The sequence below is a fragment of the Flavobacterium okayamense genome, from assembly GCF_019702945.1.
Lineage (GTDB): Bacteria > Bacteroidota > Bacteroidia > Flavobacteriales > Flavobacteriaceae > Flavobacterium > Flavobacterium okayamense.
Map to the genome: position 1 here is coordinate 2,133,132 of NZ_AP024749.1, position 230,686 is coordinate 2,363,817.

The following is a 230,686-nucleotide window of genomic DNA, read 5'->3' on the forward strand; positions in this document are numbered from 1 at the left end:
TTATATCCTTATAAAGAATTAGTAAAAAAAGGGTTGTCAAGTGTTATGGTGGCACATTTAAACGTCCCTAGCATTGAGCCTCGTGAAGGTTATCCTACATCAATTTCATATAATGTAGTTACCAATATTTTAAAAAAAGAGCTTGGTTTTAATGGTTTGATTTTTACTGATGCATTAAACATGAAAGGTGCTAGTAATTTTAAAGAGCCTGGAGCAATTGATTTAGAAGCTTTTTTAGCAGGTAATGATGTTTTATTATTTGCTGAAAATGTTCCCGTTGCTATTCAAAAATTCCAGGAAGCTTTTCAAGATGGTAGTTTAACCGAAGAACGCCTGTCTGAATCAGTTAAGAAAATTTTAACTTACAAGTATAAAGTAGGATTAAATAGTTATAAACCTATAGAATTAAAAAACTTAACGAATGATTTAAATAAATCTGAATATGATGCTTTAAATTATTTGTTGTATGAAAATGCTTTAACGTTATTAAAAAATAAAGAGTCAATTGTACCAATTAAAAAGTTTGAAAATGAAAGAATAGCTTATGTAAAAATTGGCAATGACGACGAAACTTTTTTTGTTTCAAAATTAAAAGAGTATACTAATGTCGATTATATAAAAACAACAAATTTAGACTCTGTTTTAGTTGAGCTTAAAGATTATTCTAAAGTAATAATTGGTTATCATAAAGCTGATGGGGCTTGGAAAAATCATAATTTAAATTTTAAAGAGTTATTTTGGATAGAACAAATAGCGAAACAAAATAAAGTTATCGTTACATTCTTTACAAAGCCATATTCTCTATTAAAAATTAAGAATTTCAATAATATTGAAGCATTGATATTAGCGTATCAAAACAATAATTTTTCAAATACAGTGGCTGCTGAGGCTATTTTTGGTGCTATTGGATGTAAAGGTAAACTCCCTGTGTCCATTAATGAAAATTTTTATATAAATGATGGTTTAAAAACTACAAAGATGAATCGTTTGGCATTTGGTGCGCCAGAAAATGTTGGTATGAACTCATTAGTATTAACAAAAATAGATTCTGTTGCAAATCATGCTATAAACGAAAAGATGACTCCCGGAATTCAAGTTTTAGTGGCTAGAAAAGGTAAGGTTGTCTATCAAAAGTCTTTTGGTTATCATTCATATGATAAAGAAAAAGCAGTTCAAAACACAGATTTATATGATGTAGCTTCTTTGACAAAAATATTAGCTACACTTCCTAATGTAATGGTTCAGTTTGATAAAGGAAAATTAAAAATGAACACAAAATTAGGAACGATGCTTCCAGTATTTAAAAATTCTAACAAGAAAGATGCAACGGTGGTTGATATGTTAACGCATCAAGCTCGTTTTTATCCGTGGATCGGTTTTTATAAAGCTACTTTAGATTCTTTAGGGAAACCAGACTCAAAATACTATAGAAATGAATTTTCAGAACAGTTTTCAATAAAAGTAACTGATAATTTATATTTAAGAAAAGATTATAACGATTCAATTATAAAAGCAATTGCGGACAGTGAATTATTACCAAAAGTTCAATATAAATACAGTGATTTTGCTTTTATAATTTTGAAAGAATACTTAGAGAAAAGTACGGGTAAACATTTAGATGTTTTAGCTGAAAATAATTTTTACAAGATTTTAGGGGCAAATAGAATGCTTTATAATCCGTTAAGAAAATTTTCTAAAAATGAAATTATACCTACTGAAATAGACAATTATTTTAGGTATGAAACTATTCAAGGATATGTTCATGATATGGCAGCTGCAATGCAAGGTGGTGTTGGTGGACATGCAGGTGTTTTTGCTAATAGTTTAGATGTTGCAAAAATGATGCAAATGTATTTACAACAAGGTAATTATGGTAATCATCAATTTATAAGTAAAGAAACTTTTAATAAGTTTAATACTTGCTATTATTGTAAAGATGATAATAGAAGAGGTGTTGGGTTTGATAAACCACAACTAGGAAAAAGCGGACCAACGTGTGGTTGTGTTTCTATGACAAGTTTTGGACATACCGGGTTTACAGGAACAATGGCATGGGCTGATCCTGAAAAAGAAATTGTTTATATCTTTTTATCAAATAGAACTTTTCCTGAAGCAAAAACAAATGTTTTATCGCGAGAAAATATTCGTGAAAATATTCAAAAAATTATTTATGAATCAATTGTAGAATAAATATGACATCAAGCGCAATTTCACCAGAACAATATATTAACGAAGTTCCTGAAGATAGAAGAGAGGCTTTACAAAAACTTAGAGAAGTAATTTTATCAAATTTACCTAAAGGTTTTAAAGAAGGTATGCAATATGGAATGATTGGATATTCTGTCCCTCATGAAATTTATCCTGCTGGATATCATTGTGATCCTAAGATTCCTTTACCGTTTATGAGTTTTGCTTCTCAAAAGAATAGCATTAATTTTTATCACATGGGAATTTATGCAAAAAAAGAATTATACGATTGGTTTGTTTCTGAATTTCCTAAGCATTCTAAAAAGAAATTGGATATGGGAAAAAGTTGCATGCGCTTTAAAAAAGTTGAAGATATTCCATATGAATTACTTGGAGAATTAAGTCAAAAACTTACACCTGAGGAATGGATTGAGATATATGAAGCTGCTTTTAAAAAATAATTTAACGAATTATTAAATCTTAAATGTATTTATAGAAGTAACTTTATCCAGGATTTGAAAAAATTATTATGAAGATTGCAATTGTTTGTTATCCTACCTTTGGTGGTAGTGGAGTTGTAGCTACTGAGTTAGGCCTTGAACTGGCAAGAAGAGGTCACGAAATTCATTTTATAACCTACCGCCAACCCGTTCGTTTAGAATTATTAAATCAAAATATTTTTTACCACGAAGTTCACGTTCCCGAATATCCCTTATTTCATTATCAACCGTATGAGCTTGCTTTATCTAGTAAGTTAGTAGATATGATAAAGTTACATAAAATTGAACTTCTTCATGTACATTATGCAATTCCACATGCATATGCAGGTTATATGGCTAAAAAAATGTTAGAAGAAGAAGGAATAAAAGTTCCAATGGTAACAACTTTACACGGTACTGATATTACATTAGTTGGGAAGCATCCATTTTATCGTCCAGCAGTTAATTTCAGTATTAATCAATCTGATATTGTGACAAGTGTTTCTAAAAGTTTGCGAGACGATACTTATAAACTTTTTGAGATCAAAAAAGAAATAGAAGTTATTCCAAACTTTATTGAGATAGATAAAACAGAAATTTCAAAACAAGCTCCTTGTTCAAGAAGTTTAATGGCTAAAGAAAATGAACGAATCATTACTCACATTTCAAACTTCAGAAAAGTAAAGCGAATTGAAGATGTAATTCGAATTTTCTATAAAGTTCAAGAAAAACTGCCAGCAAAATTAATGATGGTTGGTGATGGTCCTGAAAAAGAAAAAGCTGAACAATTATGCGAAGATTTAAACATTTCTAATAAAGTTATTTTTTTTGGAAATAGTAATGAAATTGATAAAATTTTATGCTATTCTGATTTATTTTTATTACCATCAGAAACAGAAAGTTTTGGTTTAGCTGCTCTTGAAGCTATGGCATGTGGTGTACCAGTTATTTCTACTAATTCAGGTGGATTGCCAGAAGTTAATATTCATGGGAAAACTGGATTTTTAAGTGATGTTGGAAATGTAGTTGAAATGAGTGAAAATGCTATTAAGGTATTAGAGAATGAAGATTTATTAAATCAATTTAAAAGCAATGCTCTTAATAATGCTACATTATTTGATATTAAAAATATTCTACCTCTTTATGAAAATATTTATAACAAAGCTTTGCAATCAATATGAGAAAATTAGCCATTTTATTTAGTTTCTTTTTGTTTTCATGTAATTCTTCAAAAAAAATATATTCAGATAATTCTTTTGAAAATTTATATAAAGCTGAAATAGGTGGTAAATCAGAACTCAGTTTTGAACATATTCATACAAATAATAAATATTTAGAGCTTATTAATCGCTTAAATTTAAATGATATTGAAGACCAAAAATTACTCGATATTAATTTTAAAGAAAACGATGTATTAGTTACTTATTTGGGAGAAAGAACTACAGGTGGATACTCTATTGAAATTGAGGAAGTTTATTGGAAAGAATCTATTTTATATGTTAAGACTAAAGAAATTAAACCTGGAAAAGGAGATATGGTTACAATGGTAATAACGCATCCTTTTTGCATTTCATTGATACCTAAAGCTGATAAAGTTATATTAAAATAAAAAAATCCCGATTGATTCGGGATTTTTTTATTTTAATTGGTATCTATTACCATCTATATCTAATACCTAATGCGATATCTGGACCAAATCCATCTCTAAAATCAGCATAGTCTCCACCAAAATATAACTCAGGTCTGAAGTCTAATGATAATTGTAATGGGAAATCAAAATTATATTCGATACCTAAATCACCAGCAGCTAATACAAATGAACCATCATCTTTAAATCCATCTTTATTATAACTCCAAGATCCTACACCAGCACCTGCACCTGCATACCAATTAAAACCCCCATCAATATTCCATACCCATTGGTATAAACCTACTAACTTAAAGGCATCAACATTTTTACTGTTTCTCCATCCTAAATCAAATTCTAATCTGTTGTTTGACGATAATCCTCTTTGGTATGAAATTTCTCCACCAAAACCATCATTATCACCTAAACGTAATCCTAATGCATTTTTTGAAATGTCCTGTGCTTGAGCGCTAAATACCATTCCGAATAGTATAAAAGCTGATAAAAGTAATTTTTTCATAATTTTCGTATTTAATTTATTACAAATTTAGATATAATAACGTGACGAAGGTTTATATTATTTTCTTTTTTATTTATAAAATTATGATTAATTAATAAGATAAGTGTCTAATAACTCTTCTTGATCTTGAGAAGCACTTGCAGGAATTCCAAATTGTGAGATTTGAGAAGCAAATAAAGGATCTATAGTATAACTGAAAGTTGAGTTTGATTTGAATACTCCAATGTTTTCTGCAATTAATTGTTCAGAAACTAATACATCTTGGCTACTTAATACAGGCAATGCAAATCCATTAAAATCAGTAGTAATATTCATGTTCAAAGTGATAATAGTAGATTTTACATTTGTATAAGTTTCTCCATTTGAAGTAAACGTTGTATAACTATTGCCAGCTGTTGACTTAAGTGTATAGTTAATTGTTAAAGGAAAAGTTCCAACGGTTTGTTGAAAAGAGTCTGAATACGTATCTAGCGTAGTACCTTGACTTGCATTTGGATTAAAAATTACAAAATCGTCTAATGAAATTGAAATATTTGTTGGTAAACCCTGATTAGCTCCAAAATCTAAGCTTCCTGATAAAAGAAGGTTGTAATTTTCCATCCTTACACCATTGTTGTTTAAACTTGAAGAATAAAAACCAGTTGGTAAACTTTCAGTTTTAAATTTTTTATAGGTTTTTCCGCTTATTACGGTGTCATTTGCAATGTATAACGAATCGCGCGAAGTTCCTGCTGCACCTGTAACATCATAAGTCCAATAATCTCCATCTGTCAATGTTAGATTATAAGGTAGGTTGGAACCATTATTGGAATCATCAGAATCAGAAGAACAAGAGAATAAGGTTAAAATAAATAAAAAAGGTAATACTTTTAAGGCTTTCATAAATGTTAAAGATTTAGAAAGCTAATATATATTATTTATGGGTATTTATCAAATTCACAAACATTTGTTCACTTAAAGTCGATTCCATCATAAAATATTCTTCTTCCTCGTTAACTTCTAAAATTGGTTTGTGTTCATATAATTTCCAACGCTTTCTATTATATTCTAATGCAGTAAGATTTTCAATCCAATCACCTGAATTTAAATATAAAGTTGACCCTTTTGAAGTTGATTTTCTAATAATTTTCGGTTCATGAATGTGACCACAAACAACAAAATCATATTGATTGTCAATGGCAATATCAGAAGCAGTTTTTTCGAAATCTGAAATAAATTTAACGGCTTTTTTTACACTTCCTTTTATCTTTTTTGAAAGTGAATAAGGCTCTTTACCAATTTTACTTAAACACCAATTAATAAATCGATTTAATAAAATTAAATAATCGTACCCAACTCCACCTAGTTTTGCAATCCATTTGGCAGAATGAACTGAGCTATCAAAAACATCGCCATGAAAAAACCATGCTTTTTTACCATTAAGTTCTAATACAATTTTGTCGAGCAATGAAAAGTTACCCATATGAGTATCGCTGAATTTGCGTAGCATTTCATCATGATTACCTGTTAAATAGTAGACTTTTGTTCCTTTAGTAGAAAAACTTAGCAGTTTTTTTATGACTTTTAAATGTGATTTTGGAAAATAAGATTTTCTGAAATTCCAAATGTCAATAATATCACCATTTAAAATTAAAGTTTTAGGTTTAATAGAATTCAAATATTCCAATAATTCTTTAGCATGACAACCATAGGTTCCTAAGTGTACATCGGAAATTACAACAAGTTCAACTGATCTTTTTTTCAAAATGAAAGTTTCTTCAAAAAAAGTATACTTAAATTAATTCAGCATAAATGTAATATTATCAATTTGTTATGGATAAAAGTCTTATGTTAAATAAAAGTATAGGTATTGCGTTTAAAAAATAGCTATTTTTGTGGAAAACCAATTCAATATGGCAGGGAATACCTTTGGAAAATTATTTAAACTTACAACTTTTGGAGAATCTCATGGAGAAGCATTAGGTGGAATTATTGATGGTTGTCCTGCTGGGATTGAACTAGATTTTGAGTCTATACAAAAAGAAATGCAACGAAGAAAACCTGGGCAATCTTCTATTGTTACACAAAGAAAAGAAGAAGATGAAGTTCAGTTTTTGTCTGGAATTTTTGAAAGAAAAACAACGGGGACACCAATAGGTTTTATTATTCCAAATACCAATCAAAAGTCTAATGATTATTCACATATTGAAAACTCATATCGTCCAAGTCATGCCGATTATGTTTACGAACAAAAATATGGTATAAGAGATTATCGTGGTGGTGGAAGAAGTTCTGCAAGAGAAACAGCAAGTAGAGTAGTAGGTGGAGCAATAGCTAAGCAAATTATTCCTCAAATTAAAATAAATGCATTTGTTTCATCAGTTGGTGAAATTTTTATAGATAAACCGTATCAAGAGTTAGATTTTTCAAAAATTGAAAGTAATGCTGTTCGCTGCCCAGATGAAGCTAGTGCTTTAAAAATGGAAGAACACATTAAAGAAATCAAAAAACAAGGAGATACTATTGGCGGTACAATTACTTGTGTAATTCAAAATGTTCCCATTGGATTGGGCGAACCTGTTTTTGATAAACTACATGCAGAATTAGGAAAAGCAATGCTTTCGATTAATGCTGTTAAAGGCTTTGAATTTGGTAGCGGATTTTGTGGTGCTAAAATGAAAGGAAGCGATCATAACGACTCTTACAATGAAGATGGAACTACAAAAACGAATCTATCGGGTGGAATTCAAGGTGGAATCAGCAACGGTATGGATATTTATTTTAGAGTAGCATTTAAACCTGTTGCAACATTAATACAAAAACAAGAAGTGCTTACTAATAGAGGTGAATTAATTGAACAACAAGGAAAAGGTAGACACGATCCTTGTGTTGTGCCGAGAGCCGTTCCTATAGTTGAAGCTATGGCGGCTTTGGTAATTGCTGATTATTTTTTACAAAATAAAGTATATAAAAACGACTAAGTAATCTTAGTCGTTTTCTTTTTTCTTTTTATCGGAATTCATCATCATCATTACTGCACCAACAAGTCCTAAAATTACTAAGGTAAATATTCCAACCATTATAAAAGCACCATTAGTAAAATCAAATAAAGGAAGAACTAGACTTTTCATGTTTTTAGTTTTAGAATTTAAACAAAATTACATCGTTACGTAAAATTAAAAACTGATTTTTGTCATACTACTCTAAAAACTTTGCTTTTAATTCTGGAGTTGGAATCATACACGCTTCTTTTTTACCATACCATTTGTAACGATTTTTGGCTATAAAATCATAAACTCCATTTTTAATGAAATTTGGAACGTGAATAAATATGTAAAGTACAGCATGCCAACTTTTTAATTCTTTAGCAATACGCAATGCTGCTTCAGCTTTGAAATAGTATGCAATTCCAGGTTCGTATAAAATAATAGAATCGGTTTTTGAAGTATCAATTCCTAAGTATTTGATGATTTGTTGACCTAATTCAGATTGTATCGCAACAAATCTAAAAACATCGTTCTTGTCATTTTTTATAATAAACTGAACTGAAACATCACACAAATTGCAAACGCCATCAAACAGAATAATCTTTTTATTTTCAGGTAAATTAATCATAATTAACAATTACGAATTTTAAATTACGAATTCCATCTTCATATTTTCAAACCAATAAATTTTCAAATTAGATAGGTTGAATATATTCCAATTGATCTAAACTCACTTTTGAAGTAAAGATACCATAATTTACAACAGCTTTGGTTTTCTCAATTTTATCAATAGTTCCAATAGCTTTTCCATCAATCATACGAACTCTATCACCAACTTTCAGTACAACTTTTGGTTTATTTTCTTCCGCTTTTTTAGCTTCAATTTTCTTTTCTTTCTTCTCTTTTCGAATTTCTTCTACTTTAACTTGTACTTCTGCAATTACTTCTTTTTCAACCTTTTCTTTAGCAATTTTTTCCTTCTTGGTGATTTTCTTCCTTTTTGAGTTTTCAATCTCAACCATTTTCAAAAATTCTCCAATTAATACTTTTTTGTCTTTGTTGTTGAAATACTTTTCAGACATATCGTCTAAACGTTGACCCAAGTAAATCAGGCGTTGGTTCGCATCATATAATTCTTGATAACGCTCTAATTTGTCTTGAATTTTAGCATTAATCTGTTCCATTTTCTGACTTTCTTCTCGCGCTTTGCTTTCTTCTTCTTTTAAAGTTTGAGACGTTTTTTCTAATTTCGAACGCTCTTTTTGTAGCGTTGCTATGGTTTTATCGAAACGAACTTTTCCTTTTTCGATTTTCTTTTTCGCACGATTAATCAAACCATACGGAATGCCATTTTTTTGTGCTACTTCAAAAGTAAACGAACTTCCAGCTTGGCCTAAATGTAATTTATACATCGGCTCTAATGATTTCTCATCAAATAGCATGTTGGCATTTGTTGCAAATGGTAATTCATTCGCCAATATCTTCAAATTGGTATAATGCGTAGTAATAATTCCGAAAGCTTCACGAGCGTAAAATTCTTCTAAAAATGTTTCCGCTAAAGCACCACCTAATTCAGGATCGGAACCGGTACCAAATTCGTCAATTAAGAACAAAGTTTTATCGTTACATTTCTTCAAGAAATAGTTCATGTTCTTTAAACGATAACTATAGGTACTCAAATGATTTTCAATAGATTGATTATCGCCAATATCCGTTAAAATTCTATCGAATAAAAAAGTTTCGCTTCGTTCGTGAACCGGAATCAAAATGCCACTTTGCAGCATCAACTGTAATAAACCTATAGTTTTCAGTGTAATACTTTTTCCTCCAGCATTGGGTCCAGAAATTACAATAATTCGGTTATCGTTTTGTAATTCGATAGTTTGGGGATAAATGACTTCGTTTTTAGCTTTGTTGTTTATCCACAAAATAGGGTGGAAGGCATCTCGAAAATACAAACGCTTTTCGTTAGTAATATTCGGTAAAAGTCCGTTAATTTTATTTGCATATTTCGCCTTTGCAGCAATAACATCAATATCGCTAAGAAACTCTTGATATTCAGCTAAGTTTTCTTTAAACGGACGAATTTCATTTGTTAATCGTTTTAAAATGCGTACAATTTCCTCGCGTTCATCTTGCAGTAAATCGGCTAATTCACGAGAATAGCGTAAAGTTGCTTCTGGTTCTATATACACTATACTTCCGGTTTTAGAACTTCCCATCACCGAACCTTTCACTTTCTTGCGATACATTGCTAAAACCGCTAAAACTCTGCGATTTTCTACTATTGTTTCTTTAATATCATCTAAATATCCTGCCGAATTGTATTGCGTTAGCGCTAAACCAAAACTCTGGTTGATTTTTCCGCGAACGATTTGAATACTTTTACGAATGTGAACCAAATCTGGCGAAGCATTGTTTTTAATTTCGCCATATTTATCAAACACATTATCAATGGAAGCATTGATTTGTTTTTCAACTGCAATTTCAATCGCTTTTTTGTTTAGTTCGGGATAATAGTCTTCAAACTTTTTGAAGTATTTAATTAAGGTAATCGCAGTTTCGGCAACATGAGCGAGTTTTTTAAAACTTTGTGCTTCCAGAAAACTATCTTCAATTCCTAAAAATTTAAGTTCGTTTGAAATGGTTTCAAATCCGTGATTAGGAATTGCATTATTATTGGTAAAAGAAGCTTGATATTCAGAAGTTTGCTTCAAATTAGCCAACAATTGCGCTTTGTATTGAAAAGGCTCAATAGCCAATGCTTTTTGATTCCCTAATTCGGTATTACAATAGGCCGCAATGGTTTCTAAAATGGTATTGAATTCTAAATCTTGTAAGGTCTTTTTAGTGACTGAAATCATCTTCTTTTTCTCGCTTTAACTGCAAATTTACAAGCATTTGTATGATTTATTTCTATTTTTGAGAAAATTTTAAAGTATGTTCGCAAAAATCGATTCGTCTTGGCAACAACACTTACAACAAGAGTTTGAAAAACCGTATTTTAAAGACTTGCAACAAAAAGTGGAAGAAGAATATATATTGCATACTTGTTTTCCGCCAAAGGAGTTGATTTTTAATGCGTTTAATGCGTGTGCTTTTGATGCTGTAAATGTGGTAATTTTAGGACAAGATCCGTATCATGGTGAAGGCGAAGCAAATGGGTTAGCATTTTCGGTGAATGATGGCATAAAAATTCCACCTTCATTGCGAAATATTTACCGTGAAATTAATGCTGAATACGAATCTATTTTTGAACCCATTGAACAAACTTCTGGAAATTTAGAGCGTTGGGCAAAACAAGGTGTTTTATTGTTAAACGCTACGTTAACGGTGAGAAAAGATACGCCAAATAGTCACAAACATTTGCATTGGCAACAATTTACCGATGCTGTAATACAAACGATTTCTAACGAAAAGGAAAATGTAGTGTTTTTGTTATGGGGAAGTTTTGCGCAAAAGAAAGCGAGCTTAATTGATACTACAAAACATCATGTGTTAACTTCTGGACATCCATCACCGATGAGCGCCAACCAAGGAAAATGGTTTGGTAACCAACATTTTATGAAAACGAATGAGATTTTGAAATGTGTTGGGAAAGAGAAAATTGAATGGTAGGTTAAAAAAGAAGCACGGACTGAAAATCCGCGCTATCGGGATTGAGTGGTAAAGTAAATTAAAGCTATATTAAAAAATACTTTACTAAGAGCTTAATTAAGAAAATAGCTTACGGATTACATCTCCAATCAGTACTAAACCATTCACAGTTATTTCCATTACCTAAGTTACAAACCCATAAATAGCCATTTGGACTACACCATTGATCACCACAAGAACAAGATAATTTTTGCCCATCATTTTCTAATTCACTTCTAACTTTTTCAAGTTCATTTTTTGGGACAGGAGTAGCATTAACTTCTATACCATCAATTTCTAAAATTAATTTTTTAATAGAATATTTCATAATTAAAGATTTTAAATTTTTGTAACTATGTAAAGATTTTGGATATCATTTATTAATGAAGTAAATAAAAATTGTTAATGCGTTATGATTTCGTTAATTATATGCCTAATGTATGTATTACCATTAAATAAGTTACTTCTTGTACAACCTAAATCAATTTTACCCAATTTATTGATAATTAAATCATACTCTCTAACTGGGTTACTAATTGTACCCCTTGAAGAATATTCTCTTATAGTTACCTTATAACCATTATTCTTATCAGTATTTATTAAAGTTTGATATCCTCCACTTCCAGCAAAGCCACAAGTGCCAATAGTCTGGATGTAATTTCTAAATCCATTTTTTCTTTCTTCATCTGTTAATTTTGCAATTTCTTTTTCAACTAAATTAACAAAATTTAGATCTTCTACAGTTAATTCAAGTTCTTTTCCAAAATTTAAGTTTTGTCCATCCATATTCTAAATTTAAATTTTATTAGTATAAAAACATTATTAATTAATAATTTAACTAAAATAGTAAATAAATAAATTATAAACAAGTTGTAGCTTATCTTTTTAATTAAGTTTAAATTAATTAAAGCGTCAATTCCCCAAGAATTTCTTCTTTCATAAAAGGTCCGCCAGGATAAGTTGCAGTATAATCAAGGTTTAACCAAATATTTCCGCGTTCGTCTATATGGTAATGTATGTCTTTGTTTTTACTTTCTTTTACGAACAAAACTTGTTTAATCAAATAGACCGCAGTTTCCAAATCGGCTTGCGTACCAATTAACATTTCCGGATAAATATGTCCGCCCGTATGAATTAATCGAGGCGAACCGCCAACAGCTTTTATACAAGCTGCCATTAATATCGCATGGTCGTCACAATCACCAGAGAAATGCTGTAAACTCTCGGATGCATAGGCAATGTATTCACGACCTTTTGGGTCGTTAACGTAATTCCAACGTTTTTTAATTTCGGCAAAAACCGCAAAACATTGTACCATTAAGCGTTCGCTTTCAGGATATTTAATGTCTTTAAAATGTTTGGTCGTTGCCGATAAAGCAAAGTTTCGCACTTTAGGATTGGAATAATCCACTGCATCGATAATCTTCGATTTATTAGGAAAGGGTAGAAGCTTTGAAATGATAATGTCTTGCGGTTTCGGGTTCTCGCTCATGGCGTAAATCATGTAACGATAATCTTCAAAAACACGTTGGAAACCGTATTCTCCAAAAACAGTTCCGTATAATAAAACCAGTAAATAGATAAAAATACAAAGTACAATGATGGTTTTTAGCAAACGCAATAACAATTGAATTACAACAACAATTCCTATAAATAAAAATACACGGTCGAAGTTGTAAGCCCAAGGTAATTCAATAAGATTTTGATGTGCTATAAGAAATAGCGGAATGGCTATTAAAACATTTAAAATGAATATAATAACATTATCCCAAGGCTTTGGCAAAGAAAGCTTCTCTTTTAATTGTTTTAAAGAAATTTGGGACAATGAAACCATCTGATTTTAAAACGATAAAATTAAGCAATTATTTAGCGATTGCTTCAAATGGCAATTTATTTTCAATAATATTTAACGAAAGCAATTGGTTTTGAACTTTTTCTAAAGTGTTTTTATCGATTTGTTTTTGCGACCATTGTGTTAACGACAACCATTCTTGAATATCTTCTAGTTTTTGATTGTATTTGTTAGCCAAAGTTCTATCGATACTTGGAATGTATTTGAACTCTTCGGTTGTTGCATTGATAATATCTAGAATTTGCTCAATAATATTTGAGTTGTTTTCTAAAACTTCATTACGAACTGCTATAACAAAACATGGCCAAGGCGTAGGGCAATCGGCAACACGTCGAAACGTTCCATTATCGACTAAAGGTTTTGTCATAAAGCGTTCCCACATAAAATAATCAGCTTCACCTTTGGTTAACGATTCAACAGCGCCATCGATTGTATTAACAATTTCAAATTGTAAATCGTTAGTGTTCCAACCTTGATTTTGCGCATTAACAATACTCATTAAATGCGAACCAGAACCCAAACGTGAAATCGCAGCTTTTGTGCCTTTTAAATCGGCTAAAGTTTTATAATTTGAGTTGGCAGCAACGTGAATTCCCCAAATTAAAGGTGATTTTACATAAACCTGAACAATTGATGATGGATTTCCCGCGACAATATCTTTCACAATTCCTTCAGTAAGAATTACAGCCATATCGGTTTCTCCATCACGAAGCATTTGGCACATTTTTCCAGTTCCTTCAGGAATGTCTGTCCATTCTAAGTTTATGCCAGCATCTTCAAACTCGCCATTTTCAATACACATTTGCCAAGGCAAATTAAAATGTTCTGGAACGCCAACTATTTTTATTGTTTTCATTGTTTTTGCTTTTTAAAAATTATTTTGATGCGTACCAAACACAAGGAATGCGATTATCCCAAATGTATTCGTTTTTAAATTGCAACCCTATTTTTTCTAAAATTCTTCGAGAACCTTTGTTGTCAATATGTGCAGAAGCATATAAAGTATCTACTTTTAGTTTATTAAAAGCGTATTCATACCAAGCTTTTGCTGCTTCATAAGCATAACCTTTTCCCCAAAATTCTTCTTTTAAGCGATAACCAATTTCATAAAAATGAGAATGATTGTTTTCTTCTTCGGTTATGAATTTTAAACCGCACCAACCAATAAACTCATTGCTTTCTTTTTTAATCATGGCAAAGCGACCGATTCCGTTTTCTTTGTATTGATTTTGTATGTTTTTTAAATAGCCTAAACTTTCTTCTTTAGTTTTTAATGGATTGTTCCCTAAATAAATATGAACATTTGGATTTGAATCCATTGCAAACATATCATCAACATCAGACAATTCTAATGGACGAAGTATTAAACGCTCTGTTTCGAGTTTAAGATTCATGGTTTATTTGCTTTAAATGGTAAAATAAATGATCTAAATAATCTTCGATTAAAAACTTGAAATTAGACATTTCTCCATTGGGAAGAATAATTTGATAGGATAAGGTTTCTTTCGTTTGATTATTAATAAGATATAAAATATGACTATTTAATTGTAACCATAAATTAATTAAATCATCACTATTTTTATTTTGATAATTATTAAATTGTACCAACTCATCTTGTTGATATTTTCTTATTACATAAGGTTTTTCAAAATATTGAATTTCTGTAAAACGTTGAATATTATTAATTGCAGAATCTATTAAATGTCCTAAAATTTCTTTTTTAGACCATTTGGTTGTACTAATCTTCAACTCAAAATCGTCAACTAAAATTAATGAGTTGTTTTGTGCTATATTTTGTAATGCTGATTCAAAATTTTTAATAAAAACCATTATTTTAATTTCATAATTTAAAATTTAGAATATTCAACTTTGATCTATGAATATTGAATTCACTAGTTATTCTGCTAACTTATTCAGTGTATATTCAATTAAATCATCCACGACTTTGTAAGGATCAGCACTAAAATTACCAGTTGCACGATTCGCAATAATGGCATTCATAGATAAACATTCGTGACCTAAAAGTTTTCCTAATCCGTAAATTGCGCCCGTTTCCATTTCTAAGTTGGTCATACGAGTTCCATTATAATTGAAGCTATCCATTTTGTTGTTTAATTCTGGATCTTGAATTCCTAAACGAACAACACGACCTTGAGGTCCATAAAAACCACCGGCTGTTCCTGTAAATCCTTTAAAAACTTTATCACTTTCGATACGTTTTTCTAAAGATTTACTACATGAAATTACATATGGACGACCTTTGCGTAAATCCCAATTGGTTTGCGAAATAAATGCGTCTTCCATGTCTTTTTCAGAAACTTCATCAATTAAATAGGAGCGAAGCATATTATCTAAACCTAAGCCGTATTGACTCATTACAAAACTATCTACAGGAATATCGGCTTGTAACGAACCCGAAGTTCCTATTCGAACAATATTTAACGAAGTTAATTCTGGTTTAATTGTACGCGTTTTTAAATCTACATTTACTAAAGCATCTAACTCGTTCATGACAATATCGATGTTGTCAGGACCAATTCCTGTAGACAATACTGTCATGCGTTTTCCTTTGTAAATACCAGTTTGTGTTTTAAATTCACGCTTTTGTGTTGTGAATTCAATACTTTCGAAATGTTGCGTTATTTTTTCAACTCTATGTTGGTCACCTACAAAGATGATATCATTTGCTATATTTTCGGGCTTCAGATTGATGTGATACACACTGCCATCTGGGTTTAATATTAATTCAGAATCTTTTATCATTTTAAATATGCATTATGCTTTAGGCAGAAAGCTTTAAGCAATTCGTAATTTATAATTCGTAATTTTAAAATTGAAATTATCCTCCAACACGTTTGGTTTTAAACCCTTTGTCTTGAAGTATTTTCATTATTTTATCGCGATAATCACCTTGAATGATGATTTCTCCATCTTTAAAACTTCCACCAACAGCTAATTTGCTTTTGATTTCCTTAGCTAAGATTTTAAAATCTTCATCTTCGCCTTCATAACCTGAAATTATGGTTGTAGGTTTTCCTTTTCGCTTTTCATATTTACAAATCATAGGTTCTTTTTGCACGAATAATTCGTGATGTTGCTCTTCAATTGCTTCAGGTTCATTTGAAGGCTCATGATCTGGAAATAATTTTTTTAATTGATCTTGTAAGTCCATAAGGTAAAAGTACAAAAAGTAAAAATTCCAAATCCCAAAATGAATTGGAATTTGGAATTCAGTCTATTTATAAAAAGGTTATTTTTTAATTAAACCTAATTCTACTAAACGCTCGTGTAAGAATTCACCAGCAGTAATGTCTTCGTATAATTTAGGATTGTTTTCATCAATACATTCTGGTAAGCAATTTAAACTCATATCGCTTACAGGATGCATAAAGAAAGGAATAGAGTAGCGTGAAGAACCCCATAACTCTCTTGGTGGATTTACCACTTGATGAATAGTTGATTTTAATTTGTTATTAGTATGTCTCGATAACATATCACCAACATTAATCATTAATTCATCAGGTTGTGCAATAGCATCAATCCATTCCCCATTGTGATTTTGAACTTGTAAGCCTTTTCCTTGAGCACCCATTAAAAGCGTAATCAAATTGATATCGCCGTGAGCTGCCGCTCTTACAGCACCATCTTTAGGTTCGTCAGTAATAGGTGGATAATGAATTGGTCTTAAAATTGAATTTCCATCTTTAATGTATTTATCAAAGTAAAATTCGTCTAAACCAATGTGTAGTGCCAAGGCTCTTAAAACATAAATACCAGTTTTTTCAAGCATTTGATAGGCTTCTTTTCCAACTTTATTGAATTTAGGTAATTCTTCTACTTCAACATTGTCAGGATATTCACCTTCCCATTTCGATCCTTCAGAAACGTATTGACCAAAGTGCCAAAACTCTTTTAAATCGCCAGCAGAACGCCCTTTTGCATGTTCTTTACCAAAAGACACATAACCTCTTTGCCCACCAATACCTGGGATTTCATATTTTGATTTGGTTTCAAGTGGTAAATTAAAGAAGTTTTTTACTTCATCATATAAATCTTCCACCAACTGATCATCTAAAAAGTGACCTTTTAATGCTACGAAACCAATCTCTTCGTAGGCTTTTCCGATTTCATTTACAAATTTTTGTTTGCGTACCGGGTCATCCGATAGGAAATCACGCAAGTCAACACTAGGAATTTTTTGCATTGCTTTACATTTTGTTAATAACTTAAATCGGGCTAAATGCCTTATTAATACAAATGTATATATTTATTTTAATTTAGAAAATTTAAAGTTATTAACAATTGTTCTCGAATCAAATTTCTGCAAAAATAAATCTCATAACATTATCCTTTAAAAATGTTATTTTTTATACATTTGGAGTCGAATTTAAACAATCCAATTCAAAATGAATTTTGATAGAAAAAGCTTGTCTAACGAGCAATTATTAGATTTATATAAAAAGTTATTAAAGCCTAGAATGATAGAAGAGAAGATGTTAATTCTTCTACGTCAAGGAAAGGTTTCTAAATGGTTTTCTGGTATTGGTCAAGAAGCTATTTCTGTAGGAATCACTTCGGTTTTAGATAAAGACGAATACATTTTGCCAATGCACCGAAATTTAGGTGTATTTACTACACGTGAAATTCCTTTACACAGATTATTTTCGCAATGGCAAGGTAAAAAAGAAGGCTTTACTAAAGGTCGTGATAGAAGTTTTCACTTCGGTACGCAAGAATTTAAGATAATCGGAATGATATCGCATTTGGGTCCACAAATGGGAATTGCAGACGGAATTGCTTTAGCGAATAAATTAAAGAAAAACAATAAAGTAACAGCAGTATTTACGGGTGAAGGCGCTACTTCAGAAGGAGATTTTCATGAAGCGTTAAATATTGCAGCGGTTTGGGATTTACCAGTTTTCTTTGTAATTGAAAATAATGGTTACGGATTATCGACTCCAACAAACGAACAATATCGTTGTGAAAATTTAGCTGATAAAGGTATTGGTTACGGTATGGAAAGCCATATTATTGATGGAAATAACATTTTAGAAGTCTTTACTAAAATGGAAGAATTGAAAGCATCGATGATTGAAAATCCACGTCCGATTTTATTAGAATTTAAAACCTTCAGAATGCGTGGGCATGAAGAGGCGAGTGGTACCAAATATGTTCCGCAAGAATTAATGGACGAATGGGCAAAGAAAGATCCTATTGAAAATTATAAAGAATTCTTATTAAGAACTTCAGTTTTAACTGAAGAAGTTGATGCTCAAATTAGAGAAGAATTCAAGAATGAAATCAATGAAAATTGGGCTATTACTCAAGCGCAATCTGATATTATTGCAGATTTAAGCGAAGAGTTAAATGACATGTATGAAGATTTTAAATATCAGGAAGTTACTCCTTCAAGTGAAGTTGAAAATATTCGTGTAATTGATGCTATTTCTCAAGGTTTAAAACAATCAATGGAGCGCCATGAAAACTTAGTGATCATGGGCCAAGATATTGCAGAATATGGTGGTGCTTTCAAAATTACAGAAGGTTTTGTTGATGCGTTTGGAAAAGAAAGAGTTAGAAATACACCAATTTGTGAAAGTGCTGTAGTTTCTGCTGCAAACGGGTTGTCAATTAACGGACATAAAGCAGTGATGGAAATGCAATTTGCCGATTTCGTTTCTACAGGTTTTAATCCAATCGTGAATTTATTAGCAAAACAAAAATACCGTTGGGGGGAAAAATCAGATGTTGTTGTAAGAATGCCTTGTGGTGGTGGAACACAAGCTGGACCTTTCCATTCTCAAACAAATGAAGCTTGGTTTACTAAAACTCCAGGTTTAAAAGTAGTATATCCTGCATTTCCATACGATGCAAAAGGTTTATTAAATACTTCAATTAATGATCCTAATCCAGTTTTATTCTTCGAACACAAGCAATTGTATAGAAGTATTTATCAGGATGTTCCTAAAGATTATTACACTTTACCACTAGGAAAAGGATCATTGATTAAAGAAGGAAACCAAGTTACGGTTATTTCTTTTGGAGCTGGCGTTCATTGGGCTTTAGATACTTTGAATAAAAATTCAGAGATTTCTGCAGATTTAATTGATTTAAGAACCTTACAACCAATGGATTGGGAAACCATTTTTAATTCGGTTAAGAAAACGAATAAAGTAATTATTTTAACTGAAGATACATTATTTGGAAGTGTTGCAAGTGATATTTCTTCGATGATTATGGAAAATTGCTTTGAATATTTAGATGCTCCAGTTAAGCGTGTTGGAAGTATTGAAACAGCAATACCATTTGTAAAAGCTTTAGAAGATCAATATTTACCAAAACAACGTTTTGAGAAAGAATTGAAAGATTTATTAGCATATTAAAATAAAAAAGGCATTCGAAGGAATGCCTTTTTTATTTTGAATATTTTATAAATAATACATAGAGTAAAATCAAAATTGGAATAAATATTACAAAATACAAATTGAAAAAATGTAATAAAATAAATCCACTAAATATAAATGTAGTAAATGCTATTTTATATTGAATTCTCTTTTTCATTTAATACTTTCCACTCAATAATTCTCCACCAATAGATGATTTAGCTTCAATACTCAATTTTTTCATCATTTCGTAAGTCGTACAAACGGCTGCCGAAGTCACAGGAATTCCGCATTCTTTTTGGATTAAGTCAATCGCTTCCAAAGAAGGCATTTGTACACAAGCCGAAGCGACTAAAACATCGACATCGGTTAAATCCAATTGTTTGTAGATTTCTAATAAATTCATTGGATCTTGAGCTGCAACTTCTAAATTATCTGGAATTTCAAGTGCAATGCTTTCTTTTACTTTAATGCCTTGATGTTCAATATAATCGACTACTTTATCCGTTAACGGACGCATATAAGGCGTAATAATCGAAATTTGTTTCGCACCTAAAACGTTTAATCCGTTAATTAAAGCTCCTGCAGAAGTAACAATTGGAGTAGGGAATTCATTTGCAACCGTTTCTTGGTGTAAATTCACTTCGGAAACACAATGATAACCACGTCCCATGCTCATAATAGCCACCAAACAAGCATAACCCATAACATCAACATGAGCATCGGATAATTCTTGAGCACATTTTAAGCTCATTTTATCCATTGCTTCAAGCTCTTCTTTAGTAACTTTTTTCATGCGCATTCTACTGCTATGAAAGGTAAAACGCTCCGGTAAAATAGTTTCTCTTGAACGGAAAATAGCAGGTATTTCCGTTTCCATTGTAATATTTGAAGAAGGAACAATTTGTCCTATTCTGTATTTTTTCATTTTATTTCTGTGCTATTAATATTAAATCTGTTGTGTATGTTCCATCTTTTTCAGGAAAACTTTTGCGTTGTTCTGAAATAATTTTAAATCCAAATTCTTTTAGCGCATTTACTAAATAACTCGCCTGATGATAATAAATATAGATTTCATCCCCAGTACTTCCTTTTTTATAACCCGATTTTCTGTCTTCATTTTCTTCCATAGTGCTGATGTATAAAACACCTTTCTTATTTAGACAAACAGCGGCGTCTTTAATCAATTGAATGGAATCATTTTCTGATAAATAAGGTAAACCAAAACCACATAGAATGGCATCAAAATTTTTATTTAATTGCAAAAAATCTCTACAATCCAATAATTGAAAATTAGCTAATGGATTGTTCTTTAGAGCCAATTCAATCATTTTTGGCGCTAAATCGGTTCCTAAAATCTTTAAATCTGAACGTTTTGCTAAAAGATACTTTGTAATATTTCCAGGGCCACAAGCTAATTCAAGAACGTCTGGATTTTCTTTTGCTATAGTTTCGCAAAATAAGTCGAAGGTATCATTATACAAATCAAAATTCATGAAGCGCTCTTCATAAAGATTTGCATAGTTATTAAAAACTTCAACCGCTTTTTGCGTTTTATCCATTGATAAATTATTGTTTTATTTCTTTTACTGTATTTGTAATCGTTCCAATGCTTTCAACAGTAGCTTCAATTACATCGCCATCGTGTAGCCATTCTTGTGGATTTCTACCAGCGCCAACACCAGCAGGTGTTCCAGTTGCAATAATATCGCCTGCTTCTAAAGTAAATACTGTACTTAAATCCTCAATTAAATCATTGATATTAAACAACATAAATTGCGTATTTGAATTTTGCTTTTCGACACCGTTAACTTTTAAAGATAAATTCAAATTGTGTGGATTATCAATTTCGTCTTTTGTAACTAAAATTGGTCCCATTGGAGCAAAAGTATCTTGTCCTTTAGAAACAATCCATTGTCCTTCACGACGACAATCTCTTGCTGAAATATCATTAATAACGGTATAACCAAAAACATAATCTAATGCTTCAGATTTTGGCACGTATTTTCCTTTTTTAGAGATTACTACAGCTAGTTCAACTTCCCAATCCAATTGATTGGTTAAATTTCTGTTTAATAAAACATTCGTGTTCGTTGCTGTAACTGTTGTTGGTGGTTTTGAAAAAATAATTGGTTTCGTTGGAAGTTTGCCAGTTGTATCTAATGTTCTTGCACTTTCTGCAACGTGTTCGGTATAATTTAAACCGATTCCGATGATATTTTTTCGAGGTTTTTCAATAGGGGCCAAGAAAGTAACTTCGTCTATTTCATAGGCAATTTCTTCAAAGAAATTTTCAGGAGTTTCTGAAATTAATTCTGTGATTTCTTCAATAATTTCATATCCCATATCAATCAAATCCAACATATCATTTGGTAAAGGAAAATTGGAAATATCTCCAAAATCCTGCATGTCGATTATCTGGTTGTTATGAATAAAGCCTAATCGTGATTCTTTATTGTCTTTAGTAGTATAAGTAAGTAATTTCATTTATATTTTATTATTGAATTGATTGATGTCCGTTATTTTCAGTATATTCTCGTCCTTGGTATAATCCTAAACCTTCAATTACTGGTAAATCGTTAAAGTTGAATAAGCAAGCATCTTCCGTATCGGATAGATTATGATGTTCGTGCCAAGCCCAACTTGGAACACAAAAAATATCACGCTCTTTCCAATCAAAACGCTTACCATTTATGATCGTATAACCTTTTCCTTTTGCGCATTGATAAACAAAAGAACCTGTATGCTTGTGTGCTTTTCCTTTAAATCCAGCAGGTAATAATTGCATAGCTGCTCCCATGGTTTGCATAACATGTCCACCAGTTAACGGATTTGAATATTGCATAAAAATACCATCAAAGGGATTGATTTCAGTTACTTTTTGTGTTTCTAATAAAGCTGGATATACTTTTTTCCAAGAAAATTTAAAAAGAGGTGAGTAGGGTTTATCCCAAACTTTATCAGCAGGAATTAAACCCGCACATCCGTAAGTAATTGGAGAATAATTTAAAGGAGCAGTTAGTTCTTGTTTATCTTCTAAAACTGCATAATCATTAGCTTCCAAAGCATTTACCAATGGAATATCAAGACCATCTTGCCAAATACATGTTTTTCCGCCTGCATCTACTCCGTGTTCATGCCAAGTTGAATTTGGAGTGATAACGAAATCGTTTACTTCCAATTCAATTTTATTTCCATCTACAACTGTATAACCACCTTCGCCTTCCATAATAAAGCGTAGGGCAGAAGCACGATGACGATGTGCTGAAGTAAATTCTCCTGGACGTGTTACTTGAATTCCAGAATATAACCAACCTACAGCAGCGGCAACATCTTTACGTTTTTCATTTACAAGATACACAACACGTCTTCCGGCTTCTTCAGGTGTTACTAATTCAGAAGAACGCAAAACCAAATGACGTAAATCTTCATATTTCCATAACATAGGAACTGAAGTTGAACGCGGTTCCCAAGGTTCAATATCATTGGCAACGGTCCATAATGCACCAGCACCAAGACTTTCTAATTCTTTATAATACGCTTTTAATTCGTCTGATTCTTGAACTCTTGCGCGTCCGTAAATATCATCAGAATATTGATTTTCTTCCATCATTATCTTTTGTTAAATTCGTCGTGATCGTTTATAAAAGTAATTTTTCGAGTTGGTGCAGTGTTTACTCGCAAATCGAAAATATCAAATCGGTTGTAATGACCTAAAATGTCATGCATTTGCTTCGGTTGAATACATTTTGCTAAATCAATTTCGGCATAAATCATTCCTTCATCATCAATTAAAGGTTCGCCAATAGTAGCGCCGTTAGGTCCAATAAATCCAGAAAAAGCAGAATTTTTTCGTTCTAACAACTCTTCAACATTTGAAACATCAGGTTTTAAAAATTCCATAATTTCTTTTGAAATAGTTGAACATGAAACTATTGTAAACAGTTTTCCTTCAAAAGAATGCGCAGCAGCACGAATTTTAATCGCCTCTGCCATATTGTAATCGGGTGGAGCCACAGGAAGTGAAATGTAATTCGCAATATGAATTAATTCGCCTTGAGAAAGCAAAGTAAAACGAGCTAAAGTATTAGTATTTTCACCACAAGCTAGAGTTCCAATTGGACCAATTTCGGTATTGTACACTTTTAAAGAAGAACCATCTCCAGAAGTCCAAGTTAGTTTTTCAGCCCAAGTTGGGACTAATTTTCTATGTTTTCCAATAATAATACCTTTGTTGTCTATGATGAGATTGGTATTGTAAATTTCGCCATAACTTTTGCCACGTTCATTTATTCCGATAACAATTTGAATATCATTGTCTTTGGCAGCTAAACATAAACGTTTAATATCTGGTCCAGTAACTTCAACCGAATTTTTATACAATTCCTCATACCATTTGCTGCCTTGAACTGGTGTCATAATCCAATTCCAATACGGATAACCCGCTACAAAAACTTCAGGAAAAGCAATAAGTTTAGCCCCATTATTTGCTGCTTCTTTTACAAATGAAATGGCTTTGTCTATAGTTTTTTCTACGTTTAAAAAAACAGGAGCCGTTTGAACTGTTGCAGCTTTGAATTTATGAAAAGTCATGTTATGTTGTTTGAATTACGAATTTACTGATTTTTTGCTTCATTTCCTCGTTAAAAGGCTCGGCTTTTATAGTGTTTCTATCTTCTGCAATGGTTACATTTACTAAAGTAACATCACCTTCTAAAACAACTTTTTCAGATTCGTTTGTATATTTAAAACCACAATTTACCGAAGACGATTTTAATTCCTTTACCCAAAGCGATTTATTTAAAACTTCTCCTAATCGAGCGGCATTTTTAAATTGTACTTTTAAATCAACCGTTGGAATTCCATTTGTTTCGTGCATTTTAGAGAAAGGTCTTTCTAAAGCTTCTTCAAACCAATCTTCAACTAAATCGTTTAACATTTCTAGAAATCGTGGATAAAACACAATCCCTGCGTAATCGATATGTTTAAAGCGTATTTTTTCTTGTTTTATAAAGGGTTTATTCATTTTGATTATTTTTTTTTAAATACATACCAGGACTTTCATTATCAGTTTCTTCAAAATAAGTAATACCAAATTCTTTTAATAAAGATTTCATATGAAATATACTATTTGCAAAACTTGCAGTGTTTTCTGAATAATCTAAATTAGAACATTCAAAACAAACTTCTATATAACCTTTTATATCATTTTTGTTATCATAAAAAACAATTAAATGTCTTGGGTTATAGCAAGCTAGGGTAGCTCCATCTCTATAACCTTCTTTAAAACTATCTTTTAATTTATTTATTTGTTCAATAGATAGTGTAATTTTATTTCTAATATAAACTTCTTCAATAAAAACTTTACCATTTTTAAAATTCTTAAACGTTCTAAAGTCTTCACTGTCTTCATGTTTCCAATGAGTTCTATTGAAATAAGCATATATTTCTACATTTGAAACATCTTTAAAAAAATGCTCAATTTCATTTAGCATTTCATCAGTTACAATCCTTTCAGGAATATCTTCATTAATTTGAATATGATAATTATTTTGATTTTTGACACTATTCTCTTTACATGAAATAATAAAGAAAAATATAAAAATTGAAATGCTTTTAAAACTCATATTTACTTCAATTTAAATCGTTGAATTTTACCTGTTTCTGTTTTGGGTAAATGCGTAATAAAATTTATAACTCGAGGATATTTATAGGGAGCAGCCGTTTCTTTAAACCATTGCTGAATTTCTTTTGCAAAATCATCAGAAGCTTTTTGTTGTTCTTTTAAAACGATATTAGCACAAACTAACATTCCTCTTTCTTCATCGGGAAGTCCAACAACTGCACATTCTAAAATGTCTTCGTGTGTCAACAAAACACTTTCCACTTCAATGGCTGCAATGTTATAACCAGATGAAATAATCATATCATCGCCACGAGCTACAAACCAAAAATAACCATCATCATCTTGACGGAAAACATCTCCTGTGATATTCCATCCATTTTGAACGTATTCTTTTTGTTTTTCTATTCGGTTTAAATATTTACAACCTGTAATTCCTCGAACAGCTAAACGTCCAGGTTCTCCAATGGGAGTGTCATTTCCATTTTCGTCAATTAATTTTGCTTCGTAACCCAAAATAGCTTTTCCGGTTGCACCAGGTTTCATATTTTCTTCATTTGATGAAATAAAAATATGTAAGATTTCTGTTGAGCCAATTCCATCAATAATCTTTAAACCAGTTGCGTTGTACCAATCTTCCCAAACTTTTAATGGTAATGTTTCACCAGCTGAAACACATTTACGTAAACTCGAAATATCGTATTCATTCAATTTTGTTGTCAATACACGCCAGGCTGTTGGTGCTGTGAAGCAAATCGTTATTTTATAATCTTGAATCGCTTTTAGTAATAAATCTGGACTTGGTTTTTCAATTAAAAATGTTGAAGCGCCAAAATACATAGGAAATAAAACTAAACCGCCTAAACCAAAAGTAAATCCTAAAGGAGGACTTCCTGTAAAAACATCATCTTTTGTTGGTTGTAAGGAATGAACTGGAAATGCTTCGCAAATGTTTAAAATGTCTTTGTGATAATGCGCTGTCATTTTAGGAATTCCTGTTGTTCCAGAAGTAAATCCAATAATAGCAATATCTTCGGCATTTGAATTATAATTTTCAAATGTCGTTGGTTTTGAATTTACTTTTGAATTCCATTCTTCCGTATCGAAATACGCAACTTTTTTAAGAAAATCAGAGTGAGTTAATTCCATTTCTTCAGCTAAATCGATATCGCAAATGGCATGAGAAATTTCGGCACAATCAATAACGGTTTTTAATTCTTTTGCTCGAAGTAAAGGCATTGTAGCCACAACAACACCGCCAGCTTTAATAATTGCATACCAACAAGCAACCATCATAAGATTGTTTGCCGAACGTAATAAAACTCGATTACCTGATTGCAATCCTAAATCATCAATTAAATAATGTGCGATTTGATTGGCTTTATCATGCAATTGCTTATACGTCCACTTTTCATCAAAAGTTTGAATACAAACTGTATCACCATTTTCATTTTCAATTTGAAAATCTAATAAACGATGCGCACAATTTAATTGTTCCGAGTGTTGAAATTGAGGTAAATCTAAAAACTGATAATCTGATTGTAAATCAGCTGCAGGTAAGTGGTTGTATGTGAATTTATCGTTATACATATTACTTATGACTTTCTGGTTTTAATGCTTTTTTCATTCCTTCAATCATTTTTCTTTCACTTCCAACAAATGGATACAAATGCGATTTTCCAGCCAAATATTGTTTTGGAATATCATTTGCATCAAAATTCTCGTAAGCTTGCGCATTTCTCACAAAATAAGGATCCAATAATAGTGGTCGACCAAGAGCTACTAAATCTGCTTTTCCATTGATTAAAATAGTGTTAATTTGGTCAATATCTTGAATGTAACCTGTTGTAATAGTAGGAATATGAACTTCATTTCGAATAGAATCTGAAAAAGGAACTTGCCACATCCTACCAACTTGTGGTTGTTGATATGAAACTGTATTTCCAGTTGAAACATTAATAATATCAGCGCCTGCTTGTTTGAAAGCTTCAGCAATAATTAAAACTTCTTCTTCAGTTATTCCATTTTCAGCCCAATCTGAAGCTGATATTCTTACTGACATAGGTTTGTTCTGAGGAAATACTTTACGCATTTCTGTAAAAACACGTAATGGAAATTTCAATCGGTTTTCAATTGAACCTCCAAATTCATCTTTACGAATATTTGTTAAGGGTGATAAGAAAGATGCTAATAAGAAGCCGTGATGCACTTGTAATTCAATTAAATCAAATCCAGCTTCTTCTGCATTTTTAGTTGCTTGAACAAATTCGGCAGTGATTTTGTTCATATCCTCAAGAGACATTTCTCTTGGAGCAGCCATTTTATCATTGAATGAAATAGGTGAAGCAGATAGTAATTCCCAAGGATTTTCAATGGGTTCGTTTGTTGCTTCCCAAGGTTTTTTGATTGCACCTTTTCTTCCAGAATGCCCTAATTGAATTCCTGTTTTAGAAGATGTGTTAGTATGAATAAAATCAATTATCTTTTTCCATTTATCTATTTGATTTTTAGTATAAATACCTGTACAACCTAAAGTAATTCTTCCAGTTTCTGAAATAGCGGTCATTTCAGTTAAAATCAATCCAACACCGCCAATTGCTCTAGACGTATAATGTGTAAAATGCCAATCGGTAATTTCACCATTTTCGGCAGAATATTGTCCCATCGGCGCCATTACTATACGATTATTCAAATCTAAATCACGTAACTTAAATTTGGTAAAGGCTGGTGGTGTTTTTAAATCAGAATTTCCAATAGAATTATTAAAATTATTTAAAACTTTGTCAGTAAACGATTTATCACGAATACCTAAATTTTCAAATGTTACTTTTTTAGAACGCGTCATGCAACCAAAGGCAAATTGAAGAAAATTATGTTGGTTATGTCTATCCATATTTTCAAACCAATCTAGCGATACATTTGCCGCATATTGAATCATTTCAACGCGATTGCGTCTGGTTTTTTCATATTGTTCAAAAGCTGCTTGAATATTATTTTGATTAGCCACAACTGCATCAGACAAACCAATGGCACATTCCATGGCTAATTTAGTTCCAGATCCAATAGAGTAGTGCGCGGTAGCTTTTGCGTCACCAAGTAATACAATGTTGTCTTTATGCCATTTTTCGTTTACAACATGAGGAAATTGTCGCCAATGTGATTTATTTGTAATTAAATGATGTCCGTCTAATTCTTGTTTGAATATTTTTTCCAATTTTTGAACAGTATCGTCTTCATTAGCAACTTCAAAACCTAATTTTTCAAAGGTTTCATTGCTACATTCAAAAATCCAAGTACTTCTACCAGGTTCGTATTGATAGGTATGAGCAACAATCAAACCTTCAGGAGTGTTTCTGAAGAAATAAGTAAAAGCATCAAGTGGACGAGTAGAACCCATCCAAACGAAGCGATTCTTTTTTAAGGTAATATTCGTTCCAAAATCTTCTTCAAATTGAGAACGAATTTGACTACCAATTCCGTCGGCAGCGACAATAATGTCAGAATCGTTGAATTTTGATAAATCATTAACTTCAGCTTCAAAATGAAGATTTACACCTTCTTCACGACATCGCTGATGTAATAATTGAAGTAATTTCATTCGCGAACAACCACAAAAACCATTTCCTGTAATTCGAACTATTTCGCCATCACGAGCTACATCTAAATCATCCCAATACGCAAAATTAGTTCGGATTAGTTCATATGATTTTGGATCACGAGTTAAAAACTCACTTAAGGTTTCATCTGAAAAAACTACTCCAAACCCAAAACTATCATCGGGTTTGTTTCTTTCGTAAACGTTTATTTCGCAATTTGGAATTGCTTTCTTAGTTAATATCGAAAAGTAGAGTCCGCCTGGCCCACCACCAATAACTGTTATTTTCATTTAGTTGCGTTTAATTGAGAATATTTCTCCTAAAGTTGAATAGTTAGAACCTGCTAAGCGAGCAACAGGTTTATATTTGTCTAAATTAATTCTATAATTTTCTGATACTATAGAATCATCTATGTGAATTATTTTTACTTCACCAATGATAATGCAAGCCGTTTCATTTCCTTCCTTGTCCTTAATAAAGTAATTGTGAATCATTTTGCATTCAAGATTAACCAAACTTTCTTTTACTCGCCTAGGTTTAACAGATACTGAATCAATTGGTGTTAAGTTTGTGATTTCAAATTCGTCAACATTAGGTGGGAAATTACCTGAAGTAGTGTTCATTTGTTCAACGTTATCCATTGTAACAAGGTTAACAACAAATTCATTATTAGACAAGACATTATTTAAAGTGTCCTTATTCTTGTTATCATCTCTTCGTGTTGAAAACATTACACAAGGAGGATTGCTAGAAACCATATTAAAATATGAAAAAGGAGCTAAATTATTTACTTCATTTTTATCGATTGTTGAAACCCAGCCTATAGGTCGTGGAATAATGGTGCCGGTTAAAAGTTTGTATAGAATCGATTCTTCAGCTTTGTTTACGTCTAACTGCATTTTTTTAATACTTTCTCACAAAATAAGTAAAAAAATATCATTAGTAAAATTTTAAAATTAATTCTTTGAGAATATAACAAAAATGGTGAAAGTTGTCATAAATATATATGCATAGAAGATATCATTCTTTAAAAATTATTAAAAAAATATTTAGTCTATAATTTTTATCCTTTTTTTTTATGAATAATGTTTTTATATGGTATAAAATTTAGAAATATTGTTATATATAATTGCAAAATTAGTATATTTATGCAAAATTTTTATATATGGAAAATCCTAGCTGTCCTAAATGTCAAAACTCTAACATTGTTAAGAGCGGAATTATTAAAGATAGACAACGTTTTTTATGTAAATTATGTAATTACTACTTTACGGTTAATAAACTTGGAAAAAAAATAGATAGCTATTATGTAACAAAAGCTTTACAGTTGTATTTAGAGGGGTTAAGCTATAGAGAAATTGAAAGAATTATTGGCGTTTCTCATGTGTCAATTAGTAATTGGGTTAAGGAGTTTAAACTTAAAAGACCTACCTATTCAAATTATCATCCAAGTTATAAAATTTTTAAGCATCAAGAGCTAGTAGAGTATTTAAAAAATAAAAATGAAATGACGGGTGCAGGTATGATTATAACTGAGCTAGGAGATAAATTTATGTTGATTAAATGGGAAAGATTTAAAGATTAACTATAATAAGTTAACATTAAAATATATAAAATTTTTATTAGGAGCTATAATTTATGAATTTGGTCAAACAAAAATAAGTTTAAACCAATCTCATAAATTATGAAAAAACTAACATTATTTGCTGGATTAATATTTTCGGCTTTAACATTTGGGCAAGGTTCACCTGATTATGGTGGAGGGCTTAAAGTTAATATAAATGAAGATGGTTCTAAATACTTTAGAATCATTTCATGGGCTCAATTTTGGGCACAGCATAATTCTGACAGGCCTTTAGATGCCAATGGAAACGAACAAGCTGACTTAAATTTTAATTTAAGAAGAGCTCGTGTATTAATGTATGCTCAGGTAAGTAAAGATTTCTTAATACTAACACACTTTGGATTAAATAGTTTAAACAGTGGAAATATGACTCCAACTGGAACTGGAGATGCATCACAATTATTTTTCCATGATGTTTGGGCACAATACAGTTTAGGAAAAAATCATGCAATTGGAGGAGGATTACACTATTGGAATGGAATCTCTCGTTTAAATAATCAAAGTACACTTAATATAATGACATTAGATAATCAACGTCAAGCTTGGGCTACACTAGGATTATCAGATCAATTCGCACGTCATTTAGGCATATATTTAAAGGGATCATTAGGGAAACTACAATATAGAGTTTCTATTAATGAGGCTGAATCAAATAATTTACAAGCTGCCGTGGTTCCTGTAAATGGAGGAGCTGCTACTTACACAGGTAGAAGATTATTAGGTTCAAAAGAAGCTGGAAAAACTTATGCAGGTTATTTTGAGTATAATTTTTTAGATACTGAAAGTAATTTCTTGCCTTACAAAGTTGGTTCATATATAGGAACTAAGAAAGTTTTTAATGTAGGTGCAGGATTCTTTTTACATCCTAACGGTTCTGTTTTAGCAGATGGTTTAGGAAATTTAAGTGGAGAAGATGTTTCAATATTTGCTGTTGATGCATTTTATGATGCTCCTATTGGTAAAAATGGCGGAGCTATAACAGCTTATGCTTTGTATCAAAATAATGATTACGGAAAAGATTTTACTTTAGGAACAACTTATGAAACTGGTTCTATGATTCATGGTCATTTAGGTTACGTTCTACCAGTAAAAACTAAAACTAAATTTCAACCTTATTTATCATTTGACAGCAGAAAAATTGATGCAATAGATGATAATGCTTCACAATTTGGAATTGGTACTAATTTATATTTAAGCGGACATAATTCTAAACTAACACTAGAATATCAATCTTTAAAATATGCTAATAGTGATGCTGTAAATACCATTACTTTACAAGCAATGATTTATTTATAAAAACAAACTAAATTATATATTATGAGTAATCAAGAAAAAGCAACAGCTTATTGGAAGGAAAATCTTAGATACCTTCTTATTTTATTGAGCATATGGTTTGCAGTGTCTTATGGTGCTGGGATTCTATTTAAAGACGCGCTTAATACAGTTAAAATTGGTGGGTTTCCATTAGGATTTTGGTTCGCTCAACAAGGTTCAATTTATGTATTTGTTATCCTGATTTTTGTATATGTTCGATTGATGAACAAATTGGATAAAAAATATGGTTACGACGAATAATTATCAATCAAAAATTAAATTTTAAAATCATGGATGTACAAACTTGGACATATATAATCGTAGGAATTACATTTGCTCTATATATTGGTATTGCAATATGGTCTAGAGCAGGCTCTACAAAAGAATTTTATGTTGCTGGTGGAGGTGTTTCTCCTTTAGCAAATGGTATGGCAACAGCGGCCGATTGGATGAGTGCTGCTTCGTTTATTTCAATGGCAGGTATTATTTCATTTGCAGGTTATGATGGTGCCGTTTATTTAATGGGATGGACTGGTGGATATGTATTATTAGCATTATTATTAGCTCCATATTTAAGAAAATTTGGAAAATTTACTGTTCCAGACTTTATTGGAGAAAGATATTACTCAAAAACAGCAAGAACTGTTGCAGTTATATGTGCATTAGTGGTTTCTTTTACATATGTAGCTGGGCAAATGCGTGGAGTTGGGGTTGTGTTTTCTAGATTCTTAGAAGTAGATATTAACACTGGTGTTATTATTGGTATGGTAATCGTTTTATTTTACGCTGTTTTAGGAGGAATGAAAGGAATTACTTATACACAAGTAGCACAGTATTGTGTCTTAATTTTTGCTTTTATGGTTCCAGCAATTTTTATCTCAATTCAAATGACTGGAAATCCAATTCCACAATTAGGCATGGGTGGAGCAGTAACTGGAGGGGATATTTATTTGTTAGATAAATTAAATGGTTTACAAACTGAATTAGGTTTTGCTGAATATACTGATGGATCAAAAAAACTAATTGATGTATTTGCGATCACTTTAGCTTTAATGGTTGGTACAGCTGGATTGCCTCATGTAATTGTACGTTTCTTCACTGTTAAAAAAGTAAGGGATGCACGCAAATCAGCAGGTTGGGCATTATTATTAATTGCTATTCTTTATACAACTGCTCCAGCAGTTGCAGTATTTGCAAAAGCTAATTTAATTGAAACAGTAAGCGGTAAAAATTATGCCGATATGCCTGCTTGGTTTACAAACTGGGAAAAAACAGGTTTGTTAACTTATGAAGATAAAAATGGAGATGGAAAAATCCAATATTATAACGATAAATCTAAAGATGAAGTTTTCTTAGCAAATGCAGAAGCTCAAGGTTTAAAGGGAAGTGAGTTAAAAATAGATAATGATATTATGGTACTAGCTAACCCTGAAATTGCTAAATTACCTAACTGGGTTATTGCTTTAGTTGCTGCAGGTGCTTTAGCTGCTGCTTTATCTACTGCTGCTGGTTTATTATTAGTTATTTCTGCATCAGTTTCTCATGATTTAATCAAAAAAATGATTAATCCTAATATTTCTGAAAAAGGTGAATTATGGACGGCTCGTGGAGCTGCAGCTGTAGCCGTAGTAATAGCAGGTTACTTCGGAATTAATCCTCCAGGATTTGTAGCAGCGGTTGTTGCATTAGCGTTCGGATTAGCAGCAGCATCTTTCTTCCCTGCAATTATTTTAGGAATCTTCTCAAAACGTATGAATAAAGAAGGGGCTATATCGGGAATGGTAGTAGGTTTATTATTAATGTTATTCTATATGTTAAAATTCAAATTTGGATTATTTGATGGAGGGAAAGACGCTGTAGATGGATTAAAAGCTAGTTGGTGGTTTGGAATTTCTCCAGAAGGTTTTGGTACTATAGCTATGATTGTAAATTTTGTAGTCGCTTTAACGGTAAGTAAGTTTACACCAGCGCCTCCTGCAGATGTTCAAGATATTGTAGAACATATCAGAATTCCATCTGGTGCTGGTGAGGCACACACACATTAAGATAATTTAGTTTAATTAATTAGTAAGAATAATCTCTATATTTTTATGTAGAGGTTATTCTAAATTTAAAATATAATAGTAATTTTAGTTACTTTAAATTAAAAGTATTATAATGAAAAAAAGGCACCAACAAAAATTGATAGTTTTAACTTTGGTATTATTTATTGCCTTTAATTTGCCAATTTTACTTCTTTTTGATTCTTCTCAAAAAGTTTTTGGTTTACCTTTTATTTACATTTATTTATTTGGTATTTGGAGTATTTCTATTTTAATAACTTTTATAATAGTTAAGCGTTATTATGAATAGTATTGGGGTCATTTTTATTTTACTTGTCTATTTAAGTATCCTTTTTTTTATTGCACATTGGGCTGAAAAAAAAGATAATTTAAAATGGACAAATAATTCTTATATCTATTCATTATCATTAGCTGTTTATTGTACAGCATGGACGTATTATGGAAGTATAGGTGTTGCTGCTACTTCGGGACTTAATTATTTATCAATATATATTGGACCAATTATTATTATTCCAGCTTGGATAATAATTTTAAGAAAAATAATTAGGATTTCAAGAGTAAATAATGTTTCTAGTATAGCTGATTTCATTTCATTGCGCTATGGAAATAGCCGTTTTTTAGGAGCAATTGTAACGGTTATTTGTATCCTTTCTGTTATTCCATACATATCATTACAACTTAAAGCAATTTCAGAAACATTTCATATTGTTACAAAAACAAATGAAAATTCATTAATAATTTTAGATACTACGACATATGTTGCTGTTGCACTAGCATTATTTGCTTCTTATTATGGAACTCGCTATGTTGATGCATCAGAAAAAAGAAAAGGAGTTATTACTGCTGTTGCGCTTGAAAGTTTATTAAAACTTATCTTTTTTGTAATAATTGGAGTTTTTGTTACATTTTTTGTGTTTGATGGCTTAGGAGATATTTATGACAAAGCCGTTGTTTTAGAAAATTTTGAAAAGAAAAATACTTTTGGTGGCTTTGAACAAGCTATTAATTGGATTTTCTTATGTATGGTTTCCTTATTTGCAATTTTTCTATTACCTAGACAATTTCATACATCTGTAGTTGAAAATAATAGAGAACGACACATTAAAACTGCTATTTGGCTTTTTCCTTTGTATTTGTTGATTTTCAATTTTTTTGTTTTTCCAATTGCTTGGGGAGGGAATATTTTATTCGACGGGCAAAAAGTTAATGCAGATATGTATTCATTATTAATTCCTCAACATTTAAACAATAAATGGTTAACATTAATGGTGTTTCTGGGTGGGTTTTCTGCTGCTATATCGATGATTGTAGTTTCAAGTATTAGTTTATCCACTATGCTAAGTAATAACTTATTAATACCCTATACTTTTTTAGGAAAACTTAAAGAAGAAGAACAAATTGTTAATAACAAAAGAATTGTAATTATTAGAAAAATTGGAATTTTCGTTTTAATTATCCTTGCTTACTTTATTTATCGCTTTTTTGTCTTAGATTTTAATTTAGTTTCAATTGGATTAGTTTCATTTGTTATAATCGCACAATTAGCTCCTGCATTTTTCGGCGCTCTGTTTTGGAGAAGGGGTTCTCGTTTGGGAGCAATTTTCGGAATTATAATGGGCTTTTTAGTTTGTATATATACACTTTTGATACCCTATGCTTTTGGTAACTTAGATGTAAAAAGCGATTTTATAACAAATGGTTTGTTCAATATTGAAATATTAAAACCTTTTGCTTTTCTAGGATTAGATTATTTAAATCCAGTACCACATGCTTTTTTTTGGAGTATGTTATTTAATACATTAACCTATTTTGCTGTTTCTGTGAGTTTTAAAGGTAATTATAGAGAACGTAATTATGCTGAAATGTATGTTGATATTGATAAATACATAAACAATCATGAAAACGCATTTGTTTGGAAGGGTACTGCCTATAAAAGTGATATTGAAAAAATTCTTGTAAAATTTCTTGGAGTAGATCGAACAATTAGAGCTTTAAATATCTTTAATGTTAAATATAATGTAGATTCAAATCTAGAATTAGCAGATGCTCGTCTAGTTAAATTCGCAGAAAATTTACTAACAGGACATATTGGAACTGCTTCAGCTAAAATATTGATTTCAAGTGTTGTAAAAGAAGAAAAGATTACATTACCAGAAGTTTTAAAGATTTTAGAAGAATCAAATGAGAATATTATTCTTAATAAAAAACTAACAGAAACTTCGAATGAATTAAAAAAGATAACTTCAGAATTACAAAATGCTAATTCTAATTTAGTTAAAAAAGATCAACAGAAAGACGAGTTTTTAGATACGGTAACTCATGAGTTAAGAACACCAATTACAGCTATTAGAGCTGCAAGCGAAATCTTAATTGATGATGATGAAGTTCCTGAAGAACTAAGAAAGCAGTTTTTACAAAATATTATTTCTGAATCGGATAGACTTAATAGATTGATTAATAAGATTTTAGATTTGGAAAAATTTGAAACGGGAAAACAAAAGATTCAACCTGAAAAACATGATTTAATTACAACAATTAATCATACCATTGAACCTTTACAGCAATTAATTAAGAATAAAGATATTACATTATTTTTTGAGCCAAACAAATCATTTTATGCTTTTTATGATGAAGATAGAATTGTTCAAGTATTAACAAATATTATAGCTAATGCAATTAAATTTTGTCCTGAAAATGAAGGATTAATTGCCATATCTTTGAAAGATAAAGATAATGAAGTTGAGATCACAATTATGGATAACGGAAAAGGAATCAACCCAAAAGATTTTGAAAATATTTTCGACAAATTTTATCAATCAACAAATCAAAATATAAAAAAACCAATAGGAAGTGGTCTAGGATTAGCCATTTGCAAACAAATAGTAGAATTGCATAAAGGTAAAATTTGGGCCCAAAATAACGAAGTTAAAGGTGCAAGTTTTATGTTTACACTGCCAAAAAACCAAAACTAAAAATGAAGAAGATTTTAATTGTAGATGACGAACCAAATATAATAATGTCTTTAGAATATACTTTTAAAAAGAACAATTTTGAAGTATTTATTGCTAGAGATGGACAGGAAGCCTTAGATATCTTACAGACGGAAATTCCTGATATCATAATCCTAGATGTTATGATGCCAAATGTTGATGGGTATGCAACACTTGAAGAAATTAAAAAAGATTCAAAATTGAAAGATTGTAAAGTAATTTTTCTTTCTGCAAAAAATAAAGAATCTGACATACAAAAAGGTCTAGATTTAGGAGCTAGTGCATACCTAACTAAACCTTTTTCAATTAAAAAATTAACCGAAAAGGTTAATGAATTACTTTAATTATTCAAAAGACACAATGAACTATATAGATTTTTACTCAGAAAGTATTAAAAACCCAGAAGAATTTTGGGAAAAACAAATGAACAAAATAGAGTGGTATACCAAGCCAACTACTATTTTATCAAAAAATGATTCAGATTATCCTGTTTGGTTTAAAGATGGAGAATTGAATTTATGTTATTTAGCAGTAGATAAAAACGTGCAAGATGGATATGGAGAACAAACAGCAATTATTTATGATTCACCAGTAACACAAACAATCAAAAAGTATACATTCAACGAAGTAAAGGAACAAGTTGCAAAATTAGCAGGAGGATTACTTTCTTTAGGACTAAAAGAAGGAGACACTTGTGTAATCTATATGCCAATGATTCCAGAAGCAGTTTTTGCAATGTTAGCATGTACAAGAATTGGAGTAACTCATTCTGTAGTTTTTGGAGGTTTTGCTCCACATGAATTAGCAATAAGAATTGACGATTGTAAACCAAAAGTTATTATTACTGCTTCATCAGGTATTGAAGTGGATAGATTAATAGCTTATAAGCCATTAGTAGATGAAGCATTAACTCAAACTGAACATAAACCAAAAAGAGTAGTTGTTTTAAATAGAAAATTAGGAGCTAAAGTGCCTTTTAAAAAGTACGATGTTGATTACGAAGCTTTAATTTTTGGTTCAGAAGAAGCAGGTTGCGTTCCAGTAAAATCAATACATCCATCATATTTATTATATACTTCTGGTACAACGGGGAAACCTAAAGGAATTGTTCGTGATACTGGTGGTTATGCTACTGCTTTACGTTTTTCAATGGAATATGTTTACAATGCAAAACCAGGAGAGGTTTTTTGGGCAGCTTCAGATGTTGGTTGGGTTGTTGGGCATAGTTTCATTGTTTATGGACCTTTAATTAATAGAAATACAACTATAGTTTTCGAAGGAAAACCAATTAGAACTCCAGATGCTTCTACTTTTTGGAGAGTTATTTCAGAACACAAGGTGGCAACCATGTTTACTGCTCCAACTGCAATTCGAGCAATAAAGAAAGAAGATCCTGACGGTACATTCATAAAAGAATACGATTTATCATGTTTAAAAGCCCAATTTTTAGCTGGAGAACGATGTGATGCTGCAACATTAGATTGGTATAACAAACATATTCCTGTGCCAGCAATTGATCATTGGTGGCAAACTGAATCGGGTTGGCCAATGATTTCAAATTTAATGGGTGTTGAATATTTACCAGTTAAGCCTGGATCGGCAACCAAAGCTGTTCCTGGATATGATATAAAAATTGTTAATGAAAATGGAGAAGAACTAGGACCAAACGAAGAAGGATATGTAGTGATAAAATTACCATTACCTCCAGGAACCTTATTAGATATTTGGAAAGACAATGCAAGATTTAAAACAGGATATCTAGTAAAATTTCCTGGATATTATTTCTCTGGTGATGGTGGTTATAAAGATGAAGATGGATACATTTTTATTACGGGTAGAGTAGATGATGTAATAAATGTTTCAGGGCATAGGTTATCTACTGCTGAAATGGAAGAGATTGTGGCTTCGCATGATGTAGTGGCTGAATGTGCTGTTATAGGTATTAATGATGAATTAAAAGGGCAAGTTCCTTTGGCAATAGCAGTTACAAAAGCAGGAAAGGATATTGAAAAATTTCAATTAGAACAAGAAATTGTACAACTAGTTAGAGAACAAATTGGAGCTGTTGCTAGTTTAAAAAATGTAATTATTGTACAAAGACTTCCTAAAACAAGATCAGGTAAAATTTTAAGAAAATTATTACGTCAAATAATAGACGGAGAAGAATATGTAATTCCTTCTACAATTGATGATGAAAACATAATTTCTGAGATAATAGAAGTTTTAGAAAACTATAAAATTGGAGTGTTTAAATAGCTATATTTATTTAGCAAAAAAATCTTATTAAAGAGTTTAAGTTTCCGTATCTTTATCAAAACTAATAACAAAATATCATGAGTTACTATAAAATAAAAGATTTAGAAAACTATTTCAAAATGTATAAAAAGTCTGTACGTGAACCAAGAAAATTTTGGGATCGTATTGCAGACGAAAACTTCACATGGTATCAAAAATGGGATAAAGTTTTCGACTTTGACATGGAGAAAGCAGAGTTTAAATGGTTTCTAAATGCTAAAGTTAATATTACAAAAAACTGTATTGATCGTCATTTAAATAAAAGAGGTTATAAAACAGCAATTATTTTTGAACCTAACAATCCCAATGAAGAAGCACAACATATTACTTATGAAGAGCTATATAAAAATGTTGCAAAATGGTCTAATGTTTTAGAAGAACAAGGTGTAAAAAAAGGAGACAGAGTTTGTATTTATTTACCTATGATTCCTGAATTAGCTTATGCTACATTAGCATGTGCTAGAATTGGAGCAATACATTCTGTAGTTTTTGCTGGATTCTCTGCTAGTGCTTTATCAGCTAGAATAAATGATTGTGAAGCTAAAATGGTAATTACATCTGATGGTGGTTACAGAGGAAATAAAACTATTGATTTAAAAAGTATTGTTGATGAATCTTTAGAAAAATGTAATACTATTGAAACTGTGCTAACAGTTAATAGAACAAATAGTTCTGTTACTATGAAAGAAGGTAGAGACCTTTGGGTTCAACCTTTATTAGATAAGGCGCAAGACAATCACGTTGCAGCTATAATGGATGCAGAAGATCCGTTGTTTATTTTATATACTTCAGGTTCTACAGGTAAACCAAAAGGAATGCTTCATACTACCGCTGGTTATATGGTCTATACAGCCTATACCTTTAAAAATGTATTTAATTATGAAGAAAACGATGTGTATTGGTGTACGGCAGATATCGGTTGGATTACCGGACATTCTTATATATTGTATGGGCCACTTTTAAATGGTGCTACAACGGTAATTTTTGAAGGTGTTCCTTCTTATCCTGATTTTAGTCGTTTTTGGGAAGTAATTGAAAAACATAAAGTTAATCAATTTTACACAGCACCTACAGCAATTCGCGCATTAGCAAAAGAAAGTTTAGATTATGTTCAAAAATTCCCATTAAGTTCATTAAAAGTTATTGGATCTGTTGGTGAGCCAATTAATGAAGAAGCTTGGCATTGGTATAACGATCATGTAGGAGGAAAACGTTGTCCTCTTGTTGATACATGGTGGCAAACTGAAACTGGTGGAATTATGATTTCTCCAATTCCTTTTGTAACACCAACTAAACCCACATATGCTTCTTTACCATTACCTGGGATTCAACCTGTTTTAATGGATGAATTACGTAATGAAATTGAAGGAAATCAAGTTACAGGTGCTTTGTGCGTTAAATTTCCTTGGCCATCTATGGCGAGAACAATTTGGGGTGATCATCAAAGATATATTGACACTTATTTCAAAGCTTTTCCAGGTAAATATTTTACTGGTGACGGAGCTTTGCGCGATGAAGTAGGTTATTACAGAATTACAGGTAGAGTAGATGATGTGATTATCGTTTCTGGACATAATTTAGGCACCGCGCCAATTGAGGATGCAATTAACGAACATCCTGCTGTTGCAGAAAGCGCAATTGTTGGGTTTCCACACGATATTAAAGGAAATGCCTTGTATGGTTATGTTATTTTGAAAGAAACTGGTGAATCACGAAATCAAGATAATCTGAGAAAAGAAATTAATCAATTAATTTCTGATCAAATTGGACCAATAGCTAAATTAGATAAAATTCAGTTTGTAAGTGGGTTACCAAAAACACGTTCTGGTAAAATTATGAGACGTATTTTACGTAAAATTGCAGAAGGTGATTTTAGCAACTTTGGAGATATATCTACATTATTAAACCCTGAAATTGTAGAAGAAATTAAAGACGGAAAATTGTAATTTTTTATATATTTTCATTAAAAAAAAGCTCTAGTTTTTCTAGAGTTTTTTTTTGTTAATACCAAGTTAAAAGGCATCTTTTATTCTATTTTATTTTCAATTTCAATTATTTTTGAATAGTAACTAACCAAATATTATGAAAAAAATATTTATTCTATTTTTAGGTTTAACAATTTTGTTTTCTGTACCTATTGAAGCACAATCTAAAAAGAAGAAAAAACAACTTGAAGCAGCTGCTAAATCTAAAGCTCTAAAAGAAAAGGCTGAAAAAGAAAAAACGGCTAAAATTAAACCTTATGATAAAGTTATAACTAAGGAAGCACTGTCAGATAAAGGATTATTTACAACTCATAGAGTAAAAGATAATTACTTTTTTGAAATTCCTAATGAATTACTAAACAAGGAAATGCTGTTAGTAAGTAGGATTGCAAAACTTCCAACAGGTTTAGGTGGAGGTTACATTAATGCAGGTACATCAACAAATGAACAACTAATTATTTGGGAGCGTTTTCAGGATAAAATTTTGATTAAAGTTAAGTCTTATAGTTCAATTGCTAATGATAGTTTACCCATTAGCATTTCTGTTAAAGCTAATAATTATGAACCAACACTTTATGCTTTTGATATTAAAGCATTTTCAAAAGATTCATCCGCAATAGTAATTGATGTAACAAAATTTTACAGTTCAGATATTAAAGCAATGAGCGGATTGGACAGTAGAATTCGAACCACTAATAAGGTGAAAAGTTTAGATAGTTCTAGGAGTTTTATTAACTCAGTAAAATCATTTCCTCAAAACATTGAAGTTATTCAAGATTTTACTTATACAGCTTCTAATCCAAGTGTTTTACCCGATACCGAAACTATAAGTATTCAAATGAATCAATCAATGATTTTATTGCCCGAAGTACCCATGAAATCTCGTTTATTTGATAGAAGGGTGGGGTGGTTCAATCTTAGTCATTATGATTACGGAAGTGAGGCTTTAAAATCTGACAAAAAAACCTTTATAAGAAGATGGCGTTTAGAACCAAATGATGTTGAAGCATACAAAAGAGGGGAATTAGTAGAGCCAATAAAACCTATTGTTTATTATTTAGATCCAGCGACTCCTGAAAAATTAAAGAAATACATTAAGGCAGGTGTAGAAGAGTGGCAAAAACCATTTGAAGCTGCTGGTTTTAAAAATGCAATTATTTGTAAAGATGCTCCAACTAAAGAAGAAGATCCTGATTTTAGTCCAGAGGATATTCGTTATTCAGTAATACGTTATGTAGCTAGTACGACTAGAAATGCAATGGGACCTAGTGTTGTTGATCCAAGAACCGGAGAGATTATTGAAAGTGATATTATTTGGTATCACAATCATTTACGTTCATATAGAAATAGATATTTATTAGAAACAGGCGCTGCTAATACCGATGCAAGAACATTAGATACAAGTGATGACGCAATGGGAGAGATGATGCAAATGGTAATTGCACATGAAGTAGGCCACGCATTGGGTTTACCACATAATATGGGGGCAAGTTGTGCTTATGATGTAGAGAATTACCGTAAAGCTCCTTTTACAAAAGAATTTGGAATTTCAGCAAGTATTATGGATTATGCCCGATTTAATTACATAGCTCAACCTGGTGATGAAGGTGTTCGTTTCATACGTCAAATGGGTCCGTATGATTATTATGCAATTAATTGGGGATATCGTTATTTAGCAGATTGCAACTCTAAGGAGTGCGAAGAAAAAATTCTAGATGAATGGATTAGAGCTAAAGAAAATGATGAAATGTATCGTTTTGGTAACCAAGGAAGTAGCTTTGATCCTCGTTCGCAAACTGAAGATATTGGGAATAACAGTATTAAAGCAAGTACATACGGATTAAAGAATTTAAAATATGTATCAGAACATTTACCAGAATGGACAAGTGATAAGACCAATAGCTATGAAGATTTAGAAGAGTTATATGGTGAAATGTTAGGTGTATGGAGTAGATATATAGGACATGTTGTTACTCATGTTGGGGGAGTTTACGAAGATTACAAAAATCCTGATCAAGGAGGTGTGGTATATAGTTCAGTGCCAAAAAGTAATCAAAAAGAGGCTATAAATTGGTTACATAATAATGCTTTTCAAACACCAACTTGGCTTGTAGATAAAAGGATTTTACAAAATATTAATTATCAAGGATATATTGATAAAGTAAGTAGAATTCAAGCACGTCATTTGAATAGTTTATTAAGCGCAGATCGTTTAGGGAGACTGTTTGACTCTTATTTAATAGATTCAAAAGCGTATTCATCAATTGAATTTTTAAGTGATTTAAGAAAAGGAATTTGGAAGGAGGTTTATACTCTTGAGAACAGTAGTACTTTTAGAAGAGGTTTACAACGCGCGTATCTTGATAGAATGAATTATCTTTTAAATGATGATTTTAAAAACTTTAAAGATTATATGGTTTCTCTTTCTGATTTAAGAGCAATGATTAGAGGAGAATTAATTACTTTGAAAACTAGACTAATTATAGCTAAAAATAATGCACCTAATACAACATTAAAATATCATTATTTAGATTGTATTGATAGAATTGAAAAAGCTTTAGAGCCAAATAAATAAAAGAAGGAAGTATAAACTTCCTTCTTTTTTTTTATAAAATAGAAGTTAATCAAAATTAAAAAGGGTAGAGTAGAGATTATAACTTTATAACGCAAAGAAATTATTCCAATAAATAAAAAGAATAGTACTAAAAACGTTAAAAGAATAAAGAAAGCTTTTTCAATTCTAACATTAATTTTTTTAAATAAACTAAAAATAATTATTATCACTGAAATTAATGATAGAAGTATAATGGGGTGAAAAAAAATACCAAAAGAAAAATTTTCAAAAAATAAAGTATAAACAACATCAAAAATAAATGCTGACTTATTGTTTCCCCATTCTAAATAACAAAAAAAGAATGAAATCAATAGTGCAATTTTTATTGTTTTTAAGCTCATACTTAAATTTCTAATTTTCGTTTTAATTTCAAAAAAACCAAAGCCGTTATAAAAGCATCACCACTTGCAGTATGCCTATCTGATTTTTTAATTTTAAAAACATCACATAGTTCATCCAAAGATGTGTGTTCCTCACTTGAATAATGTTTTAATTTTTGATACATAATATCTGTATCCATATATTGATTTTTAAGCTTTCCAACTTCTAAACGTTTTAATGCTTGATTAACCATTTCAATATCAAAACTCGCATGGTGGCCTACAAGCGTAGCGTTTTTAATAAATTCTAAAAAGCGAATTATAGCTTCTGCTTCAACATATTTCTCTTCAATACCTTCTTTTAGAATACCATGAATAGGAACAGATTCTCGCTTAAAAATATCTTGCTTTAAAAACATCGAAAATGAATCCTCGACTTTAATTTGGTTATCTACTATTGAAACAGCTCCAATCGATAAAATTCTATCATTTTTTGTATTTAAGCCAGTCGTTTCACAATCAAATACTACATAACGATTTTTAATGGTTTCAGAATTTGAAAATGAAGCCAAGTAATTTTCCCAAAATTGAGGAGCGTCTTTTTGTATTTTTTTAAACCAATTCCAATTCATCTATTAAGTGAAATAAGTTAATTGAAAACGATTTTTTAATACTTCCTGAATATCAGAAATTGGCATAAATGAATTTTTAAGCTTTACTTTATCTAATTTAGATAACTCATTTAAATTCAAATATCTACCATTTGAATTGTTTTTCAAACCTTCATCGGTTCTAAACTTTAATAGTTCTAAAAAAGCATCGTTACATGCCTCATAAATTGAAGCATTTTGAGGTTCTTTTTCTGCTAGTTTATTAAACCTATAAGCAGTATTTGAATTCCCATAAACACCTTGTTGTAGCGATAAAATTCTAGCAGCATCAATTAATGAAACTAAGGCACGCGCTTTAATATCAAATGTGTCTTTATGTTCTCCATCGCTTTCAACTAGGAATTGTCTAAAAAAACCAAGAGGAGGAGGGTTTTTTAAAGCATCAGCACCTAAATATGCAAAAAACAAGTCATTGTTTTCAGTTTCCTTTTGAATGGTATCTGATATCTGATTGATTAAACTTTCTTCTCCATAAACAAAATCATAATCAAAGAAAATAGTGCACATTAAAATTCCTTTTTCGCCAGGTGTATTTATCCATCCTTTAAATTGATTGCACCAATCTGTAATAGATTTACACCAAAGCGGGTTTCGTGCCATCATATCTGCAGGGCAAAACTCATAACCAACTTTATTTAGTCTAACATTTACTTTGTCTGATAGCTTTAAAAAATAGGCTTTTACTTCGTCATAACGCTCATCTTCAACATCTTCAAATACTAACGCATTGTCTTGATCTGTTAATAATAACTGTTCTTTTCTACCTTGACTACCAATATTAACCCATGCAAATTTAGCAGGAGGAGCAGAGCCTATTTTCTCAATAGAAAGCTCTATACAGCGTTTAATTATTGCATTATTAATCTCTCCAACAATTGAACAAATATGATTTAATGGAATATTTTTATCTAAAGAATTTTGAATTAAATCTGTAAGTTTTTCACGTAAAAGCTTTAAATCAGAAGTTTTTTCAGCTTTTCTAATCTGTTTTAGTAAAACTCCAGGATTATTTGCTTGGGCAACAACAATATCATGCTCTGAAATAATTCCAATAATTTTAGATTGATTTGTGCCATCTTCTGTCACACATAGGTGCCCAACATTATTTTTCAGCATTATCATTTGGGCTTCCGCAATTGATAAATTTTCTTGAACAGTTATGACAGGTGAAGACATAATTTTATCTACAGAAACATCAATTGAAAAAATTCCAGTAGCGATTTTAGAACGTAGATCTTTGTCGGTTACAATACCAATTGGCAATTGATTTTCATGAACTATGATGCTTCCAATTCGTCTTGTAGACATTGTTTGCGCAACATATTTTACAATATCAGAAGCAGAGGCAGTAACTGGACTTTTACTATAGTTTATTGGTTGAAAATATTGAATTTCATTTGCATTTTCACTGTAAATTACATTTTCAGAAATTAATTTTCCTTTGTGATTTTTATCTAAAGGATTTCTAGTATTCGAAGCAAAACTTCTCAATAAAAAGTTTAAAACTTCAGTATTTTCCATTGCAATAGGCTTGAAAACAGAAATAGGAATAGCATATAAAATACTTTCTTCACGTGCTTTAGCTGTCATTAAATAATTATCTTGCGCAAAAAATGGACGTAAACCTATAATATCGCCTTCATCACATTTATCTATCAACACATCGTCAGTATCAGAAGTAACAGATAGGCCTACAGCACCAGCAGCAACTACATAAAATGCATCATGAATTACATCATGAATTTTAAATAAAGTTTCATTTTTTTCTAAATACAATACAGAACATTGTTGAGCAACTGTAATAATGTTTTCAAACTTAAGTTCACTAAATGGGTGATAGTTCTTTAAAAATTCGGCAATTCTGTAAGCAATAGGGTTTTTCATAAAAGGAAATATCTAGAGTAAATGTACAAATTATATATTTAGTTTTAAAATATTCTATTTTACATAATGTATATTATAATTCAAATTTGTATTAATAAAATATAGATAATCTTTTTTGGATTTCATATTGCGCTTATTCTAAATTTAAAGTATTTTTGCGTTTTACAATCTTATAAATCATTATGGAAAATAAACAAGCTATTAAACTAATTGAGAAAATTCAAAAAAATTTAATTCAAAATAAATTTGATGTAAACGAAACTGTTGAGGATTTAAAAAAAATTCGTGAGATTTCATTAGAAGAAAAAAATCCTACAGTAACAAAATCTTTACGTCTTGCTTATGAGCACTTAGAAGCTAACAATGCTTTTTTAATAGCTATTCCTGAAGATTTAGATGAAGAAGCTGAAAATGATGAAAAAACAAATCAATATTCAGATTCAAACGATTTAGAAAGCTTTGCTTACTATTTAGAACTTTTAACTGATTTATCTAAAAAGAATAATGTTTTAGATATTAAAGCTTACAATCAAGCTTTTTTAGAATTCTAATTTTTTATTTTACATAATATAATAGTTTTTTATCTATTTTTTAACTAAAGTAGCTGAATATCTTTTATAATTTTGTACTCCAAATCTTTAGTATAATGCAAAAACAAAAGAAATCTAGAGCTAGATTATTACACCAATATTATAAGTATACTGGTTTTTATGCTTTTATATGGGATAATACCAAAAAAGCATTGATTCCGTTGTCGGTTATTGTTGGTATTTTGCTTTACATTAATTATAAAGTAATGAGTATCAATGATATGCTTTTGTATATTACGCAAAATTTCAGCGATACATTTATTTTTACTTTATTTTTTATTTCAGAAAGTATTTTGGGACTATTACCTCCTGATATTTTTATAGCTTGGACAAAAAGTACTCAATCTCCTCTACTCTATTTATCATTTTTAGCAGTTTTATCATTAGGAGGAGGAATATTATCGTATTATAAAGGAAGAACTTTATTGTTAATCCCAAAAATAAATGACTATCTTGAAGGTCGCATGTCTAAGCATATAAGGAATATGCAAAAATGGGGTGGTTTTCTGATTGCTGTCGGAGCTTTACTTCCACTTCCTTTTGCTATGGCTTGTTTAGCAGCGGGTATGATTAAATTTCCGCAACGTCACTTTTTTGTTTTTGCATCGCTTAGAATTTTACGTTTTGTAATTTACGGTTATGCTATTTATTCTGCTTTATCATGATAAAATTTTTTAAGATTACAGCTTTATTAGAAGGTATTTCTTTATTGGCATTATTATTTTTTGCAATGCCAATGAAATATGTAGCTAACGATCCTTTATATGTAAAGCATATTGGTATGGCTCATGGTTTACTTTTTATTGCTTATATTGTACTGGCTTCAGTTTTAAAATATGAGCAAAAATGGGACATGAAAAAATATTTTATTATCTGTATAGCTTCTGTTATCCCTTTCGGGACATTTTATGTAGAGAAAAAATATTTAAGTAGTTTATCATAAGTGAAAATTTTTAATTGGGCATACGATATATTAATCAATCTAGGTTTAAGTGAAACATCTTCATCTTATGGAAACTTATTGGTTAACATTATCGTATTAACAATAGTTGCTTATATATTAGACTACATTTTTAAAAAGTTCCTTATTATTTGTTTAGCTATAGTTGCTGCAAGAACTAAATCTACATTTGATGATTTTTTAGTTGCAAATAAAACAGCTAAATACATTGCACACTTAATACCTTTACTTTTTATATATAAGACAGTTCCTGTTATTTTAGCTGATTTTACTAAATGGGAAAATTTTTTTGAAAAAGGCATAAAAATATACATAATTGTACTTTCACTTTGGATTATTCGAAGTGTATTCAATTCTTTAAAAGATTATCTTAAAGAAAAACCAAGATTTAGCGACAAGCCTATTGATAGCTACATTCAAGTAATTATGATTATGCTTTGGATGTTTGGAATTTTCTCTTTTCTATCCATTTTATTTAGCATAAATAAAACTACTTTTATTGCCACTTTTGGTTCTATTTCCGCAATTATTATTTTGATTTTTAGAGATACTATACTTGGATTTGTAGCTAGTATTTCTGTTTCTGTAAATGATATGGTTCGAATTGGCGATTGGATTACAATGGAAAAGTTTGGAGCCGATGGAGATGTAATTGAAATTAATTTAGCTACTGTAAAAGTTCGAAATTTTGATAATACTACCACAACTATCCCAACTTATAGTTTAATCTCCGATAGTTTTAAAAACTGGAGAGGAATGTTGAAGTCTGATGGAAGAAGAATTAAAAGACATGTTTTAATTCGTTCTAAATCAGTTCGTTTTGTAAATAAAGAAGAACTCGATCGATTTAAAAAAATTCAACATTTAACATCATATATAGATCACAGACAAAGCGATATTGATAAATTTAATGAAAATAACAATATTGATAAATCTATAATTGTAAATGGGAGAAATCTTACTAATTTAGGGTTGTTCAGAAAATATATAACACAATATTTATTATCTCATCCAGGTATTAATAAAGATATGATGTTAATGGTGAGACATCTTCAACCCACTGAAAAAGGTATACCTCTAGAAATTTATTGTTTTTCTAAAGATAAAGTTTGGGAAAACTATGAATACATTATGGCAGATATTTTAGACCATATTATTGCTTCTGTTTCTTATTTCGACTTAGAATTGTTTGAATTAGAGAATGTTCTTAGCGATTAGTCATTATTATCTAATCTATCTCTAACAAATTCTATTTCTGTTTTTCCGTGAGGTTTAGGCTTTCCTGATTCGTCTAAATTAACCATAGTGATAGAATCCACGGTTAAAATAGTTTCTCTTGTCATTTTATTTCTAGCTTCACATCGCAAGGTTAATGAACTTTTTCCAAACCTAGTAACATCTAATCCTAATTCGATTATATCACCTTGCTTAGCACTCGCCATAAAATTAATTTCCGACATATGTTTTGTAACTACTCTAGAATTTTCAAGTTGAATAATGGCATATAAAGCGGCTTCTTCGTCTATCCAAGCTAATAAACGTCCTCCAAACAAAGTTTCATTTGGATTTAAATCTTCAGGTTTTACCCATTTTCTTGTGTGAAATCTCATTATTTACAATTTTGTAATTTTTTATTACTAAATATTTTACACTTAATTGTTTTGAAATATAACAAAAAGTCCTAATTTCGCAAAGATTTTTTTAAAACATCTAAATTAAAATGAAAAAAATTATTGCAATTTTATCATTAACTGTGTTTGCCTCAATTACAACAAACGCACAAGATAAAACAGAAACAACCACTGATTTTAATAAATGGTCAGTTGATTTAAATGCTGGTTTAAGTAAACCTACAGCACCTTTTTCGTCAAACTATTATGCAGCGAATACTAACTTCATTCATGGAGATTTAGGACTTCGTTACATGTTTAACAATAAATTCGGTCTAAAATTAGATTTTGGTTTAGATTCATTCGAAAATAAATCTGAATCTATTGAATTTAAAGGAATGTACTACAGAACAAGTTTACAAGGTGTAATTAACCTTGGTAGAATCATGAACTTTGAAGATTGGACGAATACTATCAACTTACAAGCACATACGGGTGCTGGTTTTTCATTTATGACAAATGATAACTTTGATGGTAATGATGATATGACAAACTTTATTTTAGGTTTAACAGCTCAATTTAGATTGTCTAATCGTGTGGCATTAAATGCAGACTTTACAATGATTAACAATGTTAATCAACAATATACTTTTGATGGTTTTGAAGATCCAGCGGTTAAAGAAGATAGAGGTTTTAACTCAACACTTTACAATGCTACTTTAGGTATCTCTATTTACTTAGGTAAAAATGAAAAACATGCTGACTGGGTAACTAACGATTCTAAATATGATGCCTTAGAGAAAAGAGTGGCTGATTTAGAAATCATGTTAAACGATACAGATAAAGATGGTGTTGCTGATGCATTTGATGTTGAGCCTAATACTATTACAGGTATCGATGTTGATACTAAAGGACGTGGAATTGACATGAACAAAAATGGTGTACCCGATCAAATTGAAGCTTACATTGAAAAAATGAAGAAAGATAATGCTCCTGCAGCACAATCTGGAACTTCTTTAGAAGAAATGATTAACGGTGGTTACATCAATGTATATTTCGATTTCAATTCAAGTAAACCAACTGCTGCTTCTTATGATGCAATCAATTTTATTACAAACTACTTGAAAAACAATCCTTCAAAATCGGCAGACGTTTATGGTTATGCTGATGAAATTGGAGATTCAGAATACAACAAAAACCTTTCTGCTACAAGAGCTAACTACGTTAAAGACGTAATTACTAAAGCTGGTGTAGATGCTAACAGAATGACTGTTAAGCCACAAGGTGAAGATACTTCAGTAGATGCAAAATCTACAGATGCTAGAAAGTTAGTAAGAAGAGTTACTTTCAAATTGAACTAATTAACAATCGTATCTTAATAACTTTTATAACCCCTGATTTTTTCAGGGGTTATTTTTTTTAACTTTAGTTAACTATAAAATGTTCTACGCTATGAAAACTAAAGACGAAGCTCTTTTAGAAATTAGAGGTAATTCTATAGGTCAAATTTTCGAGACCTCTACTCTAGAAGAAAGATTTCAAAATCAAACGATTAGGCCTATTTTAAAGTTTCAAAATGATTTGTTTGTTGAAGTTTTTAAAAACTATGCAACCAAACAAAAAGGTGTTTTCTTTACACTTTCGCCAGAAAAGAAAATGAACTATATCGAAACAGCCATACAGCGTGATATTAAGTTCAGAAACTCTTTAAAAGGAATTGTAATTGGTATGTTTACGATTTCAGAATACAAAGAATACATTCAAAATTCGTCTAATTTGAACAAACGAATGATGAATTTGCTTATCGAAAGATTAAAAAGTCAGGTGCAATTATTTGAAGAAGCCGCTTAGTAAAGCGACTCTCCATTTAAGTTGGTTGTTAAAACTGAACTCATATAATCGAAATACGGACGCATGGCTTGAAATGTAGCAACAACTTCGTCTTTAAAATTTGGTGATAAAACATCTTTGTTTGTAAACTTTCGCATTACTAAAAACTGTTTTTTGCGAATTAAATCAATATCAGGATGGTTTTTATCAAATCCTTTTGGTGCCGTTTTAACTTCATCACCAACTAATTCGCCAAAGTATTTCTTAAATTCTGTACTATTTATGATTTCACGTAATTCACTAGCATCGAGTTCTATTTCTTTACGAATGCGCTCTAAATCTTCTTTATTTGGATCCCAAAAACCACCACCTATAAAACTATTGTTGTTTTCAATATGCAAGTAATAACCACCACGCAACATAGGTTTTGTTCTACTATACGATACACCAAAATTTGTTTTATAAGGTGTTTTATCTTTTGAAAAACGAACGTCTTTATAAATCCTGAAGATTTTAGTTTTCTCAATACTATCTAATTTTGAAAGCGCTTCCCCTACTTCATTAAAAAAAGCTTTGGTTGCCGCTTGTTGTTTTTCAAAAACAGGTTTGTTTACTTCAAACCAATCACGATTATTGTTTTCGCTTAATTCTTTTAAAAAAGAAAAAGTATGTTGTGTAATCATAGTATTTATTTTAGAATTTAAAGTTACAAACAATATTATAATATTTTAATGTATGGAAAATGATATGTTCTAAATATTTATTAGATTTGAATAATTTGATAAATAACCAGTAAATGAAAAAATATGTTTTCTTTTTGTTATTATTTCTAATTTCTTGCACAGAGAAGAAAAAGAGTGATAATACTATGTCTAAAAGGCAAGTTTTAGAAAAACCTTCAAAAAACACTTTTGACTCTTTGTCAATTGATAGTTTATGGCAAATTGTTAAATATAAAAATGGTTGTTTAACAGGTGGACAAAATTTTGTAAATGGACGTTTTGGAAACGAAGGATGTGTAATGACTAACTCCAAAGAATGGAAAGCTTTGTTTAATAAACCTAAAAAAGAATTAACGAAGTTTCTTTTAACAAAATTGGAAAAGACAGATACAACAAAAGTACACACTTGTCCTTTCTTTTTAGCAACAGAAGGTGAAATTGCAGTTTATACTTTACAAGGTATTCATAAAAAAAACTGGTTTGATTTTGAACCATATAAGAAATACACTTTAAAAGTTCAAAATGAAGAAAACTATCGTTTGTTAGGCAATCGAAATTCTTATCAAGCTTATTTAACTGATTCAATATTATCTAATAAAAAAGAATTAAATAATTTATCAGCTTTTTGGATGAATGAATTAAAAGAATAAATTTTATATATGAAAACAGAAAAAGTATTATTTGCAATTTTTATTATCGGTTTAATTTTTAAGTATAATCTTTGGCCAGGCGGTTCAGTGATTACAATTCTTGGTTTATTAGGAATTGCTTTTTGTTATTTCCCTTTAGGATTCTATTTTATTAATGATAAACCTGTTTTTAAAAAGAAAGTCGGACTTTCTATTTTATATGGTTGGTTACTTTCTATAGCTTTAATTGGAATTTTATTTAAAATAATGTTTTGGCCTGGTGCTGGCCCAATGTTGATTATTGGTGGAATTTCATTAATACCATTATTAATAGTTGCAATTGTTTTGAATAATAAAAGTGATGAAGAATCTAAAGTTTTCAATAGAAACTTATTAATTAGAACTTCTATAATTACATTTTTGACTTTTTCATTCTTTTTAATGCCATCAGAAAGTATTTTAAAATTTCAATATAGAAATGATCCTAAATTATATGAATTAAAACTAAACGAATTGAATAGCGATAATTCTGAAGAAGCATATAATAAAACGCAAGAGTATTTGAATGAAAAAGAAAATGAGGAAAATTAATTAGTTTTAAATATTTAATAGATTTGAAAAAATATAAATTTTATGAAAAAAATGCTTTTTATATCATTGATGTTTCTTTTTAATTCATGTAAAAAAGAAAACCCCCAAGATATATTACAGGAAATAGTAGAAGATAAAATACTATATATTTTAAATGATCCAGAAAGCTACGAATTTCAAAGCTTTACTTTAGATAGTACAGAATATTTAATTAATAAAAAATATATTCAAGATCGAAAAAATAAATTAGATTCTTTAAGAAAGAATGGAAATGATTTTGAGGTTAAAATGTTAAATCGAATAATAAATATTGAAGAAAAAGTAAATAAAAAAATGTTTCCTGGAAAATTTAATGGAATTTTCAATTTTAGAGCAAATAATAAGTTTGGGGCAAAAATTTTAACGTCTTACCAAATATATGCTGATAGTACTTACGATTTAATATATATTATTGATAATCTGAATGATACTATTTATAAGAAATAATAAAAAAGCGAATGAATTTCATTCGCTTTTTCTTTTATAATTTTCTTCTTGTTCTCTCCTTTTTAATTAAATTTAGTTACCTACTCGTTTGCCCTTCAACAGAAGCATTTTCTTCTGCCCTACGTATTAAATACGGAATAACACATTAGCAAAACTTCTCTTAAAAGCAAATTATAACTTAAAATAGATGCAAATTAAATTTTCTTATATTTACAATATTAAATTGTTTTTATGAAAAAGTTTTTAATTCTTCTTGTTGTTGTAGTTAGTATACTTTCATGTTCTAAAGATTTCGATGATAATCTTTCTGTTTACGGTACCGTAACGGATGCTGATGGAAATACCTACCAAACAATCAAAATTGGTAATCAAACGTGGATGTTAGAAAATTTAAAAACAACTAAATATAACGACGGTCAACCCATTACGCTATATTCTTTTGCAACTCATGGAATAAATTGGTTAAATTTTAATCAACCTAATGCTTTTTATCAATGGGCTGAAACTAGTGATTTAAATGACGTTTATCCCGATGATTTACCACAAGATTATTATGGTGCAATGTACAATCATTTAGCAATAGAATCGGGAAAATTAGCCCCATTAGGTTGGCGAATTCCTAGCCAATCCGATTTCCAAGAATTAGAGAATTATTTAAGTCAAAATGGCTATGCAAATAATGAAGGTTTGACTTTAAAAACTGATTTTGGATGGTTACCCTCATCAGGTAATGGAACAGATGCAGTTAATTTTAGAGGACTTCCTAATGGTTATGTAAGTGCTTTTGGTACACCTACTTTTGCAGAAGGTGTTTGCACTTGGGCAACTTCAGATGTGACTTATACAAATCCAAATGAAACAAGTGGAACCCGAGTTATGATTCAACTTTTTGATACTCCTACAATACAATATATTGATAATCCAATCCAAATTGGCGCTGGAATAAGATGTATAAAAAATTAAAAAAGCGGATAATTAATCCGCTTTTTCTTTTATAACTTTCTTCTAGTTCTCTCCTTTTTAATTAAATCGAGTTCCCTACTCGTTTGTCCAGCTACAGAAGTGTTTTCTTCGGCTCTACGTATTAAGTAAGGCATAACGTCGCGTACTGGTCCAAATGGTAAATACTTTGCCACATTGTAACCGTTTTCAGCTAAATTGTAACTAATATTGTCGCTCATTCCATACAATTGTCCAAAGAAAATACGGTTATCGTTTTTAGCAATTCCTTTTTCCTCCATTAATTGCATTAATGTATAAGAACTGTTTTCGTTATGTGTTCCTGCAAAAATGGCCATTCTGTCAATATGGTTAATCATATATAAAACAGCAGCATCGTAGTTTTCATCAGTAGCTTGTTTGCTTGCACAAATAGGCGATTTATAACCTTTTTCTTCGGCTCTATTGTTTTCTTTTTCCATGTAAGCACCACGAACTAATTTCATTCCAATGTGGAAACCTTCTGCTTTGGCTCTTTCGTGTAATTTTTTAAGATAATCTAAACGATCCCAACGATACATTTGTAACGTATTAAAAACAATCGCTTTTTCTTGGTTGTATTTCTGCATCATATCGGCAACTAAATCATCAGCTGCATCTTGCATCCAACTTTCTTCACCATCAATTAATAGTGCCACATCTTTTTCATAAGCTGTTTTACACACTTTTTCAAAACGCGCTACTACTCTATTCCATTCTTCTCTTTCAATTTCAGTAAGCTCTTTTCCTTCTCCTATTTTTTGGTACAATGCAAAACGGCCAAAACCTGTTGGTTTAAACACTGCAAAAGGAATTGCTTCTCTTTCTTTAGCAAAATCAATCGTACGTAAAGTCATATCTAAAGCGGCATCAAACTGTGCTTCTTCTTCCTTTCCTTCAACAGAATAATCTAAAACTGAAGAAACACCTTTAGTGTACATTCTGTCTACAACAGAAAGACAATCTATTTCATTGACACCTCCACAAAAATGATCAAAAACCGTAGAACGTATTAATCCTTCTACTGGTAAATGCGCTTTTAGAGCAAAATTGGTTACCGCAGTTCCAATCTTTACAAGGGGCTCTTTTTCAATAAGTTTAAATAAAAAATAGGCTCTTTCTAATTCGGTGTCGCTTTTTAAAGAAAAAGCAACTTCTGTGTTGTTGAAAATCTTTTCCATAATTGGATTTGAAATAAGTAGTGCAAATATACTTTAGAACTACCAAATTTTAAATAAAAAATGCCTTATTTTGCATCAAATTGAATTTCAGCATGCAAACTATACAAGCCATCAATCATAAAATCTTATTTAACGATAATTGTTACGCATTTTTAAACGAATTATTACAAGTAAATACCTTCTCTAAGATTTTTGTTTTAGTCGATGAAAATACGTCACAGTATTGTTTGCCTAATTTTTTAGCACAATTGGCTACAGATGTTGAAATTGAAATCATTGAACTTGAAGCTGGTGAACAATTCAAGAATATTGAAACGTGTGCACAAGTTTGGCAAGCATTAATCGATTTAGGCGGCGATAGAAAAAGTATTGTTTTAAACCTTGGTGGTGGTGTTATTACTGATATTGGCGGATTTATTGCTTGTACTTTTAAACGCGGAATTGAGTTTATAAATATACCTACTACTTTGCTAGGAATGGTTGATGCTGCAATTGGTGGGAAAAATGGTGTTGATTTAGGGGTTTTAAAAAACCAAATTGGTATTATTCGCGAACCGAAAGCGGTATTAGTTGACACTTCGTTTTTAGACTCACTTCCAGCTTCGGAAATGCGTTCGGGTTTAGCTGAAATGCTAAAACATGGTTTAATTTCTGATAAAACTTATTGGGATAAATTTAAATCACTATCTTCTTTAAATACAGAAGATTTAAATGAATTAATTCATCAATCAGTTCAAATAAAAAACACTATAGTTTCTGAAGATTTAACGGAAAACGGCATTCGAAAAGCATTAAATTTCGGACATACTTTAGGTCACGCTATTGAAAGTTATTGTTTAGAAAATCCAGAAAAACCTACTCTACTTCATGGACATGCAGTTGCTATCGGAATGATATTAGAAAGCTACATTTCTAAAGAAAAAGGATTACTTTCAAATGAAGAATATTACGAGATTAAATATATTATAAGTGAATATTTTGATAAAGTAGATTTTACCAAAGAAGACATCAATCAAATTATTGATTTATTGATTTTTGACAAAAAAAATGAGTTCGGTAAAGTTCAATTTGCACTTTTAGAAGGAATTGGAAAAATTAAAATCAATGAATATTGCGATAACGATTTGATTTTCAAAGCATTTGAAGATTATAAATAATTACATTATTTTTTAATATTCTACATTTTATTTATAATTTTGTTTTTGATGAAAGGAAACTACATTTCTATTGATGATTCTATTCCTCCGGATGTTAACCGGAATTTTAATAAAGCTTTTGCTGTTAAAATGCAAGAGCATACTTTCATCGATTTATTTTTGCTTTTAAAAGCTTTTTACGAAAAATTACCAATTATTTTTGCTAATATTAGAGTTTGAAAAACAAACGATTACCTTATTATTAGCTCTTTTTTTTAATTTTAATTTCAATCGTATTAATGAAAACAAGTTATTCGGATTTAATTAACCAAACTTTTTACTTCCCTCAAGAAGAATTTACTTTAAACAAAGATAATTTACACTTCCATGGAATCGACTTAATGAAACTAGTTGAAGAATATGGAACTCCATTAAAATTCACATATTTACCTAAAATTTCTAAAAACATTCGCCAGGCAAAACTTTGGTTTAGAAATTCTATGGAAAAATTAGACTATGATGCAAACTATTACTATTGCTATTGTACAAAAAGTTCTCATTTTAAATTCGTTTTAGACGAGGCTTTAAAAAACAACATTCACATTGAGACTTCTTCGGCTTTCGATATCAACATTGTTGAAAATTTAATTGAAGAAGGAAAAATTAATAAAAACACTTTTGTTGTTTGTAATGGATTTAAACGTGATGCCTACATTGAAAACATAGCTCGTTTAATCAATAACGGACATAAAAATACGATTCCTGTAATTGATAATTACGAAGAATTAGATTTACTTCAAGAGAAAATCAAGAGTAAAATCAAAATAGGTATTCGTATTGCTGCCGAAGAAGAACCAAAATTCGAATTCTATACTTCTCGTTTAGGAATAGGCTATAAAAACATTGTTCCTTTTTACAGAAAACAAATACAAGAAAATAAGAAAGTCGAGCTTAAAATGCTTCACTTCTTCATTAATACAGGTATTCGCGATACTGCTTACTACTGGAATGAATTATTAAAGTGTATGAAAGTTTACATTGCTTTGAAAAAAGAATGTCCTACACTTGATAGTTTAAATATTGGTGGTGGTTTCCCAATCAAAAACTCATTAGCTTTTGATTACGATTATCAATACATGATTGAAGAGATATTAAATCAAATTAAAATTGCTTGTGACGAAGCTGAAGTTGATGTTCCAAATATCTTTACAGAATTTGGTTCGTTTACAGTTGGAGAATCTGGAGGAGCAGTTTATGAAGTTTTATATCAAAAACAACAAAATGATAGAGAGAATTGGAATATGATTGACTCTTCTTTCATTACTACACTTCCTGATACATGGGCAATTAATAAACGCTTTGTAATGTTAGCTGTAAATCGCTGGAATGATACTTACGAAAGAGTTTTACTGGGTGGATTGACTTGTGATTCTGATGATTACTACAATTCTGAACAACACATGAATGCAGTTTATTTACCAAAATACAACAAAGAAAAACCTTTATATATTGGCTTCTTCAACACAGGAGCCTACCAAGAAACGATTGGTGGTTTTGGAGGATTACACCACTGTTTAATTCCGCAACCAAAACACATCTTAATAGATAGAGACAAAAACGGTATTTTAGCAACAGAAGTTTTCTCTGAGCAACAAAGTGCTGATCAAGTTTTAAATATTTTAGGTTACAATAAAAAATAATAATAGAAAAGAAAATGAAAGGACCAATTAGTCAATTTGTAGAAAAACATTATTTACATTTTAACGCTGCTGCTTTAGTTGATGCCGCAAAAGGATACGAAGAGCATTTATTAGACAACGGTAAAATGATGGTAACTTTAGCTGGAGCCATGTCAACAGCTGAATTAGGAAAATCATTAGCAGAAATGATTCGTCAAGATAAAATTCACATTATTTCTTGTACAGGAGCAAACTTAGAAGAAGACATTATGAACTTAGTAGCTCATAATTCATATAAAAGAGTTCCTAATTACAGAGATTTATCACCACAAGAAGAATGGGATTTATTAGAAAACCATTATAATCGTGTAACAGATACTTGTATTCCTGAAGAAGAAGCTTTTAGAAGATTACAATCTCATTTATTTGATATTTGGAATAAAGCTGACAAATCAGGAGAAAGATATTTTCCGCATGAATTTATGTACCAAATGATTAATTCTGGAGTTTTAGAGCAATATTACGAAATTGACCCTAAAGATTCTTGGATGGTTGCTGCAGCTGAGAAAAACTTACCAATTGTAGTCCCAGGATGGGAAGATAGTACAATGGGTAATATTTTTGCTTCTTACTGTATTAAACAAGAATTCAAAGCTACTACAATGAAAAGTGGCGTTGAATACATGATGTGGTTAGCAGATTGGTACAAAGATAATTGTGCAGGAAAAGGTATTGGTTTCTTTCAAATTGGTGGAGGTATCGCTGGAGACTTCCCTATTTGTGTTGTGCCAATGTTATATCAAGATATGGAAATGCATGATGTTCCATTTTGGGCATATTTCTGCCAAATTTCCGATTCTACAACAAGTTATGGTTCGTATTCAGGAGCAGTTCCTAATGAAAAAATCACTTGGGGTAAATTAGATATCACAACACCGAAATTCATTGTAGAATCAGATGCTACTATCGTTGCACCGCTGATTTTTGCTTATATTTTAGGTTGGTAAAATTTTTCAAAAATTTTTCAAAAAATATTTGATTATATCGTTTTGGATATTACATTTGACAAAAATACAAGACTAAAAACAACCCAATGAAAAGAGTAATTGTTGATTACGCAAAATTAACAAATGAAATCTTAACACTACTAGTTGAGAAATTTCCTGATGGCTATGATGAATCTGACATCATTCGTTTTAAAAACGCTAAAAATGAGTCGATTGAAGCAGTTGAAGTTCGCACAGAAGACACAATCTATCTAGTTAAAGTAAGTACTAAACTTGCCGATAGAATTGAAAACTACGATGAAGATGACATCGATGAAACTGGAGATGACGATTCATTAGATGCTTTGAAAGATCTGGAAATTGCTGATGAATCTGAAGAAGATTAATCGTAAAATATAAAAAAGGTATGCACTGCATACCTTTTTTATTATAAATATCTTTCTTTTATTATTTGCATATGATGCAAATAATGTCCTAAAGTCATATAAGCAAGTGCTCTTACAGAAACAGAACAATCAGAAGCAATACCTACCCTTTTCAATTGTACATCATCGAAGGATTTATACATTAAAAATGTAGACTTTCGTACAGATTTAAATTCTTCAATTAAATCGTCAATTTCTCTTAAGTTTGCATTTGCTTCTTCAACATAATCGTTTTCTTCAAATCCCGGAAATTCTGTTTTGTCATTACGAGCAATACACAATCCTCGATAAGCAAAAATTCTTTCGGCATCTATTAGATGTAATAAAATATCTTTAGGAGTCCACTTACCTTCTGCATATCTAAATTCTAATTTTTCAGTTGGAAAATTATTAAAAAAAGAAATAATTTCTTTTTCATTGTCTATTAATCCTTCTAAAATAGAATTGTATTGCTGAGCCTTTTTAATATATAGCTCATAATAAGGCGCAAATTCGTTTTCGTTTAAAATCATAATCTAAAAAGTAAAAAATCCCGAATAAATCGGGATTTTAATATTACATTTCTTTAAAAATTGTATGCATTAAGCGTTTTTTATCATTTATGCTTTCTTCAAGAGATATCATAGTTTCAGTTCTATATACTCCATCAATATCATCAATCATAAAGATTACTTCTTTTGCATGTTTAGTATCGCGGGCTCTAATTTTACAAAAGATATTAAACTTACCTGTTGTTACGTGTGCAACTGTTACATAAGGAATATCAGCAATTCTCTCTAAAACAAATTTAGTTTGAGAAGTATTGTGTAAAAACACCCCAACATAAGCAATGAAAGAATAACCTAATTTTTCATAATCTAATGTTAAAGACGAACCTTGAATAATTCCAGCATCTTCCATCTTTTTCACACGTACGTGAACTGTTCCAGCAGAAATTAAAAGTTTTTTAGCAATATCTGTAAAAGGAACACGTGTATTATCAATTAACATGTCCAAAATTTGATGATCAACTTCATCTAATCTAAACTTACTCATATAAAGTACTTAAAATTTATTTCAATAATTAAAACTCAAAAATATTAAAATAATTGTAAACCGTTACGGAATTTTAACATTTTATTTAAAGAAAAGTCAGCTTTTTTGCCAATTATAGGTTTTTTTCCAAATTCAGAGTCAAAATCAAAACCTTTCCCATCTATTACAGTATGTCCAAAAAAATCTTCTAAACCGTTTACTTCAGAAATTTCCGCAGTAAACTCAATTTTCGAATCATTTAATACTTCTCTGTATTGAGCAGCAAAATTAATTAATTTCTCACTATTATCATCAAATATTTTGATATTTTTATAAATAAAGTCTCTAAAATTGGATTTATTTTGAGGAATTTTCAAATATTCATCTAATTCATTATCAACTACAACGTTTTCGTAAATTGAAGAAATTCCTACAAAAAGTGAAATAAAAACAAATTTTCTAACTTCTTCCCTATTGTAATCATTTTGAAAATGTCCAGCTTCAAATAAAACTGTCGGTATATTCAAAGTTGTTAAGTAATCGCCTATACAATTGTCGTTAAACGAATCATCAAATCTTCCTACTTGATTAGGAATGTATTGCTGTAATTTTGTATTTACACTGTTAATAACAGCAACAGCTTTCATTCTAACATTATTATATGTTCTTTCTTCGTTAAAAGCTGGAGACAAAAAAGACATGGTAGCTGGCAAGCCAGTTGAATCAGTTCCAAAAATTGTTCTTTGATCGTGTAAATTAAAACAATAGTCAGGTTTAAAATCAAGATATGTATCCCTTAATATAAGACTCTCTGGCTGAGTTTGCTGTTTTGCATCTCGATTTAAGTCAATTTCATTAGCATTAAACCTAGTATACATAGCTGCGCCATCTGGATTTAAAATTGGAATACATAACAAAGTATATTTTTCTTTAAAATCATTTGCCTTTTCTTTATTAAGATTTAAATAATTTAAGAAATCTATAAGTCCTTTAGTAGTTGTTGATTCATTTCCATGCATTTGAGACCACATAAATATCTTAATATCACCATTACCAAATCTCACACTCTTTATAGTTTTTCCTTGAACAGATTTTCCTAATTCAGAAATTACAAAATTAGAATTAAGCGTATTTAAAAACTCAAAGACCATTTCATTTGTCACATATCTACCTTGTATAGGTTTGTAAATATATTGTGTAGCTTTATGCAATAAATCCATATATTATTAATTTGATTACAAATGTAAACAACTTAATTTTTACATCTGTAAACACTTTAATTTATTAAATAAATTACAAGTGTAAACATCTTACATCTCTTGAGTATCTGTTAATATTTACATTGCTAAACAAATTTAAATATAAATTTTAAATTTATGTATTTCAGTATTTTAGCAAGTATTAACTAAAGTGTCAATTTATTACATATTCTTTTATTTACAAATGTAAACTTGTTTATTTTTACTTATTTGATTACATTTGTAACATTATTTATTTTAATAAAATTACAATGTTAAACACTGATGATTTTACATTAAAGCTTCAAACTATATTAGATTATTATGGTCTAACAGCTTCTGCTTTTGCTGATAAAATAGGTGTGCAACGTTCTAGTCTTTCTCACCTACTCTCTGGAAGAAATAAACCAAGTTTAGAATTTGTATTAAAAATTTCTGAGGTTTTTAAAGAAGTAGATTTATATTGGTTACTTCAAGGAAAAGGAGAATTTCCTAAAAATGAAGATAATAATATTTATCCTGAAATAATTAATGAGAAAAATAAGAGTTTTGATTTATTTCAAGAGGAAAAACCTAAAGACTCAGAAAGCAGTTTTATAAAAGATACTCAATTACATACAGCAAGTACTGAAGAATCTAAAATATTAGAAAATACAAATGAATCAATAGATAAAATTGTAATCTTTTACAGTAATGGAACTTTTAAATCATATAATCCAAAAAAATAAGGCGCTTATTAGCGCCTTATTCACAAAAAAAATCAACTAATTCAAAAAACAACTTGAGTTATTCTCTAATTAAATAAATACCAGCTACCCCTGGCTCATCTCTAGAAGCTTCTGGAGCTGTATCACCACTTCCTGTTGGAAAATTAAAAGTTAATACTTTTCCTCCTCCATTAGCTCTTTCAGCTACATAAATTTTGTTTGTTTGATAGTCGTAAGCAACGTCTACTGGATTTCCAAGTGTACTATTTGGTCCGTATATTCTTATTTGGTTACTCATAGCAATTGTTCCCATATTTGCAGTTGAACCAAATACACTTGAAAAATTATTTATAACAATAACGCCTCCATCAGTTGCACTTGCTGCATCAGCAACATCTGTAAGGATCATAACATTATCCATTGTAGAATGTGTAATACCATGTGTTCTTGTTAATCCTTCTATAGTAACTCGTTTTGTAGGTGTAATTGTTCCACTTGAATTATTAAAAAAGTTACTGAAATAAACTAAATCACTTGTAAGATCAGCGATTGCATATAAATCATTTCCTTCAACGTGTATTCCCCATAATTTAAAATCAACTGTGTAATCGTTAAGTAAGGTATACCCATTTGACATTTTTTGATATACAAATAACTTATTTGTATTGGAATTTGAAGCTGCTTGATCTTGAGTAACTATGACTTTATCTCCCATTACTGCAATCTCTCTAGCATTAGTAAAGTCTAAATTTGAACTAAAATTAGCCAACATCAAATTATCAGTGTTTGTACTTAATGAGTTTTCTAAATTTGAATACGTTTCCAGTCTATTATTAGTTCTCGAAGCAAGGATAATTTCTTTAGTTGAATTGTTTAAATAAATCCCATCGCTATCTACGCCTGAAACAGTTAATGAAGAAAACATTTGATTTGTTGAAGACAAATCTTGATAGGTAATTTTACCCGAAGTGTTGCTACTAGTAACTAGTTTAGCAATTGTTGTTTGAGATGAACTATTATCATCATCCGAACATGAAACAAGGAAAAGCGATGCTGCTCCTAATAAAATTAAATTTCTCATAAATTATTTTTTTAACATTAGTTAAAATCATTTACGAGATTTATTTTTTTTTGGATTTATTTTTTTAATTTTTTTTTAAAAAAAAGAATTTTCAGCATTTTTCCCTTTAATACCTCTAAACAATCTTTGAAGAAATTCAAAATCTTCTTCCTTGTTTGATGTAGGATAAAAAGGTTCAAATAATTTTACTTCTTTATGTTCGTAATCAAATGCAACTGGATAAATTGGCACGTTAGCTTTTAAGGCTATATAATAAAATCCTGTTTTCCATTCTTTTACTTTTTTACGTGTCCCTTCAGGGGCAATAGCTAAACGAAATTCTTCTTTCTCTTCAAAAATTGCGGCAATTGCATCTACTTTATTTTCGTGTTTACTTCTGTCTAATGGAGCGCCACCAACCCATTTAAAATAATAACCAAATGGAAATGTAAAAAGTTCTTTTTTTCCAACAAAATTCATTTGTAAACCTAATATTCCTCTTGTAAAAAGGCCAACAAAAAAATCATACCAACTTGTGTGTGGTACAACTATAATGACACACTTCTTTATATCTGCAGACATTTCGCCTGTAATTTTCCAACCTAAGAGTTTAAAAAAGATTAGTTTGTATAGAAACTTTTTCATCTACTAAAATTTCCTCAAAAATAGCATTATATTTACGAATACAAAGTTTTGATGAATGTTTAAGAAGTATTTAAGCTATATTTTACCCATAAAAATCTACCAAAAGAAATCTAACGTTAGTAAAAATCTGGAAGTTACCTGGAATAATGGTCAATTGGTTTTAGATTCTGAAAACACCAACTATTCTTTTGGGAGTTTACAGCGAATTTTACGTAAAGGATTGAAATATATAGGGTTTAAAAGAATTCAAAATTTTGATTCGGTTTTAGTTCTAGGTGTAGCTGGTGGAAGTGTAATTAAAACTTTGGTAGAAGAAGTAAAATTTACTGGAAAAATTACTGGTGTTGAAATCGATGAAGAAGTTGTAAAAATTGCCAAATCTTACTTCAAATTAAATGAAATTCCGAATTTGGAATTGGTAATTGATGATGCTTTTGAATTTGTTTTAAAAACCAAAGAAAAGTACGATTTAATTATCATCGATATTTTTCAAGATACGACTATGCCTAACTTTTTATTTGAAGATTTCTTTATAAAAAGAATTAACTTTTTACTTAAAGTGAATGGTTTTATCTTATTTAATACTATGGTTTTAGGTTTTCAAGACAGAAGACGAAACGCCATTTATAAAAGTAAGTTTGATCAAAATTATTCGGTTAGAATGTACCCTAAAATTGAAGTTCATAACGAACTTTTTACCATTAAGAAATTAGCTTAGTCTCTTTAGAGTAATATAAAATTAATAACGCAGCAATTAAATATTTTATAATTCCAATTATATTTTCAAATTGAAATTTTATAAATAAATTATCAACCGTATCATAATATTTTGAAAAACTCAAACCTAAATTTTCAATCATATATTCATAAAAAAAGTATGAATAAAGGAATTGTAATATTTGGATTATGAAATAAGAAATAATTAGAACAAAAAATGTCTTTTTACTCGAAAGTTTATTTAAATTTTTAATAGAGTAATATAAAAGTATTAAAAAAATAATTAAATAAAAAAAATTTGAAATCACAATATTTAAAGCTGCATCAATATTAAATATCATCATTAAATCTTTAACAATCATATACAAAGTATAACAAATACTTGCTGTTGTTAACCATGTAAATATAGCCGTCCCAAAAAATAAAATCCTTGATTTTTGTGTTTCCATTTAGACAAGATTCTTCTTTAAGTCTGAAATTTCTCTGTTTTCTTCATCAATAATTAACTCGTAATCTTTAATGATTTCTTTATTGGTTACAATTACTTTAGAAATCACTTCATCGCTTTCTTTTAACTTTTTTGTCAATTTTGAAATATACCAAAGAAAACCAGCCAAACATAATAAAATGAAAGCTATAATTCTGATACTAAAATGTGCATTTTTTACAGCTATTTCGGTAATTGCATCGTCAATATTTCGTTCTAAAGTTTTAATATTATAGTTTGAATTTCCTTGAGCTTCTTTAAAACTTATTTCTAAAGCTTTACTCGTTTCATTTTGGTATTGCGTTTTAAAATCTTCTACAAAATCACTTTTGTATTTACTTGAATTTAAGAACAATAAATCGGGATAAACTAAACCTATAATTCCTGTTAGTAGTAAAATTACCGTTACAAACAACAAAAAGAATCGCTTAATATTATAGAAAGCAGTTTGCATTGTTCTGGCCAACTTCGATTTTGAAATTTCACTTTCTAAATCAACTAAAGATTGTTTTTTAGTTTGTAAAACTGCTACTCTATCTTCTTTATAGCCAATTAGGTTTTTTAATTCTTCTTGTGTCATAATTTTAGTTTTTGAGTAATTCTCTAGCTTTTTCTAAATCTTCAGGTGTATCAATTCCTATGCTTCCGTGTGAAGTTTCAATCATTCGAATTCGTTTTCCGTATTCTAAATAACGAAGTTGTTCTAATTTTTCAGAAGCTTCTAAAGACAACATTGGTAAACGATAGAAATCCATCAGTGCTTCTTTCCTAAACGCATAAATACCAATGTGTTTCATATAGCGAACACCAACATTTTCTTCTCTTGGAAACGGAATTACAGAACGCGAAAAGTATAAAGCAAACCCTTGTTGGTCGACAATTACCTTAACATTATTAGGGTTTGAAATTTCGTCTTTTTCAGTTATTTGAAACATTAACGAAGCTAAATCGACTTTCTTTTCATTATCATTTTTAAAAACTTGAACCAATTGACTTAGAGCTTCTTTATTAATAAAAGGTTCGTCGCCTTGAACATTAACCACAACATCAACATTCATATTTTCAACTGCTTCCGCTATTCTATCGCTTCCACTTTCATGCTCTTTTATGCTCATGATTGCTTTTCCACCATTCGATTCAATTTCGTTAAAAATCAAATTCGAATCGGTAACCACAAAAACATCATCAAATAGTTTGGTTGCCAAAGCAGCTTCGTAAGTTCTCACAATAACTGACTTTCCACCTAAATCTTGTAATAATTTAGCAGGAAAACGTGTTGATGCATAACGAGCGGGAATTACAGCGATAATGTTCATCGTCCAAAAACTTTTTTAAATAATTTTATTCCTACAAAGAAAATAAACAAAACAATTAAAAATGCGGCAACTGGTAAAAATATTGATGTTACTGAAACAAAAGATGCTGTTGCAGTTTCTGTTGTTGAAACTATTGGATTGGCTAAGCCTCCAGTTGTAGCAGTTGAAGCTAATCGCGTTTTAGCAGTTGCAGTATTTAATGCTGCGGCAGTTCCACCTCCAGCAATTATGGCCAATCCCCAAGTTAACATAGGATCTAAATCGACCAAAGTTGATGCCATTACGATTGTACCTGCAATACTTGCTAACGGAATAGCAATTGAATCGAGTAAATTATCGACAAATGGAATATAATATGCAAATATTTCAACAACTGTTGCAATGCCTAAACAAATCATAGCAGCTTGACTACCTATCCAAGTAAACGATTCTCCAACAGGAACATATCCGTAGTGTGTAGCTAAACTCAGTACAAAAAGCGGAACAAAAACACGAAAACCAGCCGAAGCCGCTAATCCTATTCCAAGACAAATGCTAATAATGGTTTCTATCATTTCGTAAAATTTAAACAGTTTTATTTTTTAGCTTTTGAATACTTAATTTTTGGAAAAAATTATATTTATGTTTTGCATTTAGCCTTATAATAATATCTTCAGCTTTTTTTTGAATAGTTAAGCTTTTATCATTTAGTGCTTTTGACAATACTTCTTTTGTAATTTTTCTTGGAGGCTCATTAAGTAAAACAGTTAATATACGGAATCTATTTTTATAATCTTTATTATTAATAAGTTTATAGAATAATTGCTCAACTTCTTTAAATTTAAAAGAATAATGTGAAACATATTTTCCAGCTTGATAAAAAAAGACCTCTTCCCAAGAGTTTTTTATACCATTTTCTAATATTTTTAAATCCTCTTCAGTTATCCTATTTTCTTTTTCAATTTTTTCAACACAATTTAAAATAATTAAAATTTCTTCTTTATGTTTTAAATAAATGTGCTTTAAGTCACTATTTATATAATGCTTTTCTATTTTTTCAATCTCACTTTTCGCACTAAAAAAAATATAATTCATAACTTTTTTTATAATCCAAATCTTTTAATTTTAAACAATTTCAATTAAATGTAAAATATTATTCATTCAAAAAGAAATCATCCTTAAATCCAATTAAATACAACTTTTCCTTTGCACGCGTTACGGCTGTGTACAACCAACGAATATAATCAATATCTATACCATTTGGTAAATAGGGTTGTTCAATAAAAACGGTATGCCACTGCCCTCCTTGCGATTTGTGACACGTCATCGCATAAGAAAATTTCACCTGTAAAGCGTTAAAATGCGGACTATTCTTAACTTTTAAAAATTTGCGGTATTGGTGTTTTTCGTCTTCAAAATCTTTCATGACTTCGTTATATAACTGATTCGATTCGTCATACGTTAACGAGGGTGATTCGCTTGTAAGTGTATCTAACAATAAAACCGTTTCAAAAGAAGGTTGGTTAGGGTAATCGACCATTTTTACGGTTACTGTAGCAAATTTGAATCCGTATAATTCTAAAATGTTTTTAATGCGCTGTACTTCAATAATATCGCCATTTGCTATAAAACCAGCTTCAGAGTTTTCTTTTAGCCAGAAATAATTATTCTTAACAACCATTAATAAATCTCCAACTGATAATTCACTTTCTCGATCTAAAATTTTAGTACGAATTTGTTGGTTATATTGATTGGCTCTTTTATTCGAACGAACAATAAAAGTAGTTTCTTCAGGACCATATTGTCGGAACGAATCATGAATCGCATCAAGAATATCATAACTATCTTGCAGTCGAACAATATCTTTAAACGGATTTAACTTGAATTGAAATTCCGTTATAAAATTAGACTTTAAAACTTCTCTTAATTCGGTTGCATTAAATAAAATCCCAGACTCTTCAGCTTGTCGCATAACTTCATCTAATTCAATATGCTGAACATCTTTATTGAAGTGTAATCCCATTGAATTAATATCTAAAGCAGGACTTTCATCCATTCCAACTGGTGGTAACTGTGCTGTATCTCCAATAAATATAAGCTTACAATTTTGACCAGAATCTACATAATACATTAAATCATCTAATAAAGACCCATATTGATACATTTTAGCATCTTGACTAGAATCGGAAATCATTGAAGACTCATCAACGATGAAGATTGTATTTTTAAATTTGTTTTGTTGTAAAGTAAAAGACACACCACCCGATTTATTTTTTTTTGGAAAATAAATTCTCTTGTGTACCGTAAATGCAGGTTTACTTGAATAATTACTAATTACTTTCGCAGCTCTTCCCGTTGGTGCTAACAATATATATTTTTTATTTACGTTTTGTAAATAATTGACCAATGTTGAGATTATTGTTGTTTTACCAGTTCCGGCATAACCTTTGAGTATAAAAATTTCTGAAGTATTGTTATTTGTAACAAATTCTGAAATTTTTTGAAAGAATATATCTTGTTTTAAGGTTGGTTCAAATGGAAAATTTTGACGTAAAGTTTTGTAAAACAGCGCTGAACTCATTTATAAAAATATTGGCTTATAGATTTTTTCAAAGATACTGATGATTTTTATAAGAATTTCTTTTAAGAAGAAAAAAAAATTGTAGATTTGCGTACCTAATCATTAAAAATTAAAATAAATGATACTTGTTATTGTAGCAGTTATTCTTATTGCACTTGCAACTTTTGGGATTGTTAAGTTAATTGATAAATTTTTACCAGATTCAGCGAGACCTATTGTCTCTATTGTTTTATGGTTAGTAAGTATTGGAATTGCTTATATGATCTATGCTTCTGTAATGAAGCCAATCGAATTCAAACAAGAAAAAGAAAGACGTTACGAGGTTGCTGTTAGCAAAATGTTAGACATTAAAAAAGCTCAAATGGGCTATAAAACTGTTCACAAAGATTTTGCAGATTCATTTGATAAATTAGTTCAGTTTATAGAAAATGAAAAATTCGCAATTATTTCAAGAAAAGATACTGCTGTTATTGATGCCTCAAAAAACATCGCTTTTGGTATTGCTGCAGATTCTAAAGAAGGTTTCTACAAAGACATCGTAATTATTGATACTTTAGGGTATGTTACTGTTAAAGATTCTCTATTTAGAAATTCTGACAGATACAAAAGATTAAATGTAGTTAAAGTTGGTAATACTGAAATTCCTGTAACTTTAGAGGCGAGTTCAATTGTTCGTAACGATACAAAAGTTCCTGTATTTAAAGCAGAAATTGACAAGAATGCTTTATTAGCTGATTTAGATCAAGAATTAGTAGAACAAGAAAATAAAGTTGAATCAATCGATGAAATTAACGGCGACAAAATTACTTTAGGTTCATTAGAAGAAGCTGTAGTAACTGGTAACTGGCCAAAAAAATATGGTAGTAACGAATAACGATATTACTCAAAAAAATTACAAAAAGTTGTCCATTCAGGTTTCCTTGAGTGGACTTTCTTTTTGTGTTTTCGACTTACTATCAAATCATATTGTTTCATTACAAAAAATAACTTTCCCTCAAAGTCAAGTCATTGAAGAACAGTTGTGGAAAGTCTTTTCAGAATTCCCTCTTTTAAATGAAAAGTATGATGAAGTTCTTGTTATTCATGAGAATTCATTAAATACATTTGTTCCACAATCTTTGTTTGACGAAAATTTCTTAGGGAGTTATTTACAATACAATATCAAAGTTTTTGAATCTGACTTATTTGCATACGATAAATTAACTAAACAAGAAATTAATAATGTATATGTACCTTATGTAAACATTAATAATTTTTTATTAGATCAATTTGCAAGTTTCGATTATGTACACTCTTCTACTCTTTTAGTCGATACAATTTTAAACATTTCAAAATATGTTTTTGAAAAACAAGTATTTATTCATAATCAAGAAAAGCATTTTGAAATTGTAGTTGTTCAAGGCGGAAACTTGATTTTTTATAATTCATTTGAACCTACAACTCCTGAAGATTTTATTTATTATACTTTATTTACTTTTGAACAGCTTCAACTTAATCCAGAGAATTCTAAAGTGAATTTTACTGGTATTATTACAGAAGATCATGACTATTTTAAAATTGCTTATAAATATATTAGAAATTGTATTATTTGTGATGTTCAGGCATTTGCAGATAAATTTCATATTTCAAAAAATCAATCGTTAGAAAATTTTATTCTTATAAATTCATGAGAATTATATCTGGAAAATATAAAGGAAGAAGAATTATAGCGCCCAAAAAGCTACCTGTTCGTCCTACAACTGATTTAGCTAAAGAATCATTATTTAACGTTTTAAATAATCACTTTAACTTTTCTGGATTAAAAATACTTGATTTATTTGCCGGAACTGGAAATATAAGCTATGAGTTTGCTTCTCGAGGTTCAGAACCAATAACAAGTGTTGATGCTGATTTTGGTTGTATCAACTTCATTAAAAAAACAGCTACAGAATTTGATTTCGACATAACCACCATTAAAAGCGATGTTTTTAAGTTTTTAGAGCGTTGTAATACATCTTATGATATTGTTTTTGCAGATCCACCCTATCATTTGTCTCAAGAACAATTTGAAAGTATCGTAACTTTAATTTTAAAAAATGAAATTCTAGATCACGAAGGAATGTTAATTGTTGAGCATTCAAAAGAAACCAAACTTGAACATTTAGAAAATTTTTCTTTTGCTAAACATTATGGTGGAACCACTTTTTCCTTCTTTGAATTTGAATTCGATGAAGAAGAAGACATAGAAGATGATTCTGAAGAAGACTTCGACGATAGCGAAGAAGATTAAAAAAAGCAGACCTGTAAGCCGGATTCTGTCTTCAATAAATTGAAGCCTTATCATTTATCTAGTTCCGCAATTACTCACGGAATCCATCTGCCTACCCCTCAGCATTGAACGAGCAGCTCTTAATTGCTGATATACATGGCATTTCATCGCATAGAGTTTACCTGGTTTCACTACAGCATTACCTGTACATACTTTCTGTTGCACTTGTCCTCGCCTTCCGACGGACGGGCGTTACCCGTTATGCTTGCTCTATGATGTCCGGACTTTCCTCTCCTCTTTCGAGCAGCGATAAGGCGGTCTGCGGTACAAAAGTACTATAGTTTAACTTTTAATAAACTATAAATTGTGTATTTTTTCTTAACTTTAAAGAAAAAGTATCATGAAAATCAAGTATCATTATGCTTCTGTCTCGCAAGCACTGACAGAATTAAAAGAAAAAGGATTTGATTATGATTATAATTTGAATGAAAATGAAATCCTAATGGATCCTGATAATTATATAATTCATCATATTTATAGATACGAAGGCAATACCAATCCTGATGATGAAGCGATTGTTTATGGAATTTCTTCATTTGATGATAAAAAAGGTGTTTTTGTAGCAGGTTATTCCGCTAATTCAAGTTCAGAAGTATATAAAGTATTTCAACGTATAATGTCTAGAGATATTGATTAAGTAAATTGTGAATAACTTTTGCAAATATTCCACTTAATTTGGTTTTATAGACTTGCATTTTGGGTATTCTAAACTTATATTTGTTTTTCAAATATTTTTATGGAGCAATTTATAGTATCGGCTAGAAAATACAGACCTCAAACATTCAAAGATGTTGTAGGTCAGAAAGCTATTACTAACACTTTACTTAATGCTATTGAGAATAATCACCTTGCACAAGCCTTATTGTTTACAGGACCTAGAGGTGTTGGAAAAACAACCTGTGCTCGTATTTTAGCTCGAAAAATTAATCAAGAAGGTTATGACGACCCAAACGAAGATTTTTCATTCAATGTTTTTGAATTAGATGCCGCATCTAACAACGGAGTTGATGATATTCGAAATATTATAGACCAAGTTAGAATACCTCCACAGACAGGAAAATATAAGGTCTATATTATTGACGAGGTTCATATGCTTTCTCAAGCAGCTTTTAATGCCTTTCTTAAAACATTAGAAGAACCGCCAAGACATGCAATCTTTATACTTGCAACTACTGAAAAACATAAGATTTTACCAACGATACTTTCTCGTTGTCAAATATTTGATTTTAAAAGAATTACTGTTAACGACGCTAAAGAACACTTAGCAGATATTGCTAAAGAACAAGGAGTTTCTTTTGAAGATGATGCTTTGCATATTATTGCTCAAAAAGCTGATGGCGCTATGCGTGACGCTCTTTCTATTTTTGATAGGGTTGTATCTTATTGTGGTAATAATTTAACACGTCAGGCTGTAACTGAAAACTTAAATGTTTTAGATTTTGAATATTATATTAGAATGACTGATTTAATTTTGGAAAATAAAATTCCAGAATTATTAATGGCATATAATGATATTTTAGCAAAAGGTTTCGACGGACATCATTTTATTGCTGGTTTAGCTTCTCACTTTAGAGATTTATTAGTTTGTAAAAATCCTACAACATTAGTTTTGTTAGAAGCTGGTGAACATGCTCAAAATTTATATCGTGAACAATCTCAAAAAACTTCACATGATTTTTTATTAAAAGGCATTGAACTAGCTAACGAATGTGATTTAAAATATAAAGTTTCTCAAAATCAACGACTTTTAGTCGAATTATGCTTAATGCAGTTAGCCTCTATCACTTTCGATGGAGAAAAAAAAAAGTTGAGTCATTTATAATTCCTGCCACACATTTTAGAAATTCTAGCTATTCTATTACTGAAGTAAAACCAAAAGTTGAAACTCCAAAAATAGAAGCCTCTTCTCCAATAGAAAATTTAGCAAAAGAAGAAGTTGTTTTAGAACCACAAAAGGAAGTACCTCAAATTAATTTACCGAAAGTTGAACTTAATAAAGGTCAGAGAGTTTCTGCATTTTCTTTGGCAAGTATCAAAGCTAAAAAAGAAATTGAAGCCCAACAGAAAAATCAGTATAAACATCTCGACGAACTTCCAAGAGAAAAATTCTCTGAAACAGACATGCTTTTAGTTTGGAATAAATTCACTCAAAAACTGAATGACCAAGGTAAAAAGTTAATGGCAACGTATATGCAAATGAATGATCCAAAATTAAAAGGAACAGTTATTGAATTAGAGTTGCCAAATGAAAGCACTAAAGAAGAATTTTTAACTGGTGCCAATGAATTACTTGGCTATTTACGTGGTAAACTTCACAATCACGATATTACAATTGAAGTTGAAGTTAATGAAGTTACAGAAAATCGTTATGCATTTACACCAGAAGAAAAATACAATAAATTAAAGGAAATAAATCCTAATCTTGATTTATTGAAAAAGCTTTTTGATTTAGATGTTTAATCAACACTCAAAGCATTTAACAATAATTGTGCAGTAGCCTCATTCGTAGCTAAAGGTACGTTATGAACATCACAAATTCTAATTAACATACTAATATCGGGCTCATGTGCATGACTTGAGTTTGGATCTTTAAAAAATAAAACCATTTTTGTTTTACCTTCAGCTACACGCGCTGCAATTTGAGCATCGCCACCAAGTGGACCTGACAACATTTTTTTTACCTTTACTCCTATTTGTTCAACTTTTCCGCCTGTTGTACCTGTAGCAATAATCTTGATATTTTCAGCAAACAATAATTTTTTATTTTTATTTATAAACTGAACCATCTCAGCTTTTTTTCCATCATGTGCAATTATTGCTAATTCAAATGTTTTCATAAACTAATTAATATAGTACAAAAATAAAGATTCCCGATTAAAAATCGGGAATCTCAAGGTGGTTGTTTATTTGTTTAGTATATGATACTCTATTAAACCATCGATAGGCCTTCTTAAAACTCGACCTAATTTAATATTGTGTTTACCTAAAATTTCTTTTAATTCATCTTTTAAGTAAAAAGCGATTGAACCAACAAAATGCACCGGTATTTCGTAGCAATTTTCAAATTGCTTAATATAATTTTCTACAAAAGCTTCCATTTCAAAGTTTATGTAGGCTTTACAAAAATCAGTGTCTTTATGTTTTATTAAAAACTTAGCAAAAGTTGCTAAATAAGCATTAGGATTAGGTTCTTTGTAAAGTTTATTTTTAATAAAATCAGCATCTACATTAAATTCAACTTCAAATTCTTTAGCTAAATCACTTGGCATTTTATTAAAATAATAACCTCGTATTAAATGGCGACCAAAACGATTGCCACTACAATCATCCATTGCAATATACCCTAAAGACTGTACTTTTTGGTGTAAAACTTTTCCATCAAAATAACTACAATTTGATCCTGTTCCTAAAATAGAAACAATTGCTTCTTCATTCTTAGGAGTTGTTGCATAAACAGCTGCATAAGTATCTTCATTAACAGAAACTACTGCATTAACAAAATATTCTTGAAAAACTTGGGTTAAAAAATTTTTCATTCGATCAGTTCCACAACCTGCACCATAAAAGTATAAGTGTGTAGCTTTTGTTTTATTGTGAGAAATGTCAAACTTTTCGTTTAATCTTTTAATTATTTCCTCTTTTGATAAAACTTCAGGATTTAAGCCTAAAGACTGAGTCGTAAAAAAAACTTTTCCTTCTTCATCTAGAGCAATCCAATCGGCTTTTGTTGAGCCACTATCTACTAATAATCTCATTATTGGGGGAATTAAAAAATCCTCTAACAAAACCACATATGTTAGAGGATTAAATTATTATAATGCAGAAATATGAACTGCCAAATCAATTAATTTACTAGAGTATCCATATTCGTTATCATACCAAGATACTAATTTGAAAAATGTAGAATTTAATCCAATTCCAGCATTTGCATCTACAATTGAAGTTCTTGAGTCTGAAACAAAATCTTGAGAAACAACTAAATCTTCAGTATAACCTAAAATTCCTTTCATTGAAGTTTCAGAAGCTTCCTTTAAAACTTTCATGATTTCTTCGTAAGAAGTTTCTTTAGCAACTTTTACTGTTAAATCCACTACAGAAACATCAGCAGTGGGAACACGCATCGACATACCTGTTAATTTTCCGTTTAATTCTGGAATTACTTTCCCAACAGCCTTTGCAGCTCCTGTAGATGCAGGAATGATGTTTAATAAAGCAGCTCTACCACCACGAAAATCTTTTCTTGAAGGACCATCAACTGTTAATTGAGTTGCTGTAGTTGCGTGAACGGTTGTCATTAATCCTTCTACAATACCAAAGTTATCATTAATAACCTTTGCTAAAGGTGCTAAACAGTTTGTAGTACATGATGCATTAGAAACAATAGTGTCAGCAGCAGTAGCTTTATCATGATTTACCCCCATAACAAACATAGGTGCGTCTGCAGAAGGTGCAGAAATTACAACTTTCTTTGCTCCTCCTTTAATGTGAGCTTCAGCAGTTGCCAAAGTAGTAAATATACCTGTACATTCTGCAACGATATCTACATCTACTTTTTCATCATCCCATTTTATTTGAGTAGGATCTTTTTCTGCAGTTACTCGGATAAATTTATCATTTACATAAAGTTGACCATCTTTAACTTCAACCTTACCTTTAAAATTTCCGTGAACTGAATCGTATTTTAATAAATAAGCTAAATGTTCAACATCTAATAAATCATTTATTGCAACAACTTCTACATTATCTCTATTAAATGATTCTCTAAAAACAATACGACCTATTCTACCAAAGCCGTTAATTCCTAATTTTACTTTTGACATTTTTAATATAAATTTTTAATTTATTTTTAAGTAGACATAATATCTGAAACTCTTAAAAGTTCTTTATCTACTTCTGTACTTCCTTTTATTGCTTGTTCTAATGGTGTTAATGCAACTTTGTCGTTGATTAGTCCTACCATATAATTTGATTTACCTTCCAATATAGATTCCACTGCTTTTACACCTAATCGTGATGCTAAAACTCTATCGAAACATGAAGGTGCGCCACCTCTTTGCATATGGCCTAAAACAGAAACACGCACATCATATTCAGGCATATTTTCTTCAACATATTCTTTAAGTTCAAATACATTCTTACCTATTTTATCTCCTTCAGCTACTACAACTAAACTAGAAGATTTACCTGAATTTTTACTTCTTTCTAAAGATTCTAATAATCGTTCTAGACCTAAATCTTCTTCAGGAATTAATATTTCTTCTGCTCCAGCTCCAATTCCAGCATTTAAAGCAATGTGTCCAGCATCTCTTCCCATTACTTCAACAAAAAATAAACGGTTATGTGAACTAGCGGTATCTCTAATTTTATCGATTGCCTCAACAACTGTATTTAAAGCAGTATCATACCCTAAAGTGTGACTTGTACCATAAATATCATTATCGATTGTACCTGGAATTCCCATAACTGGAATGCCAAATTCTCTATTAAAAATTTCAGCCCCCGTAAAAGAACCATCTCCTCCAATAACAACAAGAGCATTTACTCCTTTATTTTTTAAATTTTGAAAAGCCTTTTCTCGACCTTCTTTTGTGCGAAACTCATTTGATCTTGCTGATTTTAAAATAGTCCCACCTTTATTGATAATATCTTTAACAGATCGAGCACCCATTTCTTTGAAATCATTTTCAATCATCCCTTGGTATCCTCTGTAAACACCAATACATTCAACATTATGAAAAGCACAAGTTCTTACTACTGAACGAATTGCAGCATTCATTCCTGGAGAATCTCCACCTGATGTTAAAACTGCTATTTTTGATATTTTTTCAGTCATTTTTATTATTTATATGTAAATTTAATAAAGGAATTTTAATAAATTATAAGTTTTTGTAGGGATAAATTAAATTTTATTCGATTCAAACGTTTTCGTTGATAACTTTTTTGCAAAAAAAATAATTCTACTCTATTTCTGGTACTTTTTGCACTTCTTCTTCTTTAGCATCAGAAGACTTTTTAACCTTACGTTCGTTAATAAAATTTATATAATCTGGAGAAAATTCAGAATCTGGAGTTTGATCCGATTGATTATCGTTTTCTTCTTTCTTTTTCTTTTGTTTTGCAAATACGTTTTGAATCAATTCTTTAAAAGTATCAAAATCAACTGTATAGGTAATTCCTAAACCTTGTGTATATCCAATACCATTACCTATGTAATTAATATCATTTTCTCTATTAAAGACATGGGCTTTTAAAGTACCTTCATCATTCAACTGCATTTGAATCTCAACATTACCAACCAAAACAGATTCGGTAACACCTCCTACAGGAACTCCTACTTTACCATTGATTGATATTTTATCATTGATTTGTGTTGCCAAAGTGACACCTACTCTATCTGAAATTTGATTTAATCTATCGCCTTGACTGTAATCTACACCTAGTTGAAGTTTACTATCTTCATCTGAGAAAATATCACTAAATAAAGAACTTGCTCTTTCAAATAGAGGTCCATAAGCTGCATTACCCGCATTTTCAGGTGTCATAAAGGAACCAGTTGATAATAAAGCTAAAGCTTGAGTTTGACGTTTGTCTTTATTTTGTAATTGATAATCAATTTCACTTTTCATTACAGAACTTACATTCGGAAAATCAATATTGAAATCGGGTTCAGGATTACTTAAGTTACCATTAATCAAAATTGACACATTAGTATCTACTTTTCGGTTAAAGGAAGCACTCTCAAGTAAAACTCCTGGATTAGCTTGAGTATTGTAAACCGCTTCTAAATTCAAAATAGCATTCATTGGTTCTCCTTCCCAACGAATTGTACCACCTCTTTTAACGATAAACTTTTTATCAATTAATCCTCCATATTTGAATCTGTAATCTCCTTCTTCAACGATAAAGTCACCATACATTAAAAACTTTCCTAAAGTGTTTATTTCCATTTTCATAGAACCATACCCACGACCTTTCATGGCGTGACCAGAGTTTCTATCTAAGATTACTTCAATTTCTGCATCTGTATCTATATCAAAATCAAAATCTAATTCAATTCCTTTGTATTTGTTGTCAAGAGTGACTATACCTCTATCTTTATTATACTTTTCTTGGTAAGAAATAAAATTTATAAAAGAATTATCGCCTATTTCTTCAGCATCACTTACAGGTATTTTTATTGAAGTTCCTTTTTCAGATTCACCAGCTACTTTTACTACCAAGGCATTTGTTGGTCCTTTAATAGAAGCGTTACCATTTAAAAAAGCTGTTCCATAATAGTAAACGTCATCATCATCCTTTGTATCTAAGGCTAAAATGTTATTAGATTTTACCTCTAAATCTATTTCCCAATTATCAAAAGCTTCATGTCGAACATTTCCGTTCAAAATACCAGATGTATTATATTTACTATCTGTTACTTTAATATTTCTAAATAAAAATTGGTGTTCAGTAACATCAACTATAGCATCTTTTTCAAAATCGTAATCTGTGTTTAAATAAGGTATTGTTAAACCCGATTTATCAAGATAAAGTCTACCATCAATTTCAGGGCTCGTAATGCTTCCTTTTATGGTAGCTCTTCCAGTAGCTTCTCCTCTTACATTTGAAACTATATCAGTAAGTAAAGGCCCAAATGGTGCTAATTGAAATTCATCTAAACCAGCAATTAAATCCAAGTTGGTTTGATTATTTATAAAACCAACATCTCCATTCAAATAAAAGGATTCATTTCCATCTTGTTCAATTGATGAATTGACTTTAAATTTACTAAAGGCATCATTTCCTTCAATATTTAAAGCAAAATTACCAATCGGGTATTTGTTTATTTTTAAACTGTCGATAGTAAGATTAGATTGCGGTTTGTATATTTCTTTATTTTGCTTTAAAGAAGCAAATCCATTTAACTTACCATTAAAGTGTAGACTATCAACGGCTGGAATTATTTTTTCTAAATCTACATCGTGAAAACTTAGATTTAAATCTTTATAAGTTGAATCTTTTAAAGCACCAAAGAAACTCATTTTTTGATCTTTATGAGATAAACTTATCTTTTCAAAATTAAATTCTTTTAAATCCTTTGTAAATACTATTTTATTATCCTTAGATTCTTTTTCATTAATAAACCATAAATAATCTCTAAGTTTAACTTCAGATTTTTTAAACCCTACGATAGACTTTTTAGTACTATCTATAGTATGATATAAGTTTAATGAATATTGATCTTGATTTTTACTTCCACCATTAAACTCCGTTCTCACAAATAATGTGTCATTTAGAGTTAAATTAATTAAATTAAAATCTGAAATTTTATATCGATTAAATCGTAAACTATCCATAACAACATAAGTGTTGTATAAAGGGTTTTTATTATCGATATCTATTTTAACATTGTCAAATTTTCCATTAAAAGCAAGAATATTTGGCGATGAAAAATCCAATTCAAACTTACCTAAATCAGCATTAATCTTACCTTTGATTTTAGTGTTTTCGGCAATAGATACATTTGGAACAAAAATTTCTATAATCTTATTATGTATGGTAAAATTAAAATCTAAAAACTGTCCATTCTCTAATTCATTAGGTGTATAATTAGCATATAAACTTCCAACCGCATTTTCAACTATATCTGAAAGCTGATTAATTTTATACTTACCAACCACTGTTCCAGTTACAATATCAGGTGAATTAACGAAAATAGTTCTAACCATATTTTCGTCGAAAGAAGAGTTTATATTGAAATCAGTAAAGAAATACTGTTTTTTATTATTCTGATAGGAAACATTTTTCAAATTTAAAACGCCTTCTAAATCATCAAAAGAATTTCCTTTAGCATTCATGCTTATATTTCCCTTAAAAATAGAAATAGAATCATTTTTATTGAAGTTTAATACCGCTAAATCTGCATAATCAATATACGAATTAAAGTCGTAGGTTTTAATCTTTGAACTTAAATCTAAAAGACCTTTAAAGTCCATGCGAAGATTCGGATCGTTACTATTTAAATAACCTTTAAAATAAGGCATTTTCATAGTTCCGTCGATCTCTATATTGGTATAATTATAATTATTAAAAAATATTTTTTGAACTTTTCCTTTAACTGCAGTGTTTAAAAATTTTTGTGTAAACCCTTGACCATCAACATCTACTTGAGCAGTAACCTTACCAAAGTTATTGTCATTTAATAGAACTCCTACATTGAAATCTTTTAAATCTAATTCTCCTTGATACGTTGCATTGTCAATATTTCCTAAATCTTGAATAGATAAATCAGCATCAACAATTCCTAAATTAGAAACAACAAAAATATCTGAGTTAATATATTCATCTGTTAACTCAACATCACCACTCAAATTAACTGTACCTAATTTTTCAAGTGAAGTAGGAAGGTTTTCGCCTAAAATTCTTGGTAAAATACTTCCCAAATCATTATAGGTTGAAGTTACTCTATCAAAATTTCCAGTTATATAAAAAGATTCGTCTTTTTTAAATAAATTTTTAAAAGTAATGTTTCCAATTATCTCTGATTGGTTTTTATCCAAAAGTTTAAGATTGTGTGTAGTGAAATTATTTAAAGTACCTTTTAAATTAGTATTTAGATAAAATACATTGTCTTTACCAAATTCATCATAGAAGTAATTTAAATCATTAGAAGAAATTGAAATATTTTCTAATTGAGCATCCCAATTAACTTTGTTATTGAAATCTGAAAAATCTTCGCGCTTATATAAAAGCTCTACTCTACCTTTTACATGAGATTCTTTAGAAACAGCATCAAGATTTTCAAGTAAAATATTTTTCTTAGTATACGTAAAATTTGAAGTAAGTTTTTGAACATCTAAACCTCGGTGATCATGAAAACTAAGTCTTTCGATGTAAGTATTTACATCGGGTCCTTTTATAAAAAAATCGTTAAGTTTCCCGTTAAGATTTGTAAAATCTAATAATTTTGGATTGTTTAGATTTTCATCAATATATCTAAACCTACTATCAAATACATCAAAGGTAGTTACCTTCATTCTAAACTTCCCAGATGAAGGACTTCCATCATCAAAAGCAGCTACAAATTTATCTAGATTAGTTTCACCTTCTCCCTTATATTCTTGCAATTTTGCATCTAAACCGTGAATAGTAACATCGCCTAAATAAGGATGACCGTCTTTATACAGTGCTTTAAGATTTAGAATTGAAGTGTTCAATTTCTGAATGTAAAAAAGCGTGTCTTTATGATGATCCCTAATTAAAACATCACCTAATTTTACTGTACCAAATGGAGATATTGCAATCTTATCAATAGTCAGATCCGTACCAAACTCTTCATTTAAATTATCTGTAGCTATTCTACCAAGTTTAGTTTGAACAAATGGTAACGATAATATGATAGCCATAAAAAGTAAAAACAGCAATAGAATAATCACTGTTCTGATAAATATTTTCTTTATTTTTTTGATAGTGCTAATATTTCGTAAATTTGCTCTTGATTATTTGTAATCACAATTAACAAAAATAAGGATTTTTGTAAGATTATTACAACTGTTAGCACGCAATTTTCGTGCCTTTTTTTTATGAAAGAGAATAAAATTTACACTTTAGCAATTGAAAGTTCGTGTGATGATACTTCAGCAGCCATTTTATGCAACGATAAAGTATTATCAAATATTGTAGCAAGACAAGCTATACATGAAGAATATGGTGGTGTTGTACCCGAATTAGCTTCTCGTGCTCATCAACAAAATATTGTTCCTGTTGTAGACGTTGCCATTAAAAAAGCTGGAATTTCAAAAGAAGATCTTAACTGTATTGCTTTTACGCAAGGTCCAGGATTAATGGGGTCGTTATTGGTAGGCGGTTCTTTTGCTAAGTCATTGAGTATGGCCTTAGATATTCCACTTGTAGCTGTAAATCACATGAAAGCTCATATTTTAGCACATTTTATTGATGAAGAAGGTTTTGACAAACCTACTTTTCCTTTCTTGGCTTTAACTATAAGTGGCGGACATACACAAATTGTTAAAGTCAATAGTTTTTTCGATTTAGAAATTATTGGAGAAACTACAGATGATGCTGTTGGTGAAGCGTTTGATAAATCGGCTAAAATATTAGGTCTTCCCTATCCTGGCGGACCATTAATTGATAAATACGCACAAGAAGGAAATCCGAAAGCTTTTCAGTTTACAAAACCCAAAGTAGATGGTTTAAACTTCAGTTTCAGTGGATTAAAAACGCAGATTTTATATTTTATTCAGAAGAATGTAAAAGAAAACTCTAATTTTATTGAGGAAAATAAGGCGGATATTTGTGCTTCTATTCAGCATACCATTATTCAAATTTTAATGGATAAATTAAAGTTAGCCGTAAAGGAAACTGGAATTAATCAAATAGCAATTGGTGGTGGAGTTTCTGCAAACTCAGGAATTCGTAAAACATTAAAAGAAGCTGAATCAAAATATGGTTGGAAAACCTATATTCCAAAATTTGAATATACAACAGACAACGCAGCAATGATAGGAATCGTTGGTTATTATAATTTTTTAGAAAATAATTTCAGCACAAACAATGTTGTTTCAAAAGCACGAATTAAATTCTAAATTCGTAATTATAAATTCGTAATTTTCACATGCAATTATTCTATAATTCTGAAATAAAAAACACCGATTCTTCTTTCGTTTTCGACAAAGAAGAAAGCAAGCATATAGTTAAAGTTTTACGTAAAAAAGAAAGTGATAAAATATTTATAACAAATGGATTAGGTTTTTTATTTATTTCAGAAATAAGTTTAGCTTCTGACAAAAAATGTGAAGTTAAAATCTTAGAAATTCAAAAATTTGAAAAACCAAAATACAACCTTCATATTGCGGTTGCTCCAACAAAAATGAACGACCGATTCGAATGGTTTTTAGAAAAAGCAACTGAAATTGGTATTCAAGAAATCACACCTATTATATGTGAACATTCTGAACGAAAAGTGTATAAAATTGATAGAGCTGAGAAGATAATTCAATCAGCGATGAAACAATCCAATCAGTTTTATTTGCCTAAAATAAATGAACCCGTTTCATTTAAAGAATTTATTGCAAATACAAATTGCGAGAATAAATTTATTGCGCATTGTGTTGAAACTGAACGCAAAGAATTGAAAGAAAGTGTGAAACCAGGTGGAAATTACGTAATTTTGATTGGTCCCGAAGGTGATTTTTCTGAAAATGAAATTGAATTAGCTTTAGCAAATAATTACAAAGCGGTTTTATTAGGAAATACACGTCTTCGTACAGAAACTGCAGCTTTAGTAGCTTGTCATACAGTTGCTTTAATTAATGAATAAATGAGAAGAATATATATTTTATTTCTGATTTCTTCTTTCTTTGGATTTTCCCAAGAAATAGCGCTATTAAAATACTCTGGTGGTGGCGATTGGTATGCAAATCCTACATCTTTGCCTAATTTAATTCAGTTTTGCAATCAAAATATTAATACAAATATTAATTCAAAACCTGCAACAGTTTCTGCAGAGAGCAATGAACTTACTTCCTACCCTTTTGTACACATGACAGGACATGGAAATGTTGTTTTTAGCCCAAATGAAGTAATTAACCTTAGAAATTACTTACTTTCTGGTGGTTTTTTACATATTGACGATAATTATGGTATGGATGAATACATTAGAAAAGAAATAAAAAAACTCTTTCCAAACCAAGATTTAGTTGAAATTCCGCAAAATCATCAAATTTTTCAAAAACCCTATAATTTTCCGGATGGTTTGCCAAAAATTCACGAACATGACAAAAGTAGACCTCAAGCTTTTGGAATCTTTATTGAAAATCGATTGGTTATACTCTATACTTTTGAATGTGATTTAGGCGATGGCTGGGAAGACAAAGAAGTTCATAAGGATCCAGCGGATGTTCGTTTAAAAGCTTTACAAATGGGAGCTAATATTTTAAATTACGTTTTCAACAATTAATTTTGGAACAATTAGATCACTTCACTACAGAATTTCAGGCTCGCAAATTTCCAATAACAGTTATTTGTGATGAAGTCTATTTTCAACAAAACATTGGAAGTATTTTTAGAGTATGTGAAGCTTTTGGTGTAGAAAAAATCATTTTTACAGGTAAAAATTTTATACTTTCAGAAAGAAAAGTCAATAAAACATCTAGAAATACACATAAAATTGTTCCGTACGAAATCTATTTAAACAAAGAAGAACTTCTATCTTATTTGCAAAACTCTAATGCTGAGATAATTGCACTTGAAATAACTTCTAAAAGCAAACCGATTGAGAATGTTCAACTCAATTCAAAACCTATTATTTTAATTATTGGAAGTGAAATTTATGGTGTTTCAAAAGAATTACTTTCAGTTTGCAATCAATCGGTACACATTCAAATGTTTGGAAAAAACAGTAGCATGAATGTAGTACAATCGCTTGGAATTTCTTTATATGAATTAACTAAAATCCTGAATAAATAATATTTTTTTAACAAATTTGTTAAAAAAGTTTGTTTTGTAACAAATTTATTATTAGAATTGTGTACTGCTGTTAACCAAAATTTTATAACCAATTAATTATTTTAATTATGAAAAAAATTTTGTTAGCGGTCTCTATCTTGACCTTGGTGTTTTCATGTTCAAAAGAAGAAAACACAAATCCTGAAAATTCTCAAGCTAATACATTAGCCAAAGAAAGGCATTGCGCTTCTCATGATGTTTTAGAAATGCAATTAAAAGAAGATCCTGGGTTTGCACAAAAAATCGCAGACATTGAAAGTTTTACTGAAAATGCAATTCTTCAAGGTAAAGCTGCAAATATGGGTACAATAACAATTCCTGTTGTTGTAAATGTTTTGTATAGAACTTCTTCTGAAAATATTTCTCAATCTCAAATTCAATCTCAGATAGATGCTTTAAACAAAGATTTTAATGCTGCAAATAATGATTTCAATCAAGTTCCAGCTATATTTTCGGGAGTTAAAGCTAATGTAGGCGTTACATTTGTTTTAGATGCTGTTAAAAGAAAGCAAACAAGCAAATCATCTTGGGGTACTCGTGATGCTATGAAAAAAACAAAGCGTGGAGGTATAAATCCAACTTCACCTAATACAAAATTGAATATTTGGGTTTGTACTATTGGTGGTGGAATCTTGGGTTATGCGCAATTTCCAGGAGGAAGTTCTTCTACTGATGGTGTAGTAATAGATTCTAGATATTTTGGAACAACTGGAACTGCAACAGCTCCTTTTAATAAAGGTAGAACAGCAACTCATGAAGTGGGCCACTGGATGAATTTAAGACATATTTGGGGTGATACAAATTGTGGAAATGATTTTGTTATTGATACCCCTACACATAATACAGCTAATTATGGTTGCCCTTCTTATCCTCATTATTCAACTTGTTCTGGAAATCCAGTTGAAATGACAATGAATTATATGGATTATACTGACGATGCTTGTATGTACATGTTTAGTGAAGGTCAAAAAAATAGAATGCTTGCAGTTTTTGCACCAGGCGGACCAAGAGCTTCCTTTAATTAATAAAGTTTATTCTTAATAAAACTCGCTTATTCAAGCGAGTTTTTTATTTTTGTGTATGACATCTAAAGAACTTTCAAACGGACTTTTAAGAACTATTGCAATTTTATCAGCAATTGCTTTAGTTTTTTTCTTAATCTACAAACTGTCTTCTATTATAGTTTACCTAATAGTTTCAGTTCTTTTTACTCTTTTAGGTAATCCAATTGTTCGATTTTTAGAAACTAAATTAAAGTTTAAAAACACGCTTGCTGTTGTTACAACTTTAATTCTTTCTATATTATTAATTACTGGAATTGTAATGCTTTTTGTTCCGTTAATTCTTTCTCAAGGAGAAAATTTATCGCTTTTAGATGTTGATAAAATGGAACAAAATTATAATGAGTTAGTAGAGTCGTTAGATGGATTTTTGATTGGTCATGGATATAACTTATCCTCTATTCTATCCGATTCAAATTTATTTTCACATTTAAATTTAAATTTCATTCCCAATATTTTCGGCTCTATTGTAAATATAATTGGTAATTTCGGAATGGGTTTAGCTTCGGTTTTATTTATTTCTTTTTTCTTTTTAAAAGACAAAGAGATTTTATTCAACAATTTCCAATCAGTTTTACCTAAGAATCAAAAGGATAGAATTCTAAATTCAATTTCAAAAATCTCAAATCTTTTATCACGATATTTCGGAGCATTATTAGCGCAATTAAGTATTATCATGATTTTGTACTTAATTCTGTTTTTAATTTTCGGAGTTGAAAATGCTTTTATAATAGCACTACTTTGCGCTATTTTAAATGTAATTCCATATTTAGGTCCGCTTTTAGGAATGATTGTCGCCTTAACGCTAATTTTATTAAGCGGAATTGGACTTGAAAATTTTTCCGATATTCTTCCTAAAACAATTTACGTTTTCATAGGAATGGTAGTTGTTCAGTTAATCGACAACAATTTTACCCAACCTATTTTGTTTTCAAAAAGTACAAAATCTTCTCCATTAGAAATTTTCTTGGTTATTTTAGCATCGGGAACGCTTTTTGGTGTTGTTGGAATGATTGTAGCCGTACCAACTTATACAGCAATTAAAGTAATAGCTAAAGAATTTTTACCAAACAATAAAATCGTTAAAACGTTAACAAAAGAAATATAATGGACCATTTACTTTTGTTAAAAAACGAAGTTCAAGATTTTATCAATGCCAATTTAAATTCGAATATATTAGAATTAGCATTGAAAAAAAATCCTTTATCTGATATTCCTTATTCATTATTAATAGAACAAATTGCCGCAAAACAAAAGGCTAAAATTAAATTACCAACATGGTTTACTACTGAAAATATAATTTATCCTTCTAAAGTTTCTGTTGAACAGACTTCCTCAGAAAAAACAGCAGCATACAAAGCTTCATTGGTTAGCGGAAATTCGTTAATTGATTTATCTGGCGGATTTGGTATTGATGATTATTATTTTGCTAAAAACTTTCAAAATGTAATGCATTGTGAAATAAACGAAGATTTATCTCAAATAGTTGCTCATAATTACAAACAACTAAATGTTTCTAATATTGAATGTTTTGCAGGAAATAGTTCGGAAATTCTAAAAGAAATAAATCAAAAGTTCGATTGTATTTACATTGATCCTTCACGAAGAAACGATGCAAAAGGAAAGGTTTTTATGCTCAAAGATTGCGAACCAAATGTTCCTGAACTTTTAGATTTTTATTTTACTTTTTCTAATAAAATAATCATAAAAACTGCTCCAATACTTGATATTCAAGCGGGTTTAAGCGAACTGAAATTTGTCAAAAACATTCATATTGTAGCTTTAGAGAACGAGGTAAAAGAATTGCTTTGGGAAATTGAAAGAGACTTTACCAGTGAAATTTCAATTGTTACTATAAACATTGAAAAAGATACTATTCAACGATCAAAAATTTTAATTAGCGACGACAAGCATTCAAAATATTCATTGCCACAAAATTATTTATACGAACCAAATGCTTCCCTTCTTAAATCAGGTAAATTTGAAAGTATTGGTACTTTATTCAAAATAAACAAGTTACACCAACATTCCCATTTATATACTTCTGAAAATTTAGAAGGTTTTCAAGGTAGAAAATTCAAAATAATCAATTGTCTTCCTTTTGATAAAGAAGTAGGAAAAAAATACCTTTTAAAACAGAAAATGAATGTTGCTACGCGAAATTTTCCGTTAAAACCAGAAGACATTAAAAAGAAATTTAAAATTACCGATGGTGGAACAGTTTTTGCTTTCTTTACTACAAATTTAGATAATCAAAAAATAGTTTTACTTTGCGAAAAAATTTAATCATGAAATTCATCTACATACTTTTACTTTTCCCTTTATTCTCATTAGCTCAAATCAATTGTAAATATGACATTGAAGAAAAAACAGATTCTACGTATTTAAAAGTTTTACCCGAAAAAGTAATGTATGAAAGAGTTTTTGGTGATTCTAAAGAATTTATTCAATTTTCGCTAATTAACAATAATGGAATTCCAACACTTCACGTGCAATTAATAGAAAAAAGCAGTTTATTTCTTTCAGCTAAGTGTTTCGATTTAAATTCGAAAATCGTTTTACAATTAAATAATGGAAAATTTATAACGCTAAAATCTATCTCTGATAATACATGTTCTGTTTTTGGATATGATGAAAAAGAAAAAGCTAATTTTAGAATTTTAGACGGATACTTTGTTTTTACCAAAACCAATTATGAAGAATTGAAGTCCTCTCCTATTTCGGTTATGCGTTTACAATATGTAGGCGATAAAAAAGATTATAATATAAAGTCTGATTTGGCTTCTGAAATAACAAAATTGAATTATGCACCAAGTTATTATTTTATCGATTACTTGAAGTGTGTGGAGTAAATTTATATGGTAAATATGCTTAATAAAAATAGAAATATACTTGTCGATATTAAAGATTCCAAAATACTTTTTTTAACAGGAGGAAAATCAATAGTTTCTTCAATGTCTGAAGTTATTACTCATAAGGATAATATTTTAAAAATTCAATTTTCTTCTGCCCCAGATAATATTTTATTAAAAGAAGTTTCATTACTTATTAAAAAAAATCCTCATATTAATTTGAGATTCTATGGTAATTATTCAGAAGATCAAATAAAATGGGAATTTTTGAGCGAAATTGAAGGGTTAAATATTGACTTATGGGAAACTAAAAATTTAAATGAAATTAAAAATTTAAAGAATTTAAAAAGGTTAGGAATTACAAAAAACGTAAAATCTTCAGTATCATTAAAAATTATTGAAAACCTTAAAGAATTAGAAATACTTTTCACTTCTATATCTAAAGATATCGAAGCGATAGGAGATTTAAAAAAAATAAATCTTCTAAGTCTTAGTGAAATTAAAACTAATGATTTGAGCTTTTTATCTAATAATATAAATTTATCTAAACTTTTTATTTCACTAGGCTCTATAAAAGATATAAGTGGAATTTCAAAGCTTAAAAACTTAAATACTTTATCAATTCACCAATTAAAACAATTTGATGAAAATGCGGCAAATTCATTAATATCTAACAATAGTTCTATTGAAAATTTAGAGTTAATGAATTTAGTGAACTTGTCTAATTTTGAATTTATATCAAATTTTAAAAATTTAATAACATTAAATCTTGAAGGACTTAAAAAAATAAAATCTTATAGCGATTTAGGAAAAAATAATAATTTAAAAGTTTTATCTGGTTTTGATTGTCGTCCAATTGACAAATCTTTAAAAGGATTAGAAAATATAAATTCAATAAAATTAGGAGACTCCTATTCAAAATCTGAAATTGAAACTTTTTTACCAAATTTTAAAGGTGAGAACTTATGGATTAGAGGAAAACAAATTCGTGGAATTAATATTTTTGGTGGAAGATTTTCAATAATATAAAAAACAAAAAAGCCTAGCAAATGCTAGGCTTTTTGTGATCGCGCCAGGATTCGAACCTGGGACCTACTCATTAGAAGTGAGTTGCTCTATCCAGCTGAGCTACGCAACCATTACAGGCTTAAAATCCTGTTTGTCTTTTATAAAGTTACAAAATTTTCAGGATTATATATCCTAAAAAGGTAACTATGCAAATTAAAACGTTGCTTTAATTTTTTACTAGAAAGTAAACTTTCTGATAAAAAATCACAACACTTTATTTGTCGGGGTGGCAGGATTCGAACCTGCGACCTCCTGGTCCCAAACCAGGCGCGATGACCGGGCTACGCTACACCCCGAAAAGAAAGCGGAGAGACAGGGACTCGAACCCTGGCGACAGTTACCCGTCGACAGATTAGCAATCTGCTCCGTTACCACTCCGGCACCTCTCCTTTAATCTTAATGTATAAAAGAACTTATCTTTTTTGCGGTTGCAAATGTAGGATATCCAATTCGTTTTTACAACATTTTTGCTTATTTTTTCAAATAAATTTTAGCACTAATTCCCGAAAATATTAAATTTCAACAACATAGCTTATTATTTTTTTAAAAAAAAACTACAATTACACAATTCAAAACATTTGAAAAGGGATTTCTTACACTAAAATCAAAAAGTTTCCAATTAAAATAGTAAATTCGCAAAACGAAAATAAATATCACAATCATGAGTAAAAAAGTCGTAATAGTTTCTGCAGTTCGTACCCCAATGGGAAGTTTTATGGGAGCTTTATCTAGCGTTCCAGCAACTAAATTAGGAGCAACTGCCATTAAAGGAGCTTTAAATAAAATTAATTTAGACCCAAAAGAAGTTGATGAAGTTTTAATGGGGAATGTTGTTCAAGCAGGTAACGGACAAGCACCAGCGCGTCAAGCAGCTATGTTTGCCGGTCTTCCAGACACTGTACCATGTACAACTGTAAATAAAGTTTGTGCTAGTGGAATGAAAGCGGTTATGCAAGGTGCTCAAGCAATTGCAAATGGTGATGCTGATGTAATTGTTGCTGGTGGTATGGAAAACATGAGTTTAATTCCTCATTATGTTCATTTAAGAAACGGTGTAAAATTTGGTCCTGCAACTATGGTAGACGGTCTTCAAAAAGACGGCTTAACAGATGCTTACGACAATAATGCTATGGGGGTTTGTGCTGACTTATGTGCGACTGAACATAATATTTCAAGAGAAGAACAAGATCGTTACGCTATTCAATCATATACACGTTCTGCTGCGGCTTGGGATGCTGGTAAATTCGATGCTGAAATTGTTCCAGTTGAAGTTCCACAAAGACGTGGTGATACAATCATCGTTAATAAAGATGAAGAATTTACAAACGTAAAATTAGATAAAATACCAGCTTTAAGTCCAGTTTTTACAAAAGATGGAACAGTAACTGCTGCAAATGCTTCAACGATTAACGATGGTGCGGCTGCTTTAGTTCTAATGAGTGAAGAAAAAGCAAATGCTTTAGGTTTAAAGCCTTTAGCTTACATAAAATCTTTTGCAGATGCTGCACAAGAACCTAAATGGTTTACAACTGCACCAGCAAAAGCATTACCAAAAGCTTTAGATAAAGCAGGTATTTCAATTAGCGATGTAGATTATTTCGAATTTAATGAAGCTTTTTCTGTTGTAGGTTTAGCTAATGCTAAGATCTTAGGATTAACAGAAGATAAAGTGAACGTAAACGGAGGAGCAGTTTCTTTAGGTCACCCTCTAGGATGTTCAGGCGCCAGAATTATCGTTACTTTAATTAGTGTTTTAAATCAAAACAATGGTAAAGTTGGAGCTGCTGCAATTTGTAATGGTGGTGGTGGTGCTTCTGCAATTGTTATCGAAAGAGCTTAAAAATAATTATGAGTTGTGAATTATTAATTATGGATAGCGTTTCTGTTTGTAGTTAATAATTCATAATTCTAATTTTTAATTCATAATTCATTTAATGTTTGGTATTTGCAATCTTGCTATAGTTCCGGTTAGACTTGAACCTTCTGATAGAAGTGAACAAGTTACGCAACTTCTTTTTGGCGAACATTTTACAATTTTAGAACAACAACAAAAGTGGTCTAAAATTAAAATTACATTCGATAATTACGAAGGATGGATTGACAACAAGCAATACCAAGAAATTTCTGAAAAACAATTTAATTCATTAAATGAAATCCCTATTGTTTTAAGTGCTGATTTAATTGAGTTTATTTCAAGTCCAAAAAATGAATTATTACCTATTTCTATTGGTAGTTCACTTTCTTTTTTAAATGATGATTCAATTAATATCAATAATTTTTCGTTTGAAGGCATACGAACTTGCGGTATTAAACCAAAATCGGATTTAGTTAAAACAGCTTATATGTATTTAAATGCTCCTTATTTATGGGGCGGAAAAACACCTTTTGGAATAGATTGTTCTGGTTTTACTCAAATGGTTTACAAACTAAATGGATACAACCTTTTAAGAGACGCCTCACAACAAGCTACACAAGGAGAAGTATTAAGTTTTATAGAAGAAAGTGAACCTGGAGATTTAGCCTTTTTCGATAATGAAGATGGAAATATTATACATGTTGGAATAATGTTAGATAATAATTACATTATTCATGCTTCAGGAAAAGTAAGAATTGACAGGCTAGACCATTTAGGTATTTATAATGCTGAAACAAATAGACATACTCATAAACTTAGAGTTATAAAAAAAATAGTTTAAACAAAAAATCCCAACTTAAAAGCTGGTATTTTTTGTTATCTAATAACTTCAAAAAAACTACTTTATAGTTGATGCTTTATCATTCATTCCTAACATCTCATAGGACATTTTTAATAAAGCTTTAGTATTTTCATCAGCTGAATTTATAGAATAAGCTTTTTCAAAATTAGGTAATGCCTTTTTGAAAATTTCTTTTCTCTCCGCCATTAATTCATCAAATTTTGCTTTATTATCTCTGTTTGCATTAATTTCATCTACTAATTTTTGATCATCTTTTAACATATCATAACCTTCATTAAAATAAATTCTAAAAGCCTCCTTTTTTAAATCAGCATCATTAGGATTAAGCGCTAAAGCTTCTTCTATATTCTTTTTAGCCTTATTCATATTTCCATTATGAGAAGAAACTAAAGCTAACATTTTATATACCTCAGGTTTTTTTAATGAAACTTTTTCGTCTCTAGGCTTTTCATGAGTTCCCATAGCAATTGCTTTTACTCTAGCATCTCTATTAGGAAAAGTTTCTTCATTATCATTAGCTTTGTTCTTTGCATAATAAATTATTCCTTTATTCAAATAATCACTATTCTTATATTCATCATACATTTTTTCTGCTAACTTATAATCTTGAGCCTGTACAGCAGAAACCGATGCATTGTCAAGTTGTTGTCCTTCATTTTCTTTATCAAAAAGATACAACATATAAAATAACGATGATGCTTCTTTAAATTTAGAGGCATTATAAGCATTATTTGCAAATGACTGAAGCGATGCTTTAAACATTTGTTCTTCTTGAATTAAGTCATCGTAATATATTTTTTTACCAGATTTAATTTCAAAATCTTTAGTTTCACGAATAACATTTCCATATTCAATAACAAATTCAGGATTGTACATTTGAAGTTGATCTTGAATTGTTGCCTTATCTCCTTTAGATGCTAAAACAACAGTTGGGTACATTGTTTTGTAAAATTTAGCATAAACTACATCAGATTCTTCTTTAGCAATTGAAGACAATGCATCACTTGCCGCTTTATATTCAATTAAATCCTTTTCAGAAATTGTATTCTTAGAATATATTTTTTTTAACGTTTTTAATTCATCTTTTTGTGCAAAAGTTAAAGTTGAAATAGCTAAAGCTAAAACTAAAAGTATTTTTTTCATTAGGTTTACTTTTTTAAAAATTAAAAAAAGCCCAAAAAGTTTGGGCTTAGTATTTATTCTTGAGTTTCGTTATTTTCAGTTGAATCAATCTCTGGAGTGTTTTCCTCTCCTTCTAATATTTCCTCAGATTCATCTTCACGTAAAACTTTGGTAACAGCAGCAATTGAGTCAGTCCCTTTGATGTTAATTAAACGTACTCCTTGCGTAGCTCTACCCATTACACGTAAATCATCAACACGCATTCTAATGGTTAATCCAGATTTGTTGATAATCATTAAATCATCATCATCTGTTACCGCATTAATTGCGATTAATTGACCTGTTTTTTCGGTAATATTTAAAGTTTTAACACCTTTACCTCCACGGTTTGTTATACGGTATACATCTTCGCCATCTTCATCAACTAATAAAGTACGTTTACCATAACCATTTTCAGTAACTACTAAAATTTGAGATTCGTTAACTTTATCTCTATCAATAGAAATCATTCCAATTACTTCATCTTTTTCATCAGCTAAAGTAATTCCACGAACTCCTGAAGCTGTTCTTCCCATCGGACGTGTTTTCTCTTCTTCGAAACGAACTAATTTACCAGATTTAACTGCTAATAAAACTTGACTGTTTCCAGTAGTTAATTTTGCTTCTAATAATTCGTCATCTTCTTTGATAGTAATTGCATTAATACCATTTTGTCGCGGACGTGAATATTGTTCAAGCGGAGTCTTTTTAACTTGACCTTGCTTAGTAGCCATAATCACGAAATGATTATTTACATATTCCTCATCTTTTAAGTCCTGTGTACAAATGAATGCTTTTACTTTATCATCTGGTTCAATATTGATGATATTTTGAATTGCTCTTCCTTTACTTGCTTTTGTTCCTTCTGGAATTTCAAATACACGCATCCAGAAACATTTTCCTTTTTGCGTAAAGAACATTAAATATTGGTGGTTTGTCGCCACAAATAAATGCTCTAAGAAATCCTGATCTCTTGTAGCCGCACTTTTTTGTCCAACTCCTCCTCTATTTTGAGTTTTGTATTCTGATAAAGAAGTACGTTTAATATAACCTGCATGAGAGATAGTGATAACCACAGATTCATCGGCAATTAAATCTTCAATACTTACATCGCCACCTGCATATTCAATTTGAGAACGACGACCGTCTCCATACTTATCTCTAATTTCAGCTAATTCGTCTTTAATTACTTGCATACGCATTTCTTTGTTTGCTAATAATTCTTTTAAATACGTAATTAACTTCATTATCTCATCATATTCAGCTCGTAGTTTATCTTGTTCAAGACCTGTTAACTGGCGTAAACGCATCTCAACAATTGCTCTTGCTTGAATTTCTGACAATTTAAAGCGCTCCATCAATTTACCTCTTGCCTCTTCTCCATCTTTAGATGAACGAATTAAAGCAATAACTTCATCAATATTATCTGAAGCAATAATTAAACCTTCTAAAATATGAGCACGTTCTTCTGCTTTGCGTAAATCAAATTGAGCTCTTCTTGTTACTACATCATGACGATGTTCAACGAAATAATGAATTAACTCTTTTAAATTTAGTAATTGCGGACGTCCGTTTACTAATGCGATGTTATTAACACTGAAAGAAGACTGTAACTGCGTATATTTATAAAGAGTATTTAAAACCACATTTGGAACAGCATCTCGCTTTAATTCATAAACGATACGCATACCATTTCTATCCGATTCATCTCGAATAGTTGAAATCCCTTCAATTTTTTTATCGTTAACTAAATCAGCCGTTTTCTTAATCATATCGGCTTTGTTAACTTGGTAAGGAATTTCAGTTACAATAATAGCCTCACGACCATTTGATTCTTCAAAACCAGCTTTAGCACGCATTACAATACGACCACGACCCGTTTTAAAAGCTTCTCTTACACCTTCGTAACCATAGATAATACCACCAGTTGGAAAATCTGGAGCTTTTACATGATTTATTAACTCATCTATTTCGATATCATTATTGTCAATATATGCTAAAGTTCCATCAATAACTTCTGTTAAGTTATGTGGAGGCATATTTGTTGCCATACCAACAGCAATACCAGAAGCACCATTGATTAATAAGTTAGGAACACGAGTTGGCAAAACTTTAGGCTCTTCTAATGAGTCGTCAAAGTTTAACTGAAAATCAACAGTTTCTTTCTCAATATCAGCAAGCATTTCTTCTGATATTTTCTTCATTCTAGCCTCCGTATAACGCATCGCTGCAGGACTATCTCCATCAATCGAACCAAAGTTACCTTGTCCATCAACCATTAAGTAACGTAAACTCCATTCTTGAGCCATACGAACCATAGTATCATATACTGATGAATCTCCGTGTGGGTGATACTTACCTAACACTTCTCCAACGATTCTCGCTGATTTTTTATAAGCACTATTAGAGCGAATTCCTAATTCGTGCATTCCAAACAATACTCTTCGATGTACGGGTTTTAATCCATCTCTAACATCAGGAAGCGCTCTCGAAACAATAACCGACATCGAATAATCGATGTAAGCTGATTTCATTTCATCTTCAATGTTAATAGGAATTAACTTTTCTCCTTCAGACATAAGTATTTATATTTAATTTATCTTCATTTGTTAAACGTGCCAATATACGGCTTTTTGCACTTTTCACTAAGTGTTTTTAATGGTTTTTTGATTTTTTTATTAACAATTTTATCTTGAAAAAATCTTCAACGTTTTTTCATTTTCATTTTTATATGTGAAATAAATTTTGTCAATTCGTCAGTAGACTAAGTTAAGGCATATTATTTGTGAATTAATATTTAAACTTAGTATCTTTACAAATAGAAACATTGAATTATGGATGATAATTTTTCACCAAGAGTTAAAGACGTTATTTCTTTTAGCAAGGAAGAAGCATTGCGTTTAGGCCATGATTTTATTGGAACTGAACATCTTATGCTTGGTTTATTGCGCGAAGGAAATGGCAAAGCAATGACTATACTCAATAATCTAGCTGTTGATTTTGATTTTCTACGTCGTAAAGTTGAAATCTTAAGTCCAGCAAATACAACTGGAATTCAAAATAACGATAAGAAAAACTTACATTTAACAAGACAAGCAGAAAGAGCTCTAAAAACTACTTTTTTAGAAGCTAAATTGTACAATAACAATATGATTAGTACAGCTCACCTTTTGCTATGTATTTTGAGAAATGACAAAGATCCAACGACTAAGTTGTTGAACAAATTAAAAATTGATTACGAAACAGTTAAAGAACAATATACTGCTATGTTAACAAACGAAAATGATTATTTAGAAAATCTTCCGAAAGCAGAATCTTTTAATGAAGATTCAGATTCTGATGATTTATCAAAAGATAGCGGAGCGTTTAACAATCCGCCACAAAGTGGAAAAACAACTAAGAAGTCTAAAACACCTGTTTTAGATAACTTTGGTCGTGATTTAACCGAACTTGCAGAAGAAGGGAAATTAGATCCTGTAGTAGGTCGTGAGAAAGAAATCGAACGAGTTTCCCAAATTTTAAGTAGAAGAAAGAAAAACAATCCGCTTTTAATTGGTGAACCAGGTGTTGGAAAGTCAGCTATTGCAGAAGGTTTAGCGTTAATGATTGTTAAAAAGAAAGTTTCTCGTATTCTTTTCAATAAGCGTGTTGTAACTTTAGATTTAGCAAGTTTAGTAGCTGGAACAAAATATCGCGGACAGTTTGAAGAGCGCATGAAAGCGGTAATGAATGAACTAGAAAAAAATGACGATATTATTCTTTTCATAGACGAAATTCATACTATCGTTGGTGCTGGTGGAGCAACCGGTTCTCTTGACGCTTCAAACATGTTTAAACCTGCTTTAGCAAGAGGCGAAATTCAATGTGTTGGAGCAACTACTTTAGACGAATACCGTCAATACATTGAGAAAGATGGCGCATTAGAAAGACGTTTTCAAAAAGTAATTATTGAACCAACATCTGTTGATGAAACAATTACAATTTTGAACAACATTAAAGGTAAATACGAAGATCATCACAACGTTATTTATACACCTGAAGCTATTGAAGCTTGTGTGAAATTAACAAGTAGATACATGACCGACAGATTTTTACCAGACAAAGCTATTGATGCATTAGATGAAGCTGGCTCTCGTGTACACATCACTAACATTGATGTTCCAAAACAAATACTTGAATTAGAGCGTCAATTAGAAGATGTTCGTAACAAGAAAAACGAAGTTGTTAAGAAACAGAAATATGAAGATGCTGCAAAGCTTCGTGACGATGAAAAGAAAATCGAAAAAGATTTAGCAATTGCTCAGGAAAAATGGGAAGAAGATTCTAAGAATAATCGTGTAACTGTAACAGAAGATAATGTTGCAGATGTAGTTTCAATGATGACAGGAATTCCTGTAAATCGTATAGCTCAAACTGAAAGCAATAAATTAGCTAAGTTACCTGAACTAATTAAAGGTAAGGTAATTGGACAAGATGAAGCAGTTGAGAAAATTGCAAAATCGATTCAACGAAATAGAGCAGGTTTAAAAGATCCAAATAAGCCAATTGGTTCATTTATTTTCTTGGGTTCAACGGGTGTTGGTAAAACACAATTAGCGAAAGTTCTTGCAAAAGAATTATTCGATTCTGAAGATGCATTGGTAAGAATCGACATGAGTGAGTATATGGAAAAATTTGCTATTTCAAGATTAGTTGGAGCACCTCCAGGATACGTTGGTTATGAAGAAGGCGGACAATTAACTGAAAAAGTTCGTAGAAAACCGTATTGCGTTGTTTTATTAGATGAAATTGAAAAAGCGCACCCAGATGTTTTCAATATGATGCTACAAGTTTTAGATGACGGACATTTAACAGATAGCTTAGGTCGTAAAATTGATTTTAGAAACACTATCATTATTATGACTTCAAATGTTGGAGCACGTCAATTGAAAGATTTCGGACAAGGTGTTGGTTTTGGAACTTCTGCAAAAACTTCTCAAGCCGAAGATCATGCAAAAGGAATTATTGAAAATGCCTTAAAAAAAGCTTTTGCTCCCGAATTTCTTAACAGAATTGACGACGTTATCGTATTCAATCCACTTGAAAAAGAAGATATTGATAAAATTATCGATATCGAAATGGAAAAATTATACATCAGAATCAAAGATTTAGGATATACATTAAGATTATCTGAAAAAGCTAAAGATTATATTGCAGATAAAGGTTTTGATAAGCAATTTGGTGCTCGTCCATTAAAAAGAGCTATTCAAAAATATGTTGAAGATGCTCTAGCAGAGGAAATAATTACATCTAAAATTCATGAAGGAGATGAAATCTTTATGGATTTAGATGAAGAAAAAGGGGAACTTACCATTGAAGTGAAAACCAAAGAAAATCCTGCTAAATAAGCAGGATTTTTTTTCTAAGATATTTCGTAATAAAAAAAAAGTAGTACTTTAGAATAATAATTTACCTATTATAAATGATTGATAAAGTTATTGTGGGTAGCGAGGAATGGTGTTCCTTCCCTACTCTTGGAATTCCTACTATAAAAGCTCGTGTTGACTCAGGAGCAAAAACTTCGGCTTTACACGCCATAAATATTAAAACCTTTCAAAAAGATAACGAAGAATGGGTAAAATTCGACGTTAATCCTATTCAAAATAATGCTAAAGCTGTAATTCATTGCGAAGCTAAATTAATAGACCAGCGTGTTGTGAAAAGTTCGAGTGGTTTCCGCGAAAAACGTTTTGTAATTAGCACAAAACTCTCTATTGGCGGTAAAAATTGGGATATTGAAGTTACTTTAACCAATCGTGATTCGATGGGTTATCGCATGCTTTTAGGTCGTGAAGCGATGTCAGGAAGGGTTTTAGTTGATCCTGAAGCACGTTTTCTATTAGGTCAACCTACAAAGGAAAAATTAAAAGAATATTATTATTCTGATGTTGACACAAAAAAAGGTCTAAAAATTGGTCTTTTAGCAAGTAATCCTGAATTATATAGTAACAAACGTATCATTGAAGCTGGTGAAATGCGTGGTCACGAAATGCATTTCCTGAATTTGAAATATTGTTACATGAAACTTGATGCTGAAACACCAGAAATTCATTATCGTGGTGGAAAAATATTAAATGATTTTGATGCAGTAATTCCACGTATTCGTCCAAGTATGACCTATTATGGATGTGCCTTAACAAGACAATTTGAAGCCTTAAAAGTGTTTGCATTAAATAGCGCTTCTGCTATTACACAATCGAGAGATAAATTATATTCGCTTCAATTATTATTAAACAACGGAGTTGACATTCCTACAACTGGTTTTGCTAACTCTCCTCTTGATACCGACGATTTAATTAAAATGGTTGGTGGTTCACCTTTAATTGTAAAATTACTGGAAGGAACACAAGGAAAAGGAGTTGTGTTGGCGGAAACTAAAAAAGCCGCAGAATCGGTAATTAATGCTTTTAAAAGTCTAAATGCCAACATATTAGTTCAAGAGTTCATTAAAGAGGCTAACGGAAAAGATTTACGTTTGTTTGTTGTTGATGGAAAAGTAGTTGCCGCTATGCAACGTGAAGCCGCTCCTGGAGAATTTAGAGCAAATATCCATATGGGAGGTTCTGCTTCTGTGGTGAAAGTTACTGCCGAAGAAAAGAAAATTGCCATTAGAGCTGCAAAAGCAATGGATTTAAAAGTGGCTGGTGTTGATATTATCCGTTCATCTAAAGGCCCATTGTTATTAGAAGTTAACTCTTCTCCTGGATTAGAAGGAATTGAAGGCGCAACTCAAAAAGATATTGCTGGAGAAATGATTAAAGCTATCGAGAAAAACTTTAAATGGAAATAATATCAGTAAACAGTGTTTAGTTTTCGGTTGACAGTCTAATTATTAAATTATAGAAAATGAATAGTAAGTACAAATTACCTTTAGTCCTTTTTTTAGTAGGTATGATATTCAGTATTTTAGGAGCTTTATTTAAAATGATGCACTGGATGGGTGCTCATTATCTCTTAATCTTTGGAATGCTTACAGAAGCTTTTGCTTTAATTGTTTTAATTTTCGCTATTTTAAGAAAAGACAAACTAAAATAAATGTTCTCCATAATTCACAATTTTACAATTCAATCTAATGCTGAAAAGGTTTTTGAAGCAATTAGTACACCAGAGGGCTTGAACAATTGGTGGACATTGAATTGCACTGGAAAACCTGCTTTGAACGAAGAGTACAATTTGAATTTTACTGATGAATACAATTGGTTTGCCAAAATTTCAAAATTTGAAGAGAATAAACTTATCGAATTTTCTATGCTAAAAGCTATGGACGATTGGATGCCAACAAGATTTGGTTTTGAATTAACAGAAGAAGACAATCAAACTCATGTACATTTTTATCATACGAATTGGCAAGAACAAAGCCAACATTACGGAATTACAAGCTATTGTTGGGCAAATTTATTACGCCAAATGAAAGATTATATCGAAAAAGGAATTATAACCGAATTTTCAAAACGAAATTAATATGATAGTAATAGGCAAAGTTTTAATCGTTATTATAGCACTACTCCATTGCTATTTTTTGATTTTAGAAATGTTTTTATGGACAACTCGCGGACCAAAAGTGTTTCGTAATTTCCCTAAAGATTTATTTGAACCTACTAAAACGTTAGCTGCTAATCAAGGTTTGTATAACGGTTTTCTAGCCGCTGGATTATTGTGGTCGTTGTTTATTTCAGATGAAATTTGGCAAAAAAATGTAGCGCTTTTCTTTTTAGGCTGTGTTGCTGTTGCAGGAATTTATGGTGCTTTAACAGCAAGTAAAAAGATTTTTTATATTCAAGCGTTGCCAGCGATTGTGGCGATTGTTTTGTTTTTGGTTTAATTATCCATGCCAAACATAATAATTGACAACGAAATCATTTTCATCAAATTGAATAATTAAACTACCTGTATCAATTCCATGTTTAGCCATTCCTAAATAATATCTAAAGTTATCTTTTGTTTTATTTTCAATTGGTTCACCAAGTAATTCAATAATTTCTTTTTTAGTTTTACCTTTTAACTCATGCTTATTGCGTAAACTATTCATCATATCCCAACGTAAAGAAGAAGTATTTTCAGTTTCTATCCAGTTTTTCCACTTTTCAGAACTGAATTCTTCATAAGTAATATGGCTTCTCAAATAAATAACAAAAAATGTCAAAGCTATAAGTCCTAAAACTAATAAACTATATTTTATTTCTTTCTTCAAATTTTAATGATGAGATTCCTCATTTCATTCGGAATGACAAAAATAATTACCAACTTTGTTTTTTACCTCCACTACTCCACGGATATGGAAACGGTCTATCATAATGCAACCTTTTATTAAAAGCATTATTTTCTAATTTTCATAATTCAGGATAATTACTAACTCTTAAATCAACAACTTTTATAATTGTATTTAACTGTTCTGATTTTAGGTATTTATTCCAAATTAATTTATCTCCATTCGAAGCAATCCCTTTTATATCATTCAATTCAACAGATTTAAGAAATTTATTCCAATCTTTATCTAAATTCAATTTATCATTTAATCTATCTTTCCAAATCAAATAATAAATTAAAATTCCAATTAACAGAATTACTCCTAATGAATATATTAAAATCATAATTTAATATTTCTACAAAATCTCTTCATCCACTTGAAGTGTTTGCAAATAGCTGATAGATTTTTCAATATCGTAATGTAATAATCGATCCACTTCTACAACAGGTACTTCTTCTCTATACGATTTTAAAAACATTTCGATAAACTCACTCGATTTTAACGGACGTCTAAATTCAATAGCTTGAGAAGCATTTAATAATTCAATCGCTAAAATGCGCTCTAAGTTTTCAACAATACGAAGTGTTTTTGTCGCTGCATTGGCACCCATACTTACATGATCTTCTTGTCCGTTACTCGAAACAATACTATCAATACTTGCTGGAGTTGCTAATTGTTTGTTTTGACTAACAATACTCGCTGCTGTATATTGCGGAATCATAAATCCTGAATTTAATCCTGGATCTTTTACTAAAAAAGCTGGTAATTCGCGTAAACCAGAAATTAACTGGTAGGTTCTTCTTTCTGAAATACTTCCTAATTCAGCTAAAGCAATTCCTAAGAAATCTAAAGCTAAAGCTAAAGGTTGTCCGTGGAAATTTCCACCCGAAATAATTTGGTCTTCATCCACAAAAATATTCGGATTATCTGTAACTGAATTAATTTCCGTACGGAAAACACGTTTCACATAATCAATAGTATCTTTACTCGCACCGTGAACTTGAGGAATACAACGGAAAGAATACGGATCTTGGACATGTTTTTTAGGTTGTTCAATAATTTCACTTCCGTCTAACAAATCACGCATGCGTTCTGCTGTTTGAATTTGCCCTTTGTGTGGACGAACTAAGTGAATTAAATCGGTAAATGGTTCTATTCTTCCATCAAAACCTTCTAAAGAAATGGCTCCAATTACATCTGCTAAATACGAAAGTTTACACGATTTTATTAAACTATATACTCCGTAGGCACTCATAAACTGAGTCCCGTTTAATAAGGCTAAACCTTCTTTTGATTTTAATTGGATGGGATTCCAACCAAATTTTTCTAGCATTTTACTAGAAGGTTGGCGGAAACCATCAACATAGACTTCTCCTTCACCAATTAATGGTAACGATAAATGTGCTAATGGCGCTAAATCTCCTGAAGCTCCTAAAGAACCTAATTCATAAACTACTGGTAAAACATCGTTGTTATAAAAATCAATTAAACGCTCTACCGTTTCTAACTGCACTCCAGAATTTCCATAACTTAATGATTGAATTTTAAGCAACAACATGATTTTTACAATTTCATGAGGTACTTCTGCTCCAGTTCCACAAGCGTGAGACATCACTAAGTTTTCTTGTAATTTCGTTAAATTTTCGTTAGAAATTTTCACATTATATAGCGAACCAAATCCGGTGTTAATTCCGTAAATCGGACGATCATTGGTTTCCATTTTCTTATCTAAATACGAACGACATTTTACAATTAGCGCACTAGCCTCTTCTGATAAAGCTAGTTTTTGGCCTTGAGAAATGATCTCGTTGATACGTTCTATAGATAATAAATCTGAGCTGATATAATGTGTAGTTTCCATTTGTTTATTTTGAGACTCCAAAATTCTGCAAACAATTGTTAAAATGCAAGATTTGTTAATAAGATTAACAATAAAATATTTATTCTGAAATAAAACCAACAAACTAAACCTCAATTTTGAAGAATTTTGAATAAATTAGCGCTTTCAAAATTTGAAACTTAAACACAATGAAAAATACAGCATTAACACATATTCATGAACAATTAGGAGCAAAAATGGTTCCATTTGCTGGTTATAATATGCCAGTTCAATATGAAGGCGTAAACGCAGAACACGAAACCGTAAGAAATGGTGTTGGTGTTTTTGATGTTTCGCACATGGGAGAATTCTTATTAACTGGACCAAAAGCTTTAGATTTAATTCAGAAAGTTACTTCTAACGATGCTTCTACTTTAACAATTGGTCGTGCACAATATTCTTGTTTACCAAATGCTAATGGTGGAATTGTAGATGATTTAATTGTTTATAGAATTAAAGAAGAGCAATATTTATTAGTAGTTAATGCTTCAAATATTGAAAAAGATTGGAATTGGATTTCTTCTCATAATGATATGGGCGTTGAGATGCGCGATTTATCAGAAGATTATTCGTTATTAGCTATTCAAGGTCCAAAAGCAGTTGAAGCTATGCAATCGTTAACTTCGGTAGATTTATCTCAAATTAAATACTATCATTTTGAAGTGGCAGATTTCGCTGGAATTGAACATGTTATTATTTCTGCAACCGGTTATACAGGTTCTGGTGGATTTGAAATTTATTGTAAAAATTCAGAAGTTGAACAAGTTTGGAATAAAGTTTTTGAAGCTGGTGCAGCATTCGGAATTAAACCAATTGGTTTAGCAGCACGTGATACATTACGTTTAGAAATGGGATTCTGTTTATACGGAAATGATATTGACGATACTACTTCTCCACTTGAAGCTGGATTAGGTTGGATTACAAAATTCACAAAAGATTTCGTTAATTCTGAAAATCTTAAAAAACAAAAAGAAGAAGGCATTTCAAGAAAATTAGTTGCCTTCGAATTATTAGAAAGAGGAATTCCACGTCACGATTACGAAATTGTAGATGCAAACGGAAATGTTATTGGTAAAGTAACATCAGGAACACAATCACCATCATTAAACAAAGCAATTGGTTTAGGTTATGTTCCAACAGCTTTAGCTACAGAAGGAAGTGAAATTTTTATTCGCATTCGAAATAAAGACATTAAAGCACAAGTGGTAAAATTACCATTTTATAAGAAATAGAAAAAGCGCTCAAATGAGCGCTTTTTCTATTTTAATTTTAAACTTAAAGTTTTATAACTCCACCAACATTGAAAGAACTGTAAGCATTTTTAATAGAGTATTGATTATCATTTGAAATATTAGTCAAACCTGTCATGCCTTGATAGTCAATTGATATACTTAACATCTCATTTATAAAAATCTTATAACCTATGCCAAAATTTAACCCCAATTGAAAACTATTAACAGAATCTTTAATATCAAATGTTCCATTTGAAAATGTAAAATCTGATGGATCAAAACTTCCTTGTTTTATGTCTGCTTCAGCTGAAATTAAAAATCCAGCGCTTGGTCCAAAATTTAAATACCATTTTCTTGTACTGCCAAAATGCCAATTTGCATTTAAAGGAATAGTTATATAATTAATTTTTTCACTATAATAACTGGTTACATTACTACCCATTCTTTGAAATAATAGCCCTGAGTGAAAACTCCATCTATTATTAAAAAAATAGTCAGTTTCAATTCCTAAATTAACACTTGATAAAGGATCATTTTCTAATCTAACTTCACCATAATAATTTGAAGCTGCTGTTCCTATTTTGGGGTTTAATTCGATATCGCCTCTATTTCTTTGTTGAGAAAATAACTGAATACTCGTTAAAATCAATACTACTAATATCAATTTTTTCATAAATAAGTTATTAAAATTAATTTTTTGTAAATCTAATTCTAAAAATAAAGTATCAAAACTTTTTTTATCATTTTATTAGTACTTTTGTAACTCAATTTAGTATAAAACTAATTTTAGTTTTAACAATAAAGTTTTATTATCCTAAAAAAATTATTTAAAACTTAATGAAATTATTTTTACCCTTTTTTATATTTCTTTTTTTTATAAAAATTAACGCACAACAAGCGTTCTGTGATAAACTAGAAAGAGTAAATTCACTATTGAAAGAAAATCATTACTCTGCTAAACCTTTAAATGATAGTTTATCTTATCATGTATTTAATTCCTTTATTGAAAGCATTTTAGATAGTAGAATATTATTTACAAAAGAAGAGTTTAATGACTTGAAAAAAAATCAGTTTGAATTAGATAATCAAATTAATACTAATTCATGTAATTTTATTTTTGATTTTAAATCTAGTTTTCAAAAAAGTTTAAAAAGAACTCTTGGTTTTTATGAAAAATTAGAGAAAGAGAGTTTTACTTATGATTCCTCAGAAAATTTAAGCTACAGTAAAAACAAGCCTGAATATCTTTCAAGTGAAAAAGAAATTTTAAATCTTTTAAGAAAAAGAACTAAAATGGATATTCTTATTGATATTTCAACCGTAAGCCAAAACAAAGACTCTTTAAAAAAAATTTTTCTTTCAATTGAAAAGGATTTTAAAAAAAGAATTATTGAGCAAAAAAAATGTATAATTGATTACTATTTAAGCACACCGGAAAATTTTTCAAATGAAATTGAATTATCATTTTTAAAATCTTTTGTAAATTATTTTGACCCCCATTCTGATTATTTTTCAGAAAACGAGAAAAATATTTTTATAAATGGTGTAAGTGAAGACAACCTTACATTTGGACTGCATTTTTTATTAAATGATGATAATGAGTTTTATGTTGCAGAGATTATTCCTGGAAGCCAAGCTTTTAAAACCAAAAAAATTGAAACACAAGATAAACTTTTAAAAATAATTAATAATAAAAATGAAATTTGGGCAAACTGCTCTAATATAAATCAAATTTTAACTCTATTAAATTCTAAAAATACAAATCAACTTGAATTTCATTTTAAAAAAAATGATGGAACAATATATAAAGAAATATTATCAAAAACGAATCTAAAATCCATTGAAAACAAATGTTATAGTTTAATTATTGATAATAATGGTATTAATTATGGATATATAAATATTCCAAGTTTTTATACAGATGAAATAGGTTATAATAATTTATCCAATGACTTGTCTATTCAACTCATTAACCTGAGTAAAGAAAATATACAAGGTTTAATAATTGACTTACAAAATAATGGTGGTGGTAGTATTTATGAAGCTGTTAAAGTTTCAGGAATGTTTATCGATATTGGCCCTTTAGCTTTAATGACCACTAAAGAAAATAAAAATGAAATTTTGAGAGATTTCAATAGAGGTACTAATTATAAAGGCCCAATTGTTATTTTACAAAATAATCGTTCTGCATCAGCTAGTGAATTTTTTGCAAATGCTATACAAGATTATAAGAGAGGGATAATCATTGGCCAGCCAAGTTTTGGAAAAGCTTCAATGCAAGAAATTTTTCCTCTTTTTGAAAATTCAAAATCAACTGATTATTTAAAAATAACTAAAGAAAAGTTTTATAGAATTACAGGGAAAAGTCATCAAAATATAGGCAACCAACCAGATATATATATACCATCTATTCTAGACAATTATTCCAAAACCGAAAAAGACCTTCCTTTTGCATTTTTAAATGATGAAATTAATTCTTCAGTAAGATATCAAGTTTGGTATAAAAATTATCAAAAAGGTATAGAAAATAGCTCAAAAAGATTAGAAAATAATACCTATGTAGATAGAATCAATAATTTTAAAAAAATTGTTGACAAAATTTACAATTTTGATGATAAAAAAATAATACTTGATTTTAATAATGTTTTCGACTATATTCATAATAACGATAGCTTTTATAAAGAAGTAGAAGATTTTGAGAAAACTGAATATTTAAGTAAAATTAGAATCACTTTTGAAGATCATGATAAATTTAAGAATGATGAAATGATTTTATCTATTTTTGATGAAAGAATTAATAAACTTAAAACTAACTACCTTTTATTTGAAGCAGCAAATATTTTATACGACTTAAACAATTAATTTATGAAAAAACTAATTACTATTTCTTTATTATTACTTTCAACTACAATTAAAATTAACGCTCAAGAATTCAAAACTGCAGTTGACTATTTATCTTATGTTAATAATATTGAAGAGCCAATTTCTAAAGAAACTTGGAAATATACTAAAACCATTGCCCATTCAAAAAGTGCAAAGAGAATTGAAAACGTTAGAAAATCATTAATTAAAACGATACAAAACGCAAAATCAAATCTTGAAAAAAACAAAAAAGGTTTTAATGGAGATTTAGAGTTTCATCAAAAAGTTATTAGCTATTTAGAATTTTCAGAATTAATGATTTCAGAAGAATATGCTAAAATTGTAGACATGCAAGAAATTGCTGAGCAATCATATGATTACATGGAAGCTTATATTTTAACTAGAGAAAAAGTTAATGAAAGAATTAAACAAGAACATGACAATTTAATAGAAAGTCAAAAAGAATTTGCAAAAAAATATAAAGTAAATTTGGTTGAAAGTGACGATTCTTCAAAATTTAAAAAGAATATGGAAATTTCTGGAGAAGTTTTTAAATATCAAAGCAATTTATACTTAATATTTTTTAAGTGTAATTATACTGATATGTTACTTAGTCAATCAATACAAAATAACGATTTGGCTGCAATTCAACAAAATTCTAATTCATTACAACAGTATGCAGAAGAAGGATTAGAAAAAATAAAACTTTATAAACCATACAAAGGTGATACAGTCCTTGAAATTGCAACTATTAAAAGTTTAAATAGTTATAAAGATCAAACGGAAAAATACATTCCTCAAATAATTGATTTTTTGACTTACTCTTCAAAATTTGAAGAAATTAAATCTTCGCTTGAAAGAAAGTCTGAAAAAGACAGAACTAAAGAAGATGTTGATCTTTACAACAAAATGGTTAAAGAAGTTAACAAAAAAATTAACGACTACAACAAATTAAACAGCGAAAATGTTAGCTCTAAAAACAAGCAAATCGCTGAATGGAATGTTGCCTCAGAAAAATATATTTCAAGACATGTTCCTAATGATTAATTTAGGAAGTTTTTAAAAATATCATATTTTTGCATCCATTAATAAAAACAATAAAACCATAAATAGAAATGGGAAGAGCGTTTGAGTTTAGAAAAGCACGTAAGATGAAACGTTGGTCAGCCATGGCTAAAACGTTTACAAGAATTGGAAAAGATATTGTAATGGCAGTTAAAGAAGGAGGTCCAAATCCTGAAACTAACTCAAGACTAAGAGCTGTTATTCAAAATGCGAAAGCTGCCAACATGCCAAAGGATAATGTTGAGAGAGCTATTAAAAAAGCATCTGATAAAGATACGGCTAATTTTAAAGAAGTTTTATTTGAAGGATATGCACCTCACGGTATTGCAATTTTAATTGAAACTGCTACTGACAATAATAACAGAACTGTTGCAAATATTAGAAGTTATTTTAATAAATGTAATGGCACTATGGGAACTCAAGGTTCTGTAGAATTTATGTTTGACCATACTTGTAATTTCAGAATTCCTGCTGAAGGCTTAGATGTTGAAGAACTTGAATTAGAAATGATTGATTTTGGTGTGGAAGAAATTTTCGCTGACGAAGACGGAATTGTAATGTATGCACCTTTTGAAAGCTTTGGAACGATTCAAAAAGAATTAGAAAATCGAAATATGGAAATTTTATCTTCAGGTTTTGATAGAATACCTCAAGTGACTAAAGAATTAACTGCTGACCAAGTAGCTGATGTTGAAAAATTATTAGAAAAAATTGAAGAAGATGATGATGTAATGAATGTTTTCCATAACATGCAAGAATCATAATCATTTCAAGATATAAAATAAAAAAGCTCCAAATAATGGAGCTTTTTTTATGTCAGTAAATAAACATATTATTTAATAATTTCAATTTTTTGAGCTTCTTCAACATTAATACTGTCAAAGAATCCTTGATCACTCATCCATTCATCACTATAGATTTTACTCATATAACGAGAACCATGATCAGGAAAAATAATTACAACATTACTTTCAGCGGTAAATTCTCCTTCTTCAGCATATTGCTTTGTAGCTTGAAATGCTGCACCTGAAGTATAACCAACGAATAAACCTTCTGTTTTTGCTATATCTCTTGCTGCATGTGCACTATCTTCATCATTTACTTTGATAAACTTATCAATAATATCAAAATCAGTAGCTGTTGGAATTAAATTCTTACCTAGACCTTCAATTCTGTATGGAAAAATTTCATTGCTATCAAACTCTTTAGTTTCGTGATATTTCTTCAATACAGAACCAAAAGCATCAACTCCTAAAATTTTAATATTAGGGTTCATTTCTTTTAAAAACTTAGCAGTACCAGAAATTGTTCCACCAGTTCCACTACAAGCAACCAAATGAGTGATTTTTCCGTTAGTTTGTTCCCAAATTTCTGGACCTGTAGTTTTGTAATGAGCCTCAATATTTAACTCGTTAAAATATTGATTAATATATACAGAACCTTTAGTTTCTTCATGAAGTCTTTTAGCAACATTGTAATATGAACGTTCGTCATCTGCCGAAACGTGAGCGGGACAAACATAAACTTTTGCGCCCATTGCTCTTAACATATCTATTTTATCTTTTGAAGATTTTGAACTAACCGCTAAAATACAATCGTAACCCTTAATAATACTTACCATTGCAAGACTAAAACCAGTATTACCTGAAGTTGTTTCGATAATTGTATCACCTGGTTTTAAAATTCCTCTTCTTTCGGCTTCTTCAATAATATATAAAGCTATTCTATCTTTAGTAGAATGTCCTGGATTAAAAGCTTCAACTTTAGCATAAAAATTACCTTGCATATTTTCGGTAATTTTAGATAGTTTTAAAATTGGAGTATTACCAATTAATTCCAGTACATTGTTATAGGCTTTTATTTCTTCTTTCATAAAATCTATATTAATTTGCGAAGTGTTTAAACAATTTTTTTAAAACACCAAAACCTTGCAAATTTAACAAAAAAAGTTAAACTATTCCTTAATTTTTTCTAAATCTAATAAAAAGGCAAATTCTTTCGCAACTTCTTTTAATGCTTCAAATCTACCTGATGCGCCACCATGTCCTGCATCCATATTAGTATCAAGGAATAACAGATTATTATCAGTTTTTAACTCCCTTAATTTAGCAACCCATTTTGCAGGTTCCCAATATTGAACTTGTGAATCGTGAAGTCCTGTGGAAACATACATATTTGGATAATTTTGTGATTTTACATTGTCATATGGCGAATATGAAAGCATGTAATCATAATATTCTTTTTGATTAGGATTTCCCCATTCATCATATTCACCAGTTGTTAATGGAATAGAATCATCTAACATTGTAGTTACTACATCAACAAAAGGAACTTGAGCAATAACACCATTATAGATTTCAGGATTCATATTAACAATTGCTCCCATTAATAAACCTCCAGCAGAGCCTCCTTCAGCATATAAATGATCTTTTGAAGTGTAGCCTTCTTTTATCAAAAACTTCGAACAGTCAATAAAATCGGTAAAAGTGTTAATCTTTTTCAAAAGTTTTCCATCTTCATACCATTGGCGTCCAAGATCTTCTCCTCCTCTAATATGTGCTATTACAAAAATAAATCCTCTATCTAGTAAACTTAATCGCGTAGTTGAAAACCAAGGATCCATAGACGAACCATAAGAACCATAAGCGTATTGTAATAATGGATTATTTCCATCCAACTTAATTCCTTTTCTATACACCATGGAGATTGGAACTTTAGTTCCATCATTAGCTGTTGCCCAAACACGCTTTTCTTCGTAGTTATCTTTATTGAACTTTCCACCTAAAACTTCTTGTTCCTTTAAAACTGTTTTTCCTTTAGTTTTCATGTTAAAATCAATAACCGAAGAAGGTGTTTTTAACGATTGATAACCAAAACGAAGAATGTCCGTATCAAAATCAGGATTTGTAGTTGTATACGCTGTGTAGGTTTCGCTTTCAAAAGGTAAATAATAAGCCTCTCCTCCATTCCATGGACGAATTTGAATTTTATTCAATCCGTTTGAACGCTCTTCAACTACTAAATAATCTTTAAAAATATCAATTCCCTCTAATAATACATCACCTCTGTGTGGAATTAAATCTATCCAATTTTCTGATGAAGTTTTAGTTTCTGGAGTTTTCATCAATTTAAAATTAGTAGCTTTATCTTTATTGGTCAACACATAAAAACTATCACCATAATGAGAAATAGAATATTCTAAACCTCGTTCTCTTTTCGAGAAAATTCTAAAATTACCTGTTGGATTATTAGCTTCTAAAATTTGGAACTCAGAAGTCATCGTACTCGTAGATCCAATTACTAAATATTTTTTTGATTTTTCTTTGTAAACAAAAGTGTAAAAAGTATCGTCTTTTTCATGAAAAACTAAGGCGTCACTTTTAACATCTGAATTCAATTCATGTCTATAAATTTTATCAGAACGTAATGTTTGCGGATCTTTTTTAGTATAAAAGAAAGTTTTGTTATCACTTGCCCAAGAGGTTCCACCCGTTGCATTCTCTATTTTCTCAGGAAGAATTTCGCCTGTTACTAAATTTTTAACTTGAATTGTATATTGACGACGAGAAACCGTATCGACACCAAAAGTAACCCAATTATTATCCTCACTTACAGAAATTCCGTTTAAGTTGAAATACGAATGACCTTTTGCCATTTCATTACAATCGAACATAATTTCTTCAGCAGCATCTAAGTTTCCTTTCTTTCTCGAATAAATTGGATAATCTTTTCCTTTTTCATATCGAGTTATGTAATAATAACCATTGTAAAAATAAGGAACAGATTCGTCATCTTCTTTAATCCTCGACTTCATTTCTTCAAATAAATCTTTTTGAAGTTGCTCAGTATGAGCCGTCATCTTTTTATAATAATCATTTTCTGCATTTAAGTATGCAATAACTTCTAGATTTTCTCTATCATTTAACCAATAATAATCGTCATTTCTAACATGTCCATGCTTTTCTAATGCATGAGGAATCTTTTTTGCTATTGGTGGTTGAATCGTATCTTTCATATTCTCTTCTTTATCTTTACAAGCGGTCGCAAAAATAAGAGAAAATGCCATTAAAGAGGTCATTTTTTTCATGAAGTTAAATTTTATATAACTGCTAATTTACTAATTTTGTAACTTAAATTTAAAATTTAACATTATGTTTGGAGACTTAATGGGTATGATGGGAAAAATCAAAGAAACCCAAGAAAAAGTTGAGGCTACTAAGAAACGCTTAGATACGGTTTTAATTGACGAAAAAAGTAGTGATGGTTTATTAGAAGTAACTTTAACTGCAAATCGAAAAATAAAAAACATTTCAATATCTGATAACTTATTGCAAGACAAAGAAATGCTCGAAGATTATTTGGTTAACACTTTGAACAAAGCTATTGAAAGAGCTACAAATGTAAACGAAACGGAATTAGCTGCTGTTGCCAAAGAAGGAATGCCAAATATTCCAGGAATGGATTTATTCAAATAAAAAAGAGGTTATTAAACCTCTTTTTTATTACATTTTCTCTAAAACTTCCAAAACATAATCATGCATTACTTGTCGGTAATCCATATGAGTAACCATTCTTAATTTTCCTTGCCCCATTGAACTGATTAAAATTCTTTTTTGCTTTAATTTTTCAATAAAAGACTTTTCGTCAATAGTTGGTTGCAATTTAAAAATTACAATATTTGTTTCAATTGGTTCAACTTCTTTAACCCAATCCTTTTTAACTAAAACTGAACCTAGTTCTTTTGCTTTTTGATGATCTTTTTCTAAACGCTCAATATTATTTTGCATGGCATATAAACCTGCAGCAGCTAAATAACCCGCTTGACGCATATTTCCTCCAAATAATTTACGAATACGCAATGCTTTCTTTATGTCTTCATTACTTCCTACTAAAACAGAACCAACAGGAGCTCCTAGGCCTTTCGATAAACAAACGGAAATAGTATCAAACATTTCTCCAAACTGCTTCGGTTGCTGATTTTTAGCTACCATTGCATTCCACAAGCGCGCTCCATCTAAATGATATTTTAATCCGTGTTTATTACAAACTTCTTTTATGACTTTTAATTCTTCAATTTCGTAGCAAGCTCCTCCACCTTTATTAGTCGTATTTTCTAAGCTTACTAATCGTGTAATTGGTGCATGGTAAAATTCGGGGTCATTTATAAACTGGGTAACTTGATTGGCAGTTATTTTTCCTCTGTTTCCATCTACTAAATGACAAGAAACACCACTATTTGCAGCAACTCCTCCACCTTCATATAAAAAAATATGTGACCATTTATCGCAAATAACTTCATCTCCTGGTTTTGTATGTAAACGAATAGCGGTTTGATTTGCCATTGTTCCACTAGGAAAAAACAAAGCAGCTTCTTTTCCAAATAATTCAGCAGTATAACGCTCTAGCTCATTAACTGTTGGGTCTTGTTTAAAGACATCATCACCAACTTTTGCGTTAAACATAACATCCAACATTTCTTGTGTTGGTTTAGTTACCGTATCACTAATTAAATTTATTTCCATATAATCGAAAGGAATATCTTACTTTTGTGACGTAAAACTACAATTTTTATGGTAAATACTGAACAAGTAAAGGATATTATTGATCGCCTTGGTGCGTTAAGGAGGTATCTTTGACATCGATAAGAAATTAATCGAAATTACAAACGAAGAAGAAAAAACATTAGCTCCTGGCTTTTGGGATAAACCAAAAGAAGCCGAAAAATTAGTCCGTGAAATCCGTTCAAAGAAGAAATGGGTAGACGATTATACTAAAGGAGTAGATATGGTGGAAGAACTCCAAATCATGTTAGATTTCCTAAAAGAAGGAGAAATTTCAGAAGAGGAAGTTGACGAATTATACCATAAAACCATTTCTCATATCGAAGATATTGAGTTTCGCAATATGCTTTCCGATGAAGCCGATAGTATGAGTGCTGTATTGCAAATTACTGCGGGTGCTGGTGGAACCGAAAGTTGTGATTGGGCTTCAATGTTAATGCGTATGTATTTAATGTGGGGCGAAAAACAAGGCTACAAAATTAAAGAATTAAACTTTCAAGAAGGTGATGTTGCCGGTATTAAAACCGTAACTTTAGAGTTTGAAGGCGATTTTGCTTTTGGTTATTTGAAAGGTGAAAATGGTGTACATCGTTTAGTGCGTATTTCTCCATTTGATAGCAATGCCAAACGTCATACATCATTCGTGTCAGTTTATGTTTACCCATTAGTTGATGATACTATCGAAATCGTGGTAAATCCTTCTGATATTGAAATTACAACTGCTCGTTCAAGTGGTGCTGGTGGACAAAATGTTAATAAAGTGGAAACCAAAGTACAATTGGTTCACAAACCAACAGGAATTCAAATTCAATGTTCTGAAACGCGTTCGCAACACGATAACCGTGAAAGAGCGATGCAAATGTTAAAGTCGCAATTATATGAAATTGAGATGAAAAAACGTTTGGAACAACGTGCTGATATCGAAGCCGGAAAAATGAAAATCGAATGGGGTTCGCAAATTCGTAATTATGTCATGCATCCTTATAAATTGGTAAAAGATGTTAGATCAGGTTATGAAAGTAGCGATGTTGATGCCGTAATGAACGGAGAAATTGATGAATTCTTAAAAGCTTATCTGATGATGATGGGACAAAAAGAGGAAGAATAAAAATTAAAAATAGTTAAAAATCCAAACTTCAAGTTTGGATTTTTTTATTTGCTTATATCTACATCGATTTCGTATTTTAGCACACCGATAAAATTAACCAACACAAAATGGATTTAAATTTCAACAAAAACGAAGATCATAATAAATTATTAGTTTCTGACTTACGTAGCCGATTTGCCAAAGTAAAATTAGGTGGCGGACAAAAACGTATCGATAAATTACATGCGGAAGGTAAAATGACAGCGCGTGAACGTATCGATTATTTATTAGATGATAAAAAAAGTAGTATTGAAATTGGAGCCTTTGTTGGAGAAGGAATGTATGAAGAACATGGAGGTTGTCCATCTGGTGGTGTTGTGGTTAAAATGGGCTACATTCAAGGAAAGCAATGTATTGTTGTTGCAAATGATGCTACCGTTAAAGCTGGAGCTTGGTTTCCAATTACTGGAAAGAAAAACCTTAGAGCACAAGAAATTGCTATTGAAAATAGATTACCAATTATATACTTAGTAGATTCTGCTGGTGTTTATTTACCTATGCAAGATGAAATTTTTCCAGATAAAGAACATTTCGGAAGAATTTTTCGTAACAATGCCATAATGAGTAGTATGGGAATTACTCAAATTGCAGCCGTTATGGGAAGCTGTGTAGCTGGAGGTGCTTATTTACCTATTATGAGTGATGAAGCTTTAATTGTTGATAAAACTGGAAGTATTTTCTTAGCAGGAAGTTATTTAGTTAAAGCTGCTATTGGCGAAAGTATCGATAATGAAACTTTAGGTGGAGCAACAACGCACTGTGAGATTTCAGGTGTTACCGATTTTAAAGCAAAAGATGACAAAGATGCTTTAGACAGAATTAAATCGGTTGTGGGGAAAATTGGTGATTATGATAAAGCTGGATATAACAGAATAAAAGCTGAAAAACCTGCTGAAAAAGAAGAAGATATTTACGGAATCTTACCAAAATCTCGTTCTGATCAATACGATATGATGGAAATCATCAAACGCTTAGTAGACAATTCTGAATTTGATGAATATAAAGCTGGTTACGGACAAACGATTATCACTGGTTATGCTCGTATCGATGGTTGGGCTGTAGGAATAATTGCTAACCAACGTAAGATTGTAAAAACAACTGGAGCCAAAACAAAACCAAGCGAAATGCAGTTTGGTGGTGTTATTTATTCAGATTCTGCGGATAAAGCCACGCGTTTTATAGCAAATTGTAATCAAAAGAAAATTCCTTTAGTATTCTTACAAGATGTAACTGGATTCATGGTTGGAAGTAAATCTGAACATGGTGGCATTATTAAAGATGGTGCTAAAATGGTAAATGCAGTTTCGAATTCAGTTGTACCAAAATTCACGGTTGTTGTTGGAAATTCTTATGGTGCAGGCAATTACGCTATGTGTGGAAAAGCATACGACCCAAGGTTAATCTTTGCTTGGCCAAGTGCAGAACTAGCTGTAATGGGTGGTGCTCAAGCTGCAAAAGTATTATTACAAATTGAAGCAGCTTCATTAAAGAAATCAGGTGAAGAATTAACACCAGAAAAAGAAGCCGAATTATTCAATAAAATTAAAGCTCGTTACGATAACCAAGTTTCACCTTATTACGCAGCTGCACGTTTATGGACAGATGCAGTAATTGATCCATTAGAAACACGCACATGGATATCTATGGGAATTGAAGCTGCTAACCACGCTCCTATCGAAAAACCATTTAATTTAGGGGTTATTCAGGTATAATTTACTATTTTGTAATCTTTTAATATAGTTTTATACAATATTTATTGAAAAAATTTAATTTTTTAAAAGGATAAAATATTTCATTTAAATCATTTTATCCTTTTAATTTTAAATTAATTTTCACAACATTTAACAGTTTTTTTGTTAAATTTTATTCATTTACAAAATACTTACTTTATCATTTTAACATTTTTTTTATATTTACCTAACATTCAACGTTTTAAATATGAGAAAAATTTTACTGCTTTCACTATCAATAATACTATTTATTGGGTGTCAAAAAGATGAAACTAACCCAACCGAGAATCTCACTACAGGAAAAGTTACTGGTACTGTTCTCTCTAATAATGGCCAACAAAGTATCGGAGGAGCATTAATTTTTTCATTTGATGATGATCATGAATTAATCTATACTCGTTCTGACGAAAATGGTCAATTTGTTTTACAGTTACCAACTGGAAATAGAGAAATACATATTCAAACTGGAGATGGTTCAAATTTTAGAACAAATTTTTCTGTAGATATTCAAAAAGATATAACATTAACTATCGATGGAGAACAATCTAAGCTCAATCAAGTAGCTAATATTGCTTATGTTTCTGGTTCTTTTGATGTAATTGAAGATTTAATTTCAAACTTAGGTTACAATGCTACTCAAATAAGTTTTAGTGACTTAGCTGATTATAATATTGTCTCTCAATATGATATCATATTTTTGAACTGTGGCTCTAGAAATGCTTCTATGGCTTCTTTAAACAATACGATTGATGTTAATCTTGCACAATTTGTAACTAACGGAGGAAGTCTTTATGCTTCTGATTGGGATCTAGCTTATTTAATGGGTGGTACATCTAATGTTACTGGGTGTAATATGCCAGGTGGATTTATTCCAGATACTATGCTTTGTTCTGCAACTTCAGGAACTTCTGGTTTTTATAATGGAGTACAAATTGTAGATCCTCTTTTAGCAAGTTCGGTTGGTTTTTCAAGTTTTGATTTGGAATACGACTTAGGTGGTTGGCAACAAATTCAAATGTATGATAGTAATTATTGGACTTGTTTAGTTGAATTGAATTCACAAGCCTTGATGCTAAAAACAGATAGTTTCTTTGATTCTTCATTAGTGACAAACCCAGTTGGTAATGACACTAACGATGAATGGGTAACTATTTGCCATATTCCACCAGGAAACCAAAACAATCCAATTACAATTACGATTAATCAAAGTGCTTTAAATGCACATTTAGCACATGGTGATACTTTAGGAAGTTGTGACGCTAATTCAAATGGAGGTACAATTTATTACACAACTTTCCATAATCATGCTAGTGGAAATATTGGAAATTCGGAAGCAATTTTAAATTATGTTATTTTAAATTTATAATTTAACTTTGCATATACATAATTAAACGCTCTTTATGAGCGTTTTTTTATTCTTATGAATAGTAAATTCCAACATTTTAAATCCAATATTTCAGGTATCACTTTACCTGAAAAATTTACGTTTCCATTTTACTATGAACCGCATCCATTAAGTGAAATAGCAGCTAAAGAACTACAAGAATATCTAGAAAATCAAACCGATTTCGAGCACAACTTTGGCTTAGAAGAGAATCAGGAAGGTTTAGTCATTGGAAAAATGTTTGGGGTTTTAGTTTGTCAAGATGAAAATGGTAATTTAGGCTATTTATGGGGCGTTTCTGGAAAATTAGCCGATAGTAATCTTCACGACAAATTTGTTCCGCCTGTTTTTGATATGTTGACGCAAGACAGTTTTTTCAAACAAGAAGAAGCTATTTTAAATCAATACAATCGAAAGATTGAAGAACTAGAAAAAAGTCAGGAATTAGTTGAAACCAAAGAAAGTTTAAAGCAAACTGAATTTGATGCTAAAACAGATATTCAACGTCAAAAGCAACGCATTAAAGATTTAAAAAAGAAACGTGATGAAAAGCGTACTTCTTTTGAAAATTTATCACCAACAGAAATTGAGCAACTAGAATTTGAACTTTCTGAAGAAAGTAAAAAAGAAAGTATTTTGTTGAAGAAAATGACAAAATATTGGAATTTAACTGTTGAAAGTCGAAAGTTAAAAGTCGAAAGTCTTCAAAGAGAAATAGATAAATTAAAATTAGAAAGAGCTTCAAAATCATCTGAATTACAACAAAAACTTTTTGGAAAATACAAATTTTTAAATATTTCGAAGAGAACTAAATCGGTTGGGGAGATTTTCGATAACAATCCACCTGCTGGTGCTGGTGAATGTGCAGCTCCTAAATTATTACACTACGCTTTCAACCATAATTTAACACCAATTGCTTTAGCTGAATTTTGGTGGGGACAATCGCCAAAATCAGAAGTTCGAAAACACAAACAGTTTTATCCGGCATGTCAAAGTAAGTGCAAACCAATTCTAGCGCATATGTTAGATGGAATTGAAATGGACGAAAATCCTCTTTTAGAAAATCCTGCCGAAGGAAAAGATATTGAAATAGTTTTTGAAGACGATTATTTAGCGGTTATCAATAAACCAGCCGAATTTCTATCGGTTCCGGGTAAAAACATTCAGGATTCGGTTTTTGAACGTGTAAAAAATCGTTATCCAGAAGCCTCAGGACCGCTAATTGTGCATCGTTTAGATATGTCTACTTCTGGTTTATTACTAATTGCAAAATCAGATGAAGTTTATAAAAATCTACAATCGCAATTCATTAAACGAACGGTTAAAAAGCGTTACGTTGCTTTATTAGACGGAATTGTAAAACAACCTGAAGGTAGTATCAATTTGCCTTTGCGTGTAGATTTAGACAATCGCCCGAATCAATTGGTTTGTTATGAATATGGAAAACCAGCTGAAACGCATTTTAAAGTCATCGAAATTAAAAATAAAAAAACACGCATTCACTTCTTCCCTATTACAGGCCGAACACATCAATTGCGTGTGCATGCTTCGCATAGTTTAGGGTTGAATTGCTCAATTGTTGGCGATGATTTATATGGAACAAAAGCCGATAGATTACATCTTCATGCGGAAGAAATTACATTTACACATCCTATTTCAAAAGAAATTTTAACTATTTTTAAAGAAGCTGAGTTTTAATTGTAACGTATTTTTACAATTGACAACTTATTATCAAAACGTAACATAATGAAAAAACTACTTTATCTATCAATTCTAGTTATTGGTTTACAACAAATTTCAGCTCAAAATTTTACACGTAGGGATTCTTTACAGGGAGGTTTACGTTTTGAACGTACTAGTTTTGATGTATTGCGTTATGATTTAAATATCAAAATAAATCCAGAAGAGAAAAGTATTGTAGGTCACAATGATATTACTTTTAAAGTAATTGAACCAACACAAAAAATTCAATTGGACTTGTTCGATAATATGAATGTAGATTCAATTGTTTGGAACAATCAAAAGTTGAGTTATAAAAGAGATTATGATGCTGTATTTATAAGTTTTCCGAGTAAATTAACTCAAAAATCAACTGAAAAAGTTCGTTTTTACTATTCTGGAAATCCTAAAGTAGCTAAAAATGCGCCATGGGATGGCGGATTCGTTTTCAAAAAAGATAGTAATGGAAAAGATTTCATTGGCGTTGCTGTACAAGGAACTGGTGCTAGTTTGTGGTATCCTGTAAAAGATTCTCAAACAGATGAGCCTGATAACGGCGCTTTAATTAAAGTTGCGGTTCCAAATGGATTAATGAATGTTTCAAACGGAAGGTTTAAGGGTTCTGAGGATTTAGGAAATGGTTATACGCGTTGGGATTGGGAAGTAAAAAATCCAATTAATAATTATGACATAACTGTAAATATTGCTGATTACGCTCATATTCATGACAATCACAATGGTTTAGATATTGATTATTATGTTCTAAAAGAAAATGAAGAAACCGCTAAAAAACATTTTGAGGAAGATGTAAAAACCATGCTAGATTGCTTCAATTCTAAATTTGGAAACTATCCGTTTTGGGAAGATGGCTACAAGTTAGTTGAAACTCCCTATTTAGGTATGGAGCATCAAAGTGCCGTTGCTTACGGAAACAAATACCGAAAAGGCTATTTAGGTATGGATTTATCAGGAACAAGAATTGGCTTAGGCTTCGATTATATTATTATTCATGAAACAGGTCACGAATGGTTTGGTAATAGTATAACGAGTAAAGATATTGCTGATATGTGGATTCATGAAGGGTTTACAACATATTCTGAAACCGTTTTTGTAGAATGTACGCAAGGATATGAAGCTGCTCAAAAATATGTAAATGGTCAATCAAGAAGTGTTTCAAATGACAGACCAATTATTGGTAAATTTGGGGTCAATAATGAAGGAAGTGGCGATATGTATTTTAAAGGTTCGTTATTATTGAATACACTTCGACACGTAATTAATGATGATGAAAAATGGTGGGCTTTAATTTTGAAATATTCTGAAACTTTTAAAAAACAAATTATCGATACTCAAACAGTTATTGATTTCTTTAACAAAGTATCTGGAATGGATTTAACGCCTATCTTTAAACAATATTTAGAAACTACTACTATTCCAACCTTTTCATATCGTATTGATAAGAACTATCTTTATTACAGATGGGAAGATGTAAATTCGGATTTTAATATGCCTTTTGATTTTGAGTACGATAAGAAAAAAATTCGTTTATATCCTACAACCAAAGAACAAAAAATTAAATTAAGAAGTTTAAAAAAGACTTCTAGTTATCAATTTTTTGATAATCATTTCTTTGTAAAAGTTGCTGAGAGTAATTAGTTTTAATTTTCTTTTAACAAATATTATTTTCCTAATTACTTAATTTTTAGTAATTTAGACAATAATTTTAAACCCATATATTATGGCTACAATTAGAGAGTTAAATAAATGGGCTAATGCACACACTAGCATTCCTCTCGATTTACTTAGAATTGCCTTTGGAGCTTTTCTATTTATTAAAGGGATATCATTTTTTACCGAAGGTAAATATCTTCATGAGATTTTAAGTACATCGGGAGGTTTTGGTAGTGAAATGCTTTTAATACATTATATTGCATTTGCCCACATGGTGGGAGGAGTCATGATAATAATTGGCTTCTTAACAAGATGGTCAATATGGGCTCAATTGCCTATAGTAATTTGTGCTTTCCTAATAAACTTTATTTTTGAATTTAATTTGAGTAATACTTTACAAGCAGGTATAGCATTACTTTTATGTATATTCTTTTTATTTTTTGGAAGTGGAAAGCATTCAGCTGATTATTATCTACAAATGGAAAAATAATTAAATTAAAAGGACTGTATGTGATATTAATAAAGAAGTGTTAATTTTATGTAGATGTTTAAATTTGATTAGTTATAATACTCTTTAACTATAAAAAAATTATTTAGCATACAGTCCTTACTTTTTTTAAAGTTTCCAATCTATTTACTTTACCTGTTTTAGTTTCATCAAATGCATCTACAAAATAAATCTGTTTAGGTAATTCAAATTTTTCAAGATTATTAAAGATTGTCTTATCAAAATCAAAGGGTTTACTTTCAATAACTACTACTACTCTATTACCAAGTTTTTCATCCTTTTCACTTGAAACAAAAAATCTTTGTGATATAAATTTTTCAAGTTTTTTTTCAATTTGCTCCGGAAATAATTTTATTCCCCCACTATTTATAACATTGTCAATTCTTCCAAGCCATTGAAACTCTTCATTTGAATGTATTTCAACAATATCATTTGTAACAATTTTTTCAGAAGTAATTCTTGGCGCATCAATAACTAAACATTCTCTATCATCTGTAGAAATTGAAATCTCTGGTAATACTTTAAAATATTGTGAATTAATTTCTTTTGCAGCAATATGAGTAATCGTTTCTGTCATTCCGTAAGTTTCATAAGCTTTCAAACCTTTAATTTGTGTTAGCTTTTCAAGAAGGTTCAAATTGGGTTGTGCACCGCCAATAATAAGTTTATTAAATTGATTTAATTTCTCAAAATTATTTTCAACCTGAACAGGAACCATAGCCGTAAAATCATAATTTTTAACGTTTTTTTCAAGTCTACTATTTGGAGAAATAATATCCAATTCTAATCCTAAAATAATTGCTCTTACAAGCATCATTTTACCAGCAATAAATCTACTTGGTAAACAATGTAAAACCCTATCTCCAGGTTTCAAATTAAAATAATCTCCAGTAGCAATTGCAGAATTAACCATCGCTTGTTTAGATAGCTTAATTTCTTTCGGTTTTCCTGTTGTTCCAGATGTGTTAACAACAACAAAATCATTTTCGTCTAACCAATCCAAAAGAAAAAGTCCAATTTCCTTTTCAAACTCCTCTCCTTCTTTAATAAAACTATACGCTAATTGAAATAATGAATCTTTGTTTAGGTGAAACTCATTAATTTTAAATCTGTTATGAATATTTTTAAAATGTGGAATCATTAGTTTCTAATTCTATTAATTTACCCGTTAATTTTTCTTTCCAATTTTTCCATTTGTATACTTTCGAAAAAATAAAAAGTAACGTTGGAAAAATAATAAAGACTGGTAATATAATTTCAAAACCTGTTGATGGTTCTGAAATATCTTTAAAAATTGAATGGGTTTGAAAAGCTGTCCAATCAGCTGTAACTAATAAAGCACTTACTAAATTATTAGCTGCATGAAAACCTAAAGCCAATTCCAAACCTTCATCCATTAGAGTAAGAATTCCTAAAAACAAACCTGTGCCTATATAATACAACATAATAATCCAGCCTACTTTATCTACTTCAGGATTAGCAGCATGCATAATTCCAAACAAAAAAGAAGTTACTAATAAAGGGATTAATCTACTATTAGTAGCTAGTCCCAAACCTTGCATTAAATGTGCTCTAAATAAATATTCTTCAAAACTTGTTTGTAATGGAATAAGTAAAATAGCTAAGACTAAAAAAACAGCAAACTTTTGAGGTTTAAAATTCAATATAAAATTCTCTGGAGTTGAATAATATGCAACTAGAATCATTGTTGATGTGATTGCAGCCCATAAAAAAAATGAAAAGAAAATTCGTTTCCAGTCAACTTTATTTCTTGAAGTAGTTAATATTCGTATATCTAAATTTTGAATAAATTTTGTCCAAAAGAAAACAACAAATAAACCAATAGCTAAAGGAGCTATCATAGCTATAAAAGTTCCATTAACGCCAATCATACTAATAGTTTGTTGAATAACTTGATTGGTGTCTAAATCTAAAGAAGCAAAATAATTCCAAAGCATTAACAACATAAATCCAATCGGTATAATAAAATATAGCGCTAGATTTAAATTATATTTTTTTAATTGTTCAATATACATACCACAAAAATTTTCACTAAAATACTATTTTTTATCTTTGTAAAAAACTGAATTATGATAACAATTTACCATAATCCAAGATGCACAAAGTCAAGAGAGGGCTTATGTTTACTTGAAAACACAAATGAAGAAATTATAGTTAGAAAATATTTAGATGATTTTTTTACTAAAGAAGAATTAAAAGAAGTAATTTCTAAATTAAACATTAAACCTATTGAATTGGTTCGAACTAAAGAAAAAATTTGGATTGATAACTTTAAAGGTAAGGAACTATCTGAAAATCAAATAATAGAAATTTTATTAGAACATCCCAAATTAATTGAAAGACCAATTGTCGTTAAAAATAATAAAGCAGTCATAGCTCGCCCTAAAGAAAAAATCAACGAAATCCTTTAAGTAGTTTTAACAAAGATTTATGACAATAGCTTTAAACCATAAGGTAATTTTGCAATCTAATTTGGAAAACAAACTTTATGAGCAAAAGAATAAAATTTTCTATTTTCTATTTATTAATTGTATCAACATTTTCTTATTCGCAATATAAACCAGAAACAAAACAAGTTAGCATAACTGGAAAAATTCTTGAAAAGGGTACAGATTTGCCATTAGAATATGCTACGGTGGTATTTGAGGATATTAAAACTAAACAATTAACAGGTGGAGTTACTGATTTTGATGGTAATTTCAAATTTACAGTTAAAGACGGTAATTACAACATTCGTTTTGAATATATTTCTTTTAAATCAGTCGAATTAAAAAATCAAACGATATCATCAAATAAAAATTTTGGTACTATTTATTTAGAACCAGATATTGCGCAACTATCAGGTGTTGAATTAGTAGGTGAAAAATCTACAGTAGAAATAAAGCTTGACAAAAGAGTTTACAATGTAGGTTCTGACATGACCGTAAGAGGTGGAACTGCAGGTGATGTATTAAACAATGTACCTTCTGTAACAGTTGATCCTGATGGTACAATTGCACTGCGCGGTAATGAAAGTGTTACTATTTTAATAGATGGAAAACCTTCTGGACTTGCAGGTATTAATCCAAGTGATATAATAAAAATGTTGCCCGCTGATGCAATTGATAAAGTAGAGGTTATTACAAATCCTTCTGCTCGTTACAACGCTGAAGGAGGTGGTGGAATTATCAATATCGTCATGAAAAAAGGGAAAACTAATGGATTAAATGGTTCGTTAGTTGCATCTGTTGGTGACCCTGAAACTTATGGGTTTAATTCAAGCATTAATTATAAAACAGATACTTTCAACGTTTTTTCAAACTTTGGTTATAATTATAGAACGAATAAAGGTGAAGCTGAATTTCAATCTACCTACTTTGATAATGATACTCCTGAAATAGATGATATTACAGGTTTTATGAATGAAAGCAGAACTACAAAAGATATTGATAGAGGTTATAATGCAAACTTTGGTGTCGATTTAAATTTAACTGAATCTCTAACTTGGACAAATTCACTAACTTTTAGAGAAAATTCTGAAAAGAACCCTCAAGATGTTTTAATGGATTATTACGATGAGAATGGAGTTTTTACTCAAACTCGTAACCGTTTTAGCGATCAAAATGAGGAAGATTATGTAATTGAGTATGCTACTAACGTTACTAAAAAATTTGAAAAAGAAGATCATATTTTTACTGCTGATTTCTCAGTTTCAAAAAACCAACGCGATGAAACTTCAGATATAACTGATGTAATTTTAAACTCTTCGAATCCTGCTCAATTTGAAAATACATTAAACAACAATACAAGAAATAGAATGTTAGCAAAAACCGATTATGTTTTACCTTTAGGAAAAGATGGTCGTTTTGAAGCAGGTTACCGTGGTGATTTTTCAAATACATTAACAGACTTTCAAGTAAACCCTAATACTGCTTATAGTAATCTATTAGAGTATGTAGAAAACATCAATGCTTTGTATCTACAATATGGTAATAAAATAAATAAGTTTTCTTATTTCTTAGGATTACGATGGGAAGACAGCCATATTGAAGTAAATTCATTTACGAGTTCTGATTTTAATACGAAATTATATAATAACTTCTTCCCTACTGCAACATTTAATTATGAATTTACAGAAGATCAATCAATTACATTAAGTTACAGTAAAAGAATTAATAGACCTAGAGGTAGATTTGTAAATCCATTTTCTACCTACTCAAGTAACGTAAATTTATTTCAAGGTAATCCCGATTTAGATCCAACATTTACAAATGTTATTGAGTTAGGTTATTTATGGAAAGGTAAAAAATTCACATTAAATTCATCAATTTATACCAACCTTACAGATGATTCTTTTCAATTTATTAGAAGAGAAACTGGAGATGAAGTTGATGGAGTACCTGTAATCGTTTCAACACCTATCAACCTTTCAAAAGAAGTTAGAACAGGTTTTGAATTTAATGTTAATTATTCTCCTTATAAATGGTGGCGCTTAAACACTAATTTAAATTTATTTAGTGTAGTAACTCGTGGTGATTATACTTATACTGATTTTCAAAATCAGTTAGTTACACAAAATTTTGATAATGATGCTTTTACTTGGTTTGCAAGATTAAACAATAAAATAACGTTACCATATAAAGTAGATTGGCAAACTAATGTATTTTACCGAGGTCCTCAAAAAAATGCGCAAGGTAAAAGTTTGTCTATGACTAATGTAAGTATGGCATTAAGTAAAGACGTTTTAAAAGATAAAATGACTTTAGCCTTAAATGTAAACAACATGTTTAATACAATGAAAAGAAGAAATGAAACCTACATAGAGGACGTAACTTCTTCTTATTCTGAATTTATGTGGAGAAAAAGAACTATTTTATTTTCTCTAACTTATCGCTTCAACAGAAAAAAAGAAGCTGATAGAGGAAGACGTGAAGGAGGCGATGATGATGGCGGAGATATAATGGGATAACATATAAAAAAAGGACTACAATTGTAGTCCTTTTTTATTTCAAGTTCAAAGAATAATTACTCTTCGTCTTTTCTGTTTTTTGCTCTTTTCTCTTTAATTAATTCTGCAATAGCCCCACCAATCCAATAAGGAACGAAAGAAGCTAAGAAAATCATTAACCAAAAACCGATAGTTAAAATGGTTAAGAAAAGTAAAAAACCTAAATACTGTTGAAATTCAAACATGTTTTCCGGAATTTATATGAATTCAAGGTCAAAGATAAAAGTTAAATTTATTTTTTACAATTCTATAACAGAAATTCTTTTATAAAATAGCTAACTTTAGTAAAATTTGAAATTATGAACTTTAGAATTGAAAAAGATACGCTTGGAGAAGTACAAGTTCCTGCAGATAAACTTTGGGGTGCACAAACCGAAAGATCTCGAAATAATTTTAAAATTGGACCTGATGCTTCTATGCCTTTTGAGATAATTTCAGCATATGCTACTCTTAAAAAAGCAGCTGCTATTACTAATAATAACCTTGGTGTACTTGATTCTGAAAAGGCAAAACTAATTGTTCAAGTTTGCGATGAAATTTTACACGAGAAACATAACGACCAATTTCCTCTTGTAATTTGGCAAACAGGTTCTGGCACACAAACTAACATGAATGTTAACGAAGTTATAGCAAATAGAGCACAACAACTTTCAAACAGAAAAATTGGACAAGATGAACCTATTATAAAAGCGAATGACGATGTTAACAAATCACAATCTTCTAATGATACCTTTCCTACGGCAATGCATATTGCTGCTTACAGAAAATTAGTATATCATACAATTCCAGCATTAGAAAAACTTTTAGCAACGTTTATTACAAAATCAGAAGAATTTGAAGATGTAATTAAAATTGGCCGAACACATTTAATGGACGCTACTCCACTTACACTTGGTCAAGAGTTTTCAGGTTATTCACAACTCATTCAAAATGGAATTGTTTCATTACAAAAAAGTTTATATTCCTTATCTGAATTAGCACTTGGCGGAACTGCTGTTGGTACAGGTTTAAATGCTCCTGAAAATTTTGATATTGAAGTTGCTAAAAATATTGCAGAAATTACCCAACTCCCTTTCATAACAGCTCCAAATAAATTTGAAGCACTTTCTGCACACAATGCAATAGTTGAAAGTCATTCAGCGTTAAAACAATTAGCCATTTCTTTATTTAAAATTGCAAATGATATTCGCTTAATGGGTTCTGGTCCACGAGCTGGTTTTGGTGAACTTTTACTTCCAGAAAATGAACCCGGTTCTTCAATAATGCCTGGAAAAGTAAATCCAACTCAAGTAGAAGCATTAACGATGGTTTGTAGTCAAATTATTGGTAATGATACTACAATAACATTTGCAGCAAGTCAAGGTCAGTTCGAATTAAATGTATACAAACCAGTAATTATTGCAAACTTTTTACAATCTGCAGAATTATTAGGAGATGCTTGTAATTCATTTAATGAAAATTGTTTAAAAGGCATTCAGCCTAATGAAAAAAGGGTAATTGAACTTCTTTCCAACTCATTAATGCTTGTTACAGCCTTAAACACAAAAATTGGCTATTATAAATCTGCTGAAATAGCTCAAAAAGCGCATCATGAAAATACAACGTTAAAGCAAGCTGCTGTTTCTTTAGGTTATGTTACTGAAAATGAATTTGATGAATGGGTAAATCCAAAAAACATGATTTAAAACCAATTCTTTCGTTTAAAATAAATTAACATTACTATTACAATTAGAAACATCAAACCAATTATTGTGTAATAACCATAATGATAATTAAGTTCTGGCATGTATTTAAAATTCATACCATAAATACCTGCAATAAATGTTAAGGGCAAGAAAACCGAAGAAATTACTGTTAATGTTTTCATTACTTCGTTCATCTTATGATTTTGTGTAGTGTAATAAAAATTACTGGCACTATCTAGTGAAGTCATATCGTAATCAATTTGCTCTAACAATTCAATAGTTTTTTGATGAAGTCGACTAAAAAAGACAAAATTTGAAGATTGAATGCTATTAAACTCATCATCATCTTTGATGGTTTTAATGGTATACAATGCTTCTTTAAGTGGAATTAAAGAGCGTTTTAAATAATGAAATATTTCTCTTAAATGTTCAATCTCTTCAACTACTTTAGGATCATCAGAGGTTTTAGACGTAGCTAATAACAGTTCAATCTTTGTTTCTTTATTTTCAATTGTTATGTAGAAATTTTCGATAATAGCATCTAATAATAAATAAAGTAAATAATCTACGTGTTTTTTTCTAACAACTCCTGAATTAGTTCTTAGCCTTTCTCTAATATGGGTAAAAAAATCACCTCTTTTTTCTTGAAATGAAACAATTAAATTCTCTTTAATTAAAAAGCTAATTTGTTCAATTCGAATGGTATCATCAGATTCATTGGGTAAAATAGATTTTATACTAAAAAAAAGAGATTCGTCCATTTCATCTAGACGAGTCCCTCTTGCTATGTTCAAAATATCTGAAATAATTAAAGAATTCAATTCTAAATTTTCTGCAAGAGATTTAATTAAGTCAATATTTGTTAATCCGTGAATATTGAGCCAATTGTTTTTTTCAACTGAACGCTTTGAACTAAATTCCTCTAAAGTCACTTTTTCATATTCGTCAACTTCTTGTTCGTTATAAACAAACAACTGCATTTCAGTTTGTTTATCCGTATAGATACCTGTATACTCATACGTTTGACCTTGAACTTTTCTTCCTTTTTTATATCTTATTTTTCTCAAAATACCTATTTTTTATTATAAAGATAGGAGTTTTTAAAATTCGGACTTATTTTTACAGAAAATTATTTTTATGCGTACAATTTTCATTAATATAAAAGAATTATTACAAGTTAGAGAGCCAAATGTTACAAAAGTTTCAGGAAAGGAAATGTCGGTTTTACCAAAAATTGATAATGCATTTTTAATTATAAAAGAAGATCGTATTGAAGATTTTGGTACAATGAAAGATTGTCCAGATTTAAATGACTTTAATGTTATTGATATAGAGGGAAAAGTAATTTTACCGACTTGGGTTGATAGCCATACACATATTGTTTACGCTGGAAATAGAATTCAGGAATTTGTAGATAGAATTAACGGATTATCGTATGAAGAAATTGCAAATCGTGGTGGTGGAATTTTAAATTCAGCAAAACGACTTAACGAAACTTCAGAAGAAGAATTATATGAACAATCAAAAAAACGATTAGAAGAAGTTATAAAACAAGGAACTGGTGCTATTGAAATTAAATCGGGTTACGGATTAACTGTTGAAGGAGAGTTGAAAATGCTACGCGTTATAAAACGTTTAAAAGAAAACTATGCAATTCCTATAAAAGCTACATTTTTAGGAGCACACGCCTTCCCTACTCAATTTAAAGAAAATCATTCAGCTTATATCGATTTGATTATCAATGAAATGTTACCGAAAATAGCAGAAGAAAACTTAGCCGATTATATTGATGCTTTCTTAGAAACTGGTTATTTTTCCGTTGAGGAAACAGTACGTATAATGGAAGCTGGAAAAAAATATGGATTAATAGCCAAAATTCATGTTAACCAGTTCACAGCAATTGAAGGAATAAAAGCTTGTGTAAATTATGGAGCACGTTCTGTAGACCATTTAGAAATTGTTACAGATGAAGATATTGAAGTGTTAAAGAACTCGGAAACTATGCCGGTTGCTTTACCAAGTTGCTCTTATTTTATTAGTATACCATATACTCCAGCTCGAAAAATGATTGAAGCTGGTTTGCCTTTAGCTTTAGCTACAGATTATAATCCAGGAACTACTCCATCTGGAAACATGAACTTTGTAGTGGCAACGGCTTGTATTAAAATGAAAATGACTCCCGAGGAAGCTGTTAATGCAGCTACTATTAATGCCGCTTTTGCTATGGATGTTTCTAAAGAAGTTGGAAGTATTACAAAAGGTAAAAAAGCTAATTTAATTATTACAAAACCTATACATTCTTATTACCAAATCCCTTATGAATTTGGTTCAAATTTAATTGAGGATGTGATGATAAACGGAGAGTTTGTAAAATAAAAAAAGGCCAGCTTAAAGCTGGCCTTTTTATGATATGTAAGTTTATATTATCTTAAATTAAAACTTGTTTTAGAAACATTTTCTCCTTTTTCATTAAATACATTAACAAAATAAGTTCCTGATTGAAAATCTTTACCTGAAAGTTCTTCGTTAACTTGAACAGTTTTGTTTTCATATTTAACTTGAGTAATAAAACTATATGTTAAAGACATGCCTTCACCACCCATAGAAATAGTTTCTTTATCACCTAAAATGTTATTCTTACTGTCAATTACCTGAACATAATATGTTCTAGAACCTGACTTAGCAATTTGATTTTCGGCTATAATAAAGCTAACTTTTAATTTATCAGCACGGCTTGCTTTATCTGTATCAATTTGTTTTCCAGAACTTCTTTCTTTAACAGCTTGTACATTTAAATTTAAAACCGATAATTTAGAACCTTTTTCAACTGTTTTTGCTAAGTTGTCATTTTGAACTAATAAAGTATCTTTAAACTTTCTTTCTTCATCTAAAACAACATTTGTACTATCAAGACTAGACGTTAAGGCTACATTTTGTTCTTTTAATAATTTAATTTCAGCTACTAAATTATCTTGTTCTCTTTTTAAGCGGAAATATTCATTTTTATAACGAGCCATTGCAGCTGCATCACCTTCAGCCTTTTCAATTTTTGCTAAAAGCTCTTTATTTTCTTCTAATAATTTTTGTCTTTCAGCATCTAATTCAGTATTTTCACTTCTAGAAGCTTCTAATTCAGCAATGTTAGCTTTTAAATCACTAGCAAACTTGTCCTTTTCAGTAGTTAACTCAGTAACTTCTTTTTTGTTATCGGCTGTCATTTTTATAATGTAACCTATACTTCCTAAAAGCAAAAGTGCTAAAATAACTACTGCAGCTTTTAATCCGGAATTGTTTTGTTTTTTCTCGTTTTCCATTTGTTATAAGTAGATTTTTGGTTAAATTCCTAACAAACTTACAATTTAAAAACTATTTTTTCAATTATTATTCATAGTTATTTATAAAATCTTATTTTTGAAAGTGAAATTACTAAACCAATGGAATCAATTAAATTATTCACTTCTAGCGAATTAGCAAAAATGACCAATCATAGAAGTGGTGAAGTAAAATTTGGAGAAAAAGTTCATGTGCCTAATACAGGTCATAATTTATCAGAAATTTTGAAAAATTGTGATGCTAAATTTGTATTACTTGGAATTTCGGAAGACATTGGTGTTAAAGCAAACTTCGGAAGAGTTGGCACTTCTGCCGCATTTAAAAGTTCCTTAAAAAGTTTATTAAATATTCAACATAATAAATTTTGTAAAGGAAGCGATTTATTGATTTTAGGAGAATTAGAAGTTGAAGAATTCATGATAGAAGCCGAGAAATTAAATCCTAATGTAAAAGAAGATCGCAAACAGCTTTTTAAATTGGTTGAAAAAATTGATAAAGAAGTTTCTCATGCTATTCATACTATCGTTTCAGCTGGTAAAATTCCAATTATCATTGGAGGCGGACATAATAATGCTTATGGAAACATTAAAGGTTTAGCTCTTGCTAAAGGTAAACCCGTGAATGCCATAAACTTTGATGCACATAGTGATTTTAGAATGATGGAAGGAAGACATTCGGGTAATGGATTTAGTTATGCTTTTGAAGAAGGTTTTCTTAAAAATTATTTCATTTTTGGCTTACATGAAAGCTACACTTCAAAAATTTTGTTCAATACATTAAAAGAATTGAATGAAAGAGTTAATTTCATTACTTATGAAGAAATTGAAATAAGAAAATCTAAATCATTTGAAGAAGAGATGCTTAAAGCTTTCTCATTTGTAAAAACAGATTCTTTTGGTATTGAATTAGATTTAGATGCAATTCCTGGCGTATATTCTAGTGCTATGACATTAAGCGGTTTTAATGTAAACCAAGCAAGAGAATTTGTTCACTTTTTTGGCAAACATAAAAATGCTTCTTATTTACATATTTGTGAAGGAGCTCCAGATTTAGACACTACAAATAACAATCATTTAACTGGTAAATTAATTGCTTATTTAATTACAGATTTTATGAAAAGTAAAACAATGAATTAGGCGTTTAATTCATTGTTTTCATTATCTGAATTTTCAACATATTTACGAATCATTCTAAAAAGCTTATAGGCTTCAAAAGGCTTTGCAATTACATCATTAATTTGAGCTTCTCTTGCTTTGTCAACTATTTCTTGTTTCTCAAATGCTGTAACAGCAATTACAGGAATTGTATAACCTTTTTTTCTAATGATTTTGGTAGTTTCGAATCCGTTAATTTTTGGCATATTGATATCCATTAAAATAGCATCAAATTCTTTTTCTTCCAAAATATCGATAGCTTGGAAACCATCATCTACAATTTCACATTCAAATTTGTGGTTTTCAAGTAGCCTTTTGGTAACGATTTGATTAATCTTATTGTCTTCAACTACTAAAACTTTATAGGTTTTCGATTCAGATAAATCTACCTCTACGTCTTGAATAAACTGTTTTGCTTCATCTACTCCCGATTTCAATGGTATTACAAAAGTAAAAGTGGTTCCTTTTCCTTCTTCACTCTCTAGAGAAATTTTTCCATTAAATAAGCCAATTAATTTTTTTACAATCGTTAAGCCCAAGCCTGTTCCTTGGTAATCATCTTCTCTTCTTTCAATTTGAACAAACTTATCAAAAACAGATTCTTGATATTTTTTTGGAATTCCAATTCCTGTATCAATTACTTTAAATTTTATATGAAATAATTCATTTTCTTTTTTCTCTAAATCTGCAGTAATTGTTACTTTACCATTATGAGTGAATTTAAGCGAATTACTCATTAAATTAATAATAATCTGGGATAATCTAATTTTATCTCCTATTAAAAACTCAGGAATTGCGGCATCAACTAATACATGAATTTTATTATTATTTTTTCTTGAAATTGTTTCTAACGATTCTTTAATATTCTCAATTACATCAACTAAATTGAAAATGTTATCTTCAAGAATTACTTTATTCTCTTCAATTTTATAAACCTTTAGAATATCATTTACTAAAGACAATAAATAATTGGCTGAAAACTTTAATGCTTTTAGGTGAGAACTATTCGCTAATTCGGGGTGTTCTTCCTCAATGATATCTGTTGTTCCAATAACTCCATATAAAGGTGTTCTTAGCTCATGGCTAATAGTTGAAATAAATTGAGATTTTATGTTTGAAGCTTGTTCTGCTTCCTCTTTAGCTTTAATTAACTCTTCATTGGCTTTTTTCAATTCTATATTTGTCTCCTTCTTCAATCTGTTATTTCTATAGGTAGAAAATAATAACATCATTAAAATTGAAAATATAACAATGAATAATGTTACAGTTAGTTTTGAATCTCTTAACTTTTCTTCTTGAATTAATTTGTCTTGATTAGCCAAAAATAAATTTCTTTCAATCTCACTTTTGTCAACTTCATTACTTTCTTTTGCAACTTTACTTATACGTTCAGAGTTATAAATTGAATTATTTAATGAATCGCTTTTTTGTAAATAGTAAAATGCTTTTTCATAATTTTTATGCTTAGAATAGAAATTTGAAATATCGCTATATAAATCAGCTATATGAGATTTTATATATTCAACATCATTTTGCTTTGAAAGGTTAAATGCATTTTGATAATAAAAATCTGCTTTATTAAAATCATTTTGAGCATTATTGTAGTAATCAGCATACAATGAGTTAAATGAAATTTTAGCTTCTAAATTATCATTGTTTTCTACAAAGTCTTTAGAATCTACCAAATAGACTATTCCTTCATCGTAATTTGAAACTCTAAACAAAGCACTTACCAAATTTAATTTAGTAAATACAACTTCACTTTCATCATTTAACTTTTCAGCATATTTTAAAGCAAGTTTATAATATTTTACTCCTTCATTAAAATCTAATTCATTATAGCAATATGTATTTGCTAAATTATTTGTTAACCAACTTTTAATGGTATCATTATTTGTTGCATTTGCTCTTTCAATACCACTTTTATAAGCTTCTATTGCTTTTGATAAATCGGAAAAATCAGCATAATTTAAACCAATTAAATTATACGCTTTAGCAGCAAACTCATTATCGTTATTATGAGTTGCAAGCGATAAAGCTTCATTAGCAAAACGAATTGATTCATCGTTTTTTAAATCTAAAAACGATTGCCCCGATTTCAATAATAAATCCTTACAGTTCTTTTTATAAGAAATACTTTCTTGAGAGAAAACAAGAAAACTAAAAGTTAAAAAAAATAAAGTAAAAAGTTGCTTCACTTGTAAGGTTAAAAGGAGATACTAAAATAAAAAAAAATCCTGATTTTAAATCAGGATTCATTACAAATATTTATCGAATTAATTTTTTGTACTTGATTCTTGTAGGTGTAACTTCTTTACCAAGTCTTTTTTTCTTATTTTCTTCATAATCTGAGAAACTTCCTTCAAAGAAATAAACTTGTGAATCACCCTCAAATGCTAAGATATGCGTACAAACTCTATCTAAAAACCATCGATCGTGCGAAATAATTACTGCACAACCAGCAAAGTTTTCTAAACCTTCTTCTAATGCTCGTAACGTATTAATATCTAAATCATTCGTTGGCTCATCTAACAATAGAACATTTCCTTCTTCTTTTAATGTCATAGCCAAGTGTAAACGATTACGTTCGCCACCTGAAAGAGTAGAAACCTTTTTATTTTGTTCGCTACCGCCAAAATTAAAACGTGAAAGATACGCTCTAGAGTTAACTTGGCGACCACCCATCATTATCAATTCTTGTCCATCACAGAAATTTTCCCAAATTGATTTTTCAACATTTATGTCTTTATGTGATTGATCTACATAGGCTATTTTTACCGTATCACCTATTGTAAATTCACCTCCATCTGGTTGTTCCTCTCCCATTATCATTCTGAAGATAGTAGATTTACCAGCACCATTTGGACCAATAATTCCAACAATACCCGCCTGAGGTAAAGTAAAGTTTAAATCTTCATATAACAATTTATCGCCAAATGCTTTTGAAACATGTTTTGCTTCAATAACATTTGTACCTAAACGAGGTCCATTTGGAATATAAATTTCTAACTTCTCCTCTAATTGTTTTTGGTCTTCATTTAACAATCGATCATAATTTTGTAAACGTGCTTTTTGCTTCGTTTGACGACCTTTTGCTCCTTGTTTAACCCATTCTAACTCGCGTTCTAATGTTTTTCTGCGTTTTGAAGCCGTTTTTTCTTCTTGTTCTAAACGTTTTGCTTTTTGGTCTAACCAAGAAGAATAATTTCCTTTCCATGGAATACCTTCTCCTCTATCTAATTCTAGAATCCAACCTGCAACATTATCTAAGAAATAACGGTCGTGCGTAACAGCAATTACAGTTCCGGCATATTGTTGTAAATGTTGCTCTAACCATAAAACAGACTCAGCGTCTAAGTGGTTGGTAGGCTCATCTAATAATAATACATCGGGTTGTTGTAATAATAAACGACATAAAGCTACACGACGTTTTTCACCACCAGAAAGTACTTTAATTGGGGTATCTGCTTCAGGAGTACGAAGAGCATCCATTGCTACTTCTAATTTATTATCTATTTCCCAAGCTCCGGCAGCATCAATTTTATCTTGTAATTCTGCCTGACGATCCATAAGTTTTTGCATCTTATCGGCATCTTCATAAACTTCTGGCAAACCAAAATCGTCATTTATTTTATTAAACTCATCTAATAAAGCGTAAATCTCAGCTGCTCCTTCTCGAACAATTTCAATTACCGTTTTATTTTCATCTAATTGAGGTTCTTGTTCTAAGTAACCAACAGTGTAACCAGGAGCAAAAACTAAATCTCCTTGAAAATTTTTATCTAATCCTGCAATAATCTTTAGTAAAGAAGATTTACCAGAACCATTTAGACCTAAAATACCAATTTTAGCTCCATAAAAAAAGCTTAAATAAATATCTTTTAAAACTTGTTTGTTTGTGCTTGAGTAAATTTTATTTACTCTAGACATGGAGAAAATTACTTTCTTATCGTCTGACATATTAAATTTATGAATTTAGAATTTAGAAAAAGCTGAACACTGATTACTGAGACTGTATACTAGCTACACTCTTCCTTTTAAGGCATTAAAAACCCATGCAATAGCAAAGAAACCGATTCCTACTGCACCAAAACCCCATCCTGCAACATCATCATACCTATAAATTGCAAGTCCAATAATTAATAATCCCATTATTATCATTATAAAAGTTGCCCAAGCTAATACAGTATTTTTATTCATTCCCATTGTTATTCTCTTTTAAAATTTGAGGAGTACAAATATCGTTATTTTAAGTGATATTTTCTATTGATTTAATAAGTAATTATTTACTTCCTGATAATTTCCAACCCAAATATGCCATTGGAATGTAGGCAAATAAAACATCGACAGCCATAAACCAAAATGGAGCTGGTAGCATAAAGCAATTAGATATTCCTGCTATTAAAAATAAAACACCAACAATCATAGCTGTTCGTAGTTTATTTCCAACTGCAATTTTAGAAGCAATTAAAGCGCCAACTAATGTTCCTAGAGCATGTGCTAAAAATGGAAAAATATATTGCTCAGGTCCAAATGATAACATACTTGTTTTTAAAGCTTCATAAGTTGATACATCTGCACCTTCAGGTAGAGCAATAACATAATGACCAATTTCAATTAAGCTCATGTTAACAATACTTCCAATTATAGCTCCAACTATGACAGCTAAAGCATTTCTAAAAAAAGGATTCATAAATATTTATTTTAAAGGTTAGTTATATTTAAATTTTTTAAAACCGTTTTATATAATACGTCAATTTTAACGGGTTTATTCAAAACTTCTTTTATTTTAGCTTTTTCAAATTTATCTTTATTTACTTCTTCGTAAACAGCGGTTAATGCTATTATTGGGATATAAGGTTTTATGTTATTGATCTTTTCAGATGCTTCAAAACCATCCATAACCGGCATCATTATATCCATTAAAATTAATGAATAATCATCCTCGATAACTTTATTTAAAGCTTCTAATCCATTATTAGCTACATCACATTTAAATCCTTTTGATTGTAATATTTTTTGAGTAATTGCTTGATTTATTTTGTTGTCTTCTACTAATAAAACTCTTATATCATTAGTGTCTGAAAATTCTTCAGAAGGTTTTAGAGTTTCGATATTATCGCTTTCATTTTGTGTTATGAAATCTAATTCAAAAAAAACTTCAGTTCCTTCATTACTTTTAGATTTTATTTCCAATTGAGAATTTAAAGCATGTAAAATTTTATTTGCTACTGTTAGTCCTAATCCAGAACCTCCAAACTCTTCTTTAACCTTAGTACTAGCATGTTTAAATGGTTCTAAAATTTTTTTAATATTCTTTTCTTTAATTCCAATTCCTGAATCACTAATTTTAAATCCTAACCTAACCTTCTCTCCTGTTTGACTAACTTTATGAACTTTAATTTTAACAAAGCCTTCTTTTGTAAATTTTATTGCATTTTCTAATAAATTAATCAATACTTGACTTAATCTGAAAGAATCTCCAATTACTATTCTTGGAACATTAGGATTAATATCAGTAATAATTTCTACTTCTTTTTTCTTATTTATACTTACAGAATTTGAGCAATTTAATAGTAAACTATTTATATTAAATGTGTTTTTATGAATTGTTATTTCATCAGATTTATCCAAAATATTAATCTCAATAACATTATTTATAAGGTTTAGAAGATAATCCGAAGAAAAGTTTAAGGTTTCCACTAAAAAGTCATTATTTTCATTTTCTTTACTTAATAAAAAAGATGCACCTTTAATTGAATTTAAAGGGGTTCTTAATTCATGAGTAATGGTATCTAAAAATTTATTTTTTGTATTAAGTGCAGCTTTTATTTGAATATTTCGTTCTTGTAATTCATTATTCTTCTTTTGTAATAATAGATTCATTTTTGCTCGATAATGTGAATTTCTATACTGAATAAATGAAAAAATCAGTAAAGAAAGACATAAAACTGCCCCTAATCCTATTAAAATATTTTTGTAACTATTATTAGTTTCAATGAGTTCAATTTCTCTTTTAATTTTTTTATTTTCTAGTTCTTGTAATTGAAAATTTGACTTCTCTTTTAAAGAAGCTTTAATTTGTTTTGTTCTTTCAAATGATAATTTATTGTAAGCCTCATTAGATTTTTGCAGCAAAGACGACGCTTCTTTATACTTTCCTTTCTTTTGATATAAAACTCCTTTTAAACCATAATAAGAAGCAATTAATAACAGTTTATCGTTTGCAAAATTTATATCGCTTTCAATTTTATTCAAATAATAATCTGCTTGGCTTAAATTTTCAAGATTCAAATAAGACTCCGCTAAAAAAGCATATAAATATTTTCTTCTAACTAATGCTTTCTGAGTTTTTGTAATTAAATCAAGTGACTGAAGAGAATATTTAACGGTTTCATCCCAATTTTTAGCATCTTTATTTATTACAGCTAGATTAAAATTTATGTCTATATTTTCTTCATTAGAACCATAATTTCTCAAATAATATTCAGCTTTTAAAAATGCAATATTTCGAGCTTCATCCTTTTCCAGGGAATAATAAATTACACCTAAAAGTTCATAATAAATACCTAGATATTTTGGACTTTTATAGGACTTATTCAAGCGAAATCCTTTCAAAATATATGTAAGTGAATTCTCATAATCAAAATTTTGAAAATAATTTTCGGTTCGAATTTTATAAAAATCAAGTAAAAGTAAAGTGTCTTTTGTAGCTTTAATTTGTCCTTCAATTTTATTAAACAAATCAATGCCCTCTTGATAGGAATTACCTTCTTTAACTGCTATAAGGTCTTCAGCTTTTGAAATTTCACTTTTAAAATTTAAAATGGATAAACTGTCTGAACTATAATTTTGAGAATTGCTACTAAAAAAACAAAACAAAGAAATTATAAATACATAATTTCTAGCAAGTAAGTTGCTGTTTTTAAAATAGTTTAGGTTCATTAGCGCAAGTATGTAAACTTAAATTTACACCTTTTTATGTAAAGAACAAAACTATTAATTAAATATATGAATAAGCATTTCTTTCATCAAATCGTAATTCGTTGTTGAAGAAGAGCCTACTCCTTTGCTTTTCACATCTAATTCTCTCATTTTAGCGACAATGCTACTCACTTTTTTCATAGGATATCGTCTAGCTCCAAGCTCATAATCAGAAACAAAAAAAGGATTTACTCTTAAAACTTTTGCAACATTTCTTTTCGATTTATCTTTTAATCCGTGAAACTGCAAAAGGTTAGAAAAAAAAGCAAAAACTTGTCCGATAGTTAATACCAATGGATTGTCTTTTGGGTTTTGAGAAAAATATTCGATAATTTGGTAAGCTTTTAATTGATTTCCTTCACCAATAGCTTTTCGTAATTCGAAAACATTATAATCTTTGCTGATACCGATGTTTTCTTCAACATCTTTTGCCGAAATTATGTGACCTTTTGGTAAAATAATTTTCAATTTATCGAGTTCGTTACTAATTTTAGACAAATCGGTTCCTAAAAACTCGACTAGCATAGCAGCAGCTTTGGGTTCTATCGAATATCCTTGTCCGCTTAAAACCCTTTTAATCCAATCGCCAACTTGGTTTTCATATAGTTTTTTACTTTCGAAAACAACTCCTGATTTTTCTAAAATCTTGGTTACTTTTTTACGTTTATCGAGTGTTTTGTATTTATAAGCAAAAACCAAAACCGTTGAAGGTTGCGGATTTTCGGCATACGTTTCTAATTTTTCTATATTTCTAGAAAGTTCCTGAGCTTCTTTAACAATTACAACCTGACGTTCAGCCATCATTGGAAATCGCTTCGCATTTGAAACTACTTCTTCAATGGAAGTATCTCTACCATATAAAACCATTTGGTTAAATCCTTTTTCATCTTCGGTAAGAATATTATCTTCAATAAATTCCGTTAATTTATCAATATAGTAAGGTTCTTCACCCATGAAAAAGTAAATCGGTTTTATGTTTCCCGCTTTTATATCTTTCGTTATTTGAATGACTTCGTCCATTTTTAGGTATTCAGTGTTCAGTAAAAAGTTGGCAGTTTATAATATTTAACTAATTTTGAACTATGCAAAAACTCAACTTTCCTAACTATTCGTTTCGCTTCAAAAATAGTGAAAATAAAACCTTTATTTTTGATGTTATCCGAAAAAAGTTTTTGCTTTTAACTCCGGAAGAATGGGTTCGCCAACATGTAGTAAATTATCTTATTGAAGAAATGTATTATCCAAAATCATTGATTAATGTAGAAAAGTTGGTAAAAGTAAACGGAATTAACAAGCGTTATGATATTGTAGTTTTTCGAAATGATGGTTCTTTTTTCTTATTAGTAGAATGTAAAGCACCCGAAGTTAACATTACGCAACAGACCTTTGATCAAATTGCACAATATAATTTAGTTTTAAATGCCGAAAATTTAATGGTTACTAACGGCTTGAATCATTATTTTTGTCAAATGGATTTTGAAAATGAGAAATATATTTTCTTGAAAGAATTACCAAGATTTTAAATGAATAAAATAGCAGTTGTTATATTAAATTGGAATGGTGCAGATTTATTGCGTCAGTTTCTACCTTCGGTAATTCAGTATTCACCTGAAGCGACAATTTACGTTGCTGATAATGCCTCTACTGATAATTCAATTGAAGTTTTACAAGAAGAGTTTCCATCAGTTAAACGTATTCAGAATACTGGAAACTTTGGTTTTGCTAAAGGATACAATGAAGCTTTAAAAGTTGTAGATGAACCTATTTTAGCTTTAGTGAATAGTGACATTGAAGTTACTGAGAATTGGCTTACTCCTATTCTAACTCAATTTGAAAATGAAACAAATACTGCAATCATTCAACCTAAGATTTTAGATTTTAAAAAGAAAACTCATTTTGAATATGCGGGTGCTGCAGGCGGATTTATTGATAAATATGGATTTCCTTTTTGTAGAGGCCGAATTTTTGAAACTTTAGAAGAAGATAAAGGACAATACGATAATACTATTGACATCTTTTGGGCAAGTGGCGCTTGTTTGTTTATTAGAAATGAAGTTTTTAAAAAACTAGAGGGTTTTGATGAAGATTTCTTTGCCCATCAAGAAGAAATAGATTTATGTTGGCGAGCGCATAACTTAGACTATAAAATAAAATACAACGGAGAATCGAAAGTATATCACGTAGGTGGCGCAACTTTAAAAACTGGTAGTCCCCAAAAAACATTTTTAAATTTTAGAAATTCCCTTTGGATGATGGCTAAAAACCTTCCAAAAGGAAAATTATTTTCAAGATTATGTTTTCGTATGGTTTTAGATGGAATTGCCGGTATAAAATTTCTCATCGATGGAAAACCAAAACATCTTTGGGCTGTGTTGAAATCACATTTTTATTTTTATTTATCGTTTTCAAAATTTATTAGAAAAAGATCTTGTAAACAATTCCCAAAATATTATAAAACCAATAGTATAGTTTATTTGTACTTTGCAAAAAATAAACGTAAATATTCTGAAATTTTTTAACAATAGTTTAGCTATTGAAACGTTAATAAAATTGAAGTTTGTTTATAATTTTGTAATTGAAAACTTATTATTAGTATGAAGAAATTATTTGTATCTGCTTTAGCACTATCATTAACATTAACTTCTTGCGTTTCAAAAAAGAAATTCGCAGAACTAGAAGCAAAGCAAAAAGAAACTCAGGACTTATTAAATACAGCAACAATTAAGTTAAACAGCTGTTTAACTGAAAAAGATGCTTTAGCAAGTCAAGTAGATTATTTAAAGAAAAACAACACCGATTTAATTAACAGTTCTAAAGAATTAACTGTTTTAACTACTAAAGGTGCTGAAAATCTTGAGAAATCATTAGAAAGCCTTAAAGAAAAAGATCTTAAAATTTCGCGTTTACAAGATGCTTTAACAAAAAAAGATAGCGTTACTTTAGCTTTAGTTACAAGTTTAAAACGTGAAGTTGGTATCGACGATCCAGATATTAATATAAATGTTGAAAAAGGAGTTGTAATGATTTCGATTGCCGATAATTTATTATTCAAATCAGGAAGTTATATGGTTAGCGATAATGCTAAAAATGTTTTAGGTAAAGTTGCTAAAGTAATTAACAGCAAACCAGATTTTGAATGTATGGTTGAAGGTCATACGGATAACGTGCCTATTAAAAATGCTGTATTATTAGACAACTGGGATTTATCTGTAAAAAGATCAACGTCTATTGTTAGAGTTTTACAACAAGATTTTAAAGTTAATCCTAAGCAATTAATTCCTGCTGGAAGAAGTTTTTACATTCCTTTAGTTGATAATGATACTCCTGCTAATAGAGCAAAAAACAGAAGAACTAGAATCATTATTATGCCAAAAATCGATCAGTTCTATGATATGATTGAAAAAGAAATGAAAAACTTAGACGGTAAATAATAAATTAAAACAATAAATAAAAAAAGCTTCCAAATTGGAAGCTTTTTTTATTTATTATACCAATCTAGAAATGATTTCTTTTTAGATTTACTTACTGTTAAAAAATCATTCTCAGAATTTAGAACCCTTATTAAAATTTGTGAAGTGTTTTTTATTGAAAAAAGGTATTTCTTATTAATTATATATTTTCTGTTAATTCTGAAAAAAGTAATTGGGTCAACTTCGTTTTCGATTTTTTCTAATGATTTTTGAATTAAATAATGTCTTTTTTCATTTGTATAAATAAAAGTTGAATTATTTTCGCTAATAAAATATACTATATCGTCTGTCAATACTTTTTTTAAATTTAGACCTACATTCACCAAATATGAATTTAAATAATCTACTTTATTAAAATTAGACCAATTAATTTCATTAAGAAAACCTGATTTTAATGTTTCTATTTTTTCTAATAACTTTTTTATTTTTTCTTCACTAATCGGCTTTAATAAATAATCTATCGAGTTATAATTAAATGCATCTAACGCATATTCATCAAAAGCTGTTGTAAAAACAATTTTTGAGTTAATTTCTACTTTCTGCAATATTTCAAAACTGTATCCATCACCAAGTTTAATATCCATAAAAACAATATCGGGAGGGGTATTTTCATTTAACCACTTAATAGCATTTTTAACAGACTTTAAAACTATTAAAACCTGAAAATCAAAAGCTTTTAAATGTCTTTCCAAAAACTTAGCTGACGGAATTTCATCTTCTATAATTACAGCTGTCATTTTAAATTTAAAATTGGCAATTTAACATTAAATCTATTTTCTTCTTTTGATACAATAATTGAAGAATTTGTCAAAATTTCATATCGTTTATTAATGTTATCTAAACCTAGATTATTAGAGTTTGTCGTTAATTTAGAAGTTAATGTGTTTGAAATGATTAAAAATGAATTTTCAATAGAAATATTAATTTTTATCGGATTATCTTCATCTAAACAATTATGTTTAAAAATATTATCAATTAATTCTTGTATTGAAGAAGATAAAATGTATTGATTACTATCAAATTCATCAGAGATTGAAAAATTAAATCCATTTTCAAACTTTGCTTTATAAATTTCAAGATATTCTTTAATAAACAATAATTCATCTTTAAGAAAAACAAAATCTTCTTCTTGCTTCTTTAAATAATACCTATAAACATTAGCTAAATTATGACCAAAATCAATTGCCTTTGTTGGATTTACTTCAATAAAAGAAATTAACGTATTTAGATTGTTAAAAAGAAAATGAGGGTTAATTTGATTTTTCAATTCCTGATATTGTGCATCTTTCTGAATGTTTTGGAGTTTTAATTTACCTATACTCTTTTTTTGTTTAAAATAGTACAACAATCCATATATCATACAAGTTGAAAACAAACTTATCATAAAAAAATTCAAAACTAATCCAAAATGAAATCTATACTTTACAATATTAAAAATTTGAAGAATCAAAAAAGTGAATATAGAAACTAAAACAACTTTAATGACTGTATTAATTTTTAATTTATTTGTAAATAGAATTCCAAAAAATGAAAGAATAACAACGCTAATTAAATATGGTATAAAAAATTTAATATGATCGTAATAATCTAGTAATTTCAAATTAATGAAAGTGTCAAATGTTAATAGAAAAATAAATAGAAAGTCTACAAAAAAAACAAAAAGCAGTAATTTAACATAAAAAAACTTACTAAAGCTAAAATCCAAATTACTCTCCTTTTCATTATTAAATAATCTCACCATTAAGTATTCAATTAGAAAAACCCCAATCGCAACTAATCCTTGAAAAAATGGAGGAAAAAGATTAATTTTTTTCTGATAAATTAATTGAAAACCAATTGAAAAAATGAATACAAATACAAAACAACTAAGAGAAGATAATAATATTTTATTCTTTTCCTTAAATCTAAATGATTCTAAATATCTTGTAATTCTTACATTAGTAAATGAAATTATTGCAAAATAAATTAAAGTAAAAAAAGTTATTTTACTATTTAAAACAGACCAAAAACTATAATTGTTATCCAATACAATTACAGGAATAAAAATAATAAATGGTAACAACCAAAACAATAAAAACGATTGATATGATTTCATGTTAAATTGATTTAAAATTCATTTCAAAAGTATTTATTCCAAAAAAATAAAGGAAAAAAAAGATAGTGAATGAGGTCTTTTTGGAAGTGAATGAATTATAAAATATCAATATCACCTTTTCCTTCACGAACAACTTCTGGTTCGTAACCCGATAAATCGATTATCGTTGAAGCTACATTATCGCCATAACCACCATCGATAACTAAATCGACTTTATTTTGCCATTTTTCAAAGATTAATTCAGGATCAGTAGAATATTCTAAAACCTCATCTTCATCATGAATCGATGTTGAAACAATAGGATTTCCTAAAACTCTAACAATTTCACGAGCAATATTATTATCGGGAACACGAATACCAACAGTTTTCTTTTTACGAAATTCTTTTGGCAAATCGTTATTTCCTGGCAAAATAAAAGTATACGGTCCTGGTAAAGCTCTTTTTAAAATTTTAAATGTAGAAGTATCTATTTGCTTAATATAATCTGAAATATTACTCAAATCGTAGCATATAAATGAAAAATTAGCCTTTTCTAGTTTAACACCTTTAATTTTTGCAATTCTCTCTAACGCACGAGAATTGGTAATATCACAACCTAAACCATAAACAGTATCTGTCGGATAAATTACTAATCCGCCATTGCGCAAAACCTCAACTACTTTTTTAATTGCTGCCTCACTAGGTTTGTCTTCGTATATTTTTATAAATTCTGACATCTTTTTTTGTTTGTTCAGTTTCAGGTTTAATTAGTTTAAAGTTAATGAAAAAACAAACTTGAAACTTCAAACTTGAAACATTTCTACCCTATCACATCAAGCTTAGCAAACTTCAACAATAATTTTTTAACACCGCCAACATCAAACTTAATTTCTGCTTTTCTATCGCCACCAATGCCTTCTAAATTAATCACTTCACCTTTTCCAAAACGTTCGTGCATTACAACATTTCCAACAGCTAAATTGGTATCAAATAAATTATTAGCTTGTGTTTTAATTCCAGAAACAGGTTTCAATTTACGAATATTAGGTTTGTTGTTTGCTTCTGTATTTAAATATGCTGGTGGTTTGCTATTAACAGGTTTTGCTAAACGAAGTTTCGATTTATCAATATCTCCAAAAATATCAACATCCATCATGGGCTTGTATCGATACGAACTAGTTGTTTCTGGATTCAAATAATCTAAAAATTTATCGTCTATTTCTTCAATAAAACGTGATGGTTCACTGTCTACTAATTTTCCCCAACGATAACGAGATTGTGCATACGTTAAATAGGCTTGATGTTCAGCACGTGTAAGGGCTACATAAAACAATCTTCGCTCCTCTTCTAACTCGCTACGTGTATTTAAACTCATGGCACTTGGGAACAAGTCTTCTTCCATTCCTACAACAAAAACATGAGGAAACTCCAATCCTTTCGCCAAGTGAATGGTCATAAGTGCAACTCTATCTTCATCTCCAGTATCTTTATCTAAATCAGTTGCAAGCGCCACATCTTCTAAGAATTCAGATAAAGCACCTCTTGCTCCATCTATTTCTTTTTGCCCTTCTGTAAAATCCTTTATACCATTTAGCAATTCCTCAATGTTTTCAATACGAGCAATTCCTTCTGGTGTTCCGTCTTTTTTCAATTCTTGAACTAAACCAGTTTTCTTGGTAACATGATCGGTTAAATAAAAAGCATCCTGATTTTCATTAATCACTTGGAAGCTTTTAATCATTGTTACAAAATCGTTTAATTTAGTTTTTGTTCCAGCATTTAACTTTAAATCGATTTTATCAATATGTTCCATTACTTCAAAAATGGAACGCTTGTAATGATTGGCTGCAACTGTTAATTTTTCAACCGTGCTATTACCAATTCCACGTGCTGGATAATTGATTACACGTACCAACGCTTCTTCATCTTTCGGATTAATTACCAAACGCAAATACGCCAAAACATCTTTAATTTCTTTGCGTTGGTAAAACGAAAGTCCGCCATAAATTCTATAGGGAATATCTCTTTTACGCAAAGCATCTTCAATAGAGCGCGATTGCGCATTTGTACGATACAAAACTGCAAAATGTCCGTTTGGTAACTGATTTTGCATTTTCTGTTCGAAAATAGTTGAAGCAACAAAACGTCCTTCTTCACTATCAGTTAAACTTCTATGAACCTTAATTTTTGGACCTTCATCGTTATCGGTCCAAACTACTTTTTCAAGTTTCGTTTTATTTTTATCAATAATATTATTAGCAGCTTCAACAATGTTTCTGGTAGAGCGATAATTTTGCTCTAAACGAAACATCTTTACTTCATCATAATCTTTTTGAAAGTTTAAAATGTTATTGATGTTTGCGCCACGGAAGGCATAAATACTTTGAGCATCGTCACCAACAACACAAATATTTTGAAATCTATCAGACAAAGCACGCACAATTAAATACTGAGAATGATTCGTATCTTGATACTCATCAACTAAAATATATCTGAACCTGTCTTGGTATTTCGCTAAAACATCTGGAAAACGATTTAGAAGTTCGTTTGTTTTTAACAACAAATCATCAAAATCCATTGCACCTGATTTGAAACAACGCTCTACGTAATTTTGATAAATTTCGCCTAAACGTGGCTTTTTACTCATCGCATCGGCCTCTTGCAATTCAGGATTATTGAAATAAGCCTTTACGGTAATTAATGAGTTTTTATAAGAAGAAATTCTACCCAACACTTGTTTTGGCTTGTAAACATCTTTATCAAGTTGCATTTCTTTGATAATTTGCCCGATTAAACGAACCGAATCTTGTGTATCATAAATCGTAAAATTTGATGGATAACCCAATTTTTCAGATTCAATACGAAGAATCTTAGCAAAAACCGAGTGAAAAGTACCCATCCAAAGATTTTTAGCTTCATTATTACCCACAATACTCGCAATACGATTTTTCATTTCGCGAGCTGCTTTATTGGTAAATGTTAAAGCCAAGATATTAAAGGCATCAACACCTTGACTCATTAAATAAGCAATTCGCATAGTCAATACACGAGTTTTTCCCGAACCTGCTCCTGCAATAACTATCATAGCACCATCTTTTTGAAGAACTGGCGCTCGTTGGGCTTCGTTTAATTGATCTATATATTGTTGCATCATAAGTCTTAAATCTTCTAAACTACAAAAATAAGCTTTGCTTATTGCACTTACAAATGAAGTTATTAACTATTTTTTTGCAATTTCAATTCGTTTCGTTTTAATTTGTGTAACAATTTAGAAAACGATGGATACAAATAAAATTATAGAATTAGCAAGTTATACGTTACCCGCATTAATTACAGGTGGAACGGCATTTGTTTTATTTACAAAATATTTTAATAATGAAGAAAGCAGAAGGCGTTTTGAATTATTAAAAGAAAATCAGAAACAATCTTTACCATTGCGTTTACAAGCGTATGAAAGAATCGTTTTGTTCTTAGAACGAATTAATCCAGTTCAATTATTGTTACGTATTCAGCCTAATGGATTAGATGCACAAAATTACGCTACATTATTGATTCATTCTATACAAACGGAATACGAACATAATATTACCCAACAAGTTTACATTTCAAATGAAGGTTGGGAAACTGTTCTAAAAGCTAAAAATAGTATTATGACTTTGATTAGAACTAAGTCTATCACTGAAGGAATTACAACAGCCGAAGAAATGCGAAAAGCAATTTTTGATGAAGTTGCTACAGATGAAGTCGCTAGTGATATTGCAATTGCCTACTTAAAAGAAGAATTGAAAAGAGTTTTTTAAATAAAAAATCCCAATCAATTAGATTGGGATTTTTTATTAATTTCTGATGTAATGACAAGTATAAATTCTTGGTCCAGTATTAAATGTAATTGTATACTGAATATAAAACTCATTATTGTTTATAATTAAACCATTACTCGAAGTACCATTATAATTTTCACCATAAATATTATTTGAATAATACCCTTGACATAACCCTTGATTTGGAACAATAATACCATTTAAGTTATTAATTGAAAAATTATAGCCTTGATCCTGAGCAATTGTTCCTGCAGCCCAAGAACCTGTAGTTGTCGTTTTATAATTATTCGGGCTTACAAGCTGAATTATCTCATTTGGAAAAGTGTAAATATTTCCATCATCTCTAGTTACTACTAAATTAAAATCACCAGCTAAATTTATTGTATTAGAATTTAAACAAACAACTAAATCATTTATTGAAACCGTATTTGAAACATTTATATCTGCTTGTCCAGTAACTATTGTTGAAAATTCATTATTACCAAAATTAACACCATATACAGAATAATTAAAGGTGTCTTGGTATGTTGCATAAGAACTTGTAAAAGTTCCATTAACCAATGGCGCATAATCAACATAATTATTAATTGCTATTACTGCATAACCATTTGAAAAATCATTATTGTCACAATCTAATACATTTCCTGAAAAATTGAATGTATTAACACTAGCAGATGAAATTACGATAGTAATTGAAGAATTAGAGTTAAAACTACCAATTTGTTCTTGATAGTTAAATGCTCCTGAAATTTCTAAAGTTAAACTATTATTTGTTGGTATTAAACCTGAAACATTTCCGTTTTGATTTGTAGTTAAAGTTGAAGATATAAACCCACTTTGATCTGTAAGTGTTACTCCTAAATTAGGGATAGGGTTGTTTTCACCATCAACAACTGTTACATTAAGCGTTGTCATCGATTGGTATGCATCAACATTCCACCAAGAAAAATGAGATACATTACCTATATAATAATCTCCTTGACGTGTAGCCTCACCTTCTTCTTTCCAATAACCATTCTCTTCATCAAAATGCCACAAAGGAATTGTACTTGAAGCTGTTGCTAATTGTGTATTATCAATTTTCATAGAAATTTCTGCAGTATGTCCTTCAGCGATTTGAAGTTTTTCACCTGATGCTCCCGCTAATTCTACATTAAGCATTCCAAAAGTTTGTAATACTTTAGCCGAACCATCTTGAGCTTCTGCAAATAGCATTCCTGGCATTAGTTCACTAATATTTGAATTTGAAGTTTCAAGATGATAGGCAAAAACACTTACGGAACCTGAATAAGAATTTCCGTTTTCATCTTCAAAAGCACCATCAAAATTTATTTTTGAACCATTTGGAAGATTTACTTCACTCGTTTGCCCAGAATTTACAGTTGTAATTGGAGCTTTTTCAATCAACATTATTTTTATTTTGTTAATACCGTTTGTAGGAACAAGTGACCGTGAACCTAATAAATAGCCCATTTTTTCAACACTTACATAGGCAAATTTTTCAAATACATTTACGTTATATAAGATAAATACTCCGTTTGAATCAGTATTTACATGGTTTGAACCAATTTTTACAATTGCGCTTTCTATGGGATTATTGTTTTCATCAACAACTTGCCCCATAAAATCTCTTTGAACAGATTGTCCAAAGTTTTGAGAAAATTGATTTGGAGAATTTGAATTCTTAATTCCATCATCTAAATTTTCACATGAGAAAAACAGAAGACTTAAAATAGTAATTAAAAGGATTTTTTTCATAAAGTATCATTTGAAATGCAAAAGTTATAAATTGTTACATAAAAAAACAAAAAAAAAATTATTATTTAAATTGTTTTAAAAAAAAAACCCAATCTTTTGATTGGGCTTTTTTATTCTTAATAGTGGATTAGTTTCTAACGTAAGTATTAGTATATTGTCTATTACCAGCTGCAAACGTAATCTCATAAGTAATTTCAAAATCATCACCAGTTGAGAAATCTACAACAGTTCCATCAGTTCCGTCGTCTGTTAAACCATATACTTCGTTTGAATAGTAACCTTGACATAAACCTTGATTAGCAACTGAAATATCACCACATATATCCATAAAGTTATAACCTTGATCAGGTGCAATAGTACCTGCTGCCCATCCTCCTGTCGTTGTAGTTTTATAAGTGTTAATATCAACTAACTCAACAATCTCATTTGTACGCAACCAAGTACCACCATCATCTCTAACAATTGTACATGTAAAACTATCAGAACCAGCCATAGAAGAAACTATGTTAGATAAACATCCAACAAATACAATTCTTAATGTATTGTATTTAACTTGACCTGCAACTGTTGAACCAGCAGTAGAAGAAGTTAATTTAACGATTAACTCCGTCTTTTGTAATGGATCAAAGTTTCCAGTGTGAACTGCTAAAGGAAACATACCAAAAGATGAACCCGCCGGAATTGTCATAGTACCTGAAGTATCAATAAAATCAAATTCAACACCTTCAACAGCAGTACTTTGAACCAAGTCAACTTCATACTCAACTACTATATCAGTTTCTGAAAATTGACCATTACCATTACCAATTAAATTAATTGGAAACTCTCTATCAATAGTTCCTAAATCTTCAAAATAAGAAACTGTTTGAATGTTTGTATTAAATCCAACTACTTTTGGACCAGAATCTAATTGATGTTCTGTTCTAATATCATCATCTGTACAACTAATAATTAATGCACCAAGAACTGTTAGAGTTAAAAGCTTTTTCATATTTATATTTTTTTAGTTTTTAATGAGATGATAAATACTAAAAAAGGTTGCGTGAATTTTAAAAAAAATTAAAAAATTTATTCATCTTTCTGAATCTCTTGACTATCAATCTCTTTTGTTTTTGCATAATTATAACCTACTTGCCACCATTCTTTCATTTTTTCTTTATTAAAAACTAATGAATTTGTGGTTAATAAAGTTGGTGTATAATAAAAATTTATAGTTGCATCTTTAAAACGAGCTTCGTATTTACCAATTTTAATATTTTGATATTCAATACGATCCATCATAAAAGAAAATAAATTTGTTAAAGCTGTGAATGGACTTCGAGCGGGCAAACGATTATATAAAGGAGTTTCTGTATGTAATATGATTGCATCAACATGTGTTGCTCCACGCTTAATAGCTTCCTCAATTGGAACCATTGCAGCAAAACCACCATCAGCATATTCACAACCATTTTTTCTAACCAAAGACATAAACGGAATATAATTACAAGAGATCCAAATCCAATCGCAAAAATCTTCGTATTCAAATTCGTTAATGGATTTGTATTCTACTGTATTAAGAGAAAGATTTGAAACTGTTACTATTATTTCTTTTGGACCGGATTTTAATTTTTCGAATTCTTCTTCGGTAAAAAACTCACCAATTAACTTTCTAAGGTTTTTACTTTCACCGAAAGTTTTAGAACCTTTAAGAAAATTACGAAGTACATTAAAGTGATTTATCAAGATAGTATCTTCACCAAATCGTTTTTTTATTTTAAAAGGACAATTACTAAAAATACTATTTTGGTTAACAGATGTATAAGCTTCTTTTATTTTTTCAACTTCTTTTAAAGCCAAATGCGATACTAATAAACTTCCAGTAGATGTTCCTAAGTAAAAATCATAATCTTTATGCAAATCTTCAATAAGATATTGAGCTACGCCTCCAGCAAAAGCACCTTTACTTCCTCCTCCTGATATGATTAATGCTCTCATTATTCTGTTTCTTTTAGAAATGTTTGAAGCCTTGCTTGTAACTCTTCAGATAATTTAGGTTGAAGTGCTTTAAATCGCTCTCTGTCTTGAGCATTTGATAACATTCTTCTAATTTTATCTTTACCAAATTTTACAAACTGCCATTTGTGATATAATGTTGACTCTAATATACTAATTAAAACTTGCTCTGAAGGAATTTGCAAACTCAATAATGTTTCTATTGCTGCTTGACGAACTCCTGATTCATAAGGTAATTGTGTCATTTTTTCTAACTCAGTAATTGCTTCAATTTTATCGGAAGGAGAAATTCCTTTAGTAACTATTTTCAACGTTAAGTTAGCTATTTTTAAATTATAGTTCAAGCCTTCCCAACCATTACTTAATTGTGTATAGTAATATTGATCTTCTTTAAAGTTTTTCCATAATTTGAACAAAGCAATTTCTTTGGTTATATAGGAGTTATCCTGTAATAAACTTTCAAATTGCTCTCTGAAATCATCTTGAATTGTATTTACAGTTTGCGCAACTGCTTGGCGTACTTCAAAATTGTTTGTAGCCATTGCTAATTCAATTAATTCTCTTTTTTCTTCAAAAGGAATAACTTCGCACTGATATAAAATTTCTTTTTTTACAGGGAAATAAATATCCGATTGCATAATTTCTTCAAAACGATTTTTCTTATCTGCAAAAGAAATTTGGTAACTATTAATTACTTCATAGAAAGTTTGAATAAATGAAGCATTAGTTAAATACTTTTGTACACCTTGAAAATCAAATCCTGGTGTTTCTAACCAATTTTTCTTATACGTTTGAATGTCAAAATTAGGTGCTACCTTTTTTATTTCGGCTAAAAACTCATCCGTATCCACATTTTTATATTGGTATTTTTCCAAATAATTTTTGACAGCTTTTTTGAAATTTTCTTCTCCAACTTCTTCTCGTAAAACATGCAAAGCCCAAGCACCTTTTTTATAAAAGGTTAAGGAACTCGCCTTTTCACTTAAAATAGGTTCAGTATCTTCAGCTGATGCACGTTCTAATTGGGTTGCCATTTCCCATAATTGGTGATAGAAATAATCATCTCCAAAAACAGATTGCTCTGCTAATAAAGCATAATAGGTAGCAAAACCTTCTTGTAACCAATGGTGCTTGCTCTCTTTTGCGGTAACCAAATCGCCAAACCATTGATGTGCCAATTCATGGGCATTGACATTCAAATAGTTTTTATCGTTATAACCAATTGAATCCACCACAAAATCTTGTGAAAAAATCGTTGAAGTCGTATTTTCCATTCCCGCATATAAAAAATCACGAACCGGAACTTGACGATATACTTCCCAAGGATACTCTATTCCAATTTCTTGTTCTAAAAACTCAAATATTTGTTTGGAATGACGATATGTTGGTTCAAATTTTAAACTGTCTTTTCTGTCTAAATAATATTCTAAAAAAGTATTTGATGTGGTTCTATCTGATGTATATGAAAATTTTCCTATAGCTAACATTAGTAAATAAGAAGACATTGGTTTTTTCATGGAAAAAGACCAAATTGTTTCACTACCATCAGAAACTAATGGGGAAGAAATTATACCATTTGACAAAACTTCATAATCACTATTAAAATTAATATTTATATCAAAAATTACTTTTTCATTTACATCATCAAAACTGGGCAACCAATGACTTGTATATTTTCCTTGACCTTGTGTCCAAATTTGTAAATTTTCATCTTTACCTGTAAAATAAAGTGCTTGTTTTGGCTTAGCTGAATATGTAAATGATATAATATTTTTTTTCTTTTTAAATCCTTTGTACAATTTCAAATGCTTTCCATCATTAACAAATGGAACTTTTTTATTATTAATTTTCACATCTCTTATCTCCATTGCAACTGCATCAATACTAATCGTGTCAATTTTTTTATAAATATTAAATTCATATTCAATTGCTCCAGAAATTGATTTTTCTTCAAAAATTGGATTAACATAGGCATAGCATCTAATAAAATCAACACTTTTGTATTGTTGGGAAAAAGCTAAAACACTAAAAAACAGAAAGAAATATCGTAACATGTAATGATTCTTGAATTTTACACGAATATAATCATTTTCAAATTAGCTTATTTTCAAATTTTCAAATTAAAAACTATCTTCGCTACTGTATTAATTATGTGACTTCTCGACTCCGCTCGAAGTGACAAACTGAACACTGAGACTGAATACTGTAAACTAACTAATGAATTTACTCGACACTCCAATTGAATACTTGAAAGGCGTTGGTCCACAACGTGGCGATTTGTTGCGCAAGGAGTTAGACATTCATCGTTATAGCGATTTATTGAATTTATATCCCAATCGTTATATCGATAGAACACGTTATTATAAAATCAATCAACTAATTAACAGTAATTCGGAAGTTCAAATTGTAGGTAAAATTATTCATATTAAAACCGTTGAACAAAAAAGAGGAAAGCGTTTAGTTGCTACTTTTATTGATGATACGGGCGAAATGGAATTGGTTTGGTTTCAAGGTCATAAATGGATAAAAGAAAGTTTAAAAATTAATGTTCCGTATGTGATTTTTGGAAAAGTAACTTCTTTCAATGGAATTTTCAATATGGCGCATCCAGAAATGGAATTGTTAGACGAACACAAAGCAAGTTTACGAAGTGCCATGCAACCGGTTTATCCTAGTACGGAAAAGTTAGCGAATAAAAACATTACGAATAAAGTCATCAATAAAATGATGCAACAATTGTTTGTAGAAACACAAGCATTATTTACAGAAACTTTACCCGAAAGCATTATTCAAGAATTACAATTAATTCCGAAGAATGCAGCTTTATTCAATATTCATTTTCCAAAAAATCAAGATTTATTAGCTAAAGCGCAATTCCGATTAAAGTTTGAAGAATTGTTTTACATTCAATTGCAATTAATCACAAAAAACTTAATTCGGAAACATAAAATAAAAGGACATCCGTTTGAGATTGTAGGCGATAATTTTAACGATTTTTACCAAAATCATTTACCTTTTGAATTAACAAATGCTCAAAAACGTGTAATAAAAGAAATTCGAAACGATTTAGGAAGTAATGCACAAATGAATCGATTGTTGCAAGGCGATGTTGGTTCAGGAAAAACAATTGTAGCTTTACTTTCGATGTTAATTGCAAAAGACAATGGATTTCAAAGTTGCTTAATGGCGCCAACAGAAATTTTGGCAACCCAACATTTTAATGGCCTTTCCGATTTAGCTAAAAATCTAAATATCAATATAAAATTATTAACTGGTTCAACTAAAACTTCAGATAGAAAAATCATTCACGAAGAACTGGAAAATGGTAGTTTAGATATTTTAATTGGTACCCATGCTATTTTAGAAGACAAGGTTCAGTTTCATAATTTAGGTTTAGCTATTATTGATGAACAGCATCGTTTTGGTGTGGAACAACGCTCAAAACTCTGGAAGAAAAATGAAATTCCACCTCACGTTTTAGTGATGACTGCCACTCCTATTCCGCGAACTTTAGCCATGAGCATGTATGGTGATTTAGATATTTCAGTTATTGACGAGTTACCTCCAGGTAGAAAACCTATTCAAACCGTACATCGTTACGATAGTAATCGCTTAAAAGTTTGGAAGTTCTTAAAAGATGAAATTGCAAAAGGAAGACAAATATACATTGTTTATCCGTTAATTCAAGAATCAGAAAAAATGGATTATAAAGATTTGATGGATGGTTACGAAAGTATTTCTCGCGATTTCCCATTGCCGCAATATTCGATTTCTATAGTTCATGGAAAGATGAAACCAGCCGATAAAGATGAAGAAATGCGGCGATTTGCAGAAGGAAAAACCAATATTATGGTAGCCACAACTGTTATTGAAGTTGGTGTAAACGTTCCTAATGCTTCGGTAATGGTGATTGAAAGTGCTGAACGATTTGGTTTGTCGCAATTGCATCAGTTAAGAGGACGTGTTGGTCGTGGAGCCGAGCAGAGTTATTGTATTTTAATGACGAGCCACAAATTAAGTAACGATAGTAAAACACGTTTAGAAACCATGTGTGCTACCAACGATGGTTTTGAAATCGCTGAAGTCGATTTAAAACTACGTGGTCCAGGTGATATTATGGGAACCCAACAGAGCGGTGTACTTAATTTACAAATTGCCGATTTAGTTAAAGACAGAGATATTTTACAATTAGCTCGACATATAGCGATTAAGATTTTAAAAGAAGATCCAAATATGACAAAACCAGAACATCAAAAAATGAAACAAATCTTCTTAGAAATGAGTAAAAAGAAGAATATTTGGAATTATATAAGTTAACTAAAAACAAATTAACGAATAAACAATAAACATCTTCACACAAAATGGTTCAATACAACCCAAAAGACTGGCTTACTTTTATTTTTCGATTTCATAAATCGGATACCTTTCGTCAATTAATACCAATGATGATATTAATAGGAATTTATTCCTATGTAGTTACGTATCTAGAAATGGAATATTGGCAATTGGCAGAAAATAGTCATGTAAAAAATACAACCATAATGCATGGAATGGTTGGGTTTGTTATTTCTCTTCTTTTAGTTTTTAGAACGAATACCGCTTATGACCGTTGGTGGGAAGGAAGAAAACATTGGGGAGCCTTAGTAAACAATAGCCGGAATTTAGCTATTAAACTATCTGCCTATTTAAAAGATGAGCACGACAGAAACTATTTTAGAAAGTTAATTCCAAGTTATGCTTCCTTTCTTCAAAAACACCTAGCAGATGAAGAAACAGCGTTGATGCTTATTGATGGTTTAGATTTAGATATTGATCATCATAAACATAAACCCAATCAAATTGCTAAAATGTTATTTCAAAAAGCTAATGACTTACATGTTTCTGGTAAAATTTCTGGTGACCAATTCATTATAATTAATGCAGAATTGCAATCTTTTACGGATATATGTGGTGCTTGTGAACGAATTAAAAATACGCCTATTCCCTACTCGTACAGTTCGTTTATCAAGAAATTTATTTTTATTTATATCATGACCTTACCATTTGGTTATGCTTTTAGTTTAGGTTATTATACTATTCCTGTCGTGGTATTTGTTTTCTATGTATTAGCTAGTTTAGAATTAATTGCCGAAGAAATTGAAGATCCATTTGGAAATGATGCTAATGATTTACCCACAAAGAAATTAGCTTCAAATATAAAGAAACATGTGGAAGAAATTTTGTAATTTAGACAGACTCACAAAATAATCAACACATGAAAAAAATAACTATTCTACTATTTATTTTATCAATTTTTACAATTAGTTGTAAACAAGAGATTAAAGAAACTCAACCAAATGTAAATGGCTATTTTTCTAAATCTGAAGATAGTATTCAAAATGGTGGAATAAAAGTTATTCCAATAACAACTCCAAAAGGCACTTTTAATGTTTGGACCAAGCGTATAGGAAATAATCCAAAAATTAAAGTTTTACTTTTAAATGGCGGCCCAGGTGCAACACATGAATATTTTGAATGTTTTGAAAATTTTCTACCCGCTGAAAGTATTGAATTCATTTATTATGACCAATTAGGTTGTGGAAATTCAGACAATCCAAACGATACGATAATTTGGGATTTATCTCGATATGTTGAAGAAGTTGAACAAGTTCGAAAAGCTCTAAAACTTGATAATTCTAATTTTTATCTACTTGGACATTCTTGGGGTGGAATTCTAGCAATGGAATACGCACTAAAATATCAAGACAATATGAAAGGTATGATAATTTCAAATATGATGTCTAGTTGTCCTGAATATGATAAATATGCTAATGAAGTATTAGCGAAACAAATGAGCCCTGAAGTACTAACAGAACTTATGGAGATTGAAGCCAATAATGATTTTTCAAACCCAAGATACATGGAATTGTTACTTCCTAATTTCTATGAAAAACACATTCTTCGTTTCTCTGCAAAAGATTGGCCAGAACCTGTTAATCGTTCTTTTGCTAAAATGAATCAATCTCTTTATGTAACAATGCAAGGCCCGAGTGAATTTGGAATTGCAGGCAAATTAGAAAACTGGGATAGAACTGAAGACTTAAAAAAAATTAACATCCCTACATTAGTAATTGGTGCTACACATGACACTATGGATCCTAAATTCATGGAAAAAATGTCAACTATCTTACCTAATGGATCTTTTTTGCTATGTTCTAAAGGAAGTCACATGGCCTTTTATGATGATCAAGAAACGTATTTTAAGGGGTTAATTTCATTCTTGAAAAAGTAATGTTAAGCTTTTAAACTTTTAAACTTTACGTTATATTTGCACTCTTAAATTCGATACAAAATGCGTATTTCATACAATTGGTTAAAACAATTTATAAAAACTGATTTAAAAGCCGAAGAAATTTCTGAGATTTTAACCGATTTAGGTTTAGAAGTTGAAGGAGTTGAAAAATTTGAAAGTTTAAAAGGAGGTTTACAAGGTGTTGTAATTGGACATGTACTAACTTGTGTTCAACATTCTAATGCTGATAAACTAAAAGTTACAACTGTAGATTTAGGTAACGGAGAAACTCCTGTACAAATTGTTTGTGGTGCACCAAACGTTGCCGCTGGACAAAAAGTACCTGTGGCTACAATTGGAACTAAATTATACGACAAAGAAGGAAACGCATTCGAAATTAAAAAAGGTAAAATTCGCGGTGAAGAAAGTCACGGAATGATTTGCGCAGAGGACGAATTAGGTTTAGGTGAAAGTCATGATGGAATTATGATTTTAGCTGATGATTTAAAACCTGGCACTCCAGCTGCTAAAATTTTCAATATAGAAACAGACGAAGTTTTTGAAATTGGTTTAACACCTAATCGTGCAGATGCAATGTCTCACTTTGGAGTTGCTCGTGATTTGCGTGCTGGACTTGTTCAAAAAGAAAATTCAACAAATTTTGAAATTATCACACCATCGGTAAGTAATTTTAAAATTGATAAGAGAACTTTAAAAATTGATGTTTCAGTAGAAGCCGATAAATTAGCACCTCGCTATTGTGGTGTAACCATTTCAGGAATAGAAGTAAAACCTTCTCCATCTTGGTTACAAAACAGATTAAAAGCTATTGGATTAACACCAAAGAACAATGTAGTTGACGTTACTAATTATGTTTTACACGAATTAGGACAACCTTTACATGCTTTTGATGCTGCAAAAATTAAAGGAAATAAAGTTGTTGTTAAAACTGTTCCAGCTGGAACAAAATTTACAACATTAGATGATGTTGAACGCACTTTAGATGCAGAAGATTTAATGATTTGTAATGCTGAAGGACCAATGTGTATTGCTGGTGTTTTCGGAGGTAAAGATTCTGGAGTTACGGAAACTACTTCATCAATTTTCCTTGAAAGCGCATATTTTAATCCAGTTTCGATTCGTAAATCGGCTAAAAGACATGCTTTAAATACAGATGCTTCTTTCCGTTTCGAAAGAGGAATCGATCCAACTATTACAGAATACGCTTTAAAACGTGCAGCTCTATTAATTCAAGAAGTGGCAGGTGGCGAAATTACTTCTGATGTAGTTGACATTTATCCTAAGAAAATTGAAGATTTTCAAGTATTTCTTACGTTCGATAAAATTAAACGCGTTATTGGAGAGGAAATTCCAAAGGAAGTAATAAAGAAAATCTTAGTTTCATTAGACATAAAAATAAATAATGTTACAGAATCTGGACTTGGTTTAGTAATTCCGTCGTATCGTGTTGATGTACAAAGAGAAATAGATGTAATTGAGGAAATTTTACGTGTTTATGGTTACAACAACATTAAATTCTCTCAAAAACTAAATGCGACTATTTCAAATTCATCACGTACAGAAGAATTTAAAGTTCAAAATATTATAGCCAATCAACTATGTTCATTAGGTTTTAATGAAATGATGGCTAATTCATTAACAAAACCAGAATACGTTTCTTTATCAGAAAGTTTAAAAGAAGAGTTTACGGTACATATGCTAAATCCTTTAAGTAGTGATTTATCAGTAATGCGTCAATCAATGTTGTTTTCGGCTTTAGAAGCTGTGTCTTTCAACATTAATCGTAGAAAAACTGATTTAAAACTATTTGAATTCGGAAAAACCTATCATAAGCTACCTTCAGGTTACGATGAAAACAAACATTTAACTTTAACTGTAAGCGGAAATCGTTCAGATGAAAGTTGGACAAATACCCAACAAAAATCAGATTTCTTCTTATTCAAAGGTTATGTAATGTCTATTCTTTCTAGAATTGGTTTAGATGCTAAAGTAACAACTTTACCATTTGAAGATGCTATTTACAACGAAGGTTTAGCGTTAGCTGTTGGTAAAGAAACTATATTAGAAATGGGTACAATAAAGAAACCTATTTTAAAACATTTCGATATTAAACAAGAAGTTTTATTTGCAGATATCTATTGGGATAAAATTCAAAAATACATTTCTAATAAAATTAAATTTACTGACATTACAAAATATCCAGAAGTTCGTCGCGATTTAGCTTTATTAGTTGATAGTTCAGTTGCTTTTGAAAATGTGTTTAAAGTTGCAAAACAAACAGAAAAGAAATTGTTGAAAGACATCAATTTATTTGACGTTTACGAAGGTAAAAACTTACCTGAAGGAAAGAAATCGTATGCGGTAAGTTTTACTATTCAAGACGATAACAAAACCTTAAACGACAAAGAAATTGAAAAAATAATGTCGAAGTTACAAACTAATCTTGAAAAAGAATTAGGAGCTACGCTTCGTTAAAAATGTAATTTGTCACACTGAGCGCAGTCGAAGTGTCTTATAAAAAAAAACTCCAAAAATACATTTTGGAGTTTTTTTTTATTTACAATTCTTTGTCATTTCGAACAAAGTAAGAAACGTGAGTTCATCGTAGCTAAATCTCATTATTTTGATTATGAGACTCCTCCTTTGTCGGAGTGACATTTTTTTTACTCTTTCACAAACTTAGTCGTTGCACTACCTTTTTGTGTATTTACTTTTACGAAATACGTTCCAGCTTCTAAATTGGAAATATCAATAGTTTTAGTCGAATTTGGAATTGCAATAACTATTTGACCAACCATATTATAAACCTCAGCTGATTTAATTTCAGCCTGATTTTTAGTTGAAATATTCAATGTTTTTTTTGTTGGATTTGGATACAATACAAATTCATTTTCAAAAGGAAAATCTTGATTGCTTAATAAATTATTGATTGTTGTAACATATTCATTTGTTGTTATTGGAAAATTGTAATCGAAATAAATATTAGCATCATTACTAAATGTATCGCCAACAGTTAATGTTGGCAAAGTTCTAATTTTAAACGCAACATAACCATCATTGGTAGCATCGTTAAAATCTAAATTGATGTTCTCAAAAATGAATTCTACTTTGTTGTCTTTAATTCGAGTATAAAATTCATGACTTCCATGTAACGGAACTAAAGTTGACAAATCAAATTTAGAAGTATCAATCATATCTTTTACAACAATGTTTTCCGCAGAATACGTTCCTGTATTTTCAAAACGAATTACATAATGAACGTATTCTCCAACCATTGAAATATCTACCGATTCACCTTCAACACACGTTTTATCATTAGGATCGTAAGAACCAACCACAATTTGACGTAAACTCGATGAATTATTCGACAAATCTTCATCAGTATTTGTGGTTGAAATTTCAGAGAAAATTCCTAAAACATCACCATTGTTAACAGCAGGAGTTTCGGTAGGTGAATTTACATTTAATACAACATCTATTATTCTAGTTTCAAAAGGTAATAAATTAGTATAGTTCCAACTTAATGTAGTTGTATTAAATGAAGTAGATTGTGAATTAGAAGGTGATGAACTTGAAATAAAATCTAACACATCTTCTTGATAAGCAAATGTAACTTCGCCATTTTCTACTTGGTTACCTATATTTTTATAAATAATTCTATACTGCGCATCGAAACCAGGTCGTGCAGGAGTTATTGGAACTAAAACAATTTCAATATTTGAATGTACACCATTTGCTGTAACACAAAAATCTTGCGTAAAAGGACTTGCCTGTGTAGGGAAATTTACTGTATAACTTTGCGGAGAAATACTAAAATAAGATGGATTTTCTATAACAGGTGTAATAGTATGGTTACCAGCTTGCATGTAGAATTTATAATTACCAGAAATATTGGAAATAAAACTTCCTATAGTGCTTCCATTTGTAATGTTAAATTTTAAGTTTGGATAAATAATATCTGATAAGCTACAACCGTCATTATTATAATCAAATCTATTATTACCGTTAACTTCATAAAATGTTCCACCAGGCGTAAATGTGCAATATGAATTAGTATGACAATTTGTATAACCCGCTAAATCAATTTTTTGTTGTATATAACTAATGTCCTCATAATCACAACAAATAAAATTTAAATTAGGACAGGTATTAATATTTAATGAACTAAAGGCTCCTGGTCTTCCATTTTTAAGATTTAAATTTTTCAAATATTGGTTACCTGCACAATCAACATTCATAACATTATAATTATTTTCCAAATTAATTTCTTCTAAAAAAGTACTCCTAACATAAAAATGAATCAGATTTGGATTTTGAGATAAATCTAATGATGTAATGCCCGAATATGTTATAGTTAACCCTTCCAATAATGTGTTATTCGTTAAATCTATATTGCTTAAACCTCTAAATCTAAGTGTTTTTAAAAGCGTATTATTTGTCAAATTCAAATTTGAAATATTATTAGCTGAACAATCTAAATAATCTAAATTGATTAAATTAGACACGTTTAAACTAGATAAATTATTATTAAAGCAATCTATTTTCTCTAATAGGTTATTGTTAGTAAAATCTAATGAAGTTATATTATTTATATGGCATACCAGAGTTTTTAATTGCGTTAAATTTGATGTATTTAATTGTGTTAAATTATTTATATTACAATAAATAAATTTCAAATTAACATTGGAAAGTAAGTTTAAATTATTCAATGAGTTATTAGAACAATTTAAATATTCTAAGTTTATAAAAGCTTCTATACCTGTTAAATCAGCAATTGAACTATTTTGAACACTTAAGTACTTGATTAAACTTGCTTCACTATATTGAATTTCTCCATCTCCATTTGTATCAATTACATGATAAGAGGTTACAGAACCTGTAGAACTTGGAGTTTGAGTGGAAGAGATATTTCCTGGGTTACTACTAAGTAATTTTGCTTTAAAATTAGCATCAGGAATATTAACAATTTGCGCATTAGTTAAAAAACTAAATACAAGAAATAGTAGAAAATAAAGTTTCTTCATATAAATAAATTTGAAAGCAAAAATAAGCTAAAAAAGTTTGCACGATAAATTTAAATCAAAAAAAATCCCGTTTCAATTAAGAAACGGGATTTTGTATTTATAGACACTTAGCTTCTCGACTCCGCTCGAAGTGACGGCTCAGTGTGAAAAGGAATAAGAGATTATTTTTCTCCTTTTTCCATTTTAGCTTTTAATTCAGCTAATGCATCGATATCACCTAAAGTTGATTTCTCAGCATTGTTTGAAGAAGTTGAAGTTGTAGCTTCTTTAACAGCTTTTTCTTCTTCTTCACGGAAAATTGCAGTATGAGATGCAACTACTCTTTTGAATTCTTTGTTGAACTCAATTACTTTGAAGTCAGCAGTATCACCTTTTTTCAATTTTTTACCATCTTCCATTTCTAAATGACGTGAAGGAATAAATGCAACAACATCATCACCGAAATCTACAGTAGCACCTTTGTCTACCATTTCTCCGATTGTTCCGTTGTGAATAGTTCCAACAGCGAAAGCATCTTCATGCTTATCCCATGGGTTTGCAGTAGTTTGTTTGTGACCTAAAGATAATTTACGACCTTCTACATCTAACTCTAATACTACAACATCCATTTTATCACCTACGTTTACAAATTCAGATGGGTGTTTGATTTTCTTAGTCCAAGATAAATCAGAAATGTATACTAAACCATCAACACCTTCTTCTAATTCTACGAAGATACCAAAGTTTGTAAAGTTTCTAACTGTACCTGTGTGCTTAGAACCTACTGGGTATTTAGAAGTAATATCAGTCCAAGGATCTTGCGATAATTGTTTGATACCTAAAGACATTTTACGCTCATCTCTATCTAAAGTTAAGATAACCGCTTCTACTTCATCACCAATTTTCATGAAATCTTGAGCTGATCTTAAGTGAGTAGACCAAGACATTTCAGAAACGTGGATTAAACCTTCAACACCTTCAGCAACTTCGATGAAAGCACCGTAATCAGCTAAAACAACAACTTTACCTTTTACTTTATCACCAACTTGTAAGTTAGCATCTAAAGCATCCCATGGATGAGCTTGTAATTGTTTTAAACCTAATTGGATACGTGTTTTCTCATCATCAAAGTCTAAGATAACTACGTTTAATTTTTGATCTAATTCTAATACTTCACTTGGGTGATTGATACGAGACCAAGATAAATCAGTAATGTGGATTAATCCATCTACACCACCTAAGTCAATGAACACACCATAAGAAGTGATGTTTTTCACAACTCCTTCTAATACTTGTCCTTTTTCTAATTGACCAATGATTTCTTTCTTTTGTTCTTCGATATCAGCCTCGATAAGTGCTTTGTGAGAAACAACAACGTTTTTGAATTCGTGGTTAATTTTTACCACTTTGAATTCCATAGTTTTGTTTACGTATTGATCGTAATCACGAATTGGTTTAACATCAATTTGAGAACCTGGTAAGAATGCTTCGATTCCGAATACGTCAACGATCATACCACCTTTAGTTCTACATTTAACGAAACCGTTAACGATTTCACCAGACTCATTAGCAGCGATAACTCTATCCCATGCTTTGATAGTTCTAGCTTTTCTGTGTGACAATACTAATTGTCCTGTTTTGTCTTCACGAACGTCGATTAAAACTTCTACTTTATCTCCAACTTTTAAGTTAGGATTGTAACGAAATTCGTTTAAAGAAATAACACCTTCTGATTTAGCATTGATATCAACGATAGCGTCTCTATCAGTAATTCTAACTACAACTCCTTCTACAACTTCTTGATCATCTGTTGAAACGAAAGTTTTTGCTACTAAATCTTCGAATTCTTGTAAGTTTTTCTCATCTACTGCATCAATTCCTTCTGCGTAATTGTGCCAGTTAAAATTTGCTAAAAACTCTTCTTGTGTTTTGTTAATTTCAGCCATGCTGATTTAAAAAATTTGTATGTTGAATTTTTCCGGATTTCTAAACAGTAAAAAATACCAACAGTGTTTTACTTAAATAATTGATTCCTAATGGAAATCCGTTACTGCCAAAAGGTGCGCAAAATTACAACTAATTATTGAAATACAAAAACTTACGTTGCTTTTTTATGTAGAAAAATCTTAAACAAAAAATAGACTAATAAAACGATAGAAATTAATCCAGAAAAGAAGAACCATACTTGACTCCAATTAATAATGTTATTCAAAGAAAAGTAACTAGTAATTAAAATTCCACTAAAAAAACTACCTGATAATGAACCAAAACCATTTACAAGCATAACCAAAAGTCCTTGAGCTCCTGCTCTAGTTTCTGTTGGTGTATTTTCATCTAAATATAAAGAACCTGGAACAATAAAGAAATCAAATGCCAATCCGTAAGATATTGATGATAAAATGACAAATGATAATTCAAAATAGATACTTGCAAGATATAAAAACAAAAACTTACTTATCCATGCAATAAATCCAAAAACAAATAACCTTTGATTACTGTAGCGTAATAAGAAATAAGGCATGACAATTAAAAACAATAATTCAGAAATTTGTGAGACTGAAACTAATATAGCAGGATATTCAACTAAAATTGAATTATTATTAATTGATGAGCTAATTTGATGAATAAAAGCATCTGTATAACCATTGGCAACAATTAAAGCAACTCCAAAAAAGAATGCCAATAAATAAAACGGTATTAACTTCTTATTGTTTATCAGGCGTAATACATCAAACCCTAAAACTTGAACCCAATTTTTACCTGTTGCTGGTTTGTGTACTTTAATACTAGGCATTAGAAATGAAATTCCGAATAAAAGAAATGATGCAATTGCCGAATAATAAAATTGATTCACCGATGCTTCATTGCCAGTTAAGCTTATAATCCATAAAGCACAAATAAATCCGAAAGTTCCCCAAACTCTAATTTTTGGATAATTAACTTTTACAGAAATTGAGTTTTCATTTAATAATTGATAGCTATAGGAAATCAACATGGGTAAAGTTGCCATATATAAAATCATATAGATAAGTAATATCCAGAAAAATGATAACGGATTATCTAAAAGTGGAACAAGTAGCATAATTATTCCTGCAGTTAGATGTAAAACTCTAAAAACTGTAGTTGTATTTAAATATCGATCACATAAAAAACCAAATAACGAAGGAAATCCAATTGCCGACAATCCAATTGTTGAATAAATATATCCGAATTGTTCAGGTTGCCAACCCAACGAAAAAAAATAGGTAGCTAAAGTTACTAACCAAGTACCCCAAATGAAAAATTGAAAAAAATTGAGTGTTTTTAGCAGTGATTTTACTCCCATTTTTAAACTAATGTGTTTAAAATTAGGAATTTATTTTATCATTTACTAATTGTAATACTAAATTAAATTGCTCTTCTTTTGAAAGTGTAGAATTATCAACCACAATTGCATCTTCAGCCTGAACTAATGGAGAATCGTCTCTGTGTGTATCAATATAATCTCTTTGTTGAACATTTTCTAAAACTTCTTCAAAAGTTACACGTTGTCCTTTTTCGGTTAATTCTTTAAATCTTCTCTCTGCTCGAGTTTCAGCAGAAGCAGTCATGAATATTTTTAATTCTGCATTGGGGAAAACAACTGTACCAATATCTCTTCCATCCATAACAACTCCTTTTTCTTTACCCATTTCTTGTTGTTGTTGGACTAATTTAGCACGTACTTCAGAAATTTCAGCAACCTTACTAACATTTTGAGAAACTTCTAATGTTCGAATGGCTTGTTCTACATTGGTATCATTAAGATACATTTCGGCAAATCCTAAATCAGCATTATATTGAAACTTTAAATTAACATGATTCAAATTAGAAATAATTACTTCTTTGTCTAAATGATTTTCGGAAACCCAATTATTTTGCATGGCATAAAATGTAACTGCTCTATACATTGCTCCTGTATCTACATAGACATATCCTAAAACATTAGCAAGTTGTTTAGCTAAGGTACTTTTACCAGTTGATGAAAACCCATCTATTGCAATTGTAATTTTTTTCATTCTTTAATAACGATTATAATCTCCGTCTAAATTAATAAGTAATCCAAATAGACTTGTATTTGCCGCAGCTGTATATCTAGAATACGAATAATTAAATCGAATTCTTCCAATACGTAAACCTATTCCCGCTGATATTCCGGAGAAATTTCTTTGATCGACAATTCTTAATTCTTCTGCTCTTCTAAAATTATATCCCAAACGAATATTAAATCCTTTTTCTGGAAATAATTCTGCCCCAATTATTACGTGACGAAGTGCATTATTTATAAAAGATACTTTTTCTTCTGTTACTTCACCATCCAAAGACTCTTCTGCTCTATTCGGATTTGAAAAAGCAATATTCCATTCTTGTAAATTCTCTAATGTTAAATGCCAACGAATTGGAACGTGTTCTAATAATTGTGAAATACCCGCATCTATTGACAGTGGTAACTTTTCGTTTGTATCAGCATAAGGTTTTAACTGAAAACCAATATTTCTAAACGTTAAGCCGTAGTTAATATCATTTTTATCATCAATATAAAGAAAACCTACATCAGTTGCTGCGCCCCACGAATTATAACTTTCTAAAGTTGAAGAAATCAATTTTACATTAGCCCCCATGTAGAAGTTGGTCCAAGGAACATTGTAAGCATACCCAAAAGACAAAGCCGCTTCACTTCCTGTAAAATCAGAAGTTGGATTACCTAACTCATCATACCCTTCAAAAGTCCCATAATTTACATATTGAACTCCAGCATGAAACGTTTGCACGTGTTGATCCCAAGTGTAGGCATAAGCTGCTGTTCCATAAGAAACTTCACCATAGTAACTTCCATAATTAACAGAAAGTTGTTTATGCATATCTATGTTTATAGTAGCTGGATTATAAATTGCTTGCATTACATCGTAATCGACAACAGTGACGGTTTTACCACCTAATGCAGCTTGTCTTGGAGATTGTGAAAGATTTAAAAACTGATAAACATACTTCCCTCCAATTTGTGAAAAGCTAGACAGCGATAAAATAAGGAAAAAGTAAACCAGTCTTCTTTGTAGCATTTTTTTTATTTACTATATACTAAACGCAAATGCGAAGATAAAATTATATACACATATAAAAAACAAAATCCGATTATTTCTAATCGGATTAAGCTTTGAATTATAATTTCTTAGCATTTTTAACTTTCTGATTTATAATTGCTATATCAATTACTTCTTTCATTGTATCAACATAATGAAACGTTAATCCTTTTAAATATTCCGATTTTATTTCATCAATATCACGTTTATTTTCAGAGCATAATATAATTTCTTTAATATTTGCTCTTTTTGCAGCCAAAATCTTTTCTTTGATTCCACCAACAGGTAAAACTTTACCTCTAAGCGTAATTTCTCCTGTCATTGCCAACGATTTTTTCACACGCTTTTGTGTAAAACTAGAAACCATTGAAGTTAACATCGCAATACCAGCACTAGGGCCATCTTTCGGTGTAGCACCTTCAGGAACATGAATATGAATATTATGTGTTTCTAAAACTTCTGGCTTAATTCCTAAAATTTCTGTATTCGATTTAATATATTCTAATGCAATAGTTACAGACTCTTTCATTACATTTCCTAGACTTCCCGTCATGGTCATTTTCCCATTACCTTTAGAAATGGTAGATTCGATAAATAAAATATCTCCACCTACCCTTGTCCAAGCTAATCCTGTAACAACACCAGCAGAATCATTATTTTCATATTTATCACGCTCTAATTTAGGTGCTTTTAAAACTTCTACAATATCTTCATCTGTAACTTTTACATTGTAGTCTTCTTCCATGGCAATAGACTTAGCAGCGTGACGTACCATTTGTGCTATTTTCTTTTCTAAACCACGAACACCAGATTCTCTTGTATAACCTGTTACAATTTTTTCAAGTTGTTTCTTTCCAATAGTTAAATCTTTATCAGTTAATCCGTGCTCTTTTAATTGTTTAGGCAACAAATGTTGTTTAGCAATTTCAACCTTTTCTTCAATTGTGTAACCCGACATATTTATAACTTCCATTCTGTCTAATAATGCAGGTTGAATAGTTGAAAGACTATTTGAAGTCGCTATGAACATTACTTTCGATAAATCGTAACCTAATTCAAGAAAATTATCATGAAACTCTGAATTTTGTTCAGGATCTAAAACCTCTAACAATGCAGAAGACGGATCACCATTATGACTAGATGATAATTTATCAATTTCATCTAAAACAAATACTGGGTTAGATGTCTTCGCTTTTTTTATAGATTGTAAAATTCTTCCTGGCATTGCACCAATATAAGTTTTACGATGTCCTCTAATTTCTGCTTCATCACGTAAACCACCTAAAGACATACGAACGTATTCTCTTCCAAGTGCTTCAGCAATTGATTTTCCAATTGATGTTTTACCAACACCTGGAGGCCCGTACAAACATAAAATTGGAGATTTCATATCATTACGTAGTTTAAGAACCGCTAAATGTTCAACAATTCGTTTCTTAACATCTTCTAAACCATAGTGAGCCTTATCTAATATTTTTTGTGCCCGTTTTAAATCGAAATTATCTTTTGTATATTCATCCCAAGGTAATTCTAAAAACAATTCTAAATAATTTCTTTGAATTCCAAAATCGGGAGAATTTGGATTTGTTCGTTGTAATTTTGAAACTTCTTTTTCAAAATGTTGAGCTACTTTTTCATTCCATTTTTTCGTTTTGGCTTTAGCTCTCATTTCTTCAATTTCAGCTTCATGTGAAACACCACCCAATTCTTCTTGAATAGTTTTCATTTGTTGCTGTAAGAAATACTCGCGTTGCTGTTGATCTAAATCAAAACGAACTTTAGATTGAATGTCGTTTTTAAGCTCTAATTTTTGAAGCTCTAAATTCATGAAACGTAAAGTCTCAAGGGCTCTTTCTTTTAAGTTATTTACTGATAAAAGCTCTTGTTTCTCTTTTACCAATAAATTCATATTAGAAGAAACAAAATTTACTAAAAACGGATTACTTTCAATATTTTTAATTGCAAAAGTAGCTTCTGTTGGAATATTTGGACTTTCCTTAATAATTTCAATAGCAAGCTCTTTAATTGAATCAATTATAGTTGAAAATTCTTTATCATCTTTTTCAGGGCGGATTTCAGGAACTTCCTTAATAGTAGCTTTTAAATAAGGTTCTTCTTGTGTAAATTTATCAATTGCAAAACGTTTTTTTCCCTGAAGAATAACAGTTGTATTTCCATCTGGCATTTTTAAAACTCGAATAATTCGAGCAACAGTTCCAATATGATAAACATCGTTAGCTGTTGGTTCTTCAACAGCTTCATCTTTTTGTGCAACAACTCCAATTACTTTTCCTGAAGCATTGGCATCATTTATTAATTTTATAGATTTATCTCTACCTGCTGTAATAGGAATTACAACACCAGGAAATAAAACAGTATTACGTAAAGAAAGAATAGGTAAATCATTTGGCAACGATTCATTATTCATTTCCTCTTCATCTTCGGGAGTTAATAATGGAATTAACTCTGCATCTTGATTCATTTCTTGTAGTGACAAATTGTCAATAGTAATTATTTTTGAATTTGGCATATCGTGTTTATGGGTCATTTTGTCATTAAACATCTAAAAATGTAAACCTCTAATTATATATAAATAAAACATAATCAGTAGTTTACAAATTTACATAATGTATTTCTATATAACTAAGTCAAGATTTATGCCATAAAAAAACCCGAAACTATACTTCGGGCTTTTGTGATATTATATTATATTTTATTGATAAATTATATCAAAACTTCCATTAGTTATTTGATAACTTCCAGAAGTCAAAAAGCTTGTAGCAGTAAACTCAAAAGTTCCAACAATGCGTTTTGAACTTGTGTTATGAGTTGTAATTGTTACTGTACCTGGATCAGCTCCAAAAATATTTCCTGTATTATCTAAATTATACATTCCTATATTATTATTCCCTAAAGGTAAATCATCTAAAGGATATGTGCCTGGTGAAATTGTTTGATTTAAGGTTAAACTAATTGTTTCTACAGCACCTCTTCTTCCAATAAGTGATATTTGACTACCTGTTATATAACCATCAACATTTGTTGGGTTATAATCAGCACCATCAACCTTACAAAAAAAACTATTATTTCCTGGTGAAGTATTATTAGCAGTATAGCTTAAATTAAACACTCCGTTTGTGAAAACTTTTGTTTCTGTATTTGTTAAAGTACTATCAAATCTAACTCCTGTAAATTTAAAAGTTCCAGAAATTGTATTATTTGTAGTGTTTATAGAAGAAATAACTATTTCAGCAGTATCTGTATATCCAACATAACCTGTACCACTGGCTTGTGAATTGCTCAAACTTAAAAAAGATGTTTGTCCACTACCTGGAGAATAAGTAACCGCCATTGGATTATTTGGCGATGAATTAGCCCAAGTGTATGTCCCTACTGTACCATTTGGAATTGTAATTTGAAAAAAACTACCATTTAAATGTATTCCTGTCAATGCAATATAACTCGAATTTACAATAGCTTGCGTAGTGTTTGCATTCCAAGTTTGTCCATCAAAATCTGCTTTAAAAACACTTGATCCAGAACTACCACCAGAACCTCCACCGTTCCCTCCAGAACCAGAACCTCCACCATTATTTCCACCTGAGTTATTTCCCGAATTTGACAGTAATGATGGATCTAAAGGTTCAACATCACTACATGCTGCAAAAAATAAAATTGCAAAAACAGATAAAACTAAATTTATTTTTTTCATTATTTATTAGATAAAGTTTTTAGAATTGTCAAATATAATTATTTCTTTGGTACGCGCAATAATAAAATAATTCCTACAACGAAAAACAATGTTAAAAACACTATTGAATTTCTCATAGAACCAGTAATTTGGTCAATCATTCCATAGATTAACATTCCAATTACAATTCCAATTTTTTCTGCAACATCATAAAAACTAAAATACGAAGTTGTATCATTAGTTTCTGGCAATAATTTTGAATACGTTGAACGAGATAATGATTGGATTCCTCCCATTACCAACCCAACAAATCCAGCTGTTAAATAAAAATGAATAGGTTCATAAATAAAATAGGCTACTATACATATAAAAACCCATATTATATTAATTATTATCAACGATTTAATATTTCCAATTTTTTCAGACAATTTAGAGGTTAACAACGCACCAAAAATCGCTATAATCTGAATTAACAAAATACTAATTATTAGTCCTAGCACCTTTTCACTATCGTTTTTCCAATTAATTTCTTGCTCGCCAAAATAAGTTGCAACTAGCATTACTGTTTGCACTGCCATACTATAAACAAAAAATGCTCCTAAATATCTTTTTAAAGCAATTTTATGGAATAATTCTTTTTGAACTTTAAGTAATTCTTTAAAACCATTCAAAATTACATCTCGAGAAATCTTATCTCCTTTTTTATTACCTTTAGGTAGATAATAAAAGGAATATTGGCTAAATAGTAACCACCAAACTCCAGTCAAAACAAATGAAATTCTCATTGCTTGCAACCTTGATTCTTCTGATGAGGCAGTGAACACAAAATACAAACATATGAGAAGAAGTAAAACACTTCCTGCATATCCTAGCGAATATCCTTTTGCACTTAATTTGTCTTGTTGTTCTGAATAAGCAATATCTGGTAGATAAGAATTATAAAAAACTAAACTTCCCCAAAAACCAATTAATCCTAAATAAAAACATAAAATTCCAAAGTAAATGTTATCAGCTGTAAACCAATACATTCCTATACAAGATAATGCTCCTAAATAACAAAAAAACTGCATAAAGCACTTCTTATTTCCCATATAATCAGCAATCCCTGATAATAATGGGGATAAAATTGCCACCGTTAAAAATGCAAATGCTGTAACAAAACTTATTAAAGCCGTATTCTTTACATCAAATCCCAAAAAATTAATTGTAGGGTTATCCTTTGGAAATAAAAAACCATAATAAAGCGGAAAAATTGATGACGAAATTACAAGAGCATAAACAGAATTTGCCCAATCGTAAAAAGCCCATGCATTGCGAAGCTTTAAACTACCTTTTTCTAATAGAATCATAGTTGAAATAAAAAATCCCGACTAATATCGGGATTTGTATTTATATAGAAAACAATTTTACTTAAAAGTAACACCAAATTTAGCAGCTTCCGCTTTTGCTTGAGGCACTAATTCAGTTAATTTTTGAATTCTAGTTTGATTACTTGGGTGTGTACTTAAAATTTCAGGTGGAGCTTGTCCGTTAGATTGTGCAGACATTCTTTCCCAAAGTGAAACAGCATTTTCGGGATTATATCCTGCAATCGCCATTAATGTTAATCCTATCATATCGGCTTCACTTTCATGTGATCTAGAAAAAGGCAGCATACCTCCAACTTGACTACCTACCCCATAGGCTTGCATTACTAAAGCTTGAGTTTGTGGATCTTTATTACCAACAGCCACTTGCGTTCCAACAGCACCTATTTGCTGAACTAATCCAGCACTCATTCTTTGTTGACCATGATTTGCTAAAGCATGAGCAACTTCATGTCCCATTACAGCTGCAATTCCAGCATCATCTTTACAAATAGGCAAAATCCCTGTGTAGAAAACAATTTTACCACCTGGCATACACCATGCATTTAATTCATCACTTTGTACTAATTTGTATTCCCATTCATAACCGTTTAAATAATCTGCATGACCATTTGCATTTAACCATCTTTCAGCAGCAGTCTTAATTTTCATACCAATAGTTTCAATTTTTTTTGCGTCAGATGTTCCTGTTATTACTTTATTTTCATTCAGAAACTGATCATATTGTTGAAATGCCATTGGAAAAATTTGACTATTAGGCACCAAAGCCATAGTACTTTTACCTGTAAAAGGGTTTTTAGCACATGATAAAACCAATGCTAACATTAGCCCTAGTATAATTCTAACTTTTACATTCATAACTTATGTTTTTAACAAAATTAATCAATTATATTACTAACTTCAAAATTTGTTCCAAAAATTATCTTAATTACAATAAGTGTTTTTTTTGATATACTTAAATTTGAAATAAAAAATATAAAATGTCAAAAAAGAAAAATATATCTTCTGATAATATTCCAAAAACAATAATATATACCGCAAAAGCACTTCAATTTATATCTACTGATTTAGCCGTAAAATTTGCTAAAAAACTTTTTACAACTCCCATAAAACATAAACTCCCGAAAAGAGAATTAGAGATGGAAACCAATTCAATTCAAGAATTTATTAAATTACCATCATTAAGTAAAAAAATAAGAATATACCATTATGGTTGTAGTAATAAAAAGGTTTTATTAGTACATGGATGGTCAGGAAGAGGAACACAATTAGTTAAAATTGCTGAGAAATTACTTGAATTAGGTTATAGTACAATTAGTTTTGATGCACCAGCACATGGAAAATCTCCAGGAAATAGTACTTTAATGACTGAATTTATCGCAAGTATACTTGAACTGGAAAAGAAATTTGGACCATTTGAGTACATTGTTGGTCATTCCTTAGGTGGAATGTCAACATTGAACGCCATTAAACAAGGATTAAAAGTTAAAAAGGCAGTAATAATAGGTAGCGGAGATAGTGTTAACGATATTCTCCAAGATTTTGTCTCAAAATTAGAATTGAATAAGAATATAGCTATTAAAATGAGAGATTCTTTTGAAAAAGAATACCAAATGGATATGGAAAGCTTTTCAGCTTATGTCGCAGCAAAAGAGGTTAAAGTTCCAGTATTAGTTGTCCATGATAAACTAGATAAAGATGTTCCTTATTCTGCTTCTGAAAACATTCACAAACATTTAGAAAATAGCGAATTACTTCTGACTGAAGATTTAGGTCATCGTAAAATATTAGGAGATAAAGAAGTTATTATTAAGATAGTTGATTTTATTTCTAAATAAATTAGAAGAAATTTTGATATAAACTAAAAAAATAGTCCTAATTTTTAAAAACAAAAAATCCCCATCATTACTGATGAGGATTTTCAAAAGAAAGGCGGCGACATACTCTCCCACCGGATGGCAGTACCATCTGCGCAATCGGGCTTAACTTCTCTGTTCGGAATGGGAAGAGGTGAGCCCCGACGCAATAACCACCTTAAGTTTTAAGTCTAAAGTTAAAAGTTACAAGTCAAAAAGTATATCTTACTTTGGACTTTTGTCTTTCGACTTTTGACTGCAACCATGGTTGCCAATATCTTAACATACTGAGAAAAGAATCTATTTGATTCAGAAAGAAAGTGTCCCCGCCCTAAAGCGGGGAGACGCGTACATAAGCTTACGGGTTATTAGTACTACTCGACTATGACATTACTGCCTTTACATCTATAGCCTATCAACCTAGTCATCTTCTAGGACCCTTAAAAGAAATCTCATCTTGTGGTGGGTTTCGCGCTTATATGCTTTCAGCGCTTATCCCTTCCCAACGTAGCTACTCAGCAGTGCCCCTGGCGAGACAACTGATACACCAGCGGTTAGTCCAATTCGGTCCTCTCGTACTAGAATCAGATCCACTCAAATTTCTAACGCCCGCAGTAGATAGAGACCGAACTGTCTCACGACGTTCTGAACCCAGCTCGCGTGCCACTTTAATGGGCGAACAGCCCAACCCTTGGGACCTTCTCCAGCCCCAGGATGTGACGAGCCGACATCGAGGTGCCAAACCCCCCCGTCGATGTGAGCTCTTGGGGGAGATCAGCCTGTTATCCCCGGCGTACCTTTTATCCTTTGAGCGATGGCCCTTCCATGCGGAACCACCGGATCACTATGCTCTACTTTCGTACCTGATCGACCTGTATGTCTCTCAGTCAAGCTCCCTTATACCATTGCACTCTACGCACGGTTACCAAGCGTGCTGAGGGAACCTTTAGAAGCCTCCGTTACTCTTTTGGAGGCGACCACCCCAGTCAAACTACCCACCAAGCAATGTCCCCCGAATCATCGGGGTTAGGCCTCAGACAAGCAAAGGGTGGTATTTCAACAATGACTCCACAACGCCTAGCGACGCCACTTCAAAGTCTCCCACCTATCCTACACATCACGTGTCCAAGGTCAATACTAAGCTATAGTAAAGGTGCACAGGGTCTTTTCGTCCCACTGCGGGTAATCGGCATCTTCACCGATACTACAATTTCACCGAGCTCATGGCTGAGACAGTGTCCAGATCGTTACACCATTCGTGCAGGTCGGAACTTACCCGACAAGGAATTTCGCTACCTTAGGACCGTTATAGTTACGGCCGCCGTTTACTGGGGCTTCAATTCAATGCTTCTCCGAAGATAACATCTCCTCTTAACCTTCCAGCACCGGGCAGGTGTCAGGCCCTATACATCATCTTACGATTTAGCAGAGCCCTGTGTTTTTGATAAACAGTCGCCTGGACCTTTTCACTGCGGCCAGCATTGCTGCTGGCGACCTTTCTCCCGAAGTTACAGGTCTATTTTGCCTAATTCCTTAGCCATGAATCTCTCGAGCACCTTAGGATTCTCTCCTCAACTACCTGTGTCGGTTTACGGTACGGGTACTTATCATCTAAGTTTAGAAACTTTTCTTGGAAGCCCTTAGGCACACTATCCCTTTGTCCGAAGACTCCGAGTACTATCGTATCTCACCAAAATCTACGGATTTGCCTATAGATCTTATAGCTACATACTTCAACGAACTATTCCGTCAGTTCGCGGTGCTTTCATCACTCCGTCATTCCATCACAATGATAAGTAGTACGGGAATATTAACCCGTTGGCCATCGACTACTCCTTTCGGATTCGCCTTAGGACCCGACTAACCCTCAGCTGATTAGCATAGCTGAGGAAACCTTAGTTTTTCGGTGTGCGGGTTTCTCGCCCGCATTATCGTTACTTATGCCTACATTTGCTTTTCTAAACAGTCCAGCCAACCTCACAGTCAACCTTCAACCCAGTTTAGAATGCTCCCCTACCACAGTTTCCTGTCCATAGCTTCGGTAGTATACTTATGCCCGATTATTATCCATGCTCGCCCGCTCGACTAGTGAGCTGTTACGCACTCTTTAAATGAATGGCTGCTTCCAAGCCAACATCCTAGCTGTCTAAGCAGGCAAACCGCGTTTTTTCAACTTAGCATACATTTGGGGACCTTAGCTGATGGTCTGGGTTCTTTCCCTCTCGGACATGGACCTTAGCACCCATGCCCTCACTGCTTACAATCATTTACTAGCATTCGGAGTTTGTCAGGAATTGGTAGGTGGTGAAACCCCCGCATCCAATCAGTAGCTCTACCTCTAGTAAACTAAATAAGCGCTGCCCCTAAAGGCATTTCGGGGAGTACGAGCTATTTCCGAGTTTGATTGGCCTTTCACCCCTACCCACAGGTCATCCGAAGACTTTTCAACGTCAACCGGTTCGGTCCTCCACTATGTGTTACCACAGCTTCAACCTGCCCATGGGTAGATCACACGGTTTCGCGTCTACCACTACTGACTAAAGCGCCCTATTCAGACTCGCTTTCGCTACGGATCCAGTACTTAATACCTTATCCTTGCCAGCAACGGTAACTCGTAGGCTCATTATGCAAAAGGCACGCCGTCACCCCAAAAGGGCTCCGACCGCTTGTAAGCGTATGGTTTCAGGATCTATTTCACTCCGTTATTCACGGTTCTTTTCACCTTTCCCTCACGGTACTGGTTCACTATCGGTCTCTCAGGAGTATTTAGCCTTAGCGGATGGTCCCGCCAGATTCACACAGGGTTTCACGTGCCCCGCGCTACTCAGGATACCACTATTCTTATCTTTTCTTACTTGTACGGGACTATCACCCTCTATGGTTAACCTTTCCAGGTTATTCTAATTCAATCCGCAAGAAATATCGTGGTCCTACAACCCCAGCATTGCCGTAACAACACTGGTTTGGGCTAATCCGCGTTCGCTCGCCACTACTTACGGAATCACTTTTGTTTTCTTCTCCTCCGCCTACTTAGATGTTTCAGTTCAGCGGGTTCGCCCTCCTATCGGAGTAATGCATCTTCAATGCATTGGGTTGCCCCATTCGGATATCTACGGATATAACGGATATGTGCTCCTCCCCGTAGCTTTTCGCAGCTTATCACGTCCTTCTTCGCCTCTGAGAGCCTAGGCATCCCCCATACGCCCTTATTTTGCTTATTGTACTTATTTAGCTTTACATTATAAAATGCAAAACTGTGCTTTCTATTCTACTTATTATATTTTTTCTTTTCTCAATATGTCAATGAACGGTTATCCTTTCGGATATGTGGAGAATATCGGAGTCGAACCGATGACCTCCTGCGTGCAAGGCAGGCGCTCTAGCCAGCTGAGCTAATCCCCCATTCTTAAATTCAGAATTATGAATTCAGAATTACGAATTTTGAATTCTCAACTTCCAGAATTTCCTTAAAAAAAACTCAAAAATAGTAGTCCCGGGCAGACTCGAACTGCCGACCCCTACATTATCAGTGTAGTACTCTAACCAGCTGAGCTACGAGACTCTGTATTTTTAGCTTTTTCATTAAATTTTTGAACTAACAGCGAGAGTAAAACTCATATCCAAACAAACCATCTTATCATTTCTCTAGAAAGGAGGTGTTCCAGCCGCACCTTCCGGTACGGCTACCTTGTTACGACTTAGCCCCAGTTACCAGTTTTACCCTAGGCAGCTCCTTGCGGTCACCGACTTCAGGTACCCCCAGCTTCCATGGCTTGACGGGCGGTGTGTACAAGGCCCGGGAACGTATTCACCGGATCATGGCTGATATCCGATTACTAGCGATTCCAGCTTCATAGAGTCGAGTTGCAGACTCCAATCCGAACTGAGACAGGTTTTATAGATTCGCTCCTTATCGCTAAGTGGCTGCTCTCTGTACCTGCCATTGTAGCACGTGTGTGGCCCAGGACGTAAGGGCCGTGATGATTTGACGTCATCCCCACCTTCCTCACGGTTTACACCGGCAGTCTTGCTAGAGTTCCCGACATTACTCGCTGGCAACTAACAACAGGGGTTGCGCTCGTTATAGGACTTAACCTGACACCTCACGGCACGAGCTGACGACAACCATGCAGCACCTTGAAAGACGTCCGAAGAAAGTCTAGTTTCCTAAACTGTCGTCTCCCATTTAAGCCCTGGTAAGGTTCCTCGCGTATCATCGAATTAAACCACATGCTCCACCGCTTGTGCGGGCCCCCGTCAATTCCTTTGAGTTTCACACTTGCGTGCGTACTCCCCAGGTGGGATACTTATCACTTTCGCTTAGCCACTCAGTTTGCACCGAACAGCTAGTATCCATCGTTTACGGCGTGGACTACCAGGGTATCTAATCCTGTTCGCTCCCCACGCTTTCGTCCATCAGCGTCAATCGTTTGTTAGTAACCTGCCTTCGCAATTGGTATTCCATGTAATATCTAAGCATTTCACCGCTACACTACATATTCTAGTTACTTCACAAAAATTCAAGCCCTACAGTATCAATGGCAGTTTCCTAGTTGAGCTAGGAGATTTCACCACTGACTTATAAGGCCGCCTACGGACCCTTTAAACCCAATGATTCCGGATAACGCTTGGATCCTCCGTATTACCGCGGCTGCTGGCACGGAGTTAGCCGATCCTTATTCTTACGGTACCGTCAAGCTCCTACACGTAGGAGTGTTTCTTCCCGTACAAAAGCAGTTTACAACCCATAGGGCCGTCTTCCTGCACGCGGCATGGCTGGGTCAGAGTTGCCTCCATTGCCCAATATTCCTCACTGCTGCCTCCCGTAGGAGTCTGGTCCGTGTCTCAGTACCAGTGTGGGGGATCTCCCTCTCAGGACCCCTACCCATCATCGTCTTGGTGTGCCGTTACCACACCAACTAACTAATGGGACGCATGCTCATCTTGTACCGTTGGAACTTTAATAATTTGAAGATGCCTTCAAAAGATACTATGAGGTATTAATCCAAATTTCTCTGGGCTATCCCTCTGTACAAGGTAGATTGCATACGCGTTACGCACCCGTGCGCCGGTCTCAAGTTAGCAAGCTAACTCTACCCCTCGACTTGCATGTGTTAGGCCTGCCGCTAGCGTTCATCCTGAGCCAGGATCAAACTCTTCATCGTAGTTTTTAAATATTGTACGATAAGTGCTAGGTTTATTTAATTTCAATTCGCCTTACTCTCTTAATTTTTACAACTTACATCTCTGTAAGTCGTGCTGTCAATCCAATATGTCTATGAACGTGTCTTCTATTCTTCTCGCCTCTCTCTCGATTAGCGGGTGCAAAAGTACAACCTTTTTTTTATCTCGCAAATGTTTTGCAAATTTTTTTTGAAAAAATTTTAAAACCTTACTAAACACTAAAAAAATTAAGAACTCCTGCTTACTTTCCCCTCATTTAGGGACGGCAAAGATACTATCTTTATTTCTTACAATCCAAATAAATTTTTAAGTTTTTTAAAACTTTTTTATTTATTCAAACTTCTCTATAAATCCAATGAACTTGCCTTATCAAAGCGGGTGCAAAAGTAGAACTCTTTTCGCAACTTCCAAACTTTTTCCTCCCTTTTTTATAAAGTTTTTTTCTTAAACCTAAATATCAATTAGTTACAATTAATCAATTACGAATTAAAAATTACGAATTACGAATCGTTAACAACAAAACGCCTTGAATAGCCCCGATGGTAACGACATCCTTTTTGAAAAAAAAGATATAGTGGACAGCGGGAAATCTAACGAACTGAATGGAAGATTGTGTGCTACTCTCCTTCTTTATTTGATTTAGCCTTTTCGATACGCTCTCTCCAAATAGAAGCTAAGTTTTTTAAATCAATAGGTTTTGCAGGATCTTGTTTAACCAAATGACCTTGACGAAATGCAGTAACTAATATACTTTCTATATAAAAATCTTCAAGTTCATTAAAAGGTTGGTAATCTTCTTTAATATCAATATCAAACAACTTTGCAGTTTTACTAGACCAAAAGGCTTTCCAACCACTTTTATATTCTTTAATTAAATCGAAAGTTGTTTCTCCTGTTTGTCTATTGATTAATTTTACTAAAATTTGTCCGTCTTTGCGAGAAAGTTTTTTTAAACGCGGTTCAAACTCTTCTTCCAAATACTTTTCAACTATCTTAAAATATTTTTTCTTTTCTTTTTTAGTTTTCAGTTTTGCCATAGTTGTGTTTAACTGAACTAACTTTTCAGCTGTCATCTTTGCATAAGGGTAAGTTTTATAAACCCTTCTTTTAAGAATTAACATTTTTTTACGCTCTTCATCTAAAGCGCTATTTCCCGCAACAACTACTTCTTTTAATTCAATTGAATATAAAACAGCGGAATCTTGCTTAGTCATTTTAATAGTATCTTGCTCTTGAGCTGAAACTAAAAAAGAAAAGATTAGAAAATATGCTAATAAAAAATGCTTCATAACTTTACAAAACTAGTTTCAAAAATAAACAAATATTATCAAGTCTAGCACCAATTTCATATTTTAGCAAAAATTTAAATTAATTATGAGTTCAAAATCGATATTAAAGAAATCTTCTTTAACCTTTTTAGAAAATTATTTGAATAATGCTTCTCCTACTGGTTGGGAAGCTTCAGGTCAAAAATTATGGATGGATTACCTTAAACCTTATGTTGATACCTTTATTACAGACACCTATGGATCAGCTGTTGGTGTTATTAATCCTGATGCTCCATATAAAGTAGTAATTGAAGGACATGCTGATGAAATTTCTTGGTACGTTAATTATATTACTGATGACGGGCTAATATATGTAATACGTAATGGAGGAAGTGACCATATGATAGCTCCTTCTAAAAGAGTAAATATACATACTAAAAAAGGAATAGTTAGAGGGGTTTTTGGTTGGCCTGCAATTCATACACGTAATAGAGATAAAGAAGAACCTGCAAAAATTAGCAATATATTTATAGATTGTGGATGCGAAAGTAAAAAAGAAGTTGAAGATTTAGGAATACACGTGGGGTGTGTTATTACTTATCCAGATAATTTTGAAATCTTAAACGGAAATAAATTCATTTGTCGTGCTATTGATAATAGAATGGGTGGATTTATGATTGCAGAAGTTGCCCGTTTATTAAAAGAAAACAAAAAAAAATTACCTTTTGGTTTATATATTGTAAATTCAGTTCAGGAAGAAATTGGTTTACGTGGTGCTGAAATGATTACGCAAACAATTAAACCAAATGTTGCTATTGTAACTGATGTATGTCACGATACTACTACTCCAATGATTGATAAAAAAATTGAAGGTGATTTAAAAATGGGACGCGGACCAGTTATTGCTTACGCACCAGCGACTCAAAATGTATTACGAGAAATGATTATTGACACCGCAGTAGAGAATAAAATTCCTTTTCAACGTCATGCTTCTTCTCGTGTGACAGGAACTGATACTGATGCATTTGCTTATAGCAATGGAGGAGTTGCTTCGGCATTAATTTCTTTACCATTACGTTATATGCATACAACAGTAGAAATGGTTCATCAAGAAGATGTAGAAAATGTGATTAAATTAATCTACGAAAGTTTACTTAAGATTGAAAACAACGAAACGTTTTCATATTTTAAATAATACAAATAATGTATAAACTAGCCTTTTCTGTTTTAGTTTCTTTATTCTTATTTATAAATGTAGCTTTTGCAAACGATACAATTGTAAATACATTTAAAAAGAAAAATGAAATAGAAAAGGTTTCTTATTTTAGAAATCTTCATAAAGAAGATAAAATTCAATACTTAAAATTTTTCGAAACGTCTTTTTTAAAACTTTTGAATGATAATTTAAAGAGTAAAGAAAAGACAAAAAGTTTTCTTTTTTGCTTAGCATTGATTGAACAGCTTCAAGAAAAAGATATTTTAGCTATTTCCGATTTTAAAGCTTTACTTGAAGATGAAAAATTCAAATTAACTAATAGAGAACGCATGGATATATATGTCGCCATGCAAGAATCATATTTAAAGCTCAATTTATATTCAAAAGTTTTCGATTGTAATAATCAAATTAATAATCTTATTGAACAAGGAGTCGATTATCCATTGTGGAGTTATAATATTCAAAGTAGATTATATTTACAACTTCAACAGTATGATAAAGCAATTCCACAATTAAAAAAAGAAATTTCCTTTTTACTCCTAAACAAACAGCGTGATTCATTAATTATTCCTTCTGCTTATAACGATTTAGGATATTATTATTCGTTAGTCAATAAAAATGATTCTGCAATTTATTTTTTTAATAAATCGCACCAACTTACATTAAAAAATAAAAACTACATTGATTCTGTAAGTTATAATAGCCTACTTTTAAATACTCAAGAAAATATTGCTAATAGTTATTTGCATAAAAATGAATATGACAAAGCAATAAATCAAATTTTATCAATTAATAATCAGTTTGACTTAAATAAAGAAAGTCCTAATTATATAAGTCGACAAATAATGTTGGCAAATGCCTATTTAGGTAAAAATGATTTTGAAAAAGTCAGAAACCTAATAATTGAGATTAATCAACTTTGTTGTTTCAATATTGTTTCTATAAAAATTCAATTTTTAAACTTAAAACATTCTTATTATAAAAAGACTGGAAACGATAAGTTAGCCTACGAAAATTTACTTTTAATCAAAAATTACAACGATTCAATTTCAAACATTCAACAACAAAAACTTTTAAAAAGTACGGAACTTAATTATGTAATTGAAGAAAACGAACGTGAGGTTCTTGAAAAGAATAAGATAATTAAAGAAAAGGAAGATACTATTTTTACAACAACTATTGTTGCACTTTCAATTTTGTTAGTCATTAGTTTTTTGTTTGTAAGAATTAACCGAAAGAAGCGATTTGAAATTGAAAAAATGAACAATTCAATTGCTCAAAAAAACACGCAAATTGAAGCTTCATTGAAAGAAAAAGAAATACTCCTTAAAGAAATTCATCATCGTGTTAAAAATAATCTTCAAGTTATTTCAGGAATTTTAGACATTCAAAACTTTAGCATAAAAGAACCCGAAATTAAAGCGATTTTAAATGAAGGTCAAAACCGAATTCAATCTATTGCTTTACTACATAAAACAATGTATCAAAATCAGAATTTTAATGCTGTAGATTTTGAACAATACGTAAATGAATTAATAACACATAGTAAACAATCTAATTATTCATTGAATAAGAATATTGATATCGATGTAAAGGTAGATTCAGTTCAACTAGAAATTGATTATGCAGTTCCACTTGGATTAATTATAAATGAACTCATAAACAATGCTTACAAACATGCATTTAATGATATTGAAAATGGTTCAATTACTATAAAGCTGGAAAAACTTGTAAAAAACAATTATTCACTTTTATTTAAAGATAACGGAATTGGTTTTCCTGAAAACTTTGATGAAAATAAATTGAATTCTGTTGGATTTGAATTAATAAACGGACTAACAAAACAACTAAACGGTAAATTATCCATTTTGAATAAAAATGGAGCAATTATCAAAATAAACTTCAACACCAACTAAAATGCAAACACCTTTACAAATATTAATTGTAGAAGACGAATTTATTACCCAAAAAACTATTTCTAATTACTTGGTTGAAATTGGTTACGAAATTGCTGGTTTAGCAATGAGTGCGAAAGAAGCCAAAGAAATTTTAGACACTAAAAATGTAAATTTCGTAATCTTAGACATTAATATAAAAGGCGAACATAATGGAATTTGGCTTGGAAATTATATTAAAGAAAATTATAACCTTCCGTTTATCTATTTAACTGCTTATTCCGATAATGAAACAATCTCTAATGCATTAGAAAGTGAACCTTTTAGTTATTTAGTTAAACCATTTCAAAAACATGACTTACTTACTTCAATTGAAGTTAGTGTTCTAAATTACAATAAATTAAATCCTAAAAAAGAAGATACTTTATTAATAAAACACAACGAAGTTTATAAAAAAGTTATCATTTCAAATATCAATTATATTGAAAGTGATAAAAATTATTTAAAGCTCTATTGTGAAGAAGAAATATATAGATATCGTTCTACTATTACAGATTTTATAAGTCTTTTGCCAAAAGAATTCATTCAAACACATAAAGGATTTATTGTAAATTCTAAAAAAATAACTGGTTTTAGTAATTCGTTTGTTGAAATCGAAAAAGTAAAAATTCCTATTTCTAAAACATTTAAAGATGATGTTTTAAACACTTTAAGTCTTTAAAATTAGATTTCATCCCAAAATAATTTCATTCTTCCCAATAATTTTATAGATCTAACATTTCATTCAATTTTTGTGTCGCTAAACAACAACCATACACAAAATGAGAAAAATTCTGCTTTTACTTATTTTTCCTTTAGTGATAAATGCTCAAGTAGGAATAAACACCACAACACCACATTCAAGCTCAATGCTTGATATTACTGCAACAAACAAAGGACTTTTAGTACCTAGAATTTCAATTCCAAACCTAAATGCTGCTGCTCCAGTATCAACTCCAGCCGAAAGCTTATTGGTTTACAATACTAATATATCAACAGGTATAGGTTTTCATTATTGGAACGGTTCTCAATGGGTTCCATTTACGGGTGCCGCAGATAATGACTGGATTATTATAGGTAATGATATGTATAATGGTAATTCTGGAAATGTAGGTGTAGGAACCACTACTCCAACGACAAAATTTCACGTTGAAAATATTGGAGTTCCATCTACAGTTGTTAATCAAGATTTTGAAAGTAATTCAATTACACCTTTAACAACTTCAGGAAGTACGAACTGGGCAACACAAAGTACACAAGTACAAGCAGGAACCTATGCAGCTGCTTCTGGAACAATTGGAGATAGTCAAAGTACATCAATTCAATACAATGCAACAATTCCTTCAGGCGGAGCAAATTTAAATTTTCACTATAGAGTAAGTAGTGAAAGTGGTTATGATTATTTACGTTTTTATATTGACGGAATTCAACAAGGCGAATGGTCAGGAATAGTAAATTGGACATTATTTACAACTGTTCTAACTGCAGGTTCACATACTTTAACTTGGACTTACAGTAAAGATAGTTCAGCATCTTCTGGTGATGATAAAGCATATTTAGATAATATTATCATTTCTACTTCTGCTCCAGCTGCGGTAAGAATTGTAGATGGTAATCAAGCTGTTGGTAAAGTTTTAACTTCTGATGGAAATGGAAATGCAACATGGCAACCAATTACAAATACAAGTATAACTGATATTCCACTTATGGCTTCAATTCCAGGAATGGTAATACCTATTTGTAATAATATCTCAGCAGGTTCCACTGGTAGTTTTAGTATAACTATTAAAGGAGTTCCAACTACAGTTAACTGGGAAGTTTTAATAAAACAAGCTAAAAGTGGTTCAACAAATGTTTCTGGTCAACAAGTTGCAAACGCAGAAGTTTTAGCAGAAAGACTCCAAGTTAGATATGATTTTACGCCTCAATTACCATTTAATCCAAACGGTTTTATATTCAGTGCCAATAATAACAGCGGTCATCCAGATGTGTTTGTATTAAACTATGCAAATAAATCGCAAAGTTCTATTACTGTTAATATTGCAAGAGTAGATCGATTTGCAGAGCAGTCTGGAGCTAACTGTTGGCAAGGTCAGTTTTATTTTGATGCATTTATTACTGACTAATTAAGTTTGACTTTCTTTTCATTTATAATTAATAGAGAGTAATTTAGAGGTTATGTTGAAAAGCCCCGCATTGCGGGGCTTTTTATTAATTACTTAGAGTCAAAATTATTTTCTTTTCTTAGCTTCTGTTAAAACTTGAATTACTTCAGTAGCCTTAACTGATTTTGCATGATCTAAAGCTGTATTACCATTGTTGTCTTCTGTATTAATTTTTGCTCCTTTAGACAATAAAAAACTAGTAATTTCTACATTATTATAGCGAGCTGCCATCATTAAAGGCGTTGTGCCTCTTTGAATTTTATCATTAACATCGGCACCATACTCTACAAGTTTTTTAACCAAATCAAAATCTCCTTTACTAATCGCAACACATAAAGGTGTTGCATCATAATAAGTTTCTACTCCTACTATTGTGCGAAAATCATTCACACTTGATAATTCGTTTGCATTAACAGTTCCTAATCCTAGAAAAACTAATGCCATTCCTAAATAACTGATCGTTTTTTTCATGATAAAAAAATTTAAATGATTAATGATTGATAATTGTAAGACGTTCGAAATATATTTCTGTTACCAATAATTTTTATAATAATATTTTTTTAACACTTTAGTTTTCAAACACCTACAATTCAAAAGTATTTATATAATTACAAAAACTCATTATTAAAAATGTTATACAATCATTAGTATATCTTAAATTATAAATCTTAAACTTAAATAGTGTTTACCATATAAATTAATTATCTTTGCAGGCTTATTTATTTTTAAAAAATGAGATTACATAGAAATTTGTGTTTTACGGTTATCGATTCATTAATGGCTATCTTTAATGAGGGTGTTTATGCTGATAAAGTTGTTGCATTAGCCTTAAAAAAAGATAAACGTTGGGGAAGTAAAGACCGTAAGTTTGTTGCAGAAACTATTTATGAAATAGTACGATGGAAAAGATTATATGCTGAAATTGCAGAAGTAAAAGAACCATTTACAAGAGATAATGTATGGCGCATATTTGCGGTTTGGGCAGTTTTAAGAGGCATTACTCTACCAGATTGGAAATATTTTGAACATACCCCAGTAAGAAGGATAAAAGGAAAGTTTGATGAATTATCTAAAATTAGAAAATTCAAAGAGTCTATTCCTGATTGGATGGATGAAATTGGTGTTAAAGAGCTTGGTGAAAAGAAATGGAGTCAAGAAATTGCAGCTCAAAACAAGCAAGCTGAAGTAATTTTAAGAGTTAATACGCTTAAAACAACAAAAGAAAAATTACGCGCCATTTTAATGGACGATAACATTGAAACTGAATTCTTAAAAGATTATCAAGACGCTTTAATTTTAAAAGAAAGAGCAAATGTGTTTTTAACACAAGCATTTAAAGATGGACTTTTTGAAGTTCAAGATGCTTCTTCACAATTAGTTGCTTATTATCTTGATGTTGAACCAGGTATGCGAGTTGTAGATACTTGTGCTGGTGCTGGTGGAAAGACGTTGCATTTAGCTTCTTTAATGAATAATAAAGGGCAATTGATCGCAATGGACATTTATGAAAGTAAATTAAAGCAATTAAAAACCCGTGCAAAAAGAAATGGCGTACACAATGTAGAATTTAGAGTTATTGATTCTACTAAAGTAATAAAAAAGCTTCACGAAAAAGCTGATAGAGTTTTGATTGATGCTCCTTGTAGTGGACTTGGTGTTCTTAAAAGAAATCCAGATAGTAAATGGAAATTGCAACCAGAATTTATTGAAAATATTAAAAAAACTCAAGCTGAAGTCTTAGACAATTATTCAAAAATTGTGAAACCTGGTGGAAAAATGGTTTATGCAACATGTTCGGTTTTACCTTCCGAGAATGAAGAACAAATTAAGCATTTCCTAAACTCTGAAGCTGGAAAAAATTTTAGTTTTGTAAAAGAACATAAAGTTTTAGCTCACGAAAGTGGCTTTGATGGATTTTACATGGCTTTATTGGAAAGAAATAAATAAATTTAAGATTATGAAAAAAAATTACACAATATTAACTTTATTATTTGCTGTTTTTATGACAGCACAGCAACCATCTGATTATTATGATTCAGCTATTGGTTTAACTGGGTATGCATTAAAAACGCAATTAAAAAAAATAATTGACGATCAACCTGATGGTATAACTAATGAATATTTACATAGTGATCAAGGTTATCCTGCTTTATGGACTTTATACGCTGGTAATAATGCATTTCAAGATCAGTATTATGAAAATGACGGGACTCTTTTAGACATGTATTCTGAGAATCCTTCGGGGCCAGATCCATATAATTTTACATTAGTAACTAATCAATGTGGTTCTTATTCTGGTGAAGGTGATTGTTACAATAGAGAACATTTAGTTCCGCAATCTTACTTTGATCATTTTGCCGTAAACCCTATGAAAAATGATCCCTTTCATGCTGTCCCTTCTGATGGGTCTGTAAATGGTGCAAGAAACAATTTACCTTTTGGTGTTGTAAATTCTGCTAATTATACTTCTCAAAATGGTTCTAAAAGAGGTTCTAATTTAGTTGATACTTATTCTACATACAATGGAACTGTTTTCGAACCTCTAGATGAATTTAAAGGCGATATTGCAAGATGTTTATTTTATTTTGCAACACGTTATGAAGATTTAATGGATGATTTTTACATTGGTGCAAATGCTGCAACATGTGAATCAAAAAATATGTTTGACGGTTCTACAAATAAAGTATTTTCAGATGCCTTTATCTTGAGATTAATCAAATGGCATTTAGACGACCCTGTTTCAGCTAAGGAAATTGCACAAAATCAAGCTATTTGGTTTCACCAAACAAATAGTAATCCTTTTATTGATCATCCAGAATTTGTTTGTCAAATTTATACTGCTCAATGTGCTGCATTAAGTACAGATTCATTTGCTCTAGATACAATTTCTGTTTATCCAAATCCAAGTTTAAACGGAACATTCTCTATTAATTCTCCAGTAGATTTATCTAAAATATCTGTTTTAAACGTAAACGGACAATTAGTAAAAGAGTATAATAACCCATCTAAAGTAAATAATGAATATGAGGTTTCAGATTTGTCTTCAGGGTTTTATTTTATTCAATTAGAAACTGGTATAACTAAAGAAATTAGAAAAGTTATAGTACATTAAATCATAGTTTAATTCTATAAAATAAAAAAGCATCAATTCTATTATGAAATTGATGCTTTTTTTAATTAACCAATTAAAACTAATATTTTTAATGACAGTTTGCTTCTTGTTGTACAAATAAATCCATAGTACTTGGAGAAATATATGGAATACTTAATCCTAAACCTCTCATAATAAAAAGGACACCTATACAAACTGCAATAAAAGGAATTACTTTTTGAATTTTAGAACGAAATGATGTACTAAATGCATTTGAAATATAAGTTACAAGACTCATTAGTGGAATTGTTCCTATTCCAAATAAAATCATATATAAAATTCCTAAATCAATAGAGTTCATTGCTAATGCCCCAAATAAAGCGACATAAACCATACCGCAAGGCAAAAATCCATTGAGTAAACCAATGGTAAAAAAAGAAGAAAAGGATTTCTTTTTAAACTGTTGTCCTAAAGAAGACTTTACTTTTGTTATAACTTTATAAACAGGCTTTGAAAAATTATATTTTGCAAACTCCTTTTCAGGTACAATTGCAATTAAAATCATTATAACGCCTACTGCAATTGAAAGTTGTTGTTGCATTCCTGCGAAAAAAAATCCTTTTCCTAAAATTCCAAATAACAAACCTAAACTTCCATAAGAAACTAATTTTCCTAAATGATATGTTAGGGTTTGTAATACTCTTTTCGCTTCATTATTTTGGTCAACAGGGAGCATTAAGGCTATTGGCCCACACATACCTACGCAGTGTAAACTACTAATTAAACCAAATATTAAAGCTGTATACAACATTATTAATAATACATTGTTTCTTTATTCATATATGTATTAGATTCATAAGACCAATCAACTGTAATGTCCCAAAGACCGCCTACCAAACTATTCTTAGGTATGAGCAAATATGGAGTAGAAATTGAAATTGGAATTTCAAAATCTAACTTTTGGTCAGACGGTCTATATAGGAACACTTTTCCTTCAATTTCAGCCGGATTAAAATCCTTTGGAAAAGAAATTACAATACCTTCTTCGGTTTTATTAAATACTACTTTATCTTTTAACTCTAAAGCATTTTGCTGCTTTTCAATATCACTTTGTACAGTAGATTCTTTTTTATAATACTCTTCAGTAACTAATTCATTATCATATTTTGAATTAGATTGTACTTTTATTACAAAGAATAATATAAAGCTAATGAACAACCCAAAAGCAATTACTATTCCTGTTCCCCAATTAATTTTCATCTTTTAAAATTTTAGTTAAAGCTTCTAGGTCCAAGGAAGTTTGTTGAAACTGTCTCAATTAATTCAGTACCATCATAAACTTCAATTTCAATTTTTGTTTTATCTCCTTCTAAAAAAACCGGGTGTATTTCTACAAACAAACTACCTTCTCCTAGCCCTTGTTTCTGAACTTTTACATATTTATTTCCTACAGGTATTAATGTTCCTTTAGGACTCTTTAATTCAAAATAAATGCTATCTAAATCTTTTACCGTTTTGTTTACAATTTTAAACGTGTAAATATTACTAATATTCTCGCCTTTGTGTTGGAAAGTTTGACCTGGTAAACGCAATATTGTTGCTTCAACTTCGCCTCGCATAAACAGCATAGCAACAAGTGCTAAAATTAATAATGAAAGTACAGCAATGTAACCCTTCATTCTTGTAGTAAGTTTGAATTTTTCTTTAAAATTTATCTCATCCTCACTAGCATATCGAATTAGCCCTTTAGGTAACCCTACTTTTTCCATAATAGTATCACACTCATCTATACAAGCCGTACAGTTAACACATTCTAATTGAGTTCCATTACGAATATCAATACCTGTTGGACAAACTACAACACATTGATTACAATCGATACAATCTCCATAACCTTCAGCAGTTCTATCTTCTCCATTTCTCCATTTTTTTCTTCCTTTTTCTCCTTCTCCTCTTACATGATCATACGCTACGTTTATCGATTTATTATCTAATAAAACGCCTTGCATTCTCCCATACGGACAAGCTATTATACAAACTTGTTCTCTAAACCATGCAAAAACAAAATAAAATACAGCCGTAAAAATTAATAATGCTACAAGTGTATGCATGTTTTGCGCAGGTCCTTCAGTTATCATCTTGATTAATTCTTCATTACCAACTAAATATGCCAGAAAAACATTAGCTATACCAAAAGAAATAAGAAAAAATATAAACCATTTGGTTACACGTTTTCTTATTTTTTCTGCATTCCACTTTTGTTTTGCTAAACGTATTTGCGCTCCTCTATCTCCATCTATCCAAAATTCTATTCTACGAAAAACCATTTCCATGAAGATTGTTTGTGGACAAAACCATCCGCAAAAAATTCTACCGAAGGCTACGGTAAATAAAGTAAGACCTACAACACCAATAATCATAGAAATAACAAAAAGGTGAAAATCTTGAGGCCAAAAAGGAAAACTAAAAATATTAAATCTTCTTTCTAATACATTAAACATTAGAAATTGATTACCATTAATTTTAATAAAAGGTGCTGATATAAGAAATACTAATAAGACATAACTTAAAACTTTTCTTTTATCATAAAATTTACCAGAAGGTTTCTTTGGAAAAATATAGTTTCTTTTTCCATCTTTTGTAATAGTTCCTATACTATCTCTAAAGCTTTCTTCTGGAAGATTATTATTTGACATGGCAATTTTTTATTGAGATTAAAAAGGATTTGAGTTTTCTCAAATCCTTTTTAAAATTAATTATTCAGTTTTTGTTGAATCCACTACAGTTTCAACAACTTCAGCAACTTCTTCAGTTGGAGCTGTTTCTTCTTTCCACTCATCACCCTCTGCAGGTTTTGCATCAACAGGATTTGAGCCTTGTAAAGAAAGTACATAACTTGCTACTTTTTGAATTTCAGTTGGTTTAAGTGATTCTTTCCATGGAACCATTCCTTTTCCTGAACGTCCACCTTCAGAAATAGTAGTAAATACATTTTTAATACCTCCTCCAAGAATCCAAAATTTATCTGTCAAGTTCGGTCCAATTGCTCCACCTCCATCTGCTTTATGACATGCAACACAATTTTCAGTAAAAATTGTTTTACCTTCTGCTAAGGCAGTTGCATCAGTTAATAAAGTAGCCTTTTCAGCATTCATTAAATCTGGAGCAGTTTTTAAATACTCCTGAATTTGTTTATCACTTTGTTCCATTTCAGCAATAAACTCTTCATCTTGAGTATAATCACCAATAATATGAAAACGTACTAAATATATTACAGCAAAAACAATACACGCATAGAATAGTCCTACCCACCATGGCGGCAAAACGTTATCAAGCTCTTTGATTCCATCGTAATCATGATCTAACATTACATCTGCTTCATGATCAATATCTTTAGATTTAGTAAGCATCTTCATTAACTTACTATCAGCAAAAGATACAGATTGAGCCTCTTCTAATTGTTTCTTTTGTTCATCTGTTAATAAATGATAAGTAACTTTATCAACAGCACTAACAACAATTTCGATTGCAACTAATAAGAATAAAAACACTCCTAAAAATAAAGCAACCATAGGGAATTTAATAAATGCAGGTCTATCACCTGAATCTATAAAGAATTCCAATCCGCCCATAACTAAGGCAAATATCAATGGAACTCTTACATATGCTGGAATTAATTTTTTCATTTTAATCTTGTTTTAGTTTTCTTCTTTGAAAGGTAAATCACTAAGTTCTTTAATTTTATCTTTACTGTAGGTCATAGCCCATATTCCGAATGCTACGAATACAATAAAAAATATTGTCAAAGAAATAATCGGATAAACCTCTACATCAGAAATGGTTTCTAAATTATGTTTTACAAACTTTAACATGATGCTTTATTTTACTTGTTTTTTACCTTAATGTCAGTACCTAATCTCTGTAGGTAAGCAATTAAAGCTACAATCTCTCTATTTTTCATAGGAACAAATTCTTCTCCTCTAGCAGCAGCATTCTTTTTACTTTCTTCATAAGATTTTACAAAATCTGGATCAGCATGTAGGTTTTCTTCAATTTGCGAAGCTTGAGCATCTATACTCTTCATTGCATTTGCAATTTCTTCATCAGTATAAGGAACACCTAATGTTTGCATTACTTCCATTTTCTTTTGTATTAAAGAAAAATCCATTGGCTTATTATCATACATCCATTTGTACCCTGGCATAATAGAACCTGGAGAAGTACTTTGTGGATCATACATGTGGTTAAAGTGCCAATTGTCATTATACTTACCACCTAATCTATGTAAGTCTGGTCCAGTACGTTTAGAACCCCACAAGAATGGATGGTCATATACATACTCACCTGATTTAGAATATTCTCCATATCGTTTCACTTCTGAACGGAATGGTCTAACTAATTGAGAGTGACAGTTATTACAACCTTCTCTAATGTATAAGTCTCTACCTTCTAACTCTAATGGTGTATAAGGTTTAACACTTGCAATTGTTGGAATATTAGATTTAACAACTAACATTGGCACAATTTGGATAATACCCCCAATTGCAACTGCAATTGTAGTTAAAATTGTAAATTGGATTGGTCTTCTTTCTAACCATGAGTGCCATTTTTCTCCTTTTAATTGGTATTTTGAAATTTTAGCTAAAGCTGGAGCTTCTGCTAGTTCATCTTCAATTGCAGAACCTGCTTTAACTGTTTTATAAATATTGTAAACTAAAGTTAAAATACCAATAAAATATAACGTTCCTCCCATAGCTCTCATTGCATGCATAGGGATGATTTGTGTTACCGTTTCAAGGAAGTTACCATAAACTAGTGAACCATCTGGATTAAATTGTTTCCACATAAATGCTTGTGTAAAACCTGCTACATACATTGGTAATGTATATAAAACAATACCTAAAGTACCTATCCAGAAGTGGAAGTTTGCTAACTTTTGTGAAAATAAAGTTGTTTTTGTCATTCTTGGTATCATCCAATAAATCATACCAAATGTTAAGAAACCGTTCCAAGCTAAAGCTCCAACGTGAACGTGTGCTACAATCCAATCTGTAAAGTGAGCAATTGCATTAACATTTTTTAATGATAACATTGGTCCTTCAAAAGTTGCCATACCATAACCTGTAATAGCTACTACCATGAATTTTAAAACTGGATCAACTCGAACTTTGTCCCAAACTCCTCTTAAAGTTAATAATCCGTTAATCATACCTCCCCAAGATGGAGCAATTAACATAATTGAGAATACAACTCCTAAGTTTTGAGCCCAATCTGGTAATGCAGAATATAATAAGTGGTGAGGACCTGCCCAAATGTAGATAAAGATTAACGACCAAAAGTGGATAATTGACAATCTATAAGAATATACGGGGCGATTAGCTGCTTTAGGAACATAATAATACATTAATCCTAAGAATGGTGTAGTTAGGAAAAATGCTACTGCATTATGACCGTACCACCACTGAACTAATGCGTCTTGAACACCTGCGTAAACAGAATAACTCTTGAATGCAGACACTGGAATTTCAATATTATTAAATATATGAAGTAATGCAACTGCTATAAATGTTGCAATATAAAACCATATTGCTACATAAATATGACGCTCTCTACGTTTTAAAATTGTACCTATCATATTTATACCGAAAGCTACCCAAACAATTGCAATTGCAATATCAAATGGCCATTCTAATTCGGCATATTCTTTTGAAGTTGTTATTCCTAAAGGTAATGTAATAGCAGCTCCTAAAATAATAAGTTGCCATCCCCAAAAGTTTAATTGGCTTAAAAAATTACTAAACATTCTTGCTTTAAGCAAACGTTGCATTGAGTAATAAGCACCAGCGAAAACAGCATTACCTACAAAAGCAAATATTACTGCATTTGTATGTAATGGTCTTAAACGTCCGTAACTTAACCATGGAATCCCATCGGTCATGTTCGGAAACAAATAAAAGAAAGCTACTGTTAAACCTACTAGCATCCCAATAACCCCGAATGCAATTGAGGCGTACAAGAAGTTTCTTACAATTTTGTTGTCATAATAAAATTGTTGCATCTCCATAATTAGATTGATTTTTGTTTCTCTTTTTGTGTTTGTATTATTTTGTTAGGGTTTTTCTTAAGTTCATCGTCAAAAAGCATTCTGACAGATGGAGTATAGTCATCATCATACTGACCACTTCTAACTGCTTTTATAAAAGCACCTAGAAAAATAATAGCCACAACTATACTAACTGTTATTAAAAGATAAATTACACTCATACCATTCCAAATTTGCTTTAACAAAGTTATTATCCCTTACATTCTTAAAATATGACTTTTATCATACTTTGAAATTATTTCTTTTTGGAATAAATATTTGACATTATAGTTACGAAACTAACTACAGTTATTGAACTCAATGGCATTATAATAGCCGCGACTAATGGAGATAAATTACCTGTAATTGCAAAGCTTAATCCAACAATATTATATAGCAGCGAAAGACCAAAACTCATATAAATAGTTTTCATTGCGTTTTTTGAAAACTTTAAAAAATAAGATATCGATTGAAATTGGCTTGCATCCATAATTCCATCACAAGCAGGAGAAAACACGTTTACATTTTCAGAAATTGCAAGCCCCACATTACTTTGTGCCAAAGCGCCAGCATCATTTAAACCATCACCAACCATCATTACATTTTTTCCCTGTTTTTGAAGTTCTTCAATAAATTGAAGTTTCTGTTCAGGTTTTTGATTAAATACTAACTGAGTATTTTTTGGTAGTAATTTTTCTAAAATTGGTCGTTCTCCCTCATTATCTCCAGAAAGTACTTTTAATTCATATTGATGAGATAGATTTTCAAATAAGTCACTTAATCCTTCTCTATATTGGTTACTAAAAACAAAATTCCCTAAATAAACATCATCAATTTCAATGTGAACTTTAGTCTTTTTATGTGATGTTTCGCTAAACGTATCAACAAAACTAGATGAACCAAATTTTACTTTTCCTTCATTAAAAGTAGCATCAACACCTTTTCCTGTAATTTCTTCAAAAGAAATAGAATTGAGCTTTTCTACTTCGGGTAAATAATCATATAATCTTCTACTTAATGGGTGGTTTGAACCACGTAAGGCATTTTTTAATAACGTGATTTGAAAATCATTTAACTCTTTTCCATCGTATATTATAGCTGTTTTTTTATTTGTTGTAATGGTTCCCGTTTTATCAAAAACAATGGTATCTACTTTTGCCAATTGTTCTATTACAATGGCATTTTTCAGGTACATTTTTTTTCGTCCCATTATACGTAAAACATTACCAAGAGTAAAAGGAGCCGTAAGGGCTAATGCACAAGGGCAAGCAACAATTAAAACTGCTGTAAATACGTTAAAAGCTTGGTATGTATCTATAAACAGCCATACAATTAAGACAGTAATTGCAAGTAATAACAAAATTGGCGTAAAGTATCTACTTACTCTATCGGTAATAGTTTTATGTTTTTGGTCTATTTTCTTCTGAAAAACATCATTACTCCACAATTGTGTTAAGTAACTTTGGGAAACCGAAAACAAAACTTCCATTTCGATTGTCGTACCTAATTGCTTACCGCCAGCAAAAATTTTATCCCCCGATTTTTTTTCAATAGGCACCTCTTCACCTGTAACAAAACTGTAGTCAATGGAAGATTTTGATGAAATTAATATTCCATCAACAGGAATTAATTCTTGATTACGAATTAATAATCGATCACCTTTTTCAATATCATATACTTGAACTTGTTCTTCTTTGTTATTGTTTATTCTAGTAACCGCAATTGGAAAATATGATTTATAATCGCGTTCAAAAGACAAGAAACTATAAGTTTTTTGTTGGAATAATTTTCCTAATAACATAAAGAAGACTAAACCAGTTAAGCTATCAAAAAAGCCTTGTCCATATACCATTATTATGTCTATTGTACTTCGTACAAACATTACTATAATTCCAAGGGCTATTGGGATATCAATATTTAAAATTCCTGAGCGTATGCTTTTATAAGCCGACTTGTAATAATCACTTGCAGAATAGAAGAAAGATGGTAATGATAAAGTAAAAATTAGCCATCTAAAAAAAGGTTTATATTGTTCTATCCAAAATTCATCAACTTCAAAATATTCTGGAAAAGAAAGAAGCATAATGTTTCCGAAACAGAAAAAAGCGATACCTAATTTGTAGATTAAGCTTCGGTCTAGATCTTCTTTTCCAGCCTCATAGTTCTCTAAACTTATGTAAGGTTCATACCCTATTGAACTAAGTAAATAAACAATATCCTTTAAAGAAACTTCGGTTTTGTTGAATGAAATTCTAACTTTTTTCTCTGGAAAGTTAACTTGAGAAGTTATAATTCCTTTTTGAAGTTTTTGTAAATTTTCCAAAATCCAAATACACGAGCTACAGTGTATATGAGGAATGTATAATGAAACAATTGCTGTCTTATCTTCATCAAACTCTAATAATTTAGTAACGATTTCATCATTACTTAAAAATTCATATTTACCTTGTATGTCTTGTGGCGTTGCTCCTGGAGCATTTTGAAAATCATAATAACATGTAAGATCATTTTGACTAAAGATTTCATATACAGTTTTACAACCTGTACAACAAAAACTTTTATCATCAAAAACGACTTCGTCTTTTGGTGTGATTTCAGTACCACAATGGAAACAATTTTTTGTATCCATAATTTGCTCATTTTACCTGTTACAAAGGTTACAATTCATTAAAAGATATTATATGATATTTGTCATACTTTAATTATATTTGATAAAAATTTTACAACACCGAAAATGAGTAAATGTGAACAATGTATTGTACGAGAATTAAGTTCGTTAAAAGCTCTAAATAAAGATGAATTAATAAAACTCGCCGATTGTAAATCAACTTACACTATTAAAAAAGGTGAGCCAATTTTTGAAGAAGGAGAAACCATTAATGGTGTTTTTTGCATTAAAGAAGGAGTTTGCAAATTAACAAAGCTTAGTGCAAATGGTAAGGACCAAATCGTAAAACTTGTAAAATCAGGAGAATTACTTGGACAACGATCTATGATTAGTGAAGAACCTACAAACTTAAGTGCTGTTGCTCTTGAAGATATGGATGTTTGTTTTATTCCAAAAAGTGAAGTAATGAGTTATTTCAATTCGAATAACCAATTTTCTATGGAAGTTATGAAAACTATCTGTGGCGATTTAAAAGATGCTGATGATCACATGGTTTCTATGGCGCAAAAAACAGTTAAAGAACGTTTAGCGGAAACGTTATTATTTTTAGAAAACAACTTTGGTACAAATAACGATGGAACTTTAAAAATTCAATTGACAAGAGAAGAACTTGCTGGAATGATAGGAACTGCTACTGAAAGCTGTATTCGATTACTTTCTGAATTCAATAAAAACGATTTAATTGAATTAGTAGGAAAGAAAATTGCACTAAAAGATAAAACAAAATTGAAAAAATTATCTGAATAAAAAAGCGACTTTATAAAGTCGCTTTTTTATTAATTATTCTTTAGGTCCATCCCATTCTGAAAAGCCTCCAACTAAATTATAGGCATTTTCAAATCCCATTTCACGCATAATGTTGCAGGCGTTTGCACTTCTTCCTCCTGCTGCACAATACACATAATAGTTTTTAGATTTATCTAATTCATCAATTTGATAAATAAAACCTTGTCCTTTATAAATATCGATATTTATTGAACCTGGAATTTTTCCTGCATTTACTTCATCTTCTGTTCTCACATCAAGTATAACTCCTTTTTCATCAGTTAAAAACTGACTCCACCATTGTTGTTGTGATAAATTCATGTCTTTTAATTTTTAAGCAAAAATAACACCTAATTTGATATACAAAAATTTTAACACAAAATTAATACACACTTGTATATACAAGTATTAAAATTTAATATATATTTGTACGTACAAATTTTGACATTACAAATGAAAATAGAAGAAATAATAAAAGCAGTGTCTACAGTGAGCATTGAAAAGAAAATTTTACTAAACATTCTGTATACTCAAAATCTTATTTCAGAAAAGTTTAATGAAATTTTAAAACCTTATGACCTATCTACAGAGCAATTTAATGTTCTTAGAATTTTACGTGGACAAAAAGGAAAACCTGCAAATATGTGTGTTATTCAGGAGAGAATGATTGCTAAAACTAGTAATACTACTCGATTAGTTGATAAATTACTGGCAAAAGATTTAGTAACAAGAGAAGTTTGTCCTGATAATAGACGAAAAATGGAAGTATCAATTACACAAAAAGGTTTGGATTTATTATCAACATTAGACCCATTAGTTATTGAACATGAGAAAAGTTTTGGATCAAACTTAACAGAATCAGAGCTTCAAGAATTAAATGTTTTATTAGAAAAAATTAGAAAAATCAAATAAATTGCAATGAATACCTTTATCACAAATCAAAATTGGCGCTATGCTACAAAAAAATTTGATGCATCAAGAAAAGTCTCAAATGAAGATTTACAAACATTAAAAGAAGCTATTCAATTAAGTACTTCATCATACGGATTACAACCTTATAAAGTTTTAATCATTGAGAATCCAGAAATTAGAAAGCAGTTACAACCTGTTTCTTGGGGACAAAGTCAAATTGTCGATGCTTCACATTTAATTGTTTTTGCAAACTTTACTAATATCGATGCTTCTCATATTGACAGCTATATAAAAAACATAGCTCAATCAAGAGATTTACATCTTGAAAATTTAACAGGATATGCAGATTTTATGAAATCAAAAATTCTAGGTTTACCAAAAGAACAATTAGCCATTTGGACATCAAAACAAACCTATCTTGCTTTAGGTAATTTAATTAATGCAGCAGCTGAATTAAAAATTGATGTTACACCGATGGAAGGATTTGAACCTGAACAATACAATGAAATATTAGGATTAAACAAACAAGGTTTAAACGCTTCTTTAGTTGCTCCAATTGGCTATAGGCATTCTGATGATGTTAACCAACATTTAGCTAAGGTAAGAAAACCTCTAAACGAATTATTTGAAACAATTTAAACTTAACATTTATACTCTTAATTTATTACATTATGAATAACACTATTAAATCATTTTTTTTAGCAGCTGTTACTATTTTAACATTTTCTGCTAATGCTCAAACTTCTAAGAAAGTAGATGCAACTAAAAGTTCTATTCACTGGATTGGTAAAAAAGTTACTGGTCAACATGACGGGACTGTTAATATAAAAGATGGAATTTTAATGTTTAAAGAAGACAAATTAGCTGGCGGTAAATTTACTGTTGATATGACATCTATAAGCACTAAAGACTTAGAAGGTGAATGGGCTGGTAAACTTGATGGTCACTTAAAATCAGATGATTTCTTTAGCACAGAAAAACACCCAAATGCTAATTTAGAGTTTAAAAAAATAGCTGATAAAGGAAATGGAGTTTATACTATTTTTGCCGATTTAACTATTAAAGGAATTACTAATCCTATTAATTTTGATATGACAGTAAACGAAAATTCGGCAACTTCAAAATTAATTATCGATAGAACCAAATACGACATTAAATATAAATCAGGATCTTTCTTCGAAAACTTAGGAGATAAAACAATTTACGACGATTTTGAATTAGATGTAAATCTAGTTTTCTAATCCAAATATTGCTATGAAAAAGAAAAGTCCGAAATTAAATTTTCGGACTTTTTTAATTTTTTATTTGGAATATCTAAATAAGTTTATATAAATTTGCAAAATACAAAATACAAAATACAAAATGCAAAACATTTTAAACAATACTTGGTGGTGGATTAACTTACGTCGAACGTCGTGAGCAAATCCTCTATTTGTATAGTTTAATCAAAATACATTCAAAGGCTTGTCAATCACGACAAGCCTTTTTTTATGCTCAAAAATTAACAATATGACAAAATATAAATTTACAACATACAGCAAAAAAATAATCGCCGATACGATTACACCGGTTAGTTTATATCTAAAAATTAGAGATGAATTCCCAAACAGCATTCTTCTTGAAAGTTCTGATTATCATGCAAATGACAATAGTTTTTCATATATCTGTTTCAATCCAATTGCTTCTTTCAAAGTCGAAAATCAAAACATTCACATACAATTTCCAAACGAAAATGAGGCAATCAATCCGATAATAGAAAAAAATCAAGTAATAACTGAATTGCAAAAATTTAGAAACGCATTTAAAACGGAAACAAATGAATTTAAATTTATTTCCAATGGTTTATTTGGTTACACGGCTTACGATGCCATTCAATATTTTGAAAAAATAAACGTTGAGAGAAAATCAAACGACAGTACAATTCCTGAACTTTATTACGCAGTTTATCAAAATATAATTGCTATTAATCATTTTAAAAACGAAGCCTATTTATTTTGCCATAGTTTAAATGATGAAAACAATATTTCTAAAATTGAACAAATCATCGCTAATCGCAATTTAGCGACCTACAACTTTATAAAAATTGGTGATACATCTTCAAATATTTCAGATAATCAATTTAAAGAAAATGTAGCCAAAGCTAAACAACATTGCAAACGTGGTGATGTTTTTCAATTGGTTTTATCAAAACGATTCGATCAAGAATTTAAAGGAGATGAATTTAATGTTTATAGGGCTTTACGAAACATTAATCCTTCACCTTATTTATTTTATTTTGATTATGGAAATTTTAAAATATTTGGTTCTTCTCCAGAAGCGCAATTAGTAATTCAAAATAATCATGCCGAAATTCATCCTATTGCGGGAACTTTTAAAAGAACTGGAAATGATGAACAAGATGTTGAATTAGCTAAGAAACTAACTGAAGATACCAAAGAAAACAGTGAACATGTTATGCTTGTTGATTTAGCTCGAAACGATTTAAGCACCTATTGTAACGAAGTTAAAGTAGAAAAATACAAGGAAGTACAATATTTTTCCCATGTAATCCATTTGGTTTCAAAAGTAGTGGGTAAGCTAAAAAAATCCGATGCTGATTTAAACTTGGTTGCTAAAACTTTTCCAGCAGGAACGTTATCGGGAGCTCCAAAAGTAAAAGCCATGCAACTAATCGAAAATATTGAAACTACAAACAGAAGTTTCTATGGTGGCGCAATAGGAATGCTAGATTTTAATGGCAATTACAATCATGCCATAATGATTCGTTCCTTTTTAAGTAAAAATCACAAGTTGTATTTTCAAGCTGGAGCTGGAATTGTTGAAAGTTCTAATGAAGAAAACGAATTACAAGAAGTATATAACAAAATAAATGCTTTACAAAAAGCAATAGAATTAGCCGAAACAATTTAATCTTATATTTGCAGAACTCATGAAAGTAGCCGTTATAGATAATTACGACAGTTTTACATACAACCTAGTTCACTACTTGGAAGATTTAGGTGCTGATATAACTGTGTTTAGAAACGATGAATTCGAATTAGAAGAATTAGATTCTTTTGAAAAGATTTTACTTTCTCCTGGTCCTGGTATTCCGGATGAAGCCGGACTTCTAAAAGAGGTTATCAAAACCTATGATAAAACGAAAGACATTTTTGGTGTTTGTCTAGGTTTACAAGCCATTGGTGAAATTTATGGTGGAAAACTAACCAACTTAGATACTGTTTTTCATGGTGTTGCAACAAAAATTTCAGTAACCAATGATGATTACATCTTTACTAACTTACCACAAAATTTTAATGTTGGTCGCTACCATTCTTGGGTTGTGGCTACTGAAAACCTACCCGAAACTTTAATCATCACTTCAACTGATGAAAATGGGGAAATCATGTCGTTAAAACATCAACATTTAAAGGTTCGTGGTGTACAATTTCATCCAGAAAGTGTTTTAACTCCAAACGGAAAGCAAATTTTAGAAAATTGGCTTAAAGCCTAATCCTTATCACATATTAATCCAATTTGAGAAACCTATTTATAGATTTCTTCAGTAGACTTTATTTCAATTTCTAAATTATTCAAAAAATGAAAACTATTTTAAATCAATTAATTACACATCAAACACTATCAAAACAAGAAGCAAAAGAAGTGTTACTTAACATATCAAAAGGTGATTATAACGAAAGTCAAATCGCTGCATTTATCACTGTTTATTTAATGCGAAATATCACTTTAGAAGAGTTAACTGGGTTTCGTGAAGCATTATTAGAATTGTGTATTCCTGTTGACTTTAGTGATTATAACACTATCGATTTATGCGGAACTGGTGGCGATGGAAAAGATACTTTTAATATTTCAACCTTAGCTTCATTTATAGTAGCCGGTGCCGGAATTAAAGTTGCAAAACACGGTAATTATGGAGTTTCCTCAATTTCTGGTTCAAGTAATGTTATGGAAATAATGGGTGTGAAATTTTCAAATAACCAAGATTTTCTAAAAAAATGTATTGAAGAAACAAATATTGCCATTCTTCATGCGCCACTCTTCCACCCTGCTTTAAAAAATGTGGGGCCTATTCGTAAAAATTTAGGTATCAAAACATTCTTTAATATGTTGGGACCAATGGTCAATCCTTCGTTTCCAAAGAATCAAATGGTAGGTGTTTTTAGTTTAGAATTAGCTCGAATGTATGCCTATTTATATCAAAATACAGAAGTTAATTTCAGCATTTTACATGGCTTAAGTGGATTTGATGAAGTTTCTTTAACCGATAATGTAAAAGTTATTACGAATACATCGGAACAAATTATTTCTCCTGAAGATTTTGGCTTTCATAAAATTAAATTAGAAGCTATAAAAGGAGGAACAACGACTGATGAAGCTGCTAAAATATTTTACAATATTATTTCAGGAAAAGGAACTTTGGAACAAAAACAAGTGGTTTGTGCAAATACAGCGTTAGCAATTCAAACCGTTGAAAAATTAACCTTTGATGAGGCTTTTTCTAAAGCAGAAGAAAGTTTATTAAGTGGGAAAGCGTTTGAAAAACTAAATAAATTAATTGCAATTAGTAAACAATAAAACTTACAGAATGAACATCTTAGATAAAATTATATCCGACAAAAAACGAGAAGTGGAATTAAAGAAAAAATTAGTTTCAGTCAACCAATTAGAAGCTACTGATTTATTCAATTCGCGAACAAAATCGTTAAGTAAAATTTTAGCCAATAGTAACATTGGAATTATTGCCGAACATAAAAGACGTTCCCCTTCAAAAAGTATTATAAATTTTAATCATTCAGTTGAAGATGTAACGTTGGGTTATCAAAACGCTGGAGTTTCTGGAATTTCTGTTTTAACGGATGGAAAATATTTTGGTGGAAGTTCAGACGATTTACTGTTAACAAAAGCAACTGTAAATATTCCAGTTTTGAGAAAAGAGTTTATTATAGATGAATACCAAATTTTAGAAGCAAAAGCATTTGGAGCTGATGTTATTCTACTCATTGCAGCTGTTTTAACTCGAGAAGAAATTCAACATTTATCACTGTTTGCGCAAAGTTTAGGTTTAGAAGTTTTATTAGAAGTTCACAATCGGGAAGAATTAGAAAAATCGATAATGCCAAGTTTAAATATGATTGGTGTTAATAATAGAAATCTAAAAACATTTGAGGTTAGTTTAGATTACAGTAAGGAACTAGCACAACTCATTCCTGATGAATTTGTAAAAGTTTCGGAAAGTGGCATAAGTTCAATTGAAGCTATTAAAGACTTACAACAATTTGGTTACCAAGGCTTTTTAATGGGAGAACATTTTATGAAAACTGATAATCCTGGAAACGAAGCTAAAGCATTCATTCAAAAACTGATTAAATTATGAAACCCAAATTAAAAATATGCGGTATGAAAAATCTTGAAAATATTCAGGAAATTTCAACTTTAGAATCTGAATTCATAGGCTTTATTTTTTGGGAACCTTCAAAAAGATATTGCGATTTAGAATCATTACCCTTGCTACCAAAATCTATTAAAAAAGTTGGTGTATTTGTAAATGCTTATTTCTATGATATAATGGAAAAAGTAAAACAATATAATTTAGATATAGTCCAACTTCATGGCAACGAATCACCAACACTTTGTAGAGATTTAAAGAAAGAAAATATTACGGTTATTAAAGCTTTTGCTTTAAATAATGGGTTCAATTTTAGCATTTTAAAATACTTTGAAGCCACTTGTGATTATTTTTTATTTGATACAAAAGGTAGACTTCCAGGTGGTAACGGAACTACTTTCGATTGGAAAATATTAGAAAATTATAATTTGGACACTCCATTTTTTTTAAGTGGCGGAATTGGACTCAATCAAACCAAACAATTAAAAGAATTCTTCAGTTTAGAAGTTTCAAAAAAATGCTATGCTATCGATGTAAACAGCCAATTTGAAACTGAATATGGAATTAAAAACAAAAGTGAATTAAAACAATTTCAACAACTACTAAACACATTTTAAGATGAATTATACTGTAGATGAAAACGGATTTTACGGAAAATTTGGTGGCGCATTTATTCCGGAAATGTTGTATCCAAATGTAGAAGAATTAAAACAAAAATATCTTCAAATCATGAACGAACCTTCTTTTCAAGAAGAATATCAGGATTTACTGAAACAATATGTGGGCAGACCTACGCCATTATATTTTGCAAAACGATTATCAGAACAATACAATGCTAAAATCTATTTAAAAAGGGAAGATTTATGTCATACTGGTGCTCATAAAGTGAACAATACCATCGGGCAAATTTTAATGGCTAAACGTTTAGGCAAAAAACGAATTATTGCCGAAACGGGTGCTGGTCAACATGGTGTGGCAACGGCTACAGTTTGTGCTTTAATGGGGTTAGAATGTATTGTATATATGGGCGAAATTGATATTCAACGCCAAGCTCCAAATGTTGCAAGAATGAAAATGTTAGGTGCCGTAGTTCGTCCAGCAACTTCAGGCTCTAAAACGTTGAAAGATGCTACAAATGAAGCGATTCGTGATTGGATTAATAATCCTACAGACACTTTTTATATTATCGGTTCTGTGGTTGGTCCACATCCTTATCCAGATATGGTTGCCAAGTTCCAACGCATTATTTCTCAAGAAATTAAGTCACAACTAAAAACTTTAGAAGGAACTGAAAATCCAAATTATGTTATTGCATGCGTAGGTGGCGGAAGTAATGCCGCTGGTGCATTTTATGAATATTTAGAGGAAGAAAATGTACAATTAATTGCTGCTGAAGCCGCTGGTAACGGTGTAGATTCTGGTGAAAGTGCTGCTACTTCTGTTTTGGGAAAAATAGGAATTATTCACGGAAGTAAAACCCTTTTAATGCAATCTGAAGACGGACAAATAACGGAACCCTATTCTATTTCTGCAGGATTAGATTATCCAGGTGTTGGACCTTTACATGCACATTTGTTCGATTCCAAAAGAGCCATTTTTGAAGCGGTTACTGATGATGAAGCCATGCAAGCTGGATTAAATTTATGCAAAAAAGAAGGAATTATTCCTGCAATTGAATCATCTCATGCATTAGCTGTTTTAGACAAAAGAAAATTTCAACCTGATGATATAATTGTCATTAATTTATCGGGTCGTGGCGATAAAGATTTAAGTACTTATATAGATTACTTTGATATATATTAAAATTACGAATTATCAATTACGAAATAAAAGTATCAAATAAACGCATTAACAAACTAACGACTAAACATTGTTATGAATAGAATTAATCAAAAACTTCAAGAAGATAAAAAACTTTTATCTATTTATTTTACAGCTGGTTTTCCAAACCTAAACGATACCACTACTATCATTAAAGAATTAGAAAAAAGTGGAGTCGATATGATTGAAATTGGTTTGCCATTTAGCGATCCTTTAGCAGATGGGCCAACCATTCAAGAAAGTTCAACAATTGCAATCGAAAATGGAATGACTACAAAAGTTTTATTTGAACAACTGAAAGACATTCGTAAAACAGTACAAATTCCGTTAATAATAATGGGCTATTTTAATCCAATGATGCAATTTGGCGTAGATAATTTCTGTAATAAATGTGCAGAAATTGGAATTGATGGGCTAATTATTCCAGATTTGCCTTTAGAAATTTATAAAAGTGAATACCAATCTATTTTTGAAAAATACAATTTGAAAAATATCTTCTTAATTACGCCACAAACTTCCGAAAGTCGTATTCGAGAAATTGATGAATTATCCGAAAGTTTCATTTACATGGTGAGTTCGGCTGCAGTAACAGGAAGTCAGTCTGGTTTTGGAATCGAACAAACGGAATATTTCAAAAGAATTCACGATTTAAAATTGAAAAACCCTCAAATTGTGGGCTTTGGTATAAAAGATAAAGAAACATTTAATCAAGCTATAGAATATCAAAAAGGAGCGATTATTGGTAGTGCATTTATAAATTTTATAAGAAATCAACATTTCAATAAGATAAATGATTTTTGCAGCAACATATTGTAATTCAATAGAGCCAAATAAATTATGTACCTTTGCCGCTTTTAAGCCAAAAAGTAGATTTTTAAATGCAAAAAGTATTCAACTTATTCGATTTTTCTCAAAAAGTAAATTATAAAACTGAAATATTAGCTGGATTAACCGTTGCTATGACGATGATTCCAGAATCGTTGTCATTTGCTATTCTAGCAGGATTTCCTCCTCTTGTCGGACTTTACGGCGCTTTTATCATGGGATTAATTACGGCTATTTTTGGTGGTCGTCCTGGTTTAATTTCGGGTGGTGCTGGAGCAACAGTAATTGTTTTAATTGCTTTAATGAAATCTCACGGATTGGAATATGTATTTGGTGCCATCATCATCGCTGGAATTCTTCAAATATTTGTTGGATTATTCAAATTAGGAAAATTCATCCGTTTGGTTCCGCAACCTGTAATGTATGGTTTCGTGAACGGATTAGCGGTTGTAATTTTCATGTCACAATTGGAACAATTTAAAACCGTAATCAATGGAGAAACCACTTGGTTAAGCGGAAGTCCAATGTTAATCATGTTAGGATTAGTTGTATTAACTATTGCAATTGTTATTGGCTTACCAAAAATTACTAAAGCTATTCCTGCTTCATTAGTGGCTATTATGGTTGTTTTTGGAATTGTTTTAGCATTTGGAATCGAAACCAAACAAGTAAAAGATATTGCTTCTGTAAGTGGAAGCCTTCCTCCTTTTCATATTCCTTCAATTCCATTAACTTGGGAAACCTTACAAATCATTTTTCCTTATGGATTAGTGATGGCAGCTGTAGGCTTAACCGAAGGTTTGTTAACGCTTAATTTAGTCGATGAAATAACAGCTTCAAAAGGAAATAGTAACCGTGAATGTTTAGCGCAAGGAACAGCGAATATTGCCAACGGATTTTTCTTCGGAATGGGTGGTTGCCCTATGATAGCACAAACTTTAGTTAACTTATCTGCTGGTTCAAGAGCAAGATTATCAGGAATAATTGGGGCTTTAACCATTTTAGTAATCATATTAGTCGGTGCTCCAGTAATTGAATTATTACCAATGGCTGCTTTAACGGGTGTTATGATTATGGTAGCGATTGGAACTTTTGAATGGACAAGCTTCAAAACTTTCAACAAAATGCCAAAATCGGATATTATTGTGATGTTAATTGTTACTTTGATTACGATTTTCATGCATAATTTAGCTTTAGCAGTCTTAATTGGAGTAATTATTTCAGCTTTAGTTTTTGCTTGGGAAAATGCAAAACGTATTCGTGCGCGTAAATATGTAGATGAAAATGGAATAAAACATTACGAAATATTCGGACCCTTATTCTTTGGTTCTACGACAGCTTTTGCTGAAAAATTTGATATTCAAAACGACCCAAAAGAAATTATTATCGATTTTGCTGAAAGTAGAATTGCTGATATGAGCGCAATAGAAGCCGTAAACAATATTACAAGCAAATACGCAAAAGAAGGAAAAACCGTTCATCTTCGTCATTTAAGCAACGATTGTATTGTGTTACTTAAAAATGCGGAAGCGATTATCGATGTCAATATCTTAGAAGATCCTTCTTATAATGTAATGCCAGGAAAATAAGAATTTCAATTATTAATAAATTATAATTAGCTTTACTTTTTGTAAAGCTTTTTTTATGCAGAAAATTTTCAGTGCTATACGAATATTGATCTCAATTACAATTATTGCAGTATTATTTAGATTAATGCATTGGCCTAATTCAATGTATCTTTTTCTTATTGGACTTGGAGGAATATTTATTTTATATCCAATTCGATTTTATTTAAAAAAGGATAAAGTAGTTTTAGATTATATCAAACTTATTTTTGTAGAACTTTTTTGCTTTACAAGGTTTATTAAAATTCATCATTTACTCAAAATTGATACGTTAGAAATTATAACCGATATAATTGGAATTATTTGGATACTATTTGAAATCTTTAATTTTATCAATAATATTAAACCTGAATACAAACCTATACTTCCAAAGTTTAATTTCAATTATATTTTTGCTTTAATAATACTTTTAGGAGCAATTTTCAAACTGATGCATTGGCCATATGCAAATATTCTGCTTGTAATAGGATTAATTTTATTGGCTCTATTTTTAATTTATGATGCTTTAAAACAAAAATCATGAAATACATTTTATTTTTCTTTTCAATATTTACAGTTGCCCAAAACCTAAAAACGCCTTTCGAATTAGGAAACGGAAATCAATCGACAACTTATTCGGAATGTATTTCGTATTATGAAAAATTAGACAATCAATTTGAAACCATACAAATGCAAAAAATGGGTTTGACAGATAGTGGCGAACCGTTGCATATTGCAAGTTTTTCTTCTGATAAGAATTTTGATTTTAATTCGAATAAAGCTGTCATTTTACTTAATAACGGAATTCATCCTGGCGAACCTGACGGAATTGATGCTACTATGATGCTGATGCGAGATTTGGCAACCAATACAATTAAAGTTCCGAAAAACTCAATTATAGTTGCGATTCCTGTTTACAATATTGGTGGCATGTTGAATCGAAATTCGCATTCTCGTGCTAATCAAAACGGACCAGAAGCCTATGGATTTAGAGGGAATGCACGTAACTATGATTTAAATCGTGATTTCATTAAATCGGACTCTAAAAATTCGAGAAGCTTCCAAGAGATTTTCCAATTGGTAAATCCAGATATGTTTATCGATAATCACGTTTCAAACGGTGCCGATTATCAATATACGTTTACTTGTATTGCTACGCAACACCAACGTTTGGGTGGAAAATTGGGTGAATTTTACAAAAACGAAATGCATCCTACTATCATGCAAAAATTAAAGCTGAAAAATATTGAAAGTGTTCCGTATGTCAACATTCATGGCGACATGCCGGATAACGGATTTGCGCAATTTATGGATTCGCCTCGATATGCTACTGGTTACACTACGCTATTTAATGCATTAGGTTCGGTTCCAGAAACGCATATGCTAAAACCTTTCAAAGATCGTGTAAGAGTTACTTATGAGTACATGGTGGAAACCATTAATTATGTAGATCAAAATGCTACAAAAATTAAAGCGTTGAAAAATCAAAATTTAGATAATTACAAAGCTGGAATGCAATATCCGTTACAATGGGAAATCGATTCGACTAAAGTTTCTTATATCGATTTTATGGGTTACCAAGGCGGATATAAACCAAGTGATGTTTCGGGTAAAGAACGCTTGTATTATGACAAGAAACAACCTTTTACTAAGAAAATTCCGTTTTATAATGATTATAAAGCAACGAAAGAAGTTACCATTCCAAGTTTTTATATCATTCCACAATCGCAATGGCCAATTATTGAATTATTACAATTGAATAAAATTGAAATGCAACCGCTAGCTCAAGATACTGAAATTGAAGTGGAAAGCTATAAAATTGCATCTTTTGAAACGACTAAATACCCATACGAAGGACATTACGGTCATTACATCACAACGGTTTCAAAATCAACTGAAAAAGTAAAATTTAGAAAAGGCGATTTTATGATTTCAACCAACCAAAAAGGAGTGAAATATTTATTGGAAACATTAGAACCAGAAGCAGTGGATAGTTATTTTAACTGGAACTTTTTTGATACGATTCTCCAACAAAAAGAATATTTCTCAGCTTATGTTTTTGAAGATTTAGCAAAAGAGTTATTAGATAAAAACGCAAAATTAAAAGCGGAATTTGAAGCTAAAAAACAAAGTGATTCAAAATTTGCAGAAAATGGTGCAGCCCAACTCGATTGGATTTATAAACATTCACCTTATTATGAAAAAGCGCATTTGCAGTATCCGGTTTATAGAGTTAAATAATAAAATAAATATGAAATTGAGATTTTTAATTATATCGTACTTTTTTAGTATTATGTTATTTGCACAAGATAAAAATGAAAAAGATATTAAATACTATCAAATTCAACATATTAATTCTGGCAATATTTTTTTAAAAAAAGGAAATGATTTTAATGCACTTCTTTCATTTCATTCTGTATTAGGATATAATTTTGATAAAAATCCAATGACTGAGTATGAAATCTATGCAAGAAAAAAAATTGACTCATTATTTCCTATTTATCAGAAAAAGGAAAAGGAGAAATGGAAAGGAAAATGGAAACTTCAACAACTACAAAATTTTGAATATAATTATGAATATATTGAGTTTAAAGATAGTTTAGTTCTTTTTTATAAAATTGAAGATGCTTTTAAACCATGTAGAATTGAAAATTTAAAATTTGCAAATTATAATGACCTAGATACATTAAATTTTTATAATTCTTTAGAATTTAAAAATAATGAGATTTGGGAATTTACTTTTGAAGTAATTAATGGAGAAAAAAGACTCAAAGTTTATTTACTAAGAGATGAAAATAAAGTTTATCGTACTTTATTGGATGAAAGAGGTCTTTTTAGAGATGAACAAAAAAGAAAAAAAGCATTAGAAGAAGAAATACTTACATATTATGTTTTTGATCAAAATCAGTAAACAATTAGTTTGTCCCGTGTTTAATTCCACAATCTTTAAAAAATTCTTTCATTAATTGCATTTTTTGAGTGCAAAGCTCTCCTACTGTAATTTCATTATTACTAGACCTATAATTATTACATTCAAAGCAAATTTCAAGAAATCCAATTAAATTATTTTCATTGTCATAAAATAAAATTGCATTGCGGGGCATATAACAATCATTTACAACTAAGGTATTAACTTCTTCTTTAAACCCATAATTATAAATTAAATCTGTAAGTCTTTCTATTTGTTGAATATTTAATATTTGAATTTCATAAAAATTACTATCATTTAAAGAGTCTTTATTTGAAATAATTAAATCAAGATATTTTTGCAATTCTTCGCCTTCAACTCCTTCACCTTTATTTTGATAAGAAATAATTTTTATTTGGGAAGTAAAATTATAAGGGAAACTTAAAATCCTTTTTTCAAAACTTAACTTATTGCTTTTGAAACAGTTTGCTTTTTCAATTTCTTTTTCATACGTACTTTTCTTTTTTTGAGAAAATGCAAAATTTGAAATTAAAATAGTTGAGATGCAAAAAACTAAAAACTTGATTGAATATTTCATTATAAATATTAAATTACATTTTCAAACTCAAACAACAATTTAATATTCTCGTACGAATTATCTAAAATAGTTGGAATATCTTTTGGTTTAATCCAGGCTACTTTTTCAATGCCTTCTTCAATTTGGCCTTCTGGAATGCCTTCAAAATCAGATTTCATTTCAAACCAATAGGTTTGTTTCAATTTATAACGTCCGTTACGTTTAAAAACATGATAGGTTTTCGGAAGTTTTTTTACAATCGATAAACCGTTCACTCCTGTCTCCTCTTCTACTTCTCGCATCGCCGTTTCTTCTATAGTTTCATTTTTCTCGGTTCCGCCTTTTGGCAAATCCCATTTTCCATTTCTGAAAATAAATAAAACTTCTCCTTTTTTGTTATAAACCAATCCGCCGCCAGCTTTCACAACTGGAATTTTAGCTTTTAAGGTTTTCATAATCAGCTTTTCATCGGGATGATATAAAAAAGCTTTCTGAATTTTATTTTGGAAAATCTTAACTATAAGTTTCTTAATATCAACACTTTCTAAAAGAAAAAGTTGAAAATCGGTTTCCTTTTGAACTTCATTAGTCAAAAAAAGTGGCTTATCGTTGACAAAAACTTTATACATTTGTAGTATGATTTTTGATAACAACACAGCTAAAAAAACAGCCGAATTGCTTTTACAAATAAACGCAATTAAATTAAATTCTAAAAATCCTTTTACATGGGCTTCAGGCTGGAAGTCTCCAATTTATTGTGATAATAGAATTATCCTATCATTTCCCCCTGTTCGTAACTATATTCGCGAAGCTTTTGCTAAGCATATAGAAGAGAAATTTGGAAAGCCCGATGTTATTGCTGGCGTTGCCACTGGCGCTATAGGTATTGGCATACTTGTTGCTGAATATATGGGACTGCCATTTGTATATGTTCGTCCAGAACCTAAGAAACACGGACGTCAAAATCAAGTGGAAGGTTTTTTACAAAAAGGACAAAATGTGGTTGTTGTAGAAGATTTAATTAGTACTGGTGGAAGTAGCTTGTTAGCGGTTGAAGCCTTACGTAATGAAGGCGCAAATGTGAAAGGTATGGCGGCTATTTTTACGTACGGATTTGATATTTCGGTAGAAAAAATTGCTGCGGCAAATTTAGATGTATTTACGTTAAGCAATTACAATGTATTATTACAAGAAGCTGTTAGTAAAAAATACATTACAGAAGAAGAGTTAATTACTCTTGAAGATTGGCGTAAAAGTCCATCGGAATGGAATGTAGAAGTTTAAAATTATAATAGAAAAAGAATAAAATGAATTTAGAAAGTCCAAAAGTTACTGTAGATAAATCAGCTGAATATATTTTCAATGCTCTAACTGATGTTAAGAATTTTGAGAAATTAATGCCTGAAAATATTGCTAAGTTTGAAGTAATTGATGAAAATTGTTTTGAATTTGGTTTAAAAGGCATGCCAGAAATTAAATTGGTAAAAAAAGAAGCTATTCCAAATGATAAAATTGTTTTAGGAGCTGCTTCAAGTAAATTACCTTTTACATTAACAGGAATTTTAACAGAACTTGACGTTGAAAAAACTGAAATTCAATTACAGTTTGAAGGAGATTTTAACCCAATGATGGCCATGATGGTAAAAGGCCCAATTGGTAAATTTATAGAAACGTTAGCGCAAAATATGAACAAACTTTAGTTTGTAGTAATTTGCTGCTATTAACCCGAAAAACTCTTGCCAAAAGCGAGAGTTTTTTTGTTATATTTGATAAAACCCTGAAATGCTTCAAAAAGTTAGTTTTCTTTTCCTTGTTCTTGCTTTAATTGCAGAAATTGTTGGTACCATTGGTGGATTTGGTTCTTCGGTTTTCTTTGTGCCATTGGCTAACTTTTTCTTCGATTTTCAAACCGTTTTAGGCCTAACAGCACTTTTCCATGTATTTAGTAACATTAGTAAAATAGCACTTTTCAGAAAAGGGTTAGATAAAAAACTATTGTTATCCATAGGAATTCCATCTGTAATTTTTGTAATAATTGGTGGGGTTTTAACGCAATTCTTAGATAATAAAATACTCGAAATAGTTTTAGCTGTTTTTCTAATTGCTTTTAGTTTGCTTTTCTTAATCAAAAAGGAATTGGTAGTTAAACCAACATCAAAAAGTACATTTCTTGGCGGTTCTCTTTCTGGATTTACAGCTGGTTTATTAGGAACTGGTGGTGCTATTAGAGGAATTACAATGGCTGCTTTCAACCTGGAGAAAAATGTTTTTATAGCAACTTCTGCAGCGATTGATTTTGCAATTGATTTTACGCGAACAATTGTATACTTCTTTAACGGATATATAAAAAATGATATTTTAATTTACATTCCATTTCTGATTATAATAAGTTGGGTTGGGACATACATTGGGAAATACATTTTACAATTTATTCCTCAAGAAAAGTTTAAGCAAATTGCTTTAGGACTCATTTTATTTATAGGAATTGTAATGTTTGTTAAGATTATTCCATAAAAAAAAGCTCAGATTTCTCTGAGCTTTTTCAACATTTAAGGGTGAAAGACGGGTCTCGAACCCGCGACCTTCGGAACCACAATCCGACGCTCTAACCAACTGAGCTACAATCACCATTTGTTTTGCGAGTGCAAATATAGATGTTTCCTACAATCTTACAAAGATTTTTTTTACTTTTTTATTTCAAATCTGCTAAACTATTGACAGCCAAATATCTTTCAGTTGTAAAACCTTCAGCATAATCTACTCCAACCAATCTTCCTAAGTCTTGTGCACGATAGGTAACGCTATCTGAAAAGTTTTTTGAAGTTATAGGTGAAACAGGTTCTTTCGAATCGGGATTGTAAAATTGAGAATCATAAGCCATTACGGCATCAATCTTATTTTGCATAAAACCAGAAACATCAACCACAAAATCTGGTTCAATATTTTCCCATTGAATGTAATGATACACAACTTTTGGTCGCCAAGCTTGTTGTATTTCTCCGTTTAGTTCGGTTTCAATCTTTCGTAAACCCGATAAAAAACATGCATCGCTTACTAATTTACTTCCTTTTGCATGATCGATATGTCGATCTTGAATGGCATTGCATAAAACAATTTCAGGTTGGTATTTTCGAATCATCTTAATGATTTCTAATTGGTGTTTTTCATCATTTACGAAAAAACCATCTCTAAAACCAAGATTTTCTCGTACAGAAACTCCTAAAATTTTAGCAGCTTTTTTGGCTTCTTCATCTCTAATTTCTGCAGAACCTCGTGTACCTAATTCTCCTCGAGTTAGATCTATAATTCCAACTTTTTTACCTAACGAAATTTCTTTTGCAATGGTTCCACTACAACCTAATTCAACATCATCTGGATGAGCACCAAAGGCTAATATATCAAGTTTCATTATTTTTTTTATTTTAAAAGTAAATTTATTTCTGCTTCTGAAAGTTGCAATTTATTCATCAAAATTTCAAGATATTCATCACTATTATATAATGGATAATCTGTTCCAAAAACGATTTTTTCAAAACCTATTTTTCTGCAATAATTAGCCAATTCTTTAAATTCTGAATCTGTCAATTTATTCACACCTTCAGAATCTTTGTCTAAACAAACTGCCGAAATATCAAATTTAATATTTTGGTTTGCTACCTTATTATTTGTTTTAAAAACTTCTATAAAGGTATCTAAAATCTCTTTTGTTTTAGAATTAAATCCGCCAGAAGTACCAAAATGAGCTATTTGCAAATTAACATAATCAAGATTATTCAAAACTGAATTTGCAAAAATCTTGATGTCATTTTTTCCAAATTTTGGATGCGAATTGTCAAAATGCAATAAAATAGGTAATCTATTATCAGAAGCGTATTTAAAAATTTGCTGAATTTTGTGTAAATGTTCATTTTCAGTTAAATATACTTGAGAAGCATTATGATGAAGTTTTATACCATCTAATTTTAAAATTTTATGACAACGAATAATTTCTTCTAACATATTTTCTTGTAATGGATCAACGCTAAAAAAAGCTTTAATTCGTTTTGGATATTTATTTTTGACTGAAGCTAAATAATTATTCTCTGCTTCCATTTGAGACTTTACTTTATCTGACTTAGCTCCAAATTCTGGAGAAGAATATACATAAGCCATAGAAATTAAAGACACTTTTTCAGCTTTATTAAATTTTAAAATACTGTCGATATTTGAATAGTAATAATCTGGTCTTGAAAATGGAATTCCCATATTTTTCCAAAGTGAAATTAGCTCTGGACTCATAATATGGACATGGTTATCTATAATGTTTCTACTTGTAACCCTTTTTTCAATACTACAAGAAAACATAATCCCGAAAATTATAAATAAAACCGATTTTGAAGCTAATTTCATTTCAATACTTTTTTAATTGTTTTCGATTTGTTTACCGTTTCGAAAAACTCTAATTCTGGTTGACTATCTTTTGTAATACCACAACCCACATAAATGTTAGCAATTTTATTTTCGATTTTCATACATCTCAAATTTACAAATAAATCGGAATTTTCGCATTCTTGATTTACAGCTTCATAATTCAGTTCGCCTAAAAACCCAGCGTAAAACTCACGATTATAACCTTCATTTTCTAAAATAAAGTCTTTAGCTTTTTCTTTTGGAAACCCACAAACGGCTGGTGTAGGATGCAAAATATTTATCACTTCACCTAATTGCATTTTATTTTTCAATTGAGCCGAAATATCAGTTTTTATATGCAATAAATTTCCCGCCTGATACGTGTAAGGCTCTGAAACTGATTTTTCAGCAATAAAAGGTTCTAAGCTTTCAACAATAAAATCAGTAACTAACTGCTGCTCTACTACCTCTTTTTCGCCCCAATCTTCATCAATCTTATCTTTTGTTTTGGTTCCAGCTAAGGCGACTGTTTGAATAGTGTTTTTATTTACTTTCAATAATTGTTCAGGAGTAGCACCCATCCACATTCCTATTTCAGGATGAAAAGCACAATATTTAAAAGCAGTTGGATATAATTGAACCAATACTTTAAAACTTTTTATAAAGTCAAAATCTGGAATAGAAACAGTTTCACTTCTTGAAGTTACAATCTTTTTATAATTGCCAACTTCAATTTCTTCAATGGCATTTTTTACTAAATTTTCAAACTTTAGCTTAACTTCTTCTGAATACGTTTCTTTTAATTCTGAAGTGGTTTCAATACCTTCAAAATTATTTTCAGTAGAAATTTGTAGACATTTATCTAATGGAAATAAAATCTTTTTTTCTGAAGTAAAGGAATTCAAAATAAAACCTTTTCTTTCGTAATTTTCTAAAAAATAAGAGTTAGAATCTTCTTGCAATAATCCAAAACTAGTTGATGAATTTGGTTTTGAATACATTACAAAAGCCAATTTTTGATTGTATTGTTGAGAAACTTTCTGAAAGAAATCGGACATCTTATTTTTTTCTAGATAAAACCATATTAGACAACTTACAAAGTGAAATTAAATTTCCCTCTTCATCTTCAATTCTAATTTCCCAAAGATGTAAACTTCTTCCTTTGTGAATTATTCTTGCTGTTCCGTAAACTATTCCCTCACGTTTCGCTTTTAAATGATTTGCCGAGATCTCAATTCCTCTCACCTCTTGTAGTTCAGGATTGATGAACATGATTGAAGCTGCACTTCCCACACTTTCAGCTAAAGCTACACTAGCACCGCCATGTAATAATCCCATGGGTTGATGCACTCTTGGATTGACTGGCATTTTTGCCATTAAAAAATCTTCTCCTGCATCTATATATTCTATCTCTAAAGTTTCCATTAAGGTGTTTCGAGATACTTTATTACATAATTCTAAAACTCTTTCCTTATCGAACATTCTTTTTTTCAGTAAAAATACTATTAAAATTTGTCTTGAAAAAGTATAAACTAAATCGAATATATTTTCGTTATCTGTAAAAAGTACTATTTTTACCTAAAATTGTTTTTTAATGAAGCATTATATTTTTGCCTTAGTAGGTTTATTCACAATACTTTTATCTTCTTGTAGAAGTGATTTTGATTTTCAACACGATGTAGGGAATCTAGGTTTTTCAAGAGACACCGTTTATTTAGATACTGTTTTTACAAACATTGGTTCAAGTACATATACATTAAAAGTCTACAATAAAACAGATAGAAACATTTCGATTCCTAAAGTTCAATTAGGTAATGGTGAAAATTCAAATTACCGATTAATGGTCGATGGAATGCCAGGAAAAGTATTTGAAAATGTAGAATTATTAGCGAAAGATAGTATGTTTGTTTTTATCGAAGTAACTTCTGATATCACAGACGCTAATCCAACTGATTTTTTATATACTGATGAAATACAATTTGGAACAGATTTAAATTTTCAAAAAGTAGAATTGGTAACACTTATTCAAGATGCTGTTTTTCTTTATCCTGAAAAATTAGGGGATGGAACTACTGAAACTTTACCCATTGGAGATGATGAAATTTACGGTTTTTATCTTGATAATGCAGATCCTATAAATGGAAACGAATTGCATTGGACAAATACAAAACCATACGTTATTTATGGGTATGCAGCAGTTCCTTCAAATGAAACTCTTATCGTAGATTCTGGCGCAAGAATTCATTTTCATGCAGAATCAGGTTTAATTCTAGCTAATAACGCATCCATTCAAGTTAATGGAGGACCTTCATTAACTGAAGATTTAGAAAACGAAGTTATTTTTGAAGGTGATCGATTAGAGCCCGACTTTTCTGATGTTCCAGGACAATGGGGAACCATTTGGTTTACACAAGGAAGTACAAATAGTACAATTTCAAATTTGACTATAAAAAATGCAACTGTTGGGATGTTAGTGTCTGGAAATGATGGAACTCCTACTCCAACTATAGATATGCAAAATGTTCAAATTTACAATTGTTCAAATGTTGGAATTTTAGCACGAACAGGTAATTTGGTTGGGAGAAATGTTGTTGTAAACAATTGTGGCGAAACTGCTTTCGCTGGAACTTTTGGAGGAAGTTATGATTTTACACATTGTACATTTGCAAACTATTGGCCTATTCCAAATCAGTTTTGTGTTGTATTAGATGATTATGATGGAAGTGTTGAATATGCGCTTACAAAAGCAGATTTTAAAAACTGTATTGTTTATGGTTCACCAAATCGATCAATTTCGATAAACAAAGAAGGAACAGATGCTAATTTTAATTTCAACTTTGATTCTTGTTTACTAAAATTTGTAAACGGAAGTCAGTTTTCTTCAATTCCTGAATACGATTTTACAGGCTCTCATTATACAAACTGCCTAGTATCCTTAACGTTTAATTCCGGTTTCATTCCTGATTTTAAAAATGAAGATAATAATGAGTTAATCATTGGTGAAAACTCAACAGCAAAAGGAAACGCAAATTCTACTTATTCAACTTTTAATGATATTTTAGACAATCCAAGGAATTCAACTATTGGATATGATATTGGTGCTTATAATTTCATTATCTTTGATTAACCAAAAACTACAAATTATGAAAAAAACTATTTTTACTCTTGCTCTTGCAACGCTTACTTTAGTTTCTTGTAAAAAAGAAGAAAACCAACAAGTTGAAATTCCATTAGAAGAAGCTCCTGTTGAAGAAACGGTTGTAGAAGAGGTTTTAGAAACACCAGATTCAGCTGCAGTAGCTAAAGCATGGGAAGACTATATGTCTCCATCTAAAGCACATGAAATGTTAGCAAAAGATACTGGCACTTGGGAATCTGACCTAACTTTTTGGATGCCTGAAAGTCCAGAACCTCAAAAAGCTAAAGCACAAGTTGAATATAAAATGATTCTTGGAGGCCGTTACCAAGAGGGAATTCATACTGGAAACATGTGGGGAATGCCTTTTGAAGGTAGAGGTTTAGTTGCCTATGACAATGCAACTGAAGAATTTATATCTACTTGGATTGATAATATGGGAACCGGAATGATGATGACAAAAGGTAAATATGATGAATCTACAAAAAAATTAACCTTAAATGGTAGTATGGTAGATCCGGTTACTAAAAAAGAAAAAACAGTTAAAGAAGTAATTACACATATTGATGAAAACAACCAAAAAATGGAAATGTTTGAAATCAAAAAAGATGGAACAGAATTCAAAACCATGGAAATTACATCAAAAAGAAAATAGCATAAAACTTATTCACAAAGGAGCACAAGAAAACTTGTGCTTTTTTTGTTTACAAACTTTGCCAACTAACATTTTTAAGATAAATTTGCACTTTCAACAACACACTAACTTATACATACAATGATTCATTTCTTCGGAAACCAATCCAATGTAGTTTATGCGGTTCAATCGCAAAACGAATTATCGACTGAAGATATCAACAAATTAAACTGGTTATTCAACTCGCAATTAGACAACATTTACACGAAAATAAATACTAAAGAGGCATCGCTTGATGCTTTTTTTGTTGGCCCTCGTGCGGCGATGGTAACCCCATGGAGTACCAATGCGGTTGAAATAACTCAAAATATGGGGATTTCTAGTATTATTCGTATTGAAGAATTTCAAGTTGTAGATGCTGATTTTTCAGACTTTGATCCAATGTTATCTCAAAAATATTTGCAATTACATCAAGATATTTATACCATCAATATTCAACCAGAACCAATTTTAGAAATTGAAGATATTGATGCTTATAACCAACAAGAAGGTTTGGCTTTAAGTGCTGACGAAGTTGAATACTTACATAACTTATCAAACAAAATCGGAAGAAAATTAACAGATTCTGAAATCTTTGCTTTCTCACAGGCAAATTCAGAGCACTGCCGTCATAAAATTTTCAACGGAACGTTTGTTATTGATGGTGAAGAAAAGCCAACTTCATTATTCAAATTAATCAAGAAAACATCTGAAACACATCCAAACGAGATTGTTTCGGCTTATAAAGATAACGTAGCTTTTGTAAAAGGTCCTAAAGCAACACAGTTTGCTCCTAAAAGTGCAGACAAACCCGATTTCTACCAAGAAAAAGAATTTGAATCGGTTTTATCATTAAAAGCAGAAACGCACAACTTCCCTACTACGGTTGAGCCATTCAATGGAGCTGCAACGGGTTCAGGAGGAGAAATTCGTGATCGTTTAGCTGGTGGACAAGGTTCGTTGCCATTAGCTGGAACAGCTGTTTATATGACATCGTATTCTCGTTTAGAAAAAACGCGTCCATGGGAAAAAGGAATGGAAGAAAGAAAATGGTTGTACCAAACTCCAATGGATATCTTAATTAAAGCTTCAAACGGGGCTTCTGATTTTGGAAACAAATTTGGTCAACCTTTAATTACAGGTTCTGTATTGACTTTCGAACATGAAGAAGAAGCTCGCAAATTAGGTTTCGATAAAGTAATCATGTTAGCTGGTGGTGTTGGATACGGAAAATTAGATCAAGCCATAAAACATGAACCTAAAGAAGGTGATAAAATCGTTATTCTAGGTGGTGAGAATTATAGAATTGGTATGGGTGGAGCTGCGGTTTCATCTGCAGATACTGGCGCTTTTGGTTCTGGAATTGAATTAAATGCGATTCAACGTTCGAATCCTGAAATGCAAAAACGTGCTGCTAATGCAATTCGTGGTTTAGTAGAAAGTGATAACAATCCAATTGTTTCTATTCACGATCACGGTGCTGGTGGACACTTAAACTGTTTGTCAGAATTAGTTGAAGCTACTGGGGGTTTAATCGATTTAGACAAATTACCTGTTGGTGACCCTACTCTATCTGCAAAAGAAATTATTGGTAACGAATCGCAAGAAAGAATGGGATTGGTTATCGGTGAAAAAGATATCGATACTTTACAAAGAATTGCTGAAAGAGAGCGTTCTCCAATGTATACAGTTGGTGATGTTACGAATGACCATAGATTTACGTTTGAATCGAAAACTACAGGTGCAAAACCTATGGATTATGCTTTAGAAGATTTCTTTGGAAGTTCTCCTAAAACCATTATGAACGATAAAAATGTGGCTCGTAATTATGCTAATCCAGATTACTCGACTTCTGAAATACCAAATTATTTAAACCAAGTTTTACAATTAGAAGCAGTTGCTTGTAAAGATTGGTTAACGAATAAAGTTGACCGTTGTGTTGGTGGTCGCGTGGCAAAACAACAATGCGCAGGTGCATTACAATTACCTTTAAATAACGTAGGTGTAATGGCATTAGATTTCAAAGGAAAAGAAGGAATTGCGACATCAATAGGTCACTCACCTATTTCAGCTATTGTTGATCCAGTTGCGGGTTCTAAAAACTCTATTGGAGAAGCCTTATCCAACTTAGTTTGGGCGCCTTTAAAAGACGGATTACAAACGGTTTCATTATCTGCAAACTGGATGTGGCCATGTAAAAATGAAGGTGAAGATGCTCGTTTATACGATGCTGTTCAAGGTTGTTCTGATTTCGCAATTGAATTAGGAATCAATATTCCAACAGGAAAAGATTCGTTATCGATGAAACAAAAATATCCAAATGATGAAGTTATTGCTCCGGGAACAGTTATTATTTCAGCAATTGGAAATTGTTCAAATATTACTAAAGTAGTAGAGCCCGTATTAAAAAGAAATGGTGGTAATATCTATTATTTAAACTTATCGCAAGATGCCTTCAAATTAGGTGGAAGTTCATTCTATCAAATTTTAAATAAAGTGGGTTCGGAAGTTCCAACCGTTACAAATGCCGATTATTTCAAAAAAGCGTTCAATACGTTACAAGATTTAATTAAAGAAAGAAAAATTAAAGCAGGACACGATATTGGAAGTGGTGGTTTAATCACAACTTTATTAGAAATGTCGTTTGCTGAAGTTGGTCTTGGTGCTACTTACGATTTATCTATTTTAGGAGAATCGGATTCTGCAAAAACACTTTTCAATGAAAATATAGCAGTTGTTTTTCAAGCGGATGCTGAAGTGGAAGCAATTTTCAAAGCAAATGGAATAGAAATTTTCAATATTGGTTCGGTTGTAGAAGGTGATTTCGTTTCTATTAAAAATGGAAATGATAACTTTAATTTCTCGGTAACAGAAACTAGAGATACTTGGTACAAAACATCGTATTTATTAGATACAAAACAAACTCGAAATGGTATGGCAGAAGCGCGTTATGCGAACTATAAAAACCAACCATTAGAATTTACATTCCCTGTTAACTTTGATGGTAAAAAGCCAGAAATTCCTGCAGGTGCTAGACCGAAAGCAGCTATTATTCGTGAAAAAGGAAGTAACTCGGAACGTGAAATGGCAAACGCTATGTATTTAGCTGGATTTGATGTAAAAGACGTTCACATGACCGATTTAATTTCGGGCCGTGAAAACTTAGAAGATATCCAATTTATTGGAGCTGTTGGTGGATTCTCAAACTCAGACGTTTTAGGTTCAGCAAAAGGTTGGGCAGGTGCATTTTTATACAACGAAAAAGCGAATACGGCGTTGAAAAACTTCTTCAAACGAGAAGACACTTTATCAGTTGGAATTTGTAATGGATGCCAATTATTAATGGAATTAGAATTGATTAATCCAGAACATGAAGTGCATGGAAAAATGCATCACAATACTTCTAACAAACACGAAAGTGGTTTTACTTCAGTAAAAATTCAGAAAAATAATTCGGTTATGTTATCTTCATTAGAAGGATTAACATTAGGTGTTTGGATTTCACACGGAGAAGGTAAATTCAAATTACCGTATACTGAAGATAAATACAACATTGTTGCCAAATATGCTTACGAAGGGTATCCAGCTAATCCAAATGGTTCAGATTTCAATACGGCTATGATGTGTGATACAACAGGAAGACATTTGGTAATGATGCCTCATATTGAACGTTCAACTTTCCCTTGGAACTGGGCAAATTATCCAGAACGCGGACAAAAAGATGAAGTTTCTCCATGGTTAGAAGCATTTGTGAATGCAAGAAAATGGATTCAAAATCAAAAATAATAAAAGAAAAAGCCATTCAATTGAATGGTTTTTTTATGCTTTAAAATAAAATTTATTTTACTGAATCTTTTCTAGAAATGTATGAATGAAGAAAATCACCTTTTGGTTTTCCTAAATCAAATGAAGACCATTTTGTTAAAAAACGAGTCGAAGTTCTTGCCTCATCTCTATCCATTCCTTCATATTCTATTCTGTAAATTGCTGAATACATTTCTGCTCTACCTACTCCATGATAACAATGGATCAAAACAGGATAATTAGTTGTATCATCCATAATTTTGAAGAAATAATCTAAATTGTGTTTCTTTGGAACTTGATCAGAGCCATTATTATAGTAATTTACACCTGAAATTTTAGCAATAGCTTCCTTTTCTGCGATCAATTCTTCAGGAACTTCAGGATTGTTTTCTAAATCTCCAGTTCCAGGAAAACGTAAATCTACAACACTTTTAATATTATGTTCTTTAATATAAGCTTCCAATTCATCTGGTGGAATAACTCCTGATTTGTATACTTTTCCTTCAGTAATTGTTTCAAAATTGTGGTTAATATGCATATCATACACATATTTTCCACCAAAAATAGCTCCTACAACTAGCACTGCTATTAAAATCTTTTTTACCATGGTTTATCCAATTTTTGGTCAATTATTTTTTCCATATAATCCTGAACAAATGCTTTACAAGCTTCACCTACTTTTTCCATTTCAGAAGTTTTTTTGTCTATTAAATTATATTCAAGACCTTTATCATTTATATCGTAATATCCAGTAATTTCTTTTCCATCAAAATTACAAATATAATTACCCATTTGTAATTGATAGCCTCCACTATTGTAACTAATAACAAATGGTTTCACCTCTTTATCATTGATTAGACTTCTACCCCAACTTCGAAACGGCTTTTTATACCCGATTAAATCCATAATTGTAGGGTAAATATCAATTTGTTGTGCCAAATCATTATTAACACCAACTAAACTACTATTTGGTTTAAAAATTAAAATTGGTACCGCATCTCTATTTAATACTTTTCTATATTCATCATAATTCTTAAGATTTCCATGATCTGCAGTTATGATAAAAATCGTATTATTATACCAAGGCATTTTTTTTGCTTCTTCAAAAAACTTCTTGAAAGCGTAATCAGTATATCCAACACATTTGTGGATTGCAATTTCCCCTTCAGGAAAGGTGTTTTTATATTTTTCAGGAACTGTGTAAGGTTCGTGTGAAGAAACTGTAAAAATTGTACTAAAAAATGGTGATTCTTTTTTATCTAAAGTTTCTTTCATAAATTGAAAAAAGGGTTCGTCCCAAATTCCCCATGATCCGTCAAAATCATCATCATTATTATATTCAGTTTTTCCATAATAATGATCAAAACCCAAAATATTTGAAAAACCTAAAAATCCCATTGAACCATTTGGTGCTCCATGAAAAAATGAAGTATCATAGTCTAATTCATTCAATATTGAGACTAATGATTGTATTTTTTGTTTAGGATAAGGAGAAGAAGTAAAAGCATCTTTAAAAGATGGAATCCCACTTAAAACAGAAGACATACCATGAATTGATTTTCTTCCATTAGCATAAGCATTAGTATAAATTAAACTATGTTGTGCCAAAGAATCAATAAAAGGCGTATACCCTTTATAGTTAGGAATATTTGTATCTTTATTAAAAGAACCTAAATATTCTCTTCCATAACTTTCTGTAATAAAAAGAACAATATTCGGTTTAGATTCAGGAAAATTCGCATATTGTTTTGTTGGCTTAAAATACTTTTCAA

General features: G+C 30.6%; 209 protein-coding genes, 6 tRNA genes, 3 rRNA genes, 1 other RNA gene and 1 pseudogene (2 of these 220 only partly in view). 108 read left to right on the forward strand and 112 right to left on the reverse strand.

The features are described 5' to 3' along the window. The 4 genes from KK2020170_RS09920 to KK2020170_RS09935 form a co-directional block, all read left to right on the forward strand. Positions 1–2,190 carry the 3' portion of a serine hydrolase domain-containing protein gene (locus KK2020170_RS09920; RefSeq protein ID WP_221260032.1) on the forward strand. It extends 696 nt beyond the left edge of the window, so the window shows 2,190 of its 2,886 coding nt (coding positions 697–2,886); its start codon lies off the left edge, out of view; its stop codon occupies positions 2,188–2,190. Positions 2,191–2,192: 2 nt separating this feature from the next. Continuing rightward, the gene (locus KK2020170_RS09925; protein WP_221258180.1) at positions 2,193–2,648 is read left to right on the forward strand and encodes a DUF1801 domain-containing protein; all 456 of its coding nucleotides are present in this window, start codon (positions 2,193–2,195) and stop codon (positions 2,646–2,648) included. A 68-nt stretch (positions 2,649–2,716) separates the two neighbouring features. After that, a complete protein-coding gene (bshA, locus tag KK2020170_RS09930; protein ID WP_221258181.1) occupies positions 2,717–3,847 on the forward strand; it encodes an N-acetyl-alpha-D-glucosaminyl L-malate synthase BshA in 1,131 nt (376 codons plus the stop codon). Continuing rightward, a complete protein-coding gene (locus tag KK2020170_RS09935; protein ID WP_221258182.1) occupies positions 3,844–4,275 on the forward strand; it encodes a protease complex subunit PrcB family protein in 432 nt (143 codons plus the stop codon). The genes bshA and KK2020170_RS09935 overlap by 4 nt, the downstream gene beginning before the upstream one ends. Positions 4,276–4,321: 46 nt before the next feature. Here KK2020170_RS09935 and KK2020170_RS09940 read toward each other — a convergent pair whose 3' ends face one another. From KK2020170_RS09940 to KK2020170_RS09950, 3 genes are all read right to left on the reverse strand, one after another. Continuing rightward, on the reverse strand, positions 4,322–4,813 hold the full coding sequence (locus tag KK2020170_RS09940) for a hypothetical protein (protein WP_221258183.1): 492 nt from the start codon (positions 4,811–4,813) through the stop codon (positions 4,322–4,324). A gap of 87 nt (positions 4,814–4,900) precedes the next feature. Further along, complete coding sequence (locus KK2020170_RS09945) at positions 4,901–5,695, reverse strand: hypothetical protein (RefSeq protein ID WP_221258184.1); 795 nt, start codon at positions 5,693–5,695, stop codon at positions 4,901–4,903. 31 nt (positions 5,696–5,726) lie between these two features. Beyond that, positions 5,727–6,557, reverse strand: a complete 831-nt coding sequence (locus KK2020170_RS09950) for a UDP-2,3-diacylglucosamine diphosphatase (protein ID WP_221258185.1) — start codon at positions 6,555–6,557, stop codon at positions 5,727–5,729. 148 nt (positions 6,558–6,705) lie between these two features. On the opposite strand from KK2020170_RS09950, the gene aroC reads away from it, so the two are divergent. Continuing rightward, entirely contained in the window at positions 6,706–7,773 is a 1,068-nt protein-coding gene (gene aroC, locus KK2020170_RS09955; RefSeq protein WP_221258186.1) for a chorismate synthase, read from the forward strand. Positions 7,774–7,779: 6 nt separating this feature from the next. On the opposite strand, the gene KK2020170_RS09960 is transcribed toward aroC, so the two are convergent. The 3 genes from KK2020170_RS09960 to KK2020170_RS09970 form a co-directional block, all read right to left on the reverse strand. After that, the gene (locus KK2020170_RS09960) at positions 7,780–7,923 is read right to left on the reverse strand and encodes a hypothetical protein (protein WP_221258187.1); all 144 of its coding nucleotides are present in this window, start codon (positions 7,921–7,923) and stop codon (positions 7,780–7,782) included. 67 nt (positions 7,924–7,990) lie between these two features. Then, complete coding sequence (locus KK2020170_RS09965; protein WP_221258188.1) at positions 7,991–8,407, reverse strand: thiol-disulfide oxidoreductase DCC family protein; 417 nt, start codon at positions 8,405–8,407, stop codon at positions 7,991–7,993. A gap of 67 nt (positions 8,408–8,474) precedes the next feature. After that, positions 8,475–10,643, reverse strand: a complete 2,169-nt coding sequence (locus tag KK2020170_RS09970) for an endonuclease MutS2 (protein WP_221258189.1) — start codon at positions 10,641–10,643, stop codon at positions 8,475–8,477. 76 nt (positions 10,644–10,719) lie between these two features. Between KK2020170_RS09970 and KK2020170_RS09975 the strand changes: the two genes are divergently transcribed. After that, on the forward strand, positions 10,720–11,397 hold the full coding sequence (locus tag KK2020170_RS09975; RefSeq protein ID WP_221258190.1) for a uracil-DNA glycosylase: 678 nt from the start codon (positions 10,720–10,722) through the stop codon (positions 11,395–11,397). Between the two features lie 109 nt (positions 11,398–11,506). Here KK2020170_RS09975 and KK2020170_RS09980 read toward each other — a convergent pair whose 3' ends face one another. From KK2020170_RS09980 to KK2020170_RS10020, 9 genes are all read right to left on the reverse strand, one after another. Then, on the reverse strand, positions 11,507–11,743 hold the full coding sequence (locus KK2020170_RS09980) for a hypothetical protein (RefSeq protein WP_221258191.1): 237 nt from the start codon (positions 11,741–11,743) through the stop codon (positions 11,507–11,509). 74 nt (positions 11,744–11,817) lie between these two features. After that, on the reverse strand, positions 11,818–12,201 hold the full coding sequence (locus tag KK2020170_RS09985; RefSeq protein ID WP_221258192.1) for a hypothetical protein: 384 nt from the start codon (positions 12,199–12,201) through the stop codon (positions 11,818–11,820). A 118-nt stretch (positions 12,202–12,319) separates the two neighbouring features. Continuing rightward, the gene (locus tag KK2020170_RS09990; RefSeq protein ID WP_221258193.1) at positions 12,320–13,249 is read right to left on the reverse strand and encodes a transglutaminase-like domain-containing protein; all 930 of its coding nucleotides are present in this window, start codon (positions 13,247–13,249) and stop codon (positions 12,320–12,322) included. A gap of 28 nt (positions 13,250–13,277) precedes the next feature. Beyond that, positions 13,278–14,123, reverse strand: coding sequence for a substrate-binding domain-containing protein (locus KK2020170_RS09995; RefSeq protein WP_221258194.1), 846 nt, complete (start codon positions 14,121–14,123; stop codon positions 13,278–13,280). A gap of 19 nt (positions 14,124–14,142) precedes the next feature. Further along, positions 14,143–14,661, reverse strand: a complete 519-nt coding sequence (locus KK2020170_RS10000; protein WP_221258195.1) for a GNAT family N-acetyltransferase — start codon at positions 14,659–14,661, stop codon at positions 14,143–14,145. Then, positions 14,651–15,097 carry a DinB family protein gene (locus KK2020170_RS10005; protein WP_221258196.1) on the reverse strand — a complete coding sequence of 149 codons (447 nt, stop codon included), beginning with the start codon at positions 15,095–15,097 and terminating at the stop codon, positions 14,651–14,653. Before KK2020170_RS10005 ends, KK2020170_RS10000 begins: the two co-directional genes overlap by 11 nt. Before the next feature lie 66 nt (positions 15,098–15,163). Then, positions 15,164–16,030: a nucleoside phosphorylase gene (locus KK2020170_RS10010; RefSeq protein ID WP_221258197.1), complete on the reverse strand. Its 867-nt coding sequence runs from the start codon at positions 16,028–16,030 to the stop codon at positions 15,164–15,166. A 76-nt stretch (positions 16,031–16,106) separates the two neighbouring features. Next, positions 16,107–16,439 (reverse strand): translation initiation factor, encoded by a 333-nt coding sequence (locus KK2020170_RS10015; protein WP_221258198.1) that lies wholly within the window; start codon positions 16,437–16,439, stop codon positions 16,107–16,109. A 78-nt stretch (positions 16,440–16,517) separates the two neighbouring features. Next, the gene (locus KK2020170_RS10020) at positions 16,518–17,471 is read right to left on the reverse strand and encodes an isopenicillin N synthase family dioxygenase (RefSeq protein WP_221258199.1); all 954 of its coding nucleotides are present in this window, start codon (positions 17,469–17,471) and stop codon (positions 16,518–16,520) included. Between the two features lie 202 nt (positions 17,472–17,673). Here KK2020170_RS10020 and KK2020170_RS10025 point away from each other — a divergent pair, with 202 nt between their 5' ends. After that, positions 17,674–19,650, forward strand: coding sequence for an alpha-ketoacid dehydrogenase subunit alpha/beta (locus KK2020170_RS10025; RefSeq protein ID WP_221258200.1), 1,977 nt, complete (start codon positions 17,674–17,676; stop codon positions 19,648–19,650). 178 nt (positions 19,651–19,828) lie between these two features. Here the strand turns inward: KK2020170_RS10025 and KK2020170_RS10030 are convergent, their stop codons facing one another. From KK2020170_RS10030 to KK2020170_RS10075, 10 genes are read right to left on the reverse strand one after another with little or no spacing between them, the layout of a single operon-like run. After that, a complete protein-coding gene (locus KK2020170_RS10030) occupies positions 19,829–20,578 on the reverse strand; it encodes a maleate cis-trans isomerase family protein (protein WP_305070123.1) in 750 nt (249 codons plus the stop codon). A 1-nt stretch (position 20,579) separates the two neighbouring features. Beyond that, a complete protein-coding gene (locus KK2020170_RS10035; protein ID WP_221258201.1) occupies positions 20,580–21,212 on the reverse strand; it encodes a class I SAM-dependent DNA methyltransferase in 633 nt (210 codons plus the stop codon). Positions 21,213–21,219: 7 nt separating this feature from the next. Next, the gene (locus tag KK2020170_RS10040) at positions 21,220–22,137 is read right to left on the reverse strand and encodes a fumarylacetoacetate hydrolase family protein (protein WP_221258202.1); all 918 of its coding nucleotides are present in this window, start codon (positions 22,135–22,137) and stop codon (positions 21,220–21,222) included. 10 nt (positions 22,138–22,147) lie between these two features. Next, positions 22,148–23,263, reverse strand: a complete 1,116-nt coding sequence (locus tag KK2020170_RS10045; RefSeq protein ID WP_255567312.1) for a cupin domain-containing protein — start codon at positions 23,261–23,263, stop codon at positions 22,148–22,150. Continuing rightward, entirely contained in the window at positions 23,263–24,243 is a 981-nt protein-coding gene (locus KK2020170_RS10050) for a carbon-nitrogen hydrolase family protein (RefSeq protein WP_221258203.1), read from the reverse strand. Before KK2020170_RS10050 ends, KK2020170_RS10045 begins: the two co-directional genes overlap by 1 nt. A 1-nt stretch (position 24,244) precedes the next feature. Continuing rightward, on the reverse strand, positions 24,245–24,676 hold the full coding sequence (locus KK2020170_RS10055; RefSeq protein WP_221258204.1) for an acyl-CoA thioesterase: 432 nt from the start codon (positions 24,674–24,676) through the stop codon (positions 24,245–24,247). Next, positions 24,669–25,277, reverse strand: a complete 609-nt coding sequence (locus KK2020170_RS10060) for a hypothetical protein (protein WP_221258205.1) — start codon at positions 25,275–25,277, stop codon at positions 24,669–24,671. The genes KK2020170_RS10055 and KK2020170_RS10060 overlap by 8 nt, the downstream gene beginning before the upstream one ends. Positions 25,278–25,279: 2 nt before the next feature. Next, positions 25,280–26,863: an AMP-binding protein gene (locus tag KK2020170_RS10065; RefSeq protein ID WP_221258206.1), complete on the reverse strand. Its 1,584-nt coding sequence runs from the start codon at positions 26,861–26,863 to the stop codon at positions 25,280–25,282. A gap of 1 nt (position 26,864) precedes the next feature. Then, complete coding sequence (locus tag KK2020170_RS10070) at positions 26,865–29,159, reverse strand: oxidoreductase (RefSeq protein WP_221258207.1); 2,295 nt, start codon at positions 29,157–29,159, stop codon at positions 26,865–26,867. Beyond that, the gene (locus tag KK2020170_RS10075; RefSeq protein WP_221258208.1) at positions 29,160–29,768 is read right to left on the reverse strand and encodes a flavin reductase family protein; all 609 of its coding nucleotides are present in this window, start codon (positions 29,766–29,768) and stop codon (positions 29,160–29,162) included. A gap of 266 nt (positions 29,769–30,034) precedes the next feature. On the opposite strand from KK2020170_RS10075, the gene KK2020170_RS10080 reads away from it, so the two are divergent. The 10 genes from KK2020170_RS10080 (at position 30,035) to KK2020170_RS10125 (ending at position 43,715) form a co-directional block, all read left to right on the forward strand. Continuing rightward, positions 30,035–30,454, forward strand: a complete 420-nt coding sequence (locus KK2020170_RS10080) for an IS1/IS1595 family N-terminal zinc-binding domain-containing protein (RefSeq protein WP_221258209.1) — start codon at positions 30,035–30,037, stop codon at positions 30,452–30,454. Positions 30,455–30,553: 99 nt separating this feature from the next. Then, a complete protein-coding gene (locus KK2020170_RS10085) occupies positions 30,554–31,789 on the forward strand; it encodes a hypothetical protein (protein WP_221258210.1) in 1,236 nt (411 codons plus the stop codon). Between the two features lie 21 nt (positions 31,790–31,810). Continuing rightward, the gene (locus KK2020170_RS10090) at positions 31,811–32,068 is read left to right on the forward strand and encodes a DUF4212 domain-containing protein (protein WP_221258211.1); all 258 of its coding nucleotides are present in this window, start codon (positions 31,811–31,813) and stop codon (positions 32,066–32,068) included. A 29-nt stretch (positions 32,069–32,097) separates the two neighbouring features. After that, positions 32,098–33,852 (forward strand): sodium:solute symporter family protein, encoded by a 1,755-nt coding sequence (locus tag KK2020170_RS10095; protein WP_221258212.1) that lies wholly within the window; start codon positions 32,098–32,100, stop codon positions 33,850–33,852. A gap of 112 nt (positions 33,853–33,964) precedes the next feature. After that, positions 33,965–34,159 (forward strand): hypothetical protein, encoded by a 195-nt coding sequence (locus KK2020170_RS10100; protein WP_221258213.1) that lies wholly within the window; start codon positions 33,965–33,967, stop codon positions 34,157–34,159. Further along, complete coding sequence (locus KK2020170_RS10105) at positions 34,152–36,842, forward strand: ATP-binding protein (RefSeq protein ID WP_221258214.1); 2,691 nt, start codon at positions 34,152–34,154, stop codon at positions 36,840–36,842. The genes KK2020170_RS10100 and KK2020170_RS10105 overlap by 8 nt, the downstream gene beginning before the upstream one ends. Positions 36,843–36,844: 2 nt before the next feature. Then, positions 36,845–37,204 carry a response regulator transcription factor gene (locus tag KK2020170_RS10110; protein ID WP_221258215.1) on the forward strand — a complete coding sequence of 120 codons (360 nt, stop codon included), beginning with the start codon at positions 36,845–36,847 and terminating at the stop codon, positions 37,202–37,204. Between the two features lie 16 nt (positions 37,205–37,220). Beyond that, on the forward strand, positions 37,221–39,116 hold the full coding sequence (locus KK2020170_RS10115) for an acetate--CoA ligase (RefSeq protein WP_221258216.1): 1,896 nt from the start codon (positions 37,221–37,223) through the stop codon (positions 39,114–39,116). Positions 39,117–39,193: 77 nt separating this feature from the next. Then, positions 39,194–41,101 carry an acetate--CoA ligase gene (acs, locus tag KK2020170_RS10120; RefSeq protein ID WP_221258217.1) on the forward strand — a complete coding sequence of 636 codons (1,908 nt, stop codon included), beginning with the start codon at positions 39,194–39,196 and terminating at the stop codon, positions 41,099–41,101. A gap of 136 nt (positions 41,102–41,237) precedes the next feature. Further along, positions 41,238–43,715: a zinc-dependent metalloprotease gene (locus KK2020170_RS10125; protein ID WP_221258218.1), complete on the forward strand. Its 2,478-nt coding sequence runs from the start codon at positions 41,238–41,240 to the stop codon at positions 43,713–43,715. A 382-nt stretch (positions 43,716–44,097) separates the two neighbouring features. Here KK2020170_RS10125 and KK2020170_RS10130 read toward each other — a convergent pair whose 3' ends face one another. Then, positions 44,098–44,706, reverse strand: coding sequence for a 3'-5' exonuclease (locus tag KK2020170_RS10130; RefSeq protein ID WP_221258219.1), 609 nt, complete (start codon positions 44,704–44,706; stop codon positions 44,098–44,100). A 3-nt stretch (positions 44,707–44,709) separates the two neighbouring features. After that, the gene (locus KK2020170_RS10135; RefSeq protein WP_221258220.1) at positions 44,710–46,629 is read right to left on the reverse strand and encodes a DUF294 nucleotidyltransferase-like domain-containing protein; all 1,920 of its coding nucleotides are present in this window, start codon (positions 46,627–46,629) and stop codon (positions 44,710–44,712) included. Positions 46,630–46,811: 182 nt separating this feature from the next. Here KK2020170_RS10135 and KK2020170_RS10140 point away from each other — a divergent pair, with 182 nt between their 5' ends. The 4 genes from KK2020170_RS10140 (at position 46,812) to KK2020170_RS10155 (ending at position 49,398) form a co-directional block, all read left to right on the forward strand. Continuing rightward, the gene (locus KK2020170_RS10140) at positions 46,812–47,180 is read left to right on the forward strand and encodes a hypothetical protein (RefSeq protein ID WP_221258221.1); all 369 of its coding nucleotides are present in this window, start codon (positions 46,812–46,814) and stop codon (positions 47,178–47,180) included. Positions 47,181–47,275: 95 nt separating this feature from the next. Further along, the gene (locus KK2020170_RS10145; protein ID WP_221258222.1) at positions 47,276–47,884 is read left to right on the forward strand and encodes a YqaA family protein; all 609 of its coding nucleotides are present in this window, start codon (positions 47,276–47,278) and stop codon (positions 47,882–47,884) included. After that, the gene (locus KK2020170_RS10150) at positions 47,881–48,162 is read left to right on the forward strand and encodes a DUF3817 domain-containing protein (protein ID WP_221258223.1); all 282 of its coding nucleotides are present in this window, start codon (positions 47,881–47,883) and stop codon (positions 48,160–48,162) included. Before KK2020170_RS10145 ends, KK2020170_RS10150 begins: the two co-directional genes overlap by 4 nt. Beyond that, on the forward strand, positions 48,163–49,398 hold the full coding sequence (locus tag KK2020170_RS10155; RefSeq protein WP_221258224.1) for a mechanosensitive ion channel family protein: 1,236 nt from the start codon (positions 48,163–48,165) through the stop codon (positions 49,396–49,398). It begins immediately after the preceding gene. Here KK2020170_RS10155 and KK2020170_RS10160 read toward each other — a convergent pair. Beyond that, positions 49,395–49,790: an acyl-CoA thioesterase gene (locus KK2020170_RS10160; RefSeq protein ID WP_221258225.1), complete on the reverse strand. Its 396-nt coding sequence runs from the start codon at positions 49,788–49,790 to the stop codon at positions 49,395–49,397. The two genes, KK2020170_RS10155 and KK2020170_RS10160, sit on opposite strands and share 4 nt — an antisense overlap. A 110-nt stretch (positions 49,791–49,900) precedes the next feature. Here KK2020170_RS10160 and KK2020170_RS10165 point away from each other — a divergent pair, with 110 nt between their 5' ends. Both KK2020170_RS10165 and KK2020170_RS10170 read left to right on the forward strand, forming a co-directional pair. Then, positions 49,901–51,151: an OmpA family protein gene (locus tag KK2020170_RS10165; protein ID WP_221258226.1), complete on the forward strand. Its 1,251-nt coding sequence runs from the start codon at positions 49,901–49,903 to the stop codon at positions 51,149–51,151. 91 nt (positions 51,152–51,242) lie between these two features. Further along, positions 51,243–51,641: a glyoxalase gene (locus tag KK2020170_RS10170; RefSeq protein WP_221258227.1), complete on the forward strand. Its 399-nt coding sequence runs from the start codon at positions 51,243–51,245 to the stop codon at positions 51,639–51,641. Here KK2020170_RS10170 and KK2020170_RS10175 read toward each other — a convergent pair. Continuing rightward, on the reverse strand, positions 51,638–52,303 hold the full coding sequence (locus KK2020170_RS10175) for a DUF2461 domain-containing protein (protein ID WP_221258228.1): 666 nt from the start codon (positions 52,301–52,303) through the stop codon (positions 51,638–51,640). The two genes, KK2020170_RS10170 and KK2020170_RS10175, sit on opposite strands and share 4 nt — an antisense overlap. Before the next feature lie 185 nt (positions 52,304–52,488). Here KK2020170_RS10175 and KK2020170_RS10180 point away from each other — a divergent pair, with 185 nt between their 5' ends. From KK2020170_RS10180 to KK2020170_RS10195, 4 genes are all read left to right on the forward strand, one after another. Next, on the forward strand, positions 52,489–52,992 hold the full coding sequence (locus KK2020170_RS10180; protein ID WP_221258229.1) for a hypothetical protein: 504 nt from the start codon (positions 52,489–52,491) through the stop codon (positions 52,990–52,992). 9 nt (positions 52,993–53,001) lie between these two features. Further along, positions 53,002–53,562 (forward strand): hypothetical protein, encoded by a 561-nt coding sequence (locus tag KK2020170_RS10185; RefSeq protein WP_221258230.1) that lies wholly within the window; start codon positions 53,002–53,004, stop codon positions 53,560–53,562. Between the two features lie 42 nt (positions 53,563–53,604). Then, a complete protein-coding gene (locus KK2020170_RS10190; RefSeq protein WP_221258231.1) occupies positions 53,605–54,048 on the forward strand; it encodes a hypothetical protein in 444 nt (147 codons plus the stop codon). Between the two features lie 231 nt (positions 54,049–54,279). After that, positions 54,280–55,011 (forward strand): fibrobacter succinogenes major paralogous domain-containing protein, encoded by a 732-nt coding sequence (locus KK2020170_RS10195; RefSeq protein ID WP_221258232.1) that lies wholly within the window; start codon positions 54,280–54,282, stop codon positions 55,009–55,011. A gap of 29 nt (positions 55,012–55,040) precedes the next feature. Here the strand turns inward: KK2020170_RS10195 and KK2020170_RS10200 are convergent, their stop codons facing one another. Further along, on the reverse strand, positions 55,041–56,207 hold the full coding sequence (locus KK2020170_RS10200; RefSeq protein WP_221258233.1) for a proline dehydrogenase family protein: 1,167 nt from the start codon (positions 56,205–56,207) through the stop codon (positions 55,041–55,043). Positions 56,208–56,299: 92 nt separating this feature from the next. Between KK2020170_RS10200 and aroB the strand changes: the two genes are divergently transcribed. The 5 genes and pseudogenes from aroB to KK2020170_RS10225 form a co-directional block, all read left to right on the forward strand. Beyond that, entirely contained in the window at positions 56,300–57,364 is a 1,065-nt protein-coding gene (aroB, locus tag KK2020170_RS10205) for a 3-dehydroquinate synthase (protein WP_221258234.1), read from the forward strand. A gap of 48 nt (positions 57,365–57,412) precedes the next feature. Next, on the forward strand, positions 57,413–57,583 hold the full coding sequence (locus KK2020170_RS10210; protein WP_221258235.1) for a hypothetical protein: 171 nt from the start codon (positions 57,413–57,415) through the stop codon (positions 57,581–57,583). A gap of 59 nt (positions 57,584–57,642) precedes the next feature. Continuing rightward, entirely contained in the window at positions 57,643–59,043 is a 1,401-nt protein-coding gene (locus KK2020170_RS10215) for a type III PLP-dependent enzyme domain-containing protein (protein WP_221258236.1), read from the forward strand. 14 nt (positions 59,044–59,057) lie between these two features. Then, positions 59,058–60,029, forward strand: coding sequence for a deoxyhypusine synthase family protein (locus KK2020170_RS10220; protein WP_221258237.1), 972 nt, complete (start codon positions 59,058–59,060; stop codon positions 60,027–60,029). A gap of 86 nt (positions 60,030–60,115) precedes the next feature. Continuing rightward, positions 60,116–60,412, forward strand: a pseudogene (locus tag KK2020170_RS10225) (hypothetical protein); the annotation flags it as partial. A 44-nt stretch (positions 60,413–60,456) separates the two neighbouring features. Here the strand turns inward: KK2020170_RS10225 and KK2020170_RS10230 are convergent. Genes KK2020170_RS10230 through KK2020170_RS10240 form a run of 3 tightly spaced genes read right to left on the reverse strand, consistent with a single transcriptional unit; the run spans position 60,457 to position 62,688 of the window. Then, positions 60,457–60,966, reverse strand: coding sequence for a DinB family protein (locus KK2020170_RS10230; RefSeq protein WP_221258239.1), 510 nt, complete (start codon positions 60,964–60,966; stop codon positions 60,457–60,459). Positions 60,967–61,009: 43 nt separating this feature from the next. Then, on the reverse strand, positions 61,010–61,489 hold the full coding sequence (locus KK2020170_RS10235; protein ID WP_221258240.1) for an Lrp/AsnC family transcriptional regulator: 480 nt from the start codon (positions 61,487–61,489) through the stop codon (positions 61,010–61,012). 44 nt (positions 61,490–61,533) lie between these two features. Beyond that, positions 61,534–62,688 carry a M14 family zinc carboxypeptidase gene (locus KK2020170_RS10240; RefSeq protein WP_221258241.1) on the reverse strand — a complete coding sequence of 385 codons (1,155 nt, stop codon included), beginning with the start codon at positions 62,686–62,688 and terminating at the stop codon, positions 61,534–61,536. 290 nt (positions 62,689–62,978) lie between these two features. On the opposite strand from KK2020170_RS10240, the gene KK2020170_RS10245 reads away from it, so the two are divergent. Beyond that, the gene (locus KK2020170_RS10245; RefSeq protein ID WP_221258242.1) at positions 62,979–63,434 is read left to right on the forward strand and encodes a helix-turn-helix domain-containing protein; all 456 of its coding nucleotides are present in this window, start codon (positions 62,979–62,981) and stop codon (positions 63,432–63,434) included. A 58-nt stretch (positions 63,435–63,492) separates the two neighbouring features. On the opposite strand, the gene KK2020170_RS10250 is transcribed toward KK2020170_RS10245, so the two are convergent. After that, on the reverse strand, positions 63,493–64,494 hold the full coding sequence (locus KK2020170_RS10250; RefSeq protein ID WP_221258243.1) for an NHL repeat-containing protein: 1,002 nt from the start codon (positions 64,492–64,494) through the stop codon (positions 63,493–63,495). A 75-nt stretch (positions 64,495–64,569) separates the two neighbouring features. Next, positions 64,570–65,118: a 1-acyl-sn-glycerol-3-phosphate acyltransferase gene (locus KK2020170_RS10255; protein ID WP_221258244.1), complete on the reverse strand. Its 549-nt coding sequence runs from the start codon at positions 65,116–65,118 to the stop codon at positions 64,570–64,572. A gap of 55 nt (positions 65,119–65,173) precedes the next feature. On the opposite strand from KK2020170_RS10255, the gene KK2020170_RS10260 reads away from it, so the two are divergent. Then, positions 65,174–65,836 (forward strand): spermidine synthase, encoded by a 663-nt coding sequence (locus KK2020170_RS10260; RefSeq protein WP_221258245.1) that lies wholly within the window; start codon positions 65,174–65,176, stop codon positions 65,834–65,836. On the opposite strand, the gene KK2020170_RS10265 is transcribed toward KK2020170_RS10260, so the two are convergent. From KK2020170_RS10265 to KK2020170_RS10290, 6 genes are read right to left on the reverse strand one after another with little or no spacing between them, the layout of a single operon-like run. Continuing rightward, a complete protein-coding gene (locus KK2020170_RS10265; protein WP_221258246.1) occupies positions 65,820–66,284 on the reverse strand; it encodes a hypothetical protein in 465 nt (154 codons plus the stop codon). The genes KK2020170_RS10260 and KK2020170_RS10265 overlap by 17 nt on opposite strands. Then, positions 66,285–66,902 (reverse strand): hypothetical protein, encoded by a 618-nt coding sequence (locus tag KK2020170_RS10270; RefSeq protein ID WP_221258247.1) that lies wholly within the window; start codon positions 66,900–66,902, stop codon positions 66,285–66,287. It abuts the gene before it with no gap. Between the two features lie 4 nt (positions 66,903–66,906). Then, positions 66,907–67,638 carry a 3-deoxy-manno-octulosonate cytidylyltransferase gene (kdsB, locus tag KK2020170_RS10275; protein WP_221258248.1) on the reverse strand — a complete coding sequence of 244 codons (732 nt, stop codon included), beginning with the start codon at positions 67,636–67,638 and terminating at the stop codon, positions 66,907–66,909. Further along, on the reverse strand, positions 67,635–68,192 hold the full coding sequence (locus KK2020170_RS10280) for a DUF4126 domain-containing protein (protein ID WP_221258249.1): 558 nt from the start codon (positions 68,190–68,192) through the stop codon (positions 67,635–67,637). The genes kdsB and KK2020170_RS10280 overlap by 4 nt, the downstream gene beginning before the upstream one ends. A gap of 10 nt (positions 68,193–68,202) precedes the next feature. After that, a complete protein-coding gene (locus KK2020170_RS10285) occupies positions 68,203–68,712 on the reverse strand; it encodes a hypothetical protein (protein ID WP_221258250.1) in 510 nt (169 codons plus the stop codon). A 58-nt stretch (positions 68,713–68,770) separates the two neighbouring features. Next, positions 68,771–70,198, reverse strand: a complete 1,428-nt coding sequence (locus tag KK2020170_RS10290; RefSeq protein WP_221258251.1) for an ATP-dependent DNA helicase — start codon at positions 70,196–70,198, stop codon at positions 68,771–68,773. A gap of 118 nt (positions 70,199–70,316) precedes the next feature. On the opposite strand from KK2020170_RS10290, the gene KK2020170_RS10295 reads away from it, so the two are divergent. The 3 genes from KK2020170_RS10295 to rsmD are packed head-to-tail and all read left to right on the forward strand — an operon-like array spanning position 70,317 to position 72,467. Next, the gene (locus tag KK2020170_RS10295; RefSeq protein WP_221258252.1) at positions 70,317–71,072 is read left to right on the forward strand and encodes a hypothetical protein; all 756 of its coding nucleotides are present in this window, start codon (positions 70,317–70,319) and stop codon (positions 71,070–71,072) included. Continuing rightward, positions 71,056–71,868 carry a DUF3822 family protein gene (locus KK2020170_RS10300; RefSeq protein ID WP_221258253.1) on the forward strand — a complete coding sequence of 271 codons (813 nt, stop codon included), beginning with the start codon at positions 71,056–71,058 and terminating at the stop codon, positions 71,866–71,868. Before KK2020170_RS10295 ends, KK2020170_RS10300 begins: the two co-directional genes overlap by 17 nt. Next, positions 71,865–72,467, forward strand: coding sequence for a 16S rRNA (guanine(966)-N(2))-methyltransferase RsmD (rsmD, locus tag KK2020170_RS10305; RefSeq protein ID WP_221258254.1), 603 nt, complete (start codon positions 71,865–71,867; stop codon positions 72,465–72,467). Before KK2020170_RS10300 ends, rsmD begins: the two co-directional genes overlap by 4 nt. Here the strand turns inward: rsmD and rnpB are convergent. After that, positions 72,466–72,772, reverse strand: an RNA gene (gene rnpB, locus KK2020170_RS10310) — RNase P RNA component class A. The two genes, rsmD and rnpB, sit on opposite strands and share 2 nt — an antisense overlap. 74 nt (positions 72,773–72,846) lie before the next feature. Between rnpB and KK2020170_RS10315 the strand changes: the two genes are divergently transcribed. The 3 genes from KK2020170_RS10315 (at position 72,847) to KK2020170_RS13205 (ending at position 74,966) form a co-directional block, all read left to right on the forward strand. Beyond that, positions 72,847–73,143: a hypothetical protein gene (locus KK2020170_RS10315; RefSeq protein ID WP_221258255.1), complete on the forward strand. Its 297-nt coding sequence runs from the start codon at positions 72,847–72,849 to the stop codon at positions 73,141–73,143. A gap of 99 nt (positions 73,144–73,242) precedes the next feature. Next, positions 73,243–74,328, forward strand: a complete 1,086-nt coding sequence (gene dnaX / locus KK2020170_RS10320; protein ID WP_221258256.1) for a DNA polymerase III subunit gamma/tau — start codon at positions 73,243–73,245, stop codon at positions 74,326–74,328. Next, a complete protein-coding gene (locus KK2020170_RS13205; protein WP_255567313.1) occupies positions 74,265–74,966 on the forward strand; it encodes a DNA polymerase III subunit gamma/tau in 702 nt (233 codons plus the stop codon). The genes dnaX and KK2020170_RS13205 overlap by 64 nt, the downstream gene beginning before the upstream one ends. Here KK2020170_RS13205 and KK2020170_RS10330 read toward each other — a convergent pair. The 5 genes from KK2020170_RS10330 to KK2020170_RS10350 form a co-directional block, all read right to left on the reverse strand. Further along, positions 74,963–75,343 carry a methylglyoxal synthase gene (locus KK2020170_RS10330; protein ID WP_221258257.1) on the reverse strand — a complete coding sequence of 127 codons (381 nt, stop codon included), beginning with the start codon at positions 75,341–75,343 and terminating at the stop codon, positions 74,963–74,965. The genes KK2020170_RS13205 and KK2020170_RS10330 overlap by 4 nt on opposite strands. A gap of 66 nt (positions 75,344–75,409) precedes the next feature. Continuing rightward, a complete protein-coding gene (locus KK2020170_RS10335) occupies positions 75,410–76,261 on the reverse strand; it encodes an N-acetylglucosamine kinase (protein WP_221258258.1) in 852 nt (283 codons plus the stop codon). Positions 76,262–76,318: 57 nt separating this feature from the next. After that, on the reverse strand, positions 76,319–77,326 hold the full coding sequence (gene gap, locus KK2020170_RS10340) for a type I glyceraldehyde-3-phosphate dehydrogenase (protein WP_221258259.1): 1,008 nt from the start codon (positions 77,324–77,326) through the stop codon (positions 76,319–76,321). Between the two features lie 26 nt (positions 77,327–77,352). Further along, positions 77,353–78,339 (reverse strand): 6-phosphofructokinase, encoded by a 987-nt coding sequence (gene pfkA, locus KK2020170_RS10345; RefSeq protein WP_221258260.1) that lies wholly within the window; start codon positions 78,337–78,339, stop codon positions 77,353–77,355. Between the two features lie 124 nt (positions 78,340–78,463). Beyond that, positions 78,464–82,891, reverse strand: coding sequence for a translocation/assembly module TamB domain-containing protein (locus KK2020170_RS10350; protein WP_221258261.1), 4,428 nt, complete (start codon positions 82,889–82,891; stop codon positions 78,464–78,466). 177 nt (positions 82,892–83,068) lie between these two features. On the opposite strand from KK2020170_RS10350, the gene tsaD reads away from it, so the two are divergent. The 9 genes from tsaD to KK2020170_RS10395 all read left to right on the forward strand — a co-directional run bounded on the left by tsaD (position 83,069) and on the right by KK2020170_RS10395 (position 90,954). Then, complete coding sequence (gene tsaD, locus KK2020170_RS10355; RefSeq protein ID WP_221258262.1) at positions 83,069–84,091, forward strand: tRNA (adenosine(37)-N6)-threonylcarbamoyltransferase complex transferase subunit TsaD; 1,023 nt, start codon at positions 83,069–83,071, stop codon at positions 84,089–84,091. Positions 84,092–84,120: 29 nt separating this feature from the next. Beyond that, positions 84,121–84,825 (forward strand): 16S rRNA (uracil(1498)-N(3))-methyltransferase, encoded by a 705-nt coding sequence (locus KK2020170_RS10360; protein WP_221258263.1) that lies wholly within the window; start codon positions 84,121–84,123, stop codon positions 84,823–84,825. After that, positions 84,826–85,464: a DUF4159 domain-containing protein gene (locus tag KK2020170_RS10365; RefSeq protein ID WP_221258264.1), complete on the forward strand. Its 639-nt coding sequence runs from the start codon at positions 84,826–84,828 to the stop codon at positions 85,462–85,464. Between the two features lie 2 nt (positions 85,465–85,466). Then, positions 85,467–85,973 (forward strand): TrmH family RNA methyltransferase, encoded by a 507-nt coding sequence (locus KK2020170_RS10370; protein WP_221258265.1) that lies wholly within the window; start codon positions 85,467–85,469, stop codon positions 85,971–85,973. 107 nt (positions 85,974–86,080) lie between these two features. Beyond that, positions 86,081–87,037: a zinc metalloprotease gene (locus tag KK2020170_RS10375; RefSeq protein ID WP_221258266.1), complete on the forward strand. Its 957-nt coding sequence runs from the start codon at positions 86,081–86,083 to the stop codon at positions 87,035–87,037. Between the two features lie 55 nt (positions 87,038–87,092). Continuing rightward, positions 87,093–88,181: an AI-2E family transporter gene (locus tag KK2020170_RS10380; RefSeq protein WP_221258267.1), complete on the forward strand. Its 1,089-nt coding sequence runs from the start codon at positions 87,093–87,095 to the stop codon at positions 88,179–88,181. Beyond that, the gene (locus tag KK2020170_RS10385) at positions 88,181–89,359 is read left to right on the forward strand and encodes a THUMP-like domain-containing protein (protein WP_221258268.1); all 1,179 of its coding nucleotides are present in this window, start codon (positions 88,181–88,183) and stop codon (positions 89,357–89,359) included. Before KK2020170_RS10380 ends, KK2020170_RS10385 begins: the two co-directional genes overlap by 1 nt. A gap of 2 nt (positions 89,360–89,361) precedes the next feature. Continuing rightward, complete coding sequence (locus KK2020170_RS10390; protein WP_221258269.1) at positions 89,362–89,925, forward strand: hypothetical protein; 564 nt, start codon at positions 89,362–89,364, stop codon at positions 89,923–89,925. Positions 89,926–89,940: 15 nt separating this feature from the next. Then, a complete protein-coding gene (locus KK2020170_RS10395) occupies positions 89,941–90,954 on the forward strand; it encodes a hypothetical protein (RefSeq protein ID WP_221258270.1) in 1,014 nt (337 codons plus the stop codon). Positions 90,955–90,989: 35 nt separating this feature from the next. On the opposite strand, the gene KK2020170_RS10400 is transcribed toward KK2020170_RS10395, so the two are convergent. From KK2020170_RS10400 to KK2020170_RS10410, 3 genes are all read right to left on the reverse strand, one after another. Further along, positions 90,990–91,063 (reverse strand) — tRNA-Arg (locus KK2020170_RS10400). 151 nt (positions 91,064–91,214) lie between these two features. Then, positions 91,215–91,289 (reverse strand) — tRNA-Pro (locus KK2020170_RS10405). A 9-nt stretch (positions 91,290–91,298) separates the two neighbouring features. Continuing rightward, positions 91,299–91,382: transfer RNA gene (locus KK2020170_RS10410), tRNA-Ser, on the reverse strand. 272 nt (positions 91,383–91,654) lie between these two features. On the opposite strand from KK2020170_RS10410, the gene KK2020170_RS10415 reads away from it, so the two are divergent. Together KK2020170_RS10415 and KK2020170_RS10420 are read left to right on the forward strand one after the other, a co-directional pair. Then, positions 91,655–92,833: an acetyl-CoA C-acyltransferase gene (locus KK2020170_RS10415; protein ID WP_221258271.1), complete on the forward strand. Its 1,179-nt coding sequence runs from the start codon at positions 91,655–91,657 to the stop codon at positions 92,831–92,833. A 94-nt stretch (positions 92,834–92,927) separates the two neighbouring features. Beyond that, positions 92,928–93,689 carry a C40 family peptidase gene (locus KK2020170_RS10420; protein ID WP_221258272.1) on the forward strand — a complete coding sequence of 254 codons (762 nt, stop codon included), beginning with the start codon at positions 92,928–92,930 and terminating at the stop codon, positions 93,687–93,689. A 57-nt stretch (positions 93,690–93,746) separates the two neighbouring features. On the opposite strand, the gene KK2020170_RS10425 is transcribed toward KK2020170_RS10420, so the two are convergent. Both KK2020170_RS10425 and gyrA read right to left on the reverse strand, forming a co-directional pair. Next, complete coding sequence (locus KK2020170_RS10425) at positions 93,747–94,853, reverse strand: hypothetical protein (RefSeq protein WP_221258273.1); 1,107 nt, start codon at positions 94,851–94,853, stop codon at positions 93,747–93,749. A 53-nt stretch (positions 94,854–94,906) separates the two neighbouring features. Continuing rightward, the gene (gyrA, locus tag KK2020170_RS10430; RefSeq protein WP_221258274.1) at positions 94,907–97,450 is read right to left on the reverse strand and encodes a DNA gyrase subunit A; all 2,544 of its coding nucleotides are present in this window, start codon (positions 97,448–97,450) and stop codon (positions 94,907–94,909) included. A gap of 255 nt (positions 97,451–97,705) precedes the next feature. Here gyrA and KK2020170_RS10435 point away from each other — a divergent pair, with 255 nt between their 5' ends. The 5 genes from KK2020170_RS10435 to KK2020170_RS10455 all read left to right on the forward strand — a co-directional run bounded on the left by KK2020170_RS10435 (position 97,706) and on the right by KK2020170_RS10455 (position 102,732). After that, positions 97,706–100,258 (forward strand): ATP-dependent Clp protease ATP-binding subunit, encoded by a 2,553-nt coding sequence (locus KK2020170_RS10435; protein WP_221258275.1) that lies wholly within the window; start codon positions 97,706–97,708, stop codon positions 100,256–100,258. A 74-nt stretch (positions 100,259–100,332) separates the two neighbouring features. Then, a complete protein-coding gene (rimK, locus tag KK2020170_RS10440; RefSeq protein ID WP_221258276.1) occupies positions 100,333–101,700 on the forward strand; it encodes a 30S ribosomal protein S6--L-glutamate ligase in 1,368 nt (455 codons plus the stop codon). 56 nt (positions 101,701–101,756) lie between these two features. Further along, positions 101,757–101,945, forward strand: coding sequence for a GldL-related protein (locus KK2020170_RS10445; RefSeq protein ID WP_221258277.1), 189 nt, complete (start codon positions 101,757–101,759; stop codon positions 101,943–101,945). Further along, positions 101,946–102,371, forward strand: coding sequence for an SRPBCC family protein (locus tag KK2020170_RS10450; protein ID WP_221258278.1), 426 nt, complete (start codon positions 101,946–101,948; stop codon positions 102,369–102,371). Between the two features lies 1 nt (position 102,372). After that, positions 102,373–102,732 (forward strand): DUF1304 domain-containing protein, encoded by a 360-nt coding sequence (locus KK2020170_RS10455; RefSeq protein ID WP_221258279.1) that lies wholly within the window; start codon positions 102,373–102,375, stop codon positions 102,730–102,732. Here KK2020170_RS10455 and KK2020170_RS10460 read toward each other — a convergent pair whose 3' ends face one another. The 3 genes from KK2020170_RS10460 to hutH form a co-directional block, all read right to left on the reverse strand. Next, positions 102,733–103,101 carry a hypothetical protein gene (locus tag KK2020170_RS10460; protein WP_221258280.1) on the reverse strand — a complete coding sequence of 123 codons (369 nt, stop codon included), beginning with the start codon at positions 103,099–103,101 and terminating at the stop codon, positions 102,733–102,735. It lies immediately after the preceding gene. Positions 103,102–103,240: 139 nt separating this feature from the next. Beyond that, positions 103,241–103,501 carry a hypothetical protein gene (locus tag KK2020170_RS10465; protein ID WP_221258281.1) on the reverse strand — a complete coding sequence of 87 codons (261 nt, stop codon included), beginning with the start codon at positions 103,499–103,501 and terminating at the stop codon, positions 103,241–103,243. Between the two features lie 12 nt (positions 103,502–103,513). Beyond that, positions 103,514–105,019, reverse strand: a complete 1,506-nt coding sequence (gene hutH, locus KK2020170_RS10470; protein WP_221258282.1) for a histidine ammonia-lyase — start codon at positions 105,017–105,019, stop codon at positions 103,514–103,516. A 167-nt stretch (positions 105,020–105,186) separates the two neighbouring features. On the opposite strand from hutH, the gene gcvT reads away from it, so the two are divergent. Continuing rightward, positions 105,187–106,269 (forward strand): glycine cleavage system aminomethyltransferase GcvT, encoded by a 1,083-nt coding sequence (gene gcvT / locus KK2020170_RS10475; RefSeq protein ID WP_221258283.1) that lies wholly within the window; start codon positions 105,187–105,189, stop codon positions 106,267–106,269. A 43-nt stretch (positions 106,270–106,312) separates the two neighbouring features. Here gcvT and KK2020170_RS10480 read toward each other — a convergent pair whose 3' ends face one another. Next, entirely contained in the window at positions 106,313–106,942 is a 630-nt protein-coding gene (locus KK2020170_RS10480) for a porin family protein (protein ID WP_221258284.1), read from the reverse strand. 164 nt (positions 106,943–107,106) lie between these two features. On the opposite strand from KK2020170_RS10480, the gene KK2020170_RS10485 reads away from it, so the two are divergent. The 3 genes from KK2020170_RS10485 (at position 107,107) to KK2020170_RS10495 (ending at position 110,960) form a co-directional block, all read left to right on the forward strand. Continuing rightward, complete coding sequence (locus KK2020170_RS10485; RefSeq protein ID WP_221258285.1) at positions 107,107–109,131, forward strand: S41 family peptidase; 2,025 nt, start codon at positions 107,107–107,109, stop codon at positions 109,129–109,131. Positions 109,132–109,134: 3 nt separating this feature from the next. Beyond that, positions 109,135–110,178 carry an LIC11966 family surface protein gene (locus KK2020170_RS10490; RefSeq protein WP_221258286.1) on the forward strand — a complete coding sequence of 348 codons (1,044 nt, stop codon included), beginning with the start codon at positions 109,135–109,137 and terminating at the stop codon, positions 110,176–110,178. A gap of 68 nt (positions 110,179–110,246) precedes the next feature. Then, a complete protein-coding gene (locus KK2020170_RS10495) occupies positions 110,247–110,960 on the forward strand; it encodes a YebC/PmpR family DNA-binding transcriptional regulator (protein ID WP_221258287.1) in 714 nt (237 codons plus the stop codon). A gap of 68 nt (positions 110,961–111,028) precedes the next feature. Here KK2020170_RS10495 and capA read toward each other — a convergent pair whose 3' ends face one another. Next, entirely contained in the window at positions 111,029–112,069 is a 1,041-nt protein-coding gene (gene capA / locus KK2020170_RS10500; protein ID WP_221258288.1) for a cysteate synthase, read from the reverse strand. 81 nt (positions 112,070–112,150) lie between these two features. Beyond that, a complete protein-coding gene (locus KK2020170_RS10505; RefSeq protein WP_390640743.1) occupies positions 112,151–114,283 on the reverse strand; it encodes a S9 family peptidase in 2,133 nt (710 codons plus the stop codon). 64 nt (positions 114,284–114,347) lie between these two features. On the opposite strand from KK2020170_RS10505, the gene KK2020170_RS10510 reads away from it, so the two are divergent. Further along, positions 114,348–114,671 carry a YbaB/EbfC family nucleoid-associated protein gene (locus KK2020170_RS10510; RefSeq protein ID WP_221258289.1) on the forward strand — a complete coding sequence of 108 codons (324 nt, stop codon included), beginning with the start codon at positions 114,348–114,350 and terminating at the stop codon, positions 114,669–114,671. Positions 114,672–114,698: 27 nt separating this feature from the next. On the opposite strand, the gene KK2020170_RS10515 is transcribed toward KK2020170_RS10510, so the two are convergent. Further along, positions 114,699–115,718, reverse strand: coding sequence for a threonine aldolase family protein (locus tag KK2020170_RS10515; protein ID WP_221258290.1), 1,020 nt, complete (start codon positions 115,716–115,718; stop codon positions 114,699–114,701). A 48-nt stretch (positions 115,719–115,766) separates the two neighbouring features. Between KK2020170_RS10515 and prfB the strand changes: the two genes are divergently transcribed. The 6 genes from prfB to KK2020170_RS10545 all read left to right on the forward strand — a co-directional run bounded on the left by prfB (position 115,767) and on the right by KK2020170_RS10545 (position 123,898). Then, positions 115,767–116,865 (forward strand): peptide chain release factor 2 gene (gene prfB / locus KK2020170_RS10520; protein WP_221258291.1). Its coding sequence is split into 2 segments (ribosomal slippage): positions 115,767–115,829 and positions 115,831–116,865, totalling 1,098 coding nucleotides; the frame shifts between segments, so codons are not numbered across the junction. Between the two features lie 107 nt (positions 116,866–116,972). Beyond that, complete coding sequence (locus KK2020170_RS10525; RefSeq protein WP_221258292.1) at positions 116,973–118,616, forward strand: acyl-CoA carboxylase subunit beta; 1,644 nt, start codon at positions 116,973–116,975, stop codon at positions 118,614–118,616. Positions 118,617–118,842: 226 nt separating this feature from the next. Next, a complete protein-coding gene (locus tag KK2020170_RS10530) occupies positions 118,843–120,000 on the forward strand; it encodes a carboxypeptidase-like regulatory domain-containing protein (protein WP_221258293.1) in 1,158 nt (385 codons plus the stop codon). A gap of 54 nt (positions 120,001–120,054) precedes the next feature. Further along, a complete protein-coding gene (locus KK2020170_RS10535) occupies positions 120,055–121,716 on the forward strand; it encodes an RluA family pseudouridine synthase (RefSeq protein WP_221258294.1) in 1,662 nt (553 codons plus the stop codon). Between the two features lie 48 nt (positions 121,717–121,764). After that, entirely contained in the window at positions 121,765–123,393 is a 1,629-nt protein-coding gene (locus KK2020170_RS10540) for a M1 family metallopeptidase (RefSeq protein WP_221258295.1), read from the forward strand. Positions 123,394–123,475: 82 nt separating this feature from the next. Further along, positions 123,476–123,898 (forward strand): DoxX family protein, encoded by a 423-nt coding sequence (locus KK2020170_RS10545; RefSeq protein ID WP_221258296.1) that lies wholly within the window; start codon positions 123,476–123,478, stop codon positions 123,896–123,898. 103 nt (positions 123,899–124,001) lie between these two features. Here KK2020170_RS10545 and KK2020170_RS10550 read toward each other — a convergent pair whose 3' ends face one another. Together KK2020170_RS10550 and KK2020170_RS10555 are read right to left on the reverse strand one after the other, a co-directional pair. Then, positions 124,002–125,057, reverse strand: a complete 1,056-nt coding sequence (locus KK2020170_RS10550) for an AMP-binding protein (protein WP_221258297.1) — start codon at positions 125,055–125,057, stop codon at positions 124,002–124,004. Beyond that, positions 125,041–125,952 (reverse strand): CPBP family intramembrane glutamic endopeptidase, encoded by a 912-nt coding sequence (locus KK2020170_RS10555; RefSeq protein ID WP_221258298.1) that lies wholly within the window; start codon positions 125,950–125,952, stop codon positions 125,041–125,043. The genes KK2020170_RS10550 and KK2020170_RS10555 overlap by 17 nt, the downstream gene beginning before the upstream one ends. A gap of 54 nt (positions 125,953–126,006) precedes the next feature. On the opposite strand from KK2020170_RS10555, the gene arsC reads away from it, so the two are divergent. Beyond that, a complete protein-coding gene (gene arsC / locus KK2020170_RS10560) occupies positions 126,007–126,348 on the forward strand; it encodes an arsenate reductase (glutaredoxin) (RefSeq protein WP_221258299.1) in 342 nt (113 codons plus the stop codon). A 77-nt stretch (positions 126,349–126,425) separates the two neighbouring features. Then, positions 126,426–128,885 (forward strand): TonB-dependent receptor, encoded by a 2,460-nt coding sequence (locus KK2020170_RS10565; RefSeq protein ID WP_221258300.1) that lies wholly within the window; start codon positions 126,426–126,428, stop codon positions 128,883–128,885. A 56-nt stretch (positions 128,886–128,941) separates the two neighbouring features. Here the strand turns inward: KK2020170_RS10565 and KK2020170_RS10570 are convergent, their stop codons facing one another. Further along, positions 128,942–129,109, reverse strand: coding sequence for a hypothetical protein (locus tag KK2020170_RS10570; protein ID WP_221258301.1), 168 nt, complete (start codon positions 129,107–129,109; stop codon positions 128,942–128,944). Between the two features lie 114 nt (positions 129,110–129,223). On the opposite strand from KK2020170_RS10570, the gene fumC reads away from it, so the two are divergent. Beyond that, complete coding sequence (fumC, locus tag KK2020170_RS10575; RefSeq protein WP_221258302.1) at positions 129,224–130,609, forward strand: class II fumarate hydratase; 1,386 nt, start codon at positions 129,224–129,226, stop codon at positions 130,607–130,609. On the opposite strand, the gene corA is transcribed toward fumC, so the two are convergent. After that, positions 130,606–131,676, reverse strand: coding sequence for a magnesium/cobalt transporter CorA (gene corA / locus KK2020170_RS10580; protein ID WP_221258303.1), 1,071 nt, complete (start codon positions 131,674–131,676; stop codon positions 130,606–130,608). The genes fumC and corA overlap by 4 nt on opposite strands. Before the next feature lie 70 nt (positions 131,677–131,746). On the opposite strand from corA, the gene hutI reads away from it, so the two are divergent. Next, positions 131,747–132,985 carry an imidazolonepropionase gene (hutI, locus tag KK2020170_RS10585; RefSeq protein WP_221258304.1) on the forward strand — a complete coding sequence of 413 codons (1,239 nt, stop codon included), beginning with the start codon at positions 131,747–131,749 and terminating at the stop codon, positions 132,983–132,985. 47 nt (positions 132,986–133,032) lie between these two features. Here hutI and KK2020170_RS10590 read toward each other — a convergent pair whose 3' ends face one another. Beyond that, complete coding sequence (locus KK2020170_RS10590; protein WP_221258305.1) at positions 133,033–133,923, reverse strand: hypothetical protein; 891 nt, start codon at positions 133,921–133,923, stop codon at positions 133,033–133,035. 120 nt (positions 133,924–134,043) lie between these two features. On the opposite strand from KK2020170_RS10590, the gene KK2020170_RS10595 reads away from it, so the two are divergent. Further along, complete coding sequence (locus KK2020170_RS10595; protein ID WP_221258306.1) at positions 134,044–135,078, forward strand: formimidoylglutamase; 1,035 nt, start codon at positions 134,044–134,046, stop codon at positions 135,076–135,078. Here the strand turns inward: KK2020170_RS10595 and KK2020170_RS10600 are convergent. The 6 genes from KK2020170_RS10600 to holA form a co-directional block, all read right to left on the reverse strand. After that, positions 135,075–137,294: an ATP-binding protein gene (locus tag KK2020170_RS10600; RefSeq protein ID WP_221258307.1), complete on the reverse strand. Its 2,220-nt coding sequence runs from the start codon at positions 137,292–137,294 to the stop codon at positions 135,075–135,077. The genes KK2020170_RS10595 and KK2020170_RS10600 overlap by 4 nt on opposite strands. A 70-nt stretch (positions 137,295–137,364) precedes the next feature. Then, a complete protein-coding gene (ettA, locus tag KK2020170_RS10605) occupies positions 137,365–139,056 on the reverse strand; it encodes an energy-dependent translational throttle protein EttA (protein ID WP_221258308.1) in 1,692 nt (563 codons plus the stop codon). A 63-nt stretch (positions 139,057–139,119) separates the two neighbouring features. Next, positions 139,120–139,302 (reverse strand): CAL67264 family membrane protein, encoded by a 183-nt coding sequence (locus tag KK2020170_RS10610; protein WP_221258309.1) that lies wholly within the window; start codon positions 139,300–139,302, stop codon positions 139,120–139,122. Positions 139,303–139,378: 76 nt separating this feature from the next. Next, positions 139,379–139,789, reverse strand: a complete 411-nt coding sequence (locus KK2020170_RS10615) for a hypothetical protein (RefSeq protein ID WP_221258310.1) — start codon at positions 139,787–139,789, stop codon at positions 139,379–139,381. 11 nt (positions 139,790–139,800) lie between these two features. Next, positions 139,801–142,041 (reverse strand): response regulator, encoded by a 2,241-nt coding sequence (locus KK2020170_RS10620; RefSeq protein WP_221258311.1) that lies wholly within the window; start codon positions 142,039–142,041, stop codon positions 139,801–139,803. 54 nt (positions 142,042–142,095) lie between these two features. Next, on the reverse strand, positions 142,096–143,100 hold the full coding sequence (gene holA, locus KK2020170_RS10625; protein WP_221258312.1) for a DNA polymerase III subunit delta: 1,005 nt from the start codon (positions 143,098–143,100) through the stop codon (positions 142,096–142,098). A 62-nt stretch (positions 143,101–143,162) separates the two neighbouring features. Between holA and KK2020170_RS10630 the strand changes: the two genes are divergently transcribed. The 3 genes from KK2020170_RS10630 to KK2020170_RS10640 all read left to right on the forward strand — a co-directional run bounded on the left by KK2020170_RS10630 (position 143,163) and on the right by KK2020170_RS10640 (position 145,511). After that, positions 143,163–143,603 carry a type I restriction enzyme HsdR N-terminal domain-containing protein gene (locus tag KK2020170_RS10630; protein ID WP_221258313.1) on the forward strand — a complete coding sequence of 147 codons (441 nt, stop codon included), beginning with the start codon at positions 143,163–143,165 and terminating at the stop codon, positions 143,601–143,603. Then, positions 143,604–144,599 carry a glycosyltransferase family 2 protein gene (locus KK2020170_RS10635; protein ID WP_221258314.1) on the forward strand — a complete coding sequence of 332 codons (996 nt, stop codon included), beginning with the start codon at positions 143,604–143,606 and terminating at the stop codon, positions 144,597–144,599. Between the two features lie 75 nt (positions 144,600–144,674). After that, the gene (locus KK2020170_RS10640; RefSeq protein ID WP_221258315.1) at positions 144,675–145,511 is read left to right on the forward strand and encodes an OmpA/MotB family protein; all 837 of its coding nucleotides are present in this window, start codon (positions 144,675–144,677) and stop codon (positions 145,509–145,511) included. A gap of 47 nt (positions 145,512–145,558) precedes the next feature. On the opposite strand, the gene KK2020170_RS10645 is transcribed toward KK2020170_RS10640, so the two are convergent. The 4 genes from KK2020170_RS10645 to KK2020170_RS10660 form a co-directional block, all read right to left on the reverse strand. Further along, a complete protein-coding gene (locus tag KK2020170_RS10645; RefSeq protein ID WP_221258316.1) occupies positions 145,559–146,287 on the reverse strand; it encodes a LytR/AlgR family response regulator transcription factor in 729 nt (242 codons plus the stop codon). Then, positions 146,284–147,645 carry a sensor histidine kinase gene (locus KK2020170_RS10650; protein ID WP_221258317.1) on the reverse strand — a complete coding sequence of 454 codons (1,362 nt, stop codon included), beginning with the start codon at positions 147,643–147,645 and terminating at the stop codon, positions 146,284–146,286. The genes KK2020170_RS10645 and KK2020170_RS10650 overlap by 4 nt, the downstream gene beginning before the upstream one ends. A gap of 95 nt (positions 147,646–147,740) precedes the next feature. After that, positions 147,741–148,361 carry an L-threonylcarbamoyladenylate synthase gene (locus tag KK2020170_RS10655; RefSeq protein ID WP_221258318.1) on the reverse strand — a complete coding sequence of 207 codons (621 nt, stop codon included), beginning with the start codon at positions 148,359–148,361 and terminating at the stop codon, positions 147,741–147,743. Positions 148,362–148,444: 83 nt separating this feature from the next. Beyond that, positions 148,445–150,775, reverse strand: coding sequence for an ATP-dependent helicase (locus KK2020170_RS10660; protein ID WP_221260037.1), 2,331 nt, complete (start codon positions 150,773–150,775; stop codon positions 148,445–148,447). A gap of 127 nt (positions 150,776–150,902) precedes the next feature. On the opposite strand from KK2020170_RS10660, the gene KK2020170_RS10665 reads away from it, so the two are divergent. Then, a complete protein-coding gene (locus KK2020170_RS10665) occupies positions 150,903–151,424 on the forward strand; it encodes a DUF7935 family protein (protein ID WP_221258319.1) in 522 nt (173 codons plus the stop codon). Positions 151,425–151,460: 36 nt separating this feature from the next. Here the strand turns inward: KK2020170_RS10665 and KK2020170_RS10670 are convergent, their stop codons facing one another. The 4 genes from KK2020170_RS10670 to KK2020170_RS10685 all read right to left on the reverse strand — a co-directional run bounded on the left by KK2020170_RS10670 (position 151,461) and on the right by KK2020170_RS10685 (position 157,252). After that, positions 151,461–153,203, reverse strand: coding sequence for a carboxypeptidase-like regulatory domain-containing protein (locus KK2020170_RS10670; protein ID WP_221258320.1), 1,743 nt, complete (start codon positions 153,201–153,203; stop codon positions 151,461–151,463). Between the two features lie 127 nt (positions 153,204–153,330). Then, complete coding sequence (locus KK2020170_RS10675; RefSeq protein WP_221258321.1) at positions 153,331–154,194, reverse strand: hypothetical protein; 864 nt, start codon at positions 154,192–154,194, stop codon at positions 153,331–153,333. Positions 154,195–154,271: 77 nt separating this feature from the next. Next, the gene (locus KK2020170_RS10680; RefSeq protein WP_221258322.1) at positions 154,272–155,180 is read right to left on the reverse strand and encodes a patatin-like phospholipase family protein; all 909 of its coding nucleotides are present in this window, start codon (positions 155,178–155,180) and stop codon (positions 154,272–154,274) included. Continuing rightward, a complete protein-coding gene (locus tag KK2020170_RS10685) occupies positions 155,180–157,252 on the reverse strand; it encodes a M1 family metallopeptidase (RefSeq protein WP_221258323.1) in 2,073 nt (690 codons plus the stop codon). Before KK2020170_RS10685 ends, KK2020170_RS10680 begins: the two co-directional genes overlap by 1 nt. A gap of 163 nt (positions 157,253–157,415) precedes the next feature. Here KK2020170_RS10685 and recG point away from each other — a divergent pair, with 163 nt between their 5' ends. From recG to pheT, 4 genes are read left to right on the forward strand one after another with little or no spacing between them, the layout of a single operon-like run. Beyond that, complete coding sequence (gene recG, locus KK2020170_RS10690) at positions 157,416–159,515, forward strand: ATP-dependent DNA helicase RecG (RefSeq protein WP_221258324.1); 2,100 nt, start codon at positions 157,416–157,418, stop codon at positions 159,513–159,515. A gap of 44 nt (positions 159,516–159,559) precedes the next feature. After that, the gene (locus tag KK2020170_RS10695) at positions 159,560–160,423 is read left to right on the forward strand and encodes a bestrophin family protein (protein ID WP_221258325.1); all 864 of its coding nucleotides are present in this window, start codon (positions 159,560–159,562) and stop codon (positions 160,421–160,423) included. Positions 160,424–160,452: 29 nt separating this feature from the next. Then, a complete protein-coding gene (locus KK2020170_RS10700) occupies positions 160,453–161,469 on the forward strand; it encodes a proline iminopeptidase-family hydrolase (protein WP_221258326.1) in 1,017 nt (338 codons plus the stop codon). 60 nt (positions 161,470–161,529) lie between these two features. Beyond that, entirely contained in the window at positions 161,530–163,965 is a 2,436-nt protein-coding gene (gene pheT, locus KK2020170_RS10705) for a phenylalanine--tRNA ligase subunit beta (protein ID WP_221258327.1), read from the forward strand. 188 nt (positions 163,966–164,153) lie between these two features. Here pheT and KK2020170_RS10710 read toward each other — a convergent pair whose 3' ends face one another. From KK2020170_RS10710 to KK2020170_RS10750, 9 genes are all read right to left on the reverse strand, one after another. Continuing rightward, complete coding sequence (locus KK2020170_RS10710) at positions 164,154–166,514, reverse strand: T9SS type A sorting domain-containing protein (protein ID WP_221258328.1); 2,361 nt, start codon at positions 166,512–166,514, stop codon at positions 164,154–164,156. 161 nt (positions 166,515–166,675) lie between these two features. Then, complete coding sequence (gene rpsA, locus KK2020170_RS10715; protein WP_221258329.1) at positions 166,676–168,439, reverse strand: 30S ribosomal protein S1; 1,764 nt, start codon at positions 168,437–168,439, stop codon at positions 166,676–166,678. A gap of 152 nt (positions 168,440–168,591) precedes the next feature. Continuing rightward, entirely contained in the window at positions 168,592–169,818 is a 1,227-nt protein-coding gene (locus KK2020170_RS10720; RefSeq protein ID WP_221258330.1) for an MFS transporter, read from the reverse strand. A gap of 22 nt (positions 169,819–169,840) precedes the next feature. Next, positions 169,841–170,530 (reverse strand): (d)CMP kinase, encoded by a 690-nt coding sequence (gene cmk / locus KK2020170_RS10725; RefSeq protein ID WP_221258331.1) that lies wholly within the window; start codon positions 170,528–170,530, stop codon positions 169,841–169,843. A gap of 3 nt (positions 170,531–170,533) precedes the next feature. After that, positions 170,534–171,571: a type IX secretion system protein PorQ gene (gene porQ, locus KK2020170_RS10730; RefSeq protein ID WP_221258332.1), complete on the reverse strand. Its 1,038-nt coding sequence runs from the start codon at positions 171,569–171,571 to the stop codon at positions 170,534–170,536. Positions 171,572–171,671: 100 nt separating this feature from the next. Continuing rightward, positions 171,672–174,122 (reverse strand): endopeptidase La, encoded by a 2,451-nt coding sequence (gene lon, locus KK2020170_RS10735; RefSeq protein ID WP_221260038.1) that lies wholly within the window; start codon positions 174,120–174,122, stop codon positions 171,672–171,674. A 183-nt stretch (positions 174,123–174,305) separates the two neighbouring features. Beyond that, entirely contained in the window at positions 174,306–175,304 is a 999-nt protein-coding gene (locus KK2020170_RS10740) for a DUF6252 domain-containing protein (RefSeq protein ID WP_221258333.1), read from the reverse strand. A 38-nt stretch (positions 175,305–175,342) separates the two neighbouring features. Then, positions 175,343–176,632, reverse strand: a complete 1,290-nt coding sequence (locus KK2020170_RS10745) for an MFS transporter (protein ID WP_221258334.1) — start codon at positions 176,630–176,632, stop codon at positions 175,343–175,345. A 57-nt stretch (positions 176,633–176,689) separates the two neighbouring features. Further along, on the reverse strand, positions 176,690–177,508 hold the full coding sequence (locus KK2020170_RS10750; protein WP_221258335.1) for a M48 family metallopeptidase: 819 nt from the start codon (positions 177,506–177,508) through the stop codon (positions 176,690–176,692). A gap of 122 nt (positions 177,509–177,630) precedes the next feature. Between KK2020170_RS10750 and KK2020170_RS10755 the strand changes: the two genes are divergently transcribed. Then, positions 177,631–178,488: an alpha/beta fold hydrolase gene (locus KK2020170_RS10755; RefSeq protein ID WP_221258336.1), complete on the forward strand. Its 858-nt coding sequence runs from the start codon at positions 177,631–177,633 to the stop codon at positions 178,486–178,488. 89 nt (positions 178,489–178,577) lie between these two features. Here the strand turns inward: KK2020170_RS10755 and rrf are convergent. The 6 genes from rrf to KK2020170_RS10785 all read right to left on the reverse strand — a co-directional run bounded on the left by rrf (position 178,578) and on the right by KK2020170_RS10785 (position 184,979). After that, positions 178,578–178,687: ribosomal RNA gene (gene rrf, locus KK2020170_RS10760) — 5S ribosomal RNA — on the reverse strand. Between the two features lie 167 nt (positions 178,688–178,854). Further along, positions 178,855–181,727 (reverse strand): 23S ribosomal RNA (locus KK2020170_RS10765). Positions 181,728–181,834: 107 nt separating this feature from the next. Further along, a tRNA-Ala gene (locus KK2020170_RS10770) sits at positions 181,835–181,908 on the reverse strand. Positions 181,909–181,994: 86 nt separating this feature from the next. Next, positions 181,995–182,068 (reverse strand) — tRNA-Ile (locus KK2020170_RS10775). 87 nt (positions 182,069–182,155) lie between these two features. Further along, positions 182,156–183,671: ribosomal RNA gene (locus KK2020170_RS10780) — 16S ribosomal RNA — on the reverse strand. The 16S, 23S and 5S rRNA genes sit together here with 2 tRNA genes alongside, the layout of an rRNA operon. A 636-nt stretch (positions 183,672–184,307) precedes the next feature. Then, on the reverse strand, positions 184,308–184,979 hold the full coding sequence (locus KK2020170_RS10785; protein ID WP_221258337.1) for a DUF4294 domain-containing protein: 672 nt from the start codon (positions 184,977–184,979) through the stop codon (positions 184,308–184,310). A gap of 85 nt (positions 184,980–185,064) precedes the next feature. Between KK2020170_RS10785 and KK2020170_RS10790 the strand changes: the two genes are divergently transcribed. The 4 genes from KK2020170_RS10790 to KK2020170_RS10805 all read left to right on the forward strand — a co-directional run bounded on the left by KK2020170_RS10790 (position 185,065) and on the right by KK2020170_RS10805 (position 190,234). After that, the gene (locus KK2020170_RS10790; protein ID WP_221258338.1) at positions 185,065–186,153 is read left to right on the forward strand and encodes a M42 family metallopeptidase; all 1,089 of its coding nucleotides are present in this window, start codon (positions 185,065–185,067) and stop codon (positions 186,151–186,153) included. Between the two features lie 8 nt (positions 186,154–186,161). After that, positions 186,162–188,090, forward strand: coding sequence for a tetratricopeptide repeat-containing sensor histidine kinase (locus tag KK2020170_RS10795; RefSeq protein WP_221258339.1), 1,929 nt, complete (start codon positions 186,162–186,164; stop codon positions 188,088–188,090). Between the two features lies 1 nt (position 188,091). Continuing rightward, the gene (locus KK2020170_RS10800) at positions 188,092–188,790 is read left to right on the forward strand and encodes a response regulator (RefSeq protein WP_221258340.1); all 699 of its coding nucleotides are present in this window, start codon (positions 188,092–188,094) and stop codon (positions 188,788–188,790) included. 100 nt (positions 188,791–188,890) lie between these two features. Next, positions 188,891–190,234 (forward strand): hypothetical protein, encoded by a 1,344-nt coding sequence (locus KK2020170_RS10805; RefSeq protein ID WP_221258341.1) that lies wholly within the window; start codon positions 188,891–188,893, stop codon positions 190,232–190,234. Positions 190,235–190,339: 105 nt separating this feature from the next. Here KK2020170_RS10805 and KK2020170_RS10810 read toward each other — a convergent pair whose 3' ends face one another. Then, a complete protein-coding gene (locus KK2020170_RS10810; RefSeq protein ID WP_221258342.1) occupies positions 190,340–190,744 on the reverse strand; it encodes an ankyrin repeat domain-containing protein in 405 nt (134 codons plus the stop codon). Positions 190,745–191,005: 261 nt separating this feature from the next. Between KK2020170_RS10810 and KK2020170_RS10815 the strand changes: the two genes are divergently transcribed. Both KK2020170_RS10815 and KK2020170_RS10820 read left to right on the forward strand, forming a co-directional pair. Continuing rightward, positions 191,006–192,220, forward strand: coding sequence for an RsmB/NOP family class I SAM-dependent RNA methyltransferase (locus KK2020170_RS10815; RefSeq protein ID WP_221258343.1), 1,215 nt, complete (start codon positions 191,006–191,008; stop codon positions 192,218–192,220). A gap of 10 nt (positions 192,221–192,230) precedes the next feature. After that, a complete protein-coding gene (locus KK2020170_RS10820) occupies positions 192,231–193,385 on the forward strand; it encodes an endonuclease (RefSeq protein WP_221258344.1) in 1,155 nt (384 codons plus the stop codon). 88 nt (positions 193,386–193,473) lie between these two features. Here KK2020170_RS10820 and KK2020170_RS10825 read toward each other — a convergent pair whose 3' ends face one another. The 8 genes from KK2020170_RS10825 to KK2020170_RS10860 form a co-directional block, all read right to left on the reverse strand. After that, a complete protein-coding gene (locus KK2020170_RS10825; protein ID WP_221258345.1) occupies positions 193,474–194,175 on the reverse strand; it encodes a sulfite exporter TauE/SafE family protein in 702 nt (233 codons plus the stop codon). A gap of 2 nt (positions 194,176–194,177) precedes the next feature. Next, positions 194,178–194,624 carry a FixH family protein gene (locus KK2020170_RS10830; RefSeq protein WP_221258346.1) on the reverse strand — a complete coding sequence of 149 codons (447 nt, stop codon included), beginning with the start codon at positions 194,622–194,624 and terminating at the stop codon, positions 194,178–194,180. An 11-nt stretch (positions 194,625–194,635) separates the two neighbouring features. Further along, a complete protein-coding gene (gene ccoG / locus KK2020170_RS10835; protein WP_221258347.1) occupies positions 194,636–196,060 on the reverse strand; it encodes a cytochrome c oxidase accessory protein CcoG in 1,425 nt (474 codons plus the stop codon). Between the two features lie 60 nt (positions 196,061–196,120). Beyond that, positions 196,121–197,050, reverse strand: a complete 930-nt coding sequence (locus KK2020170_RS10840; protein WP_221258348.1) for a cbb3-type cytochrome c oxidase N-terminal domain-containing protein — start codon at positions 197,048–197,050, stop codon at positions 196,121–196,123. Between the two features lie 12 nt (positions 197,051–197,062). Further along, the gene (locus KK2020170_RS10845; protein ID WP_221258349.1) at positions 197,063–197,236 is read right to left on the reverse strand and encodes a CcoQ/FixQ family Cbb3-type cytochrome c oxidase assembly chaperone; all 174 of its coding nucleotides are present in this window, start codon (positions 197,234–197,236) and stop codon (positions 197,063–197,065) included. Positions 197,237–197,247: 11 nt separating this feature from the next. Then, entirely contained in the window at positions 197,248–199,428 is a 2,181-nt protein-coding gene (gene ccoN, locus KK2020170_RS10850) for a cytochrome-c oxidase, cbb3-type subunit I (RefSeq protein ID WP_221258350.1), read from the reverse strand. Between the two features lie 2 nt (positions 199,429–199,430). Then, positions 199,431–199,628 carry a cbb3-type cytochrome oxidase assembly protein CcoS gene (gene ccoS, locus KK2020170_RS10855; protein ID WP_221258351.1) on the reverse strand — a complete coding sequence of 66 codons (198 nt, stop codon included), beginning with the start codon at positions 199,626–199,628 and terminating at the stop codon, positions 199,431–199,433. A gap of 74 nt (positions 199,629–199,702) precedes the next feature. After that, positions 199,703–202,075 carry a heavy metal translocating P-type ATPase gene (locus tag KK2020170_RS10860; protein WP_221258352.1) on the reverse strand — a complete coding sequence of 791 codons (2,373 nt, stop codon included), beginning with the start codon at positions 202,073–202,075 and terminating at the stop codon, positions 199,703–199,705. A 105-nt stretch (positions 202,076–202,180) separates the two neighbouring features. Here KK2020170_RS10860 and KK2020170_RS10865 point away from each other — a divergent pair, with 105 nt between their 5' ends. Continuing rightward, positions 202,181–202,861: a Crp/Fnr family transcriptional regulator gene (locus tag KK2020170_RS10865; protein ID WP_221258353.1), complete on the forward strand. Its 681-nt coding sequence runs from the start codon at positions 202,181–202,183 to the stop codon at positions 202,859–202,861. Positions 202,862–202,894: 33 nt separating this feature from the next. Here KK2020170_RS10865 and KK2020170_RS10870 read toward each other — a convergent pair whose 3' ends face one another. Next, entirely contained in the window at positions 202,895–203,200 is a 306-nt protein-coding gene (locus tag KK2020170_RS10870) for a rhodanese-like domain-containing protein (protein WP_221258354.1), read from the reverse strand. Positions 203,201–203,332: 132 nt separating this feature from the next. Here KK2020170_RS10870 and KK2020170_RS10875 point away from each other — a divergent pair, with 132 nt between their 5' ends. From KK2020170_RS10875 to KK2020170_RS10940, 14 genes are all read left to right on the forward strand, one after another. After that, a complete protein-coding gene (locus KK2020170_RS10875) occupies positions 203,333–203,791 on the forward strand; it encodes a MarR family winged helix-turn-helix transcriptional regulator (RefSeq protein ID WP_221258355.1) in 459 nt (152 codons plus the stop codon). Between the two features lie 6 nt (positions 203,792–203,797). Beyond that, on the forward strand, positions 203,798–204,430 hold the full coding sequence (locus KK2020170_RS10880) for an NAD(P)H-dependent oxidoreductase (protein ID WP_221258356.1): 633 nt from the start codon (positions 203,798–203,800) through the stop codon (positions 204,428–204,430). 32 nt (positions 204,431–204,462) lie between these two features. Next, the gene (locus KK2020170_RS10885; RefSeq protein ID WP_221258357.1) at positions 204,463–205,032 is read left to right on the forward strand and encodes a YceI family protein; all 570 of its coding nucleotides are present in this window, start codon (positions 204,463–204,465) and stop codon (positions 205,030–205,032) included. A gap of 268 nt (positions 205,033–205,300) precedes the next feature. Continuing rightward, positions 205,301–206,701, forward strand: a complete 1,401-nt coding sequence (locus KK2020170_RS10890) for an anthranilate synthase component I family protein (protein ID WP_221258358.1) — start codon at positions 205,301–205,303, stop codon at positions 206,699–206,701. 19 nt (positions 206,702–206,720) lie between these two features. Beyond that, positions 206,721–207,284 (forward strand): anthranilate synthase component II, encoded by a 564-nt coding sequence (locus KK2020170_RS10895; RefSeq protein WP_221258359.1) that lies wholly within the window; start codon positions 206,721–206,723, stop codon positions 207,282–207,284. Positions 207,285–207,370: 86 nt separating this feature from the next. Then, positions 207,371–208,366 (forward strand): anthranilate phosphoribosyltransferase, encoded by a 996-nt coding sequence (trpD, locus tag KK2020170_RS10900; protein WP_221258360.1) that lies wholly within the window; start codon positions 207,371–207,373, stop codon positions 208,364–208,366. A gap of 10 nt (positions 208,367–208,376) precedes the next feature. After that, positions 208,377–209,165 (forward strand): indole-3-glycerol phosphate synthase TrpC, encoded by a 789-nt coding sequence (gene trpC / locus KK2020170_RS10905; RefSeq protein WP_221258361.1) that lies wholly within the window; start codon positions 208,377–208,379, stop codon positions 209,163–209,165. Continuing rightward, positions 209,162–209,794, forward strand: coding sequence for a phosphoribosylanthranilate isomerase (locus tag KK2020170_RS10910; protein ID WP_488212474.1), 633 nt, complete (start codon positions 209,162–209,164; stop codon positions 209,792–209,794). The genes trpC and KK2020170_RS10910 overlap by 4 nt, the downstream gene beginning before the upstream one ends. A gap of 1 nt (position 209,795) precedes the next feature. Next, on the forward strand, positions 209,796–210,980 hold the full coding sequence (gene trpB, locus KK2020170_RS10915; RefSeq protein WP_221258363.1) for a tryptophan synthase subunit beta: 1,185 nt from the start codon (positions 209,796–209,798) through the stop codon (positions 210,978–210,980). A 72-nt stretch (positions 210,981–211,052) separates the two neighbouring features. After that, on the forward strand, positions 211,053–211,814 hold the full coding sequence (gene trpA, locus KK2020170_RS10920) for a tryptophan synthase subunit alpha (protein WP_221258364.1): 762 nt from the start codon (positions 211,053–211,055) through the stop codon (positions 211,812–211,814). Positions 211,815–211,876: 62 nt separating this feature from the next. Then, complete coding sequence (locus KK2020170_RS10925) at positions 211,877–213,412, forward strand: SulP family inorganic anion transporter (protein ID WP_221258365.1); 1,536 nt, start codon at positions 211,877–211,879, stop codon at positions 213,410–213,412. 55 nt (positions 213,413–213,467) lie between these two features. After that, positions 213,468–213,971: a GldL-related protein gene (locus KK2020170_RS10930; protein ID WP_221260050.1), complete on the forward strand. Its 504-nt coding sequence runs from the start codon at positions 213,468–213,470 to the stop codon at positions 213,969–213,971. Next, positions 213,968–215,668, forward strand: a complete 1,701-nt coding sequence (locus tag KK2020170_RS10935) for a M14 family zinc carboxypeptidase (protein WP_221258366.1) — start codon at positions 213,968–213,970, stop codon at positions 215,666–215,668. Before KK2020170_RS10930 ends, KK2020170_RS10935 begins: the two co-directional genes overlap by 4 nt. A gap of 10 nt (positions 215,669–215,678) precedes the next feature. Continuing rightward, on the forward strand, positions 215,679–216,338 hold the full coding sequence (locus KK2020170_RS10940; RefSeq protein ID WP_221258367.1) for a hypothetical protein: 660 nt from the start codon (positions 215,679–215,681) through the stop codon (positions 216,336–216,338). 4 nt (positions 216,339–216,342) lie between these two features. On the opposite strand, the gene KK2020170_RS10945 is transcribed toward KK2020170_RS10940, so the two are convergent. Both KK2020170_RS10945 and KK2020170_RS10950 read right to left on the reverse strand, forming a co-directional pair. After that, on the reverse strand, positions 216,343–216,933 hold the full coding sequence (locus KK2020170_RS10945; RefSeq protein ID WP_221258368.1) for a hypothetical protein: 591 nt from the start codon (positions 216,931–216,933) through the stop codon (positions 216,343–216,345). Between the two features lie 8 nt (positions 216,934–216,941). Further along, positions 216,942–217,541, reverse strand: coding sequence for an NUDIX hydrolase (locus KK2020170_RS10950; protein WP_221258369.1), 600 nt, complete (start codon positions 217,539–217,541; stop codon positions 216,942–216,944). Positions 217,542–217,548: 7 nt separating this feature from the next. Between KK2020170_RS10950 and pyrE the strand changes: the two genes are divergently transcribed. The 3 genes from pyrE to KK2020170_RS10965 all read left to right on the forward strand — a co-directional run bounded on the left by pyrE (position 217,549) and on the right by KK2020170_RS10965 (position 219,426). Beyond that, on the forward strand, positions 217,549–218,196 hold the full coding sequence (pyrE, locus tag KK2020170_RS10955; RefSeq protein ID WP_221258370.1) for an orotate phosphoribosyltransferase: 648 nt from the start codon (positions 217,549–217,551) through the stop codon (positions 218,194–218,196). 23 nt (positions 218,197–218,219) lie between these two features. After that, positions 218,220–218,612 (forward strand): SRPBCC family protein, encoded by a 393-nt coding sequence (locus KK2020170_RS10960; protein WP_221258371.1) that lies wholly within the window; start codon positions 218,220–218,222, stop codon positions 218,610–218,612. Between the two features lie 82 nt (positions 218,613–218,694). Continuing rightward, positions 218,695–219,426, forward strand: coding sequence for a sulfite exporter TauE/SafE family protein (locus KK2020170_RS10965; RefSeq protein WP_221258372.1), 732 nt, complete (start codon positions 218,695–218,697; stop codon positions 219,424–219,426). A gap of 39 nt (positions 219,427–219,465) precedes the next feature. On the opposite strand, the gene KK2020170_RS10970 is transcribed toward KK2020170_RS10965, so the two are convergent. The 5 genes from KK2020170_RS10970 to KK2020170_RS10990 form a co-directional block, all read right to left on the reverse strand. Further along, positions 219,466–219,541 (reverse strand) — tRNA-His (locus KK2020170_RS10970). 63 nt (positions 219,542–219,604) lie between these two features. After that, positions 219,605–220,321, reverse strand: a complete 717-nt coding sequence (gene bshB1 / locus KK2020170_RS10975; protein WP_221258373.1) for a bacillithiol biosynthesis deacetylase BshB1 — start codon at positions 220,319–220,321, stop codon at positions 219,605–219,607. A gap of 8 nt (positions 220,322–220,329) precedes the next feature. Continuing rightward, positions 220,330–221,301: an amidohydrolase family protein gene (locus KK2020170_RS10980; RefSeq protein ID WP_221258374.1), complete on the reverse strand. Its 972-nt coding sequence runs from the start codon at positions 221,299–221,301 to the stop codon at positions 220,330–220,332. After that, entirely contained in the window at positions 221,298–222,359 is a 1,062-nt protein-coding gene (locus KK2020170_RS10985; protein ID WP_221258375.1) for a chorismate-binding protein, read from the reverse strand. The genes KK2020170_RS10980 and KK2020170_RS10985 overlap by 4 nt, the downstream gene beginning before the upstream one ends. Position 222,360: 1 nt before the next feature. Continuing rightward, positions 222,361–222,783: a hotdog fold thioesterase gene (locus KK2020170_RS10990; protein WP_221258376.1), complete on the reverse strand. Its 423-nt coding sequence runs from the start codon at positions 222,781–222,783 to the stop codon at positions 222,361–222,363. A 112-nt stretch (positions 222,784–222,895) separates the two neighbouring features. Between KK2020170_RS10990 and KK2020170_RS10995 the strand changes: the two genes are divergently transcribed. The 3 genes from KK2020170_RS10995 to purL all read left to right on the forward strand — a co-directional run bounded on the left by KK2020170_RS10995 (position 222,896) and on the right by purL (position 228,896). Next, positions 222,896–224,428 carry a hypothetical protein gene (locus tag KK2020170_RS10995; protein ID WP_221258377.1) on the forward strand — a complete coding sequence of 511 codons (1,533 nt, stop codon included), beginning with the start codon at positions 222,896–222,898 and terminating at the stop codon, positions 224,426–224,428. Positions 224,429–224,444: 16 nt separating this feature from the next. Further along, the gene (locus tag KK2020170_RS11000; RefSeq protein ID WP_221258378.1) at positions 224,445–225,092 is read left to right on the forward strand and encodes a DUF1579 domain-containing protein; all 648 of its coding nucleotides are present in this window, start codon (positions 224,445–224,447) and stop codon (positions 225,090–225,092) included. Between the two features lie 120 nt (positions 225,093–225,212). Beyond that, complete coding sequence (gene purL, locus KK2020170_RS11005; protein WP_221258379.1) at positions 225,213–228,896, forward strand: phosphoribosylformylglycinamidine synthase; 3,684 nt, start codon at positions 225,213–225,215, stop codon at positions 228,894–228,896. 52 nt (positions 228,897–228,948) lie between these two features. On the opposite strand, the gene KK2020170_RS11010 is transcribed toward purL, so the two are convergent. Further along, on the reverse strand, positions 228,949–229,521 hold the full coding sequence (locus tag KK2020170_RS11010; protein WP_221258380.1) for a dual specificity protein phosphatase family protein: 573 nt from the start codon (positions 229,519–229,521) through the stop codon (positions 228,949–228,951). Then, on the reverse strand, positions 229,515–230,686 hold the 3' portion of the coding sequence (locus tag KK2020170_RS11015) for an LTA synthase family protein (protein ID WP_221258381.1). It continues 754 nt past the right edge of the window; 1,172 of the gene's 1,926 nt are visible here — the last part of the coding sequence; the start codon falls outside the window, past its right edge; the stop codon is at positions 229,515–229,517. The genes KK2020170_RS11010 and KK2020170_RS11015 overlap by 7 nt, the downstream gene beginning before the upstream one ends.

Excerpts from the sequence above, each read along its gene's own strand:
- KK2020170_RS10145 (WP_221258222.1), top strand. The coding sequence starts at position 47,276 with ATGCAAAAACAAAAGAAATCTAGAGCTAGATTATTACACCAATATTAT.
- KK2020170_RS10860 (WP_221258352.1), bottom strand. The coding sequence starts at position 202,075 with ATGGATACAAAAAATTGTTTCCATTGTGGTACTGAAATCACACCAAAA.
- KK2020170_RS10745 (WP_221258334.1), bottom strand. The coding sequence starts at position 176,632 with ATGATTCTATTAGAAAAAGGTAGTTTAAAGCTTCGCAATGCATGGGCT.
- KK2020170_RS10075 (WP_221258208.1), bottom strand. The coding sequence starts at position 29,768 with ATGCAGTTAGACGTAAACAAAGCTGAAGAATCGATTCTATACAAACTT.
- KK2020170_RS10435 (WP_221258275.1), top strand. The coding sequence starts at position 97,706 with ATGGATGATAATTTTTCACCAAGAGTTAAAGACGTTATTTCTTTTAGC.
- KK2020170_RS10235 (WP_221258240.1), bottom strand. The coding sequence starts at position 61,489 with ATGAGTAAGTTTAGATTAGATGAAGTTGATCATCAAATTTTGGACATG.
- KK2020170_RS09995 (WP_221258194.1), bottom strand. The coding sequence starts at position 14,123 with ATGAAAACAATAAAAATAGTTGGCGTTCCAGAACATTTTAATTTGCCT.
- hutH (WP_221258282.1), bottom strand. The coding sequence starts at position 105,019 with ATGGAAACTACACATTATATCAGCTCAGATTTATTATCTATAGAACGT.
- KK2020170_RS10335 (WP_221258258.1), bottom strand. The coding sequence starts at position 76,261 with ATGAGATTATTAGTAGATAGTGGCTCAACAAAAGCCGATTGGATTGCT.
- kdsB (WP_221258248.1), bottom strand. The coding sequence starts at position 67,638 with ATGAACATTATCGCTGTAATTCCCGCTCGTTATGCATCAACACGTTTT.
- KK2020170_RS10360 (WP_221258263.1), top strand. The coding sequence starts at position 84,121 with ATGCAATTATTCTATAATTCTGAAATAAAAAACACCGATTCTTCTTTC.
- KK2020170_RS10635 (WP_221258314.1), top strand. The coding sequence starts at position 143,604 with ATGAATAAAATAGCAGTTGTTATATTAAATTGGAATGGTGCAGATTTA.
- KK2020170_RS10200 (WP_221258233.1), bottom strand. The coding sequence starts at position 56,207 with ATGGAAAAGATTTTCAACAACACAGAAGTTGCTTTTTCTTTAAAAAGC.
- KK2020170_RS10530 (WP_221258293.1), top strand. The coding sequence starts at position 118,843 with ATGAGAAAAATTTTACTGCTTTCACTATCAATAATACTATTTATTGGG.
- dnaX (WP_221258256.1), top strand. The coding sequence starts at position 73,243 with ATGGAGCAATTTATAGTATCGGCTAGAAAATACAGACCTCAAACATTC.
- KK2020170_RS10195 (WP_221258232.1), top strand. The coding sequence starts at position 54,280 with ATGAAAAAGTTTTTAATTCTTCTTGTTGTTGTAGTTAGTATACTTTCA.
- KK2020170_RS10825 (WP_221258345.1), bottom strand. The coding sequence starts at position 194,175 with ATGTTGTATACAGCTTTAATATTTGGTTTAATTAGTAGTTTACACTGC.
- KK2020170_RS10350 (WP_221258261.1), bottom strand. The coding sequence starts at position 82,891 with ATGGCTATCATATTATCGTTACCATTTGTTCAAACTAAACTTGGTAGA.
- gyrA (WP_221258274.1), bottom strand. The coding sequence starts at position 97,450 with ATGTCTGAAGGAGAAAAGTTAATTCCTATTAACATTGAAGATGAAATG.
- KK2020170_RS10090 (WP_221258211.1), top strand. The coding sequence starts at position 31,811 with ATGAGTAATCAAGAAAAAGCAACAGCTTATTGGAAGGAAAATCTTAGA.
- KK2020170_RS10845 (WP_221258349.1), bottom strand. The coding sequence starts at position 197,236 with ATGTTAAAGTTTGTAAAACATAATTTAGAAACCATTTCTGATGTAGAG.
- KK2020170_RS10790 (WP_221258338.1), top strand. The coding sequence starts at position 185,065 with ATGAGTTCAAAATCGATATTAAAGAAATCTTCTTTAACCTTTTTAGAA.
- KK2020170_RS10270 (WP_221258247.1), bottom strand. The coding sequence starts at position 66,902 with ATGACACAAGAAGAATTAAAAAACCTAATTGGCTATAAAGAAGATAGA.
- KK2020170_RS10840 (WP_221258348.1), bottom strand. The coding sequence starts at position 197,050 with ATGAAAAAATTAATTCCAGCATATGTAAGAGTTCCATTGATATTTGCC.
- pfkA (WP_221258260.1), bottom strand. The coding sequence starts at position 78,339 with ATGACTGAAAAAATATCAAAAATAGCAGTTTTAACATCAGGTGGAGAT.
- KK2020170_RS10485 (WP_221258285.1), top strand. The coding sequence starts at position 107,107 with ATGAAATTATTTTTACCCTTTTTTATATTTCTTTTTTTTATAAAAATT.
- KK2020170_RS10945 (WP_221258368.1), bottom strand. The coding sequence starts at position 216,933 with ATGAAATATTCAATCAAGTTTTTAGTTTTTTGCATCTCAACTATTTTA.
- KK2020170_RS10025 (WP_221258200.1), top strand. The coding sequence starts at position 17,674 with ATGAATTTTGATAGAAAAAGCTTGTCTAACGAGCAATTATTAGATTTA.
- KK2020170_RS10755 (WP_221258336.1), top strand. The coding sequence starts at position 177,631 with ATGTCAAAAAAGAAAAATATATCTTCTGATAATATTCCAAAAACAATA.
- KK2020170_RS10230 (WP_221258239.1), bottom strand. The coding sequence starts at position 60,966 with ATGATTTTAAACGAAAACGAATTTGCGCCTTATTATGAGCTATATATT.
- KK2020170_RS10215 (WP_221258236.1), top strand. The coding sequence starts at position 57,643 with ATGAAAACAAGTTATTCGGATTTAATTAACCAAACTTTTTACTTCCCT.
- KK2020170_RS10265 (WP_221258246.1), bottom strand. The coding sequence starts at position 66,284 with ATGGAAACACAAAAATCAAGGATTTTATTTTTTGGGACGGCTATATTT.
- KK2020170_RS10810 (WP_221258342.1), bottom strand. The coding sequence starts at position 190,744 with ATGAAAAAAACGATCAGTTATTTAGGAATGGCATTAGTTTTTCTAGGA.
- capA (WP_221258288.1), bottom strand. The coding sequence starts at position 112,069 with ATGAAAGAAGAAATAAAAGCCTATAACAATGTACTGGAATTAATTGGT.
- KK2020170_RS10125 (WP_221258218.1), top strand. The coding sequence starts at position 41,238 with ATGAAAAAAATATTTATTCTATTTTTAGGTTTAACAATTTTGTTTTCT.
- lon (WP_221260038.1), bottom strand. The coding sequence starts at position 174,122 with ATGCCAAATTCAAAAATAATTACTATTGACAATTTGTCACTACAAGAA.
- KK2020170_RS10315 (WP_221258255.1), top strand. The coding sequence starts at position 72,847 with ATGAAAATCAAGTATCATTATGCTTCTGTCTCGCAAGCACTGACAGAA.
- KK2020170_RS10830 (WP_221258346.1), bottom strand. The coding sequence starts at position 194,624 with ATGAAAATTAATTGGGGAACAGGAATAGTAATTGCTTTTGGGTTGTTC.
- KK2020170_RS10660 (WP_221260037.1), bottom strand. The coding sequence starts at position 150,775 with ATGCAACAATATATAGATCAATTAAACGAAGCCCAACGAGCGCCAGTT.
- KK2020170_RS10655 (WP_221258318.1), bottom strand. The coding sequence starts at position 148,361 with ATGTCAGAATTTATAAAAATATACGAAGACAAACCTAGTGAGGCAGCA.
- KK2020170_RS11010 (WP_221258380.1), bottom strand. The coding sequence starts at position 229,521 with ATGGTAAAAAAGATTTTAATAGCAGTGCTAGTTGTAGGAGCTATTTTT.
- KK2020170_RS10380 (WP_221258267.1), top strand. The coding sequence starts at position 87,093 with ATGACATCTAAAGAACTTTCAAACGGACTTTTAAGAACTATTGCAATT.
- bshA (WP_221258181.1), top strand. The coding sequence starts at position 2,717 with ATGAAGATTGCAATTGTTTGTTATCCTACCTTTGGTGGTAGTGGAGTT.
- KK2020170_RS10590 (WP_221258305.1), bottom strand. The coding sequence starts at position 133,923 with ATGGAAAACGAGAAAAAACAAAACAATTCCGGATTAAAAGCTGCAGTA.
- KK2020170_RS10990 (WP_221258376.1), bottom strand. The coding sequence starts at position 222,783 with ATGTTCGATAAGGAAAGAGTTTTAGAATTATGTAATAAAGTATCTCGA.
- KK2020170_RS10415 (WP_221258271.1), top strand. The coding sequence starts at position 91,655 with ATGAGTAAAAAAGTCGTAATAGTTTCTGCAGTTCGTACCCCAATGGGA.
- KK2020170_RS10390 (WP_221258269.1), top strand. The coding sequence starts at position 89,362 with ATGAAATTCATCTACATACTTTTACTTTTCCCTTTATTCTCATTAGCT.
- KK2020170_RS10570 (WP_221258301.1), bottom strand. The coding sequence starts at position 129,109 with ATGTTTGAATTTCAACAGTATTTAGGTTTTTTACTTTTCTTAACCATT.
- KK2020170_RS10140 (WP_221258221.1), top strand. The coding sequence starts at position 46,812 with ATGGAAAATAAACAAGCTATTAAACTAATTGAGAAAATTCAAAAAAAT.
- KK2020170_RS10210 (WP_221258235.1), top strand. The coding sequence starts at position 57,413 with ATGAAAGGAAACTACATTTCTATTGATGATTCTATTCCTCCGGATGTT.
- KK2020170_RS10960 (WP_221258371.1), top strand. The coding sequence starts at position 218,220 with ATGAATTTAGAAAGTCCAAAAGTTACTGTAGATAAATCAGCTGAATAT.
- KK2020170_RS10045 (WP_255567312.1), bottom strand. The coding sequence starts at position 23,263 with ATGATGGAAGAAAATCAATATTCTGATGATATTTACGGACGCGCAAGA.
- aroB (WP_221258234.1), top strand. The coding sequence starts at position 56,300 with ATGCAAACTATACAAGCCATCAATCATAAAATCTTATTTAACGATAAT.
- KK2020170_RS10895 (WP_221258359.1), top strand. The coding sequence starts at position 206,721 with ATGAAAGTAGCCGTTATAGATAATTACGACAGTTTTACATACAACCTA.
- bshB1 (WP_221258373.1), bottom strand. The coding sequence starts at position 220,321 with ATGAAACTTGATATATTAGCCTTTGGTGCTCATCCAGATGATGTTGAA.
- KK2020170_RS10280 (WP_221258249.1), bottom strand. The coding sequence starts at position 68,192 with ATGATAGAAACCATTATTAGCATTTGTCTTGGAATAGGATTAGCGGCT.
- rpsA (WP_221258329.1), bottom strand. The coding sequence starts at position 168,439 with ATGGCTGAAATTAACAAAACACAAGAAGAGTTTTTAGCAAATTTTAAC.
- holA (WP_221258312.1), bottom strand. The coding sequence starts at position 143,100 with ATGGACGAAGTCATTCAAATAACGAAAGATATAAAAGCGGGAAACATA.
- KK2020170_RS10245 (WP_221258242.1), top strand. The coding sequence starts at position 62,979 with ATGTTAAACACTGATGATTTTACATTAAAGCTTCAAACTATATTAGAT.
- KK2020170_RS10240 (WP_221258241.1), bottom strand. The coding sequence starts at position 62,688 with ATGGATTTATTGCATAAAGCTACACAATATATTTACAAACCTATACAA.
- KK2020170_RS09925 (WP_221258180.1), top strand. The coding sequence starts at position 2,193 with ATGACATCAAGCGCAATTTCACCAGAACAATATATTAACGAAGTTCCT.
- KK2020170_RS10740 (WP_221258333.1), bottom strand. The coding sequence starts at position 175,304 with ATGAAAAAAATAAATTTAGTTTTATCTGTTTTTGCAATTTTATTTTTT.
- KK2020170_RS10190 (WP_221258231.1), top strand. The coding sequence starts at position 53,605 with ATGAAAAAAATGCTTTTTATATCATTGATGTTTCTTTTTAATTCATGT.
- KK2020170_RS10135 (WP_221258220.1), bottom strand. The coding sequence starts at position 46,629 with ATGAAAAACCCTATTGCTTACAGAATTGCCGAATTTTTAAAGAACTAT.
- KK2020170_RS10095 (WP_221258212.1), top strand. The coding sequence starts at position 32,098 with ATGGATGTACAAACTTGGACATATATAATCGTAGGAATTACATTTGCT.
- KK2020170_RS10070 (WP_221258207.1), bottom strand. The coding sequence starts at position 29,159 with ATGAAAATAACAGTTATTGGTGGTGGGCCAGGCGGACTCTACTTTTCG.
- trpC (WP_221258361.1), top strand. The coding sequence starts at position 208,377 with ATGAACATCTTAGATAAAATTATATCCGACAAAAAACGAGAAGTGGAA.
- KK2020170_RS10525 (WP_221258292.1), top strand. The coding sequence starts at position 116,973 with ATGGATTTAAATTTCAACAAAAACGAAGATCATAATAAATTATTAGTT.
- KK2020170_RS10115 (WP_221258216.1), top strand. The coding sequence starts at position 37,221 with ATGAACTATATAGATTTTTACTCAGAAAGTATTAAAAACCCAGAAGAA.
- KK2020170_RS10700 (WP_221258326.1), top strand. The coding sequence starts at position 160,453 with ATGAAAAAAATAACTATTCTACTATTTATTTTATCAATTTTTACAATT.
- trpA (WP_221258364.1), top strand. The coding sequence starts at position 211,053 with ATGAATAGAATTAATCAAAAACTTCAAGAAGATAAAAAACTTTTATCT.
- hutI (WP_221258304.1), top strand. The coding sequence starts at position 131,747 with ATGCGTACAATTTTCATTAATATAAAAGAATTATTACAAGTTAGAGAG.
- KK2020170_RS10720 (WP_221258330.1), bottom strand. The coding sequence starts at position 169,818 with ATGGGAGTAAAATCACTGCTAAAAACACTCAATTTTTTTCAATTTTTC.
- KK2020170_RS10640 (WP_221258315.1), top strand. The coding sequence starts at position 144,675 with ATGAAGAAATTATTTGTATCTGCTTTAGCACTATCATTAACATTAACT.
- aroC (WP_221258186.1), top strand. The coding sequence starts at position 6,706 with ATGGCAGGGAATACCTTTGGAAAATTATTTAAACTTACAACTTTTGGA.
- acs (WP_221258217.1), top strand. The coding sequence starts at position 39,194 with ATGAGTTACTATAAAATAAAAGATTTAGAAAACTATTTCAAAATGTAT.
- cmk (WP_221258331.1), bottom strand. The coding sequence starts at position 170,530 with ATGAAAAAAATTACAATTGCAATAGATGGGTTTTCATCAACTGGTAAA.
- KK2020170_RS10550 (WP_221258297.1), bottom strand. The coding sequence starts at position 125,057 with ATGATTCCACATTTTAAAAATATTCATAACAGATTTAAAATTAATGAG.
- KK2020170_RS09960 (WP_221258187.1), bottom strand. The coding sequence starts at position 7,923 with ATGAAAAGTCTAGTTCTTCCTTTATTTGATTTTACTAATGGTGCTTTT.
- gcvT (WP_221258283.1), top strand. The coding sequence starts at position 105,187 with ATGAAAAATACAGCATTAACACATATTCATGAACAATTAGGAGCAAAA.
- KK2020170_RS10505 (WP_390640743.1), bottom strand. The coding sequence starts at position 114,283 with ATGAAAAAAATGACCTCTTTAATGGCATTTTCTCTTATTTTTGCGACC.
- KK2020170_RS10105 (WP_221258214.1), top strand. The coding sequence starts at position 34,152 with ATGAATAGTATTGGGGTCATTTTTATTTTACTTGTCTATTTAAGTATC.
- KK2020170_RS10080 (WP_221258209.1), top strand. The coding sequence starts at position 30,035 with ATGGAAAATCCTAGCTGTCCTAAATGTCAAAACTCTAACATTGTTAAG.
- KK2020170_RS09985 (WP_221258192.1), bottom strand. The coding sequence starts at position 12,201 with ATGGATGGACAAAACTTAAATTTTGGAAAAGAACTTGAATTAACTGTA.
- KK2020170_RS10695 (WP_221258325.1), top strand. The coding sequence starts at position 159,560 with ATGGTTCAATACAACCCAAAAGACTGGCTTACTTTTATTTTTCGATTT.
- KK2020170_RS13205 (WP_255567313.1), top strand. The coding sequence starts at position 74,265 with ATGCTTAATGCAGTTAGCCTCTATCACTTTCGATGGAGAAAAAAAAAA.
- KK2020170_RS10030 (WP_305070123.1), bottom strand. The coding sequence starts at position 20,578 with ATGAAAAAATACAGAATAGGACAAATTGTTCCTTCTTCAAATATTACA.
- KK2020170_RS10795 (WP_221258339.1), top strand. The coding sequence starts at position 186,162 with ATGTATAAACTAGCCTTTTCTGTTTTAGTTTCTTTATTCTTATTTATA.
- KK2020170_RS10170 (WP_221258227.1), top strand. The coding sequence starts at position 51,243 with ATGAAAACTAAAGACGAAGCTCTTTTAGAAATTAGAGGTAATTCTATA.
- KK2020170_RS10935 (WP_221258366.1), top strand. The coding sequence starts at position 213,968 with ATGAAATACATTTTATTTTTCTTTTCAATATTTACAGTTGCCCAAAAC.
- KK2020170_RS10815 (WP_221258343.1), top strand. The coding sequence starts at position 191,006 with ATGAGATTACATAGAAATTTGTGTTTTACGGTTATCGATTCATTAATG.
- KK2020170_RS09965 (WP_221258188.1), bottom strand. The coding sequence starts at position 8,407 with ATGATTAATTTACCTGAAAATAAAAAGATTATTCTGTTTGATGGCGTT.
- KK2020170_RS10865 (WP_221258353.1), top strand. The coding sequence starts at position 202,181 with ATGAGTAAATGTGAACAATGTATTGTACGAGAATTAAGTTCGTTAAAA.
- KK2020170_RS10455 (WP_221258279.1), top strand. The coding sequence starts at position 102,373 with ATGATAGTAATAGGCAAAGTTTTAATCGTTATTATAGCACTACTCCAT.
- KK2020170_RS10650 (WP_221258317.1), bottom strand. The coding sequence starts at position 147,645 with ATGAAATCATATCAATCGTTTTTATTGTTTTGGTTGTTACCATTTATT.
- gap (WP_221258259.1), bottom strand. The coding sequence starts at position 77,326 with ATGTCAAAAGTAAAATTAGGAATTAACGGCTTTGGTAGAATAGGTCGT.
- KK2020170_RS10665 (WP_221258319.1), top strand. The coding sequence starts at position 150,903 with ATGGATACAAATAAAATTATAGAATTAGCAAGTTATACGTTACCCGCA.
- trpB (WP_221258363.1), top strand. The coding sequence starts at position 209,796 with ATGAATTATACTGTAGATGAAAACGGATTTTACGGAAAATTTGGTGGC.
- KK2020170_RS10965 (WP_221258372.1), top strand. The coding sequence starts at position 218,695 with ATGCTTCAAAAAGTTAGTTTTCTTTTCCTTGTTCTTGCTTTAATTGCA.
- KK2020170_RS10495 (WP_221258287.1), top strand. The coding sequence starts at position 110,247 with ATGGGAAGAGCGTTTGAGTTTAGAAAAGCACGTAAGATGAAACGTTGG.
- KK2020170_RS10480 (WP_221258284.1), bottom strand. The coding sequence starts at position 106,942 with ATGAAAAAATTGATATTAGTAGTATTGATTTTAACGAGTATTCAGTTA.
- KK2020170_RS10295 (WP_221258252.1), top strand. The coding sequence starts at position 70,317 with ATGATACTTGTTATTGTAGCAGTTATTCTTATTGCACTTGCAACTTTT.
- KK2020170_RS10535 (WP_221258294.1), top strand. The coding sequence starts at position 120,055 with ATGAATAGTAAATTCCAACATTTTAAATCCAATATTTCAGGTATCACT.
- KK2020170_RS10680 (WP_221258322.1), bottom strand. The coding sequence starts at position 155,180 with ATGAGAGCATTAATCATATCAGGAGGAGGAAGTAAAGGTGCTTTTGCT.
- KK2020170_RS10050 (WP_221258203.1), bottom strand. The coding sequence starts at position 24,243 with ATGACTTTTCATAAATTCAAAGCTGCAACAGTTCAAACGGCTCCTGTT.
- KK2020170_RS10670 (WP_221258320.1), bottom strand. The coding sequence starts at position 153,203 with ATGAAAAAAATCCTTTTAATTACTATTTTAAGTCTTCTGTTTTTCTCA.
- KK2020170_RS10255 (WP_221258244.1), bottom strand. The coding sequence starts at position 65,118 with ATGAAAAAGTTTCTATACAAACTAATCTTTTTTAAACTCTTAGGTTGG.
- KK2020170_RS10250 (WP_221258243.1), bottom strand. The coding sequence starts at position 64,494 with ATGAGAAATTTAATTTTATTAGGAGCAGCATCGCTTTTCCTTGTTTCA.
- KK2020170_RS10510 (WP_221258289.1), top strand. The coding sequence starts at position 114,348 with ATGTTTGGAGACTTAATGGGTATGATGGGAAAAATCAAAGAAACCCAA.
- KK2020170_RS10110 (WP_221258215.1), top strand. The coding sequence starts at position 36,845 with ATGAAGAAGATTTTAATTGTAGATGACGAACCAAATATAATAATGTCT.
- KK2020170_RS10375 (WP_221258266.1), top strand. The coding sequence starts at position 86,081 with ATGAAAAAAATTTTGTTAGCGGTCTCTATCTTGACCTTGGTGTTTTCA.
- KK2020170_RS10675 (WP_221258321.1), bottom strand. The coding sequence starts at position 154,194 with ATGAAAAAGCTTTTAACTCTAACAGTTCTTGGTGCATTAATTATTAGT.
- ccoG (WP_221258347.1), bottom strand. The coding sequence starts at position 196,060 with ATGTCAAATAATAATCTTCCAGAAGAAAGCTTTAGAGATAGTATAGGA.
- KK2020170_RS11000 (WP_221258378.1), top strand. The coding sequence starts at position 224,445 with ATGAAAAAAACTATTTTTACTCTTGCTCTTGCAACGCTTACTTTAGTT.
- KK2020170_RS10065 (WP_221258206.1), bottom strand. The coding sequence starts at position 26,863 with ATGTATAACGATAAATTCACATACAACCACTTACCTGCAGCTGATTTA.
- KK2020170_RS10365 (WP_221258264.1), top strand. The coding sequence starts at position 84,826 with ATGAGAAGAATATATATTTTATTTCTGATTTCTTCTTTCTTTGGATTT.
- purL (WP_221258379.1), top strand. The coding sequence starts at position 225,213 with ATGATTCATTTCTTCGGAAACCAATCCAATGTAGTTTATGCGGTTCAA.
- KK2020170_RS10165 (WP_221258226.1), top strand. The coding sequence starts at position 49,901 with ATGAAAAAAATTATTGCAATTTTATCATTAACTGTGTTTGCCTCAATT.
- KK2020170_RS10450 (WP_221258278.1), top strand. The coding sequence starts at position 101,946 with ATGTTCTCCATAATTCACAATTTTACAATTCAATCTAATGCTGAAAAG.
- KK2020170_RS10220 (WP_221258237.1), top strand. The coding sequence starts at position 59,058 with ATGAAAGGACCAATTAGTCAATTTGTAGAAAAACATTATTTACATTTT.
- KK2020170_RS10385 (WP_221258268.1), top strand. The coding sequence starts at position 88,181 with ATGGACCATTTACTTTTGTTAAAAAACGAAGTTCAAGATTTTATCAAT.
- KK2020170_RS09945 (WP_221258184.1), bottom strand. The coding sequence starts at position 5,695 with ATGAAAGCCTTAAAAGTATTACCTTTTTTATTTATTTTAACCTTATTC.
- rsmD (WP_221258254.1), top strand. The coding sequence starts at position 71,865 with ATGAGAATTATATCTGGAAAATATAAAGGAAGAAGAATTATAGCGCCC.
- KK2020170_RS09935 (WP_221258182.1), top strand. The coding sequence starts at position 3,844 with ATGAGAAAATTAGCCATTTTATTTAGTTTCTTTTTGTTTTCATGTAAT.
- KK2020170_RS10420 (WP_221258272.1), top strand. The coding sequence starts at position 92,928 with ATGTTTGGTATTTGCAATCTTGCTATAGTTCCGGTTAGACTTGAACCT.
- KK2020170_RS10885 (WP_221258357.1), top strand. The coding sequence starts at position 204,463 with ATGAATAACACTATTAAATCATTTTTTTTAGCAGCTGTTACTATTTTA.
- KK2020170_RS10870 (WP_221258354.1), bottom strand. The coding sequence starts at position 203,200 with ATGAATTTATCACAACAACAATGGTGGAGTCAGTTTTTAACTGATGAA.
- KK2020170_RS10465 (WP_221258281.1), bottom strand. The coding sequence starts at position 103,501 with ATGATTTTAATATATTCATTAGGAGTAATTCTGTTAATTGGAATTTTA.
- trpD (WP_221258360.1), top strand. The coding sequence starts at position 207,371 with ATGAAAACTATTTTAAATCAATTAATTACACATCAAACACTATCAAAA.
- KK2020170_RS10005 (WP_221258196.1), bottom strand. The coding sequence starts at position 15,097 with ATGGTTTTTATTAAAAATTTTGAATCAGCATTACAAAATATAGCACAA.
- KK2020170_RS09970 (WP_221258189.1), bottom strand. The coding sequence starts at position 10,643 with ATGATTTCAGTCACTAAAAAGACCTTACAAGATTTAGAATTCAATACC.
- KK2020170_RS10805 (WP_221258341.1), top strand. The coding sequence starts at position 188,891 with ATGAGAAAAATTCTGCTTTTACTTATTTTTCCTTTAGTGATAAATGCT.
- tsaD (WP_221258262.1), top strand. The coding sequence starts at position 83,069 with ATGAAAGAGAATAAAATTTACACTTTAGCAATTGAAAGTTCGTGTGAT.
- KK2020170_RS10055 (WP_221258204.1), bottom strand. The coding sequence starts at position 24,676 with ATGAATAAACCCTTTATAAAACAAGAAAAAATACGCTTTAAACATATC.
- KK2020170_RS10285 (WP_221258250.1), bottom strand. The coding sequence starts at position 68,712 with ATGAATTATATTTTTTTTAGTGCGAAAAGTGAGATTGAAAAAATAGAA.
- KK2020170_RS10300 (WP_221258253.1), top strand. The coding sequence starts at position 71,056 with ATGGTAGTAACGAATAACGATATTACTCAAAAAAATTACAAAAAGTTG.
- KK2020170_RS10610 (WP_221258309.1), bottom strand. The coding sequence starts at position 139,302 with ATGGGAATGAATAAAAATACTGTATTAGCTTGGGCAACTTTTATAATG.
- KK2020170_RS10615 (WP_221258310.1), bottom strand. The coding sequence starts at position 139,789 with ATGAATCCTTTTTTTAGAAATGCTTTAGCTGTCATAGTTGGAGCTATA.
- KK2020170_RS10290 (WP_221258251.1), bottom strand. The coding sequence starts at position 70,198 with ATGAGTTCAGCGCTGTTTTACAAAACTTTACGTCAAAATTTTCCATTT.
- KK2020170_RS10540 (WP_221258295.1), top strand. The coding sequence starts at position 121,765 with ATGAAAAAACTACTTTATCTATCAATTCTAGTTATTGGTTTACAACAA.
- KK2020170_RS10015 (WP_221258198.1), bottom strand. The coding sequence starts at position 16,439 with ATGGACTTACAAGATCAATTAAAAAAATTATTTCCAGATCATGAGCCT.
- porQ (WP_221258332.1), bottom strand. The coding sequence starts at position 171,571 with ATGCTACAAAGAAGACTGGTTTACTTTTTCCTTATTTTATCGCTGTCT.
- KK2020170_RS09940 (WP_221258183.1), bottom strand. The coding sequence starts at position 4,813 with ATGAAAAAATTACTTTTATCAGCTTTTATACTATTCGGAATGGTATTT.
- KK2020170_RS10930 (WP_221260050.1), top strand. The coding sequence starts at position 213,468 with ATGCAGAAAATTTTCAGTGCTATACGAATATTGATCTCAATTACAATT.
- KK2020170_RS10750 (WP_221258335.1), bottom strand. The coding sequence starts at position 177,508 with ATGAATGTAAAAGTTAGAATTATACTAGGGCTAATGTTAGCATTGGTT.
- KK2020170_RS10565 (WP_221258300.1), top strand. The coding sequence starts at position 126,426 with ATGAGCAAAAGAATAAAATTTTCTATTTTCTATTTATTAATTGTATCA.
- recG (WP_221258324.1), top strand. The coding sequence starts at position 157,416 with ATGAATTTACTCGACACTCCAATTGAATACTTGAAAGGCGTTGGTCCA.
- KK2020170_RS10645 (WP_221258316.1), bottom strand. The coding sequence starts at position 146,287 with ATGACAGCTGTAATTATAGAAGATGAAATTCCGTCAGCTAAGTTTTTG.
- KK2020170_RS10800 (WP_221258340.1), top strand. The coding sequence starts at position 188,092 with ATGCAAACACCTTTACAAATATTAATTGTAGAAGACGAATTTATTACC.
- KK2020170_RS10910 (WP_488212474.1), top strand. The coding sequence starts at position 209,162 with ATGAAACCCAAATTAAAAATATGCGGTATGAAAAATCTTGAAAATATT.
- KK2020170_RS10445 (WP_221258277.1), top strand. The coding sequence starts at position 101,757 with ATGAATAGTAAGTACAAATTACCTTTAGTCCTTTTTTTAGTAGGTATG.
- KK2020170_RS10000 (WP_221258195.1), bottom strand. The coding sequence starts at position 14,661 with ATGAATCTTAAACTCGAAACAGAGCGTTTAATACTTCGTCCATTAGAA.
- rimK (WP_221258276.1), top strand. The coding sequence starts at position 100,333 with ATGATTGATAAAGTTATTGTGGGTAGCGAGGAATGGTGTTCCTTCCCT.
- KK2020170_RS10940 (WP_221258367.1), top strand. The coding sequence starts at position 215,679 with ATGAAATTGAGATTTTTAATTATATCGTACTTTTTTAGTATTATGTTA.
- pyrE (WP_221258370.1), top strand. The coding sequence starts at position 217,549 with ATGATTTTTGATAACAACACAGCTAAAAAAACAGCCGAATTGCTTTTA.
- KK2020170_RS10630 (WP_221258313.1), top strand. The coding sequence starts at position 143,163 with ATGCAAAAACTCAACTTTCCTAACTATTCGTTTCGCTTCAAAAATAGT.
- pheT (WP_221258327.1), top strand. The coding sequence starts at position 161,530 with ATGCGTATTTCATACAATTGGTTAAAACAATTTATAAAAACTGATTTA.
- KK2020170_RS10160 (WP_221258225.1), bottom strand. The coding sequence starts at position 49,790 with ATGAGATTTCACACAAGAAAATGGGTAAAACCTGAAGATTTAAATCCA.
- fumC (WP_221258302.1), top strand. The coding sequence starts at position 129,224 with ATGAACTTTAGAATTGAAAAAGATACGCTTGGAGAAGTACAAGTTCCT.
- ettA (WP_221258308.1), bottom strand. The coding sequence starts at position 139,056 with ATGTCAGACGATAAGAAAGTAATTTTCTCCATGTCTAGAGTAAATAAA.
- KK2020170_RS10085 (WP_221258210.1), top strand. The coding sequence starts at position 30,554 with ATGAAAAAACTAACATTATTTGCTGGATTAATATTTTCGGCTTTAACA.
- KK2020170_RS10150 (WP_221258223.1), top strand. The coding sequence starts at position 47,881 with ATGATAAAATTTTTTAAGATTACAGCTTTATTAGAAGGTATTTCTTTA.
- KK2020170_RS10175 (WP_221258228.1), bottom strand. The coding sequence starts at position 52,303 with ATGATTACACAACATACTTTTTCTTTTTTAAAAGAATTAAGCGAAAAC.
- KK2020170_RS10010 (WP_221258197.1), bottom strand. The coding sequence starts at position 16,030 with ATGATAAAAGATTCTGAATTAATATTAAACCCAGATGGCAGTGTGTAT.
- KK2020170_RS10995 (WP_221258377.1), top strand. The coding sequence starts at position 222,896 with ATGAAGCATTATATTTTTGCCTTAGTAGGTTTATTCACAATACTTTTA.
- KK2020170_RS10020 (WP_221258199.1), bottom strand. The coding sequence starts at position 17,471 with ATGCAAAAAATTCCTAGTGTTGACTTGCGTGATTTCCTATCGGATGAC.
- KK2020170_RS10785 (WP_221258337.1), bottom strand. The coding sequence starts at position 184,979 with ATGAAGCATTTTTTATTAGCATATTTTCTAATCTTTTCTTTTTTAGTT.
- KK2020170_RS10490 (WP_221258286.1), top strand. The coding sequence starts at position 109,135 with ATGAAAAAACTAATTACTATTTCTTTATTATTACTTTCAACTACAATT.
- KK2020170_RS10100 (WP_221258213.1), top strand. The coding sequence starts at position 33,965 with ATGAAAAAAAGGCACCAACAAAAATTGATAGTTTTAACTTTGGTATTA.
- KK2020170_RS10950 (WP_221258369.1), bottom strand. The coding sequence starts at position 217,541 with ATGTATAAAGTTTTTGTCAACGATAAGCCACTTTTTTTGACTAATGAA.
- KK2020170_RS10545 (WP_221258296.1), top strand. The coding sequence starts at position 123,476 with ATGGCTACAATTAGAGAGTTAAATAAATGGGCTAATGCACACACTAGC.
- KK2020170_RS10180 (WP_221258229.1), top strand. The coding sequence starts at position 52,489 with ATGTCTAAAAGGCAAGTTTTAGAAAAACCTTCAAAAAACACTTTTGAC.
- KK2020170_RS10890 (WP_221258358.1), top strand. The coding sequence starts at position 205,301 with ATGACAAAATATAAATTTACAACATACAGCAAAAAAATAATCGCCGAT.
- KK2020170_RS10880 (WP_221258356.1), top strand. The coding sequence starts at position 203,798 with ATGAATACCTTTATCACAAATCAAAATTGGCGCTATGCTACAAAAAAA.
- KK2020170_RS10515 (WP_221258290.1), bottom strand. The coding sequence starts at position 115,718 with ATGGAAATAAATTTAATTAGTGATACGGTAACTAAACCAACACAAGAA.
- KK2020170_RS10395 (WP_221258270.1), top strand. The coding sequence starts at position 89,941 with ATGCTTAATAAAAATAGAAATATACTTGTCGATATTAAAGATTCCAAA.
- ccoN (WP_221258350.1), bottom strand. The coding sequence starts at position 199,428 with ATGGAGATGCAACAATTTTATTATGACAACAAAATTGTAAGAAACTTC.
- KK2020170_RS10875 (WP_221258355.1), top strand. The coding sequence starts at position 203,333 with ATGAAAATAGAAGAAATAATAAAAGCAGTGTCTACAGTGAGCATTGAA.
- KK2020170_RS10710 (WP_221258328.1), bottom strand. The coding sequence starts at position 166,514 with ATGAAGAAACTTTATTTTCTACTATTTCTTGTATTTAGTTTTTTAACT.
- KK2020170_RS10185 (WP_221258230.1), top strand. The coding sequence starts at position 53,002 with ATGAAAACAGAAAAAGTATTATTTGCAATTTTTATTATCGGTTTAATT.
- ccoS (WP_221258351.1), bottom strand. The coding sequence starts at position 199,628 with ATGAGTGTAATTTATCTTTTAATAACAGTTAGTATAGTTGTGGCTATT.
- KK2020170_RS10985 (WP_221258375.1), bottom strand. The coding sequence starts at position 222,359 with ATGTCCGATTTCTTTCAGAAAGTTTCTCAACAATACAATCAAAAATTG.
- KK2020170_RS10060 (WP_221258205.1), bottom strand. The coding sequence starts at position 25,277 with ATGAGTTTTAAAAGCATTTCAATTTTTATATTTTTCTTTATTATTTCA.
- KK2020170_RS09975 (WP_221258190.1), top strand. The coding sequence starts at position 10,720 with ATGTTCGCAAAAATCGATTCGTCTTGGCAACAACACTTACAACAAGAG.
- KK2020170_RS10925 (WP_221258365.1), top strand. The coding sequence starts at position 211,877 with ATGCAAAAAGTATTCAACTTATTCGATTTTTCTCAAAAAGTAAATTAT.
- KK2020170_RS09990 (WP_221258193.1), bottom strand. The coding sequence starts at position 13,249 with ATGGTTTCATTGTCCCAAATTTCTTTAAAACAATTAAAAGAGAAGCTT.
- KK2020170_RS10260 (WP_221258245.1), top strand. The coding sequence starts at position 65,174 with ATGTTTAAGAAGTATTTAAGCTATATTTTACCCATAAAAATCTACCAA.
- KK2020170_RS10980 (WP_221258374.1), bottom strand. The coding sequence starts at position 221,301 with ATGAAATTAGCTTCAAAATCGGTTTTATTTATAATTTTCGGGATTATG.
- KK2020170_RS10425 (WP_221258273.1), bottom strand. The coding sequence starts at position 94,853 with ATGAAAAAAATACTTTTAGTTTTAGCTTTAGCTATTTCAACTTTAACT.
- KK2020170_RS10595 (WP_221258306.1), top strand. The coding sequence starts at position 134,044 with ATGGAATCAATTAAATTATTCACTTCTAGCGAATTAGCAAAAATGACC.
- KK2020170_RS10035 (WP_221258201.1), bottom strand. The coding sequence starts at position 21,212 with ATGGATAAAACGCAAAAAGCGGTTGAAGTTTTTAATAACTATGCAAAT.
- KK2020170_RS10330 (WP_221258257.1), bottom strand. The coding sequence starts at position 75,343 with ATGAAAACATTTGAATTAGCAATAATTGCACATGATGGAAAAAAAGCT.
- KK2020170_RS10620 (WP_221258311.1), bottom strand. The coding sequence starts at position 142,041 with ATGAACCTAAACTATTTTAAAAACAGCAACTTACTTGCTAGAAATTAT.
- KK2020170_RS10130 (WP_221258219.1), bottom strand. The coding sequence starts at position 44,706 with ATGAATTGGAATTGGTTTAAAAAAATACAAAAAGACGCTCCTCAATTT.
- KK2020170_RS10040 (WP_221258202.1), bottom strand. The coding sequence starts at position 22,137 with ATGAAATTACTTACTTATACTACTAAAGACAATAAAGAATCACGATTA.
- KK2020170_RS10685 (WP_221258323.1), bottom strand. The coding sequence starts at position 157,252 with ATGTTACGATATTTCTTTCTGTTTTTTAGTGTTTTAGCTTTTTCCCAA.
- arsC (WP_221258299.1), top strand. The coding sequence starts at position 126,007 with ATGATAACAATTTACCATAATCCAAGATGCACAAAGTCAAGAGAGGGC.
- KK2020170_RS09980 (WP_221258191.1), bottom strand. The coding sequence starts at position 11,743 with ATGAAATATTCTATTAAAAAATTAATTTTAGAAATTGATGGTATAGAA.
- KK2020170_RS10820 (WP_221258344.1), top strand. The coding sequence starts at position 192,231 with ATGAAAAAAAATTACACAATATTAACTTTATTATTTGCTGTTTTTATG.
- KK2020170_RS10555 (WP_221258298.1), bottom strand. The coding sequence starts at position 125,952 with ATGTATATTGAACAATTAAAAAAATATAATTTAAATCTAGCGCTATAT.